This is a genomic window from Colwellia sp. KS18-150, assembly GCF_057551365.1.
In genome coordinates this window covers 1-230,686 of the sequence record NZ_BAAJMC010000002.1, presented here as the reverse complement: position 1 = coordinate 230,686, position 230,686 = coordinate 1, and the positions used below count along the sequence as shown (strand labels likewise).

Annotated in this window: 190 protein-coding genes, 1 tRNA gene, 1 other RNA gene and 2 riboswitches (1 of these 194 cut by a window edge); of the genes, 109 read left to right on the top strand and 83 right to left on the bottom strand. The window is 38.1% G+C overall.

The genetic code is table 11. The annotated features are described in order from the left end of the window. The 7 genes from rplM to AC27IF_RS04320 all read left to right on the top strand — a co-directional run. On the top strand, positions 1-420 hold the 3' portion of the coding sequence (gene rplM / locus AC27IF_RS04350; protein WP_487052510.1) for a 50S ribosomal protein L13. It extends 9 nt beyond the left edge of the window; only the last 420 of its 429 coding nucleotides appear in the window; its start codon lies off the left edge, out of view; it ends in the stop codon at positions 418-420. A gap of 3 nt (positions 421-423) precedes the next feature. After that, positions 424-816, top strand: coding sequence for a 30S ribosomal protein S9 (gene rpsI / locus AC27IF_RS04345; protein ID WP_487052509.1), 393 nt, complete (start codon positions 424-426; stop codon positions 814-816). Positions 817-1,198: 382 nt separating this feature from the next. Next, positions 1,199-1,801 carry a ubiquinol-cytochrome c reductase iron-sulfur subunit gene (gene petA / locus AC27IF_RS04340; RefSeq protein WP_487052508.1) on the top strand — a complete coding sequence of 201 codons (603 nt, stop codon included), beginning with the start codon at positions 1,199-1,201 and terminating at the stop codon, positions 1,799-1,801. Then, a complete protein-coding gene (locus AC27IF_RS04335) occupies positions 1,801-3,066 on the top strand; it encodes a cytochrome b (RefSeq protein WP_487052507.1) in 1,266 nt (421 codons plus the stop codon). Before petA ends, AC27IF_RS04335 begins: the two co-directional genes overlap by 1 nt. Next, complete coding sequence (locus AC27IF_RS04330; RefSeq protein WP_487052506.1) at positions 3,066-3,764, top strand: cytochrome c1; 699 nt, start codon at positions 3,066-3,068, stop codon at positions 3,762-3,764. The genes AC27IF_RS04335 and AC27IF_RS04330 overlap by 1 nt, the downstream gene beginning before the upstream one ends. Positions 3,765-3,884: 120 nt before the next feature. Beyond that, on the top strand, positions 3,885-4,526 hold the full coding sequence (gene sspA / locus AC27IF_RS04325) for a stringent starvation protein SspA (protein WP_487052505.1): 642 nt from the start codon (positions 3,885-3,887) through the stop codon (positions 4,524-4,526). Between the two features lie 23 nt (positions 4,527-4,549). After that, the gene (locus AC27IF_RS04320; RefSeq protein ID WP_487052504.1) at positions 4,550-4,999 is read left to right on the top strand and encodes a ClpXP protease specificity-enhancing factor; all 450 of its coding nucleotides are present in this window, start codon (positions 4,550-4,552) and stop codon (positions 4,997-4,999) included. 121 nt (positions 5,000-5,120) lie between these two features. On the opposite strand, the gene dolP is transcribed toward AC27IF_RS04320, so the two are convergent. From dolP to AC27IF_RS04300, 4 genes are read right to left on the bottom strand one after another with little or no spacing between them, the layout of a single operon-like run. Then, positions 5,121-5,717, bottom strand: coding sequence for a division/outer membrane stress-associated lipid-binding lipoprotein (gene dolP, locus AC27IF_RS04315; RefSeq protein WP_487052503.1), 597 nt, complete (start codon positions 5,715-5,717; stop codon positions 5,121-5,123). A gap of 5 nt (positions 5,718-5,722) precedes the next feature. Further along, entirely contained in the window at positions 5,723-6,313 is a 591-nt protein-coding gene (locus AC27IF_RS04310) for an SIS domain-containing protein (protein WP_487052502.1), read from the bottom strand. A 42-nt stretch (positions 6,314-6,355) separates the two neighbouring features. Continuing rightward, on the bottom strand, positions 6,356-6,730 hold the full coding sequence (locus AC27IF_RS04305; protein WP_487052501.1) for a YraN family protein: 375 nt from the start codon (positions 6,728-6,730) through the stop codon (positions 6,356-6,358). Further along, a complete protein-coding gene (locus AC27IF_RS04300) occupies positions 6,717-8,633 on the bottom strand; it encodes a penicillin-binding protein activator (RefSeq protein ID WP_487052500.1) in 1,917 nt (638 codons plus the stop codon). The genes AC27IF_RS04305 and AC27IF_RS04300 overlap by 14 nt, the downstream gene beginning before the upstream one ends. 211 nt (positions 8,634-8,844) lie before the next feature. On the opposite strand from AC27IF_RS04300, the gene rsmI reads away from it, so the two are divergent. From rsmI to AC27IF_RS04280, 4 genes are all read left to right on the top strand, one after another. Further along, positions 8,845-9,696: a 16S rRNA (cytidine(1402)-2'-O)-methyltransferase gene (rsmI, locus tag AC27IF_RS04295; RefSeq protein WP_487052499.1), complete on the top strand. Its 852-nt coding sequence runs from the start codon at positions 8,845-8,847 to the stop codon at positions 9,694-9,696. Between the two features lie 85 nt (positions 9,697-9,781). Beyond that, positions 9,782-11,488 (top strand): vWA domain-containing protein, encoded by a 1,707-nt coding sequence (locus AC27IF_RS04290; protein WP_487052498.1) that lies wholly within the window; start codon positions 9,782-9,784, stop codon positions 11,486-11,488. Positions 11,489-11,553: 65 nt separating this feature from the next. Continuing rightward, entirely contained in the window at positions 11,554-12,102 is a 549-nt protein-coding gene (locus AC27IF_RS04285; RefSeq protein ID WP_487052497.1) for a sigma-70 family RNA polymerase sigma factor, read from the top strand. Continuing rightward, complete coding sequence (locus tag AC27IF_RS04280) at positions 12,092-13,123, top strand: hypothetical protein (protein ID WP_487052496.1); 1,032 nt, start codon at positions 12,092-12,094, stop codon at positions 13,121-13,123. Before AC27IF_RS04285 ends, AC27IF_RS04280 begins: the two co-directional genes overlap by 11 nt. A 58-nt stretch (positions 13,124-13,181) precedes the next feature. Here the strand turns inward: AC27IF_RS04280 and AC27IF_RS04275 are convergent, their stop codons facing one another. From AC27IF_RS04275 to AC27IF_RS04250, 6 genes are all read right to left on the bottom strand, one after another. Then, positions 13,182-13,589, bottom strand: a complete 408-nt coding sequence (locus AC27IF_RS04275) for a RidA family protein (RefSeq protein ID WP_487052495.1) — start codon at positions 13,587-13,589, stop codon at positions 13,182-13,184. A gap of 94 nt (positions 13,590-13,683) precedes the next feature. Next, positions 13,684-14,886, bottom strand: a complete 1,203-nt coding sequence (locus tag AC27IF_RS04270) for a DUF1501 domain-containing protein (RefSeq protein WP_487052494.1) — start codon at positions 14,884-14,886, stop codon at positions 13,684-13,686. Between the two features lie 2 nt (positions 14,887-14,888). After that, on the bottom strand, positions 14,889-16,247 hold the full coding sequence (locus tag AC27IF_RS04265) for a DUF1800 domain-containing protein (RefSeq protein ID WP_487052493.1): 1,359 nt from the start codon (positions 16,245-16,247) through the stop codon (positions 14,889-14,891). Between the two features lie 118 nt (positions 16,248-16,365). Beyond that, positions 16,366-16,968 carry a response regulator transcription factor gene (locus AC27IF_RS04260; protein ID WP_487052492.1) on the bottom strand — a complete coding sequence of 201 codons (603 nt, stop codon included), beginning with the start codon at positions 16,966-16,968 and terminating at the stop codon, positions 16,366-16,368. A gap of 9 nt (positions 16,969-16,977) precedes the next feature. Then, positions 16,978-18,057, bottom strand: coding sequence for a sensor histidine kinase (locus AC27IF_RS04255; RefSeq protein WP_487052491.1), 1,080 nt, complete (start codon positions 18,055-18,057; stop codon positions 16,978-16,980). 109 nt (positions 18,058-18,166) lie between these two features. Continuing rightward, complete coding sequence (locus AC27IF_RS04250; RefSeq protein ID WP_487052490.1) at positions 18,167-18,847, bottom strand: tetratricopeptide repeat protein; 681 nt, start codon at positions 18,845-18,847, stop codon at positions 18,167-18,169. A gap of 173 nt (positions 18,848-19,020) precedes the next feature. Between AC27IF_RS04250 and rnpB the strand changes: the two genes are divergently transcribed. Then, an RNA gene (rnpB, locus tag AC27IF_RS04245) (RNase P RNA component class A) lies at positions 19,021-19,422 on the top strand. Between the two features lie 169 nt (positions 19,423-19,591). Here rnpB and AC27IF_RS04240 read toward each other — a convergent pair. Beyond that, positions 19,592-20,515: a LysR family transcriptional regulator gene (locus AC27IF_RS04240; RefSeq protein WP_487052489.1), complete on the bottom strand. Its 924-nt coding sequence runs from the start codon at positions 20,513-20,515 to the stop codon at positions 19,592-19,594. A 49-nt stretch (positions 20,516-20,564) separates the two neighbouring features. On the opposite strand from AC27IF_RS04240, the gene AC27IF_RS04235 reads away from it, so the two are divergent. After that, complete coding sequence (locus tag AC27IF_RS04235; RefSeq protein ID WP_487052488.1) at positions 20,565-21,569, top strand: SDR family NAD(P)-dependent oxidoreductase; 1,005 nt, start codon at positions 20,565-20,567, stop codon at positions 21,567-21,569. A gap of 40 nt (positions 21,570-21,609) precedes the next feature. Further along, entirely contained in the window at positions 21,610-21,975 is a 366-nt protein-coding gene (locus AC27IF_RS04230) for a DUF4345 family protein (RefSeq protein WP_487052487.1), read from the top strand. A gap of 524 nt (positions 21,976-22,499) precedes the next feature. Here AC27IF_RS04230 and AC27IF_RS04225 read toward each other — a convergent pair. Then, entirely contained in the window at positions 22,500-23,585 is a 1,086-nt protein-coding gene (locus AC27IF_RS04225) for an ABC transporter substrate-binding protein (RefSeq protein ID WP_487052486.1), read from the bottom strand. 229 nt (positions 23,586-23,814) lie between these two features. Between AC27IF_RS04225 and AC27IF_RS04220 the strand changes: the two genes are divergently transcribed. The 5 genes from AC27IF_RS04220 to AC27IF_RS04200 all read left to right on the top strand — a co-directional run bounded on the left by AC27IF_RS04220 (position 23,815) and on the right by AC27IF_RS04200 (position 30,635). Next, positions 23,815-25,554: an aminotransferase class III-fold pyridoxal phosphate-dependent enzyme gene (locus AC27IF_RS04220; protein WP_487052485.1), complete on the top strand. Its 1,740-nt coding sequence runs from the start codon at positions 23,815-23,817 to the stop codon at positions 25,552-25,554. Between the two features lie 5 nt (positions 25,555-25,559). Beyond that, positions 25,560-28,346, top strand: coding sequence for a glycosyltransferase (locus AC27IF_RS04215; RefSeq protein WP_487052484.1), 2,787 nt, complete (start codon positions 25,560-25,562; stop codon positions 28,344-28,346). Further along, positions 28,346-29,215: an archaetidylserine decarboxylase gene (gene asd / locus AC27IF_RS04210; RefSeq protein WP_487052483.1), complete on the top strand. Its 870-nt coding sequence runs from the start codon at positions 28,346-28,348 to the stop codon at positions 29,213-29,215. The genes AC27IF_RS04215 and asd overlap by 1 nt, the downstream gene beginning before the upstream one ends. 43 nt (positions 29,216-29,258) lie before the next feature. Then, positions 29,259-29,879 (top strand): hypothetical protein, encoded by a 621-nt coding sequence (locus AC27IF_RS04205; RefSeq protein ID WP_487052482.1) that lies wholly within the window; start codon positions 29,259-29,261, stop codon positions 29,877-29,879. Positions 29,880-30,026: 147 nt separating this feature from the next. Further along, a complete protein-coding gene (locus AC27IF_RS04200) occupies positions 30,027-30,635 on the top strand; it encodes a 3'-5' exonuclease (RefSeq protein WP_487052481.1) in 609 nt (202 codons plus the stop codon). Positions 30,636-30,645: 10 nt separating this feature from the next. Here AC27IF_RS04200 and argJ read toward each other — a convergent pair whose 3' ends face one another. Then, positions 30,646-31,905 (bottom strand): bifunctional glutamate N-acetyltransferase/amino-acid acetyltransferase ArgJ, encoded by a 1,260-nt coding sequence (gene argJ, locus AC27IF_RS04195; protein WP_487052480.1) that lies wholly within the window; start codon positions 31,903-31,905, stop codon positions 30,646-30,648. A gap of 275 nt (positions 31,906-32,180) precedes the next feature. On the opposite strand from argJ, the gene AC27IF_RS04190 reads away from it, so the two are divergent. Beyond that, positions 32,181-34,985 carry a methyl-accepting chemotaxis protein gene (locus AC27IF_RS04190; protein WP_487052479.1) on the top strand — a complete coding sequence of 935 codons (2,805 nt, stop codon included), beginning with the start codon at positions 32,181-32,183 and terminating at the stop codon, positions 34,983-34,985. Between the two features lie 73 nt (positions 34,986-35,058). Here AC27IF_RS04190 and def read toward each other — a convergent pair whose 3' ends face one another. Next, the gene (gene def / locus AC27IF_RS04185; RefSeq protein WP_487052478.1) at positions 35,059-35,601 is read right to left on the bottom strand and encodes a peptide deformylase; all 543 of its coding nucleotides are present in this window, start codon (positions 35,599-35,601) and stop codon (positions 35,059-35,061) included. Beyond that, a complete protein-coding gene (locus AC27IF_RS04180) occupies positions 35,588-35,770 on the bottom strand; it encodes a hypothetical protein (RefSeq protein WP_487052477.1) in 183 nt (60 codons plus the stop codon). Before AC27IF_RS04180 ends, def begins: the two co-directional genes overlap by 14 nt. 307 nt (positions 35,771-36,077) lie before the next feature. Between AC27IF_RS04180 and AC27IF_RS04175 the strand changes: the two genes are divergently transcribed. After that, positions 36,078-37,325 (top strand): hypothetical protein, encoded by a 1,248-nt coding sequence (locus tag AC27IF_RS04175; protein WP_487052476.1) that lies wholly within the window; start codon positions 36,078-36,080, stop codon positions 37,323-37,325. Between the two features lie 80 nt (positions 37,326-37,405). On the opposite strand, the gene AC27IF_RS04170 is transcribed toward AC27IF_RS04175, so the two are convergent. Both AC27IF_RS04170 and AC27IF_RS04165 read right to left on the bottom strand, forming a co-directional pair. After that, the gene (locus AC27IF_RS04170; protein WP_487052475.1) at positions 37,406-38,314 is read right to left on the bottom strand and encodes a PEP-CTERM sorting domain-containing protein; all 909 of its coding nucleotides are present in this window, start codon (positions 38,312-38,314) and stop codon (positions 37,406-37,408) included. Between the two features lie 262 nt (positions 38,315-38,576). After that, a complete protein-coding gene (locus AC27IF_RS04165) occupies positions 38,577-39,335 on the bottom strand; it encodes a DeoR/GlpR family transcriptional regulator (protein ID WP_487052474.1) in 759 nt (252 codons plus the stop codon). A 252-nt stretch (positions 39,336-39,587) separates the two neighbouring features. Between AC27IF_RS04165 and glpK the strand changes: the two genes are divergently transcribed. After that, the gene (gene glpK, locus AC27IF_RS04160; protein ID WP_487052473.1) at positions 39,588-41,066 is read left to right on the top strand and encodes a glycerol kinase GlpK; all 1,479 of its coding nucleotides are present in this window, start codon (positions 39,588-39,590) and stop codon (positions 41,064-41,066) included. 11 nt (positions 41,067-41,077) lie between these two features. Here the strand turns inward: glpK and AC27IF_RS04155 are convergent, their stop codons facing one another. The 4 genes from AC27IF_RS04155 to AC27IF_RS04140 form a co-directional block, all read right to left on the bottom strand. Continuing rightward, on the bottom strand, positions 41,078-41,824 hold the full coding sequence (locus tag AC27IF_RS04155; protein WP_487052472.1) for a sulfite exporter TauE/SafE family protein: 747 nt from the start codon (positions 41,822-41,824) through the stop codon (positions 41,078-41,080). 556 nt (positions 41,825-42,380) lie between these two features. After that, positions 42,381-44,759, bottom strand: coding sequence for a TonB-dependent receptor (locus AC27IF_RS04150; RefSeq protein ID WP_487052471.1), 2,379 nt, complete (start codon positions 44,757-44,759; stop codon positions 42,381-42,383). A 356-nt stretch (positions 44,760-45,115) separates the two neighbouring features. After that, the gene (locus tag AC27IF_RS04145; RefSeq protein WP_487052470.1) at positions 45,116-46,849 is read right to left on the bottom strand and encodes a solute:sodium symporter family transporter; all 1,734 of its coding nucleotides are present in this window, start codon (positions 46,847-46,849) and stop codon (positions 45,116-45,118) included. Between the two features lie 45 nt (positions 46,850-46,894). After that, positions 46,895-48,970 (bottom strand): glycoside hydrolase family 31 protein, encoded by a 2,076-nt coding sequence (locus tag AC27IF_RS04140; RefSeq protein WP_487052469.1) that lies wholly within the window; start codon positions 48,968-48,970, stop codon positions 46,895-46,897. Between the two features lie 311 nt (positions 48,971-49,281). Here AC27IF_RS04140 and AC27IF_RS04135 point away from each other — a divergent pair, with 311 nt between their 5' ends. The 5 genes from AC27IF_RS04135 (at position 49,282) to AC27IF_RS04115 (ending at position 54,528) form a co-directional block, all read left to right on the top strand. Next, positions 49,282-50,031, top strand: coding sequence for a GntR family transcriptional regulator (locus AC27IF_RS04135; RefSeq protein WP_487052468.1), 750 nt, complete (start codon positions 49,282-49,284; stop codon positions 50,029-50,031). 224 nt (positions 50,032-50,255) lie between these two features. Then, positions 50,256-51,215, top strand: coding sequence for an aldo/keto reductase (locus AC27IF_RS04130; protein ID WP_487052467.1), 960 nt, complete (start codon positions 50,256-50,258; stop codon positions 51,213-51,215). Positions 51,216-51,226: 11 nt separating this feature from the next. Further along, positions 51,227-52,213 carry a TauD/TfdA family dioxygenase gene (locus AC27IF_RS04125; RefSeq protein ID WP_487052466.1) on the top strand — a complete coding sequence of 329 codons (987 nt, stop codon included), beginning with the start codon at positions 51,227-51,229 and terminating at the stop codon, positions 52,211-52,213. A 17-nt stretch (positions 52,214-52,230) separates the two neighbouring features. After that, entirely contained in the window at positions 52,231-53,211 is a 981-nt protein-coding gene (locus AC27IF_RS04120; protein ID WP_487052465.1) for a YeiH family protein, read from the top strand. Between the two features lie 414 nt (positions 53,212-53,625). Then, on the top strand, positions 53,626-54,528 hold the full coding sequence (locus AC27IF_RS04115; RefSeq protein WP_487052464.1) for a hypothetical protein: 903 nt from the start codon (positions 53,626-53,628) through the stop codon (positions 54,526-54,528). A gap of 65 nt (positions 54,529-54,593) precedes the next feature. Here AC27IF_RS04115 and astB read toward each other — a convergent pair whose 3' ends face one another. After that, entirely contained in the window at positions 54,594-55,943 is a 1,350-nt protein-coding gene (gene astB, locus AC27IF_RS04110; protein ID WP_487052463.1) for an N-succinylarginine dihydrolase, read from the bottom strand. A 177-nt stretch (positions 55,944-56,120) separates the two neighbouring features. Here astB and AC27IF_RS04105 point away from each other — a divergent pair, with 177 nt between their 5' ends. From AC27IF_RS04105 to AC27IF_RS04070, 8 genes are all read left to right on the top strand, one after another. Beyond that, positions 56,121-57,467 carry a TolC family protein gene (locus AC27IF_RS04105; protein WP_487052462.1) on the top strand — a complete coding sequence of 449 codons (1,347 nt, stop codon included), beginning with the start codon at positions 56,121-56,123 and terminating at the stop codon, positions 57,465-57,467. Between the two features lie 3 nt (positions 57,468-57,470). Continuing rightward, positions 57,471-58,685, top strand: a complete 1,215-nt coding sequence (locus AC27IF_RS04100; protein ID WP_487052461.1) for an efflux RND transporter periplasmic adaptor subunit — start codon at positions 57,471-57,473, stop codon at positions 58,683-58,685. Next, a complete protein-coding gene (locus AC27IF_RS04095; RefSeq protein ID WP_487052460.1) occupies positions 58,685-61,864 on the top strand; it encodes an efflux RND transporter permease subunit in 3,180 nt (1,059 codons plus the stop codon). Before AC27IF_RS04100 ends, AC27IF_RS04095 begins: the two co-directional genes overlap by 1 nt. Positions 61,865-61,867: 3 nt before the next feature. Beyond that, positions 61,868-62,539, top strand: coding sequence for a response regulator transcription factor (locus AC27IF_RS04090; RefSeq protein WP_487052459.1), 672 nt, complete (start codon positions 61,868-61,870; stop codon positions 62,537-62,539). Positions 62,540-62,578: 39 nt separating this feature from the next. Next, entirely contained in the window at positions 62,579-63,847 is a 1,269-nt protein-coding gene (locus tag AC27IF_RS04085) for a sensor histidine kinase (protein ID WP_487052458.1), read from the top strand. 82 nt (positions 63,848-63,929) lie between these two features. After that, positions 63,930-64,469: a cytochrome b gene (locus tag AC27IF_RS04080; RefSeq protein ID WP_487052457.1), complete on the top strand. Its 540-nt coding sequence runs from the start codon at positions 63,930-63,932 to the stop codon at positions 64,467-64,469. Positions 64,470-64,811: 342 nt separating this feature from the next. Next, the gene (locus AC27IF_RS04075) at positions 64,812-65,315 is read left to right on the top strand and encodes an RNA polymerase sigma factor (RefSeq protein ID WP_487052456.1); all 504 of its coding nucleotides are present in this window, start codon (positions 64,812-64,814) and stop codon (positions 65,313-65,315) included. A gap of 1 nt (position 65,316) precedes the next feature. Beyond that, entirely contained in the window at positions 65,317-65,973 is a 657-nt protein-coding gene (locus tag AC27IF_RS04070; RefSeq protein ID WP_487052455.1) for a hypothetical protein, read from the top strand. Positions 65,974-66,033: 60 nt separating this feature from the next. On the opposite strand, the gene AC27IF_RS04065 is transcribed toward AC27IF_RS04070, so the two are convergent. The 4 genes from AC27IF_RS04065 to AC27IF_RS04050 are packed head-to-tail and all read right to left on the bottom strand — an operon-like array spanning position 66,034 to position 69,522. Further along, positions 66,034-66,456 (bottom strand): hypothetical protein, encoded by a 423-nt coding sequence (locus tag AC27IF_RS04065; protein WP_487052454.1) that lies wholly within the window; start codon positions 66,454-66,456, stop codon positions 66,034-66,036. Positions 66,457-66,478: 22 nt separating this feature from the next. Beyond that, complete coding sequence (locus AC27IF_RS04060; RefSeq protein WP_487052453.1) at positions 66,479-67,030, bottom strand: zf-TFIIB domain-containing protein; 552 nt, start codon at positions 67,028-67,030, stop codon at positions 66,479-66,481. A 41-nt stretch (positions 67,031-67,071) separates the two neighbouring features. Continuing rightward, entirely contained in the window at positions 67,072-68,829 is a 1,758-nt protein-coding gene (locus tag AC27IF_RS04055; RefSeq protein WP_487052452.1) for a flotillin family protein, read from the bottom strand. Between the two features lie 51 nt (positions 68,830-68,880). Then, complete coding sequence (locus tag AC27IF_RS04050; protein WP_487052451.1) at positions 68,881-69,522, bottom strand: YqiJ family protein; 642 nt, start codon at positions 69,520-69,522, stop codon at positions 68,881-68,883. Between the two features lie 305 nt (positions 69,523-69,827). Here AC27IF_RS04050 and AC27IF_RS04045 point away from each other — a divergent pair, with 305 nt between their 5' ends. Together AC27IF_RS04045 and AC27IF_RS04040 are read left to right on the top strand one after the other, a co-directional pair. Next, entirely contained in the window at positions 69,828-72,962 is a 3,135-nt protein-coding gene (locus AC27IF_RS04045; RefSeq protein ID WP_487052450.1) for an efflux RND transporter permease subunit, read from the top strand. A 35-nt stretch (positions 72,963-72,997) separates the two neighbouring features. Next, a complete protein-coding gene (locus tag AC27IF_RS04040) occupies positions 72,998-74,089 on the top strand; it encodes an efflux RND transporter periplasmic adaptor subunit (RefSeq protein ID WP_487052449.1) in 1,092 nt (363 codons plus the stop codon). A gap of 142 nt (positions 74,090-74,231) precedes the next feature. On the opposite strand, the gene AC27IF_RS04035 is transcribed toward AC27IF_RS04040, so the two are convergent. After that, complete coding sequence (locus tag AC27IF_RS04035; RefSeq protein ID WP_487052448.1) at positions 74,232-74,681, bottom strand: hypothetical protein; 450 nt, start codon at positions 74,679-74,681, stop codon at positions 74,232-74,234. Between the two features lie 358 nt (positions 74,682-75,039). Next, entirely contained in the window at positions 75,040-76,029 is a 990-nt protein-coding gene (locus AC27IF_RS04030) for a methylenetetrahydrofolate reductase (protein WP_487052447.1), read from the bottom strand. Between the two features lie 165 nt (positions 76,030-76,194). Here AC27IF_RS04030 and AC27IF_RS04025 point away from each other — a divergent pair, with 165 nt between their 5' ends. The 6 genes from AC27IF_RS04025 to AC27IF_RS04000 all read left to right on the top strand — a co-directional run bounded on the left by AC27IF_RS04025 (position 76,195) and on the right by AC27IF_RS04000 (position 84,051). Continuing rightward, on the top strand, positions 76,195-76,611 hold the full coding sequence (locus AC27IF_RS04025; RefSeq protein ID WP_487052446.1) for a hypothetical protein: 417 nt from the start codon (positions 76,195-76,197) through the stop codon (positions 76,609-76,611). Positions 76,612-76,624: 13 nt separating this feature from the next. Beyond that, a complete protein-coding gene (locus tag AC27IF_RS04020) occupies positions 76,625-77,347 on the top strand; it encodes a pseudouridine synthase (RefSeq protein ID WP_487052445.1) in 723 nt (240 codons plus the stop codon). 192 nt (positions 77,348-77,539) lie between these two features. Continuing rightward, positions 77,540-78,616: a DUF1254 domain-containing protein gene (locus tag AC27IF_RS04015; protein WP_487052444.1), complete on the top strand. Its 1,077-nt coding sequence runs from the start codon at positions 77,540-77,542 to the stop codon at positions 78,614-78,616. A 335-nt stretch (positions 78,617-78,951) separates the two neighbouring features. After that, the gene (locus AC27IF_RS04010; protein ID WP_487052443.1) at positions 78,952-80,484 is read left to right on the top strand and encodes an amidase family protein; all 1,533 of its coding nucleotides are present in this window, start codon (positions 78,952-78,954) and stop codon (positions 80,482-80,484) included. A 36-nt stretch (positions 80,485-80,520) separates the two neighbouring features. Further along, positions 80,521-82,329, top strand: coding sequence for a M28 family peptidase (locus AC27IF_RS04005; RefSeq protein ID WP_487052442.1), 1,809 nt, complete (start codon positions 80,521-80,523; stop codon positions 82,327-82,329). A gap of 48 nt (positions 82,330-82,377) precedes the next feature. Beyond that, positions 82,378-84,051, top strand: coding sequence for an amidohydrolase (locus tag AC27IF_RS04000; protein ID WP_487052441.1), 1,674 nt, complete (start codon positions 82,378-82,380; stop codon positions 84,049-84,051). Between the two features lie 243 nt (positions 84,052-84,294). On the opposite strand, the gene AC27IF_RS03995 is transcribed toward AC27IF_RS04000, so the two are convergent. Further along, entirely contained in the window at positions 84,295-85,134 is an 840-nt protein-coding gene (locus AC27IF_RS03995; protein ID WP_487052440.1) for an isopenicillin N synthase family dioxygenase, read from the bottom strand. A gap of 127 nt (positions 85,135-85,261) precedes the next feature. Between AC27IF_RS03995 and AC27IF_RS03990 the strand changes: the two genes are divergently transcribed. Together AC27IF_RS03990 and AC27IF_RS03985 are read left to right on the top strand one after the other, a co-directional pair. Further along, complete coding sequence (locus AC27IF_RS03990; protein WP_487052439.1) at positions 85,262-85,561, top strand: hypothetical protein; 300 nt, start codon at positions 85,262-85,264, stop codon at positions 85,559-85,561. A 207-nt stretch (positions 85,562-85,768) separates the two neighbouring features. After that, positions 85,769-88,381: a sensor domain-containing phosphodiesterase gene (locus tag AC27IF_RS03985; RefSeq protein WP_487052438.1), complete on the top strand. Its 2,613-nt coding sequence runs from the start codon at positions 85,769-85,771 to the stop codon at positions 88,379-88,381. Positions 88,382-88,385: 4 nt separating this feature from the next. Here AC27IF_RS03985 and AC27IF_RS03980 read toward each other — a convergent pair whose 3' ends face one another. From AC27IF_RS03980 to AC27IF_RS03970, 3 genes are all read right to left on the bottom strand, one after another. Then, on the bottom strand, positions 88,386-89,381 hold the full coding sequence (locus tag AC27IF_RS03980; RefSeq protein WP_487052437.1) for a trypsin-like peptidase domain-containing protein: 996 nt from the start codon (positions 89,379-89,381) through the stop codon (positions 88,386-88,388). Between the two features lie 199 nt (positions 89,382-89,580). After that, a complete protein-coding gene (locus AC27IF_RS03975; protein ID WP_487052436.1) occupies positions 89,581-90,936 on the bottom strand; it encodes a Do family serine endopeptidase in 1,356 nt (451 codons plus the stop codon). Positions 90,937-91,127: 191 nt separating this feature from the next. Next, positions 91,128-91,583 (bottom strand): Z-ring associated ZapG family protein, encoded by a 456-nt coding sequence (locus tag AC27IF_RS03970; protein WP_487052435.1) that lies wholly within the window; start codon positions 91,581-91,583, stop codon positions 91,128-91,130. A gap of 171 nt (positions 91,584-91,754) precedes the next feature. Between AC27IF_RS03970 and zapE the strand changes: the two genes are divergently transcribed. Further along, positions 91,755-92,870 carry a cell division protein ZapE gene (zapE, locus tag AC27IF_RS03965; RefSeq protein ID WP_487052434.1) on the top strand — a complete coding sequence of 372 codons (1,116 nt, stop codon included), beginning with the start codon at positions 91,755-91,757 and terminating at the stop codon, positions 92,868-92,870. An 83-nt stretch (positions 92,871-92,953) separates the two neighbouring features. On the opposite strand, the gene AC27IF_RS03960 is transcribed toward zapE, so the two are convergent. The 4 genes from AC27IF_RS03960 to folB all read right to left on the bottom strand — a co-directional run bounded on the left by AC27IF_RS03960 (position 92,954) and on the right by folB (position 95,603). Continuing rightward, on the bottom strand, positions 92,954-93,796 hold the full coding sequence (locus AC27IF_RS03960; protein WP_487052433.1) for a tetratricopeptide repeat protein: 843 nt from the start codon (positions 93,794-93,796) through the stop codon (positions 92,954-92,956). Between the two features lie 37 nt (positions 93,797-93,833). Beyond that, positions 93,834-94,667, bottom strand: a complete 834-nt coding sequence (locus AC27IF_RS03955; protein WP_487052432.1) for an undecaprenyl-diphosphate phosphatase — start codon at positions 94,665-94,667, stop codon at positions 93,834-93,836. Between the two features lie 67 nt (positions 94,668-94,734). After that, positions 94,735-95,232: a 2-amino-4-hydroxy-6-hydroxymethyldihydropteridine diphosphokinase gene (gene folK / locus AC27IF_RS03950; RefSeq protein WP_487052431.1), complete on the bottom strand. Its 498-nt coding sequence runs from the start codon at positions 95,230-95,232 to the stop codon at positions 94,735-94,737. Beyond that, positions 95,232-95,603 (bottom strand): dihydroneopterin aldolase, encoded by a 372-nt coding sequence (gene folB / locus AC27IF_RS03945; protein WP_487052430.1) that lies wholly within the window; start codon positions 95,601-95,603, stop codon positions 95,232-95,234. Before folB ends, folK begins: the two co-directional genes overlap by 1 nt. A gap of 126 nt (positions 95,604-95,729) precedes the next feature. Between folB and plsY the strand changes: the two genes are divergently transcribed. From plsY to AC27IF_RS03930, 3 genes are read left to right on the top strand one after another with little or no spacing between them, the layout of a single operon-like run. Next, positions 95,730-96,347: a glycerol-3-phosphate 1-O-acyltransferase PlsY gene (plsY, locus tag AC27IF_RS03940; protein WP_487052429.1), complete on the top strand. Its 618-nt coding sequence runs from the start codon at positions 95,730-95,732 to the stop codon at positions 96,345-96,347. 21 nt (positions 96,348-96,368) lie between these two features. Then, positions 96,369-97,496, top strand: a complete 1,128-nt coding sequence (locus AC27IF_RS03935; protein ID WP_487052428.1) for an efflux RND transporter periplasmic adaptor subunit — start codon at positions 96,369-96,371, stop codon at positions 97,494-97,496. After that, positions 97,496-100,570 carry an efflux RND transporter permease subunit gene (locus AC27IF_RS03930; RefSeq protein WP_487052427.1) on the top strand — a complete coding sequence of 1,025 codons (3,075 nt, stop codon included), beginning with the start codon at positions 97,496-97,498 and terminating at the stop codon, positions 100,568-100,570. The genes AC27IF_RS03935 and AC27IF_RS03930 overlap by 1 nt, the downstream gene beginning before the upstream one ends. Before the next feature lie 49 nt (positions 100,571-100,619). Here AC27IF_RS03930 and tsaD read toward each other — a convergent pair whose 3' ends face one another. After that, on the bottom strand, positions 100,620-101,666 hold the full coding sequence (gene tsaD / locus AC27IF_RS03925) for a tRNA (adenosine(37)-N6)-threonylcarbamoyltransferase complex transferase subunit TsaD (RefSeq protein WP_487052426.1): 1,047 nt from the start codon (positions 101,664-101,666) through the stop codon (positions 100,620-100,622). A gap of 225 nt (positions 101,667-101,891) precedes the next feature. On the opposite strand from tsaD, the gene rpsU reads away from it, so the two are divergent. From rpsU to AC27IF_RS03895, 6 genes are all read left to right on the top strand, one after another. Beyond that, a complete protein-coding gene (gene rpsU, locus AC27IF_RS03920; protein ID WP_487052425.1) occupies positions 101,892-102,107 on the top strand; it encodes a 30S ribosomal protein S21 in 216 nt (71 codons plus the stop codon). A gap of 47 nt (positions 102,108-102,154) precedes the next feature. After that, positions 102,155-102,601, top strand: coding sequence for a GatB/YqeY domain-containing protein (locus AC27IF_RS03915; RefSeq protein ID WP_487052424.1), 447 nt, complete (start codon positions 102,155-102,157; stop codon positions 102,599-102,601). Positions 102,602-102,739: 138 nt separating this feature from the next. Beyond that, entirely contained in the window at positions 102,740-104,497 is a 1,758-nt protein-coding gene (gene dnaG / locus AC27IF_RS03910) for a DNA primase (RefSeq protein WP_487052753.1), read from the top strand. Between the two features lie 216 nt (positions 104,498-104,713). Continuing rightward, complete coding sequence (gene rpoD / locus AC27IF_RS03905) at positions 104,714-106,561, top strand: RNA polymerase sigma factor RpoD (protein WP_487052423.1); 1,848 nt, start codon at positions 104,714-104,716, stop codon at positions 106,559-106,561. Between the two features lie 98 nt (positions 106,562-106,659). Continuing rightward, positions 106,660-107,310 (top strand): outer membrane protein, encoded by a 651-nt coding sequence (locus AC27IF_RS03900; protein ID WP_487052422.1) that lies wholly within the window; start codon positions 106,660-106,662, stop codon positions 107,308-107,310. Positions 107,311-107,522: 212 nt separating this feature from the next. Further along, positions 107,523-107,599, top strand: a tRNA-Ile gene (locus AC27IF_RS03895). A gap of 214 nt (positions 107,600-107,813) precedes the next feature. Here AC27IF_RS03895 and AC27IF_RS03890 read toward each other — a convergent pair. Continuing rightward, on the bottom strand, positions 107,814-109,913 hold the full coding sequence (locus AC27IF_RS03890) for a protein kinase domain-containing protein (RefSeq protein ID WP_487052421.1): 2,100 nt from the start codon (positions 109,911-109,913) through the stop codon (positions 107,814-107,816). A 233-nt stretch (positions 109,914-110,146) separates the two neighbouring features. Here AC27IF_RS03890 and AC27IF_RS03885 point away from each other — a divergent pair, with 233 nt between their 5' ends. Then, positions 110,147-110,971 (top strand): M90 family metallopeptidase, encoded by an 825-nt coding sequence (locus tag AC27IF_RS03885; RefSeq protein WP_487052420.1) that lies wholly within the window; start codon positions 110,147-110,149, stop codon positions 110,969-110,971. Between the two features lie 133 nt (positions 110,972-111,104). Here the strand turns inward: AC27IF_RS03885 and AC27IF_RS03880 are convergent, their stop codons facing one another. From AC27IF_RS03880 to AC27IF_RS03845, 8 genes are all read right to left on the bottom strand, one after another. Next, complete coding sequence (locus tag AC27IF_RS03880) at positions 111,105-111,398, bottom strand: Lpp/OprI family alanine-zipper lipoprotein (protein WP_487052419.1); 294 nt, start codon at positions 111,396-111,398, stop codon at positions 111,105-111,107. Between the two features lie 123 nt (positions 111,399-111,521). After that, positions 111,522-111,839 (bottom strand): hypothetical protein, encoded by a 318-nt coding sequence (locus AC27IF_RS03875; protein WP_487052417.1) that lies wholly within the window; start codon positions 111,837-111,839, stop codon positions 111,522-111,524. A gap of 21 nt (positions 111,840-111,860) precedes the next feature. Further along, positions 111,861-112,502, bottom strand: coding sequence for a hypothetical protein (locus AC27IF_RS03870; protein ID WP_487052415.1), 642 nt, complete (start codon positions 112,500-112,502; stop codon positions 111,861-111,863). Between the two features lie 65 nt (positions 112,503-112,567). Continuing rightward, positions 112,568-113,257 (bottom strand): PspA/IM30 family protein, encoded by a 690-nt coding sequence (locus AC27IF_RS03865; RefSeq protein ID WP_487052413.1) that lies wholly within the window; start codon positions 113,255-113,257, stop codon positions 112,568-112,570. A gap of 38 nt (positions 113,258-113,295) precedes the next feature. Continuing rightward, positions 113,296-113,709, bottom strand: coding sequence for a YjfI family protein (locus AC27IF_RS03860; protein WP_487052411.1), 414 nt, complete (start codon positions 113,707-113,709; stop codon positions 113,296-113,298). A gap of 147 nt (positions 113,710-113,856) precedes the next feature. Next, complete coding sequence (locus tag AC27IF_RS03855) at positions 113,857-115,560, bottom strand: polyamine aminopropyltransferase (protein WP_487052409.1); 1,704 nt, start codon at positions 115,558-115,560, stop codon at positions 113,857-113,859. A gap of 124 nt (positions 115,561-115,684) precedes the next feature. Next, positions 115,685-116,587 (bottom strand): DUF350 domain-containing protein, encoded by a 903-nt coding sequence (locus tag AC27IF_RS03850; RefSeq protein WP_487052407.1) that lies wholly within the window; start codon positions 116,585-116,587, stop codon positions 115,685-115,687. A 36-nt stretch (positions 116,588-116,623) separates the two neighbouring features. Continuing rightward, complete coding sequence (locus tag AC27IF_RS03845; protein ID WP_487052405.1) at positions 116,624-117,616, bottom strand: hypothetical protein; 993 nt, start codon at positions 117,614-117,616, stop codon at positions 116,624-116,626. A 178-nt stretch (positions 117,617-117,794) separates the two neighbouring features. Here AC27IF_RS03845 and glnE point away from each other — a divergent pair, with 178 nt between their 5' ends. Continuing rightward, positions 117,795-120,680, top strand: a complete 2,886-nt coding sequence (gene glnE, locus AC27IF_RS03840) for a bifunctional [glutamate--ammonia ligase]-adenylyl-L-tyrosine phosphorylase/[glutamate--ammonia-ligase] adenylyltransferase (protein ID WP_487052403.1) — start codon at positions 117,795-117,797, stop codon at positions 120,678-120,680. Positions 120,681-120,717: 37 nt separating this feature from the next. Here the strand turns inward: glnE and AC27IF_RS03835 are convergent, their stop codons facing one another. Both AC27IF_RS03835 and lpxL read right to left on the bottom strand, forming a co-directional pair. Beyond that, positions 120,718-121,383 (bottom strand): TcpQ domain-containing protein, encoded by a 666-nt coding sequence (locus tag AC27IF_RS03835; RefSeq protein WP_487052401.1) that lies wholly within the window; start codon positions 121,381-121,383, stop codon positions 120,718-120,720. A gap of 58 nt (positions 121,384-121,441) precedes the next feature. Continuing rightward, complete coding sequence (gene lpxL, locus AC27IF_RS03830; protein WP_487052399.1) at positions 121,442-122,380, bottom strand: LpxL/LpxP family Kdo(2)-lipid IV(A) lauroyl/palmitoleoyl acyltransferase; 939 nt, start codon at positions 122,378-122,380, stop codon at positions 121,442-121,444. Between the two features lie 155 nt (positions 122,381-122,535). Between lpxL and AC27IF_RS03825 the strand changes: the two genes are divergently transcribed. Beyond that, positions 122,536-123,630 (top strand): glycosyltransferase family 4 protein, encoded by a 1,095-nt coding sequence (locus AC27IF_RS03825; protein WP_487052397.1) that lies wholly within the window; start codon positions 122,536-122,538, stop codon positions 123,628-123,630. A 78-nt stretch (positions 123,631-123,708) separates the two neighbouring features. Here the strand turns inward: AC27IF_RS03825 and tolC are convergent, their stop codons facing one another. After that, positions 123,709-125,046, bottom strand: coding sequence for an outer membrane channel protein TolC (gene tolC / locus AC27IF_RS03820; protein WP_487052395.1), 1,338 nt, complete (start codon positions 125,044-125,046; stop codon positions 123,709-123,711). Between the two features lie 184 nt (positions 125,047-125,230). On the opposite strand from tolC, the gene AC27IF_RS03815 reads away from it, so the two are divergent. Genes AC27IF_RS03815 through AC27IF_RS03805 form a run of 3 tightly spaced genes read left to right on the top strand, consistent with a single transcriptional unit; the run spans position 125,231 to position 127,184 of the window. Next, the gene (locus AC27IF_RS03815; protein WP_487052393.1) at positions 125,231-125,866 is read left to right on the top strand and encodes an NUDIX domain-containing protein; all 636 of its coding nucleotides are present in this window, start codon (positions 125,231-125,233) and stop codon (positions 125,864-125,866) included. 37 nt (positions 125,867-125,903) lie between these two features. Then, complete coding sequence (locus AC27IF_RS03810) at positions 125,904-126,392, top strand: DUF1249 domain-containing protein (RefSeq protein WP_487052391.1); 489 nt, start codon at positions 125,904-125,906, stop codon at positions 126,390-126,392. After that, entirely contained in the window at positions 126,393-127,184 is a 792-nt protein-coding gene (locus tag AC27IF_RS03805) for a metallophosphoesterase (RefSeq protein WP_487052389.1), read from the top strand. It abuts the gene before it with no gap. A gap of 43 nt (positions 127,185-127,227) precedes the next feature. Here the strand turns inward: AC27IF_RS03805 and AC27IF_RS03800 are convergent, their stop codons facing one another. Next, on the bottom strand, positions 127,228-127,581 hold the full coding sequence (locus tag AC27IF_RS03800; RefSeq protein WP_487052387.1) for a J domain-containing protein: 354 nt from the start codon (positions 127,579-127,581) through the stop codon (positions 127,228-127,230). A 12-nt stretch (positions 127,582-127,593) separates the two neighbouring features. Continuing rightward, positions 127,594-128,571, bottom strand: coding sequence for a helix-turn-helix domain-containing protein (locus AC27IF_RS03795; protein WP_487052385.1), 978 nt, complete (start codon positions 128,569-128,571; stop codon positions 127,594-127,596). A gap of 121 nt (positions 128,572-128,692) precedes the next feature. On the opposite strand from AC27IF_RS03795, the gene AC27IF_RS03790 reads away from it, so the two are divergent. The 9 genes from AC27IF_RS03790 to AC27IF_RS03750 all read left to right on the top strand — a co-directional run bounded on the left by AC27IF_RS03790 (position 128,693) and on the right by AC27IF_RS03750 (position 141,855). Then, positions 128,693-129,319, top strand: a complete 627-nt coding sequence (locus AC27IF_RS03790; RefSeq protein ID WP_487052383.1) for a YqiA/YcfP family alpha/beta fold hydrolase — start codon at positions 128,693-128,695, stop codon at positions 129,317-129,319. Positions 129,320-129,340: 21 nt separating this feature from the next. After that, positions 129,341-131,233: a DNA topoisomerase IV subunit B gene (gene parE / locus AC27IF_RS03785; RefSeq protein ID WP_487052382.1), complete on the top strand. Its 1,893-nt coding sequence runs from the start codon at positions 129,341-129,343 to the stop codon at positions 131,231-131,233. A 135-nt stretch (positions 131,234-131,368) separates the two neighbouring features. Then, positions 131,369-133,252, top strand: coding sequence for a diguanylate cyclase (locus AC27IF_RS03780; RefSeq protein ID WP_487052381.1), 1,884 nt, complete (start codon positions 131,369-131,371; stop codon positions 133,250-133,252). Further along, on the top strand, positions 133,245-134,522 hold the full coding sequence (locus AC27IF_RS03775; RefSeq protein ID WP_487052379.1) for a GGDEF domain-containing protein: 1,278 nt from the start codon (positions 133,245-133,247) through the stop codon (positions 134,520-134,522). Before AC27IF_RS03780 ends, AC27IF_RS03775 begins: the two co-directional genes overlap by 8 nt. A 181-nt stretch (positions 134,523-134,703) precedes the next feature. Continuing rightward, the gene (gene parC, locus AC27IF_RS03770) at positions 134,704-137,013 is read left to right on the top strand and encodes a DNA topoisomerase IV subunit A (protein ID WP_487052377.1); all 2,310 of its coding nucleotides are present in this window, start codon (positions 134,704-134,706) and stop codon (positions 137,011-137,013) included. A 290-nt stretch (positions 137,014-137,303) separates the two neighbouring features. Continuing rightward, the gene (locus tag AC27IF_RS03765; RefSeq protein WP_487052375.1) at positions 137,304-137,528 is read left to right on the top strand and encodes a FeoA family protein; all 225 of its coding nucleotides are present in this window, start codon (positions 137,304-137,306) and stop codon (positions 137,526-137,528) included. A 30-nt stretch (positions 137,529-137,558) separates the two neighbouring features. Continuing rightward, on the top strand, positions 137,559-139,712 hold the full coding sequence (feoB, locus tag AC27IF_RS03760) for a ferrous iron transport protein B (protein WP_487052373.1): 2,154 nt from the start codon (positions 137,559-137,561) through the stop codon (positions 139,710-139,712). A gap of 96 nt (positions 139,713-139,808) precedes the next feature. Continuing rightward, complete coding sequence (gene folA / locus AC27IF_RS03755; RefSeq protein WP_487052371.1) at positions 139,809-140,327, top strand: type 3 dihydrofolate reductase; 519 nt, start codon at positions 139,809-139,811, stop codon at positions 140,325-140,327. Continuing rightward, a complete protein-coding gene (locus AC27IF_RS03750; RefSeq protein WP_487052369.1) occupies positions 140,317-141,855 on the top strand; it encodes a Na+/H+ antiporter NhaC family protein in 1,539 nt (512 codons plus the stop codon). Before folA ends, AC27IF_RS03750 begins: the two co-directional genes overlap by 11 nt. A gap of 155 nt (positions 141,856-142,010) precedes the next feature. On the opposite strand, the gene AC27IF_RS03745 is transcribed toward AC27IF_RS03750, so the two are convergent. From AC27IF_RS03745 to folE2, 3 genes are all read right to left on the bottom strand, one after another. After that, the gene (locus AC27IF_RS03745; RefSeq protein WP_487052367.1) at positions 142,011-143,438 is read right to left on the bottom strand and encodes an FAD-dependent oxidoreductase; all 1,428 of its coding nucleotides are present in this window, start codon (positions 143,436-143,438) and stop codon (positions 142,011-142,013) included. A gap of 118 nt (positions 143,439-143,556) precedes the next feature. Then, positions 143,557-148,017 (bottom strand): glutamate synthase large subunit, encoded by a 4,461-nt coding sequence (gene gltB, locus AC27IF_RS03740; protein WP_487052365.1) that lies wholly within the window; start codon positions 148,015-148,017, stop codon positions 143,557-143,559. 456 nt (positions 148,018-148,473) lie between these two features. Continuing rightward, positions 148,474-149,397, bottom strand: coding sequence for a GTP cyclohydrolase FolE2 (gene folE2, locus AC27IF_RS03735; protein ID WP_487052363.1), 924 nt, complete (start codon positions 149,395-149,397; stop codon positions 148,474-148,476). Positions 149,398-149,840: 443 nt separating this feature from the next. Between folE2 and AC27IF_RS03730 the strand changes: the two genes are divergently transcribed. Beyond that, positions 149,841-150,197, top strand: a complete 357-nt coding sequence (locus AC27IF_RS03730; protein ID WP_487052361.1) for an Hpt domain-containing protein — start codon at positions 149,841-149,843, stop codon at positions 150,195-150,197. 11 nt (positions 150,198-150,208) lie between these two features. On the opposite strand, the gene arcA is transcribed toward AC27IF_RS03730, so the two are convergent. From arcA to AC27IF_RS03715, 3 genes are all read right to left on the bottom strand, one after another. Further along, the gene (gene arcA / locus AC27IF_RS03725) at positions 150,209-150,916 is read right to left on the bottom strand and encodes a two-component system response regulator ArcA (RefSeq protein WP_487052359.1); all 708 of its coding nucleotides are present in this window, start codon (positions 150,914-150,916) and stop codon (positions 150,209-150,211) included. A 108-nt stretch (positions 150,917-151,024) separates the two neighbouring features. Further along, positions 151,025-152,659, bottom strand: coding sequence for a sensor histidine kinase (locus tag AC27IF_RS03720; RefSeq protein WP_487052357.1), 1,635 nt, complete (start codon positions 152,657-152,659; stop codon positions 151,025-151,027). Positions 152,660-152,787: 128 nt separating this feature from the next. After that, positions 152,788-153,858: a methyltransferase gene (locus AC27IF_RS03715; RefSeq protein ID WP_487052355.1), complete on the bottom strand. Its 1,071-nt coding sequence runs from the start codon at positions 153,856-153,858 to the stop codon at positions 152,788-152,790. Between the two features lie 182 nt (positions 153,859-154,040). Further along, positions 154,041-154,290: riboswitch (Lysine riboswitch) on the top strand. A 114-nt stretch (positions 154,291-154,404) separates the two neighbouring features. On the opposite strand from AC27IF_RS03715, the gene dapA reads away from it, so the two are divergent. The 8 genes from dapA to AC27IF_RS03675 all read left to right on the top strand — a co-directional run bounded on the left by dapA (position 154,405) and on the right by AC27IF_RS03675 (position 162,560). Further along, a complete protein-coding gene (gene dapA / locus AC27IF_RS03710; protein ID WP_487052353.1) occupies positions 154,405-155,379 on the top strand; it encodes a 4-hydroxy-tetrahydrodipicolinate synthase in 975 nt (324 codons plus the stop codon). Next, positions 155,376-156,125: a 2,3,4,5-tetrahydropyridine-2,6-dicarboxylate N-succinyltransferase gene (locus tag AC27IF_RS03705; protein ID WP_487052351.1), complete on the top strand. Its 750-nt coding sequence runs from the start codon at positions 155,376-155,378 to the stop codon at positions 156,123-156,125. The genes dapA and AC27IF_RS03705 overlap by 4 nt, the downstream gene beginning before the upstream one ends. Before the next feature lie 159 nt (positions 156,126-156,284). Next, positions 156,285-157,508: a PLP-dependent decarboxylase gene (locus tag AC27IF_RS03700; RefSeq protein ID WP_487052752.1), complete on the top strand. Its 1,224-nt coding sequence runs from the start codon at positions 156,285-156,287 to the stop codon at positions 157,506-157,508. 16 nt (positions 157,509-157,524) lie between these two features. Further along, positions 157,525-158,655, top strand: coding sequence for a succinylglutamate desuccinylase/aspartoacylase family protein (locus AC27IF_RS03695; RefSeq protein ID WP_487052349.1), 1,131 nt, complete (start codon positions 157,525-157,527; stop codon positions 158,653-158,655). Between the two features lie 59 nt (positions 158,656-158,714). Next, positions 158,715-159,074, top strand: coding sequence for a hypothetical protein (locus AC27IF_RS03690; protein ID WP_487052347.1), 360 nt, complete (start codon positions 158,715-158,717; stop codon positions 159,072-159,074). Positions 159,075-159,167: 93 nt separating this feature from the next. After that, the gene (locus AC27IF_RS03685) at positions 159,168-161,687 is read left to right on the top strand and encodes a TonB-dependent receptor (protein ID WP_487052345.1); all 2,520 of its coding nucleotides are present in this window, start codon (positions 159,168-159,170) and stop codon (positions 161,685-161,687) included. An 87-nt stretch (positions 161,688-161,774) separates the two neighbouring features. Further along, positions 161,775-162,338: a class I SAM-dependent methyltransferase gene (locus AC27IF_RS03680; protein ID WP_487052343.1), complete on the top strand. Its 564-nt coding sequence runs from the start codon at positions 161,775-161,777 to the stop codon at positions 162,336-162,338. A gap of 99 nt (positions 162,339-162,437) precedes the next feature. Continuing rightward, entirely contained in the window at positions 162,438-162,560 is a 123-nt protein-coding gene (locus tag AC27IF_RS03675; protein ID WP_487052341.1) for a hypothetical protein, read from the top strand. 57 nt (positions 162,561-162,617) lie between these two features. Here AC27IF_RS03675 and AC27IF_RS03670 read toward each other — a convergent pair whose 3' ends face one another. From AC27IF_RS03670 to AC27IF_RS03660, 3 genes are all read right to left on the bottom strand, one after another. Then, entirely contained in the window at positions 162,618-164,711 is a 2,094-nt protein-coding gene (locus tag AC27IF_RS03670) for a TonB-dependent receptor (protein WP_487052339.1), read from the bottom strand. Between the two features lie 90 nt (positions 164,712-164,801). Beyond that, a complete protein-coding gene (locus AC27IF_RS03665) occupies positions 164,802-165,644 on the bottom strand; it encodes a CvfB family protein (protein WP_487052337.1) in 843 nt (280 codons plus the stop codon). 36 nt (positions 165,645-165,680) lie between these two features. After that, positions 165,681-166,145: a tellurite resistance TerB family protein gene (locus AC27IF_RS03660; protein WP_487052335.1), complete on the bottom strand. Its 465-nt coding sequence runs from the start codon at positions 166,143-166,145 to the stop codon at positions 165,681-165,683. A 374-nt stretch (positions 166,146-166,519) separates the two neighbouring features. Here AC27IF_RS03660 and AC27IF_RS03655 point away from each other — a divergent pair, with 374 nt between their 5' ends. From AC27IF_RS03655 to AC27IF_RS03640, 4 genes are all read left to right on the top strand, one after another. Then, the gene (locus tag AC27IF_RS03655; protein ID WP_487052333.1) at positions 166,520-167,731 is read left to right on the top strand and encodes an efflux RND transporter periplasmic adaptor subunit; all 1,212 of its coding nucleotides are present in this window, start codon (positions 166,520-166,522) and stop codon (positions 167,729-167,731) included. 2 nt (positions 167,732-167,733) lie between these two features. Further along, positions 167,734-170,961 carry an efflux RND transporter permease subunit gene (locus AC27IF_RS03650; RefSeq protein WP_487052331.1) on the top strand — a complete coding sequence of 1,076 codons (3,228 nt, stop codon included), beginning with the start codon at positions 167,734-167,736 and terminating at the stop codon, positions 170,959-170,961. A 118-nt stretch (positions 170,962-171,079) separates the two neighbouring features. Then, positions 171,080-173,560: a reprolysin-like metallopeptidase gene (locus AC27IF_RS03645; protein ID WP_487052329.1), complete on the top strand. Its 2,481-nt coding sequence runs from the start codon at positions 171,080-171,082 to the stop codon at positions 173,558-173,560. Beyond that, positions 173,554-173,943, top strand: coding sequence for a hypothetical protein (locus AC27IF_RS03640; RefSeq protein WP_487052327.1), 390 nt, complete (start codon positions 173,554-173,556; stop codon positions 173,941-173,943). Before AC27IF_RS03645 ends, AC27IF_RS03640 begins: the two co-directional genes overlap by 7 nt. Positions 173,944-174,012: 69 nt before the next feature. Here the strand turns inward: AC27IF_RS03640 and AC27IF_RS03635 are convergent, their stop codons facing one another. From AC27IF_RS03635 to AC27IF_RS03615, 5 genes are all read right to left on the bottom strand, one after another. After that, positions 174,013-175,845 carry a TonB-dependent receptor domain-containing protein gene (locus AC27IF_RS03635; protein WP_487052325.1) on the bottom strand — a complete coding sequence of 611 codons (1,833 nt, stop codon included), beginning with the start codon at positions 175,843-175,845 and terminating at the stop codon, positions 174,013-174,015. A 35-nt stretch (positions 175,846-175,880) separates the two neighbouring features. Beyond that, a riboswitch (cobalamin riboswitch) is annotated at positions 175,881-176,061 on the bottom strand. Positions 176,062-176,082: 21 nt separating this feature from the next. Next, positions 176,083-176,943 (bottom strand): cobalamin-binding protein, encoded by an 861-nt coding sequence (locus tag AC27IF_RS03630; protein WP_487052323.1) that lies wholly within the window; start codon positions 176,941-176,943, stop codon positions 176,083-176,085. A gap of 45 nt (positions 176,944-176,988) precedes the next feature. Beyond that, positions 176,989-177,600 (bottom strand): cob(I)yrinic acid a,c-diamide adenosyltransferase, encoded by a 612-nt coding sequence (cobO, locus tag AC27IF_RS03625; protein ID WP_487052321.1) that lies wholly within the window; start codon positions 177,598-177,600, stop codon positions 176,989-176,991. 45 nt (positions 177,601-177,645) lie between these two features. Next, positions 177,646-178,632: a FecCD family ABC transporter permease gene (locus AC27IF_RS03620; RefSeq protein ID WP_487052319.1), complete on the bottom strand. Its 987-nt coding sequence runs from the start codon at positions 178,630-178,632 to the stop codon at positions 177,646-177,648. Continuing rightward, positions 178,625-179,446 (bottom strand): ABC transporter ATP-binding protein, encoded by an 822-nt coding sequence (locus AC27IF_RS03615; RefSeq protein ID WP_487052317.1) that lies wholly within the window; start codon positions 179,444-179,446, stop codon positions 178,625-178,627. The genes AC27IF_RS03620 and AC27IF_RS03615 overlap by 8 nt, the downstream gene beginning before the upstream one ends. A gap of 378 nt (positions 179,447-179,824) precedes the next feature. On the opposite strand from AC27IF_RS03615, the gene bfr (AC27IF_RS03610) reads away from it, so the two are divergent. Then, entirely contained in the window at positions 179,825-180,310 is a 486-nt protein-coding gene (gene bfr, locus AC27IF_RS03610; protein ID WP_487052750.1) for a bacterioferritin, read from the top strand. Between the two features lie 21 nt (positions 180,311-180,331). Beyond that, positions 180,332-180,799, top strand: coding sequence for a bacterioferritin (gene bfr / locus AC27IF_RS03605; protein ID WP_487052315.1), 468 nt, complete (start codon positions 180,332-180,334; stop codon positions 180,797-180,799). A gap of 117 nt (positions 180,800-180,916) precedes the next feature. On the opposite strand, the gene AC27IF_RS03600 is transcribed toward bfr (AC27IF_RS03605), so the two are convergent. The 4 genes from AC27IF_RS03600 to AC27IF_RS03585 form a co-directional block, all read right to left on the bottom strand. Continuing rightward, positions 180,917-181,111, bottom strand: coding sequence for a (2Fe-2S)-binding protein (locus tag AC27IF_RS03600; protein WP_487052313.1), 195 nt, complete (start codon positions 181,109-181,111; stop codon positions 180,917-180,919). Positions 181,112-181,313: 202 nt separating this feature from the next. Further along, positions 181,314-183,386 carry a M13 family metallopeptidase gene (locus tag AC27IF_RS03595; RefSeq protein WP_487052311.1) on the bottom strand — a complete coding sequence of 691 codons (2,073 nt, stop codon included), beginning with the start codon at positions 183,384-183,386 and terminating at the stop codon, positions 181,314-181,316. Between the two features lie 227 nt (positions 183,387-183,613). Beyond that, complete coding sequence (locus tag AC27IF_RS03590) at positions 183,614-184,264, bottom strand: TetR/AcrR family transcriptional regulator (protein ID WP_487052309.1); 651 nt, start codon at positions 184,262-184,264, stop codon at positions 183,614-183,616. A gap of 15 nt (positions 184,265-184,279) precedes the next feature. Next, positions 184,280-185,506 (bottom strand): threonine/serine exporter family protein, encoded by a 1,227-nt coding sequence (locus AC27IF_RS03585; RefSeq protein ID WP_487052307.1) that lies wholly within the window; start codon positions 185,504-185,506, stop codon positions 184,280-184,282. Between the two features lie 90 nt (positions 185,507-185,596). Between AC27IF_RS03585 and AC27IF_RS03580 the strand changes: the two genes are divergently transcribed. Further along, positions 185,597-185,770 (top strand): hypothetical protein, encoded by a 174-nt coding sequence (locus AC27IF_RS03580; protein ID WP_487052305.1) that lies wholly within the window; start codon positions 185,597-185,599, stop codon positions 185,768-185,770. A gap of 14 nt (positions 185,771-185,784) precedes the next feature. Here the strand turns inward: AC27IF_RS03580 and AC27IF_RS03575 are convergent, their stop codons facing one another. Further along, a complete protein-coding gene (locus AC27IF_RS03575) occupies positions 185,785-186,225 on the bottom strand; it encodes a DUF4389 domain-containing protein (protein ID WP_487052303.1) in 441 nt (146 codons plus the stop codon). 173 nt (positions 186,226-186,398) lie between these two features. Beyond that, positions 186,399-187,160, bottom strand: coding sequence for an NRDE family protein (locus AC27IF_RS03570; RefSeq protein WP_487052301.1), 762 nt, complete (start codon positions 187,158-187,160; stop codon positions 186,399-186,401). 147 nt (positions 187,161-187,307) lie between these two features. Between AC27IF_RS03570 and AC27IF_RS03565 the strand changes: the two genes are divergently transcribed. After that, positions 187,308-188,078, top strand: coding sequence for a class II aldolase/adducin family protein (locus tag AC27IF_RS03565; protein ID WP_487052299.1), 771 nt, complete (start codon positions 187,308-187,310; stop codon positions 188,076-188,078). A gap of 71 nt (positions 188,079-188,149) precedes the next feature. Continuing rightward, entirely contained in the window at positions 188,150-189,325 is a 1,176-nt protein-coding gene (locus tag AC27IF_RS03560) for a mandelate racemase/muconate lactonizing enzyme family protein (protein ID WP_487052297.1), read from the top strand. A gap of 26 nt (positions 189,326-189,351) precedes the next feature. Here the strand turns inward: AC27IF_RS03560 and AC27IF_RS03555 are convergent, their stop codons facing one another. Continuing rightward, complete coding sequence (locus tag AC27IF_RS03555; protein WP_487052295.1) at positions 189,352-190,239, bottom strand: amidohydrolase family protein; 888 nt, start codon at positions 190,237-190,239, stop codon at positions 189,352-189,354. Between the two features lie 13 nt (positions 190,240-190,252). After that, complete coding sequence (locus AC27IF_RS03550; RefSeq protein ID WP_487052293.1) at positions 190,253-190,978, bottom strand: SDR family NAD(P)-dependent oxidoreductase; 726 nt, start codon at positions 190,976-190,978, stop codon at positions 190,253-190,255. Positions 190,979-191,101: 123 nt separating this feature from the next. Between AC27IF_RS03550 and AC27IF_RS03545 the strand changes: the two genes are divergently transcribed. The 3 genes from AC27IF_RS03545 (at position 191,102) to AC27IF_RS03535 (ending at position 194,826) form a co-directional block, all read left to right on the top strand. After that, entirely contained in the window at positions 191,102-191,527 is a 426-nt protein-coding gene (locus tag AC27IF_RS03545; protein ID WP_487052291.1) for a DUF3010 family protein, read from the top strand. Positions 191,528-191,734: 207 nt separating this feature from the next. Continuing rightward, on the top strand, positions 191,735-193,531 hold the full coding sequence (locus AC27IF_RS03540) for an acyl-CoA dehydrogenase C-terminal domain-containing protein (protein WP_487052289.1): 1,797 nt from the start codon (positions 191,735-191,737) through the stop codon (positions 193,529-193,531). Positions 193,532-193,653: 122 nt separating this feature from the next. After that, positions 193,654-194,826: a tetratricopeptide repeat protein gene (locus AC27IF_RS03535; RefSeq protein ID WP_487052287.1), complete on the top strand. Its 1,173-nt coding sequence runs from the start codon at positions 193,654-193,656 to the stop codon at positions 194,824-194,826. Between the two features lies 1 nt (position 194,827). On the opposite strand, the gene AC27IF_RS03530 is transcribed toward AC27IF_RS03535, so the two are convergent. The 4 genes from AC27IF_RS03530 to rpsT form a co-directional block, all read right to left on the bottom strand. Beyond that, positions 194,828-196,441: a GMC family oxidoreductase gene (locus AC27IF_RS03530; protein WP_487052285.1), complete on the bottom strand. Its 1,614-nt coding sequence runs from the start codon at positions 196,439-196,441 to the stop codon at positions 194,828-194,830. Positions 196,442-196,526: 85 nt separating this feature from the next. After that, a complete protein-coding gene (locus tag AC27IF_RS03525; protein ID WP_487052283.1) occupies positions 196,527-198,128 on the bottom strand; it encodes a methyl-accepting chemotaxis protein in 1,602 nt (533 codons plus the stop codon). A gap of 137 nt (positions 198,129-198,265) precedes the next feature. Continuing rightward, positions 198,266-199,978 (bottom strand): dipeptidyl-peptidase 3 family protein, encoded by a 1,713-nt coding sequence (locus AC27IF_RS03520; RefSeq protein ID WP_487052281.1) that lies wholly within the window; start codon positions 199,976-199,978, stop codon positions 198,266-198,268. A gap of 178 nt (positions 199,979-200,156) precedes the next feature. Continuing rightward, complete coding sequence (gene rpsT, locus AC27IF_RS03515) at positions 200,157-200,417, bottom strand: 30S ribosomal protein S20 (protein WP_487052279.1); 261 nt, start codon at positions 200,415-200,417, stop codon at positions 200,157-200,159. Between the two features lie 272 nt (positions 200,418-200,689). Here rpsT and murJ point away from each other — a divergent pair, with 272 nt between their 5' ends. The 12 genes from murJ to AC27IF_RS03455 all read left to right on the top strand — a co-directional run bounded on the left by murJ (position 200,690) and on the right by AC27IF_RS03455 (position 215,852). Next, positions 200,690-202,288: a murein biosynthesis integral membrane protein MurJ gene (gene murJ, locus AC27IF_RS03510; protein ID WP_487052277.1), complete on the top strand. Its 1,599-nt coding sequence runs from the start codon at positions 200,690-200,692 to the stop codon at positions 202,286-202,288. A 403-nt stretch (positions 202,289-202,691) separates the two neighbouring features. Next, the gene (ribF, locus tag AC27IF_RS03505) at positions 202,692-203,621 is read left to right on the top strand and encodes a bifunctional riboflavin kinase/FAD synthetase (RefSeq protein WP_487052275.1); all 930 of its coding nucleotides are present in this window, start codon (positions 202,692-202,694) and stop codon (positions 203,619-203,621) included. A 63-nt stretch (positions 203,622-203,684) separates the two neighbouring features. Further along, positions 203,685-206,543, top strand: coding sequence for an isoleucine--tRNA ligase (ileS, locus tag AC27IF_RS03500; RefSeq protein WP_487052273.1), 2,859 nt, complete (start codon positions 203,685-203,687; stop codon positions 206,541-206,543). Between the two features lie 151 nt (positions 206,544-206,694). Next, on the top strand, positions 206,695-207,210 hold the full coding sequence (gene lspA / locus AC27IF_RS03495; RefSeq protein ID WP_487052271.1) for a signal peptidase II: 516 nt from the start codon (positions 206,695-206,697) through the stop codon (positions 207,208-207,210). Beyond that, positions 207,207-207,644, top strand: coding sequence for an FKBP-type peptidyl-prolyl cis-trans isomerase (gene fkpB / locus AC27IF_RS03490; protein WP_487052269.1), 438 nt, complete (start codon positions 207,207-207,209; stop codon positions 207,642-207,644). Before lspA ends, fkpB begins: the two co-directional genes overlap by 4 nt. A 57-nt stretch (positions 207,645-207,701) precedes the next feature. Further along, on the top strand, positions 207,702-208,631 hold the full coding sequence (gene ispH / locus AC27IF_RS03485; protein ID WP_487052267.1) for a 4-hydroxy-3-methylbut-2-enyl diphosphate reductase: 930 nt from the start codon (positions 207,702-207,704) through the stop codon (positions 208,629-208,631). 663 nt (positions 208,632-209,294) lie between these two features. Next, entirely contained in the window at positions 209,295-209,846 is a 552-nt protein-coding gene (pilV, locus tag AC27IF_RS03480; RefSeq protein ID WP_487052265.1) for a type IV pilus modification protein PilV, read from the top strand. 53 nt (positions 209,847-209,899) lie between these two features. Further along, positions 209,900-210,952, top strand: a complete 1,053-nt coding sequence (locus AC27IF_RS03475) for a PilW family protein (protein ID WP_487052263.1) — start codon at positions 209,900-209,902, stop codon at positions 210,950-210,952. A gap of 17 nt (positions 210,953-210,969) precedes the next feature. Then, positions 210,970-211,497 (top strand): PilX N-terminal domain-containing pilus assembly protein, encoded by a 528-nt coding sequence (locus tag AC27IF_RS03470; RefSeq protein ID WP_487052261.1) that lies wholly within the window; start codon positions 210,970-210,972, stop codon positions 211,495-211,497. Positions 211,498-211,574: 77 nt separating this feature from the next. Then, entirely contained in the window at positions 211,575-215,072 is a 3,498-nt protein-coding gene (locus AC27IF_RS03465) for a pilus assembly protein (protein ID WP_487052259.1), read from the top strand. After that, positions 215,072-215,506, top strand: a complete 435-nt coding sequence (locus AC27IF_RS03460; RefSeq protein WP_487052257.1) for a type IV pilin protein — start codon at positions 215,072-215,074, stop codon at positions 215,504-215,506. Before AC27IF_RS03465 ends, AC27IF_RS03460 begins: the two co-directional genes overlap by 1 nt. A gap of 1 nt (position 215,507) precedes the next feature. Next, positions 215,508-215,852 carry a TapY2 family type IVa secretion system protein gene (locus AC27IF_RS03455; protein ID WP_487052255.1) on the top strand — a complete coding sequence of 115 codons (345 nt, stop codon included), beginning with the start codon at positions 215,508-215,510 and terminating at the stop codon, positions 215,850-215,852. A 56-nt stretch (positions 215,853-215,908) separates the two neighbouring features. Here AC27IF_RS03455 and AC27IF_RS03450 read toward each other — a convergent pair whose 3' ends face one another. From AC27IF_RS03450 to nadE, 3 genes are all read right to left on the bottom strand, one after another. Beyond that, on the bottom strand, positions 215,909-216,541 hold the full coding sequence (locus AC27IF_RS03450; protein ID WP_487052254.1) for a GspH/FimT family pseudopilin: 633 nt from the start codon (positions 216,539-216,541) through the stop codon (positions 215,909-215,911). A gap of 86 nt (positions 216,542-216,627) precedes the next feature. Then, the gene (locus AC27IF_RS03445; protein ID WP_487052252.1) at positions 216,628-217,233 is read right to left on the bottom strand and encodes a GspH/FimT family pseudopilin; all 606 of its coding nucleotides are present in this window, start codon (positions 217,231-217,233) and stop codon (positions 216,628-216,630) included. 90 nt (positions 217,234-217,323) lie between these two features. Then, positions 217,324-218,154 (bottom strand): ammonia-dependent NAD(+) synthetase, encoded by an 831-nt coding sequence (gene nadE, locus AC27IF_RS03440; RefSeq protein ID WP_487052250.1) that lies wholly within the window; start codon positions 218,152-218,154, stop codon positions 217,324-217,326. Positions 218,155-218,280: 126 nt separating this feature from the next. On the opposite strand from nadE, the gene glnB reads away from it, so the two are divergent. Continuing rightward, positions 218,281-218,619 (top strand): nitrogen regulatory protein P-II, encoded by a 339-nt coding sequence (gene glnB, locus AC27IF_RS03435; protein WP_487052248.1) that lies wholly within the window; start codon positions 218,281-218,283, stop codon positions 218,617-218,619. A 61-nt stretch (positions 218,620-218,680) separates the two neighbouring features. On the opposite strand, the gene AC27IF_RS03430 is transcribed toward glnB, so the two are convergent. After that, positions 218,681-219,439 carry an outer membrane protein assembly factor BamD gene (locus AC27IF_RS03430; RefSeq protein WP_487052246.1) on the bottom strand — a complete coding sequence of 253 codons (759 nt, stop codon included), beginning with the start codon at positions 219,437-219,439 and terminating at the stop codon, positions 218,681-218,683. A 205-nt stretch (positions 219,440-219,644) separates the two neighbouring features. Here AC27IF_RS03430 and rluD point away from each other — a divergent pair, with 205 nt between their 5' ends. The 3 genes from rluD to clpB all read left to right on the top strand — a co-directional run bounded on the left by rluD (position 219,645) and on the right by clpB (position 224,131). After that, positions 219,645-220,619: a 23S rRNA pseudouridine(1911/1915/1917) synthase RluD gene (gene rluD / locus AC27IF_RS03425; RefSeq protein ID WP_487052244.1), complete on the top strand. Its 975-nt coding sequence runs from the start codon at positions 219,645-219,647 to the stop codon at positions 220,617-220,619. Continuing rightward, on the top strand, positions 220,600-221,433 hold the full coding sequence (gene pgeF / locus AC27IF_RS03420) for a peptidoglycan editing factor PgeF (RefSeq protein WP_487052242.1): 834 nt from the start codon (positions 220,600-220,602) through the stop codon (positions 221,431-221,433). The genes rluD and pgeF overlap by 20 nt, the downstream gene beginning before the upstream one ends. A gap of 127 nt (positions 221,434-221,560) precedes the next feature. Further along, positions 221,561-224,131, top strand: coding sequence for an ATP-dependent chaperone ClpB (gene clpB, locus AC27IF_RS03415; RefSeq protein ID WP_487052240.1), 2,571 nt, complete (start codon positions 221,561-221,563; stop codon positions 224,129-224,131). Between the two features lie 58 nt (positions 224,132-224,189). Here the strand turns inward: clpB and AC27IF_RS03410 are convergent, their stop codons facing one another. Then, positions 224,190-224,651 (bottom strand): DUF4124 domain-containing protein, encoded by a 462-nt coding sequence (locus AC27IF_RS03410; RefSeq protein ID WP_487052238.1) that lies wholly within the window; start codon positions 224,649-224,651, stop codon positions 224,190-224,192. Between the two features lie 118 nt (positions 224,652-224,769). On the opposite strand from AC27IF_RS03410, the gene pssA reads away from it, so the two are divergent. Both pssA and AC27IF_RS03400 read left to right on the top strand, forming a co-directional pair. Beyond that, positions 224,770-225,561 (top strand): CDP-diacylglycerol--serine O-phosphatidyltransferase, encoded by a 792-nt coding sequence (pssA, locus tag AC27IF_RS03405; protein WP_487052236.1) that lies wholly within the window; start codon positions 224,770-224,772, stop codon positions 225,559-225,561. Positions 225,562-225,783: 222 nt separating this feature from the next. After that, positions 225,784-226,323 carry a PEP-CTERM sorting domain-containing protein gene (locus AC27IF_RS03400; protein WP_487052234.1) on the top strand — a complete coding sequence of 180 codons (540 nt, stop codon included), beginning with the start codon at positions 225,784-225,786 and terminating at the stop codon, positions 226,321-226,323. A 567-nt stretch (positions 226,324-226,890) separates the two neighbouring features. Here AC27IF_RS03400 and AC27IF_RS03395 read toward each other — a convergent pair. Further along, positions 226,891-230,019, bottom strand: coding sequence for a S8 family serine peptidase (locus AC27IF_RS03395; protein ID WP_487052232.1), 3,129 nt, complete (start codon positions 230,017-230,019; stop codon positions 226,891-226,893). Positions 230,020-230,686 lie beyond the last annotated feature (667 nt).

The following is a 230,686-nucleotide window of genomic DNA, read 5'->3' as shown; positions in this document are numbered from 1 at the left end:
TTTGTAGCTAAACCAGCAAGCGTAGAACGCGAATGGTTCTTAGTGGACGCCGAAGATAAAACTTTAGGTCGTATCGCTACTGAAATTGCAACCCGTTTACGCGGTAAGCATAAAGCAGAATATACTCCTCACGTAGATACTGGCGATTACATCGTTGTTATCAATGCTGAGAAAGTACGTGTAACTGGTAATAAAGCGAAAGGTAAAATTTACTATTCGCATACTGAATTCCCTGGTGGTCTTAAGCAAATTAGCTTTGAAAAGCTAATTGAAAAAGCACCAGAACGTGTTCTTGAATTTGCAGTGAAAGGCATGTTACCTAAAGGTCCTTTAGGTCGTGAAATGTTCCGCAAATTAAAAGTGTATGCCGGTGCAGAGCACAAGCATACTGCACAACAACCACAACTTTTGGAGCTGTAAGCAATGGCTGATAATCAATATTACGGTACTGGTCGTCGCAAGAGCTCAACTGCTCGTGTGTTCATGAAAGCTGGTAACGGTGCAATCACAATTAACAAACGTGATATCTCTGAGTACTTCGGACGTGAAACTGCTCGTATGGTTGTTCGTCAACCGTTAGAGTTAGTTGAAATGTTAGAAAAGTTTGACTTTAACATCACTGTAGTTGGTGGTGGTATTTCTGGTCAAGCCGGTGCAATACGTCACGGTATTACTCGTGCATTAATGGAGTTCGATGAAACTTTCCGTAGTGATCTACGTAAAGCTGGCTTCGTTACTCGTGATGCTCGTAAAGTTGAACGTAAGAAAGTGGGCTTACATAAAGCACGTAAGAAACCACAATTCTCAAAACGTTAATATTCGTTTATACGTTTTCAAAAAACCGACCTTGTGTCGGTTTTTTTATGTCTGACTTTTACTGATAAGAGCGAATTAACTCTGCTTCATTAACTAATATTTATTGAACAGCTAAATATAAATAAACCATAAAGGTTTGGTAAGTTTTCATCTAATGCGACAGAGATCAAAATAATTCTGCTTTTACAGTGGTTAAACATCTTTTTACCTTGTAAAAAATGCCCTATTTCTTTATGATCATAAAAATTTTTTGTCGATATACCCTTTGGTATAAATTTGATCAAACAAAAATAAAGGCTATGCTAACTCATACATTACTAACAGTATGATTGGTAAGGTTAAATAATAATTGTTGATCATTAATGTGATTTGGAGAGTGTGAATGAGCGATGTGCCTGTGAATAACGGCCGCCGACGCTTCTTAACTGCGGCTACTGCCGTTGTTGGTGGTGCTGGTGTGGTCGGTGTTGCTGTGCCTTTCATTGGTTCCTGGAACCCAAGTGCCCGTGCGAAAGCTGCGGGTGCTCCAGTTGAAGTCAATGTAGGTAAAATTGAGCCTGGTCAATTAATCCGTGCAGAATGGCGTGGTAAACCTATCTATGTTGTTCGTCGTACTGATGAAATAGTTAAAAATTTAGCTAAGCATGATGACCAATTACGTGATCCACAATCTGAAATGGCCCAACAACCTAGTTATGCTACTAATGAATATCGCTCAATTAAGCCTGAATTTATGGTGGCATTAGGTGTTTGTACTCATTTAGGTTGTGCCCCAACACCGCACGTTGGTGATTTTGAACAATTCGTTGAAGGTGTTAATGACGGTTTCTTCTGTCCTTGTCATGGTAGTAAATTTGATATGGCTGGCCGTGTTTTCCAAGGCGTTCCAGCACCTTTAAACTTAGTGGTTCCTGAGCATTCATATATAGATGACAATACATTGTTAGTCGGTGTTGCTCCAGCTGCAAGTAAGGGAGATTCATAATGTTCACTAACTTTATGGCTTGGATGGACAAGCGCTTACCTTTAACCGATGCTTGGAATAAGCATTTGGCACAATATCCAGCACCGAAAAACTTTAACTTTTGGTATTTCTTTGGCTCGTTAGCCATGCTGGTACTAGTTAATCAAATTTTAACGGGTGTATGGCTAACTATGAGCTATGAACCGTCAGGAGATGGTGCATTTGCTAGTGTTGAATATATTATGCGTGATGTTGATTACGGTTGGTTGCTACGTTATATGCACTCTACTGGCGCTTCAGCATTCTTTATCGTGGTATATTTACACATGATGCGTGGTCTAATGTATGGCTCGTATCAAAAGCCGCGTGAGTTATTGTGGATCTTCGGTATGTTGATCTTCTTGGTATTGATGGCCGAAGCATTTATGGGCTACCTATTACCTTGGGGTAATATGTCATACTGGGGTGCACAAGTAATTATATCCCTATTCGGTACGATACCTGTTATTGGTGATGATTTAACACTTTGGATTAGAGGTGATTATGTTATTTCTGGTGCTACGTTAAACCGTTTCTTTGCCTTACACGTTATTGCATTACCTTTAGTATTAGTTATTTTAGTGTTCTTACACATTCTTGCTCTACATGAAGTGGGTTCAAATAACCCTGACGGTGTTGAAGTTAAGAAGAAGAAAGGTTCTATTAAACCTGAAGATCAAAGTAAATTTACATTCCATGAACAGTATTCAGGCAAATACGATATTGTTGATGCGATACCTTTCCACCCTTACTACTCTGTGAAAGATATTATGGGTGTTGCCGGCTTCTTGATTTTATTCTGTTGGGTAATGTTCTTTGCACCAGATGGTGGCGGTTACTTTATTGAGGCGCCAAACTTTGAACCTGCTAATGGTTTGAAAACACCTGAGCATATTGTACCAGTGTGGTACTTCGGTCCATTCTTTACCGTATTACGTATTGTACCGGATCCATTGTTAGGTACTATTGCCATGTTCTCGGCAATCATTGTGTTGTTCTTACTTCCATGGTTCGATCGCGGTGTCGTTAAATCAGTGCGTTTCCGTTCTAAGTTACATTTATTAAACTTAATTCAATTTTCAATTAGTTTTATCGTGTTGGGTGTACTAGGTACTATGCCAGCAACACCAACCGCTAATATGATTGGGATTGTCGCTGCCTTTGGTTACTTTGGTTTCTTTGTAGCACTTTGGTTTTATTCTAAGAATGAAAAATGTAAGCCAGTACCAGAGAGGGTTTCACACTAATGAAAAAATTAATTTTAACTTTATGTGCGCTTTTCCCTTTGTTTGCAATAGCTGCTGGTTCAAGTGTGCCACTAGATAAAGCCAATAATGATCTTACCGATAAAGAATCATTAAAAAATGGTTTTAAAACCTATATTAACTATTGCTTAGGTTGTCATCAGCTGCAGTATCAACGCTATAATCGCACCTTTGCGGATTTAGGTATTGAAGAAGCAGATGGTGTTGCTAACTATATGTATACTGGTGAGAAAGCTGGTGATCACATTACTAATACTATGCCAGCGAAAGAAGCGGCTAATTGGTTTGGTACTGCGCCACCAGATTTAACATTGGAAGCACGATTACGTAGCCCTGATTGGATTTATACTTATTTACGTTCATTCCATATAGACGAATCACGTCCATTTGGTGTTAACAATACAGTATTTAAAGATGTTGGTATGCCGCATGTCTTACAAGATTTGCAAGGTATTAGCACCATTGATGAACAGGGTAATATCAGTCCAGCTATGGGTGGCAGTTTAACTGAAGAAGAATATGATATTGTGGTACGTGATTTAACCAACTTTTTAGAATATGTTGGTGAGCCAAGTAAACTTGAGCGTAAAGCTATGGGTTATAAAGTACTAATTTTCTTATTGATCTTCTTCATAATTTCTTACTTCCTTAAGAAAGAATACTGGAAAGACGTACACTAAATTATTAATACTCATCGTATTATTATTAGGGGGATTTGATACTTGTTATCAGATACCCCTTTGTTGCTTTATTGATAGACAAATCAGCAAAGTATTTTAAAGTAAATTAAAGGAGGCCCTATGGCCGTAGCAGCAAATAAACGTTCTGTAATGACGTTATTCTCGCATGCTGATGATATGTATAGTCATCAAACACGAATAGTATTGGCAGAAAAAGGCGTAGGTGTTGATATCACGTTAGTTGATTTAGCCAATTTGCCAGAAGATTTAATTGACTTAAATCCTTACGGAACAGTGCCAACATTAATTGATCGTGAATTAGCATTATATGAAGCTAAAATCATTATTGAATATTTAGATGAACGTTTTCCTCATCCACCATTAATGCCTGTTTACCCAGTTTCACGTGGCCGTAGTCGTTTAATGATGCACCGCATTGAAAATGACTGGTATAGCTTAGCTGCTAAGATTCAAACAGGTACTGCTGATGAAGCTGAGAAAGCACGTCAAGAGCTAAAAGAAAGCTTATTAAGTGTTGCACCAATTCTTAACGAAGCTCCTTACTTTATGAGTGAAGAGTACAGCTTAGTTGATTGTTATTTAGCACCGTTGTTATGGCGTCTACCTGCATTTGGTATTGAGCTTGTGGGTCAAGGCTCAAAAGAGCTAAAAACTTATATGTTACGTTTGTTTGAACGTGAGTCTTTCCAAGCATCATTAACTGAAGCTGAGCGTGAATTACGCTTTGGTCATCCTGCTTAATGGCTGATAAGAGTTTAGAGAAAATGACTTCTAATAAGCCCTATCTCGTTAGGGCTTTTTATGAGTGGATTTCTGATAATGATTTAACACCTTACATAGTTGTTGATGTAAATGTGTATGGTGTTCTTGTGCCTATGTCTTATGTCAATGATGGTCAAATAGTACTGAATATTGATGCAAATGCTGTTGGGACTATTGCTTTAGGTGCTGAAACTATAGAGTTTAGTGCTCGTTTTGGCGGAAAACTAGAGCATATAACCGTACCTTATGGAGCCATTGGCGCAATCTACGCAAAAGAAAACGGTGCAGGTACATCATTACCTATAGAGCATCCAAGCGAAGATGAAAATGATTCTGAACAAGAAGTTGAACATAAGCCTAAACCTAGTTTAAGCAGTGTTTCTTCTTCAGATAAAGCATCTAAGCCAACAAAACCAGCGAAAGGTAAGGCAAGTTTAAAAGTTATTAAATAACATGCCATTATTTGGCGATTATAATACTTGTTTCATATCTTGATATTGAACTTATTTAATCTTAGTAATTCAATATCAAGGTATATCTAGTGAAAATATAGCTAATCCCAAGCGTCAAGGATTATATATATTCAAACGCTTTAAAAACTTTACTGACACCACTTATATTGCGAGCAATTTTAATCGCAGCATCGGCTTCTTTTTTAGAAACTAGCCCCATCAAAAAGACCTCAGCGTTTTCTGTGATCACTTTAACATCATTACCGCCTACTTCATCACTTGAAAATAGTGCAGCTTTAACTTTCGATGTTAACCAAGCATCGTTGGTTTGAGTAGTAAGTGATGTAGTACTGCCAATTCGGATTTGATTGTGAATCTTAGCAACACCATTAATGTTATTAATGATTTTTACCGCTTGATCCCTTTGGAAAGTATTTGGTGCTTGGCCAATAACTAATACTGAGCCATTGACACTGATAACGTGTAAGTTGGTGTTTTCTTTTAGAGATTTATTTTTAGTGATTTCATTATAAGCTTCAAGCTCGATGTTTTGATCGTCAATTTGATTACCAATACTTCGTCTATCTGTTGCCATTGATGCACCCGTTCCAACAGCCACAACAGCAGCGGCAGCGCAACCTTGTAGAATTGACACTAGGGTAACTAAAGCGACTAATCGTACTGACTTTTTCTTACTGGTTTGATAAAGGGATAACATAGCGGTTATGACTCCGATTGAGGAAATAGAGTACTATCGATAATCTCACATAAGCAATGTAAGACAATTAAGTGCACCTCGTTTATACGAGCAATACGGGCAGATGGTACACGAATTTCAACATCGCTCTCACCGAGTAAACCTGATATATCACCACCATCGTGACCAGTTAAAGCAATAATAGGCATATCGCGTGATACGGCACTCTCTATAGCTTTAATTACACTTTGCTCATTACCATTGGGAGAAATGGCTAATAAAATATCGCCATTATGTCCTAAAGCACGAATTTGTTTAGCAAAAACTTCATCATATTGTGAGTCGTTAGCAATAGAAGTCATGGTTGCACTACCTGCAACTAAGCTAATAGCGGGTAAACTTGGGCGTTCAGTTTCGAAGCGGTTTAGCAGTTGACTACAAAAATGTTGAGTTAATGCCGCAGAGCCGCTGTTTCCACAAGACAGGATTTTATTACCTGCTAATAAGCTTTGCACCATGGTTAAGCCTGCGTGCTCTATTGCCGGAGATAGCTCTTCTGTAGCTGCAATTTGTGTTTGAATACTTTCGGTAAAGTTGTTTTGGATCTGTTCTAACATTAGTGAGGAGTAGCTCCAGTGTTGTTAAGCTTAGGATAATATTTAAAATGCATTCTTTAGCCAAGTTACTTTCGGTTGAGAAATATCCCCTTCTAAGGCCATAACATCAAACCGACAAGGCGTATTATATTCATTTAGCGCCATTTTATGGAGATAAAATGTTGCACAAAATTTAATTTTTTCTTGTTTCGTTTTCGAAACGGTAGAAGCAGCGCCACCAAATTGAGTATTTTTACGGTATTTAACCTCTACAAAAACCAAGGTATCAGACTCTTTCATAATGAGGTCTATTTCCCCTTGTCGACAATGAACGTTTTCATCGACAAAAGTTAAGCCGTTTTCTAAGAGGTACTGTTTAGCAAATTGCTCTGTTTCAGACCCTTTGTCGCGACTGGTTTTTGTTTTAATCCATGACAATTTCTGTCACCTTATCATTTTGATAACGGCCCCAAACAAGGCTGCGGTTTAAAATGTTATTTTCATCAAGTGTTAACGTACCTGTTTGGCCCAAATGAATAATATAAGGTGCTTGTTTCATCAGGCTAATTTTTGGAAGCACATTATAACTGTCAAAGCCCATAGCGAATATACGCGATAAACTGTCTGTACGTTTAGACCATAACTTATGGCTTAGCTCGGCTAATTGTTTATCTTGCTGTTTAGACGTTAACAGCCAAGGCATTTGAGTGAAAGTTAAATTTTGTAAATCACTAATACTGTTTTCATTGTTAAGATCGTTAAAATGACTATGGCTTCTAGAGCTTGCATAAACAGGGATAACGTTAGCAAAAGGACTAATATTTACATCAATATAAGGTTTAATTAAACGAGTTTGTGCCACAGAGCCAACTAAGTAAATCATGTCTATATCACGACGATTTCTAGTCTCTGTTTTAATATTTTGTTTTAAGCGACTTGTTAATTGGTTAATTCGCAATTGACTAGCATTAACATCTAAACTTTCTTTTAAGCTAGTTTGCATTTCTTTACCTTGATTAAAGTAAACAATATCAACGCTCTTACCGGTAGTTTTTTGCCATTGTTTACTAAAAGCTTGGGCAATACGTCTCGATACCTTGTCTTGATGGCTTAAAATAATTGGAGATTGATAATTTTGATGACTTAACACTCTTGCTGCTTGTTGCGCTTCATTTTCAGGACGCATCGACAGGGCACTTTGGTATGTTGCTAAAGTTTGATGCTGAGGTAAATTCAGCAATAGTGTTGGCAGTTGTAGTTGAGCATTTTCTTCACTGAGCGCTAAAAAAGTATCAACATGCTTTTTAAGTAGTGGCCCGATGATGTGATCAATTTCTAATTCACTAAAGCTTGAGCTTAAATTGGCCCAGTCTACCGTATTGGTATCGATAAAATTTATATTAATATTGGTGTTGTTTTTATATGCAGCCAAAATGCCTTGCTGAGCGGCAATACCTGCATTTGCTTGTGAGCCACTTAAAGGGAGTAATACGGCAATATTTTCGATATGCTCACGTTGAAGCTGTGTACTTGATAATGTTTGGGCAACAATACTCGCAGCATGAGTAGGATGCCTTTGCTGCCATAAAGATAGGTAGCGTGAAAACTGAGGAGGATTAGCACCAAATTTGTGGCTGTATTGTATAAGTTGATGCCAACCATCGAACATGGGTGGATTATCTTTAGCAATTTGCTGTAATTGCCATGTACTTAATGTACTTAATTTCTGCCAGATTAACCATATGCCTTGCTCTGAGGCTTCTTTATCCAGAGAAAAAGCAAACAATTGCGCTGAAGCTGAAGCCGCTATTTGTGATTTAGAAAATAACACATCACTTAAAGTTCGATAATAAGCAGCAGATAAAGTTAGGGTAGGGGTTTCACTTTGCTGGTTTTGAGTTCTAAGTACCAACTCTTTAACTAATAATAATTGTTCAAACGCAAGCTCAGTATAATTTAATGCCTGTAAACTAGCCGCTTTAACGATTAATAATCTATAGATATTGGCTTCATCGTCCACTAAGTCACTAACCTTATTAGCTAGCCAAAGTGCTTTAACGAAATTCTTCTCTTGTAAAAAAAGCTCACTAGCAGTCACCAACAAGCTGTTGACCTGTTCTTGTTGCTCAGCTGTAATTGATTGTTTATTAAGGCTTTGAGCTAAGGATAATTGACTTTCAGCCGTAATGGATTGTTGTTTTTTATCAACTTGTTTAGTGGTTTCTTTAGTTGTAGTCGATTGTTTTTTTACGGGTGCTTGGGTACTACAGCCACTAATGAATTGAGTTATCACTATGAAACAAAAGATAAAAATTGTTGCGCGTTTTTGTTTGAGTCGCATGGTTAAGGTAAGTTCCTTGACATCAAAGGCTGAAAAATTAGTTTGGCTCAAAGTGGAGAAATCCGTGCATTTTTATCGTCGAGTGGGGTTATAATAAACGTCATCTAATATATACTCAAGCTACTTCAAAATACGAGTTTCAGAGCAATTGAATCTACTATCTTGAGGAAGTTTATCGAATATTTCAAAGATTCAGCTTAAGTGGTTAAAAATGAGTGAAAACAGTATTGAAAAAGGCACCTTGTACATTGTTGCCACCCCTATCGGTAATTTAGGTGATATTAGCACTAGAGCCCTTGAGGTGTTAGCACAAGTAGATATTATTGCTTGTGAAGACACTCGTCATACCCAGAAGTTACTGTCAGCCTTTGCGATAAAAAATAAAACTTTATCTATGCATGATCATAATGAACGGCAACGACAAGATTATATTGCTAGTTTATTGCAAGAAGGTAAGTCAATTGCTTTAGTTTCTGATGCGGGTACACCATTAATTAGTGATCCAGGTTTTCATTTAGTGCGCCACTGTCGTAGTTTGGATTTACCTGTTTCGCCTATTCCTGGTGCTTGTGCCGCTATTTCAGCGTTAAGTGTTGCAGGTTTACCTACAGATAGGTTTTCATTTGAAGGTTTTCTGCCTTCCAAATCAGGTGCCAGACAAAGTACCTTGTTGGCTTTAGCAAACGAGCCAAGAACCATGGTATTTTATGATGCACCGCGCCGAGCGATTGATACGATTAAAGATATTGTGACGACATTGGGAGGAGAGCGATATGTTGTTATTGCTCGTGAACTGACAAAAACCTTTGAGACCATCCATAGTGATAGTGCTGAGAATCTGCAATCATGGCTAGAGCAAGATCCTAATCAATTGAAAGGTGAAATGGTGCTGATCCTAGAAGGATATCAAGCTGAACCGGATGAAATTTCAGCTGATGCGATTAAGACGCTGAAACTGTTACTTTCTGAAATGAAACCCAAAAGAGCCTGTGCTATTACCGCTGAAATTCACGGTGTGAAAAAAAATGCCCTGTATGATATTGCCCTCTCCTTAAAGAGTTAATTAATTTATTTGAAATTAATTAAAATAAATTAACCCCTTTTCATAACTCCTGCGTTTATAAGTATATAACCACAGGAGAATGATAATGAATATAGTTAAGCAAGTAATACTAACCACCAGTATTCTGTTATTGGCAGCATGCGCACAAGAATCATCAAAGGATGAAAATAAAGGACAAGCAAATTCACCAAGTCAAATATCGCCAACCGTTCAGCAAGTAGCAAACAAAACTGAAGAAAGAGTTGTTCGGGAAAAAATGTTAGTTGCTACTAGGACAAGTAAAATGAGCGCTAGAGCAGACATGGCGATGGCGCATAATTACCAAAAACCATTGCCGTTTTATCCTGTTCAAGAAACGAATACTGAGCAATACCGTGAATTTAGCGAGAATGCTATTTATCTTGCCACTGAGCAACCAGTCTCAACTTTCTCTATTGACGTCGATAGTGCTTCCTACGCTAATGTTCGCCGCATCTTAAATCAAGGTCATTTGCCACAATATAATGCTGTGCGAGTAGAAGAGTTTATTAATTATTTTTCATATGACTACCCAGTGCCTGAAGATAACAACCAACCATTTACTCTTCATACTGAAATTGCCCCTAGCCCTTTTAATGCGGATAAAAAACTTATTCACATCGGCATCAAAGGACAAATAATTGAAGCTGATGATAGACCTGCTAGCAATTTAGTTTTTCTTATTGATGTCTCTGGCTCAATGAATCGTCCTAATAAAATAGGCTTACTAAAAAACGCATTGAAAATGCTAACTAATCAACTTACCAAACAAGACAAGGTAGCTATTGTTGTTTATGCAGGAGCGGCAGGTGTGGTGCTAGAACCAACGGCAGGAAATAACCATTATGCTATTGTTAATGCTTTAGAAAGCCTTTCCGCCGGTGGTTCAACGAATGGCGGTGCTGGCATTCAAGCAGCATATAATTTGGCTCAACAGTCGTTTATTGAAGAGGGAATTAATCGAGTAATAATTGCCACTGATGGCGACTTTAATGTTGGCACTGTTAATCAACAAGCATTAAAAAACTTAATTGAACAAAAACGAAATTCAGGTATTAATTTAAGTGTGTTAGGTTTTGGGCAAGGTAATTATAACGATGCCTTGATGCAAGAATTGGCACAAAATGGCAATGGTAATGCCTATTACATTGATACCTTAAATGAAGCTCGAAAAGTGTTAGTGGAAGAGCTTTCGGCAACGTTAATGGTTATTGCCAAAGACGTTAAAATTCAAGTTGAATTCAATCCTAGTGTTGTTAGTGAATACCGTTTAATTGGCTATGAAACTCGAACGTTAAAACGTGATGAATTTAATAATGATAAAGTGGACGCCGGTGAAATTGGGGCGGGGCACACAGTAACCGCTTTGTATGAAGTGAGTCTGGTTGGCGAGAAAAGTGGCGCTATTGATCCTCTTCGCTACCAACAAGAAAAAGTCCTTAGCAAAAGCGAGTTATCTACAAAAAGTAATGATGAAATAGGTTTTTTACGGTTACGCTACAAATTACCTAAGCAAGATAAAAGTCAGCTTATTGAATCACCAATACTGCTTGAATCAGTTACTACAGAGCTAGTTAATAGTAGCGATAACTTTAGGTTCTCTGCTGCGGTTGCTGGTTATGGTCAGTTGTTGCGTGGTGGTAAAAACCTATCAACGATGACACTTGAACAGGTGGTAGAATTAGCCCAAAATGCTAAAGGTAATGATAAATACGGTTATCGCAGTGAGTTTATTAATATGGTAAAACTTACTGAGGCTTTAGCGCCAAATTAAAGGCGCATGTTAATAACCTTCATTTTATTGAGGATAGGACGCTGACAATAAAGAAAGTAAGCGCATTGGAAAGTGATGAGGAGTTGATGCTAGCTTTTGCTCAAGGCAATGCATCAGCTTTTGAATTACTTTACCAGAGACATAAAGTTGTCATTTATCGCTTTTTTCTCAGGCAAAATCTGGCGGAGGCTGTCGCTGAAGAGTTAAGCCATGATACTTGGCTAAAGATCATAAATGCCAAAGACAGATATCAAGTTAGCGCCAAGTTCACTACCTATTTATTCACTATCGCTAGGCGGATTGCTTACGATTATCAGCACAAGAAAAGTACCGTATGTGAAATGCCCGCAACGGAAGATGAGCACAAGTTAATTGATGATAAACAAAGTAATGAAGTTGAAAGCGCAAATAAGCAAGAGTTGGCTAAAACCATAAAGCAACAAATTGCCTTGTTACCTTTTGAACAAAGAGAAGTGTTTTTATTAAAGCAGGAAGCAGGGTTTAGTATTGAAGATATAGCGACAATAACACTTGAAAATAAAGATAAGGTGAAAAGTCGGTGGCGTTATGCGCTGAAAAAAATGCGTGAGGGGTTACGTTTTTATGACAACTGAACAAGATAAAAACAAAGCAATAATTGATGATGAAAAATTTATTGATGATCTTTACGCGCAAGTAAAAAGTGAAGCTGAGAGCTCTCTAGATAACTCAATAAATCACTCAACGAATGACTCAACCGATAGTTTCACTCAAAACGAACTTGAAAAACCTAGCTTGGCACTTGATGAGAAGATACTTGCTGCTGCACATCAATCAGTGAGTAGTCAGTCTACCGTTGTTGAGCTCGACAATCATGTCTATAGAAGTGGCGCTAATAAAGTGAAAAGAAATAGAGCTTGGTATTTTACTACAGGTATTGCCGCCTCAACATTGTTAGCCGTGTCATTGGTGATTAACCAAAATGAGCAAGCTCTTGTGAGCTCGCAACCTAGCTCAATACCAAGCGCTGAAATTATGTCTCCCGCGCCTGAGAGCATGACTGCTGAAAGTGAAAAGCACAATCTAGTCGCCAAGGCTCTAAGTAGCGAAGCGATGCAAGCTAGAAAACAACAAATGCAAGCTGATAGCTCTTACCAAGCTGAGAAACGTGCTAGGGCTAAATTTGAGCGCGCTAAAAAAGCCTCAATACAAGAAGAAGCGACTGAGTTAGCAAAGGCTGATTTAGCGATGGCTGATGAGTCTTTAGCGGTAAATCATGAAAGAAGTGCGGTAGAAGTTACAGCAATGGCGGCTTTTGATGAAACTTCAGAGACAGTAGGTCATTTATCCGCTCGGCCACAAGAGCAAGTAAAGACAAACATAAGTGAGAAAGAGAAAGTACAGGCCAGCGTGGAAACTCCTTTCTTATCGCGTGCCCAATATCATGCCTATTTACAGCAAGAGCGTTTATGGACTCCTATTGCACAAAGCGATGAAAGCTACTTGATTAAGGTGATAAATAGCTCTGACTCAGACCAAAATAAACAATATAAAGTTTCAAAAAAGTTATTTTTCATTAAGGAATTTGTTCTTCAAGATTCAGCAAGGTATTCGTTTAAAGATATAACCTTTCTAGCTACAGCTGATGGAAGTTGAGTAGGATGTAATAGCTCAGTTCTGAGCTACTACATCTGGCCAAACAGTTCCTCGCTTTTTAAGGGTTGTGTTGTTGCTCGAATGAAACAATAGCATCTACTTCTATTTCAATGAGCCACTCTGGATTGATAAACTGGCTAACTGCCATAACGGTATCTACGGGAAGAATGTCTTTGAAATATTCTCCTCTTACGGCAGCTACCTCTGGCCAATACTCTATGTTGGTAAGTAGCATTCTAGTTCGAACGACATCTTTTAATGTTGCACCTGCTTCTTTCAGCGCAAGCTCAATAGTTTTGATACATTGTCTTGTTTGCATTGCGGGATCGTTAATGCCTACCGTTTCCCCTTGCTCATTAATCGGCGCTGTGCCACCGACAGAAATGAAATTGCCAACTTTTACCGCGCGAGAAAAACCTAATTTGCTAGCGTAAGGACTAGTACTTGCCACTAAAACACGACTCATGATATCTCCTTAAATTTATAGTCCTACATAAAGAAAAGTAGGACTTAAATGTTTGCAGTATAACTAATCATATCCCATGCCTGTTTAAAGTTAATTAAATTTTAGTGACAAGTGCTTCTTGGTAGGCACTATTATTCGGAAAAACTTGTTGAAGCTCAGTATTGGTTAATCCCCAGTGCTGAGCTAGCACATTAGCAATCCAAGAAAAACTATTAGTGGTTGGTTGTAAATCACGCTCAGCAAAAAGTTGCTTTTTGCTAAGTCCTGGCCATTTACCTGAAATTGCACCGCCTTTTATAGCGCCACCGCATAAAAATAAAGCGCTACCCGTGCCATGATCTGTACCGCCGGTACCATTTTCTTTTACTGTGCGGCCAAACTCAGTGCCAATAATAACTACGGTATTTTGCCATTCTTGACCTAGTCCGGATTTTAATTGCGCTAAACCTTTATCGAGCTCTGTTAGTTTTCTATCAAGACGCTTACCTTGATTATTGTGTGTGTCCCAACCACCTAATTCTAACATGGCACAGTCGACACCTTTTTCACCTACCATCAATTTTGCACAGGCATCATTTAAATCGCTAAACTTACTTTTCCCCTTCTTATTTTTGCCTTTTATTAAGCCTTTCACTGCTAACCCATGAGTTAATGAATCCTTTAATAATGGATCACCCTGATACATTTTTAATAACGCGTCATAGGTGTCTTCATCAGCATTTGCTAAGTTGCTAGGAAACCAAGTGTTTACTTGTTCACTACTGCGTAAACTTATCGGCGTTGTGTGAGATACAGCTAAGGCATGTTTATGCTTTATATCAATTGCACGTGCTAGCCAGCCACTATCATGATCAATTTGCTCCTTACCCGTTTCAAGAAAGTCTTGGCCGTCAAAATGTGAGCGTTGTTGATAACCTGAAGAAACCGCGACTACGGGCAGCATGTTTTTCTCTTGGTACCATTGATGCATATTCTTTAACGCAGGGTGTAAATCATACCCTTGGCTTAATGGCAATAATGGCGAAGCAAAACTAGAGGCTAGTTTGGGTCTGGCTTTTTTATAATCGGGGTCAAAACTTGGTACTATGGTATGAAGTGAGTCTAGTGCACCCCTTAGCATTACCCAGACAATTTTGGGACGATTTACGGAATTGCTAAACGCCATAGCATTGAAAGCTGTTGCGGGTATCGACAGCGCCGTTATGCCGCCCCCTAAAATCTTAATAAATTTTCGGCGTGAAAATGAGGCTGCTTCAACATTGCTAGGAGTAGGTTCGTTCTTGTTATGATTACTCATTATTATCTCCTTTGAAACTCTGGGCTCATTAATAATAAGGTTAAGGCTTGCTGGCGACTTTCAGCTCTCATTACCGTTTGATAGCTATGAAGACTAATACTGTCACCTAAGGCTAATGCCATCACTTTGTCGGCATTTACATTCTTATTATTTTGTGAAAATAAGCTGGCTAAATCAATGCGAGCCATTAAGGCACTCGCACCATTCCAATCTTTTTCTTCATCACTAAAACCTGCAGGAGATCCTGCATTAAAAGGAGCTTGCCCTAAAGCACTTAACGTTTTAAAAAGGCGTTTCTTATTGGTATTTTTAACGGGAATAGCTCTTAACGTTGAGATTAAGAACTCTCTTGGCGTTTTAAATTTTTGTGGGCTTGGTATCCATGCTTCTTTAGATTCGAGCAGGGTGAACATGACTTGTTTTATATTTCCTTGGTGTTGTAACCAAGTTTTCTCCATTTTAGTTAACAATGATTGTGGCGGTTTTTCACTGACAAAATGATGCGCTAATTTATAACATAGGTATTTAGCTGTATTGGGGTGCATTGCTAGCGTTTTGAGCATAAGCTTCCCTTGATATAATCCCGTTTCAGTATATGTCTTCCCTAGTAATGTTTTTGCGCCAGGCTCATGGCCAGAGTTTCTAAATTTAAATCCAGAGCCATCCTCTTTCTTCTGATTTACCACGCTCCAGCCAGTAATTGCTTTGGCTAAACTGGTGACATCAGTTTGGTTATAGCCACCATCAACACCTAAGGTATGCAACTCTAAAATCTCGCGAGCAAGGTTTTCGTTAAGTCCCTTACCACGGCGTTTACCTAGTTTAGAGTTTGGGCCAAAAGAGCGCTCATTATTTAAATAGATCAGCATCGCAGGGTGCTGCTCTACCGCTAATAATAGATCTTCAAAATTTCCAAGTAAGTTTGGCGCTATTGCTTCTCTCTCTAATGTCGGAGCTAATCCTTTCATTAGTCGGCCATTAGCGCTAACACTAAAGTGGTTGGAAAAGAAATCAAGCAACCGCCAGCTAATACTGTTATCAGATTGTACGGCTTGATTGATGGTATCGACAGACATGTCCAGTAGAGCATTACGAGCAAAGCGGTTATTCATGCCTTTGTCTGCTTTTTTGTCCAGCTGCATTTGCTTTTTTTGTTGCTGATATTGAAGATGTGCTCGAAAGATATCTTCAGAGCTGGGCAAGTTATTAGTAAAAGAGATAGCGGTTAATTGAGATTTTATCCAACTCGTGGGATCTTTTTCGGCTTGTTGTAGCTCATCTTCTCGGGCTCCATAGCCAAAGCGATTAACGGCAATATTTGCATCACTGATTTTAATGGCTGACATTGAATTATTCGTCATAGCACGCTCTGATTGTTATTCTCAGGTTGGTAGAATTTTAATCGACTTGTATAACGTTAGGCTAAGGCATTAATAATTTCTATTCACTTTACAAATCTTTACTTTCAAAAAAGGAGAGTTATAACCAGCCTTTTTGATGAGCAATACGGGCAGCATCTATGCTATTGGCGGCATTAAGTTTGGCGATAGCTTCTGATAAGTAATTTCGAACCGTCCCCTCAGATAGAAACAGGTTTGTGGCAATATCAGCTGTTTTCATACCATCACCAGCTAACTTCAATGCTTTACGTTCTTTATTGGTTAATGGATCACAATCATCAAGTGCGCTAATGGCTAATTCAGGATCTATAACGCGCTGATTATTGGCGACTCTTTTAATTGCTTTTATTAATTGCTCTGAAGGAGCTTCCTTTAAGATAAATCCCATTACACCTGCACTGATGGCTCTTTTTATATAGCCTGCACGGGCGAAAGTTGTCATTATGATGGCTTTGGTGGTTATTTGTTTAGTAACCAGTTTTTCTATTAGTTCAATCCCCGACATTTTCGGCATTTCAATGTCGGTAAGGACAATATCTGGTTGCAACTTAGTTATCAGAGGAAGTGCTTTTAAGCCATCTTCTGCTTCTGCAATAATGTCAAAATCAGCTTCTAAGCTCAGTAATGCACAGATAGCATCTCTGACAAGACGTTGATCTTCTACGACAATAATTCTGATCATGCTATTCCTTTACAATGAAATTTGTAGTTTACACCCAGATGAAGTGTCTGTGGTTAGTGTGCCACCTAACTGGTTACATCTATCCATAATACCGTTTAGGCCATTACCGGCAATGAAGTTTGATACGGTGCCGTTATCTTCAATGCTTACATTTATATTGTTGCCGCGCTGTAGTAATGAAATGCCAACTTTGTCACCACTAGAGTGTTTTAATATATTGGTCACAGCTTCAGTAATGATTAAGGTAATATTGGATTCAACTTCGGCAGAAATATGACTTAATTCATTACTTAACTGAACAGAAAAATCATGTTGTTCTAGTTGCTGGCTAAGTTGTTGTAAATGATGAGTAAGACTTTTATTTTTAAGATCGTTAACGGCACTTCTTATCGTGGTAAGTATTTCTCTACTAAGTGTTGCCACCGCTAATATTTCTTCTTTTGCTTGCGCTTGTTTATCCGCTGTGATCATTTTTTCTGCCAGTTCGGCTTTTAGTGCTATTGATGTTAGGGAATGACCAACAATATCATGAAGGTCTCGTGCAATTCGCTCTCTTTCTGATATTGCTGCTAACTGCTCAATTTGCTCTGAGCTACGCTGCTCTCTTAAACGGTGAAATCTATCTTTTCTAACAGCTTTACCCATAAAAAATGTAGCAATACTAATGATGAGTGGTGGTACTAAAAAATAAGCATCAACATAATTAAATAAAACCGCTGCTAGAACTGTAGCTACAATGATGCCAAATAAGCCCATTAACCCTTTTTTAGTGGGGAAATTAAAGCCACAAAAGAATGCGGCAAAGCCGAATAGTGCCTGTGTTCCCGGTGTGATGTAAGTGCCTACTGTTGCTAAAACCACCATAGCAATGATTGGTTTTATGGCTTTATCACCTAAAGAACATGCAGCATGGTGGTATAAAACCAAAAAAATGACATATATTAATATGGAAGCAATTATAGTGATGGCAGTAAAGCTTTCTAAATTAAAAAAGAAAGGTAGAAAGAAAAAGCCTGAAAAAATTAGCGAGCCAAAAAGCCAGTTAGACCCGTCGCCATCAATAACTTTTTGGTTGAGTTGGATAGACATTTAATACTCCTGTAGTAATACGCTAACTAAATTTTTATCTTTTGCCAATAAATATTATCCCCAGCATATAAGATACACCGGAGATAATGTCATTATCTTTATTTAAGCATTATTGGTTTTGCTGACTTAGCATTTTTGCCCAACCATAATTTGGCGCGATTTGAAGAGCGATTTTCCAATCACTCAGTGCTTGTTCTTTTTTACCAAGTTCAAGCTGAGTTAACCCTCGCCAAACGTATGTCTCTGCTTCTCCCCAATCAATATCAGTAGCGTTTTTTTCATCGTACAACGAAATAGCTTGGTTTAACGCCTCTAAGGCTGCGTTTTTGCTGCCACCAAAAAGTGCAGGCGTATTATATTTGCTGATCCCCATTACAAGAAAAGCTCTAGGATTATTTGGATTAATGGTGATGGCTTGTTTAAGCGCTTTTCCAGATTTTGGTCCATAATAAGCGCCTTTCATTGGTTGATACGCTATTTTAAGGCCATATGCTTGCGCCAATAGTGCCCAAGACTCATCATCATTGGGAGAGTTTTCCGTTATAGTTTCTAATAAAATAATGGCTTGCTCTAAAGCGTTATTCGCCTGTTCGGCATGATCTTGTAGGTTTTGAGTGATGGCTAATCGATAATAGGCCAGAGCTTGTTCATAGCCAACATTTTGCTGTATGAGCGACACTAGTTGACTGTTATCTAACTGCATAGCAGCTTCTTCGATAGAGTCGATACTTGCTTGATCGGCATTCACTGATGAACAGGCAAGTAAAGCGAGGGCGATAATGAGTTTCATAATATAAATTCCTTATTAATAATCGTGGGTATTGGTTATTGCCAAATTAGTGTCTAATAAGAGCCGTATTAATGTTAGAGCCTATTGTCATTACTTTTACATGACAAATGTCATTAACCCTTCTTGATGAAATAACCATTGGTTCTAAAGTTTTAATAAGGTAGAATGCGCGCCGAGTTGACCAGACAATCGCTGGCTAGTTTGCGTAAGTATTTCTAGCGGGAGGAAAGTCCGGGCTCCAATGAGCAGGGTGCCAGGTAACGCCTGGGCGGCGCAAGCCGACGACAAGTGCAGCAGAGAGAAGACCGCCGATGACCGCTTGCGGAACAGGTAAGGCTGAAAGGGTGCGGTAAGAGCGCACCGGATTGCTGGTAACAGTAATTGCAGGGTAAACTCCACCTGGAGCAAGACCAAATAGGGTTTCATGATTATTTACTTCGGTAGATAATATAAGCGTGGCTCGCGTGGAAACCGGGTAGGTTGCTTGAGCCTTAAAGCGATTTAAGGCCTAGACGAATGATTGTCACTTTTCTTTTGAAAAGTACAAAACCCGGCTTATAGTGTTGACTCACATATTTTAGTAGCCGCTTGATTAATATATGAAAATCAAGCGGTTTTCTAAAGTTACTTCATATCAATTGGTTAAATAAAAAACGATTCCTAATTTTTTTGGGGTTACACAGCCTAAAACTTTGATGAGTTTACTTATAGCGTTACCACTGAAACTAAGAATTTCAAAAATTTTTACTCCCGTCTCTTCACAGTACCATTCACCCAAAATTCATTATGTTTTGCCTGAATTTGCTCTGCCAAAAAGTCAACGAAACAACGGATACGAGCTGTTTTACGTAAGTCTTTATGCAGCAATAACCACAGACTGCGATATGGCAAAGGCTTTTGAAAAGGGGCTCGCACTAGTTGAGGGTGTCGGTCTCCAAGATTGCAGGCCAGATAAGCCATACCCAGACCAGATGCAGCTAAGGTGATAAGTGGCACCAGTTCAGATACTCTGTGTTTTAGCATAGCTTTAGGGTAGTAGCTGTCGCGCAACCATTGCGCCGTTGTTTCTCCTTCAGCTTCGTGCCAGCCAATAAAGTGCAAGCCTTCACCATCATTGTCTTTCACTTTTTCCGCGTACTCCCTAGTGCAATATGCTGCTTGTGACATTTGCAGCAGGCGCCGCCCCACCACATCATCTGTTACCTCATTGGCTACACGAATAGACACGTCAGCTTCGCGCCGGGTTAAGTCTGCATTAGCATTGGTAAAATTCAGGTTTAGATTGATGTCAGGATAGCGTTTTGCAAACAGGGAAAAATCGTCCATGACGGAGGTCATAGCGATGCCGTGGGGTAAGGTAACATATACGGTGCCTGTGGGCTCAGCTTCACGGCCCACAATCATGCGCGAGGCCGCGGTCATTTCTTCTTCCACCCTCTCGGCAAAGGGAACTAGTTTTTCGCCGATGTTGGTTAATACCAAACCAGTTTTTGAGCGATCGAATAAGCGGCTTCCGATATGCTCCTCCATATGAGACAAGCGCCGAGTGAGAGTAGTGTGATTTACTGTAATACTCTCGGCCCCTCCGCGTAACGTACCGGCTCTGGCAACTGCTAGGAAGAACTTTAAATCATCCCAGTTTATTTCATGGCTTTCATTCAGTGGCATCGTTACCTCATAAAACTACGTGGTTCATTTATGAGTCACAGTGTCCATTATGTGTCTGTATAAGTCAAATATAAGCCATGTTAATCTAGCTTCAACATCACAGATAACTCATTGGAGAAGACAAATGAAAGCAATACAAGCTGCACTGATTACAGGGGCAAACGCAGGCCTTGGCTATGAGGCAGCCAAACAATTGGCCCAGCAAAAAGGGGTGGAAAAAATCTATCTGGGTTGCCGTAACCAAATAAAGGCAGTAGAAGCAAAGGCAAGCCTGGAAGCGGAAACGGGTAAGAACATATTTGAAATTCTCATCCTAGATGTGGCTTCAGCTGATTCAGTTAGATCCACAGTGGCTAAGCTAACAACTCCCATCGATGCAGTGGTACTTAACGCCGGCGGAATGGGTGGCAAAACCCCAAATGAGCTTACTGCGGAAGGAGTCACCACCATTTTTGCTTCCAATTTACTAGGGCATGTGGTTTTGGTAGACGAACTGCTACAACGTCAATTGGTGACTTCTACCGTTCTTTATGCAGGCTCTGAAGCGGCCCGAGGTGTTCCCAAAATGGGTGTGGACAAACCGAATCTAAAAAGTAACTCAGTCGATGAATTTGTTGCTATTGCCAATGGACATAAGTTTGGACCCAAAGCTGATCCCCTTAATGTTTACGGTACCATCAAGTTAACTGGTGCATTATGGATGTCGGCCATGTCCCGTAAACACCCACACATACGCTTTATCACCATGAGTCCAGGTGGCACCACAGGGACCAATGGCATGGATGATTTGCCCCTAGCGAAAAAGATATTTTTTAAATACATCGGCGGCTTGGTAATGCCCAAATTAGGCATGATGCACAGCGTTGAGGCGGGCGCCAAACGCTACGTTGAGGGGCTTTTTAATAGCCATTTTCAAAGCGGTCGCTTTTACGCCAGTAAAGCGGGATCTCCAACCGGCCCTGTAGTAGATCAAATAACTATTGATAAAACTTTCGCTAATGAAGATGCACAAAATGCGGCATGGCAGGCCGTGCAAAAATTTGCACACCAATAATTTATACACCTAAAAATCATTAATAAGTTAGGAGATAATAATGGAAACTATTCCACAAATATTAGTAGGCGTAGTAACACTTATGCTTAGCGGCCTCGGTTTGACATCCATGTTTGCACCCAAAAAAATGCTAGCCAACTTTGCGGTTGAGCCAAAAGGCACTAAAGGGCTAAATAGAATTCGTTCAGTAATGGGTGGACTATTTCTTGGCTGCGTAGCCATACTGCTGAATGGTTTACTCACTGGTCAAACTCTGGGATTTGTTGCTGTAGCGATCATCATGGCAGCAGTGGCTATTGGTCGCATAGTAGGCTTACTGGCAGATGGCTTTGATAAAGAAATACTTCCCCCACTAATTGTTGAGTCAGTAATTATCGGTTTATTATTACTCGGGTATCTCTATTAATTTAGAGGTCGATGCCCATAGACTAGAATGAGAAAAGGCGAAAAACTCGTTATGCTGTACAATTAAGATATAAAACGTTCGGTTGACCGACTCAACTAAGACATCAAAAATTCAGTATTAGCATTTTGTTAGTACTGGACTTTTTTTGAGAGCTATGGAAGTTAACTCGCACATATATGAATCACCTAACCAAGTTTGATAATTTGGTTCAGCTTCTGTTTTTAGATTTTGTTTAATAAACTTAATGCCTCATAGCTATTATTTTACATAAATTTAAAGGTTAGCTTGATTAGTTCAGTTGACTTACCATTTTAATCACCGCTTGTTTTTTATCATGAAAACAAGCGGTACGCTAAACCCTCAACTTCTTTCTTAATAGCTCTATTCCTTGGCTTGTAGTCGCGTCATTATTCAACATAAAAGTAATGTATAGTGAATTCTTACTGGTGTTATTCGCTTTTGAGAACTATTGTTTTCGGCTGTGGAATTTAAGGTAAAGAAATCGTCACTATCAGTCCTTATGTTTATTTCAAGACACTAGCTTGTTTAAATATATTTTCTATGGTTAATAGTGGCTTACTTTTATTTTTTATATGAGAAAAGTAAGTAAAATCTAGGCTGTCCCAAAAATTGTCATTCATTAACGGCAAGTATAAATGTACATTGTCATTATCAATTATTTGATATTTTTCCATTTGATTATGGGGAGTAAAACGGTTGATACCATGGTGATAATCAAAGATTTTGATAATAGCTATTGCGCCCATAAAAAAATGCCCACCTGCTGAGGCATGAAGCTCTCCTGATTTTATTTTATTCAATGCTTCTGGTAGCCAATCAAAACCTCCAATTGTTGAAGAGCTGCTAGCTGCTGATTTTTCTGTATTAATTAAGTTTGCTACTTCTAAAGCCATGGCGTCACTGGCACACCAAAAAACATCATTTTGCTTATATCGCCTCGTAAGTAAATCAAATTTTTTACGGACAACATCGGGCGACCATTCCATATTGATAATTTGGTTTAGTATAATACTTTCACTTTCTTCTACCGCCTTGATTAAACCCTCGTTTCTAAGTGTTGATGTGGTATCAAAATTACCGCCAATCCCAGTGACATAAAAGCTATTTTTATTTTTTGAGGCATGTTGTTTAAATAAATTTTTGGCTAAATCATAACTTGCTTGTTTATCATCGTAGAGAACATTACCAATCCAATATTTAAATTTTTCTCCTGGTAACTTCAAGGTGCTAGTTTCAACCTTGGTCAAGGGTTGCTCAAGCGTTACAAACTTTAATTTTTGTTGTTCAATTAAATTGTAAATAGAGTCGGCGTTGCCTTTTAATGGTCTGAAAAGTAAATAGTCTGGCTGGTTTTTTCTTTGTAATACTTCCTGAATGGACTTTTTAACTTCAAAACGATTGTTTTGCTCGGCATAAATAATTTCAAGATTAATCTGTAAACTAGCGGCGCTTGCTTTACTTGTACTTGCCACTAAACCCCAAAACTTAGGCCCTTTGGGCTCAGGCACAATAAGTACAATCTCGATTGGTTTCGCCATAAGAAATAGCGGAAAAAATAACAAAAGGAGTAAGATAATTTTAGATTTCATAAATACTAAAACCCCTTTTATTTTCTGTAATCTATAACGAGGAGATTACTAGTTGTTGTCAAATGATTAAAATAAATTATAGCATTTGTCTGAATACTTACTCATTATTATCCGTTTTTCTTACTTAAAGCTTAGACATATAAGCTGTTATATAAGTTAAATATTTCTGAAATAAAACTGTCAAAAAAGGCTGTTACTTTGGTAGCCAAATAATGAACTGTGACATTTTATGAACGAAATATATCTAGGTTATGGCATTATCGTTATTGCCACTTGGTTTGTACTAAACAAAGTTAGCATTCGCTTACAGCTCTCCCGAGCGAAGCACCCTTCATTACGTGGTCATAGCAAATGGTCGAGACGAATTGCGGCGTTAATTAAAAGCTTTTCTTACAATGAGAAAGTGTTCTTTCAAACAGATGGTGCGCCAAATGATGTAGGAGCAAAACGTAAAAAAGCATTACAAGATTTAAGTGTAAATATTCAACAACAATCGCCAAAGACTTTTGAGCATGCCTTGTCTTTAGAGCAGGATATTTCTGATGTGCAATTTGTCAGTCACTATCGTGTTCCTTTCCCGTTCAGTCTCTACTTGCCTAAAGTGTTCAAGTTAGGCGCTATTATTGATGAAAGTAAAGGCACTAAAGTTAAAGATATCGATGGTAATTGGCGTTATGACTTATCCGGCTCATACGGTGTAAATGTTTTTGGTTATGACTTTTATAAAGAATGCCTAGCAAAAGGTAGTGCGAAAGTTGCTGATTTGGGGCCTGCGCTTGGCAGTTATCATCCTATTATTAGCGAAAATGTTAAAGGTATAAAAGATATTTCTGGTTTGGATGAAGTGTCATTTCATATGTCAGGCACTGAAGCGGTAATGCAGGCAGTAAGGCTTGCCCGATATCATACTAAAAAAACTCACTTAGTACGTTTGTGCGGCGCCTATCATGGTTGGTGGGACGGTGTTCAACCTGGGGTTGGAAACCGCCGAAAAACCAATGATGTTTATACCCTTGCTGATTTAAGTGAAAACACCATCAAAGTACTCGCTAGCCGTAATGATATCGCCTGCTTATTGATAAACCCGATGCAAGCCTTTCATCCGAATGCCGATGCTTCTTCTGATGGAACACTGGTGGCTAGTGATCGTAATACCCTGTTTGATAAAGCAAGCTATAGCGCTTGGTTAAAACGTTTAAGAGCAATATGTACGGAAAATAATATCGTTCTCATTTTTGATGAGATATTTACCGGTTTTCGACTGGGCTACCGTGGTGCTCAAGAATACTTTGGTATTCAGGCGGATATGGTCACTTATGGTAAAACCCTCGGTGGCGGCTTACCAGTTGGGGTGTTAGCAGGACGAGCGAATTTAATGAAACGCTTTAAAAAAGAACAACCGGTTAATGTTTCATTTGCCCGGGGTACTTTTAACTCCCACCCTTATGTCATGGGTACCATGAATGAATTTTTAATTCGTATTCAACAAGATGACATTCAAGATATTTATCAAAATATTGAACAAGTGTGGCATCGACGTATCGCTACCTTCAATCAGCGCTTGGCAGCAGAAAATTTACCCTTACAAATTAATCATATGCATACAGTGTTTACCGTTATTTTTCTTAAGCCGGGTCGTTACAACTGGATGCTGCAATTTTATCTTAAAGAACAAGGGCTAGAGTTAAGTTGGTTAGGCTCTGGGCGTATGATCATGAGTTTTAACTTTACTGATGCTGAATTTAACGAAGTGATTGAATTATTTATTGCTGGGGCGTTAAAGATGCAAGCCGATGATTGGTGGTGGCAATCACCTCAATTAACGAATAAAGCGATTAAACGTCAGTTTTTAAAAGATATGTTAACGGCGAGTTGGCCATTATTAGGACGTTTACTGCCTAATACTCTTATGCCAACAAAGAGTAAACAACTTGAGCACACAACATTAATCGATAAAGAGCAGGTGTAATTCGAATGAATGAATTTTTAGCTGAAAGTAAAAAAGTAATACCCGCAAATGTTGATAGCTCGTTAAAGGTAAATAATCTGGGTAATCAATTTAGGCATTCTTTAGCCTGTGAATATAATGACTATCTAGCGCAAGAAGAGCAGCGCTTTAATGATGAAGACTGTTTAAAAATGGATTTACATTGCCATGATCATAACAGTGATATTCCTGATGAGCTTTGGGGCAGAATTTTACGTTTACCTGAAACTTGGTTAAAAACTAAAAAGTTACATAAATTACTCAAAGCTAACCAGTGTGATGTTATTACCATAACGAATCATAACAATGCGCGCTCATGTTGGGATTTGCTTGAGCAAGGGATTGATGTTTTAGTTGCCGCTGAATTTACCTGTTATTTTCCTGAGTATGAACTTTATATTCATGTTTTAACCTATGGTTTTACTCGCCAACAAGAAGATATTTTAAATGAAAAAAGACAAAATATTTATGAATTTGTTCAGTATGCTGCCCAAGCAGATATTCCACTGATTGCGCCTCACCCTCTGTATTTTTATACTCATAATGAAAAAATTGATATCAGTATTTTTGAAAAGTTATCTGTGTTGTTTGAGCGCTTTGAAGTACTCAATGGTCAACGAGATTTATGGCAAAGCGTATTAACGTTAAATTGGTTGCAAAGCCTAACGCCTGAGAAAATAAACGCGTATGCAATAAAACATAATATTAACCCCAGTGATTATGGTGTTGACCCTAATAAAGCGAAGGTATTAACCGGAGGCTCTGATGATCATACCGGTATTTTTGCCGGTCAGTGTGGCTCGCGTTTATATGTGAAAAATCTGGCTCAAAGATTGAAAACGCAAAAGCCATCAGAATTAGCACTAGAAGCTATCCGTGAAGGTAATATTTCACCCTTTGGTCAAATTGGCGAAAATGAGAAACTCAGTATTGCCTTGCTTGATTATTTCTCACAGGTGGCAACCAAAATTAAAGATCCCGGTTTGTTAAGAATTCTTCTACACCGTGGCTCAGCATGGGACAAAGTAGGATGTTTTGCCGTGAGTAACCTATTACTCGAAATGCAAAAACATAAGAAAACCATGAAGTTTTTCGAATATATTCATGATGCATTGCAGGGCAAAAAGCCTAATATGTTAGTGAAATGGAAGATTTCTAAAGATTACCGTTTTTGTATTGATTACCTTGAAAAAATTGCAGAAAGCCGTTCTGGCACTCCTCAACATTTTGTTGATACAGTCACCAACTCAATGTCTGAGTTATTTACCTTTTTAAATCAATTAGTAGCTAAAAAAGTAAAAATAGCTGTCGCAGAAAATGAAGAGCTGTCATTTAGTGGTTTATCAACAGAAGATATTACTCGTAAATTTGAAATACCAAGCCAGTTAACAGCACTGTTTTTTGGTGATGGAAAAAAACAGAAAAACATCAGTAATGTTAATGTTGAGCAAATTTTGAGTAGCTTATCATTTCCGGTATTGATCTCGATTATCTTAGCAGGGGCTTCGGTGGCTTCGACTCGGGTGTTATATCAAAATCGCGAGCTCTTAAATGAGTTCGCCAAGCACTTGGGTAAGAATACTCACCAACAACGAGCGTTATATTTAACCGATACCTTGCGTGATAAAAACGGTGTCTCTAATTCATTATCAGGCAAGTTAGCCGAAATTCAGCGTGCTGATTTACCAGTGGATTTTTTAATTTGTCATGCTGACATCGAGCCAGAAGATCATTTGCATGTTGTTCGCCCCGTGGCTTCGTTTGATATTCCCAAATATGGTGAGCAAGAGATATGTGTTGCAGACATTATGGAGATTGCACGCATATTTTATCAAGGAGGCTACGACAGAATTATTTGCTCTACTGAAGGGCCAATGGCTGCCGCAGCTTTATTTATTCAGCAAATGTTTAATGTGCCTAGTTACTTCTTTATGCACACTGACTGGATAGATTTTATTAAATGCACCACAGATTTATCACAACATGAGCGAGATAGGGTAAGGCGTTTAATGCGTGCCTTGTACAACCGTTTTGATGGTGTTTTTGTGCTAAATAGTGAGCATAAAGAATGGTTAACTGGCTATGAAATGCAATTACCTAGCGAACAAGTTTTCTTAACCGCTCATCATGCTAAGCCTAAAGATGAAAGCATTGAAAAAGTCCCTAAATCTACGATAGTACCGGGAGCTAGTGAAGATACACCAATACTCTTTATTGCTTGTCGTTTAAGTCATGAAAAGGGAATTTTTGATTTACCTGCCATTATTGAGAAAGCAAAGCAGTCTATCCCACAATTGAAAATAGTGATTGCTGGCTCAGGGCCTGCAGCAACAGAGCTTCAAGAAAAACTGCCCGATGCCATTTTTGTTGGTTGGCAAAATAAAGCTCAGCTTGCCACTTTGTATGCAAGTTTAGACTTATTCATCTTCCCGTCTCGATTCGATACTTTCGGTAACGTTATTCTTGAAGCCTTTACTTATGGTATGCCTGTTTTAGCATACAACTGCAAAGGGCCCAAAGATATTATTGAAGATAAACTTAATGGTTATTTGGTTGAAGATATTGAAGCCATGAGTGAGACGTTAGTGAGCTACTTTAGCGACAAAATTGTACAAGCTAAAATGAGTAGAAATGCAGTGACTCGTGCAAATCAGTACCAAGCTGTGCCAATAATGACAGAGTTCTTAACCAATGTCGGTATAGAGTTACCCAGTAGTTATGGTGAAGAAGCGCTGCTTGATGAGGTGTTCACTTTTGAGCAGACGGTGGCTTAATGAATAAATCACCACAGTCGTTAACCTTACCTGAGCAAATTAATTTCTTGCTAACAAATAGAATTCCTAGACGTTGCTTAACTCAATTTGTCGGTTGGTATAGCAAGATTGAAAATCCAATTTTAGCAAAGATTTCTATCGCTATCTGGCAGTTGTTTTCTGAAGATTTAAAGCTTGAAGAAGCAAAAAAATCTACCTTTACTAGCTTACAAGATTGTTTTATCCGCGAGTTAAAACCAGATTTACGCCCTATAGCACCACAGGCTGATATAGTCACTAGCCCATGCGATGCCATTGTTGGCGCGTTTGGAGAATTAGACGGTTTAGAGCTTATTCAAGCTAAAGGTTTTCCTTACCAGATCAGTGAATTGATACCTGATTACATACTCAATAATAAGTACCGCAATGGTAAATTTATTACGCTTCGTTTGAAATCTAGTATGTATCACCGCTTTCATGCGCCAACCGATTGCGAAGTAAATAAGGTAACTTACATATCAGGTGATACATGGAACGTTAACCCGATTACCTTAAAAAAAATTGAGCGTTTGTTTTGTAAAAATGAGCGGGCAATTATCGAATTAAAAACAAAAAATGAGCACAGCAGCATAACGCTTGTGCCTGTTGCTGCGGTGTTGGTTGCCTGCATGAAATTTAATTTTTTAGATGATTATTTAGATCTTAAATACCAAGGGCCTAATCAGATTAATTGCCAAGCTAAGTTTACTAAAGGTGATGAAATGGGGTACTTCCAACATGGCTCAACCATTATTTTATTTGCCAGTGCCAATTATCAATTTTGCCCAAAGATTGCAGAAGGGCAACGAATCAATTTAGGACAGGCTTTATTAACTGAGTTGCCCAAATAAATTTTTAACTTAATACCATTAACCTTAATGAATAGGAAAAATTATGACTTTCTTTGAAGAATTACAGCAGCAACGTTGGGATGATCACCGCTATTATCACCATAATCGTATTAATCAATTTTTACACTTTTTGAGTGCTTGCTGTTTTTTAGTGAGCTATGTTCTTGTTTTTTATTATCCTGCCGCGGCGGCGTTAGTCGGTTGGTTGTTATCTATGGTGTTAAGACAATCAGGACATTTTTTCTTTGAGCCACTTACTTACGACAAAGTGAATAAAGCCACACATGAATATAAAGAAAGCATTAAGGTCGGCTATAACTTACAACGTAAAGTCGTCTTGCTAAGTATTTGGGCGTTAACGCCAGTGGTACTTTACTTTCAGCCTAGCTTATTTGGACTTTTTACGGCTCACACTGACTTTAGCTCTTTTATTAATAACATGGCTATTGCTTGGTTATTTATTGGCTTTGGCGCGATTTTATTTAGAACGGTACACCTATTTAAATTAAAAGGCGTGCAATCGGGGTTAGTATGGTGCACAAAAATTATTACCGACCCGTTTCATGATATTAAAATTTATTACAAGTCATTCTTTTATCTATTAAAAGGTGAAATGTACGACAATATGACTGATTGGTATCAAGAAACGCCAGCGAAAAGTTAAGTTAAAGATAATAAAGATATTTGGAGTGGGGAAAATATCCTTTCAATTTAACAAATCGAATGAGAGTTTGTAAGAAACAGCCTTTGATTTTTTATGGCTTCAACGTAGAATGTCGGGCTGACTTTACCTTTTTAACTACAAGCTCTTATGAATGCTAACTCGCTCATTATTCTCGATTTTGAAACAACCGGTTTGTCGCCTGATAATGGTGATAGAGCTATTGAAATTGGTGCTGTCAAACTTGAAAATGGTATAGTCACCGAGCAGTTTCAAGAGCTTATGAACCCTGGTCGCAGAGTTAGTGCCTTTATTGAAGATTATACGGGGATTACCAATAAAATGTTAAGTGGTGCCGCCCCTTGTGATGAAGTGATGGCACGTTTTGCTGATTTTATTCAGGGGCAGAATTTAGTGGCTCATAATGCCTCTTTTGATAAGCGCTTTTTAGACAGTGAGCTGCAGCGAATATCTTCAGGTTATGAAGGGAAATTTGCCTGTTCATTGTTAGCTTCGCGTCGTATATATCAAAGTGCGCCCAATCATAAATTAGGCACTCTAGTTAACTATAAGGGAATTAAGTCAAATGGCAGCTTCCATAGAGCGCTATATGATTCACAAATGACGGCAAAATTGTGGTTAGCCATGCTTGATGATATTCAACAGCAAATATCGGCGGAGCAAGTCACTTTTCCTTTCATTCAAAAGCTAATTAAAACGCCGAAAAATAAAATAAATAAATTATTGGCTGAGTATTAAATAGCAGTGTTTAGGTGCGATATTCAGCATTAATTTTAACGTAATCGTAGCTGAAATCGCAGGTCCATATGGTGGCTTGCTCTTCACCGCGATGTAGCTCTACAGTAATATCTATTTCAGCCTCATTCATGACTGCTTGCCCTTCATCTTCTTGATAACTTGCCGCTCTACCACCTTTTTCAGCCACTAATACATCACCAAAATAAAGCTCCAATTTATCAGTATCTAGATCAGCTAATGACTCACATTCTCTAGAAGCATATCCAATTGCAGCTAAAACACGTCCTAAGTTAGGATCAGAAGCAAACATTGCTGTTTTTACTAGTGGACTTTTGCCAATAGAAAAGCCGATTGTTTTTGCTTCTTCAACACTTTTCGCGCCATTAATGGTTACCGTTAAAAACTTCGTGGCGCCTTCACCATCACGTACTATGGCTTTCGCTAAATATTGTGAGGTTTCAAGTAGGGCTTGATAGACTTCTTTAAAACCTTTGTCGTCACGAGTATTTATGGTTGCGGCATTACTTTTTCCTGTCGCAATAACAATAAAAGAATCATTAGTGGAAGTGTCACCATCAACCGAAATGCAGTTAAAGGATAAGTCTGTAATTTCTTTAGTGATTTCATCTAATAAAGGTTGAGCTATATTCGCATCAGTTGCCACATAACCTAGCATGGTCGCCATATTCGGATGGATCATGCCAGCGCCTTTTGACATGCCAGTAATGGTGATTTGTTCAGCACCAATATTAACACTGGTTGAAAAAGCTTTTGGAGCAACGTCTGTGGTCATAATAGCTGATGCGGCATCAGCCCAGTTATCAGCGGTTAAATTTGCGACCGCATGCGGTAAACCAGCCAACAGTTTACCCATAGGTAAATGTTCTAAAATAACACCGGTTGAAAAAGGTAAAACAGACTCTACTGGAATGGCCATAATCTCAGCTAGCTGCTGGCAGGTGGTTAGCGTGTCTTGCATACCTTGCTCACCAGTACCTGCGTTAGCATTACCGGTATTGATCACTAAGGCCTTAATCTCAGCAGTATCGCCATTTTTGACACTGACTAAATGCTTTTTACATAGGGTGACAGGGGCGGCACAAAAACGGTTTTGGGTAAATACGCCTGACACAGCACACCCTGCCGCTAATTCTATTACTAGTAAATCCTTACGATTTGGTTGTTTAATATTGGATTCAGCCCAACCAAGGCGAATGCCATTAATGGGAGTGAGTGCAGCGGGATTAAGTTCAGATAAATTGACAGGCATAAAATAATATTAATAAAAACAAAAGTAGGTAAATATTAATCTTTTATGGGTATTTATGCAAAATCAAAATTGATTCGCGGATATTTATTTATTTTAAATAAATTTGCGAATATCAAATTTTGTCTTATATTTTAATAGCAATATTACATAAATTTTTAATAAAACTATTAAGTTAGTCATTAATAGTTAGTAAGTGTTCATTTAGTTTCAACTTTAATATTGGGTAACAATGGGAATGCGTTATCTGCTTGATACATACAAAAATAGGTTCAATTATGGCTGCAAATACGAAAGGAACTCAACAATCACAAAGCAATACGTCAGTAAATGATGAGAATACTAAGGAGCAAGAATTTTTAGATCTTGTTGCCAAGTTTGAAGCATTTAGTAAAGCCCAAGCCGTCATCGAGTTTAACATGGATGGTACTATCGATACCGCGAATGATAATTTCTTATCTGCACTAGGTTATGATCTAGCTGAAATTAAAGGACAGCATCATAGTATGTTTGTTGAGCCTGAGTTAAAGAACAGCCATGAATATCAAGAGTTTTGGGCAAAGCTTAATCGTGGTGAATTTGAGTCTAATGAATACAAACGTCTGGGTAAAAATGGTAAGGAAGTTTGGATTCAAGCCTCTTACAATCCCATTTTAAATGCGAGTGGTGTACCAATTAAAGTAGTGAAATTTGCTACTGATGTCACAGCCCAAAAGCTTGGTAATGCAAATTTTTCGGGGCAAATTGAAGCCATTAGTAAAGCACAAGCCGTCATCGAGTTTAATATGGACGGTACCATTATTTCCGCCAACGATAACTTTCTAGCGACAGTCGGTTACAGTCTAGCTGAGATTCAAGGGCAACATCATAGTATGTTTGTTGAATCTGGACTTAAAAATAGCCATGAATATCAGGAGTTTTGGGCAAAACTTAATCGCGGCGAGTTTGAGTCTAATGAATATAAACGCTTGGGGAAAAACGGTAAAGAAATATGGATACAAGCTTCGTATAACCCTATCTTAGATTTAAATGGTAAACCCTATAAAGTGGTAAAATTTGCTACGGATGTTACCGAACAAAAATTGGCAAATGCAAATTTTTCGGGGCAGATAGAAGCCATCAGTAAAGCACAAGCAGTTATCGAGTTTAATATGGACGGTACTATTATTACTGCTAATGATAATTTTATTGCTACGGTAGGCTACAGCCTAGATGAAATCCAAGGGCAGCACCATAGTATGTTTGTTGAAGAAAGGCTTAAAACCAGCCATGAATATAGAGAGTTTTGGGCAAAACTTAACCGAGGCGAATTTGAGTCCAATGAATACAAACGCTTGGGGAAAAACGGTAAAGAAATATGGATACAAGCCTCGTATAACCCCATCTTAGATTTAAATGGTAAACCCTTTAAAGTCGTGAAATTTGCCACTGATGTCACAGAACAAAAATTGGCAAATGCAAACTTTTCAGGACAGATAGAAGCCATCAGTAAAGCGCAGGCGGTTATCGAGTTTAATATGGACGGTACTATTATCACTGCTAATGAGAATTTTCTCTCCACAGTAGACTACAGTCTAGCTGAGATTCAAGGGCAACATCATAGTATGTTTGTTGAACCTGGAGTTAAAAATAGTCATGAATATCAGGAGTTCTGGGCAAAACTTAATCGCGGCGAATTTGAGTCTAATGAATACAAACGTCTGGGTAAAAATGGTAAAGAAATATGGATTCAAGCTTCGTATAACCCAATTTTAGATATGAATGGTAAACCCTACAAGGTTGTTAAGTTTGCCACTGATGTTACAGCTCAAAAGCTTACTAATGCTGATTTTTCAGGACAAATAGAAGCTATCGGTAAAGCACAGGCGGTTATCGAGTTTAATATGGACGGCACTATCATCACAGCTAACGAAAACTTCTTGTCGACTGTTGGTTATAGTTTAGCGGAAATTAAAGGGCGACATCATAATATGTTTGTCGAGCCCAAATACAAAACAAGTCATGAGTACAAGGAGTTTTGGGCAAAACTAAATCGCGGAGAATATGACGCGAACGAATATAGACGTCTAGGAAAGCACAACAAAGAAGTTTGGATACAAGCTACCTACAATCCTATTTTAGATTTAAATGGTAAGCCGTTTAAAGTGGTAAAATACGCAACTAATATCACTGCTCGTAAGCAAGCTATTGCAGAAATTAAGCGAGTCCTATTGTCAATTTCTCAAGGAGATCTCACCCAAGATATTGAAAATACATTGGAAGGAGAGTTTAGTGTTATTGGTGAATCCCTTAATGAATTGATCGATATACTTAACCAGATGGTAGGTGGTATTAGGACTGCATCTACTAATGTTTTTGATTCAGCAAGAGAAATTGCAGAAGGTAATAATGAACTGAGCCACAGAACTGAGTCACAAGCATCAAGCTTAGAGGAAACGGCTTCCGCTATGGAAGAGTTAACCAGTACGGTTCAGCAAAACGCTGAAAATTCAACAGAAGCGACTAAACTTTCAAGCTCGGTTATGGATAAGGCAACTAATGGCGGCTCTGTAGTAAGAAATGCGATTACCGCGATGAGTGATATTAATAAATCAAGTAAAAAAATTGCTGACATCATTAGTGTGATTGATGAAATTGCTTTTCAAACCAACCTATTAGCACTAAATGCTGCTGTTGAAGCTGCACGTGCGGGTGAGCAAGGTAGAGGTTTTGCTGTCGTTGCTGCTGAAGTGAGAAATTTAGCGCAAAGATCTGCAGGAGCGGCTAAAGAAATCAAAGGTTTAATCAACGATAGTGTTGAAGCGGTTGGTCAAGGTACCAAACTGGTTGATGAAACAGGAAAAACCTTCACTGAATTAGTCACTTCTATAGAAGAAGTAAGCAAAATGATTAACGATATTGATAGTGCGGGTAAAGAGCAATCTGCGGGTATTGGTGAGGTAAGTTCTGCGGTAAGCCAAATGGATGAAATGACTCAGCAAAATGCCGCTTTAGTTGAAGAAGCGGCAGCATCAAGTAAATCGATGGAGGAAGAATCTCAACAATTATTAGAGCAAGTTTCATTTTTTAAAAATAAAGAGTAATGAACTAGCATTAAGGAAATTGAGCAAGCTGAGAAGGTCCTACAGCTTAAGTGATTAACCATTCTTGAAATTGCTAGGTCTTTGCAAATTGCTTATACCACTCAGTTTCACTGATCAAATCTTGTGTTGACTCGAGTTGATCAATAAAGGTTAAGCCATTTAAGTGATCTAATTCATGCTGGAATATTCGGGCGATAAATCCCGATAATTCTTTTCGCTGTTCAGTACCTTGTTGGTCAAAGTATCGAACAGTAATGTGGGTATGTCTCGGTACTAACCCACGCATGCTCGGTACACTTAAACAGCCCTCCCAGTCTTTCACTTTTTCATGAGAGCGAGACAGTATCTCAGGGTTAATAATTGCTGTTGGCTCCATTAAAGGCGCATCAGGGTAACGGGCATTAGGTTTAGAGCACATAATAAATAGGCGAAAACTTTGATGAATTTGTGGTGCGGCAATTCCAACGCCACCGGCTTCTGCTACTGCCAACATCATGGTATTGATAAGCTGCTGACATTCATCAGAGAGTATATTGGTAACATCAGCCGCTTTTTGTCTTAATACTTGGTTGCCTAACTGAGCAATGTCAGTAGTGTTATTTTTAGCTGGACTCATTGTCTGTTGTCTTTATAGTAACTTCGATATTTTTGTTGTTTCCAGCAAACCACTTTTGCACATAGATAGAGCCCAAAATTGGCGGCATCCCTTCCTCAGGTAATTCTTTATAACGGACACTATTTTTATTACTTTTTTCAAATTCAAATTTTATTACTTTTTCAGGCATATTTAGACTCACCAATCATCAATGTTTTGCCATTATTGTATAAGTGTCTATTGATAAATTCTAGTGTACACCTAACTTGGCTTGGCTATATTTAATTCAAATACATGTAGAAAAACTAAAAGATGAATTACGTTTATAAACGCTTGAATCGGTTAACTGCTCTAACTTTAAGCAAAAAAATCCATATCAAAGACTATTGATTGCAATACCAGCATAATTGCGTATTATGCGCGACTTTTAAAATGGTTTTCAGCTTGTCATGCAAGTGTTATTGGAAACATTCCTCGAATAGAGATTGTAAAGTTTAATGCGAAAGTTCTTATCTTCCCCTGTAGAAATGCCTTTATCTGTTGCTGAAAATCAGGTTTATCAAAACGCCCTAAAATACATCACCCCTTTAAGTTTAAATTTAATGGCGGTAAAAGTAGCGCACCGTCCAGATGACTTTTTAGGATGGTGTAGTGAACTTATCAGGCTATGTCGAGAAGGTATTAATAGAGATCTGCTAGATGAAGAGCAATTTTTACCGCTTAAGAAATTGCAAACGATACTTGAAACTGGCTTCACCATTAGCCAATTTAAAATGGCTCGTATTGCTCCTTGGCCAATATTTGTTGGCTTTATCGAGCAGCAAAATACATTACATGCTCTCGATGAAAGGCTACGTTTACTCGACTACATTGACTCTATTAAGCATAAACCTTTAGCTGATTTATTACCTGAAGACCGTCTCGTTTTTGCAGGTAAACATACTAGCCAACACGACTACAGTATTTATGATTTTGATAATGAATGGTTCGCAGGTACTAAAGGGGCAAAAGTATTCCACACTTTGCTTGCGCAAGTTCCGGAAAAGTTTGATGGTGCTTTAACGCATATTCCTTTAACTGGTGATGTGAGTTATGATCAATATCAAAAATTTGTTAGTGATTTTCAACAGATTTTTAAAGAAGACGATGCTAGTAGCAAGGCTCCTTTAGCCGCTGGTACACGCTTACTTGCAATGCGACGACCTGATCAGTTTATTGCCTTAACGAATAATAAAATTGACATTCTTTGCCAAGGGTTGTCGATTGCTAAGTTTAATAATTGTGATTTTTCATCCTACTGGCACGATATGATAGGTACATTACGGACCTTTTCTTGGTGGCACCAAGAAGCGCCAGAAATAGAAAATGAGGCTAAGGCTGAGGCGGATGATAGTACTGAGAGTTATACAGAGAAAGCGATTCAAGGCTCTGAAAATCGAGAATATACATTGTGGAAGAATAGGGCAGTGCTTATTGATTTATTTTTATACGCGGATGTTGAATTAGCTCAAAATTCAAATTACATCCGTTTGCGTGATAAAGCACAAAATAAAGTCAGAGCTAAGTCCACTGTCATTGCGAAAAAGCGCACAAAAGAATCTGCAGAGATGTTAGTAGATAAAGCGTTAATGTCGGACGAACTACCTGAATATATGCTCAGTAAGCGTGACTCTATCGTAAACCAAGTTAAAAATGGCAAAAGTGTCGAACAAGTGATTGGATTGATGCGAGCTATTTTTGGTTAATAACTATTGTTTAATAGTTGTGCTTATTTACATAAAATGAAAGCCGCATTAGCGGCTTTCATTTTGTTTCTTTCATTTAATTAAAAACGTTTATTTCTAACTCTAAGTCCAAGTAAAGCTAATGAAAAAATTGCTAATGTTGTAGGCTCTGGGATTGAATTTGCTGAACTCCAGTTTTGAATCTGTGCAAATTCAGTGTTACTAATATCAGCCGTTACGCTTCTGAATAAATCAGATGTTGTATCGCTAATATTAGCAGCAAGGTCTATACCGTCTTGGTTAATACCTTCTATACCTACAAAAAACATTAAAGAAGCTGTTTGGCCAGCTAATAAATTAAAATCAAATAACGCAGAAAAACCTTGCTCTCCAGCAGCGCCAAATGTGTTAGACAAATCTGTTAAAAAAGTGGCGCTTGCAGATAAAGAGTTTCCATCGCCAAATACCCAAGAGTTTACTTCGTTATCTGTACCAGAATTACTATCTGCTGTCACAACCCAATTATCATCTGTGGTTGCTGATAAATCACCACTACTTGTTGCAATTGTTTCTTGGTTACCATCATTACCTGTGTTGTTTTGCCATGATATGTTGGCTGATTCTGTAGCCATTCCTGTATTGGTTACCGTAACAATTTGACGCATTACCGGGCCAAAAGAGGTAAACTCAACGTACATATCTAAGGTGCCAAAGGTTACTGTATCTAGAGCTAAAGAAGTACCATCCCAGTCCCCTCCATTTACACCATAGGAATTACCGTTTAATGCAACTCCCATAGCATCATCAAAATGATCGCCGCCGCCGCCAGCGCCTTGTGAAGTTGCATCTGTAAAGCAGGTGTACCCTCCACCACAGTCACTTAAAAGATCACTGTAATTTACATCAGAATTGTCAAAAATATCTGAATTTGAAAGGGTAATTGGTGCTGCTTGAGTAAATGATGCACATACTGCAATACATGAAGGGAGTAAATATTTAACTAATTTCATTTTATGTTCCTTGTAAATGGTGAACTCACCATGAAGCAAAAAGTAAGCCAGGTTGCAAAACTTATTAATTATCAGCTATTTGAGTTGTTTTGTGTTGAGTCTGTTTGTTTTATGTTAAAAGATTGTAAAGAATACAGACACAGGAGTATGAACAGTGAACTTACTATTAGCTTTTGTCTGTATTTATTGACCAATATTTAGTGGTAGATGGAGATTAACATTCAATGAATGGTCGTGATGTTAGTAGATAAAGCGTTAATTTTTAAATGATATGAGAGCTTATTTGATGCGCGGATAGAATATCGTTAATTTCTACTGGTGGAGTTTGATCAGTAAATAAATGATCTATTTGAGCAATGTTGGCTTGTTTGACCATGGCATTTCGACCAAATTTAGAGTGATCAGCCGCCAGTAGTACATTTGCAGAGTTATTGATTATAGCTTGCGCTACTTTCACTTCTCTAAAATCAAAATCAACTAACGCACCATCTAAGCTAATACCACTGATACCAATTATGCCAAAATCCATTTGAAACTGGCTAATAAAATCACAAGTGGCTTCGCCAATAATACCGCCATCTTTATGGCGAACTTCGCCTGCGGCAACAATAACGGTAAAATCTTCTTTAACAGATAAAATAGTGGCCACATGGATATTGTTGGTGACTACATTGAGGTCTTTGTGATTAAGTAATGCACGAGCCACTGTTTCTGTGGTGGTGCCAATGTTGATAAAAAGTGAAGCGCCATTTGGGATCATTTTAACCAGCTCTTCAGCAATTTTTTCTTTAGCGTCTAAATTAAGTATCTTTCTTGATTGATATGAAGTGTTTTCAGCATTCGACAAGCCTTCAGCGCCACCATGATGCCTAACAATCTGCCCAATCTTTGATAAATGATTTAAATCTCGACGAATCGTTTGAGGTGTCACTTTAAAATGCTCTACTAGCTCGTCTATAGCAATAAAGCCTTTATTTTGTAATAAGGTAACTAGCTCAGATTGTCGTAAGTTTTGTGGCATTGTGCGTCTCAAGTATTATCAATGAAAAATGCTAGGGTCTGTTGACCTTTCAGTTTATTACTCTGTTGCGCTTGAAAATGAGGTTAATCGAGGCGCTTAAAGTAATTTTGGAAAATTATTACATAAGAACTGATATACTCATAATTACATCTTATATAAGTTACTTGTATTGTCGGTGAGTATAATATTGCCAACTTAATAGCATTTATACATTATCGAGTAGATTTTTTTAATTCAGTTAATTGTGAGTTTATGACTAAATATATTTTATCAATTGATCAAGGGACCACGAGCTCCCGTGCAATTCTTTTTACTCTTGCTGGTAAAGTTTATGCCAGTGCTCAAGAAGAGTTTGAACAGCATTTTCCCAAAGATGGCTGGGTTGAACATGATCCTAATGATATTTGGGGCTCTGTGTTGGCTACATGCCAACGCGTTTTAAAAGACAATGATATTGCCGCGTCACAAATTTGTGCCATTGGAGTTACCAATCAACGTGAAACAACACTCGTTTGGGATAGAATAACCGGAAAGCCTGTCTATAAGGCTATTGTTTGGCAAGATCGTCGAACAGCAGATTTTTGTAAGTCTATTTCTTCCCCCCATATTGAACAACTAATTAACGATAAAACTGGCTTATTATTAGATCCTTACTTTTCTGCCACTAAAATACGTTGGATATTAGAAAATGTACCAGATGCTAAAGCAAAAGCTGATAAAGGAGAGCTTGCCTTTGGAACGGTCGATAGCTTTTTAATGTGGCATTTAACAGGCGGTAAAGTACATCGCACAGATGCAACGAACGCTTCTCGCACCATGTTATTTAATATCCATGAGCAATGCTGGGATGATGAATTGCTGAGTGTATTTTCTGTTCCTCACTCTATGTTACCTGAGGTGATGGACTCAGCAGCAGATTTTGGTTTAACTGAAAAATCATTACTGGGAGATGCGCTTCCTATTTTAGGCGTTGCTGGCGATCAACAAGCGGCGCTCTTTGGTCAAGCTTGTCTTGAGCCCGGAATGGCCAAAAGCACATACGGCACTGGTTGCTTTTTAATGCTCAATACTGGCAGTAAGCCATTAAAGTCTAATAATAAATTACTAACTACAGTGGCTTATCGACTAAATGGTAAAGTTACTTATGCTATTGAAGGTAGTATCTTCATGGCGGGGGCAACTATTCAGTGGCTTCGTGATGGGTTAAAACTTATCAATTGTGCCAGTGATACAGAGTCTATTGCCGAAAAAATGCCTTTAGATCATGGGGTATTTTTAGTGCCCGCTTTTACTGGTTTAGGTGCTCCTTATTGGGATCCTAATGCGCGCGGCGCTATTTTAGGGTTAACGCGTGACTCTGGAATAAACGAAATAATCACAGCAGGTATACAATCGGTATGTTATCAAACGAAAGACCTGCAAAAGGCGATGGAAAGTGATGGCTTAAGACCAATAACCCTTCGAGTTGATGGTGGTATGGTAGCTAATAATTGGCTACTGAATTTTCTTGCGGATATTTTAGGGGCGACTGTTGAGCGCCCTGAAATAATAGAAACAACGGCGTTAGGTGTTGCCTATTTAGCTGGGTTACAAGCAGGAGTTTATCAGTCCACAGAAGAATTAGCCACTATGTGGAATTGTGATAAACGCTTCGAAGCCAAGTTAAGTAATGAAGTGAGAAATCAACTCTATGAAAAGTGGTTAGCCGCAGTGAAAAAAGTACAAAGTTAAAGAAAATTAACTTAGCCAAATATTAAAGCAATACCTGAGATAAATAATAAGGTAAATGCGAGCTTTTTCACGGCATCATTAGACCATAAAGAGTGATATTTCTTGGCAACTATAGTGGTTAAGATAACTATGGGGGCAGTGATTGCGCAAAGTAATAATAGTGAGTATTCAATTGGCTCAGTGCTGATAATGATGCTCACTCGTACTAACCCCGTTAAGGTGAATAAAGCTAATAGTGTTGCTCTGATCACGTCTTGATTTACGGGTTGCCGATACATAATGTAGGTGACGGGCGGTCCAAATGTTGCGTATATTCCCCCCATAAATCCAGATAGCAATCCGGTAAACATCAAAGTTGAATTTGAAGATTTTTGTTCACTATAGTGCGGCTTTAATAACATCATGACACTACTGCCAATGATAATGACACCCAGTAGTGTCTTTAATAATTGCCACTGCTCGTTACCTAAATAGCTTAATAACCAAACCCCTGCAATAGTGGCTGGTATACATGGCAAGATAATTTTAAATAGCACAGTTATATCTATGTGACTTTTTTGATTACCTCGCAAGCTAAAAAAACAGTTCACTAACCCTAAGATACTGATAATAAATGCGCTGCTCTCAATTGAACACAAGTTGAGTGCGGTCGCACCAGCCATAACAATTAAGCCAAAAGCAAAGCCCGTTGTGGCTTGGATATAACTGCCGAGTGCGATGAAAAACATCAGGAGTAATTCATTACTGTCAAATATCATAGAAACCAATCAGTAGTGTCTAAAACAGTTTCAACTCATGCTTTTTTTAAATAATTTTCTATTTTATTTAATCAATGAGAAGCAAGGTGTTGTGTCTTATATAAAACAGTAATGATAAATAGTATTGAGTTTTCCTTATTGATGTAAAACAAGTTTTAGCGGATGAGTTTAATACCATTCCATTTAAGAAAGTGATCGTTTAGCGAGAATTTAAAGGTTTAGAGGCAAGGCATTGATTGCAAATAATAGTTATTCTATTGTTAAAATCAATAACGCAGCATATAAGCCTTTAAAGCTCGCCCTTCGGGAACGTATGGGCATCATGATAAAGGCACAAAATTTGTTTGATGTAGAACAACTATATCTAAACATATTTTGTTTGTTCTCATATCGCCCATGTCGTTCTAAGTGGTCACTTCTTTAGATGGATTGGTATAATACCCGTTTCATTAATGAGCTGATCTATTTTATAGGTAGGAAAAATTGACAAATACAAGGTATTTTAGGCAAAAAAAAGCTGCCTTTCGACAGCTAATAAAACATGTATCAATAATGTTTAGAAGTTCATTCTAAATTGTGCACCGAAGTAACGGTCGGCATCTCTAGGTACTTGATAACGGAAACCATCACCACTGTAACTAGTAAAGTACTGTTCATCCGTTAAGTTCTTACCTATTAATGTGATGCGGTATTCATCATCGTTGAATGAGAACGCAACACTGGCATTTAATAAGCCGTAATCAGGTAATTGAACAGCAGGGCTAAATTCACCGGTGTTACTCGGTAAAGTAGCTACTTGCTCGTCAGTGTAGACATACGTTGCATTCCAGAAGATATCCATTGATGTTAACTCAGTAACATAATCTGCTGTAAGTGAGTATTTCAAGTCTGGAGAATAAGGTACGTCTAAACCAGAGCGATCTGTACACGCTTCACCAACAGGACAGTAGAACTCATCAATTTCGGCATCAATCTTAGCGAAACCACCTGATAAAGTTAAATCATCAGTCACTAACCAAGCAAAATCAAATTCAATACCTTGGGTTGAGACATTACCGGCATTAGTTAAACGAGTGATAGTAACGCCGCTAGAATCATCAAAGTTGTTGGCTTGGAAACCTTCAATTTCTGTTCTAAATATTGACGCGTTAAACATGAAGTCATGAGAAGCGAATTTATAACCTAGCTCATATGCATCAGACGTTTCTTCATCAATAGGTAAGGTGTCATTATCAGACATATTGTAGAAAACATTAAAGCCTGGGCCTTTATAACCTTGAGAGTAAGTACCGTATACCATACCTAAATCATCAAAGTCATACTGTGCGCCTAACTTAATTGAAGTGTTGGTATTGCTAGCACTACCGTCATAATCTGTATTAAGTGAAGCTTCACGAACACCGACACCTTTACGACCATATTGGTCATTGTTATAACGGTTGTGTGAATAGCTTATTTCATCATCAGTATATCTAAAGCCAAACAATAATCTAAAGTCATCAGAGATGTGATATTTACCATCAGCAAATAACGCCCAGTTTACAAATTCAGTTTTCATGTAGGCAGTAGCGCTAACAATATCATTGGCGTTACAGGTAATACCTTCACTGGCAATAAAATCTTCTATTTCTTGATCGGTTGGATCAGTAACACCTTGTTGCTCAAGGTAATAGCCAATATTATCATTTAACTGGCCATTGTTGTTTTGACAACTAGCGTCACGGGTAAAGTTACGATCAGAGTCCATTTTCCAGAAAAAGGCACCCGCTTGCCAATCAAGCGCATCGCCAACAGGTGAGGCTATTCTGACTTCTTGTGAAAATTGGCGCCAAGTTTGTGGACCTACATCGTGTAATTGGAAAGGTACACCAAATACCGGCTCTGTTGAATCACCAGCAATAGAGGTAAAGTCACCTTCACGGTACTCAATGTTTTCCCATTCACGATAAGCGGTAATTGAGGTTAACGCGTAATCGCCTAAATCTTGATCCACCTGAATAGAGAAAGCAGTAGTGTTATCTTGAGTACGAGACTCAAAGTCATGATCGACTTTACGCTGATTTAAATCGAAATCGGCAACGCCATCAACAATACCATTACTGTTTGGCGCAGCTTCTGAATCAGGGTTACGACCACTAGGTAAACCTTCAATATCAGCACAACAATCATCATTTGATTCAGCGCTTTCAAAGATGAATAACACTTGCGTATCATCAGAGGCTTCGTAATCTAACATGGCACGAAAGCCTTGCTTGTCATAGCCGTTTACATTTTCATTATTGTAAACGTTATATAAGTTACCGTCATAAGCTGACTGTGTAACAACTATGCTACCGGCAGCTTTATCAGAGATTTCACCCTGAATTTTACCACGTAAGCGATATTCATTACCTTGGAACATGGTTGCTTCAATCATACCTTCGGTATCGCCGTGTGGTCTTTTGGTGGTGATATTCACCACACCAGCAGAGGCATTTTTACCGAATAAAGTTCCTTGTGGTCCACGTAAAACTTCAACGCGCTCTAAGTCATAAAGATCGGTAAATGCTTGTCCAGAACGACCTAATACCACACCATCAACAACGGTGGAAACACTTGGCTCAGCAGCAACACTAAATGAAATAGTACCAATACCACGTACAGTGATTGCTGAGTTACGGCTTGTAGTACCTTTCTTAAAGCTTACTGAAGGAACTAAGCTTTGTAAGCCTTCAAAGCTACCTGTAAAAGCGTTATCAATTTGATCACTGCTTATAACAGAAACGGCGACCGGAATCTCTGAAAGACTTTCCGTACGCTTTTGTGCGGTGACTGTAATTTTTTCAAGACCATCATCTTTAACTTCGGCCTCTTGTGCAGTTGCAGTATTTGCGAATGATGTTATTGCCAATGACGACACTATTGCTAGTGAGAGTTTACTTCGTTTTATTGACATATTTCCCCCGTACATGTGGTTATGTTGTTATGTTAATGTTTTTATATTTTTCTTTAGTATTCAACATAAAGTTAAACTTCAGTCGATACCATCACTTGTTGTTATGTATTCTTTATGTATTCACTTTAGTCGATAAAAAATGAATACCATTAGAATTTTTTATTTTAACTTTAGGGTTGTAGAAAATAACGACAGCCCAGATTTACAATACACATATGACCATTATATTACAACTAATATCTTATATAAGACACATGTCTTTATTTAGTTCAAGTAAAACAATATGTTATTTGTTGTTTAGAGGTCGGGTTACCTGTCTTATGCATACGGAATTCGATTTCAACTGTCGAATATGGTCATCCAATATGGTTAGCTTCTTCTAAATCATGCTCGTATTTCTTTTTCCACACTTCTAGTGACATGAAGCATAAGATGATATTTACCACCATAATGGCAAAGATTATTGCCCAAAATGAAGGGCTTAAACCGTTTACTAATCCAATAGGAGAAAACAGTACATATAACATCACAATGCAGGCGACTAAGTTAATAGCCACTGGCAATGCATATTTCCATGGGGTTAAATTGACTAGGTTACTTTTGGTGTATATTTGATGACTGACACGAGGGTAGAACTTACCAATAGTTAACATAATAGCGGTTTCTACAGTAAATAATATGGCGTAAATATGGATAAAATTAACGTCGATATCAATGATGAATTTTAATAAAGCATAAGTGATGACATGGAAAACAATTACCACTTTTGCTGCAACCGCTGGTACATGAGAAGTGAAAAAACCGACTAAGACGATAGTAATTACAGGAATATTATAAAAACCGGTAAAAATACGGATTATTTGCCATAGCCCTTCAGGGGCAAACATCAATATAGGCGCAACAATAAATGAGAATAAGGCAATAACTACACTGGCAATTTTGGCCACCTTAATCAGCTCTTTATCAGACACTTTATCTTTTTTCATTGGCATGTATATGTCTAAACAAAACAAAGTGGCAGCACTATTAAGTAAAGAGTTAAATGAGCTGAACACCGTACCTAGTAATACGGCTAAGAAAAAACCAGACAAATATACTGGTAGTACATCTTTAACTAGCATAGGGTAAGCTAAATCAAATGAAGGTAAGCTATCACCTTGATATAAATGAAACGCAATAATGCCTGGTAGCATCATTAGAAAAGGGATTAATAATTTAAAGTAACCTGAAAGTAAGACACCTTTTTGGCCTTCGGCTAAATTTTTAGCTCCTAGCGTACGCTGAATAACATATTGATTGGTACACCAATAGAATAAATTAGCGAAAATCATGCCGGTAAAAATGGTACCAAATGGCACGGGATCATCGGGTGCACCGATGGCATTCAATTTTTCAGTATGTGTGGTCATAACGGTATCAATACCCGCCATAATATCGCCACCACCGAGTAACGAAAAACCTAACACAGGTACTAAAATACCTATTATTAACAAACCGGCTCCATTTAATGTATCAGATACAGCAACCGCTTTAAGACCACCAAAAATAGCGTAAAGTGCACCAATACTACCGACAGAAACGATGGTGATTACTAAGGCTAGTTCATAATTAACATTGAGTAAGGTCGGAATATCAAAAAGCATTAATACGGCGACAGAGCCAGAATACAGAATTGAAGGAATAGTGACTAAGCCATAACCCACCATGAAAAGTACGACAGTCATGCGCCTGACGGAATCATCAAAACGAGACTTCAAAAATTCAGGTAGGGTGGTGAAAGCCCCTGAAAGGTAACGTGGTAAAAAAACTAACGCCATAATAATGGTGGCGATACCCGCAGTTACTTCCCATGCCATGGCGCTTAAGTTGTACATATAAGCAGAGCCATTAAGGCCTATCAATTGCTCTGCAGAAAGGTTAGTTAATAGCATTGAGCCAGCGATAAAAGTACCGGTTAGGCCACGGCCTGCTAGAAAGTAACCATCCTTGGAGTCGACTTCGCCTTTAGTTTTGCTATAGGAATACCATGCGACCAGCCCCATAAAAAAAATACAAGATAATAAGGTGGTAATCAGTTGCTCTATTGGCATGTAATCAGGCTCCGTCGTTCTTAAAGTATAGCTTTATTTTAATTATTATTGTGCTGGCCAGTAGCCAGTAATGTTTTCAATATTGTCTAATTGCTCGGTGTGCTCAACACTTTCACCCAGTGGAATTTGTATACCAACTCTGACAAATACCGCCTGCTCATCAAGTTTAAGAGTAAGTTTATGAACTTGTCCTCCTTCAAACTCTTTGTCATCTTCAAATAAGCGCCATTGACCTTTTGGTAAGTAGAATTCAACATGACCGCCCGGTTGAAGGCAAGGAACAATCAATAAATCATCACCAAACATATATTGATCTTCAAAATGCCATGCCGCTCTATCCTCAGGGAAGGCTAACACCATGGCTCTTTGTACCGGTAACGCAGTTTCACTAGCTTGTAGCATGGTTCTTTTCAGGTAAGGTAAAAGTTTATAACGCAGCTTTAACGCTTTATTCGCGGCTAACTCAGCTTCTTCACCATAACTCCATGGTTCTCTTTGACCTATACCATGTAATCTCATGTGTGCTGAAAAGACACTACTTTGGATCCAACGGACAAAGAGTTCGGCATCACGGGTATCTTTATAAAAACCGCCAACGTCGGTAGCATAAAATGGCGCCCCTGAAAGTCCCCAAGAAAGTCCACCGCGTAAACTTGCCGCTAAACCGCCCCAATCAGCTTGTGGATCGCCACCCCATTGAGCAGGGTAACATTGTGAGCCTGTCCAACTTGAACGGCTAAATAAGAAAGGACCATTTTTGCTGTATAGCTTTGCTGCTTCGTAAACACAGCGGTTATAAAGTAAGGTATAAACATTATGTAAAGATGAACCACTTTCGCCATTTGAAGCGACCATGTTTTCATCTTCTATTTGCTCGCCAAAGTCTGCTTTGATCATATCTACGCCGATATCAAACAAAGGTTTATGGCTATCACGCCAAAATAGATAAGCATCTGGGTGGGTAAAATCTAAAATGCCTGATTTTGGTAAAGGGGTGAGTACTTCACCAAAGGCGCTCATGTCCCAATCATATTGGAATGCTTCGCCAGTACGTTTATCTTTTATTAACCAACCTTTCTCAGCGAGCTCTTTAAACAGCGGATTCTCCACTGAGATCATGGGATATTCCCAGATACAAATTTTAAAGTTCATTGCTTTTAGTTTGGCTAAAACAGCGGCAGGATCTTTATAGCGAGTTTTATCCCACTCAAAGGCAAAGCGAGTGTCAGTATCTTGCCATGCTCTACCATCTAGGGTGATGACATCACAAGGCATTTTATTTTCACGAACCGCTTCGGCAGTGGCCATTAGCTCATCAACATCTTTATAGTAAGCTTTAGATAAAATAACGCCTAAGCTCCAATCTGGCGGTGTTGGTGCTTTACCAGTGAGTTCGGTATAAGCGTTTAACATGTTAGCGCCATTGTCTTCTTTTAAAAGAAACAGATCTAAAACATCATCTTCAACAAGTAAACCATAAGCACGTTGTGACCACGGTGCGTAACCAACACTATGGGTAACAGGTGATGGCGTATGGACAAAAACTCCCCAACCCTGCGGACTCCATGCAAAAGGCGTGTTTTTATAAGATATTTCTGCATTTACCCCTAAGGCATCATGGTTAAAAGAGCGGATAAATTGTCCACGTTTGTCTAATTTCCCCCATTTTTCACCAAGGCCATAAACAGGCTCACTTGAGCCTAGCTCAAATGACATTAACCAACCTTCGGAAATTTTTGCCAAAGGTGGTAGTCGATATTGCCTAACAAAATGGCCATCATTGGGGCTGGCTTGAATGAGTTCTTCACCTTCATATAACTTGAAACTAAATGGATTATGTGTGACGACTAATCGAAACTTCTCGCTGTTAATAATGCTAGTATTCTCAGCTGACTCTAGGGTTATCGCTTGCGCTTTTGGGCTTACCTTTAACATGCGATAATCAAATACTCTCGGTTTACCTATTTGAAATCTAACCCCATTAGTAAGCATCGAAATATTAATAACACCATGCTCAGTCGTTAATAAAACGGTGTTATCTGAGGAGAGTTGAGCATCGCCCGTAATTGAAAGTTGGGGAATATCGTTCCAGTTAGGTGTAGAGACTGAAAGTGAGGACATGTACAAACTCCATTGAGTGCTAAAAATTTAAAATGCTATCTTATATAAGACTTAAGGTACTAACTTTATCAGCGTACTGTCAATCATTTATTAGTATAAAGGTTTGGACAAAAGTCTTATCTTGGAAAGTTTAATTTGCATGAAGTCACTAAAATTAACGCATGTAGATTGTAAATATAGTTAATCCGATTAGTATAATAACCAGTAGCTTAATGTTTATTATCTTGCATTCTGTTGCTCAGTAGCGTATCTATGTTGTTATTGGATTAATGAACATTTTTCTTTTTAAAGAAGAGTACCTGAACAGTAAAATGAATAATACAAAATTTCATAGTAAGTTAAGTGCTAGTAGCCCAGCCTATTTGCCTTTATATAAGCAAGTTGAAGAATATGTTAAACAATTAATTGTTGAACAACGTTGGAAGGTAGGTGAAATTCTCCCTAATGAATTTCAGCTGGCGGAAGAATTTAATGTAAGCCAAGGAACCGTTCGAAAAGCGTTAAGTGCGCTAACCGACGCTAAGATTTTATATCGTAGGCAAGGGGTAGGAACGTTTGTATCTGAGCATACAGGCCAACAAGCGCTATATCGTTTTTTTCCCATAGTAGCTGATGGTAAAAAACCTGAATTGCCAATGTCTGAAACCATTTCACGTAAAGCTGAAGTGGCTCAAGGTGAAGTGCTAGAGAACTTACAACTGAAGAAGGGTGAAAAAGTCATAGTTTTATCACGCCGTCGTAAAATTGATGACGAACTGTGTATTTTAGAAGACATTTACTTACCTGAAAAATACTTTGCCGGCATGATGGAAGAATCAGAAATACCGCATACCCTTTATCATTTTTATCAAACCAACTATCAGCATACGGTGCAGGATATTTCCGATTGCATTAAAGCAATACTACCGACAAAAGAAGATGCAAAATCATTAGGTATCAAGCCTACAGAGCCTCTATTACAGTTCACGCGCTTAGCTAAATCGTTAACGGGTCAATTGATTGAATATCGACAAACTCGTTGTCGTTCAGATAATTACCATTATTTAGTTAAGTTTGATTGATGTTGAAAATAGTTGATTAAAAAAAGCCTTCATTTTATGAAGGCTTTTTTTTTATAAATATCTCAATCTTATTGTTCATATAATTCTGCTCGATACACATCAGCCTCTGCTGAGTGTTGATTAACTAAATTAAATTTAATCTCAAGAATCACATTGACAAAACTTGTGTCTTATATAAGATATAAAAATAGAATTTTACAATTTATTTAATGATGAGGTTTACAATGGCTGAACGTAACATTCCCCCAGTTGGTTTAGGGTTATGGAAAATATCCAAAGAGCAGTGTGCAGATGTTGTCTATAACGCGATCAAAATAGGATATCGCCATTTAGACAGTGCTTGTGATTATGGTAATGAAATAGAAGTGGGTCAGGGGATTGCAAAAGCGATCAGTGAAGGTTTATGTAAACGCGAAGACCTTTGGGTAACCTCTAAGCTTTGGAATACTTACCATAAAAAAGAGCACGTTAAGTTAGCGCTTGAGAAAAGTTTGAAAGATCTTAATCTAGATTACCTTGACTCATACTTGATTCATTTTCCGATTGCACAACCTTTCGTGCCTTTTGAAGAGAGATACCCACCTGAATGGTTATTTGATACAACAGCAGAAGACGCTGCTATGTTAATAGAGCCGGTACCATTGCATGAAACATGGCAAGCGATGGAGTCTTTAGTTGAAGCGGGATTAGTGAAAGAAATTGGTGTTTGTAATTACAGCTCTGGCTTGCTTAATGATTTGATGGCATACGCCAAGATCAAACCTGCAGCATTACAAATAGAATCACACCCTTATTTAACACAAGAAAAGCTTATTCGTTTAGCAAAAAGTTATGGTATTGCCGTTACTACGTTTTCTCCTTTAGGAGCATTGTCGTACCTAGAGCTACAAATGGCTGATGCACTTGAATCAGTATTAACTCAAAGTGTGGTATTAGCGGCAGCAGAGCGTTTAGATAAAACGCCTGCGCAAATTGTTCTACGTTGGGGGGTACAACGTGGTTGTGCCATTATTCCTAAAAGCACCAAGTTGGAAAGACTAAAAGAAAATATTGCTATCTTTGATTTTGAATTATCGTCTCAAGAAATGGATGCTATCTCAGCGCTGAATCAAAATAGAAGATTTAATGATCCGGGTGAATTTTGCGAAGCGGCATTTAATAAATTTTACCCCATTTATGATTAGGAGATAAAGGAATGCCCTATATTAGTAACATGATCGCTGATTTAAAATTTGATAAAAGTGAATTCCCTACCATTATTGTCAATGATGGTAGCATTAGCACTGTTGAGCAAGCGACGGCATTTGTAAAAACCAATATTGACGCTTTAGAAAAAGAGCTGTTTTGTACGGGAGCCTTACTTTTTAGAGGTTTTCCAATAACAAGTGCTCAAACATATGATGAGTTTTTCTCATCATTTGGCTATCCAAACTTTACTTATAAAGAGTCTTTATCAAACGCGGTTCGCATTAATCATACCGAATATGTTTTTACTGCCAATGAAGCACCAAAACATGTCGAAATATATCTGCATAATGAAATGGCTCAAACGCCTATTTATCCGGCTAAAATCTCATTGTTTTGTGAGCAAGCAGCAGATAAAGGCGGTGAAACTGCTATTTGTCGCTCTGATTTTATTTACCAAAACTTGATGAAAGTTGAGCCTGAGCTAACCAATAAGCTTGAAGAAGTTGGCGTTAAATATACAACATTAATGCCCGCTGAAGATAAACCTGAATCAGGGCAAGGCCGTAGTTGGCGCAGTACTTTAACGGTTGAAAACGTTGCTCAAGCAGAAGAGAAATTGACAGCCCTAGGCTATTCGTGGCAATGGTTAGAAGATGGCTCATTAAAAGCACAAACCGCAGCTTTACCGGCTATCAAAACTTTGTCGGATGGCCGTAAAGTATTTTTCAACCAGATTATTGCTGCCTTTATGGGCTGGTCAGGCGTGAGAGACAACCCTACCTCTGCACTGTGTTATGGTGATGACAGTCACTTTACTAAAGCATATTTAGAAACAATTGCTGCAGAAGCCGAGCAGGTAACATATGATATTGCTTGGCAAGATGGCGATGTTGCTATTGTTGATAATAATATCGCTAAACATGGTCGTCGCCCTTTTGAGGGAGAACGAAAACGAAAAGTACTTGTTGTACTTGGCGCCTCAGGTAAAAAATAATCAAGAGAAGTTAACACATGACGTTAAAAAGTTACTTACCTGGCGCCAGCATTGCTGTTATTACAGGCTTAGCTGCACTGTTTTTAAGTGAGCACTACGGAGCGCCAGCCATGCTATTCGCCTTATTGTTAGGCATAGCATTGTCATTTTTATATGAAGAAACATCATGTAAATTGGGAATAGAGTTTACAGCTTGTCATGTGTTAAGAGTCGGTGTTGCTTTATTAGGGCTACGTATTGCCTTGGATGACTTGTTTACTCTAGGGTGGCAAGCGATTGTTTTATTAGCCCTCGCTATTCTTTCAACCATTGTACTTGGCTTAATATTGGCAAAAGTGACGGGGTTGAAAAAAAGCTTTGGGGCACTCACTGGTGGCTCTGTTGCCATTTGTGGTGCTTCTGCTGCCATGGCTATTACTGCTGTTTTGCCCGATTACAAAGATAAAGAGCGCGATACCTTATTGACGGTAATTGGTGTCACGTCGCTTTCAACCATCGCTATGATTGCTTACCCCATAGTAGCAACGTATTTCGGTCTTGATAGTAATAGCGCTGGTTTGTTTTTAGGAGGCACCATTCATGATGTTGCACAAGTCGTAGGTGCTGGCTTTTCTATCTCTGAAGAAACCGGTAATACAGCAACCTTAGTAAAGCTAGTGCGTGTCAGTATGTTAATGCCGGTGGTGTTAATCATGTTAGTTGTGATCAAACGCTATAGCGCTGTAGATACTACGGGTGCTAAAGCCGCAAAAATTCCAGGCTTCTTAATCGCGTTTGTTGTATTAATGATGTTGAACTCAATGATTGAACTTCCTGAAATGGTAACTAATACAGCCACTGAAATATCGCGTTTTGCATTAATTATTTCAATTGCTGCAATAGGCATGAAGTCAAACTTATCGAAATTAACCTCAGTGGGTATGTTGCCGATATTTTTAATGGTGATGGAAACACTTTGGATAGCGGGCTTCATCTTGGCTGCTATTTTCATTTTATAGGCTACTTCCTCAATATTTTGGTATTAAAGGGCATTTTTTACTGCCCTTTATACCTTTGTCGTTAGCAACACCACCAGTAATTCAGCAATTTTATTCCTTTAAATAACATCGCTAAATACCTTCACCTTCGTTGAATATGCACTTAGCATTTATATTTATGCGAATGATATAAACCAAGATTTTTAATGTTTTATTAACACAAAACCGAATATTTGTACTAGTATCAAAGGTAAACAGATATTGTTGATTTATCGAGAAATTACTTAGACTGCACTATACTTAACAATAATATAAATATGTTTTTTTAAAGATGTATTCTTTAATAACTTGTGGCCACCTCAAGTTTCGAATCTGACCAGTATTTTTGGATAGCTTCATAAGTCTCATAATTAAATAAAAGGCAGGTTAGATATCTTGAAGTGGGTTAAATATTTTTTCTTCATACAGAGTATTTTAATCTTTGTTCCCAATGCATTATCTAAAGAAGTACGATTAGAAATTTCAAAGGTGAGCGATACCCCAAAACAGCACCTGTTTTATCACGAGCTCCTGACTCTTGCGATTAAGGATATTGGCCATACTCCAGTATTCACCGTTAGTGATATTCCTCAATTAAGAATAAAACGTTACTTAGACGCAGGCGTAACTTCAATTTATTGGATGCTCGAAACAGAAGAGAGAAATGAGCGCTACATTCCTATAGCCGTAGATCTCACTGATGGCTTGATTGGTCAAAGGATCCTTTTGATTAAAAAAGAAGATCAAGTACTTTATGATCAAGTAAAAAACCTTGGTGATTTTAGAGAGCTAGGCTTAACTGCTGGCATGGGGGTTAAATGGTTTGATGCTAAAGTTTGGCAAACTAATATGCTGAAGTATCAAGAGTTTGAAGGTAGGTGGTCATCCATTTTTAAAATGTTAGACAAAGGGAGAGGCTTTGATTATTTTGCTCGTGGTGCTAATGAGATTATTTTAGAAGCGAAACTAAATCCAGAATTAAAAATTGAAGATAAATTATTGTTTATTTATGATCGAGATTTTCGTTTTTATTTGAGTAAAACCGGGCCCAATGCCGGTGCTAAATATAAAGATATTATTACTCGTGCGATGATTAATGCTAAAGAAAGCGGCTTAATAAAGCGCTTAGTTGATAAATATTGGGGAAATGATATTAAATCATTAAATTATGATGATCGTATTAAGATCTATTTAGATCTACCTGAGAAAGAGAGTTATTTAGTAGAAAAACTTTTGCATATGAGGCTGTGCAAAGGCATAAATGTAAGTCTATTTTGCTTAAGTGATAAAGCAGAATAAGGCTTGAACAATGTCAGGGTAAAATAAAAAGCTTAGCAATTTTATCATTACTAAGCGTATATTATTTAACCTTGTTGAAAACGATACACTGAGCCTAAGTTAATAATTTGTGTTAATTCATCCAAAGCGGATCTTGATTCAATGAGCAATTGAGGATCGGCTAAATCCTTCGTATAAAGCTCATCACGATAATGTTTCTCTATCCAGTTATCTAAGGTAGTGAATAAACTATCAGTTAAGATGACGTTAGGATTTACGGCGGCTAGCTCTTGCTCTGAAAGCGCAACGCGCAAGCGTAAACAAGCGGGACCACCACCGTTTTTCATGCTTTGTTTTACGTCGAAAAAATGCACCTGCTTAATCGGGGTATTCAAGGTTAGTAACTTTTCTAAATAAGCTGAAACAGCACTATTTTCCTGACATTCTGTAGGCGCTATGATGGCCATTTCTCCATTAGGCAAGGTGATTACTTGGGTATTGAATAAGTAACTTGATACAGCATCTTGCACTGGTACATCTTGAGTGGTCACTTCAATAAAATGAAAGGGTGTTTTTTGCCCAAGTTTTGCTTGTATCTCACCAAACCCTTGATCAGGATTTAAAAATGCTTGCTCATGATAAAATAGAACGTTTTGATTACCTACCGCGATAACATCATTATGAAAAACGCCTTGGTCGATAATGTCAGGATTTTGCTGCATGAAAACAATATTTTTATCGTTAAGACCATGTAATCGCGTAACAGCTTGGCTGGCTTCAAAGGTTTGGCGAGCAGGAAATTTTTGTGGTGCAGGTTTACTGCTGTCAAAGGCGTAACGCCCGTAAACAAAAAGCTCAACACCTGACTTGCCATAATCACCATTGGCACATAAACGGGTATGGTTAGCGGCGCCTTCATCGCCAAAATGTTCATTATCGGGTAAGTGTTGATGATGAGCAAAATACTGCTCATTATTAAACATGGCTTTGAGTATATTGCCGGTAATTTCTGGCTCTAAAGAGCGATGATATTTATTGGTTAAATTAGCCGGAGTAAAGTGTACTTTGCCATCCACAGTATCGGCGCTAGGCGATACTGTTGCAGCATTAGCTGTCCACATACTTGAAGCACTACAACAAGCGCGCAATAAATGTGGAGCCTGCGCTTCGGCTTGTGAAATAACATCGCTATCAGAACCAGTAAAACCAATACGGCGTAGCGCATAAACATCTGGTCGCTCTTGCGGCGCCAACACGCCTTGAATCATGCCCATATCCATCAGGGCTTTCATTTTTCTTAAGCCTTGTTTAGCTGCTTGTTTGGGGTGCGAGGCATCTTTGGCATTTTTTGATGAGGCGACATTGCCAAATGATAATCCGGCATAGTTATGCGTTGGTCCCACTAAACCATCAAAATTGGCTTCTGTAAATTTCATTTTATTGTCACTCCTAAAGTACTTAACAATTTACGGACACGATCTGGTCTTACCTATTATATGCATTAAAAGTAAAAAGGGTGCTATTACTTTTTATTGAGATCTGCTGACCTCTTAACCTCAATTTAACGCACCAAGGAGTACAGTGTTGTTACATTTTGATATAAGAGGTTAACTGTGAAGTCTCCATTACACTTTTATGCTGTGGTTTCTCTTTGTTTTTTAAGTGCTTGTTCAACATTTGATGATGTGCACTATGATGAAAAAGCTAATGCACAAATAAAAAAACTTGCCAATACTGAAATTGATTTTAACGATGAGTCGACAACTATTGCCTTGTCAGAGTTAATGGTTATTGAAGAAGCACAGGAGTTAATTACTCTTGCGTTAGCCAATAACCCTAGCTTGCAGCAAACCCTATTAACCTTAAAAACCGCAGAGCAGCAGCTTAATGTGACAGGTGCTTCACAGTGGCCGAGTGTTTCGGCTGGTTTGAATGCTAATAAACAAGAAGGCATGTCGACTAACTATGAGCCTAGTGTAGATGTTGCTTGGACTATCGATATTTGGCAGCAATATGCTAATGCTAATAGTGCTCAACAAGCAAACCTAATGTCCAGTGCTTATGCTTTTCAAGGAGCAAAAGACTTATTAGCAGCAAACGTGATCAATGCGTATTTAGGCTTAGTGCAATATGCACAATTAATCTCTATTGAAGCGGATCGTGTAGCCACCTTAAAAACCAATGAAAAAATTATTATTGATCGGTATCGCAAAGGGTTAATTGAATTAAGTGAGCTTGATACCGCCAAATCATCTACCCAAAGTAGCCAAGCAACCTTAGTGGATTACCAAGCGCAGTATCAGCAAGCTAAACGAAACTTATCTTTACTGACGGGACTCACCATTAATGACGTTACCTACCGAGTAAATTTTCCAAAGGTACTTTTACCATTAGATGAACTTGAATCGCAAAATTTAGCACGTCGCCCTGATTTACAGCAGGCTTATCAAAGTATCATTGCTAGCCAATATCAGCATAAAGTGGCTTATAAAGCCTTGTTACCAAACCTGACTTTAAATGCATCAGTTGGCGGCTCAAGTAATGACCTACATGACGCCCTATTTGGCAGTAGTGCTTGGCAAGTTTTAGGGCAGTTATCTGCTCCTTTGTTTAACGCGGGTAAACTTACCAGTGAAGTGGAAATAGCCAAGTTTTCAGCAGAAAAAAGCTACTGGGGTTTTCAAGAAACCTTATTAGGGGCAGTGAATGAAGTGGATAACGCCATTGCACAAGAGCAGGCGATTAAAGAGCGATTAGCGTTAACCGAATCAGCCTTAGCAAGCGCCAAGCGTAGTGAAGATACTTATACCGAAAGATATCGTTATGGCACCGCTTCGTTAATTGATTTATTACAAATTCAAAAGCAAACCTTTTCATTACAAGCACAAGTGACGCAGTTGACTTATCAACTGCTAACAAACCGTATTACCTTAGGGCTAGCCCTGGGATTAGGAGTTTAAACCATGCAAATTTTTAATAAAACGACACTGATCACCGTAGCAGGGTTTGCCAGTATATTTATCGCCATTGCCGTCAATGGTGCCTTATCAGCAAAACAGCAACAAAAGCCGCCAATAAAAGCACCTATACAATATCCAATCGTCTCGGTAGCGCAAGTGCAGCCTATATCAGAGCAAGCTAAAGTGTATGCCTTTGGAGAAGTAACCTCAAGAAATCAATTAGAACTCACTTCACAAGTTAGCGGTAAGCTAATTTATTTATCGCCAACATTTTTGACCGGTAATACTTTCAAACGTGGTGAAGTACTCGCTCAGATTGAGCCTATTGTTTATCAAGAAGCGTTAGCCGTTGCACATGCAACATTGGCTGATGCTAAACTTGCCCTAGCTCAAGAGCAGTTAAACAGTGAGCAAGCAGCACAAGAATGGCAACACTCTGGTTTGGCAGCTGAGCAAGCGTCAGATTTAGTGTTAAGGAAGCCACAACTTGCGGTAGCAAAAGCCAACCATGTCTTAGCTCAGAAACAGGTAGAAAAAGCTGAATATGATTTAGCGCAAACGAAAATTGTTGCACCATTTGATGCCTTAATTGTGGCTAAACAAGTACAAGTGGGTAGCAATATTCAATCAGGCAGTATTGTTGCCAGCCTGTATGATATAGCCTTATTTGAAGTGGTTCTGCCTTTATCGACTCAACAATGGCAGCTGTTAGCTATAAAGCACAATGATCCTCAGCAGCTTAAAGATATCGATATTTTATTAACGGATGAAACTGGGCAGCATCAGTGGCCAGCGACCATTGACCGATTTGAGCAGCATATTGATGGTCAAAGTAGGCAACGTGCAATTATTGCCACGGTAAATGATCCTATCGCACAAGCAAGTCCATTATTTCCAGGGACTTTTGTCAAAGCGAATATTGAAGGACAAGCACTCTCAAAGCTATGGAAATTACCTGCTTCAGCATTAATTGATAATGATAAAGTGTGGCAAGTTAGCGAAGATGGTCTATTAAGCTATCTGCCTGTGAGTCTCGCCTTTTCACAAGACAATGATATTTATGTGCAACCATTAACAACTCAAACACAAGCGCGTGTCGTTAAACGTCCATTAGCAAGTTACTTAGCTAACATGAAGGTTGAAGCGGTGATTGAAGATGAGCAAACAGCAGTTAAAGAGCTTGCACTTATCGGCCATCACGAGCAGGAGTCAGAGTAATGAAAATTCCTAACGACCATAATCAAAGCCAAAACTATAATCAAGGTGGAATCATTGCTTGGTTTGCTGGTAACTCTGTTGCAGCTAATCTATTGATGCTGTCGATAATTTTTCTAGGCCTTATGTCATTTAATGAGTTACGCAAAGAAGCTTTTCCTCCTTTTCCTGCGGACTCTATTCGTATCTCGATGACTTATGATAGTGGTGATGCCAAATTATCTGAAGAAGGGATTGCGATAAAAATAGAAGAGGCATTAGCGACGGTACAAGGTATCAAGCGTATTACTTCTACCTCAAATGCCAATGGTAGCTCTGTGGTGGTTGAAGGGATATCTGGTTATGACCTAGATATCTTACTACGTGATGTTAAAGCGAAAGTAGATGCTATTTATAATTTTCCCGCTGATGCTGAAAATCCCGTGGTTGAAGAAGAAACACGTTTACAACAAGCGTATTCTATTAAAATTTATGGTGATAGTGACAGGGCTGCTTTACAAGCAATTGCAGAGCGTCTTAAAGCAGATCTTCTAGCACAACCATTAATTTCTAATGTTGAAATTAATGGTAAAGCTGAGCCCATGATGTCAATTGAACTAGATGAACAAAAGTTACAAGCTTATAATTTATCTTTTACTGATGTCGCCACTATTGTGAATAATGAATCATCAACCGCCATCTCAACTAGCTTACGTAATGCTGATAAAGTGATGAGCTTGAAAGTAGCTGAACAAGCATACTCTCAACAAGAATTTTCCAATATCCCTTTGTTAACTATGGCTGATGGCAGTTATGTCCGCTTAGGAGATGTGGCTAAAATAAACGATGACTTTGCTGATGATGTCTTTGTTATTGGTCGTTATAACGGTTTACCGGGTATTGGTGTTGAAATCAATGTTGATGAAAATGGTGATGTGCTTAAGATTGTAGAACAAGCTGATAAAATAGTTGCTAAGTGGCAAGAAAGTGCTCTACTACCACAAAACATTTTCATGGAAACATGGAACGATGGCGGTACCTTAATTCGTGATAGATTAGCCTTATTAGTCAAAAATGCCTTATCCGGTATTGCCTTAGTGTTTATTGTTTTAGCTTTGTTTTTAAACTTGCGTGTCGCTTTTTGGGTGACAGCTGGTTTGCCCTTTATTTTCTGTGGCACATTATTTTTCATGACGGATAACTTTACTGGCATGACGATTAATGAAATGACTACCTTTGGTTTTATACTCGCCCTCGGGATAGTAGTTGATGATGCTGTGGTGGTAGGGGAAAGTATTTATACCACGCGTAAAGAGCAAGGTGATAGCTTAAATAGCACTATTGAAGGCACTAAAAAAGTTGCTACTCCCACTATTTTTGGTGTGCTAACAACGGTGGCAACGTTTATTGCTTTAGCGAATGTTGAAGGCAATATGGGGACGGTTTACGCACAGTTTGCTGTGGTTGTAACCGTTTGTTTATTGCTGTCTGTAGTGGAGTCAAAATTAGTATTACCTGCACATTTAGCGCATTTAAATACCCACCGTAAACCTAAAAAAGGCCTAGCGAATATTTGGCCGCGTATTCAGGAAGTAGCTGATAATAGTTTACAATGGTTTAACAAACGTATTTATACTCCTGCGGTAAAGTGGGCTATTAATTATCGCTATGCTGTTCTGTTCGGCTTTATTGCTATTTTTATTTCTGTGATCGGTATGGTCTCTAATGGCAGTGTCCGTACGGCTTTTTTTCCAGAAATTCCAGGCAATGTGATTCAGGCGAATATGATTATGCAAAATGACGCCAGCTTTGGTCAAACTAATAAAAATTTAGCTACCATTGAACAAGCTGCTATTTTGGCGGACCAACAGCTAATGTCAGACTATGCTGCGCAAGGTAGCGCTATTGATACGATAGAGGTTATTGGTGAAAGCGACTCAACTGGCTCTGTGGTGATTGAGCTAGATGAAAGTTCACCTTATCAATTACCTGAATTTGCACGAGTTTGGAAAGAGTTTGCCAAAATGCCAGAGGGAGCTCGCAAGCTCGATATTCGTTCTGGTTTTGCCAGCGGCGATAATTTTAAAGTGGAGTTAAAAGCTTGGAATACCGATACTATTCTTCAAGCAGGTCAAGAAATTAAAGCGGCGATCAGTCAAATTTCAGGTGTTAGCGGTATTGATGATAATTTTGATTCAGGTCAGGCACAGTTACGTTTTTCATTAACTGAGCAAGGACTATCATTAGGGTTAACCACCCAAGGCTTGTCTCGACAAGTATTGCAAGCTTTTGGTGGTGAAATAGTTCAGCGTTACCAACGCGGTAAAGATGAAGTTAAAGTGCGTATTCGTTATCCTGAAAATGAACGTCAAACGGTTGATGATGTACTTAATGCTAAAGTGAGACTATCAAATGGAGACGTTGTACCGTTAGCGCTTGTGGCTACGATAACGCCAGAGTACCAACAAAATGAAATTACTCGTATTTCAGGTTTACCAGCGGTATATGTTAGTGCTCAAGTTGATAAAGATATTATTTCATCAAATGAGCTAGTTTCGCAGTTAAGACAATCTGTAGTACCAAATCTAGAGAATCGCTTTCCTGATTTAAATATTCATTTTGCTGGCGAAGCAGAGCAACAAGCAGAGACGACCGGCTCTATGTCTCGTTTATTTATGATGGCCATGGCTGCTATATATATTCTGTTAGCTATTCCGCTGCGCTCTTATGTGCAGCCTGTGATCATCATGATGGCTATTCCATTTGGTTTGGTAGGGGCAATATTAGGACATTGGTTAAATGATATGGTGTTAAGTATTCTATCATTTAACGGTATCGTCGCCTTAAGCGGTGTGGTGGTCAATGACAGCTTGCTATTGGTTTCTCGATTTAACGCCCTTAAAAAAGAGGGTATGAAAGTCGCTGAGGCAGTGCTTAGTGCTTGTACTGGCCGTTTACGTGCGGTGTTACTCACCTCAATAACTACCTACGCAGGCTTAATGCCGCTATTGAGTGAAACATCGCCACAGGCACAATTTATTATTCCGGCAGCGGCGTCTTTAGGGTATGGTATTTTATTTGCCACCTTTATCACATTATTGTTGGTGCCTTCGTTGCTAATGATGCATCAAGATGCCCTGACAGCTATTGATAAATTAAAAGCAAAGTTTAGCTCACAACCGAGTAAAGCATTAGAGATTTAACTTATGGGTATCAATGTACTACTAGTAGAAGATGATATTGATTTGGCCGCCACTGTGGTGGATTACTTTGAGCTTGAAAATATTTACTGTGATCACGCTGCAAATGGTGTGCAGGGCTTGGGATTAATTGAAGCGAATGACTATCAAGTTATTATTCTTGATTTAAACCTACCTAAACTGGACGGTTTATCTGTTTGTCAAAAAGTGAGAGAAAATAGTGATGATACGCCTATTTTAATGTTAACCGCCCGTGATTCTTTACATGATAAAGTGGCGGGATTTGATGCCGGTACGGATGATTACTTAGTCAAACCTTTTGAAATTGAAGAATTGCTGGTGAGAGTGAATGCCTTATCTAAACGCCGTAGTGGTCAGGTGAGTAACTTAAGTGTGGGTAAGTTAGTTTTACAGCTTAAAGCTAAAGCCGCGAGCTTTGACAATCAATTCATAAAGCTAACACCTACTACGTTTAAGTTATTAGAAAAGCTGATGCGAGAGGTGGGTAAACCTGTTTCTCGATTATCGTTAATGCAAGCGGTCTGGGGAGAAGAGCAACCTGATAGTAATAGTTTGAAAGTGCATATTCATCATTTAAGAAAGCAATTAGAGCTTGTTAATGCTGATGTCTCTTTGGATACCGAAACTGGCTTTGGTTTTGTGTTAAGGCAAGATTAATGACATTGATAATTATGGTTTAAAATATGGTTTAAAATTATGAGTATTCGCACTTACCTCTTCAGCTTATTAACCACCTTAGTATTAATTATTGCCATCGCTTTGTCGTATCAAAGTGGTCGCTTATTTGTCAGTGCCATTGATTTAGCCTCTGAAGGAATGATGTATTCTATCGGTTTGCAATACCCTAAGTCAGGCAAGGTAGAGCAAAAGATACTCAATTTTCATGCGACAACAGATTGGTTAAAAGTACCGCAAGCTGTGCGTCAACGCTTTCCAAACATTCCTAAAGAAAAAAATGTTCACCACTCCATTTTTGAAGATTGGATATACATAGCCCCACCAGGGCGAGCTTATTCTTTAATGGTGGTTGAGCATGAGGGGCGACAAGTGTTTGTGTCTCGTTTTAATGAGCATATTGCTGAGAGTATGGAAAAACACCGAAAAAATGATCCTTTCTTCATTGATCCTATGGTGCTGGTGCTTATTGTTGGTATTTCAGTCATTGTTATATTTATTCTTACCTTATTGAGTACCTTTAAAAAAATTGCTGTGCCGGTAGAGTCATTACAACAGTGGGCTAAAAAACTTAAGGTAAGTGATTTAGATAATGATATTCCTGACTTTAAATATAAAGAATTGAACGGTTTAGCTAGTTTGATGCATGAAAATTTAGCTTCAGTTGCTGAGTCGGTAAAGCGAGAGCAACGCTTTTTAAGCTATGCCAGTCATGAGCTGAGAACACCTATTGCTGTGTTGAGAAGTAATACCGCTTTACTGGAAAAAATAAACCCAGAGCCCTCTGAAAAAGAGCGCTTAGTAAGGGACAGAATAGAACGAGCTAGTTTAACCATGAAATCAATGACAGAGACATTATTATGGTTAAGCCGTGAAGGTGAAACGGATATGCCTCTTGAGTCGGTTAATTTAGGAGAGTTAATCGAAAGTAGGGCACAAGAGTTAACTTACCTGCTTGCAGGTAAAAATGTTGCGGTTAATTTTACCCTCGATGCTAGTGCCGTTGAGCTCGCGTTAACACCCAGTATCATAGTACTAAATAACTTACTTCGTAACGCTTTTCAACACACTCAACAGGGACAAGTTGATATAATACAAGCAGGTAATAAAGTTATTATTACCAATACTGAATTTGAGCAAGAAGAAGGCGCTCAAAGTCATGATGAATTAGGTTTCGGCCTAGGTATGCAATTAGTTGAAAAACTCACTAAACAGTTCGGTTGGCAATATAGCGCCAATCAATTAATAAATGGTTATACCGTTACGGTTAAATTTAATGGTGAAACTTAATTAGCTTTTTAACCTAAATTTAACCTAAATTTAACCTATAGCCGTTTACACTCAACAGTAAATATAGTTTTGGGAGCAAATTATGACCTTATCAACACAAACTAAAGTATTACATAGCATTATTGCACTGAGTATGATCAGCCTGTTAGCCATAGGTATCTATATGGAAGAGACTAAATCATTTGGTTTATATCCGTGGCATAAATCATTTGGCGTTTTAGTTTTAATTTTTGCGATATATCGTATTTACGTGCGAATCAAAGAAGGTTGGCCACAACCTATTGCTGATACGCCCGTTATTCAGCTTATTGTCGCTAAACTGGTGCATTGGGGATTGATTATTAGCACGGTACTTTACCCTATTTCTGGCATGATGATGTCAGGAGCTGGCGGTAAAGGCATTGCTGTGTTCGGAATTGAATTAATGGCCAGAAATATAGATCCTATTACCAACAAAACGGCGCCGGTAAATGAAATGATAGCCTCTATCGGCCATAACATTCATGGCACGCTAGTCTGGATAGTTATTGTTACTATCGTTTTACATGCTGCTGGCGCAATTAAGCATCATGTGATTGATAAAGATGACACATTGAGAAGAATGTTTTCATTTAAGTCATAAACTTGTCTTGATAGCACGCCATGGCATTGGCGTGCTAATTATCATATCAGCTGCCAATGCTGATTTTACCTTTCTCTAATCCTTTCTATTTTCCATTTCCTTTCTTCTATACACGCTAGTATTCGATATTTCCACAAACAATGAACAATCGATATAGTATCTTGAGATATAAAAATAAATTATTTTGTGACTATTTCTGACTTGCTGCGAATAATTAAGTGAACAATTAATTTAACGAGATGCGGGAGTATAAATGTCAGCCTTTCAACAACACCTTAACTCATTGACCATTAAGATTAATACACCTAAAACGTTTATCGATTTTTGCTTGGACTATTCTGCATGACGATCAGTAAAGAGCAGTTATTCTCTCAAATGATGCAGCAGCATAAAGGCATTATTTATAAAGTAGTTAATTCATATTGTCAGCATCATGATGATAGACAGGACTTGGCTCAAGAGATATTAACGACCATGTGGTTGTCATTTGATAACTATAATTCAGAATTTAAATTCTCAACATGGATATATCGAATTGCCCTTAATATTGCCATCTCTTTCTACCGAAAAGACAGTAAGCGAGAAGATAAAGCTAATGAATCAGAAGCATGTTTGATTGAAATTTCAGATTTATCAGAAGAAGACCGAAGTGACGAAGTGAAGCAACTATATGGATTTATAGCTCAGCTAGATAAGTTAAATAAAGGCATTATGTTGCTTTATTTGGAAGGTGAAAGTTATGAGAGTATTGCTGACAATTTAGGTATCAGCAAAACCAATGTCGCGACACGTATAGGGCGCATTAAAGAAAAGTTAAAAAATCAATTTAAACAGCAGGAGCTTTAAGATGGATTTAGATCAATTTAAAAACACTTGGCAGCATCAAGACAGTAATAATGATGAAAGCATTAAAATTAATCAAACATTGTTAACTAGCATAAATGTAAATAAACAAATGGTTGAACTTCGAAATATGAAGTGGGCTAGAGCTATTGAGTCTACCATATTCTTGCTAATTATTGTGGCACTATCACAATATATTGTTAATCATTTAGCGCTAACAGCGGCAACTATCTCAGCGGCTATTCTAAATATATTTGCTATCGTTGGACTAGCGGGGAATATTGGTCAAATTGCTTTGCTCAATCGTGTGGACTATTCAATGCCAATCAAGACATTGCAAAAACATATCCTTGATTTGTGCTCACATAAGTTACAAGTAACTAAATTACTTTTATGGTCTGCCCCGTTTTATATGGCGTATGTTTTTTTGGGCTTCGATGTACTATTTAGTGTTGATTTAGCTCAACATTTATCGAGTAATATGATCTGGTTTTATCTTGGCTCTTCAAGTTTGATGTTAGTTGCAGCAAGCATGTTTTTAACTAAGTTGAATTATCAAAATATCACTCGCAAGTGGGTTAAAAAAGTTATTGAAATAATCCTAGGTGAACGCTTAATCAAGATGGCTGATTTTATTAATCGGATGGAATATGCGAAATAGGGCATGGGGATAGGCTGCTTAATAATTTTTTGTTTTTAAACAGCCAATGATAATAAATACTTAAGCGTCAGGTAATTTTTCGTCTAACGATTTCAATGAGCGAAGAAATAAGCCTAAGCCACCAAAAGCTAATACTAAAATAATGATTAAATCAAATGACGTCATAGTTCTAAAGCTAAAGCGAATAGAGGAAACTACGCCAAAAATAAGGCCTGTTATTGAGCCAATAGCTAACAACCATCCAAGGATGTTTTTACCATTATAAAAGATCAGCCCAACACCAAAGATAAAGGGTAACATCACCATACCGCTAGTAATGTTGTAATGCCCTCCCATCGCTGAAAAGCCATATAAGCGCATTCCCATACCAAAACTCGAGGTAACCGTTATCGCATTGAGTAGCAAATAAAAACCTCCGCACATCATAATAAGGCCAATAAAAAAATGACCTAATCCACCAGACGTTCCACCAGCTCCTTTCATAGTTACCTCTATAATCTTCTTGTTAAGTATTCTCTACCGAATAAGGATCTTCGGCTAGTAAGTATGCTCTTAAATCCGCTTTATTAGGCTGGCTTGTGAGCCACTCTCTAAGCGCTTTAACTTTATCATATGACTCTTGACCAAATTTGTCGGTATAAATATCAATAAAGTTTTCTTTAGTGCTATTGATACGTATATTCCGTTGCCAATGATTTGTTAGCACTGCATTTAAAGAGCCAGCAAGCCCTTTTATTTTCATTAGTTCCCATTCTCCTTTATCTAACCATACACCGCCAACACTAGCGCTGTAGTCTATGCGGTGAGTAGTAGACGATGAAATTTTGAATTTACGCATAATAGCACCAGTTACTGGACACAATAATGCTTTCTTAGTGTCGTCGACTTCGCAACAAATATTGTCATCAAACGCAAATTCTGGATTACGCTCCTTCCAAGCAACATAATCTTCAATTAAAATCCAATTTCCTTCGCATTTTGAGCATGTATGCGCTCTAAACTGCCCGTCAACAACACTCGGCAATAAATCACCGTTTTTACAACTGGTACATTTCATATTCTACTCTCAATTGGTAAGTGAATGTATGCTCTCTAGTATTACTCTGTTACTTGAGGCGTGTTACTATTTTCATTAGTAATAGGCATATTAGATTGCTTGATAACATCTTTTACTTCACTGATTAAACCACTTTTCCCCTTAAGTAAATCAGTTAATGTACCTGAGTCTTTTTCTACTAATTCTAACTCTTGTAACATGGCATCTATAACGGGAGCATTAGCGCGATAATTAAGTGCGGCGGAAGTAATTTGCTCAGCAATACTGCCATTACTGGAATTTGAAGGTGCACCATTTACCGCTTGCGCAGTATTGTTGCCATAACCTTGTAAAATTTTAATACCATCAATATTTTCAAGTGGTTTCACTGAGTTGGCGATCATTTCAGGTAATGCATTTAAGATGGCAAGAGATTTTTGTAGCTCAATTTGCTCATCACGTAGCGTATTTTCAGCCTCGTATAAGGCTTTTTTACCAAGTGCATCAACGGCATAAATCTTTTCATCAGCATCAGCTTTTAATTTCGTTGCATCGGCCTTGGCTTTAGCTTCGGTTAGTACCGCAGCGGCTTTATCTTCTGCTGCACGTTTTTCAGCATCAGCTTGAACTGTGATGCTTACCGCATCTCTTTCTGCTTCTTTTGTTGCATCAATAACTTCAATTTGTTTTTGACGATTTGCTTCAGCAACATGCCTGATAGTGATAACGGACTCTTCTTTTTCAACACGTTCTTTTTCTGCTTCAGCCGCTTTAGCACGCGCAGCTGATTCAGCTTCTGATTTTTCAGCAACGGCTATCTGTTTGTCTTGTTCGGCGACCTCAATATCACGTTGTTGTTGAATTCTTGCTTGCTCTAATGCCGTACGCTTATCAATTTCTCTAGATTCTACATCCCTATTTTTTTGAATTTCAGCTACTTCAATAGCTTGTTCTTTTGATATTTGGGCTTCGCGCTCTTCACGCTCTTTCATTTCGCGTGTTTTGGTTATTTCAGCTTTTTGTTCAACACGTTTAAATTCAAGCACTTGCTCTTGAGCGATACGTAGCTCTTCTTCTTCTTTTTTAATTTCTAACGACTCACGTTCTGCTTCAAGGTTTCTACGTTCAATTTGAACACGGTTTTCTTGTTCAATATCGTTAGTTTCTTTACGTTTTTCTTCAATTATTTTGGCTAAACGTGCACGCCCTTCAGCATCAAAAGCATTATTTTCATTAAAGAAATGTAGGTCCGTTTGATCGAAACCTGTTAATGAAACTGATTCAAGCTCTAAACCATTCTTCTCTAAATCATTGGCAACATTTTGTTGAACTTTTTGTACAAAATCAGCACGTTGCTCATGCATTTCTGTCATTGACATTTCTGCGGCTACGGTTCGAAGTACATCAACAAATTTTGATTCCATTAATTTTTTTAGCTCATCAACACGCATTGTTCGGCTACCTAACGTTTGCGCAGCCATTGAAATACCTTCACTGTGTGGTGCAACGCGCAAATAGAAATCAGCTTTGACATCGACACGCATTCTGTCTTTAGTGATTAATGAGTCTTTTTCGATTTTTTCCACTTCTATACGCAGGGTATTCATATTCACGGGGATGGTTTCATGTAGAACAGGTAGACAAATTGCGCCGCCATCCTTAACAACTTTTTCCCCTCCCATACCTGTACGAACAAAAGCGATCTCTTTAGTGGCACGAACATAAAGTTTGGCAAATATTAACCCTATAGTGATAAAGGCTAATATACCTGCGCCTATCATTATAAAGATAAAGTTAGAGTTAGAAGTGAAATTTTCCATAAGAAGCTATCCTTGTTTTTATATTTGTTAAAAATGGCTGAAATTAATATTTTATTGAATGAACCTGACTGCTAACCAAGTATTTTTTTGTTTTTCTACCAGCACTACTTCATCACCTTGAGTGAAGGTTTCGGTATCGTTATCTGGGCTGACGAGCACATAATGCTTTTGATTAAACTTGTCTAATAAAGAGGCTTCTGCAGGGCTGTCCTTTTTGGCTGTGCCAATAGTGATTTTTGCAATTAAACCGTTAAAACTATCATTGGAAACAGCTGAAGATTCATTTTTAGGTAGTAGCTTAGCGAGAGGAATACCCAGATATCGACTTAGAAATATTGCCGAGATAAATGCGGCGCTATAAACGGTGAATGAGGGTAATGTTGAGCTGACAAGATTAAGTGTTATAAAGTTAAGGCTGTAACCTGACACCGAAAAACTTGTTAAAAACAGTACTAGCCAAATAAGTAAAGGAAGTCGATTTAAGCAAAGCCAGCCTAGTAGTGGGGTGACACCAGTATCTGCAAATTCGGCATCAACCTCGAGATCTAGATCAATAGGGGATATTTGATCTAATAAGCTCATTAAACTTAAGCCAATGATCATGCCTAAGCCTTCGAGAATGGCAAGTGCTATCACTATACCTAAAGCGATGGCAAACCCTGTATTAAAATCGGCTAGTAGAAACGAAACCATAGATACATCCTTTATCATAATTGTACTAAGGTATTAAACTTACAATAAAAAATCAAATGATTAGCGTTTTTTTATAATAAAATAATTTTCAACATTGGCTAAGTAGAAAGCTGTTTTATTCGTATAAATACCGGCAGGGTTGGCAATTAAATTAGCACGGTAAATTGTCATCATATGTAACTTTTTGTTTCAAATCCCCCTTTCATCGTGAAAAAAATGTAACTTAACTCGATCCTTTTCAGGTTCCTATACGACTATGTCTATAATGCCCGAAATATTTACATTTTAACTATTAGGATGGGATAGTGAATTTAACCCGTGCCGCTTTAAAAAATCCTGCCGCAATCATTGTGATCGTTGCCTTGGTAATGGTCTTTGGATTGATGAGTGTTTTTAAATTACCCATTCAATTAACACCAGATATTGAACAACCTCAAATCAATATTTCTACGGGTTGGCGAAGTGCAGCTCCTTCTGAAATGGAGTCGGTTATAATCGAACCCATTGAAAATGTAGTTAAAAATACTCAAGGAGTGACTAAGGTCACTACTAATATTCGTCGCGGTTTTGGTAATATTACCTTAACGTTTGATGTGGGTGCTGACATGCAAAAAGCCATGTTGGATGTTATTAATAACCTTAACCAAGCACCGCCAATTCCCCTTGATGCCATGGACCCTATTGTTTCAGCCGGCGGTGGTCGAGGCGGCCCTAATACAGCTTCATTAATGATCAAAACCTTGCCTTATAATCCCACTCAAGATCTAGGTAAATATCAAAAACTTATTGAAGATGTGGTACGTCCGCGTTTTTCTCGTATTCAAGGTATGGGTCAAGTAAACCTACAAAGTCACCGCCCAAGAGAATTAAGAGTGACGTTTGATCCATTGAGAACGGCGGCACTAGGCTTATCGTTATCGGATATTAGTTCAACCATTTCTCGTGCCAGTGATGTTTCTGCTGGTACCGCCAATGTTGGGCGTAGACAATACACGGTTCGTTTCTCTGGACAATATGATGTCACTAACCTTACCGAAATGATTATTGGTTATAGTGGCGAGCGTCCTATTTATTTGAAAGATATTGCTACGGTTGAAAATACCTTAGTCGACAGATTTGGCTTTAATATGCGTAGCGGCCAGCCTTCATACTACTTTACTTTGAAGCGTCAAAACGATGCTAATACTGTTGCTTTATTGGATGAAATTAATGTCGCAGTAAATGAGCTCAATGAAGGACCAATGAAAGCTGCGGGTTTAGTGATTGAGTTAAGTTTTGATTCATCGGTACATATTCGAAATGCCTTGAAACTTGTACAAAATAACCTTGGCTTGGGCATAGTTTTAGCGCTAATCATTTTGTGGTTATTTTTACGGGGCTGGCGAAATATTTTAATTATTGCTATCACTATTCCTATCTCCTTGATGGTGGCCTTTGTTGCGCTGAGTATTTTTGATCGCAGTTTGAATGTTATCTCGTTAGCAGGTCTGGCTTTCTCTGTGGGGTTGGTTTTAGATGCCGCGATTATTGTGCAAGAGAATATTGTCCGGTTACGCGGTTTAGGTATGGATGGTAATAAAGCTGTGATGCGAGGCGCTTTGCAAGTGACGGGGGCATTATTTGCTTCTACGGCCACCAGTGTCGCAATCTTTTTACCTATTTTATTTATGGCAGGTATAGAAGGGCAGCTATTTTCAGATTTAGCATTAACACTTTCCATTGCGGTTATTGCTTCACTGATCACCGCGATCACCATTTTACCTATTGCCAGCCGTTATTGGCTTAAATCACAAATTGATGATGATCCTTTTGGTCATTATTGGGAAAAATTAACTAGCTTGGTGATGCGATTAACAAATAGCAAACCAAAACGTATTGGCTGGATTACTTTTTTACTTGGCGGCTCACTTTTAGTTATCGTTTTACTGATGCCTAAAACCGATTTTATGCCACGCGCGCCCATAGATGGTTTCTTTTTCAGTTTGAATATGCCGCCGGGAGGTAATGTCGATTTCATTGAAAAAGAAATGGCTACATTGGTTAAAGCAAGGTTAGCGCCGTATTTATCGGGAGAAAAGTCTCCAAAAATCAAAAGTTATAATTTCTACTCTTTTGGCTCAGGGGCGACCGGTGGTTTTGTTTATTCGGATGATCCTACCCGTGTAGAAGAATTGATGGACATTATCCGCAGTGAGGTTTTTGCAGGCTTACCAGATACACAGGCATTTTTATTTAGAGGTTCAATGATTAATGTTTCTGGTGGCGGTAATGGCCGCACGGTCGAAATAAATGTCCAAGGGCCTGATATTGAAAGTTTGATGTCGGTGGCACAAGTGGGTATTGATGCTATCAATGAAAATATGGCAGGAACGACTGCATTTCCAAATCCGGGATTAAGCTTGTCTGAGCCAGAGCTAAAGTTAACACCCAAAGATCAGCGAATCACTCAAGCAGGCTTAACGCGTCGTGATGTTGCCAATGCAATTCGTGCCTATACCAGTGGCTTATTTATTGGTGAATACTTTGATGGTAACGAACGTGTGAATGTGATTTTGCGTGGAGAACAATGGCAAACTCCAGATGAGTTAGCAGCGTTGCCTGTGCATTCTCCTTTAGCTGGTATTCAAACAATTGGCGAATTAACCACAATTGATAGAACGGCAGGCCCTACAAGTTTACGACGTGTTGACGGCAAAAGAACCATCAGTATTCAAATATCCCCGCCAGCGACCATGTCATTGGAGGAAGCTCTAGTTGCAATTAACAATAAAGTTATTCCGAAAATGAAGGAAAGCCTACCGCCAGAGGCTTCAATTCAGCTTAGTGGTAATGCGAATAAAATGGCGGCAGCGATTAACGATATGGTGAAAAACTTTGCCTTGGCATTAATCATATTATTCTTATTGATGACGGCTTTATTTAAGTCTCCAAAAGATAGTTTATTAGTGCTGCTTGTTATGCCATTAGCTGTAGCAGGAGGGGTGATTGGACTCAATTTATTAAACCTAGTGACTTATCAGTCATTAGATTTATTAACCATGATTGGCTTTATCATTTTGCTAGGTTTAGTGGTTAATAATGCCATTTTGATTGTTGATCAAACAAGACAAGCAGAAAGATCTGGTTTAACAAGAAGACGTGCCGTAGCTCAAGCAATACGAATTAGAGCAAGACCTGTGTATATGAGTACTTTAACCAGTTTGTTTGGGATGTTGCCATTAATGGTGATGCCGGGTGTTGGTAGTGAAATTTACCGCGGTTTAGCAACGGTTATTGTTGGCGGTATGCTTATTAGCGCTATTTTTACCTTGGTGTTATTTCCAAGTTTATTACGATTTGGAGAGCAAGGTTCAAGCGATATAAATAGCCAAGGAAATACGATTGAAGATTTACACAGTGATGATAAATCAGCATCACCTTTGCAAACTCAGGTTAGTTAAGCATAGTCACGGGTTAGTGTGACTAGGAGTCAGTTATGTTAGAAATTAAAAAGTTAAAAGCAAATATGTTTATGAAGTTAAAAGTTAGCACGTTAGCCATTGGTGTTATTAGTAGCGCACTATTTACTAGCCAAATTTCAATGGCAGCTGAGGCGCCAGCAAGTCCGGTACAAATAGATACTGTGACAGAAATATCATTAGGGGCAACTGCTGATTTAATGGGCACTTTACATAGTCGCTCTTATGTAAATATTACCGCGGGTGTTAGTGGTCGTTTAGAGTGGCTACAAGAGCCGGGTGTGATGGTGAAACAAGGTGATGCCTTAGCTAAAATGGATCTGTTACCACTGCAGTTAAAGCAAGCAGAGCAAAAGGCACAGATAAAGCGCGCCAATATTAATGCCCGCTATTTTAAAAATGAATTACAACGTTTGCAAAAGTTAAAAGCCACTAATTCCACTTCACAATTTCAATTAGATCAAACTAAATCGCAATATGAATTAGCGCAAACTGACAGTGAAATAGCCTCATTAAAACTGCATCAAATAGAAGATGAATTACAGCGAGCGACAGTGAAAGCTCCATTTGACGGTGTGGTAACAGAACGTGTTGTTCGAGCAGGAACAGACATTAATCGTAGTGATATATTATTAAAGCTACTTGATACTGAGCACTTAGAAGTGCGTTTATATATACCGGTCAAATACTTAGCTTTTGTTCGTAAAGGGCTTGAACTTAACCTGCAAGCGATTGGTCAGTCTATTTCAACGCAAGTAACTTCAGTGATCCCAAGTACAGACCCATTGTCACAAACCTTTGAAGTTCGCATCCAAATACCTGAGCATTTAAACGAGTTCTGGACCGCAGGGCAGCTGGTAAAGGTAACTGTGCCAGTTCAGCATGCATTACCAAGTTTAACCGTACACCGTGATGCTTTAATCTTACGTAAAGACGGAACTTATGTAGTAAAAGTTGATAGCGATAATAAAGCAAAACGTTTATTAGTTAAGGTGGGGAATGGCACATTTGATAGAGTATCAATTGAAGGCGATTTACAACAAGGAGATAAAATTGCTATCCGCGGAGCCGAGCGTTTAAAAGAAGGGCAGAGTGTGGTAATTCAGTAATATGTATTTAAGTTATCGCTTAAGACTCCTTAACTATATAATAAATAGGCATATTTCACTAATGTTTAGTAAAAGAATACAGGTTGTTACAATCGGCGAATGTAAGTACGCCGACTGTTGAGAGCTTTTTGAATTACGTCTGCTATTTCATAATGATTTCGCGTAAACGATATTCTCCAGTTAACGTTCTAACTTCAGGATACTCAGCAGAAATTTTATTGGCTTTTTCTTCGTCTTGCTCACTCCACTTTTTCATGAAAGCCGCATATTTTTTCTTACTCGGCTCTAGATCTGCTGCGTTATCAAAAGTCACTATCAGTAACATATTGAAATTACCACTGACAGCAAGATCACTGCCGTATATTTTCCAGTCTTTGATGAAACCCAATTCCTTTTGAATTTTTACGGCTTTAACCCAACTTTCTCTCAAGCCTGCTAAGTAAACATCTCCCATATTAGGATCAATTTTTACTGTGGTTAAAGCCATAATTTCTGTGCCCAATTCATAATCTTCGTAAACTTCTAGTCGATCTTTAGCAACTACTGAATAACTAAATAAAACACAATATAATACGATTAATGTATTTTTCATTTTTATTCTCCTGTGAATGAAAAAGATTGTGCTCATTAAACTGCTATACCTGTAATTGAACAGGTATTAAGAGCTGAGCGTAAGTATAGACAAAATTCTCAGGACTGCTGTATTACAATATTAACGACCCGTTGAAACGGAAGCGAGTAGCACCTTTCTGGATTAACAAGTCATAACAAAAAATGATACTTAGGTGGCTTTTAATTAAAACTGTTCAAACATTATGGCTTGAAGTTTATAATGTTAGTGAATGTGATAAAACTTATAATGAAGTTAAATGTTGGTGCTATGATACGCTTAAAATTGTTGGCTAGCTGACGCGAAACTAGCCAATTTATGTTTATGGTTAGTCTAAATTTTAGCTTTTACTAATTAAACTATTGAGCTCTTTTTTGGCAAGAAATGAGTCCATCGATGAACGAAGTAGTTTATATAACAATATTGAACCGTTAATTTCTTCTTTACGATTAGTCAGACTTTCAATATTTAAACCTAAAGGCAAATCGTAAGGGAGAACAGCATCTAAAATCTGTTGCAAACTATTGGTACAAATTCGGATTGACTCATAAAGAGGGTTGTCGGAGTTTAGTATACGTAAACTGGTGGCTTCTGGGACGCTAACACCTAACCACTCAATAAACTCTAGCGTTTTCTTACTACCGCAAGGAGAGAAAGTTAAAATCAGACGTTGAGGTTTTAATCCTTGTTTTTCACACTCAATGGCATAGCGAGTTAACATATCTATAGTCGCTTGCGGATTATAAATAGCCTGTGAAATAAAGAAGTTACAACCTTGAAGGTGTTTTTCTATTAATCGTTGATGTTCATTGCCTTTGCTGGCATGGCGCTCAGCGATAGTAACACCACCGATAAAAAAGTCATGGTCATTATCCACTAAAGTTTTGTAAGCGTCAGCCAGTGGTAATGAAATTTCATTATTTTTAGATGGACTACCCACAAGCACAACATCTTTTACACCATAGTCTTGCCAAGCTTGATTTGCCCACTGGTCAAAATCATCAGCATTAGATTGCACAACGCTTTTGTACGTGATTACCGGACGAGCCGCCTTCTTATTTAATAATGAAGAATATAAGCGAGTGTCGTGTGTTGATTTAAAAGGAAATGGTCTTGATAATTTTGTCCGTGAATTTTCATCTTGAATATCGTAAACAATCAATCCATCCACATCAATGTCGCTGATACGCTCTAATAATTTTTCGGCGATAACTTCAACATCAGCTAAAGGGGTATCACTTTTAGGAGGTGTGGTACCAATAAAATACACACCACGGTTAATGTCGTTATACCTTGCTTGAAGTTCTGATTGCTTGTTCAATTTACTCATATTGATGAAATTTACTGGACGTTTAGATGGCTATATGGTCATTTATATCAACACGATTGTCAACAACTGATTTGATATAATAACTATTAACTAGGTTTAACGGCGCAGTGTGTGTATAGTTTTAGTAGCAATTGACACCTAAACTCGCCATTGAATTAATACAAAATGAATGAATTATTACCTATCACGATAAAAGTTAATGATGAGCTAGTTGGTTTACTCGCAAAAATTAAATCCATTACCAATAAACTTGAAGCACAATTTAACTTTCAAACCATGACGGCCAATTGGTATGGTGATGAAGATAACATCTTCTTTATTACTCTAAACCTCAATTCGCCATCTAGTTTTGCAGAGCAACAAGAAGCATTACCAAGTAAAGATATTAACCACTTTTCTGATGATGTTTTTTGCTATTATCAGGGCCAAGATGAACAGCAAATGGTGAGTCATATCGCCTTAACTGATTCAGAGCTAACCATACTAGCTGAGCAAGAGAAGTTATTGTCGCCACTGCTGCAAGTAAAATTACAAAAAGTGCTGAACTTAATTGCTAATAAGTTAAAGCTCACGGCTATTTAACGCGTATTTTACTATGTCTATCAATCGCTCTCGCCTTGATCGCTTTATCAGCGAGCAATGCCAAATACCCCGGAAAAAAATGCGTTTATTGATTGCGCAAAAACGTGTCACGGTTGATGGTATTATTGCCACAGATACCGCCCAACAAATTGATAAATTCTCAGTGATTTCTTTCGATGACAAGATCATTCAGAAGCATAAGCCGTTATATATTATGCTGCACAAGCCTGTTGGTGTGGTTTGCGCCACCACAGATGACAAACATAAAACCGTTATAGATCTACTAACTAATATATTAACGGACGAGGAAAAATCGAGTTTACATATTGTTGGCCGGTTAGATTTAAATACCTCAGGTTTAGTGTTGTTGACTAATGACAGTCGTTGGTCAGAGCAATTAACTTCACCAGAAAGCAAAGTAGCTAAACACTATTTAGTAACTTTGCAAAACCCTATTACCGACGATTACATTCCCGCTTTTGCTAAAGGGATGTATTTTGCTTATGAAGATCTCACTACCAAACCCGTTACCTTAAAGATATTATCCACTTATCAAGCCGAAGTTATACTTACTGAAGGGAGGTATCATCAAATTAAGCGCATGTTTGGTCGTTTTGATAACCCTGTTATTGGCTTACATCGCACTTCTATCGGCCCTTATGTTTTAGGAGATAACTTATTAGTGGGGGAAAGTAAATTGATAGAGATAAACTTAGATAACACAGCTTGTTTTTAAATAGTATTTTAATACTTATCTATAAATGTTTATCTATAAATAACTAGATATTAAAAGGTATGTAGCGTTATGCATGTCTTACATATCCCGTATGATTTTTCATCAATTGATTGGGGTGACTCTTTACCTTATTATGTTGTCAATTACTTATTAAACCACTAATCTAATCAATTAATTAAAAGGAAATTAATCATGAACACTCACTTTAAACTCTCACTTATAGCCATAACCGTTGTTACACTTTTAAGCGCTTGCACACAAAATGAAAGTAATATTACTCAAGCCAGTTCAGAGCCAACGACAATCAGTATAAATGAGGAAAATTTTGCACACGCTGAAACAGCTCGTATGTACCGAAATTGGATTGCAAAAGGTAAAGCAAACAAACAATTTGCAATGTTACCTTCTCTACCACCTCGTGGTGATAAAGCGCCAACGGTTCAAATGAATGATGACACCCTTTACGGCGTTGCTATTCTTAATGTCGTTAATGGAGAAGTGACTTTTGATATCCCAGAAACGAATAATTATTTTTCAGTGCAAGTGGTTACAGAGAGTGGTCATGGTGAGTACCTGATTGTTGAAGATGGTGTTCATACTTTACCTGTTACTGATACCGAAACCGTGTTCTTAATTTATCGCTCTGGTGTTGAAATAGGTGCTAACACTGATGAAGGAATTGCTAACGCTTATGCTCAATTGAAGAAAGTTGATACCACTAAGTTTAACTTCGCTACGGATTTCACATTACCCAATTATAACTTTGCTGAGGTCGAGGTTGAAGTTGATAAGCGTAAAGCTGTAGTTGACCAAATCGTCGAGCGTAACGGGGTATTTACCTATACTTTCCCTAGAACACCTGCCCAAGTGATTGATCTTACTCAGTGGAATTTAGAAAATGCTGCGGGTTGGGGGGGAGCATCACCCATTGCACTCCAAGGTAATAAGTATGTGAACTCGCCATTTATTGACGGTGACACCTGTAAAACGACAACCTTTTCCGATCCACAAAATAAATTTTTCACCTCGGTAACGGCATATGATGCAGAAAAATATTTGATTGAAGGTGCTGTCTCGATTAATTCATATTCTTGGCAAGTTAACGATGATAAAACCGTCACTATATCTTTTAACTGTGGTAATGATGCGATTAATAACATTGATACCTCAGCGTACGGCAAAGACTTCACAATCACTACTCGTCACTATGGTGCTACTCAAGCAGTGATTGACAGTAAAGTGGATATCATTATTAAAGCAATTAACTAGGCACTTTATTACTGAAAATAAATAAGTGGTTTATGTAAATAATAAGCCACTTATTTTTAAAAATACCATGATGCGCAAATATTAACATTCGTGCTGAAAATTTATTTCAATAATTAAGGCGAATTGCACTACATCTCGACGCGGTTAATACTTTTACACCTCGATTGTTTTCTCACTTTTTGGTTCTGCCATAAATGCGCTATCTTCACTCTATATTAATTAATGTATTTGCGTTTAGTAAACATTAATTAACTACTTTTTTACATCTCGTTATAGTAAATTAAACGTATAACTTATTGGTTTTACAGTGCCTAAAAACGCTCATGGATTGAACTATGACTATTTCTCGTCGACATTTTTTGAAATCAAGCGCAGTGTCTGCCAGTGCATTATTACTTCTACCTTCAGCTTTTTCACAAACACTTACCGCTGATAGCCACTCCCCAATAGATGAATTTGTAAATTATGATGCGTTAGGTTTAGCGCAGCTGATTAAAGCGAAACAAGTATCGCCTGCCGAGTTATTAGAGGTAGTGATTAAACGGATTGACTTTATTAACCCTAGCATTAATTGTATTGCGACGCCGACTTTTGAACGTGCTAGAGCACAGGCTACTCGCATATCGAATCGTTCAGTGTTTGCTGGTGTGCCAAGTTTGATGAAAGATATGATTGATATTGGCGGCGTTAAGCGCACCGATGGCTCGCGTTTGTTGCAAAATAATGTTCCTGAAAAGTCTGTTGCTTGGGTTAAGGCCTTTGAAACATCGGGGCTGAATATGGTGGGTACCACAACGGTACCTGAGTTTGCTTCTGGTTATGAAAGTGAGCTTTATGGGCAAACCAAAAACCCGTGGAATTTACAATATTCATGTGTGGCCTCTAGCTCTGGTGCAGCAGCGGCTGTAGCTAGCGGTATTGTGCCTTTAGTGCACGGCACTGACGGCGGTGGCTCAAACCGTTTTCCCAGCAGCGCTTGTGGAACCTTTGGTTTTAAACCATCACGAGGGCGAATGCTGTCAGGGGAAAGTAATGGTCAGCATGATTTATTTAAAACCAATTGTGCTATTAGCCGCACAGTTCGCGATAACATTGCCTTATTCAGAGCCACGGAAGATACACAAGCTAAGGGCTTTCAAGTACTTGGCAATATTGATGCACCGGCTAAAAAACGTTTAAAAATTGCTTTTGCTGTTAATGGTGTTAAAGGTTTGCCGGCAACCGCGCCGTCGGTGAAAGCAGCACTGACTGATACGGCCAAGTTACTAACATCACTTGGGCATCAGGTTGAGGAAATTGAGCACCCGATCAATGGCCAAGAGTTTTTTGATAACTATCGTTATGCTTATTTACCCAAATTTACCCCTATTCTTGAGCAAATAAAGCAACTGACCGGACAAGATGCGTTGGAATCTGATTTAATTGCTTATTGGACTGCCTCCATGATTGATAGTGGTCGACACTATACACAGCAACAAATTCAACAAGGCACGGATTATTTCCAGCAGGTTGGTCAATTATATCAAAAGGTGTTTGCTCAATATGACGTCATCTTAAGTCCGGTAATGCCCGTAGAAACGCCATTGTTGGGCTCTATAAAACCGAGTGACTCTTTTGTTGATAAAGGGTATTTGTTTGAACATGTGATGAGTTTGTGTGCACCGATTAACCCCGCGGGAGATTGTGCCATGTCAGTACCTTTATCATTTTCTAAAACCACAAGTATGCCGATAGGCTCTATGTTTCATGCGCCTATGGGGCAGGATAAATTGCTGTTTCAATTAGCATTAGAATTAGAGCAAGTGAGGCCTTGGCAAGATAAATGGGCGCCACATTCGGTAATGTTTAGCAAAACGAAAAAGAGTTAGCACCGTTTTAAAATTAACGCATAGGGATTAAAAATCATGTTTAAGCGTACACCTAGTCTTTCTATTATGGTACTTAGCTGCTTACTAATTAGTTGTGGAGATGTTCGTCAAGATGAAAGCTCTGATGTTCATCAACAAAGTAAAGCTGAAGTTACTGACATTAACACTGAGCAGAAAGAGCAAAAGCTACCAACAGCGCAAGGCACACAATTATCCGATCAACGTATGGCGGCTTCACCTAAAGCACTTATAGAAGCATTATCAGCGGTTTCGTTTAAAACGCCAGAAGAGTATCAAGCGGTATTGAACAAAGAAATTTCTACAGTAATAGCACCCGCTAATGTGGGTCCCTTGCCACAAAAACTTAATGAAGCAACCGATCCAAGACGGTCAATAACGGCAGATCAAATACAGCAGCATTTAGATAAACTTACTGGCATCTCTATTCAAAGTCGAGATGATGGCAATTTAATTTGGGGGCGTATTCAAGGGACAAAATATGAACGCCAAGCGTCTGATTACGCTGAGCAAGAATTGAAAAGTTATGGCTTTACTCAAATCTATAAAGAAACTATTCCTGCCCGTCGGCCATTGTGGCAACTAGACGAATTAGAATTAACTCTAACCAGTGCGCCTACTTTCCATAAAGGTGAAAGTTATCAGTTTAAAAATGCCTTAACAGCGTATCAATCGGCTACTACAGCTAAAGGAGGCATAGAAGCGGAAGTCATCTTTGTTGGCGAAGGCACACCCGCAGAATTAAATGGTAGAGACTTAACTGACAAATTAGTACTCCTAAGAACCCGCGGCTTACCAGGAGGATTATTTCACAGTGCAAGAACTGCTTATTCTCGTATCGCGGTTGGTGATTACGGTATGCCAGCAGGCGTGATTGTTTGGTCAGATGTCCCTAATGCCACGCAAGTGGCAACGCGTGTTGGTGCTATTGGCGGCGGTGAAAACTTAGGTTTAGCGCTGCCTTGGACGGTTATTAACAATAATGATGGTTATTACCTGAGGAAATTATTAGACCGAGCGACCAAAGCGCAGCCGGTAATTGCCAAATTAAATGTTCAAGGCCAAGAAGAAGGGCCTGATAAAAGGTATTCTTATAATGTAACCGGTGTTTTACCGGGGAAATCGGGTAAGTACATTATGTTTATGGGACATGTTGATGGCTTTTTATATGGAGTACATTGTAATGCTGGCTCAATCGCTATGAACCTTGCGCTTGCGAAACATTATGCGAAAGTGCCTGAAAGTGAACGAGAGCATGGGTTAATTTTCCTTTTCGTTGGCGATCATGAAAATCCCGGTGTTGGCGCGACCGATAAATGGTTACAAACCCACCAAGAGCTTGCTGATAACTTATTGGTGAATTTACGTCCGGAAAAAATTGGTATTGTGCAAGATATTGATGAAGGCTGGATTACGACGGCTAAAAGTAATGTAGCAACACCGGGCATGTTAATGATCACGAATAGAAGTCCATTACTGCTAGATTTATTCAAACAAGCGACCAATCACTATGCGCTTACCATCAGCGATTTTCAGTTTGCCGACCCTGCAGCCGATGAAACTAATTTTCACCCGCCTTATGTCGATAAAGGCATTATCAGCGCTGGATGGACTATTGGTTCAAGGTATTACCATACCACGGCAGATTATGAGAATGACTTAATCAGCGCTAAAGAGTTGGAGAAGTTTGGCCGTGCCCACGCTTTTATTGTTGATGAACTAGGTAAGTACTCTAAAATTGATTTAGAGCAGGGAGCGACGCCGTATACGGCTGAAGAGTCTATTTATCAATCAGATACGTTGAAATTGTTATTTGGTAATCATTAGAAGTTATACCAAACGGATTAATCTGTACTGTTTTATTGGAGGGAAATTATGAACAATATTTATAAATTGCTTTTTGTTATGTGGTTAGCTTTCTCGGCTGCATCATGCTCAGAGCAAAAAGAGGCAATTAATAATGATGTAGTTAACGTTATTATTAATGCTGATATTGTCACTATGGATGAGATCTTGCCAACGGCACAATCCATTGCATATCGTGATAATGAAATTATTGCCATTGGCAGCAATAAAGATGTGCTAGCTAAGGCGGGGAACCAAGCAAGCATTTATGATGCGGAAGGTAAAACCATAGTGCCAGGCTTTATTGAAACCCATGATCACTTCTTTTTATCTAGCTCTCAGTTTTTAGTAACCGATGTCCAACCTTTTACTACACCGACACTTAAAGAAGCGTTAAATAAATTAAGCCAAGCAGAGCCGGATAAAGACGGTTGGATATTAGCGTTTGGTGCAGATCAAACGTTATACCAAGAAAAACGTGGTCCTAGCATAGCGGAATTAGATGCCTTATTTCCGATTAACCCAGTGTTTATTTATCATTTAAGTGGCCATGGTGCATTTGCTAATAGCTTGGCGTTGAAATCGGCTGGTATTGATAAAAACACACCTAATCCAACAGGCGGCTATTTTGAAAAAGATGAGCAAGGAAATTTGACCGGATTTTTATCAGGCATGCCAGCTTTTACACAAGTGAAAGGTTTTCCCAATCCTAATAAAGAGTCAGCATTATTAGCAGCTAAGCAAAGAGCTAGCGTTGGTGTTACGACTGCCTCTGAATTAGCATTTATGGATGAAGCAACGTTAAACTTTGTCAGTAATATGACCGCTGACGGCCAATTTCCTATGCGTATTGTTGGCGGTTATTTTTCAACAGCAAGCGACTTTGATGCAGTATTGCCTAAAATACAAAGCTTTGAGAACAAGCTGCTATCAGTACCGTTTATCAAAACATGGACTGATGGCTCAATACAAGGTGGCACAGGCTCACTTATTGGTGGCTATTACGAACCTGAATTTGGAGGCGATGGTGTGCAGGGAACACAAGACTTTTTCAATCAACAAGTCTTAGAAATGTATCAAGCTAATATGTGGCCAGCAATACATGCTAATGGTGATAATGCGGTAGAAATTGCATTAAATGCCATTGAATATGCGCAACAAAATAGTCATGGCAATAGTAATCATATTCGCCCACAAATTATCCATTCTCAAGTGACTAATCAATCACAAATTGTACGGATGGCAAAGCTTAAAGCCAATCCCAGCTTTTTTGTAACTCACGTTTATTATTGGGGAGATTTGCATTATCAAACCACGCTGGGTCCTGAGAAATCAAAACGATTAAGCGCTTTAGGTGATGCTTTTAACGCAGGCATCAAAGCGAGTATGCATAATGATCCTCCGGTAAGCCCGGTAAATCCATTACTGAATATGTGGATAGCGATAAAGCGAGAATCGACCTCTGGGCAAGTTTTAGGTCTTGAGCAAGCGATAACGCCATACCAAGCATTACAAGCTTATACCATTAACGCCGCTTATCAATTTGGTATGGAGAAAAAAACAGGCTCTTTAGCTACAGGTAAACTAGCTGATTTTGTTTTACTATCAGCGAATCCGCTTACTGTTGAAGTAGATGATATTAAAGATATTAATGTGCTTGCAACGGTGTTAAATGGTAAAAAAGTTTATGAAATATCAGAGTAAGATATCAAAAATTGTCGTTATTGATGCTTGTATTTCTGAAAGAATAGCAAGGTGATATTGGCTAACCCCCCTTCAATGGCTTATTAGTAAAAGCACATGGAGGGGGGAATATTTAGACAGGATCAGTACAATATTATTAACAGCAAAAGTACTCTGTGCAGTGGCTAATACGATAATCTTAGGCAAAGCACTGGTTGCTAATACTTAAGTATTAGCTGAATACATTACTTTAGAAAAAGCTGGTTATTTTACCCCTAGTTCTCGTAAACGCTCTAACAAATAACTTGCTTGGGTATGTTTTTCAGAGAGTTTAACTTCACTACGAGGGTGTAAAAATAGTGGTAATGAAATTCTTGATTTATCACTATGACTACCTTCAGGGTTAATAACTCTGTGAGTAGTCGAGGGGAAGTAACCCTGAGATGCTTCTTGTAACATATCCCCTATATTGATGATTAAATTACCAAAATCACTGGGGACATCTAGCCAATTACCATTTTGTAATTGTACCTGCAGACCTGGCTCATTTGATGCTGGCAATATGGTTAGTAAATTAATGTCTTCATGAGCTGCAGCGCGAATAGCCCCTTGCTCTTCACCACCAGTTATCGGTGGGTAATGTAATACCCTTAATAACGTATTCGGTGTGTCTGTTATCATGTTAGCTAATGGCTCAGAATAGTGTTTGGCAACATCAACTGGGCTATGCTTTTCTACCCAAGTGAGTAATTCACTCGCTAAATCAGACGCCAGTTGATAATAGTTGAGTATTTCAGCTTTTAATTCTTCAGGAATACGACCCCAAGGGTAGACATGGTAATATTCTTTAATGTCTTTGTGTTTATGACCTTTAGCCGTTTCTGATATTTCTGGCGCAAAGTAGCCGTCTTGTTTTTCAACATCAAAGGCTAAATTATATTTATCTTCGCCATTGAAAAATTCTTGCCAATTATCGTAAATGGATTGTACAAGTGACTGTTGTATTGGGTGATTTGTTAAAACGCCAAAACCAGTTTCGCGTAAGCTTTTTACAAATTTCTCAGGGGCATCATTTGCGGTGTAATCAACGACTGTTAATGACATTCGGTTTCTCATCTATTACTTGTTATTAATAAATGAAGTGTACTGCTTAAATCTATATCTTCAAGTAGAAGCGGTATATAATGACGGTAATAAAAATATTAATTAGTCTAGATAAGTGAACACAAACATGAAATATCCACTCTTTATTGCTAGTTTTGCTGTTATCGCCATTGCCGGTTGTTCAAGTAATGATGATGCCTGTGAAGATATAACCTTAGCTTCAGAGCAAATTCAGCAATGCCAAGCATTACACCGTCAAATCGTTAATGCTAAAGGCCAACCGCTTATTCGTACTGAGCTAGAACGTAGATATCAGCAAGACTGTATCGATGTAAGATATTACCGAGATGAAAAACAGCTTGCGATTTGTGGTAACAAACATAACGTGGATAAAATCCGCAAAACAGCTCAAGAAGAAGCAAAATAATAGTGTTTATAGAGAAAAATCTACTAATGTGCAATTTCAAACGGCTTTAGTAGATTTTTTTGTCATTAAAGTACATTATTATGTATGATGTTTTTTCTTCTGTAGTTGAAGAAATACTCGATGCTTACGGTGCTTTATGCTTATTGAAGCTTATTTGTTAAAAAAAACACCAATGCATACAGTCTGAAATGGTGGTTATTTTAATTTATGGCAAATTCTGGCTCCAAAAAACACCTCGATAGTGTTGATGTAAGTAAGAGCAATAATATATCAACAGAGGTTTCTGCTTCTGAGGCTGATACATTAACTAAGTTACAGTTATTGCAAGAGCAGCATGACAACTTGCAAATGCGTTATACTGCCTTATTCCACCTTAATCAATTGTCACAAGAATGCGACGAGTTAGTTAATTTCTACCCTCAGGTTCACCGTACTATTGCGTCTTTAATGACCGCTAAAAATTTCTATATTGTTAGTTATGATCAAACTTTTTCAACCGTTGAGTTTGTATACCACGTTGATGAAAAAGATGATTGGCCCAAAGGCTCTATTGATTATGAGAAAATCTCCGGCTCCTTTACTAATTTAGTTATCGAGTCCATGCAACCTCTAATGGTAACGCCTGCATTAGAAAAACAGTTAAGAGAAAATGATAAAACGAAAAGCCACGGTACCACAGGTACAGACTGGCTTGGCGTGCCATTATTACATAACGGCTTAGTTATTGGGGTTATGGTGGTGCAAAGTTACAGTGAACGAGTTCGTTACACTGAGCAAGACTTAAACATGCTAACTTTTGCCGCTCAGCACGTTGTCGGCGCAATGATACGTTTGCAAGATAAGGAGCGATTGACCAGTGCGGTTAATGCTCGAACTCGTGAATTGATGGCACAAATCAGAGAGCGTGAAAAATCAGAGTTGCTACAAGAGTCTTTATATCGAATTTCAGAGCTAACTAGTGATGCTAGCATCGAAATTGATGTTTTTTATGCCAAGGTTCACAATATTGTTGGCCAACTAATTAACGCCACAAACTTTTTTATTGCTCGGTATGAACCAGAGAATGACACGTTAGAGTTCAGTTATTTTGTCGATGAAAATATAGAAAATCAATGTGACTATAAACCAAGGAAGCTATCTAATCATTTTTCCGAATTAGTCATAAAGCGTAAAGAAACTGTCTTACTCACTCATGAAGGGATGCTCGAGCTTTATGCACAAGGTATTACCAAAAAGCCAGAAAGAAACATGCATTCATGGTTAGGTGTACCTTTAATATATTCTGGGCAATTACTGGGTGTGATGGTTATCCAAAGTTATCGGTTGGATACCACGTACACCCCGCAAGATGCAGAGTTACTCAACTTTGTTTCTACGCATGTTTCAGGTGCGATAAAACGTCGCGAGGCATCCGATATTGAGCGACAAAGCCATGAATTGCTAGAGCAGCAAGTTAAGTTGAGAACACTGGCACTAGAAGATGAAATTGTGCAACGTAAGCAAGTTGAGAAACGACTCAAACACACCGCCACTCACGACAGCTTAACGGGTTTACCTAATCGAGCTATTTTTATTGATTTACTCAACCATGCCATTGCCTGTAATAAACGCAAACCTGATTTAGCATTTGCCATATTATTTTTAGATTTAGACAGATTCAAAGTAGTTAACGATAGTTTGGGCCATCATGCCGGTGATGTTTTGTTAAAATTAATCGCTCGAGAGTTATCTAGTATAGTGCGTGGCAAAGATACAGTTGCCAGGTTAGGCGGGGACGAGTTTGTTATATTGATAGAAGATTTGGACTCCAATAATGAAGCTTTTGAAATAGCCCAGCGTATCACCGAATTTTTAGAGCAACCTTTTACCATTGAAAATCAGTTAGTTTTTACCGGTACCAGTATAGGCATTCTCTTTAGCGATAAGCGTTATGATAATGCTGATACCATGTTACGTGACGCTGATACGGCTATGTACCACGCTAAAGATAGTGGTAAAGGGCGATATGAGGTCTTTGATGCAAGTATGCACCAAAGAGTACAAAATGCTTTATCACTTGAGGCAGACATTCGAGAAGCGATTGAATGGCAAGAGTTTGAGCCTTATTTCCAGCCTATATTAAGATTAGATAACCAAGAGTTAAAAGGTTTTGAAGCCTTAGCCAGATGGCACAGTACTAAACGTGGTTTTGTTTATCCTAACGATTTCATTCCATTAGCAGAAGAAACACATTTAATACAAGCGATCGATTTACAAATACTGCAAAAGTCTTGTCAGCAATTACGAGTTTGGCAGAAAAAGTTATTACGTGAAGATCTTTATGTTAGTTGTAATTTATTTTGCCAACAGTTTTTTAGTCCAACATTACCCGATGAAATTGCCAAGATCTTAACTGAAACCGGGCTTAAACCCGAGCACCTTAGAGTTGAATTAACTGAACGTGCGCTATTGGAAAACACAGATATTGTTTTAGCCAACATGAAAGCATTGAAACAATTAGGTGTTAAGATATTACTTGATGACTTTGGAACCGGTTATTCTAGTTTGAGCTATTTACATCGTTTCCCTATCGATGTCTTAAAAATAGATAGATCATTTATTACTAATGTTCATGAGCATGAAAATAACCGAGCAATCATTAAAACGATTATCGATTTAGCCACTAATTTACGAATGGCAACGGTTGGTGAGGGTATTGAAAACCTTGCAGATGCTGATTTGTTGCAGCAAATGGACTGTTTATACGGACAAGGGTTTTATTTTTCAAAACCCATGTCGGCTAATGATATGGAAAACTATATAATCGATAAATCAGCGTAATAGTTTAATTTCTAAACTCTTTAATTGTTATTGTTGTTTCTATACTCACACCTTGTCGATACAACTTAAACACTAAGGAAGTATTAGGTTTAGTTTCTGCGACAATATCTAAGGCTTGAGTAATGCTAGTGATAGGCTCGTCACCAATTTGATAAACCACATCACCAACTTGAATTCCGCCAATCAAAGCAGGGCTATTCGGGCTTACCGCCTGCACTAAGAAACCTTTTGCATCTGCTAAGTATCGCTCAGCAGAAATCCCCAACCAACCACGAACTACGCGTCCATTTTCAATGATTTCTCGCATAACTTTATCTGCAAGCTCATAAGGAATTGCAAAGAAAATACCTTGAATATCCATTTGTGGATTTGACTGAGTAAATTTCAGGGTGTTAATACCCACTAAGGTACCATTACTGTTAATTAACGCACCACCTGAGTTGCCTTCATTGATTGCAGCATCCATCTGAAGAAAATCTAAATAACTGGTATTACTTAAGCCACTTCGACCTGTGGCGCTAATAATTCCCTGTGTTACTGTTTGTCCTAAATTTAACGGATTGCCTATGGCTAAAACAATGTCGCCGGCAAGAGGTTGTTGATCTGCTTTTTGTGGAATAACGGGTAAATTACTAGCGTTGACTTTTAATACGGCTAAATCGGTAACTAAATCGAAACCAATTAACTCAGCGGGAAAGAATTGCCCGTTTTGCAGTAAAACTTGAATTAAATCAGCGTTTTGAATGACATGTAGGTTGGTTAATATATAACCATCACTATCCATTACAACACCTGAACCCAAGCGCGTAGACTGACGAGAATTACGGCCATATCTCGGGCTAGATTGAATGGCTTCAGAATAAATATTTACTACGGCAGGGCTAGCTAAGCTAACTGCTTTAGCATAAGAAAGAGGAGGAGGTGTTACTTCTTCTTGATTGAATATTTGCTGTAAAAGTGAATTGGTATTAGAGCTAGGCACTAGTAATAAAAAGGCCATGGCGAACAGTATTCCATAACTTATCGCGTTTAAAATATATTTTAATGCAGGCTTAATTTTCAAAGGAGACAGTCTCAACACATTGATATTTATTTTTATAACGTTGAGTTTAACATAAAATGTGAAATTATAAGGAAAATACAAAAATAAAAAAGGCTAGTGATTAACTAGCCTTTATGAAGTAATTATGGGTATTACATTATTTTATCATTAAATATTGTGCATAATTATCACGAATGATATTTAAAGCAAAGACACCTTCTCTATCTTTCAAATAGGTGCGTAAATCGGCAATATTTTTAATTCGTGTGCGGTTAATTGAAGTGATTAAATCTCCTGATTGTAACCCAACCATTTGTGCTGGTGAGCCATCACTGACCTCAGTAACTTTAACTCCTTTGTTATTCGTTAGGTTTTCTAACTTGGCACCTTCAAACATACGATGAATAGCTGCTGCAGCAACGTTGCTGGCTTGAGATTGCTTCAATTTAACAGTCAGTTCCTTTTCATCACCATTACGGATAATAGTCAAATCTACTTTCTTACCTGCGCCAATAGAGCCAATTTTTCCTCGTAATTCATTAAAGGTTTTAACTTTTTTACCATTAACTTCAACAATAACATCACCGGGTTTAATGCCTGCTTCATCAGCAGCAGAGTCAGGTACTACTTGCTCAATAAAGCCACCTTGGTTGGTATCAAGCTCCATCGCTTTCGCTATTTCACTGTTAAGGCTTCTACCTGACACCCCTAACACGCCACGATGAACTTCACCAAATTCAATAATTTGCTTAACAAGGTTGTGCATCATATTGCTAGGGATAGCAAAGCCAATACCTATGTTTCCGCCATTTGGGCCTAATATGGCAGTATTGATTCCGATTAGTTCACCACGTAGGTTAACTAAAGCGCCACCAGAGTTACCACTATTTATTGCCGCGTCCGTTTGAATGAAATCTTCATAATTCTCTATATCTAAGCCACTTCGACCTAAAGCACTGACAATGCCTGAGGTAACCGTTTGTCCCAAACCAAAAGGACTACCGATAGCAACAGCAAAATCACCTACTCGTAGTTGATCTGAGTCAGAAATTTTAATTTCGCTTAAGTTGTCAGCTTCAATTTGTAAAAGGGCGATATCACTATCGGCATCAGAGCCAATTTTCTTGGCTTCAATTTGACGGCCATCTTTTAGGGTAATGGTGATCTCATCAGCTTTTTCAATAACATGGTTATTAGTAACAATATAACCTTCTTTAGCATCAATGATTACACCAGAGCCCAAGCCACGAAAAGGTCGTTGTTGAGCTTGATTTGGGGCTTGATTGGGGTTACCAAAAAATTTAAAAATGTTGGGTACATTTTGTTTAACTTCATGTGTACCTTTAACGGCTATACTAACAACCGCAGGTGTGGCCTTATCTAGCATAGGTGCAAGGCTTGGCATTGCTTGGCCATCAACAGCGTTTGGCCACGCTGCAATAGCTGGTGCGCTAGCTAATACTAATGCACCTGAAAGAATAACGGTATTGAAGGCAAGGGATAATTTTTTCATAACAAAGTGTTCTCCTAAAACGTAACAATAATATCTATACTTCTTATGGATGCGCTTGGAACATTTTTCAATAGCGACACAAGTATGGATAAACAGACCATAAGATAGACATAAGCAAAAGCGCTAAGTTCATAATGACGCTTTTGCTATTTGTAACACTTTATTTCTAGAACACTTTTTAATAGAGAGTCTTAATCTGCATTTGACGCTTTTTGCTCAGCATCAACAAACAACCCACTTGCTTCACCAGAATAATCTAAAGGTGCTTCTGTCGCTGTTTTCACTTCTTTTGATGGACGTTTTTGATGTCTTAAGCCCGCAGTTTGTGCAAGTTGTTGTTGAGTTTCTTGTGAGAAAAAGGGCATGCCATCTGTATCAGTAGTGCTTACGCGCTGAAGAAGTTGAGTGCTTTCTTCCATTTGTTTCATTGCTGTTTGGCAAGTTGAGTTCATTTGTTCTAATAAGTTTGCTGAGCTTTCTAAATGATCAGCGACATCCAATTTATACTGAGCTAATGAAGCTTCACTTTTACTGACTTGTTCGGCAAGTTTGCGTTGCTCTTGGTTTGCAGATGCTAAAAAATGATTAGCAAAAAAGCCAACGATGGTGCCAATAATGAAAACAATTAATGCGGTTACTACGGTCATAGGGTTACCTTTGGTCTATTGGGAATAAAATAATGGCTAAATCAATGTTAAATATAACTAGGTTATAGTTTACAATAATATAGTTTTAACGTGTTTATATAAAGAATATGTTAGCAATTTTTTTTCAACTCACTCACAGCAACAAAAATCCCAAAAAAATATGGCTTTTTCATGATAAAACTTTCCCCTATCGAAAAGTATAAACAAGATTTGACACGAGATGACTTTTTATTTGATGCCGCACAAGAAAATGCGGTGAAGCACTTACAACGTTTATATGAAGATTTACAGTATAAACCTGTTGCGGTTTCTACCTTTAAAAAAGTATTAAACCGTTGGAAGAAAGTTTATGCGAAACCAGAAATAAAACCGGTTAAGGGCTTATATTTTTGGGGAGGTGTTGGGCGAGGTAAAACCTATCTTGTCGATACATTCTATGATTGCTTACCTTTTGAGAATAAAATGCGTGTGCATTTTCATCGCTTTATGCACAGAGTTCATCAAGAGCTGAAATTACTCACAGGACAGTCTGATCCCTTAAAGATTATCGCTAAAAAGTTTGCACAAGAAACTCGTATCATTTGTTTTGATGAATTTTTTGTTTCAGATATTACCGATGCTATGATTTTAGGGACTTTATTCGAAGAGTTGTTTACTCATAATGTGACCTTGGTCGCCACGTCGAATATTATTCCCGATGAGCTTTACCGTAATGGCTTACAACGAGAAAGATTCTTACCCGCAATTAAGTTAGTAAACGAGCATACTGACGTGGTGAATGTTGACAGTGGTGTTGATTATCGTCTGCGCACCCTTGAGCAAGCTGAGATTTACCATTACCCATTAGATCAACAAGCGAGTGATAATTTAAGCCATTATTTTAAACAGCTTTCTTGTGAGCCGGGCAAAGAGGGGATTGATATAGAGATAAACAATCGTCAATTATCAACGGTATTAGTTTCTGACGGTGTGGTGTATTTCGACTTTTCGGTGTTATGTGAAGGGGCTCGAAGTCAGGGAGATTACATGGAAATCAGTCAACTGTTTAACACTGTGTTGTTGTCTAATGTGAAACAGATGGGCCAAGACAGTGATGATAGTACTCGTCGATTTATCGCCATGGTGGATGAGTTTTATGAGCGTAATGTAAAGCTTATTATTTCCGCAGAAACTGCGCTGGAAGACTTATACAGTGGCGGTAATTTAGCGTTTGAATTTAAACGCTGCTTAAGTCGTTTGCAAGAAATGCAGTCACATGACTATTTGGCAAGCGAGCACTTACCTTAAGTTACCCTTATAATATTCGTGAGACAGGAACAGTCGAAGTGCGAACCCCCCCTTCGACTGATTCCAAATAAACGGATGAAAAGTTAATACAATAACGTATAGAGTTTACGGCGGTACTTAGTGGCGATTGTATCGCCATCAGGAAGTGCTTTTAAAACATCTAAAAATAAGCTTTTACTTTGCTCTTTCGTATCGACATTACCCGCTTGAACTAACCTAAATAGTAACTGTAAGGCATCTTCATGGCGATTAACTTGACTATATTGAGCAGCAAGTTGGTGCTGTATATCAATGTCATTCGGGGAGCTTGCCAGTTTTTCTTCAAGCGCTTGTATTTCAGGCGAATTAGCTGCCTGGCTAGCAAGCTCTAACTTGGCAAGTAATGCTTGATAATAACTGTCTTGATCAACCATCATTATGCTATCAAGTAATAATTGAGCATCTTCTGTTTTGCCTAGTTGAATACTAACATCGGCTAAAACTAGCTTTATATCTGCTCGCTCATTATTAATGTTATATGCTTGACTGATCGTATTTAGCGCGTCATTAATATTGTTTTCAGCTAATAAAGCTTGTGCTTGAGCGAGTAATAAATCTTCTTGTTTAGGTAAATGCTTTTCTAAAAATGTAGCGATAGTTTCATCGGTTTGTGGGCCTGATACGCCATCAATAGGTTGACCATCTTTAACTAATATCGCTGTTGGTAAGCCTTGAATACCAAATTGTTGTGCTATTTGTTGCTGGGTTTGACAGTCAACGGTGGCCATAAGCATTTGTGCTTCAAATGGTGCTACTTTAGCTGCTAGCCCATCTCTTAATGCCACACTTTCAGGAATTTGCTCAGCCCAAAAGGCAACTAAGACTAATTTATTTTTTGATTCATCCAGCACTATTTGCTGAAAATTTTCTAAGGTAATTGCAATCATATGTTAAGTCACTTCATGTATTGGTATGCGTCGTTTTCTATCCAAGAATAAACCATAATAAACCTACGCCGAGGAGCAGTCGGTAGATAACAAAGGGCATCATGCCTAATTTATTTAATAGGATAAGAAAGTAATGAATACAAGCATAAGCACTAATAAATGCAATTAAACTGCCTAAGCCTATTGCTTGCCATTCTACGGCTTCAGTAGATAAAATTAATTTAAACGTTAAATAACTACCCGCCATAGCAATTGCGGGAATAGAGAGTAAAAAAGAAAATCGAGCGGCATTATCTCTAGATAATCCAAGCATTAGGCCGATTGTCATGGTGATACCAGAGCGAGAAGTTCCGGGAATAAGTGCCACGGCTTGCGCCAAACCAATTAACATTGCGCCTTTAAATCCCAGTTTTTCCATGGGTTTATGAGTAATTCTATGTCCTGCTTTTATATCGGCAAAACCGAGTAAAAAACCAAACATTAATGTTGTGCCAGCAATGACTAAGGCAGAGCGTAAATGCTCCTCGATAAAGTCTTTACCTAATAAGCCAAATAAGCCGGCAGGAATAGTGGCAAAGATAATCCACCAAGCTAATTTCCCTTCAAAATTTACTTGAGCTTGATCACTATTTTTAGCCGGACCTATATTTAATGTGCCCAGCCAAGCAACGGACATAGTACCTAGCTCTTTTCTAAAATATAGCATTACCGCGAGTAACGTACCTACATGAACAGCAACATCAAAACCAAGTCCCTGATCTTGCCAACCTAAAATGGCTGAGGGCAATATCAAGTGGGCAGAGCTTGAAATAGGTAAAAACTCGGTTAATCCTTGTAGCAAGGCTAAAATAATGACTTCTAATGTGCTCATAACTTCCTTTTTACCTTTAATTATGTTTTGAAAACTTTTTCGGTGTATCTTGATATTAACGGTACTACTACCAACAATTATCAACGAGGGTTAATGCCTGCTTTGATTTATCGTATTCTTGCCAAAGACTCTGATAGCTTTTTTTCAGCACTGGATGTATCAAGTGTGGCGCTATTTCACTTAGTGGCCATAATACAAAGGCGTTTTTATCTATTTCATCACGTGGCAATTGCGCTGGAACATCAGTGATTAAATCATCAAAAAGTAGTAGATCAAGATCTAGCGTGCGAGGGCTAAATTTTTTAGCGTTAATACTGCGTCCATAACGAAACTCTATGTTACGCAAAATAGTCGCGACTTGCTCAACACTATGCTGACACTCTATCGCCACAACCATATTGTAAAAAGACTTACCGTCAAAGCCAACGGCTTCACTTTCAAAGAGTGATGACAATGTCAGTTGATTAAACTCGACACCAAAATCATTCGCTAAAGACTCTAGGCCACATTTTACATGGTAAGCTCGATTAACATTACTACCTAATGAGATGTAAATATTGGTCATTAGTTTGTTTGAGGCTTTATTAACTGACCGCGTTCAATTTCTACACCAACAGTCTCGGCGTTATGAACAGCTCCGGGTTTTCCGATACTAAGGCGTAACCAAGGAATATGGTATTGTGCTCTTAAAAAGTCAGCCAAACGCTCAGCTAAGGTTTCTAATAAATCAACAGGATTATTATTGGCAAAGGTGTCTATAGCTGTTGAGATTTCAGCATAATCTAATGTTTTTTCTAGTTCGTCATTTTCAGCTGCTTTGGCAGTATCCCATGCCATTGCTACATCAATAACAAGCGTTTGTTTTATCTCTTTTTCCCACTGAAAAAAGCCAATGGTGGTTTGAATATTCAAACCTTTAATAAAAACTGTATCCATTTCTTGCCTGACATTAAGAATTTTTACAAAATAAAATGCGAGTTTACCTGCGTGGCAGTAGAAAAACTAGCAGATAACAAGATAGAATGGATATTATTGTTAATTTTTTAATATTTTCTTTTTACTATGTTGCTATTAACGTTCGCCATGATTGTGCTCGCCTATTTAATCGGCTCAATTTCTAGTGCTATTTTAATATGTAAACTATTGGGCTTACCTGATCCTAGAACAACTGGCTCTCATAACCCTGGCGCAACAAATGTATTGAGAATGAGTAATAAATTAACGGCAGCGGTTGTGCTCTTTTTTGATATTTTAAAAGGGACTATTCCGGTTTGGGGAAGCTATTTCCTCTTTGACTACTTTGGTGTGAAAGAGCCGTTATACTTAGGCTTTATCGGCGTTTCTGCATGCTTGGGACATATGTACCCTGTTTTTTTCAACTTCCAAGGTGGTAAAGCTGTTGCAACAGCATTAGGCACATTATTACCGATAGGGTTAGGGTTAGGGGCGTTACTTATTATTACTTGGGCAGGCGTTGCCAAGTTAAGTAAGTATTCAAGCTTAGCGGCCATTGTTACTGTTTCGATGGCGCCACTTTATGTCTATATCCTAAAACCTGAATATGTTTACCCAACATTGATGTTGTCGGGCTTAATTGTTTTTCGCCATAAAGATAATATTATTCGCCTACTCAAGGGCACAGAAAATAAAATTTCTACTAACATAGATTTCAATAAATAACGTCTTACTCAAAGGGACTTCATGAAAAAACTAATTTCACTGCTTTTGTTAATAACATTTGAGCTTTTAAATACTCCGTTGACTTTCGCGCAAGGCTTCCCGCCAGCTAATGTTAATGTTGTCAGTGCTAAAGTCACTTCTCTTGCTCCCGTTGTTTGGGTGTCGGGTACTGTGGTGAGTCAAAATGACTCTAAAATTGCTGCAGAAATTTCTGGACGCTTAATCAGTTTGTCTGCAATTGGGGCGCGCGTAAATCAAGGTGATATTATCGCACGCATCGATGATAAACAGCTAAAAATTCAGTTCCAAGAAGAACAGGCCAATGTCTTAAATAGTCAAGCTCACTTACGTTATTTAGAAGCTGAAGTCATTAGAAAAACGAAACTGGTTAAACAAAAGCTATCTCCAGCTACTGAGTTAGATAAAACTATTTCTGAGCGAGATATTGCCAAAGGTGATGTTGTCGCATCTCAAGCAAGATTAGCTAGAACGGAACAAAACTTAGCTTATACACAATTAAAAGCTCCGTTTTCAGGAATTGTTGCTGAACGAATTGCCAGTTTAGGTGAGTATGTTGATAACGGTAGCGCGATAGTTCGTCTAGTCGAAACTGCAAATAGTGAAGCGACTGTATTCGCCCCGATTGTTGCTTATCAATTTTTAAAAGAAGCAAAACAACTGGCGGTAGAGTCACCTTTAGGTTCAGGTTTTGCAGATATTAAAACCTTAGTACCTGTTGCCAACGCACGTTCTCATTTAATGGAAGTGCGTATAGATATGTCTACCTTTGATTGGCCAATAGGGTTGAACATTAAAGCAAAAGTAGCCAATGGCCCAAGTACCATTGCTTTAGCTGTGCCAAGAGATGCGTTAGTTTTACGACGCTCAGGCGCAAGTGTTTTTAGAATCAATAAAACTGAACAGGCAGCAACAGCTGAGCAAATACCGGTTGAAGTTGGCGTAGGTATGGATGGGTTAGTTGCTATTTCTAGTGCACTATCGACCACTGAAATTCGCGAAGGAGATTTAATTGTCATCCGTGGCGCCGAGCGCTTGCAAAGTGGTCAAAATGTCGCAATCAAAGATAATAATCAAGCGCTTGTTTCAGGTAGCTCTGATGGTAAAAGCGAAGGGCCGGGTACTAAATAATGAATTTAACTTCACCTGCGCTTAAAAATCCTACAGCAGTTATTGTTGCCGTTTTGCTGGTGGCATTATTCGGTATTATTAGCTTATCTAAATTACCGGTGCAATTAACCCCTGATATTAGTAAGCCAGAAATTAGCATTTCTACTAGTTGGCGCTCAGCGGCACCGGAAGAAATGGAAGCGGAAATTATAGAGCGACAAGAAGATGTATTAAAAGGCTTGCAGGGACTAGATTTACTCACCTCTAGTTCAGGACAAGGTAATGGTAATATTACCTTGCGCTATAAATCAGATGTTAATTTAGATCGCGCCTTAATTGATGCAATGAATGCACTTAATCAAGTGCCTACTTATCCTGCTGATGCGACTGAGCCCGTAATTTCTGTGGGTGGCGATCGAACTTTTGATGCTATCGCTTGGTTTGCTTTAAAGCCATTACCCGGTAATGAGCGAGACATTGTCAGCTATCAAGATTATGTGGAAGAAGTGATTCAAACACGTTTAGAGCGTGTTAAAGGCATTGCCAAAACCAATGCTTTTGGTGGTTTACCTTCAGAATTAAGGGTGACTTTCGATCCCTACAAAGCGGCTTCATTAGGTTTAAATATTCCAGAGCTAGCAGGAACATTGGCAAATAACAGTGATAGCTCTGGCGGCTTTAATGAAGTTGGGCGAAGAAAATACACGTTAAGATTTTCAGGGAAATATGGCGCTGAACAACTTGCGGAAATGGTATTAGAGTGGCGTGATGGTCAACCTGTACTTTTACGTGATGTAGCCACGGTAGAGCAAACATTTCAAGACAGAACCGGTATTTTAACCTTAGATGGTGAGCCCGCAATTGCTATGAACGCCAGAGCAGAGCTTGGCGTCAATGTTATTGAAGTGATGACAGATTTAAAAGCAGCTATGTCTGAGTTAAATGACGGCCCATTGCAACAAGTGGGCTTGCAAATGATTCAAATGTCAGATGAAACCATTTACATTAATCGCTCAATGAACCTAGTGCGTAATAACTTACTCATGGGTATTGCTCTAGCTATTATTGTTCTTTGGTGGTTTTTACGAAAATTTAGAGCGACGCTGATTGTTGCTGTATCTATCCCCATTTCGTTAATCGTTACCCTAGTGGTGATGTATATTTCCAACCGTACGTTAAACATTATATCAATGGCTGGCTTGGCCTTTGCGGTAGGTATGGTGTTGGATGCCGCCATTGTCGTACTAGAAAATATTGTCAGATTACGAGAAAAAGGTGAGGAGCCTGAAAAGGCTTCGCTGAAAGGGGCTACGCAAGTATGGGGCGCTTTAATCGCATCAACCGTTACCACTGTTGCTATCTTTCTACCTATTGCTTTTTTAGATGCCGTGTCAGGGCAATTGTTTGCCGATTTAGCTATTACCATCGCCGTAGCTATTGTTGCTTCACTCATTATTGCGGTCACAGTTTTGCCTACCGCGGCCAGAAAACTGTTAACACAAGTGAAAGAAGAAGATCCACACGCCCATTGGTGGCGTAATATCACTAAAGGCATAATGCGCATTACGAGTACGCCAAGTAAACGTTTTAGCTGGATTTTTGGTTTAATGATGCTTTCATTTGGTGGCAGCTGGTTACTTTTTCCTGAAATTGATTATTTACCCAAAGGAAATCAAAACCAGTTCCAGGCCTTTATTTTACCACCTCCAGGACTAAGTTACCCAGCAGCGCGCTTTGAAATGAGTGATGAAATTAATCGTAGGATCATGCCTTATTTAAATGGTGAAAAAGAGCCGAAAATTGCTCATACCTGGATGGGCTTTTTTGGCAGCTTTGGTTTTATGGGGGGACATGCTGAAAACGCCGATGATATTGGTGAAATCATTCAAGTAATCAATACTGAATTTTTACAAGGTTTTCCAGATACCATGGCATTTGCATCTCAATCGCAAATATTTCAAAGCCTAGGTGGCGGCAGACGAATTGATGTTGATATCCAAGGCAATGACGTTGATACACTACTTAAAGCCGCTCAAACAGGCTATGGTCTTATTAGCCAAGCATTACCGGGGGCGCAAATTCAGCCATCACCGAGCCTAACTTTGGCTGAGCCTGAGCTGCGAATGATACCTAATGAAAGACGAATGGCTGAAGCTGGTTGGACACGTTCTGAAGTATCGGCCATCTCTCGCTCATTAGGCACAGGTTTATATGTTGGTGATTTCTTCAATGGTCAAAAACGTCTTGACGTTTTTCTACGCTCAACTGATTGGCAGTCCCCTGAAGAGTTGGCGGCAATTCCACTTTATACTCCAAATGCAGGTGTACAACCCATAGGAGAATTAGTTGATATAGTTCGTACGGCGGGTCCAAGCTCAATTAGACGCGTTAATAGACAGCGTACTATTACTTTACAAGTAACCCCGCCGGGTGATTTAAGTTTAGAAGAGGCAATTGCTCAAATAAAAGAAAAAGCTGAGCCGGCGATTATGTCAGTATTGTCGGCAGATACAGCAGGTGAGGGCGGCGGTACCGCGACGGTAAATTATCGAGGCAGTGCTGAAGCACTAACTGAAGCGTTAACTAGTATGAGTCAAAGCTTCATTTTAGCGTTAATTATTCTTTATTTATTGATGTCAGCATTATTTCAGTCATTTAAAGATAGTTTGCTGGTTGTGCTAACAATCCCATTGGCAACTATTGGTGGTATCGGCTTTTTGCAATTAACCAATTTAGTCATTTTCCAGCCTTTAGACTTATTAACTATGATCGGTTTTATCATTTTACTGGGGCTTGTGGTTAATAATGCTATTTTATTAGTGTATCAAACAAGACAAGGTGAGAAAGAAGGTTTATCTCGTCATGATGCTGTTGAACAAGCGGTAAGATTAAGACTTAGACCAATATTAATGAGTACTTTAACCAGTATTTGTGGCATGTTGCCACTATTATTGGTACCAGGTGCAGGTGCTGAACTTTATCGAGGAATTGCTGCTGTTATTGTGGGTGGCATGAGTGTTAGTACTATTTTCACACTGATCTTTTTACCAAGCCTATTACAGCTTGGACAAAAGAAAGTATTAACGTCTACTTAGAGTAACTCAGTTAAAATTAGGCTGTTAGCCATTTAACTGAGTTAAATGGCTACACTGCTGGTAATGAGTCTAATGACCAACGTGGACTGGCTTTAAAAGTCAAATCAGCATGTGTGCCAGCCTTGAGCCTTTGTAGCCCAGCATAGGCGATCATAGCACCATTGTCAGTACAAAATTCAGGACGAGGGTAGAAAACACTCCCTCCTAATTTTTTAGTAGTGATTGCTAATTTTTCTCTTAATGCTGTATTTGCGCTAACGCCACCGGCAATGACTAAACGATTTAAGTTTTCTTGCTGTAAGGCACGTTTACATTTTATTGCTAAAGTATCTACGACAGCTTGTTGAAAGGCTAGGGCAATATCAGCATGAGTTTGTTTAAGATCTTTTTCGCTAATTTCTTCACCTTCTAAAGACGTACATTCTTTTCTTACTAGCGTACCCGCTGCGGTTTTTAAACCACTAAAACTAAAATCTAATCCCGGTCTGTCCGTCATAGGTCTTGGTAATTTGAAACGTTTTGGCGTGCCAGACTCAGCCATTTTAGATAGCGCCGGTCCACCAGGGTAATCCAACCCTAACAGTTTAGCGGTTTTATCAAACGCCTCACCGGCAGCATCATCGACAGATTCACCTAATAATTTATATTGGCCTATACCATCTACACGCACTAGCATGGTATGCCCGCCAGAAACGAGAAGAGCAACAAATGGAAATTCAGGCACATCATCTTCTAGCATAGGGGCTAATAAATGTCCTTCCATGTGATGCACTGGTACCGCGGGTAAGTCCCAACCATAAGCCAAGCTACGACCAATAGAACAGCCAACCAAAAGCGCGCCCACAAGGCCTGGACCTGCCGTGTAAGCAATACCATCAAGCTCTTGTGGTGTTAAATTGGCATCAGCTAAAACTTCTTTAATTAAGGGAATAGTTTTTCGCACATGATCACGAGAAGCTAGCTCAGGAACTACACCACCGTAATCTGCATGAACAGCAATTTGGCTATATAATCGATGAGACATAATGCCCAATTCGTCATCATAAATAGCAATACCAGTTTCATCACAAGAGGTCTCGATGCCTAAAATTCGCATAGTTGTAGAGTAGGGTTCGTTAAAAGTGAGGCGATTTTACCTGCACTAAGGGGATTTCGCTAGTTTATTTGCGCTAGTGGTGAAATTAGCCTTTACATAGTGAAGTGGTTAGCAGTAGAATACGTCACCCATTTTTAATAGAGCGGGTGTAGACAAGGTTTTTTATAAGATAAAACTTAAGTCCAACGCCGATTTATATAGATACATACTAAGGTAAAACAGTACATGCCAGTAATTAAAGTAAGAGAAAACGAACCATTTGACGTAGCATTACGTCGTTTTAAACGTTCATGTGAAAAAGCAGGTATCCTTTCTGAAGTTCGTCGTCGCGAATGTTACGAAAAGCCAACTTGGGAACGTAAACGTAAAAAAGCAGCTGCTGTTAAACGTGCTGCTAAGAAAGTTTCTCGTGAGAATGCCCGTCGCATTCGCATGTACTAAGACTATTCTTTTAAGAATGACCTTAGTAAGCTTTAGAGTGTAATTTTATGTCACTTATTAATACACTTAAAGATGAAATGAAAAATGCCATGCGCGCTAAAGACAAATTACGTCTTGGAGTGATTCGTATGGCTTTATCTGCCGTTAAGCAAGCTGAAATTGATCATAACACCGAAGCAACCGATGACAATATTATTGCAGTTTTAACCAAAATGGTTAAACAGCGTAAAGAGTCTATCAAAATGTTTACTGATGGTGGTCGTGATGAGTTGGCAGCGAAAGAGGCAGAAGAAGTTACTGCTCTAGAGTATTTTCTTCCTCAGCCACTTAATGATGCAGAAATTAAAGAATTAATAAACGATGCGATTAGTAATACCGGTGCAGCTTCAATGGCTGACATGGGTAAAGTAATGGCAGTGTTGAAACCTTTAATGCAAGGGAAAGCCGATATGGGCGCAGTTAGCGGCCAAGTTAGAGCAGCCTTAAACGCATAAAATGTTTGTAAAATAATTCAGAAAAACCGTAATAGCTTAGGTTGTTACGGTTTTTTTTCCACTAAAATATCACAACCTTTGTTTTCTTTTGTGTACAATAAAAACTTCCCATTTCTACAGTAGATGATTATTAACCCTATGGCTGGACGTATTTCTCGACAATTTATTGATGATTTATTGGCACGTGCTGATATTGTTGAACTTGTAGAGTCTCGAGTGCCGTTAAAAAAAGCCGGTAAAAACTATCAAGCCTGCTGTCCTTTTCATAATGAAAAATCTCCTTCTTTTACCGTTAGTCAAGATAAGCAGTTTTACCATTGTTTTGGTTGTGGTGAACACGGTAATGCCATCTCGTTCTTGATGGAGTTTGATCGACTTGATTTTGTTGATGCCATTGAAGAGCTTGCATCTCATTGCGGTATGGAAGTGGTGCGAGAAGAAAATAATGCTAGCCCAGCAGAGCAACGTCGACAACAGCAAATATATCAACAAAAACAAGATGACTATGAGTTGATGGGACAAGTGAGCAGATTTTTTCAACAACAGCTAAAAGTTGCTAAAGACAAAGCAACGGCTATTGATTATTTAAAAGGTCGCGGGTTAAGTGGCGAAGTAGTTAAACGCTTTGGTATTGGTTATGTTAGTGATGCTTGGGATGGCATGATGAAGGTCTTTTCAGCTAATGGTCAAGCCAATAAACAATTAGTCGATTTAGGCATGGCGATTCAAGGTGATAAAAATAGACCTTATGATCGTTTTCGTGGACGGATCATGTTTCCAATCCATGATAAACGCGGCCGTGTTATTGGTTTTGGTGGCAGAGTACTTGGGGACGAAAAACCTAAGTATTTAAACTCACCTGAAACTCGAGTTTATCATAAAGGGCAAGAGCTATATGGTCTCTATGAAGCTAAACAAGCTAACAAAAACCTTGAGCGTTTAGTTGTTGTAGAAGGATATATGGATGTTGTGGCATTAGCTCAGCATGGTGTTAACTATGCAGTAGCTTCACTAGGAACAGCAACAACCTTCGAACAATTACAAACTATGTTTCGTACGGTAAATGAAGTCATTTGTTGTTACGATGGCGACAGAGCAGGTCGTGACGCTGCTTGGCGAGCTATGGAAAATGCATTACCACTTATTCGTGATGGCTTTTCGTTAAAGTTTGTTTTTGTACCAGAAGGCGAAGATCCAGATTCGCTAATAAGAAAACAAGGGCAGGCTGCATTTGAGAAGATTCTTGATAGTGCTATGCCATTATCAAAATTTTTATTTGATAAATTCTTAGAAGATAACCCAGCTAACACCACAGAAGAAAAAGTAGCGTTAATCGAAAAGCTACAACCTTATATTCATAAATTACCAGATAGCATGTTAAAAAATGCCATTGTTGAAGAGATGGCGGCACACTTTGGTTTAAATAGTGAAAAACGATTACTAGAATTACAAAAAATTAATAGCAGTTCGGTGCAAAAAGTTGCTCGTAAGAACACGAAAGTAACACCGGTTAGATTAGCTATTGCATTATTACTAGAGCATCCCCATATAGTAAGTTCATTAGAAAATATTGCTGTATTACAGTCGTTAGATGTTCCAGGAATTGGTTTATTAAATCAATTGTTGAATATCTGCCAGCAAAACCCTGATATTAAAACACCGCAATTGTTGGAGTATTTTCGTGACACTGAATATGGAAAACAACTAGCAAAATTAATGTGTTGGCAGCACCATATTGAAGCTGAAGCTGCTACAGATGTCTTTTTGGATAGTATAGAAAAACTGCTCAATGACTTTGTTGAACAGCGTGCTGAATTCTTGTTGCAAAAAGCTCGAGCAGGGCAAATGACTCAACAAGAAAAGCAAGAACTACAAGTGATACTCAATAACTCATAGCTAAGGCAGTTAACTCACTGCCTAGACTAAGGTCGTTGAGGTATTTTGGCTATAGCAGCTATACTTGAGTAAAATAAAGCATTAGTTCTCAAGTAAAGAAGACTTTTAATTACTGGAAATAGCGCAAAAATTTCGCTATAATTCGCGGCTTTGTTATGCGGCACTAGTGCTCAGCATCGCTACCCTTATTTATAATACACAGGTGGACACTCGTCAATGGAACAAGCCCCTCAATCAAGACTTAAAGAGCTAATAACCAAAGGTAAAGAGCAAGGTTATTTAACGTTTGCCGAAGTTAATGATCATCTTCCACAAGATATTATCGATTCAGATCAGGTAGAAGACATTGTTCGAATGATCAATGATATGGGTATTCAAGTGTTTGAAAATGCACCTGATGCTGACACCTTGATGATGAGTGAAGCCAATACTGATGAAGATGCTGCTGAAGCTGCTGCTCAAGCACTTGCCACAGTAGAAAGTGAAATTGGCCGTACAACAGACCCTGTTCGTATGTATATGCGTGAAATGGGTACTGTAGAATTACTTACTCGCAAAGGCGAAATAGTAATTGCTAAACGCATAGAAGAAGGCATTAAAGAAGTACAACGTAGTGTTTCTGAATACCCACCTGCAATTAATTACTTACTTGATATGTGGGATAACTTCGAAGCAGAAGAGCTTCGTTTAACTGACATTATTGTTGGTTTCTTAGATCCAGATGCTGAAGATGACGATGTAGCTGCTGCTGCAACGCATGTTGGTTCAGAATTATCAAAAGAAGAACTTGATGATGAAGATAAAGGCGATAGCGATTCAGATGATGAAGACGAAGAAGAAGAAGATACTGGTCCAGATCCTGAACTAGCGCGTGAGAAGTTTACTGCTTTACGTGAAGCACATGAAAATGCCAATAAGATTATTGAGCAAAAAGGCCGCGGTCATAAAGATGCGCAAGAAGCAATTGACGCCGTTGCTGAAGTATTCAAAGAGTTTCGTTTAATTCCAAAACTGTTTGATAGATTAGTGAAAAACATGCGTGGCATGATGGACAGATTACGTGTTCAAGAACGTTTAATCATGAAACATTGTGTGATGGGCGCTGGTATGCCTAAAACGACTTTCATTAAAATATTCCCAGGTAATGAAACATCAAAAGACTGGTTTGAAGCAGAAAAAGCTGCAGGTCATCCATATTCAAACAAATTATCTGATATAGAGCTAGACGTTGAACGTTGTATCCTCAAGCTGAACCAGATTGAAGAAGAAACTCATTTAAATATTCACGGCATTAAAGATATTAACCGTCGTATGTCTATTGGTGAAGCCAAAGCTAGACGTGCGAAAAAAGAAATGGTTGAAGCTAACTTACGTTTAGTTATTTCTATTGCCAAAAAATACACCAACCGTGGTTTACAATTCTTAGATTTAATTCAAGAAGGTAATATCGGTCTAATGAAGGCGGTTGATAAATTTGAATACCGTCGTGGTTATAAGTTCTCAACTTATGCAACATGGTGGATTCGTCAAGCAATTACTCGTTCAATTGCTGACCAAGCGCGTACTATTCGTATTCCAGTACACATGATTGAAACGATTAATAAATTAAACCGTGTTTCTCGTCAGATGTTACAAGAAATGGGTCGTGAACCTACGCCTGAAGAATTAGCTGAACGCATGATTATGCCAGAAGACAAAATTCGCAAGGTATTGAAAATAGCGAAAGAGCCAATTTCAATGGAAACTCCAATTGGTGATGATGAAGATTCACACTTAGGTGACTTTATTGAAGATGGTAGTGGTGAGCTTCCTGTTGATTCAGCAACATCTGAAAACCTAAAAGGCGCAACACATGAGGTTCTTGCTGGCTTAACTGCTCGTGAAGCTAAAGTGTTGAGAATGCGTTTTGGTATCGACATGAATACTGACCATACGTTGGAAGAAGTAGGTAAGCAGTTCGACGTAACTCGTGAACGTATTCGTCAAATTGAAGCGAAAGCATTACGTAAGCTTCGTCATCCATCTCGCTCAGAGCAACTTAAAAGTTTCTTAGATGGTGAGTAAGGTAATATTTACCACAAAATAGTTTAAAATAAATCGAAAAAAGAGTAAGTTAGTCTAACTAATTTACTCTTTTTTGTTTTTAAATAGCAAGGATTGTTATGTCTATATGCGCGCGTATATTTGTTTCTTTACTCATCGTCTCAACGGTTATTATTGCGAACCCTAGTTATGCTTATACAGAGAAAGAGAGTAACTTTGAATTAACCCCCATTGTTGGATATCGCTTTGGAGGAGATTTTGAAGTGAGTGCCGGTGATGTTTCGATTAACCCGCCAACGACAGTTAAATTAAAAGAAGAAATTAATTACGGTTTGTTATTTGCTTGGGATGTTGATAGTAAACGTCAAGGTGAAGTATTAATTAGCCATAATAGTACGCAGTTTTCGCAATTAGATAGCTCTGTCGCCAATAATAATAACTTATCTATTACCTATGCTCATGTTGGTGGTAATGTTCCTGTATCAAGTGGTGCTGTGCCACTATACGTAACGGGTGGTTTCGGGTTAACGCACTTATCACCAGAAGATAGTGTATTGGATAATGAAACACGTTTTTCTTTAAATGTAGGACTAGCTACTAAAATTGCTATAGCAGATAATGTCAGCCTTAGATTCGGAGGGCGTGTATATGCAACCTTCTTTAACTCAGACAGTAGAATATTTTGTGATGAAGAAGCCTGCGCTATTTCAATCTCTAGTGATTTATGGGTTCAAAGTGAAGTTAATGCCGGCGTAACTTTTGTTTTTTAAAGGTTGATGTACTTTATTGAAGTCCAAATTGTTTAAGAAGTAATCGAACAGAAAATAAAGCGAAAATAATAATGCTCAGTAGGTGACAATAAAATAAAAAATGCTTATACTGCTCGCCGTTTTACAATACCTTTGTAAGATAATTTGCAAAATATGCTAACTTAACTTCGGTTTTTAGAGGTTTTAGCTCCACGCGTAAAAACAGAAAATTTGGCCCCTTAGCTCAGTTGGTTAGAGCGCCCGACTCATAATCGGTAGGTCCTGTGTTCAAATCACAGAGGGGCCACCATCTTAAACATTAAAGACGTCCATTGGCGTCTTTTTTGTGCCTGTTGCTCAGTGAATAGATTATTTTTATCTTATGCGAACTAATGGCATAATTTCAAAGGAGCGTGAGAGCTTTGAAATTCAGTAATTGTCAGCGTGTTAAGTAAAAAAGGGTATTTAATTGTGATCTCAATATTAAATAACCCCTGTTAACAAATCAATAAGTAATCCAATACCTATTGTGCTAATTTTGATTGTATATATGCTTGGGTATTTTTATTAAAACTCGTTAAATATTGAGGTTTAGAAGCTCTTGAAAACCCAATTGTGAAATCATCTGTGAGGTAGACCTTTAAAAATTTGCCTTCAAAGCCGTATTGAAAGTTCATTTCATCTCCCGCGGCTACTATTTTTACCTCATTTTGAATATAGGTTTCCCCCTCATATTCAAAAGAAGATTTTTCTAAAGTATATGTGCCACTATCAAGAAGAGGATCTATAGTATTTTTCTTTGGGGTTGCTCCGCCTTGATCTGTTAAACTGTGTGGGGTGAAGAAATATTCTTCGCCATTGTTTAAGTTTGCATTTGCAGACACCATAATCTCATTTTGACTTGTTAATCGCATTACTAGGTTTTTAATTTCAATTTGATCTTTATGAATAATAAAAGACATAACGTCATTGTTAATTTGATACTTTTGATTAATGTCTGTTGCTTCATCATACAGCCAATACACATCTGCTTGCCAGTAGCCAGCCAAACGCTCTTCTGTAGTTTGTGCTATCAATTCAATATCAACGAGATTTTCACCTTGACTAATATTAAGGGTTCGAGTTACTTTTTTATAACCTTCAGCATTGACGGTTATTCTTTGCTGGCCAATATTGAGTGACATGCCAGCTTGATAACCTGGTTCAATGTCAAGTAAGGTCACTGTAGCGTGTGCTGGAGTAGTATTAATAGTAAGCTGCCCAACAGGAATGACTTCTTTGACTAACTTAATATGGATTGTTTGGCCTTTAATTTGGTTCACTAAGACACTTTTTGTGGTTGACTCATAACCCTCTTTGCCGACATTAATTTGATAAGTACCGTATTCAAGTTTACTTACTTGCCCTTGCTTGACATTTCCTATGCCATCAATGGTAATCATAGCATCATCAGGTGACGTAGAAATAGTTAAAGGGTGTATTGGGGCTACTTGAGCTTTTACTGGCGTTTTACTACCGGTAAACCAACCTTGATTGAATCCATAAAAACTAGCGGAAATTATTACCGTTAAAGCAATCAAAATATTGAATAAACGAGTGTTACTATTTTTAGTTACAACAGCCTTATTATCTTCATTTCGCTGCTTGCGTACTACTTCTCGTTCTATTTTTCGGGTACAATCTTGCTCATTAGATAAGTCTGATTTTGACTTTGTGGGTGATGAATTAGTACTAGCTTCTTGTTGACTCAACAATTGCTGAACAGCAACTACTGATTGTGGACGTTGTTTTGCCTTTAACGTTAAACAAGCTTGTATAGTGTTTATTAGAGCTTTGCTGTAATTCGTTGTGGGTAAAGCCTTGATGGGATCAGGTTCATCTTCATTGATTTCATGCTGCCTGTGACTACTGGTTTCGGGTTTTTCTCCAACAATTAGATGGTACATAACTGCACCCATGGCGTATAAATCCGTCCAAGCACCTTGTCTGCTTTTTGTATTGTACTGCTCGGTGGGGGCATAGCCATCACTGACAATAGCACTTAAACTTTTAGACTTTTCACCAATACTAAGGCGCGCAGCACCAAAGTCTATTAGCATAGGTTGTCCGTTAGACTTTAAATAAATATTTCCCGGCTTTATATCTCTATGTAACAAGCCAGATTTATGTACCTCTGATAAACCATCAAGTAAAGGTTCAATAATATCTCGGATTCGTCCTTCACTCATATTACCATTGAAGTAAATATTTTTCAGGTGCTCGTCAAGTGCCTCACCTTCAACATATTCCATTACTAAATAAGCGGTACCGTTAAGCTCTATAAATGTATGTATTCTAACTATGTTAGGATGACTAAATGTCGCTAAGGTTCGTGCTTCTTCTAAAAATTTACTTAAGCCGTATCGGTAATCTTCACTAACATTAGTGCGTGGCATAACTGTTTTTTGATCTTGCGCACGAGCAGCCAAATCAACAGGTAGAAATTCTTTAATCGCTACTAAACGATGCAAGCGTGTATCTTCGGCTTTATAGGTGATACCAAAGCCACCTTCACCAAGTACTTCAATTATTCTAAATTCAGCAATTTCATGACCGGCTGGTAATTGATAAATAACTTCTTGCATCCCTGTACCTGTTTATTGATTTTTATCTGTTTGAAAATAATATAACTGATAACAGTAAATTAAGCGAAAATTTAAAATATACATCCTTATAACAAACTGTGAGTTCATTATAGAAAATTTTAATTTGTTTGATCGGTACCTTTTTTAAATCTATTCAGGGTTACACTAGAAACTAACTTGATTTTCAATCAAATCGCACACATCTCATAATAAACCCTATATAAAGTTTTATTATGCTCTCATACCTATTACCTGTTTTTATCGGCCTTGTACTTATTGGTTTTTCTATTGGTAAGCCTTACTGGCGAGAACATCAGCGAAGTAAGCTGAGAAGTCTGCCGTTTAAAAAAGAGTGGCGTAAAATTATTCAACAAAGAGTCCCATATTTTCGACAAATGCCGGCGGATCTGCAATTGCAGCTAAAGGAGCATATTCAGGTGTTTTTAGCGGAAAAAAAGTTCATTGGCTGTAATGGTGTAAAAATCAGTGATGAAATTCGCGTTACAGTGGCTGCGCAAGCTTGTTTGCTTTTATTAAATCGCAAAACAGATTATTACCCCAAACTACGAACGATTTTAGTGTATCCACGCGCATTCATTAAAGAGCAAAAGAGTGTTAATGGTGATGGAGTACAGTATATGCAGAGAGTTGCATTAGCTGGAGAGTCGTGGGATTTTGGTAAAGTAGTATTATCTTGGCAAGATACTTTAGATGGTGCTATTACTCCCGATGATGGTCGTAATGTGGTGATACATGAATTTGCTCATCAATTAGATCAAGAAAACGGTAAAGCCAATGGGGCACCTATTCTAGAAAAAGGACAAAGTTACCAATGTTGGTCAGAAGTTTTCTCACAACAATTTAAGCGATTACAAAAGCAAGCTATGACCGGAGAGCCGTCACTATTTGATTATTATGGTGCCACTAAAGCGGCTGAATTTTTTGCTGTTACCAGTGAGGTGTTTTTTGAGCAAGCATTACAATTCTCGCAACAATACCCGGTACTTTATCGTCAGTTAAAACAATATTATCAGGTTGACCCTGTACATTGGCATTAGTGCTGCAGGGGAGAAATACTTTATTTATTAAGGTTTATTTGGAAAGGGAAAACTGGGTGAATTGCATTGGAATTGCGATTAAACAAATTTAAATGGCTCACTCTTTTAAGAGGAGCCATACTTTTTATACAGCTTACTTTTTATAAGTTGCTACTACGTTATCAATGCGTTCATTAGCTTTTGCTGCGTCATCAGCAGCTTGCTCTGCAGCCATTTTTGCTGATTTCGCATCTTCACTGATTGCTTTATGTTGAGACTTTAAATCAGCTACATCGCTGCTTAATGAGTCAACTTGAGTAGATAATGAATCTACTTTATTTGTTAAAGTAGTAATATTGGCTTCTAACTCATCCGTATTTGCACAAGCTGTTAAGCCTAATGCTAAAGTAACGATAAATACTTTTTTTAATGAACTTGTAGTTAACATAATGATATCCCTAGTGTTGTGGTTCAAGGGGATTATGCCATAAAATTGTTGTGTTTGACAAAATTGTTACATTTTTGTTAGTTAATATATACAGGTAAGACTTGAATATAATCAGATACTAGGTTAGTTATTGACATGATTAACTAATTCTTCCATTAATTTTCTTTTTATTTCAAGTTGTTGCTCAGCTTTTAAGCCATATTTGTCTGCGAGTAACTGATAATCATCAGGTGCTAAGCTGACAGTTAAACGAGGACGTTTGGGGCGCTTATTAACGGGTAAGCCTAAAATATCACGTATTTGGTCTGATGGGCTTAAGCCGGCATCGAGTGCTTCTTTTCGAATAGAAAGTTGGATTTTTTCATCCATATCAAAGGCAACTTGCACCGCTTTTATGGCTTTAACTGATGATTGCCATTTATCAGGTATTTTCTTTGTCATGATAATCTTTCCACTTTCTACTTAACTTGCCGGATACATATCAATAATATCGCTTATTGGCCTAAATAAGGTTAAAAACACTTCGGTATCACCATCTTGCCAAACTTCTACATCTAGACCTTTTGATTGGTCATGATTATAAAGATTATAGAGCTCGAATTGTTCACCGCTATCTTTACCTTCATAGGCAGATAATTCTTCGCTGCGATGGTCTTTACGGTGGAAGTAACCTACTTTAGCGAAAGTATGTTGCTGGTACTCTTCACTACTCCACATATTACTGTGTTCATTATCTTGTTGTCGGGATAAAAAAGCTTCACCAGGCTCATCAAATATTTGCGAGAATACATCTAAATCAAACAGTGTTTCAACATCCTCATGCTCAAGTTTAATTGAAAATTTGAGCTCTGTGGTGTCATCGACTTCTAATGATAAAAATAAGATACGCTCACTTGTGCCTTGTAATGTCCATTCAATGTTATTGCCTTGCTCAAATTCATAGGTGTTCACTGCAGTAATTTGTAATTGCTGTTCACGTAGTTGCGCTGGTAAAGCGAAGCTATCGGTTAACACTATAATATCACCAACAAGTAAGTCACTGACGTGATTAAGTTTACGTTGTGGTTTATCTGATTTTGAAAAGACTTTTTTGAAAAAACTCATGGCTATACCAATAGATGTAATTAAAAAAGGTGAGTAGCTAGTTACTACTCACCTTGATTGCAAAACTACTTTTGTTTTGCTTTAATGCGATCTAACACTGAGTTAGCGCTGTTATCTTGAGAGCCAATGCCTGCCGCTTTTAATTGCGCTGCAAGAGAGCTATCAGAGTCTTCTGACTCAAGTACTTCAGCCGCTTTCATTTTGTCATCAAACTTTTGCTGTTTAGCTTTAATGCGCTCAAGTGAGTCTTTAGCGTTTAACAGCTTAGAGTTACTTGATGAAAAGTTATCAGTAATTGCTGATGTCGCTTTTTGCACACTTTCAGTGGTCTTTACCATTGAAAGTTGACGTTTATGCTCTGCAACTTGACGCTCACTTTTCTTAACAAGCTCTTTTAATCGGTCTGAATTACCAGTAAAACTTGCAAGGGCTTGCTGTTGTGTAGCAAGTTCACCTTCTAAGTTAGCAATTTTTTCCGCCACGGCTAGTGCTAAAGTTTCATCGCCTTTCTCTAACGCTTGCCCGGCATAACCCTCATGCTCGCTGATTTCTCTTTGTAAACGATCTACTTCACGTTGTGCAGCCATTTGCTCTGCCATAACACCCGTTAAGTCGCGTTTAGCTTTGGTAAGATGATTTTCAGCATCACGAATTTCTTGTTCAAAAATACGAGTGGCATTAGCATCAATAATAGCTTCGCCTGCTTCTGAAGCTCCACCACGAATTGCAGTCATAATTTTTTTAAATATACTCATTTCTTTTCTCCTAATAGGGTGACGTTACGGCTAGTTAATTAAACTAGGTAGTCACTCATATCATCAATTACTTCAAGGGCATTGTTACTTAATACGGCTAGCTCATGTTCAATATCATCAAAGCTTGAACTAATGGCAAGGGCACCAAAAATAACGTATTTATCACCAATTTTTGAGAATGATGATAATGGCATTGGAATGTTCATTTCTAACATGCTTTCGTGCATGGCTCCCAAGCTCTCAGGTTTTACTTCATCGCTTCCCCAAAGGTAGCTGATGCAAAGTATTTGATCGTCAGTGACAGAAACAAATACAGGTAGCTCTTCACGTCCTAAAATGGTTATTTGTAGTACGTCAACTTCCCCCGATATTGGTTGGCAATCAAAGCTCATTCCTGTGTCTGAATTGTCAGCCAAGCTATTTAAATGATCGGCTATAGTATGAATGTTCATTTATTTCCTATCCTTCATTTCTAAACGAAAAGTATGTTTCAGATGACATATTATGTCTTCTGAGGTAAATTTAGCAGCTTGACATATTATGTCAAGTTTTATTTTGTCCTTTAATTTGTATAACAAATTGGTATCTTAGTAAAACAACTAGTTTACGCCTTGTTGATCTTGCCATGCCTTTTGGTGAAGCTGGTAAATTGTATGGCTACCAAGTACGTTAACGTTAATTTCATCTTGGTGTTGATAAAAGTTGTTAGGAAATATAAATGCAGCTTTTAATATATCTAAATTCAACCAACGATGATTAACCGGTAAATTTTCTAATTTATTGAGTCTCGCCAGTGGACTTAACCCCATTTTAGCTCCTATTGTCCAGCCCCATTCCCCAAAGCTTGGCACATTGTCGTGGTATTGCTCAACATGAAGAAAATTGGCAGCTTTTAGCGTTTTGCCAATAGAGATAAATGAAGGTTTAGCATGATAGGGGCTTGTTGACTGAATGGCGATGAGACCGTCGCCAGAAAGTAGCTGGTTTAATCGTGCATAAAAATTAACAGAATAAAGTTTATTGAGATCTGGATGACTTGGATCAGGTAAATCGACAATGATGGCATCAAAGATTTGTCTAGATTTAAGTAAGTCATTGATAGCAATAAAGGCATCGGCGCGAACGATATTAACACGTTCATCTTTCAAGCTATTTTCATTGAGTTGAGATATTTGTCCCGCTAAACGTTTTGGTAAATATTCACTAGGAGATTGAAAAACATCAATTAACTCACTATCTAAATCAATTAATGTGACTTTCAAAGGCGAATAGTTCAATACGTCTCTTAATGCTAAGCCATCACCGCCTCCGATGATCAAAACATTATTATGACGAGCTGAGCCTGCCATCACTGGCGCAACGAGATAATCATGGTAAATATGCTCATCTATCGATGAAAACTGTAAACGCCCATTCAGGTAAAAGTTAATGATACTGGCCTGAGGTAAGCCTGAACTAACGCCCATGTGTCTTTCGGTAAAAGTGAGTTGTTGATATCGTGTTTTTTCACTGTAAACAACCTTGTCTAAATAGAGCAGGCTGTTCATTTGATTTAACCATTGGTTACCATAGCTAAACATCAAAACAATGATAAATGCGAGTATCAGATGTAAGCTAACAAAGGTTTTACGAAAGTGTAGTTTTTGCCAGTAGCGAATGATAAAAAAGCTACCAGCGACTAAATTTAAACTGGCGGTTAACGCTGCGGCTTTTGAAATATCAATACTTAATAAAAATATTACCCAAATGGCTGCGCCGATACCGGCACCTATATAATCGGCGCCGTAAATAGTACCTAGGTTGTTTTCTAAATGCTGACCATGTACTTGCTCTCGAATCCTAGCGATTAATGGTATTTCCATACCGATAAAAAAACCTAAAATAACGCCAAAAAAATAGGGGCTATTTATCGCTAAAAAGCTCAACTGTTTGAATATGCCGCCGCGAGGTAACATGTCAGGCGGCAGTGAAAACGTATCTGCAATAATAGTTGGTAACATCTGCGTAACAGCGATAAGACCACCAATAATTAATATCGCGCTTGAGCCCAGTAAAGCGATGATTAACTCAAGATAGACGAAACCATTATATGCACAACGAACTTTTCGAGCAGCAAAGGCGCCAAGCCCCATGGAGACAATCATCAAGCCTATCATGGTGTAGATAGTGCTCTCCATTACGCCTAAAACACGACCCGCATAATGAGACAGTAAATATTCATAAATCAATCCACAGCCAGCTAGCACCGCCATAGTTAAAATTAACAGGGTGTCATCTATAAAGTGGGATTTTTTTAAGGGCATAATTTTAGATATCAGAAGAGACTAGAGTTTGGAAAATAAAGAAGTATTTTTTGTAGGTGAGGCGTAAGCCTTACACTATTAATTGTCAGCATAAATGCTCACCTACAAAATAGTTATGGCTTGATTAAGCCATTAATGCCGATAAAATTAATGCGATAGCAATGCTTGTAGCCATTTCAATGCTGGCAACACCGATATTGTGCTGTTGATCAACTTCCTCAACAAGATTAATCCCCCAAAGTACAATACGTTTGGCTAGCGCAGTTAGTAAAGCGACTAATAGCGTCATGATGATACCGAATACTAACCAACCAATAAGGTTCATTACTAACGTTTCAGGGCTGTAGACTAGGAAGTAACTCGCGGCAGTAACAGCAAGTGCAGTACTGATCACTTGACCACTATAACGAATTGCCAATGCTAATTGACCATTACTGAGCGCTTCTTGCAAAGAGTCTTCTTGATTATTTTTGGCATAATTACTTTCACGAATGCGGGTAACAATCACAAGAACAGCTTGTGCAACGATAAAGCCACTGGTAATAGCGATAAAGGTAGCAATATCTAAACCATCCACCCATAGTAATACGGCGCGAATGATAATGGCGGTGGCAATTGCACCAGCAGCATCAATAATACCTATAGTTAGATTTTGTTCTTTAATAAGCGCGGTTTTATCTAAATGATGTAGAGCGACTTTGTCTTGGATGATACGGCCGACTTTTATTAAAATCAGACCATAGACACCATATGCCAACATGCCGATAATTTCCATTAGATAACTGGATGCATTTTCACCGGTAATTGCGCCGGTTAAAACTATACCTAATGCTAAAATGCTACCGGCAACACTAACGCCAAAAGCGAAGTTATCATTTTTTGCTAACTCTTCAGTGCTATTAACTTGGCTACTTAAGCCTAATAAATAACGCATAGCGCCTAGTAAAATAATAGCAATGGTGACATCGATGGCTAGATAAATAAATAACTCCTGATTAACACCGACGAGTTCAATTAATGTGTTCATACTTATTGCGTTCCTATCTTCTGTTACTTAGCACAGTTACTTACCACGGCGAAAGCTGCGTGAGGTATTGGTGTTAGAATTTCTAAAACTAGAGTTTTTACTATATTTGGACTTACTGGCCAAATTACTCTTCTTAACGGTATTACTTCTAAATCGGTTGGCACTGGTTTGAGCCGTTTTACTTTTCCCAGATAAACTGGATGAACCCGTACGGTTTTTACTGTAAGGACTAGTAAATTTTTGACCTCGGCTGGCGAATGATTTTTTAGTGTGAGTATCTAGCGCTGTTTGAGATTTTAATTGGCTAGGTGAGCTATAACGGGTTCTACCGTAGTCATTGTAATAACTGTAGTTTCTATTTCGGCCCCAGTCGTTGTAATAAGTGCGTCGACCAAATAAATCTCCCATCATAGAGTACATGCCATACCAAGCCCAAAAAGACATACCATTACTACCTGTTTGCCAATGGCCGTAACTTGGGTTACCTATAAGTTGCTCACCTGTACCAAAATCTTGAGCATTATTAGCTTGCTGACTTTGTGCTTTTGATAGAGCATTAACTCGTGGTAATTCCCCTTCCGACATATCGGCTAATACATTTAATGGGTCACTTAACGCATCTGAATATAGTACGGGATCAGCTGCTTGGTAAATATTGAGTAACTCATCATATAGCGCTTGAGAGGAGGCAAACATTTGTGGTTGGTTTTTTGCGGTATTAACTCTGTCTAATAGAGCTAAATACATAGGCCCTTCAATGCTGGCATCTTTACGAAATTCATTGACTAATGTTGTTAAGTTCGGCTTTTTTTCTGCTACTTTAGCGGCATATTGATGAATTAAATTAGCATTACGAACCTGACCATTAGTTAAGGCTTCACCAAGTTGTTGCACTCTTTGTTCAGTAATGGGTAATTGCTGTAAAGCTTGCTCTTTTACAGGATCACCACAGCCGAATAACATCAATAAAGGTAAAAGTGTTAGCCAGTGAATAAATCGGCGGTTAAAAGGTGTTTTTAGCTTTGGCATTGCTGCTATCATCTCCTGAAAGTGCTAAATTAACAGTTAAAATGCTTAAGTGGTATTAATAGCATTAATGACATATTATGTCTAGGGTCTAGTGATTATTCATCTAGGATGTTTGCTTAAATTTAACAGACACTCAAGATGTGTAACTACATTTATTGATTAAGTAAAAGGATTGTTTGTGTCTTCTTCTCATCTGTCTCGGTTAGATAATAATGACTTGCTCACACAACAGCAATTAAAAAGTTGGCAACAGTTCTTATCACAGCACCCCGACAGCTACCAACAACTTGAACCAGAGCAGCTTGCCCATTTTAAATTAGCACTTTGCCTAAGTGATTTTGTCTTAAAAAGTGCCTTACAAGCGCCTGAGTTAGTGATTGATTTATTCTCTAGCAACACGGTTTATCAGCAAACAACACCCAATTATCAAGAAGATCTTAATGAACAGTTAGCTCAATGCCTTAATGAAGAGCAACTGCACAGAATACTCAGACGCTTTAGACTTAAACACATGGTGAATATTGCGGTTGCGGATCTTGTTTTGAATATCCCTTTAGATAATTCACTTGCCCGTTTATCAGCCTTAGCAGATACATTGATCCTTGGGAGTTTAGCTTGGCTCACTAACTTTTGTCACACTAAATGGGGGCAGCCTACAAATGCCACTGGCGAAGTTCAGTCACTGTTAGTATATGGTATGGGGAAGTTAGGAGGGAAAGAGCTGAACTTCTCTTCTGATATTGATTTGATTTTTGTTTATCCTGAAAAAGGAGAAACTATTGGCTGTAGGCGTTCTTTAGATAATCAGCAATTCTTTACTCGCTTAGCGCAAAAGCTCATCAGTTCATTGCACCAACAAACAGCGGATGGTTTTGTCTATCGGGTTGATATGCGTTTAAGGCCTTTTGGTGAAAGTGGTCCATTGGTTTTAACTTTTAATGCCATGGAAGATTATTACCAAGAGCAAGGGCGAGACTGGGAACGTTACGCCATGTTAAAGGCTCGATTGATTGGCGATGGTGAATATCACCAAAAGCTATCGACTTTATTGAGACCTTTTGTCTATCGTCGTTATATCGACTTTAGCGCTATTGAAAGTTTACGTCGCATGAAAATGATGATTTCACAAGAAGTTAGGCGTAAACAGCTGGTCAATAATATTAAACTTGGGGCTGGTGGAATTCGTGAAGTTGAATTTATTGTGCAAGTATTTCAGCTTATACGTGGTGGTCGAATTAAAGCATTGCAACAGCGCAGTTTATTAACGGTTTTGCCTGAGCTTGTCATTGCCGGTGAAATACCCGAAGAATCTAAAGTAGTATTAGAAAATGCTTATTGTTTTTTACGCAGAGTAGAAAACATATTGCAAGCAATAGGCGATCAACAAACACAAACTCTTCCTGAACATGAATTAGACAAGAGTCGTCTGCTTTTTGTACTTGGCTTTTCTACATGGCAAGATTTCACTCAAGAGCTTGATAAGCATATGGGTCTTGTTCATCAGCAATTTCAGCAGTTAATTGGTATTGAAAGCCCAAGTCATCAAAGTGAAGATCAACATTGGTGTACGCTATGGCAAAGCCGTTGGAGTGATGAAGAATCTATCGCTTGGCTTGAGCATGAAAACCAAGAGGTTAATGATTGGGACAGTAAGAAAGTTTGGCACTTATTGTCAGATTTTCGTAGTGACGTTACTAAACGTAGTATTGGTAATCGAGGCCGACAAGTACTAGATAAACTTATTCCACAACTGATTTGTCATATTCAACAATCCAAACAAGCTGAGTTTGTGCTTGAGCGGGTTTTACATGTATTCAAAAAGATTGTTACTCGCACAGCCTATTTAGAATTATTATTTGAAAATGAAGGAGCTCTTAAGCAACTGATTCATTTATGTAAATCCAGTCGCTGGGTTACCGATTATATTGCTAAATATCCTATTTTATTGGATGAATTAATTGACCCCACCTTGTTGAATAATCCACCTCAACTTTCAGCTTATGCGCTTGAGCTTAGAGAAAGTATGTTGCGTATTCCTGAAGATGATTTAGAAGCGCAAATGGACGCACTACGTTTATTCAAACAAGCTCAACAATTACGCATCGCAGCAGCTGACATTGCCAATGTTTTAGATGTTAATCAGGTTAGTCAACATTTAACGTCGTTGGCAGAGGCTATTATCGCTGAAGTCATTAATTTAGCATGGCAACAAGTTAGTGCTCGCTTTGGCGTGCCAACTTCTACCTTGCATAGTAATGATAAAGGTTTTGGTGTTATTGCTTACGGTAAAACGGGTGGTCATGAACTTAACTATGGCTCTGATTTAGATCTAGTATTTGTTCACCATAGTGAACGAACTGAGGTGACTACAGGTTTAGCTAATGGTGATAAATCCGTAATGGCTAGCCAGTTTTATATGAAGTTAGCACAGCGAATTATGCATATTTTTAATACTAAAATGAATAGCGGTATTTTATATGAATTAGATATGCGCTTAAGGCCTTCAGGTAATTCAGGCGTACTTGTGGTCCACCTTGATACTTTCTCACAATATCAACATGTTGATGCTTGGACATGGGAACATCAAGCTTTAGTACGGGCGCGTATTGTCTATGGTAATAAACTCTTAGCGTCTGGGTTTAACGATATTCGTTTACAAGTTTTGCAGCAACAAAGAGATATATCACAATTAAAAATAGATGTGCGAGACATGCGAGAAAAAATGCGTAAGCATCTTGATAAGTCAACCGCTGAATCTATGGATATTAAGCAAGGTCAGGGTGGGTTAGTAGACATTGAGTTTTTAGCTCAATTTCTAGTGTTAGCTCATTGTAGTCAAGATAAAAGCTTAGCAAAATCGAGTGATAATATAGGAATTTTTAAACAACTAGCAGCTGTTGATATTATCACTAAAAATGAACAAGAGGTTCTTGCTAATAGTTATCAGCAATTAAGAGATTTTTCTCATCAAGCTACTTTACAAAATGAAGAGTTATTAATTGCGAACTCAACATTTACTACCAGCAAAACGATTGCTGAAATATGGAAAACAACAATTCTATAGTAAGTGTTCACCTACTGTTAAAGCTAATACTTTAGGGTTAATAATTTCCCTTAGGTTTTAGCGGTAGGCATTCTTCATTAAGGTAGTCTGGCGCTTCATTGATAAAGACTAGTGTGCGCTGACGGTAACAAAAGTAGCTGACAATACCTTCAGGGAAGTGTCCAGATACAGCTTCGCCAACTTGATAAGCGGTTTTTAAAATATCTTTATCAATGCGAAAAGGGTCTTTGACAATGAAGTCTCTATTTAACCACCAAATGACTTCTAATCCATCTTCACTCGCATACTCAGCAAGTTTTTGATACAAGGTTTGTTTTTTTCGAAACGGGCGAGATTTAGTGGTGCCTTTCCACGTTTTTCGGTAGGGGCGTACTACCATTTCCCTTGCTTGTAATATTTTAACCAAATCACCGTCGGGATCAGGCAAGAAAATAATATTATTTCTGATCTTCGGTCCGTCTTTATCTATATCGCTGCCGTAAATTTTAGCATAGAAATTAGACAGTCCTTCAGCCGCAGCGTTATCGAGTTTTCGACCTTGTTGATATTTGTTAGGGGCTTTTGGGGGAGGCGCTTGCTCAGTAACTGCTGGCGTGTTTAATGAGCCATCTAATGATAGTAGGTAATCTTGATTGGCAAAAAATGCCCAAGCCAAGCCAATTAATAAAATTGCAAATATGCCATTTCGAATCCAAAAACCCATAATAGACTAAGTAACCTTAATAAAAATCAATGGTATATTTAAGTTATATCACATTTTACTATTTATACAATGATGGTTCGTCAGGATCTGGTCTGGTTTTAAAGCGCCTATGTAGCCACATATACTGTTCTGGTTTTCGTGAAATCGCTTTTTCTAATTCTTGGTTAACACGAATAAGGTCTGCTTCATCATCTTGAGAAGGGAAGTTTTCAAAAGGAGGTGAGATCTCTAAAGTATAGCCACTGTCATCATCATTACGTGTCGGGATGATCATCATTGTTTCAACATTTTTCTGTCGAGCAAAAATTAATGTTCCTGTCGTGGTGGCGGTTTCTTTCACACCAAAAAATGGTACGAATAAGCTGCGATTTCTACCATAGTCTTGATCGGGCAGGTATATACAGGCTTCTCCATCTTTTAATGCATGTATTAAACCTTTTACATCACGTTTCCCAAGCATGTATTTATTGGAGCGACCTCGCCCTCGGAATTGGAAATACTCCATAAGAGGATTGTTATGAGGACGATAAAAAACCACCATAGGGTGCCCATAACCAACACCACGTGCGTTCATTTCTACACTGAGGTAATGCATGGCCAGTAACAAAACACCTTTTCCTTGTGCTTGCGCTTTTTCAATATGATCAACACCTAACACCTTTACTTTGCGTTTTACTCGCCAGTTTGGCCACCACCAACCCATACCGGTTTCAAGTAAAGCAATGCCGGTATTTTCAAAATTCTTTTTGAGAATTCGTTGACGTTCTTGCTCGTCCATGTCGGGAAAACAAAGCTTTAAATTAGTATCGGCTACATGTTTTCTTTTCGAGCCAATTTTAAATAATAAGCGACCAATCATTCGCCCTAGTGACAATTGCCATTTGTAAGGTAACCAAGAAATACTATATAAAATAAAAACGCCAAACCAGGTAAGCCAGTATTTGGGTAATAAAAAGGACAATTTAAAATCAGGTTGTAAAACTTTATTTCTGCTCACAAAGGCGCTCACTGTTTTTTAGGCTAATTTCTAACAGGTGAATTATACCCAAGTTACTTTAAAATGGGTAATTAATAGCGGATAAGTTATGTCAACTAAGGTCGCTTTATCGTAGAATATGCTTAGTGTTTACTCTTTATTGGTTTATCTAACAAATGAATTCTAGTGCAGTGCAAAAACTGTCTAATGACGAAATTGAATTAATTATTGGTAACTCTAATTCAAATTTTTCTGGCGTAACGTCGACCATGTTACAGGTATTGTCAGAACAACAAAAACTCATTAATTTACGTGTTATGGGTAAACATCACTTACCTGATGCTTCAATCAATATTAGTTTTTGGCAAGTGGTTAGCATGTGCCGAAATCCGTTGACAGATGGCCGCTTTAGAATATTTCATGCCCGCCGTGTTGACGAAATGATTCAAGCGTTATTATTGAAGCATGTCTTTGGCGCTAAAATTAAAATCATATTTAGCTCTGCCGCTCAACGTAAACGTTCAGGCTCTACTAAGTGGTTAACGGATAAAATGGATGCCGTTTTAGCCATGTGTAAAGCATCAGCCAGTTATTTACATAAAAAGCCTGATGCCATTATTTATCACGGTGTGAAAACAGACGTTTATACTCCGCCTGAAAATAAAAAGCTAGCATGGCAAGAGCTTTCGCTTTTACCTGAATCAGCTAAAAAAGGTCAATATGGCATTGCTATTTTAGGTCGAGTAAGAAAACAGAAAGGGGTGCATCTTTTTGTACAAGCTTGTATAGAGTTACTTGATAAGTATCCAGACTTTACTGCGGTTGTGGTTGGCTCAATTAGCAGTAGCAATGAAGAGTTTGTTAAAGAATTAGAAGATAAGGTTGCTCAAGCGAATTTGAGCGATCGTATTATCTTTGCAGGCGAACAAAACTTTGCTGATATCCCAAGTATTTTCAGTGCTTTATCTTTAGTTGTCGCGTTAAGTGATAACGAGGGATTTGGTTTAACGATCCCTGAGGCGATGAGCAGCGGTGCGGCAGTACTTGCCAGTGAAGCGGGCGCTTGGCCAGAAGTTGTTGAAGCTGATATTAACGGTTATGTAGTGCCTGTAAATGATCTTTCTTCGGTAGTAGAAAAAATGGATGTTTTACTCAGCGACCCTGTACAGCTAGCTAAAATGGGAGAAAAGGGCAGAGAAAGAGTTTTAGCGCATTATTCTGTTGAACGTGAAGCCAAAGAATTGGTGAGCTTTTATCGTGGTTTAATGTAAAAAAAAAGGCACTCGATAATGAGTGCCTTTGTTATTTTTCTTACCTAAATAAATACAGTTAGGCTGAACAATTCATTATTACTCGCTAGCCATTAAACCTGTATTAATTGCAGTAATATCTTCATCGGTAATCGTACCGCCAGCACGTTTTAATAATAATACATTTTGTATGTATGCATAACGTGTAGATGACAGGTTACGCTTGGCATTATATAAATTACGAGTGCTATCTAGTACATCAACAATAGTACGTGTACCTACTTCAAAACCTGCTTCAGTAGCTTCTAAGGCTTTTTCAGCACTCAATACAGATTGTTCAAATGCTTTAATACCTGAGATAGTCGCAACTACTGTGTTATAAGCATTACGAGTTGTACGTACTACACCACGGTGCGTTTGCATTAAGTCTTGGCTTGCTAACACAAAACGATTCTGCGCTTGGCGAACACTACTTTGTGTCGCACCACCAGAGTAAATAGGTACATTCAAGGTTATGCCAACAGAATAATCATTTAATGCTGGAGCATCTACTGTGCCTAATGGGCCTGTAGTTTCGCCATCATTACTATTGTATGAAGCGCCAAAATCTAATGTTGGGTAATGCCCAGCTCTGGCAGCATCAATTGTTTGTTGAGCCACTTCAATGCTGACTTTTGCAGCGATTAAATCAAGATTTTTTGCTTCAGCAGCTTTTTGCCACTCATCAGCACTATTTGGGTTTGGGCTGGTCGTGCTAAATCTATCGGTGTTTAGTACATAGACATTACTTGGGTAAACGTTAGTAATGACACGTAACTCTTCTTCCGCATTATAGATAGCGTTTTCAGAGCGTATTTCTTCTGTTACCGCGTTGTCATATTGAGCTTGTGCTTCATGAACATCGGTAATGGCGGTTAAACCTACTGAGAAACGTTGTTTTGTTTGCTCAAGTTGACGAGCAATCGCAGCTTTTTCTGCTTGGGCAAAAACCAAGTCATCTTTAGCGCTTAGTAGGGCAAAGTAAGCTTGTGTTACACGAACAATAAGGTCTTGTTTAGCAACTTGGTAGGTTAGATCACTTTGATGTGCAGATTTTTCTGCAATATCTAAAGTTAACCAACTATCGTGGTGATAAAGCTGCATATTTAAGCTTGCACCATAACCCAATGAGTTAAACTCTGTAGTGGTAACATTTCCTAAAGTATAACCTTCTCTTTCACCATCAGAATAGCTAGCGGTTGCATTTATTTGTGGTAATAAAGCGGCACGTGCTTGCTCTATATCTTCTTCTACAATTTTAAACTGTGCTTGTGCTTTTAATACTATGGTGTCGTTTAAAAGCGCTTGTTGATAAACAGAGAGTAAGTCATCTGCTTGCGCATTTACGCTTACTGCACTTGCAATTGCTATAATTAAAGTACTTAATGTTTTTTTCATGTGTAAAGCTTTCCTTGAGTACGTGTATTCAGTTGTAACTCGTTTTTATTGTAAAATAGGTTTTTAAAAACTATCAAAATCTATTATTGTCAATTTAGAGCAATATCCTACATGGATTTTTAAATTAACCAAATAAAATAAGTGTTTACTAGTGTAACAAATTATTATTAAAAAGAGACCATTTATGCCAGATAGTAAAAACATAGCCGCCACGTTGTTGCAATATGATAATAAAGACTGCAATGTTTTAACGATAGAGACTCAATATGATGGTTTTTTTAAACTGAACGAATACCAGTTAAATCATAAATTGTTCTCTGGCGGACAAAGTAACACCTTCACTCGTGAAGTATTCGAAAGAGGTGATGCAGTAGTTGTAATACTTTATGATGCTGAATTAGATAAGGTATTGCTGTTAGAACAGTTTAGGCCCGGTGCAATTCGAGCGGGGGATACTCCTTGGATGCTAGAATTTGTCGCAGGTATGTTTGATGATAACGAAACGCCTATCGACGTAGCCATACGAGAAACTAAAGAAGAAGCTAATATTGATATTAGCGCTCAGTCATTATCTTTAGTGATGAAATATTTATCTAGCCCTGGCGGTATGAGTGAATGTATTCACTTATACTTGGCAAAATTTGATAGTAGCAAGGTCATTAGCGGTAAAGTATTTGGTTTGGATGAAGAAAATGAAGATATTTTGTTACATCTTGTCACACGAACTCAAGCGTTAAAGTTACTATCTGAAGGGAAAATTAGTAACGCTGCGACAATAATTGGCTTACAATGGCTAGCATTAAATTATCAAAATTTATAATGTGACGTTAGTGATAAATTACAGAGTATTTTAATAAATGAGCTTTTTTCCTAATAGTAAAGTAAATAGCAAAAAAAGGTACCAGCCTAACTTAGTTAGCTTGATGTCTTTGTGCGCGAATAATTATTTTCTATTAATAAAAGTGCAAGCTGATCAAACCAAACAGGGAGAGCAGCGACAGTTTTTTATTAATGACTTTTTAGCTTATAAAGTTACTGTAAATGAAGTGACTCGTTACACTTCGTTAATTACGTTTGAGCAAGTAGCACTCGAGCCAAGCTCATTAAGTGAAAATATATTACCTAGCTCATTTCATCCTCGTATGGTTATTCGTTTATATCACGATGCGCGTATGGCTGAGGTGATCAGTAGCCAAGATATTCAACAAGTAAAACCTCGTTATGATTACCCTAATGATCAAATGCATCAACAAGATGAAAAGCAACAGATAAATCAATTCTTAAATGAGTGGCTACACTTGTGCCTGAATATGGGACAAGTCAACGTACCCTTGCCGATAAAATAAGTGAATCAAACCATTACGATTAATAAGCCATTAGTCATTGCTCAATTTAGTGATAGTCATTTGTTTGCTGATCTAGAGGCAAAGCATCACGGCGCAAATGTTTATCGACACTTACAGCAAGTGTTAGCAGATATCGCCAAGCGAGAAGCGATAGATATCATTGTATTTACGGGTGACCTTAGTCAAGACCACTCTGAAAAGTCTTATCAAAATTTTGCTCAAGCGGTTAAAAAATCACGTTTAGCTGCGCCAATCTTCTACCTTGCCGGTAATCATGATGATCCTAGCGCCTTGACAAAATATTTAGCGTCGTGTGAATTTTGCGCTGATAAAACGATCGATAGGCAAGCGTGGCAAATACATTTACTCGATAGTAAAAGTGAAACGCCAGCAGGTTATATTGACAATGATGCCATGTTATCGCTAAAAGAAAAAATAGATACTAGTAAGTTTCAACTGTTAATGATGCATCATCATCCAGTGGATATTGGTTATTTTATTGATCGTCATGGTTTGACTAACCAAGATGAGTTTTGGCAGTCTATTAATGCGTTAAAAAATGCAGATATAAACATTAGTGCAATCGCTTGTGGTCATGTACATAGAGCTAGCACTATTGAAAAATACACCGCTCATTCACAACAAAGTGTTGATGTATATACTTGCCCAGCAACATCGATTGCCTTTGACCCAAATCAAGAAACTGTATCTTCATTAGGGATCCCACCTAGTTATCGGTTAATGCACCTTTATGCTGATGGGCATATAAAGAGTGAAATTGTCACTGTTTGAGCTGATCAGTATTGGTGTTTAAGTCAACGACAAACAAGTAAGATTAATGAGGGTTTTTATATCTAGCTACCAAGCGAGAATTAAACCGACCGATACCTGACTCTTTGTAAAATTGTGCTTGCCTCGTTCTACCTACGGCGACAACTCGAAACGTTTTTTCATTTGTTGCTAATACTTCGCATAGCGTGCCATTAACGTAGACAGTCATACCCACTTCAATATCTGTAAAATCATCATAATTTTGAGCTTTTAAATCGGATAACATACTTTTATACAAGGTATTTATTTTTTGCATCATGACAATATCACCACCTCTGTCGGGGTGATATCGGTTAGCTAGTTTTCGATAGTTTCCTTTCAATTCAGCGACTGTTTTTGATCTTGTTAAAATATTCATTTTTACCCCTTATTATTCTTGATCGAGTATTATTTTGTTAAGTAATTTCTGGTTAACCTGTTCAACATGGCGTTGTAATGAACTTTGTATTTTTAGTATCTTTTTGAAGTGGGAGATCCTATTAGAAACAGACGCGTAATGACTAATACTGAAGGCCTTCGCGATTTCTTTTAATGTCATATTGGTGTGTTGCTGACATAAATACATCGCCATATTTCTAGCATCGCTACTTTTGTTATGACCGTATTGAGCTTGTAGAAGCCGAGTAGTCGGTAATTTGAAAGCACTCGCTGTACAAGCAACTATATCCTTGATGTGTTGATTGATTTTCATATGAGCTGACACAGCACATTCTTTTGGGCTACTAAGTAACATGGACTCATATTCTATTTTAAATGCTGAGCTACCAATAATAGGAGGCAAGTAATTCCTGTTAAGAACCCCTTGGATAATTTTTGGCATAGGTAATTGTAAAAGCTCTTGGTACGTCAAGTTAGGATGATTTTCTACTAGCTGCTGAACAATTACCTTTGGGGAAATTGTTGATGTATTTTTATTTGGGTGAAGATAATCATTACAACTTGAACGAGTAATTGAATGAGCTGAGTTATTGGTTAGATATAAATGGTGAATGTGAAGTGATAGCCATAATGGGTAGTGTTCAGGGTCAAGTAAACTCGATTGATAGCGACCTTTAAATAATGAGCCGTTAAGTTGATATCTTCTGTTATACCCTTGTGTGTACACACCACTAAGTTGGCGCATAAATAGCGCTAAATTCTCTTGGCTAGTACGAAGTAGTAAGTGAAACTCACTGGATAAAAAAGTATAGCTATAACAATGAATGCCAAAACGTTTACAGCACTCCAGTAATAACTGGCTAAAGACAGTTAAATCCGATTCGTTTTTAAAAACACCGACACCCTTCCTACCGAAATTTCTCACGTAATAGAAATTGTTCGCTGCTTCAATTCTAAATGACCTGCTCATTATATAACCATAATTACTTTGTACATTGAATACAAGACCTGATCAAAATATATTGTTATTCATTCACACACCAAAAATGATAAACTATTGCTACTCTTTGTTACTGATACAATTTACCGATATGCCCAACAATATCTTGTATATTCATGGTTTTAATTCCTCCCCTTTATCGATAAAAGCAGAGCAAACCAAAGCCTACCTCATTACTAATCATCCGACCGTGAATTTCGTTTGCCCACAATTACAAAATTCACCTCAAGCGGCGATTGAACAATTAGAGAAAATTATTTGCTCAAGCAGTACTAATGATAATTGGCTTTTTATCGGCTCATCATTAGGAGGCTACTTTGCTAGTCACTTAGCCCAGAAGTACCAAAGCGCAGCGGTATTAATAAATCCGGCGATTAAGCCTTATGAATTATTAGTGGATTACCTCGGTGAGCAACAAAACCCATATACGGGGATTACTTATCAAGTAACTAGAAAACACATGGAAGAGCTGAAAATGATAGAGCCAAAAACAATTGACTCAGCCAGTAAGGAAAAAAATAATTACCTAGTTATGGTACAAACAGGCGATGAAGTGTTAGATTATCAACAAGCTGTTAAAAAATATCAGCACTGCCGACTTATTGTTGAGCAAGGAGGGGATCATAGCTTTATCGGTTTTAAAGAAAAACTACCAATAATAGCTGATTTCTTGCAATTACCAGTTCAACCAAATAAACAAGTAATACTGACAAAATAATTTTTACAAAGAAATAACATCATGACCGACCAATATAACTCAGACTCCATTGAAGTACTTAGCGGCTTAGATCCCGTTCGTCATCGCCCAGGTATGTATACCGATACCAGTCGCCCAAACCATTTAGGTCAAGAAGTTATTGATAACTCTGTCGATGAAGCTTTAGCAGGGCATGCTCAAAATATTTTAGTGGTGTTAGATACCGACCAATCACTTGAAATTATTGATGATGGCCGTGGTATGCCAACCGATATACACCCTGAAGAAGGTGTGTCTGGTGTTGAGCTTATTTTTTGTAAGTTACACGCCGGTGGTAAATTTTCGAATAAAAACTATCAATTTTCAGGGGGCTTACACGGGGTTGGTATTTCTGTGGTTAATGCCTTATCTACACGAGTCGATGTTTCGGTAAGACGCGATAGCAAAGTTTATGAAATGGCGTTCGAAAACGGCTTTAAAGTTGAAGAATTAACAGAAACGGGAACTGTGGGTAAACGCAATACCGGCACGCGAGTGAAATTCTGGCCTGATGCAAGTTATTTTGATTCACCTAAATTCTCAGTTAAACGCTTAACTCATTTACTCAAAGCTAAAGCTGTATTGTGCCCTGGTTTAACGATTAAATTTCATGATAAAACCGACAATCAAAAGTATCAATGGTGTTACGACGATGGTTTAACTGATTATTTGAAAGAGTCAGTTAAAGATTTCGTTAGTTTGCCAGAACAGCCATTTATTGGTGAGTTTTCGTCTCAAAATGAAGCGGCTAATTGGGCAGTTACTTGGTTACCAGAAGGTGGCGACGGTATAGGTGAGAGTTATGTAAACTTAATACCAACAATTGCTGGTGGTACTCATGTTAATGGTTTGCGCCAAGGTTTATTGGAATCTATGCGTGAGTTTTGTGAATTTCGAAACCTTATCCCACGTGGCGTTAAGCTAACCCCAGATGATGTTTGGGATAAGTGTAGTTATATATTGTCCATTAAAATGCAAGATCCACAATTTGCTGGGCAAACAAAAGAGCGTCTATCTTCGCGTCAATGTGCGGCATTTGTTACCGGTGTTGTTAAAGACTCTTTTAGTTTATGGCTAAATGAACATACTGAAATAGCAGAGTCATTAGCAGAGTTTTGTATTAGCAATGCGCAAAAACGTATGCGAGCGAGTAAAAAAGTGGTTCGTAAAAAAATCACTCAAGGACCTGCATTACCGGGGAAGTTAACTGACTGTGGTAGCCAAGATTTATCTCGCACCGAATTGTTTTTAGTGGAAGGTGATTCTGCGGGTGGTAGTGCTAAACAAGCACGAGATCGTGAAACTCAAGCGATTATGCCATTGCGAGGTAAAATATTAAATACGTGGGAAGTCGACTCCGGACAAATTCTAGCTTCACAAGAAGTACATGATATTTCTGTAGCTTTAGGGATAGACCCTGATAGCGATGATTTATCTGAATTACGTTACGGTAAAATTTGTATTTTAGCGGATGCTGACTCGGATGGATTACATATTGCTACTTTGCTATGCGCTCTATTTACTCAGCATTTCTTACCCTTAGTTCAAGCAGGTCATGTTTATGTTGCTATGCCGCCATTGTATCGAATTGATGTGGGAAAAGAAGTATTTTACGCCCTAGATGAAGGTGAAAAAGATGGCATTCTTGATAGAATTGAAGCGGAGAAGAAGCGCGGTAAGGTTAACGTACAACGCTTTAAAGGTTTGGGTGAAATGAATCCTTTACAGCTTAGAGAAACCACCATGGATGCCAATACTCGCCGCTTAGTACAATTAACTGCTATAGACGATGAACACAGTGAAACGATAGAAGTTATGGATATGTTGTTATCGAAAAAACGCTCAGGCGACCGTAAAGAGTGGTTACAAGCTAAAGGTGATATGGCTGTAGTATAATCAGACTATCAAAAAACCATTGGTACTTTTATTTTTTATCAAAATAACCTTATACAGGCTACGCTATTAAAATCAGGTAATTATTCTTTGCTCATTCGGCTTTCATTTAAATCACTAATGTTATTGTTGCTAGTCATGCTATTAACAATAACAAGTCATGCTGAGTCTACAGAAAAGTTAGCTGATTTTAATGATGAAATTATACGAATAGAAAAGCTGCTAGATGGCAACGTATTACTCGCACATAAGCAGTTAATTCGTTACGAAGAACAATTAGCTGAACTTTCCATTAAACAGCAAATTTCCTATCACAACTTACTCGCTCAAATTTATCTCCTTCAAACCCAATATCAGTTAGCAAAAACTACCGCTAATTTAGGCTTGGCTTTAACTAAACAGCTTTCCAGCCCAAGTATTCTAATTACAGAGCTACTCTATAGCCGTGGATTTTCCTATGAAAGCCTAGGTAGTTTTGAGCTCGCCACCCAGGATTATGAGGGAGGCTTAGAGATTGCTAAATCTTTTCATGACAAAACGTTAATTGCAACTGGGCTAATTGATTTAGGCGCTATTTATTACTTAACCGACCGATATGAGAAGTCACTAAGGATGTTACATGATGCCTATAATATTGCTAAACAAACTGATGATGATGAATTAAAAGGCTCGGTGAATTCAGAGCTGGGGATCCTCTATTCATATTTAGATCAAGATGAACAGTCGATGAACTATTATCAGCAAGCTTACCAACATTATAAAAAAGCGAGTAATACCACTTTATCTTTAAATGCTTTAGTAAATATAGCAACAAACCATTTAAACAATAAAAAGTATGAGCAGGCTATTATTGCTTATAAAACGATTATAAAAGAGTCCCATGATCTTGAGCAAGTTGAGATTATGTATAATGTTTATTCAGGGTTATCTTGGGCTAATTTAAAAAAATCACAACCAAATGTTGAAGCAAGCTATCAGTATTTATTAATTGCAAAACAGTATATTGCTGATATTGAGCTAAGAGATATCAATTTATATTACAGCACTGATGAAGCATTCGTACTCTATGAGCTTAACCGTTTAGATGAAGCATTAATCAGTATTGCAAAAGTTGAAAAGTTACTTGCATCGAAAAAGCCATTAGGGCGACTGGATATGCAAACTAAAATTAGCATTGTTAACTTGAAGTCTAAAACCTATTTTAAACTTGAACGATACAAACAAGCCTATCATTTACAAAAACAAAGATTAGCTCTAACCAAAACTTTGCTTGGACAAAAGCATATCCGCTCTGTTGCTGAAGAACGCCTAACACTGGAAGTAAAGCGTGCAGATTTACATAAGAAAATCCTAGAAAATAATCATTTATTGCAAGAGTTGGCGCTAAAAGAAGCTTCTGCAAAACAGGCACAGCAGCGAAATTATTTAATCTCCATTGCTGTGGTAGCGCTGGTTTTTGCTTGGCTACTAATTAGGTTAATACAGGCACAACGTAGGTTACATACGGCTTCAAGTATCGATATGTTAACAGGCATTGCTAACCGTAGAAGTTTGATGAGAAGCGGTCAGCAATTATTTAATCGAGCAATGTCGAAAAAAACTAGCTTGAGCGTCTTAATGATTGATGTCGATTATTTTAAAGATATCAATGATAAATTTGGCCACAATGTTGGAGACAAGGTACTTAGTGGTATTGCTTTGCTAGGCCAGAAGTTAATGAGGAAAACTGATGTTTATGGCCGTTATGGCGGTGAAGAGTTTCTTGTTTTTTTACCAAAAACGTCCCATGAGCAGGCACTGCTTATTGCCGAGCGCTATAGAGAATCTGTTAATGATGGTAGTTGGTTATCAGATGTATTTAATGACGATGAAGCAACTATTAGCGTTAGTATCGGCGTTGCCTGTACTACCGAATTTGAACCAACACAAAAAAAAGATTTAGAAGCTGTGATTTTTCTGGCTGATATGCGCTTATATCAAGCTAAGTCATTGGGCAGGAATAGAGTATGTGCAAATGATTAAAAAAATACTCAACACATTTATCTGTTCATTGTTTTTATTGCCTTTCTTCTTAGGGCGTTTTGGCTATGCCCAGCAAATTGATGAACAAAAAGTGAATACAAGTACATTAAGCGCTTTTGAAACACAACAAATTGAGCGGACAGAGTATAAAGTTACACCAACGTTGCAAGCTGTTATTGACACCTTTGAAGACTCTCCCAAGCGAGCTGAGGCAGAACTAAAAAATTCATCGATAAGTTTATCAACGTTAAATATAGCTGAACAATACGTGTATTTATTAATACAAGGAAGGATTAAACAACATTATCAAGAGCATGAGCAGGCTATAGCGTTACTCGAGCAAGCAAAAACATTAAGTGAATACATAACTGAGCGACAATTAAATCTACCATTATTTGCTGATTTATATCTTGTTTTAGAACATAGCTTAGTTGCAATAAACGATTATGAGAATGCTTATCTTGCCAAAAAATCCTATATAGAAAAGTTTAACGATTACAGTGATATTAAACGTGATGAAACTGTCGCTTTGCTTACTGAAAAGTATGAGTTAGTGCACAAAAAAGAGATCAATGAGTTACTTGATAAAGAGAGTAAATTAAAGGCATTACAATTAAGTGATTTTCAAAAGCAACAAGCGACACAACAACGAAACTTTATTTTAATCTTTGTCGGTATTTTAGTTTTTTTATTACTTTTTTTACATCAATATAGATTAAGAAAAAGGCTACTTTTACTTAGAAAAACAGATAGTTTAACAGGCTTACTTAACCGTGCAGCTTTATTTAATAAAGGGGAGGCTCTTGTTAAACACAGTCTTGAGCAAAACAAATCGTTAAGTGTATTATTATTTGATATTGACCATTTTAAGCAAGTCAATGACGACTTTGGCCATCAAACCGGCGATTTGGTTTTAGTGGAAATTGCCACCTTGGTTAATGAAACAATGCGAGCAAGAGATATTTTTGCACGCTTAGGGGGAGAAGAGTTTGTTATTTTACTTCCCGATACCGACATAGATAAAGCGAAAGCGATTGCCGTACGTGTTACAGAGAAGATTTCTCAATATCAATTTGAGCATTTAGGAATTAATCGTCCTATTACCCTGAGTATTGGTGTCGCTAACATCAGAGATACTAACGCTGTTTTCGATGACTTTTTACATGCTGCAGATTTAGCCATGTATCATGCGAAAAAATTAGGACGAAACCAAATGGTCAATTATGCAACTATTGCACACCATAATGAAAGACGACAGCCAGCAAGTTGATGAAAATTGCTGTTAGCAGCAAATAACTTGATCAACTTGGTATTATTAGCGTTTTCTCACTTTTGCTATTTTTTTTAAAGTGATAAGCTGTTACTGCTAATATTTTAATAAGAAAAATAATTCGCATTAACTGATTATACACTTGGTATAACAATGCCGGCGAAACTAGGAAAATCATTTCATGTCTGATGTACTCGAATATAGTCCTGATGGGGTAGAGCAAGTTCCCCTTAGACGCTTTACCGAAGAAGCTTATTTAAACTACTCTATGTATGTCATTATGGATCGAGCATTGCCCCATATTGGCGATGGCTTAAAGCCAGTACAAAGGCGTATTGTCTATGCCATGTCAGAGTTAGGTCTATCGGCTGCTGCTAAATATAAAAAATCGGCTCGTACGGTAGGTGATGTGCTTGGTAAGTTTCACCCTCATGGTGATAGTGCTTGTTATGAAGCCATGGTGTTAATGGCTCAACCTTTTTCTTATCGTTATCCTTTAGTTGATGGTCAGGGAAACTGGGGTGCACCGGATGATCCTAAATCTTTTGCTGCCATGCGTTACACTGAATCACGTCTGTCTCGTTTTAGTGAGGTTTTACTCTCTGAATTAGGTCAAGGAACAGTAGATTGGGTGCCTAATTTTGATGGTACGATGAAAGAGCCGAAAACTTTACCGGCTCGTCTACCTCATATTTTACTTAATGGGATTACGGGGATTGCCGTTGGTATGGCAACAGATATTCCCCCTCATAATGTTCGAGAAATTGCTGATGCCTGTGTTCACCTTATCGAACAACCTAAAGCGGAAGTTGCAGATTTACTTGAGTTTGTTCAAGGGCCTGATTACCCAACAGACGCAGAAATAATCACGCCAAAAGCGGATATAGAAAAAATTTATCAAACTGGCCGTGGTAGCATCAAAATGCGCGCAGTTTATGAGGTAGAGCAAGGTGAAGTCGTTATTACAGCCCTGCCACATCAAGCTTCAGGTGGTAAAATTTTAGAACAAATCGCTGCTCAAATGACAGCGAAAAAACTACCTATGGTGGTTGACCTTCGTGACGAATCTGATCATGAAAATCCAGTTCGATTGGTTGTGGTACCGCGTTCTAATCGGGTTGACATTGAGCAGCTAATGCAGCATTTGTTTGCCAGTACCGATCTTGAGAAAAGCTATCGCGTTAATATCAACATGATTGGTTTAGATAATAGACCTGCGGTGAAAAATTTACGTGAAATATTAACCGAATGGTTAGAGTACCGACGTGAGACTGTGCGTCGCCGTTTGCAATATCGTTTAGATAAAGTGCTGGCGAGATTGCATATTTTAGATGGTTTATTAATTGCTTATCTGAATATTGATGAAGTAATTGAAATTATCCGTGGTTTTGATGATCCTAAAGCCGAGTTGATGTCACGCTTTAATTTGTCAGAAACTCAAGCTCACGCGATTTTAGAAATTAAATTACGTCAACTTGCCAAGCTTGAAGAAATAAAAATTAAAGCAGAGCAAGATGAATTAAATATAGAGCGAGAATACCTAGAAAAAATTCTAAATTCAAAAGCGCGCATGAGCACGCTTATGAAGAAAGAAATTCTTGCAGCTGCCGAGCAATACGGAGACGATCGTCGTTCAAAATTAATTGAAAGAAGTGAAGCTAAAGCGTTAACGCAAAAAGATCTAGTGCCAAGTGAGCCTGTGACGATTGTGGTGTCTGATAAAGGTTGGGCACGTTGTGCTAAAGGTCATGATATAGATGCAACGTCAATGAATTATAAAGCTGGGGACAGCTATTTATGTAGCGCTAAAGGACGAAGTAATCGACCTGTGGCTTTTATTGACTCTTCTGGGCGTGCTTTTACCACTGACGCTCATACACTCCCAACGGCTCGAAGCCAAGGTGAGCCGTTAACAGGCCGGTTTAACTTATCGGCAGGTGAAACTTTTGTTCATTGTGTTATGGCTAATGATGAAGATAAGTACTTACTAGTCAGCGATGCGGGCTATGGTTTTATTAGCTCGTTTAGCGACATGATTTCTCGAAATAAAAACGGTAAAGCAATGATTTCATTGCCACAATCTTCAAAAGTTCTAGCTCCTCAAGTGATAGAAAATATTGATACTGATTGTTGTTTAACGATTACTACTGAAGGTAGGATGCTGGTATTTCCTGTGAAAAACCTCCCAGTGCTTAGTAAAGGTAAAGGTAATAAAATCATTAATATTCCATCGGCTAGATCTAAATCTCGTGAAGAATATGTGACTTTATTAGCTATCGTTCCAGAAGGAGCAGCTGTTACTTTACATGCTGGCAAGCGTAAATTGACTTTAAAAGTGACGGATATTGAACATTACCGAGGTGAGCGAGGTCGACGAGGCAATAAATTACCTCGAGGTTTGCAGCGAGTAGATAATGTCGTTGTAGAAGCAGTAGCTCCTGCATCCGCAGAAAGTGAAGAAGTTGCTGTTGATCTTGATGGTGAGTCATAAATAAAAAAAATTTTTTTTAAGTTAAATTCCCTTGAAATAATGACTGATAAAATGCTTTAGAGCTGATGTTTTAAAGCATTTTTTTTATTTCTATCTCGGTGAGGAATATACTTTTGAAAACATGGCGAAAGACCTTGTTAAGATTGATGAAAAGTAACAGTGACATCATTGTTTTCATTGTAAGTGCTAAGGTCTTTGTGTAAAATCTAGATAATAGTAATTCTCATTATCTATTAGTAAATTTACTATTTTTAATGAGTTTTTATCAGCGTTATCTCTAGGTGATAATCATGACATTAGTGGATTTAAGTAAAAATCAAACCGCCAAAATTAGTGCTTTGCCACTTGATGATGCTTTGGCTGCGCAATTGTTAGAGCAGGGTTTTTCTTTACGAACAGAAATTTCTCTTGCCCATAAAGCCCCTTTTAGTGGTCCGTTAGCATTTAAGTTACACAATACTAAAATAAGTATTCAACGCTCTGTCGCAGAGCAAATTCAAGTCGTTTGCCAATAATCTACTTACCCTATTTAATGAGTTCCCTTTATGAGTTGTTGTAATTCTGAACTGTCTAACAAACAGCCTTTTTCTTTACCTGACAATAATAAGCATTTTGCACTTGTTGGTTTTGCCAATTCAGGCAAAAGTACACTATTTAACTTACTGTCAAACAATAAACAAAAAGTAGGAAATTTTTCTGGGGTTACCGTTGCATCAAAAAAATCGGCAATCACCTTAAATAATGAAGCCGCGACCTTATCAGACCTTCCCGGTTTAACTTCGTTAACAAAACGAGGTGATCAAGGTCAAGATTTAACAATCTCTCAGGAATTCATCACAGAACAAAAGGTTGATTGTTTAATCAATCTTATCGATGTGAACCAGTTATCCAGACAGCTTTATCTAACCAGCCAATTACTTGAATTAGGCGTACCCATGATAGTGGTACTGAATAAAATTGATAGACAAAAAGAGTTGTCGGTTGATATTGATAAACTTAGCGAAGAGCTCGGTTGTCCGGTTTTTGCGTTAAGTGCCCAAAGTTCAGATGCATTAAGTGTTTTTGAACAAAAAATGAAAGCGGCCCTACCTAAATTAACATCGCGTAATGTAATTAAAAAAACTGATTTTAGTGAGCAGAATAGCAGTATTCAAGCTAAGCAAGATTTCATTGCTGATCTCTTGAGTCGAGTGAAAGTTAATGCGCATCACAATGCGGGAATTAGTGACAAGTTAGATAATTTTGTTCTGCACCCGATTTCAGGTATCCCAGTATTTTTAGGGATGATGTATTTGTTATTTATGTTTGCGATTAATGTCGGTAGTGCTTTTATTGACTTTTTTGACATCCTAAGTGGCACCATATTCGTCTCTTACCCATTGCACTTATTAGCTCCATTAGACTTACCTCAATGGCTTTTAACCATTGTTGAGGGGATTGGCTCAGGTATTCAAACGGTGGCGACATTTATCCCAGTGATTGTGTGTTTATTTATAGGTTTATCTGTACTTGAAACGTCTGGGTATTTAGCCCGAGCGGCATTTGTCGTTGACAGTGTAATGCAGCGTATTGGTTTACCGGGTAAAGCGTTTGTTCCCTTGATAGTTGGCTTTGGTTGTACTGTGCCTGCGGTGATGGCTACTAGGGTATTGGATAGCGAGCGAGAAAGAATTACGACTGTGATGATGTCGCCTTTTATGTCATGTGGTGCCCGTTTACCGGTATATGCCTTATTTGCAGCAGCATTTTTCCCTGATAATGGTCAGAACTTAGTGTTTTTATTGTATCTCATTGGTATTGCCGCAGCGATTTTTACTGGCTTCTTATTAAAGAATACCGTGTTATCTGGCAATAGCTCATTGAATATTATGGAGCTACCTAATTATGAAATCCCTAAAATTAGTTTAATCATTAAACGTGTTTGGCAACGCACAGCCAGTTTTATTAAAGGAGCAGGGAAGATAATTGTTATTGTCGTCTGCTTATTAAACTTTTTTAATTCAATTGGCACTGATGGCAGTTTTGGGAATCAAGACAGTGAAGGCTCTATTTTGAGTCAAGGTGCAAAAGTTGTCATGCCAGTATTAGCGCCAATTGGAGTTCAAGAAGATAATTGGCAAGCTGGAGTAGGTATTATCACAGGCATTTTTGCTAAAGAAGTACTGGTAGCAACTTTTAATAATTTGTATTCACCTCATGCTGGTGATGACGAATCAGCGCCTTCTCTAGTTGCAAGCTGGGATGAAGCGATAGCGAGTATTAAAGAAAATTTATTAGGAATAGAGCCTGATGATCCACTTGGGATCAAGGTTGGTGATCTCAGCGATTTAGAAGCGGTAGCTGTTGAGCAAGATGTAGAATTAACTACATACCAAGTTATGCAAGCTGCTTTTGTTAGTCAGCTAGGCGCTTTTAGTTATCTACTCTTTATACTGCTTTATACTCCTTGTGTTGCAGCTATGGGGGCAATTAAAAGTGAAGTGGGCAGTAGATGGGCCGGATTTGCAGCAATATGGAGCTTTTTGTTAGCTTATTTAATGGCAACACTGTGCTATCAAATGGGTAATATATTAGTAACGCCGATACTCTCGAGTATCAGTATCGTGTTAGTGATACTCTGCTTTGTTGGTGTGTACTTCTGGCTGAAACGCCAAGGTAGCAAGGTGTTATCTATCCCCATTGTCGCTAAATATAGCTAGTTCATTTAAATGTCGGGATCATGGGTTATGCTATTTATTAACTGTGCTTATACAGGGTAGAATAGCGACTAGTTAATATTTTAGACTAGGATCCCGATGACCATTCTTTCCATGATAGTTGCCACTGCTGATAATAATATTATTGGCAAAGACAATGATATGCCGTGGCATTTACCTGCCGATTTAGCTTATTTTAAAAAAATTACTTTAGGTAAGCCCATTATCATGGGCAGAAAAACCTATGAGTCAATTGGTAGGCCATTACCAGGTCGTCGAAATATCGTTATTTCTCGTGATGAAAACTATACCGCTAAGGGCATTGATGCTGTTACTTCGGTTGAGCAAGCACTAGCATTAGTCGACGGCTCAACTAGTGATGATGCAGTTGACGAGATAATGGTTATTGGTGGTGGTGCTATATATCGTCATTGTTTAGCCAGTGCAGATCGTTTGTATGTCACTCATATCAAAGCCAATATTGAGGGCGATACCAAGTTTCCAGATTATAATGACGGTAGTTGGCAAAAAATCTCAAGTGAATTAAGAGTGAGCGATGAAAAAAATGCTCATGATTTGGATTTTAGTGTCTATCAACGTGTAGCTAATGTCACTTAAACCAGCATTAATGACTAATAACATTTTGGCGATTATGGTCCTTGTATTTGGCATCAGTTCAGCTTTATATGTCAATTATGCGCTTGAGGCTACGGTTATTGGCTCAGCATATCACTATGGGTTATGGTCACTTTTACCCGCCTTTACTACCATTATTTTATCTTGGTTAACGAGAGAGCCACTCATTGCTTTATTAAGCGGAATTGCTGTAGGTGCTTTTATGATGGGGCAATATGATCTGACAGATCAGATTTTGATCCCTTCAATGGCTCAAGTTGGCACAGCAGGTATCTTGCTACTTTATTTATGGCTGCTAGGCGGTTTATTAGGTGTTTGGTCGAAAACAGGAGCGGCTCAAGCTTTTGCTGACTTCATGGTAAAACATTTTGTTCGTGGTCAACGCTCAGCAAAATTAGTTACTTGGTTTTTAGGAGTTCTGTTTTTTCAGGGCGGTACTATGAGCACAGTGCTTGTTGGTACAACAGTACGTCCTTTAGCGGATAAAGCGGGTATCAGTCATGAGGAAATGAGTTACATTGTCGATTCAACGGCTTCGCCTATCGCTATTGTTATTGCTTTTAATGCTTGGCCAGCCTACATACAAGCATTACTTTTTGTTCCTGGAGTGGCATTTTTAGCGACGGAAGCAGATCGTTTAGCTTTTTTCTTCTCGGCAATACCTTTTAGTTTTTATGGTATTTTAGCTGTCATTGGCACGCTATTGTTAAGTTTAAATATAACTACATTTTCTGGTAAACGTATTCGTGATGCACATCACCGTGCAGCGACTACTGGTGAATTAGACGCACCTGGGGCAAAGCCATTAAGTGCCAAGGAATTGCAAACCAGTGATGTGCCAAAGGGCTATCAGGCTCATGTACTCGAATTTATCTTACCTTTAGTTAGCTTGATTGCTGTTGCTATCATTACTTTTCTTATTTATGGCTCACCAAAAATCAATTGGGCGTTTGGCATTGCATTATTAATGAGTGCCGTATTTGCATTAGTTAAAGGTATGTCTTTAGGTCATGTTATTGATGGCTTTGGTAATGGTTTAAAAGGCGTGGTGTTGGCCTCTGTAATCTTGGTTTTAGCGGTGACGATTGGTGCTATTAGTAAACAAATTGGCGCAGGTTTATATTTAGTCTCATTACTAAGTGAACAATTACCGTATTGGTTACTACCAGTTGTTTTACAAGTGATGGCGATGTTAATTGCTTTTTCTACTGGTACAAGTTGGGGAACTTTTGCTATCGCATTTCCATTGGCAATGCCTTTAGCATGGGCTATTTCACAAAGTGCCGGTATTGCCAATCCTGAGCTTTATATGATGATCTGTTTTGCAACGGTACTAAATGGTAGTGTTTATGGAGATCAATGTTCGCCAATCTCTGATACCACGATTCTTAGTTCAATGACCACAGGGTGTGACATGATGGATCATGTTAAATCACAAATTACTCCTGCTACTTATGCGGCAAGTTTAGCCGCCATGTTATGGACTGCTACCGTGATTATTTTCGCATAAGAAACGAAATAATTTATCAAATAAAAAGCCGATATTGTTTGTTAACAATATCGGCTTTTTAGTTATTGATTATCTAATCTAGCTCGTTAGTTCAGGTTACTTCACAATAATCATGTTTGCTTACTGAGTATGACTATAGACACACCGACAATTAATTATTCACTAACGTAATCTAGAATACCTATTGCTGCTTTTCGGCCTTGATCGATAGCAGTAACCACTAAATCTGAGCCTAAAACCATATCTCCACCGGCAAAAACGTTTTGCTTAGATGTTTGTAAAGCAAAGTCACTATTATCAGTTGCCAGTACACGGCCACGAAAGTCAAGCTCAACACCAGCATCTATCATCCATTGTGGTGGGCTAGGTAAGAAACCAAACGCGATTACTACAGCATCAGCTTCCATCACAAATTCGCTATCTTTTATCGGCTCAGGGTTACGACGTCCATTTGCATCTGCTGCCCCTAGTTGAGTTTTAACAAACTTAACACCAATAGCGTTACCTTGTTCATCAACAGCTATATCAAGTGGCTGTATATTAAAAGCGAAGTTAACACCTTCTTCTTTAGCGTTTTGAACTTCACGTGGCGAACCTGGCATATTGGCTTCATCACGTCGATACGCACAAGTCACTTCAGTCGCCCCTTGACGAATTGAAGTACGTACACAGTCCATCGCGGTATCACCACCACCAAGTACGACAACCTTTTTACCTTCAAAACTAACATACGGTTTAACTTGGTTTGACTGCTCTTTCGTGATGCCCATGACATTTTGAGTATTACCAATCAAGAAGTCGAGTGCGTTATAAACACCAGGAGCACTTTCGTTATCAAAGCCGCCGCTCATGTCTTTATAAGTACCAAGCGCTAAGAATACTGCATCAAACTCATTGCTAATGTCTTCAAAACTGATATCAACACCAACATTAGTATTTAAGCGGAACTCAATGCCCATACCTTCAAATATTTCACGTCGTGTTTGAATAACATCTTTTTCAAGCTTAAACGACGGTATACCAAAGGTCAGTAAGCCACCAATTTGAGCATGTCTATCATATACCACGGCATCAACACCATGACGAGTTAGTACATCAGCACAAGCTAGACCTGCAGGGCCTGCTCCGATAACAGCGACACGTTTTCCTGTTTTGACAACTTCAGATAAATCAGGTTTCCAACCTTGAGCCAACGCGGTGTCGGTAATATGTTTTTCAATATTTCCGATAGTAACGGCGCCAAATTCATCATTTAATGTACAAGCTGATTCACATAATCTGTCTTGTGGACAAACACGGCCACACATTTCAGGTAAGCTGTTGGTTTGATGACACAAATCCGCTGCTTCGAATATTTTACCTTCAGTAACTAGCTCTAACCATTGTGGAATATAGTTATGTACCGGGCATTTCCACTCACAATAAGGGTTACCACAGTCTAAACAACGATCTGCTTGACCAGCACTTTGTTCATCGCCAAGTGGTTGATAAATTTCTACAAAGTTTATTTTACGTTCTTCGATCGACTTTTTAGCTGGGTCAATTCGCTTTACATCAATAAATTGATAAACATTCTTACTCATAGCTCTCTATTTCCTAATCAATCAATTTTATTTACGGCTAGTGCTTGCGCATCTTAGTGTTTATAAATTGATAAATATTATATTCTTATCGTTAATTCGTTATTTATGCCAATAATAATTATTGTGCTTGTACACGTAATTCAGCACTTGAACGGCTACGGTGACCTAGTAACGTTTTTACGTCGGTAGCGGTTGGCTTAATTAACTTGAATAATGGTGCGAACTTTTCAAAATCTTGTAAAATTTCTTGTGCGCGTAAACTACCTGTCTCTTCAAAATGGTGGTTGATAATGCCACGTAAATGTTCTTTATGAATCGCGATGTCGTTAACTGATAACATCTCTATTGATTCTTTATTTAAGCGTGTATCAAGATCGTCATGCTCATCTAATACATAAGCAAAACCACCCGTCATACCTGCGCCAAAGTTAACACCGACATTGCCAATTACAGTAACGATACCGCCAGTCATGTATTCACAAGCGTGATCACCAGTACCTTCAACAACTGCGTGACAACCTGAGTTTCGTACTGCAAATCGCTCACCGGCACGGCCACAAGCGTATAACTTACCGCCAGTAGCACCATATAAACAGGTGTTACCCATAATCATGGTCTTATGACTTAAGTATTCAACACCTCTAGGTGGTTTAACGGTTATTGTTCCGCCTGTCATACCTTTACCAACATAATCATTGGCATCACCAGTAAGAACAAGGTTTAAACCGCCTGCGTTCCATACACCAAAACTTTGTCCGGCAGTACCAGATAAGTGCATAGTAATTGGCGCAACCGACATGCCTTGGTCACCATGGTGACGGGCAATTTCACCCGATAAGGTGGCACCCACTGAGCGATCGGTATTTTGAATGGTAAATCTAAATTCTCCACCGCTGCTATGAGAGACAGCACTTCGTGCAGCGGATAGCATTTGTTGATTCAATTGACCTTCATCAAATGGCGTATTTTCTTCAGTTTGATGAAGCGCAGTATCTTCTGCAGCTACAACTGGAGCAATAATAGGCGATAAATCAAGTTTTTGCTGTTTAGCACTGATACCTTCAATCTGTGTTAGTAAATCAACACGGCCGATGATATCGGTTAAACTTTCAACACCTAAACTGGCAAGGATTTCACGCACATCATGAGCAATGAATTTAAAGTAATTCATTACTTGATCAGGTAAACCTTTAAAGAACTGCTCACGTAATACATCATCTTGTGTAGCAACACCTGTAGCACAGTTATTCAAATGACAAATACGTAAGAATTTACAACCTAAAGCAACCATAGGAGCAGTACCAAAGCCAAAGCTTTCTGCACCTAAAATGGCTGCTTTTACAATATCAATACCGGTTTTTAAACCACCATCAACTTGTAAACGTACTTTATGACGTAAGCCATTGGTAACAAGTGCTTGATGAGCTTCAGCTAAGCCAAGCTCCCAAGGACAACCGGCATATTTAACTGAGGTTAATGGACTAGCAGCAGTACCACCGTCATAACCTGAAATAGTGATAAAATCAGCATAGGCTTTGGCAACACCAGCAGCGATAGTACCAACACCTGGGCCAGAAACTAATTTCACTGAGATAACCGCTTTAGGGTTAACTTGTTTTAAATCGAAAATAAGCTGAGCTAAATCTTCAATAGAATAAATATCATGATGTGGTGGTGGTGAAATTAAAGTAACACCAGGTACCGAGTATCTTAATTTAGCAATTAATGGAGAAACTTTATCACCGGGTAATTGACCCCCTTCACCAGGCTTTGCCCCTTGGGCAACTTTAATTTGTAGCACATCAGCATTAATCAAGTAATGTGGTGTAACACCAAAACGGCCCGAAGCAATTTGTTTAATGCGTGAATTTTTCACGGTACCAAAACGACGCTCGTCTTCTCCACCTTCACCTGAGTTTGAAGAGCCGCCTAAACGGTTCATGGCAATAGCTAATGCTTCATGCGCCTCTGGACTTAAAGCACCAATAGACATAGCAGCAGAGTCAAAACGCTTATACATTTCGTTGTCGCTTTCAACTTGTGAAATGTCGATAGCTTCGCAGTCATCTTTCAGGGCTAATAAATCACGTAACATTGCAGCAGGACGATTGTTAACTTCATCGGCATATTGACGATAATCATCATAACTGCCAGTTTGTACTGCACGTTGTAGATAGTTCACTACGTCAGGGTTAAAGGCATGGTACTCTTCACCGTGTACGTATTTTAATAAACCACCATGCTTCATTTTCTGATGTGGTAAAAATGCTTTACGAGATAAGTTAATTGCATCTTGCTCAATATCACTAAAATCAGCACCTTGAATACGACTTGGTAAGTCGCTAAAACATAGCTTCATGATATTGTCATTTAAGCCAATAACTTCAAATAAACCGGCACAACGGTAACTAGCAATAGTTGAAATACCCATTTTCGACAGTATTTTCAATAGTCCTTTGTTGATACCTTCACGGTAATTAACCACAGCATCACGAGCGCTTAACTTAATTTGTCCTTGCTCAACCAACTGCTCGATAGTTTCAAACGCTAGGTATGGGTATATAGCGGTAGCGCCTAAGCCTAGTAACACTGCATATTGATGTGAATCACGTACGGATGCTGTTTCAACGATAATATTTGAATCACAACGTAATTGCTCATCAACCAAGCGTTTTTGCACCGCACCGACAGCCATAGCGGCTGGGATGACCAATAATCCTTTGTGAATTTGTCTATCAGAAAGTACTAAAATAACAGTACTTTTGTTTCTTACTAGGTCTTCTGCTTCATCACATAAACGCTTAATAGCAGCTTCTAAACCTTCTTCACTATCATAAGTAAGCGTAAGGGTATCTGAGCGGTAATGTTCAGGATCTAACTCACGTAATTGTTTTAAACCGGTATACATTAGTACAGGTGTTGAAAACAACATACGATCAGCATGGCCAGAAGTTTCGTTAAATACGTTATGCTCACGACCAATACAGGTACCCAATGACATTACATAGCGCTCACGTAAAGGATCTATTGGTGGGTTTGTTACTTGGGCAAACTGTTGGCGGAAATAATCGTATAAAGTTCGAGGTTGGCTTGATAATACAGCCATAGGTGTATCATCACCCATAGAACCTGTTGCTTCCTGACCATTTTCAGCTAATGTTTTGATTACTTGCTGAATTTCTTCGTAGCTGTAATTGAACATTTTATGATACTGGCTCATTTCAGTATCAGTGAATACTCGAGTACCAATTTGATTGGCTTCTAGTTCATCAAACGGTACTAAACGACGGATGTTTTTGTTTAACCATTCGCGATACGGATGGCGCTCTTTTAGGTCATTATCGATATCATTTGAGGTAAATAACTTACCTGTATAGGTATCAAGGGCAAGCATTTCACCTGGGCCAACACGACCTTTTTCAACAACTTCATCTTCGCCATAATCCCAAATGCCTACTTCAGAGGCTAAGGTAATAAATCCGTTACGAGTAATTACATAACGGGCAGGGCGTAAGCCGTTTCTATCTAAGTTACAAGCTACATGACGACCATTAGTCATAACTACGCCGGCCGGACCATCCCAAGGCTCCATATGCATGGAGTTAAATTCATAAAAGGCGCGAAGTTCATCATCCATTAAGGTGCTGTTTTGCCAAGCAGGAGGCATCAATAAACGCATTGCGCGGTATAAATCCATACCACCGGCTAAAAATAGCTCAAGCATATTATCTAACGAAGAAGAATCAGAGCCTGTTTGACCAACAAATGGTGCTGCATCTTGCAAATCTGGTAATAATGGCGACTTGAAACGGTAAGTACGTGCACGTGACCATTGACGGTTACCATTAATCGTATTGATTTCACCATTATGGGCAAGGTAACGGAAAGGCTGTGCTAAATGCCATTGTGGTGAGGTGTTCGTTGAGAAACGTTGATGGAATACACAAATAGCACTTTGCATGCGAATATCTGCAAGATCTAAATAGAAATTAGAAAGATCTTTAGGCATCATCAAGCCTTTATAGATAGTCACTAAACAAGATAGGCTGGCAATATAAAATACATCATCGGTAATGCGCTTTTCAGCGCGGCGACGTGCCATATATAAGCGGCGCTCTAAATCACGATTACGCCAACCTGGAGGTGCATCAACAAATACTTGTTCAATAGTCGGCATATTATTGATGGCTGCATCACCCAGAACTGACGTATCAGTAGGGACTGCGCGCCAGCCAATAAGTGTTAAACTTTCATTGGCAAACTCTTCTTCAAGTATTTTTTTAGAAAGAGCGGCAGCAACGGGATCAGGGTTTAGAAAAATCATGCCTACTGCATATTTTTTACCTAGCTTCCAACCATTATCTTCGGCAACGGCTCGGAAAAAACTATCTGGTTTTTGTAGCAATAAGCCACAACCATCGCCTGTTTTACCATCAGCAGCAATACCACCACGATGTTGCATGCGATCAAGGGCTGAAATAGCGGTCTTAATTAGTTTATGGCTAGTTTCGCCATGTTGATGGGCTATCAAACCAAAACCACAATTTTCGCGTTGAACGCTATGATCATAAAGCTGCATTACTCTCTCCTAATAAAAAGCCACTTGGTTACAGAACAAAAAGAATAAAGGGATGAAAAAAGTGCATAACTATCCCGTTTTTTGACCAAGAGGGATTAATTAGATTACTCATTTATCGACAAAAGGTCAATAAAAATAGAGCATTTGCTCGTAATTTATTTACACTTTTAAGGAAGCTTTGTTACTTTGTTATCAGCTTTTAATTGAATAAACAGCATTTTCACTAGTTAATCACCCATTTACGCCTTTAAAGAAGCGAAAAAAACAACATTTTATGAAAGTTTATTACATTTTTAGGGGCGATATACTGTTTGCGAATACTCTATATTTATTCAGTTTATCTAGGATGTAGGTTGTTTGGGCTAAGAAATAAAAATAGGCAAAGAAAAAGTGGCGAGTAGTAATATGAAATTATAGAGAAGCAAGGACAACTTGCTTCTCTATAATTATCCTAGTTTAAGGTTGATAACCGTTAATAATACCTTTTGTGGTGATACTTACGGCATCATGCGCATGTAGAGACTCAAGGTGGTTTATTTTTAACCAGAAGTCATCAAAACTTTGCATTTGATTCAAACTATATTGTAAGTGACGGGCAGCATCTTCACAAAACATTAAATTTTGGCCATTGAGACGAGCAAACTCTTGTTCGTCTTCACGTTTAACCGCCGCTTGAACAGGTGTTTGCAGAGAATCTTCAATTAAGTTAACCAAGTCTGTTATCGGGAAATCACTAATACTACTGTTTAACTTAACTTTCACTTCTGCAATAGAGCGTTGTGAATGAGGGGTTGCAACTATGCCTTCCGTAGTGCCTAACCATTCATGTACAGATTCTGCATTTAATTCAACATCTGAAAACTTTTGTTGGAATGCTTTTTGGATTAATTGCCTAGCTAAGGCCGCAGAGCATGGGCAAGTAGATGAATATCGAACATCAACCGCCATTTCAATATTAAGCTTTCCTTGATTAAAGTGACCCGTTAATTTTATTGGGTAAGCTTTCCAGCCTTCTTTACCACTTATTAAGGACTTTCTGCGTAAATGATATTCAAAGTTAAAAACAACTTTTGCCTGATCGCTTAAATCGCTATGACTACTAATAAAGCCATCAAGTAAGGTAACTAGACTCTGATAATTAAGAACATTACTAGTGGACAGTTCATCAAGAAGCAAATAAAGGCGCGACATATGTATGCCTTTCGCTTGTGCTTCTTTTAGGTTGACGAAAGCGTCAATATGGGCTGAAACCATACGCTCACTCTCACCTTTTGAGGAAACCATGATGGGCATTTCAATATTACTCATGCCAACCCAGTCTAACGTTCCTTCTGTTTGGGCTGTGGTATGATTGGCAATATCAGGCATCGTTGTCGTCATTATGACTCCGCTTTAAGCTATATATACTTAACTAGGGCCGTGCGATGATAGCTAAGTAACCGCACAACAAGTAAATTCAAGGGCGCACATTCTATCTTATTTTTTCACAGTAATCATTATTGATATTCAAGCAACAAGAAAAAACTGTAAATATAAATATGATGGCTATGAATACAATCAATATCCACTAGCAGCTTAAAAGTCACCTGAGATGAAAGAGAATTAATGTTGGGTGAGGAAAATAATAGTTATTAGAGCTAAATTGGAACGCGAATAATAAATATAATGTCTTGGAAGTAAGCCTGCTTGCTTTCACTAAATTAATTTTAACGGCCTTGTATAGAATATTTAACAGCTAAAAATTTTTAAAGGGGTAAGCTATATTGGTGCACATCTAAAAGCTTGATAGACTAGTATGATAAATACATGATGGAGCTTGGTTTATGAGTATTGGAAATGAAGTATCGCAGCTAGATGTAGATTTACTCGGTAGTTATGTTCAAAGTTTAGGGATAGAAACGGTAAAAAAGATGTTGGCATTGTACAAGCAGCAATCATCCAACTACCTTACTGATATAGGCCATGCTGTAAAAAATGATGATGCAGAATTATGGCAAGATCATTGCCATAAAATGAAAGGAGCTGCCGGCAGTGTTGGTTTAAAATCTTTACACGCTCGGTTAGTTATCATGGAAAAACTTACCGCTGACACAAAAGAAAAAGCTCAGCAATTAACTGAGCTTATTGTTCATAATCAAGCGGCGATACATGACTTCAACTATTGGTTAGAAAATAATTAACCCTCAATGGGTTAATCCGCAACACCAACAAATCGGTAACCTTCACCATGAATTGTATTAATTAACTCTGATGTATCGGGATCTGATTCAAAGTGTTTACGTAATCGACGAATGGTAACGTCAACCGTTCTGTCATTGCTACGAAGATCTCTACCGGTCATTTCTTTGATTAACTCTTGCCTTGAGACAATTTGCCCAGCATTTTTAATTAATAACCTTAACGCTCTATATTCGCCTCGAGGAATTGCTATAACGTTATTTTTTGGCGATGTCATTTCACGAGAGTTACCGTTTAATGTCCAGCCATTGAAAGTGATGATTGATTGTTCTTCATCTTCTTCGGTACTAGCTTGACCGATACGGTTAAGAATATTGCGCGCTCTAATTGTTAGCTCACGAGGATTAAACGGTTTGGTTAAGTAGTCATCAGCGCCAATTTCTAAGCCAAGAATTTTATCTATATCGCTGTCTCGGCCAGTTAAGAATATTAAGCCTAAATTTTTATTATTAGTAAGCTCTCTACCGAGTAATAAACCATTTTTACCTGGTAAATTAATATCCATAATAACTAGGTTTATTGCTTGTTGACTGAGCATTACAGCCATACTTTCACCGTCAACAGCTTCAAAGACTTGATAACCTTCGGCTTCAAATAAATTGCGTAAATTAAAACGTGTAACGTCTTCATCTTCAACAATAAGAATTTGGTAATTTTCCATGTTATTTCCGTTGCTCTGTAGGGAATGGTTAACATCTAATTAACCATGTTAACTAAGTATGTATTAAATAACAAGAATATTGCACAAATACATAATAAAATATTTAAATCATTGTCCAGAAACAAGTATAACAGGCACTGTTATTTCAAAAGTTGTACCAACACCTTTATTTGATTCAAAATCTATATGGCCATTTAATGCTTGTGTAACTAAATTGTAAACCAAGTGCATCCCTAAGCCACTACCACCACTACCACGTTTTGTGGTAGTGAAAGGTTCGAAAATCCGTGTTTTGATATGTTCATCGATACCAATTCCATTATCTTGAAAACTAATATGCAACTGCTCACTTAAGTATATGATAGAAATGTTTAGATGACAGTTTTCCTGATTATCAAAGCCATGAATGATAGCATTTACCACCAAGTTAATTAGAATTTGGCTAATTGGTCCTGGCTTACTTTCTACGACTAATTCCTCGGGACATTCAACAGTAACAGAAACAGGCTTTTCATCTAGTTTGGCCTTCAATGTTAAGATAACTTCGTTAATTAATTCTTTAACGTTAAATTGGCGTGTTTCTGCACTTGATTGATCAACGGCAACCTTTTTAAAGCTTGATATTAGTTTGGCTGCACGTTCCAAGTTTCTGTATATAATCCCTAAGTTCTCTTCACCTTGAGTCAAAAACTTTTTAAGCTGGCTTGATTTGAGCGTTTTATCTTCAAATGCTTGTTTAATTTCATTTAACTTATCAGACATCAAGGAAGAAGCTGTGACTCCTAAACCTATTGGCGTGTTAACTTCATGAGCAATACCTGCGACCATATCACCTAAAGACGCCATTTTCTCATTTTCAACCAATTGACCTTGGAATTGATGTAATTTCTCTAAAGTGGAAAGTAGCTCTTGATTGGACTCTTTTAATGCATCAGTTCTCGCTGTTACTTTTTTGGTTAAATTGCTGTTCTCAAGTAGTGCCAATTGGTGAATATCATCTTGTTTTATTAGATGTTTTTGAGTTCTATTTAGCAACACATTAATGTTTTGCGCTAAAATATCAAGCTCTATAAGCGGTAACTTTTCTAAGCGTTGACCATAGTCTTTGCTTTGCGATATTTGTTGAACTGTTTCAACCATAGTACGAATGGGCTGATTGATTTTATTCTGAACTCTAAAAGCTAAGAAAGTGAAAAATATAATGCCTGTGATAAAAAACGCCACAGCGATATATATTATTTTTTCTATAAATTTATTTACATCCTTTAAATTAGTTTGGATGTATAGATATCCATATACTTGCTGATCACGTTTAATTTCAACGATAATCTCTAAATGGTTTTTATGATAGGTAAGCTGAGAAAGTTCATCAATTTGGCTTGTTTTGTTTGGGATGGTTGGGTAATAAATACTTTTATTAAACCCTAAATAATAACTAACTTCGTCATTGGGCTTTTTTGCATAAACATGAACATAGTTTATATAAGGAGCAGTAATCACTTTCGTTAATTGCTCCTTAAGTTGTTTGTGTCCGTCTTTATCATTTTCTATTAAATACGGGGCACTTACTTGTGCTAATGAATTGGCCCAAGCTGTGGTATTTAATTCTAGTTGTGATTTTTCTCTATCATGGGCAATAAGAATTGCACTGATATAGCTTACTAGCAGCACGAAGCTTGCCACAGCTAGAGTACTGGTCAACAGTAATCGTCTATTAGAAGTAAACTGACTTTTTGAATTCATAGCTTTACAATCGTTGAAAAAAGTTGATATTTCAAGTTTATGAGATAATTATACGCAAACCATTTCAAGATGCGAATTTTAGACTCGCGCAATTGATTCTTTTACTCATAGTAGCGTTGATAACATACTTAACCGGTTTTTGTTTTCTGACAGTAGTATATATTAAATCCTTGAGCCTGAGTGGCCACCTTAGTCGCACCAATATTTTCCTTCATTATGGGCAAGTATTGTAAGAAGCTATTAGCGACCACGGTAATGTTGGCCTCACTTGTCATAAAGGGATTGATACCCTGTAAGAACTCTTCTGTTGCTCGGTAACTCGTTTTAGTTCCTTGATGAAAAGGCGGGTTTGAAACAATATGCTGAAACTTTCCAGATAACTTCGATAAGCTATTTGATGCAAATACATTGCCTGATAAACCATTAAGAGCAAGAGTCTTTTTCGAAGAGCTGATGGCTAATGCGCTAACATCAAGTAAAGATAAGTTTGTATGTGAAAACTTCTTACCGATAAAACAGCTTATAACACCAGCACCGCAGCCAAAATCTAAAACATTTCCTTGCATCACCTGAGGTAAATTATCAAGTAATAATGCCGTACCTACATCAAGTTTTTTTTGGCTAAACACACCCGGTAAAGAAGCAATAGTCAATTCAATATCATGAATGGTAATTTGATAATATTTAAACCAATCCTCTATAGCAAAAGGCTTTTTTAAATTCTCTGGTTTTACAATCCCTGCAAATAACAAACAATGACGAGCAGCATCAATCTTTTGACAATTTTGCAAAAAATGTTGAGTGAGTTTTGGCGACGACTGTACTCCGCCTTTTTTCTCACCTACCAGTATTATTTTGGCATCAAGTAGTAAATAAGGTGCAATCATGGCTAGGGTAAAAGCCAATTCATCTTTACTTTTGGGGAAGTTAATAATAACTAGATCATGACTCAGATCACTGTGGTATTCACTTGTAAAACTGGTTGTAATTTGAGACTGATGCTTATCGTTAATAGCACAATATTCACTAAAATTAGTGTTATAACAACTGAGTGTCGCTTTCGGGTTTTCAGCTAGATAATGCTCGATAAAGCCATCGTTGATAAAATTCACAAATAATGGTGTTTTGGCAATTAACAATTCACTGTTACGCAATAATACTTGGCTGATGTTAGTAAGAGCAGAGTTTGATGTAGACATATAAGATGGAATATTTGTAACGCTTAGAAGTAGCTATTCTACGTTATGCAAATTTTGATGGCTATTATTATCATTAATAAAGGTGAATGATAAAAAAGAGCATTGACTCTAATACGATAAAAATGCTTAAATAGTCGTGTCCCTATTTCTAATCTGATGATGTTTTATTGTCAGATTCTAAAGGGGCCAGAAGAGGAGCGTTAACCAGGTAATTACTATGGTGAACTTGTTTATTTATGAGCAAGTATTTCACACAGAGATCAAACTCTGCTGATAGTAATGAGGGGGATTAACGCCGAGATAAATACTTTTTTGATGAAGTGTTTATCGGTCGTTTTATCAAGATGATAATATTGGGCTGAATCCCGACGACTGTCACTGTTATTAAATTATTTCTGATAATTAATAATTGAGTGGAGAGCTTCTGGCCTTTGCATAAATGCCAGTAAACACCCAATATCTACTAGGTGTGCTCGGCTCTTTGTAAACGCCTCCTAGCTCTCCGAACTAATCTGCTAATCGCAGAAATTAACGAGTTCGAAAGCAATGAATTTAAAATCTTCGATAAATGTATCTACGAATAATCGTGGAGAGAGCAAGCTTGATGCATTCCCACTGTGGACTGCGTTGGTAACTCCTTTTCTTGAAAGTAATCAAATTGACTATGACAGCCTTAAGAAAATTGCCACAGCACAAGCTCAAGCGGGTAACGCTTTATTGTTGTTGGGTAGTACCGGTGAAGGATTAGCCTTAACTAGCGATGAGCAAATTAATATTGTTGAGTTTGTTTGTAACTTAGAGCTTGAAGTCCCAATTATGGTCGCGGTAGGTGGATACAACCTAGCCGAGCAAGTTGAATGGGTAAACCGCTGCAATATGTTAAGTGTTGATGCCTACTTATTAGGTACACCTATTTATTCTAAACCGGGAGTCGTAGGACAAACTCAATGGTTTAATGCCTTACTCGATGCCGCTAAGTTTCCTTGTATGCTCTATAACGTACCATCACGTAGCGGCATAGAAATTCCAATAGCGACCGTTCAAAATGTTCAAGATCACCCCAATTGCTGGGCAATGAAAGAAGCCAGTGGTGATGTTAATAAATTTCTAAGCTATCGCCAATTTTGTCCTAATATTGAGTTATACAGCGGTGAAGATGCCATGCTACCTTATTTAGTACCTGCCGGTGCGAAAGGCTTGGTGTCTGTTTGTGCTAACGCATGGCCAGAAGCCACCAACACCTATGTACAACAATGTTTATCAGGGCACACGCAGCATATATTTCCTTTGTGGAATAATGCTGTTGATGAACTTTTTAGTGTCGCCAATCCCATACCTGTAAAAGTATTGATGCAGCAACAAAACATGATTAGCACATCAGTACTTCGACCACCATTAACTCATCTAGAGCTTACTAGTAGCACTAAGTTATTAGCTTTTGATGAACAAATTAATCAATGGTTAGCACAAGCTAATCAAACTTCTTTTATTAATACAGTTAACAATAGGAATATCGCATGAACTGGCAAGATGTTATAGCACAGTTAGAAACAGGCGCACTACGTGCAGCAAATCAAGATGAAAATGGCGATTGGCATGCCAATGTTGAAGTAAAGCAAGGCATTTTGTCTGCCTTTAAAGCAGGCGTAAATATTAGCTTTGATGGTAATTATCAAGGCTTTGTCGATAAAGATAATTTACCCGCTCGCCAATTTACTCCTGAAGATGGCGTACGCTTAGTACCTGGTGGCTCATCAGTTCGAGCTGGTGCTTATGTCGCCGAAGGCGTTATTATTATGCCTCCTGCTTATATTAATGTTGGCGCTTATGTCGATAGTGGCACCATGGTTGACAGTCATGCGCTAATTGGCTCATGCGCTCAAATTGGTCGTAACGTACATGTATCAGCAGCGGTTCAAATTGGTGGTGTATTAGAGCCAATCGGCGCTAGCCCAGTAATCATTGAAGATGATGCCTTTTTAAGTGCTGGCGTTGTGGTTGTTGAAGGTATAGTGGTGAAAAAAGGCGCGGTATTAGCACCGGGCGTTTCTTTATCAAAATCAGTACCGGTTTATGATTGTGTTAACCAAGTGATGCGTGAAAAAGGGGCTGAAATTCCTGAACGTGCTGTTGTTGTTCCGGGCACTCGCCCTGTTAAAGGTGAGTGGGCACAAGCGCAAGGATTAAATATGGCTTGTGCACTTATCGTTAAATATCGTGATGAACAAAGTGACGCTTCCTTAGAGTTGGAATCAATCCTTCGTTAACTAAGCACCTTGTTGCTGTAGAGCTCAATTTAGGCGTTAAAAGTACTCATTGATAGTCATCAACTCCGTGCTTTTCCTTTAACTTGAACCCTACAGCTTAAAGCTGAATAGTTAATGATCCGAGTTTTAGATTAAAGTAGATAAAAAAGAATCGTTATGATGACTAAACCCACTTGGTTTGACACCAGTATTGAAAGCAAGTTACTTGCGCATAATTCACCAGAAGATGAACAGGGTTATTTTGTTTATCAACTGGATGCGTTAAAACAACATTTGGCGAAACTACAGCAGCAAGATGTGATTAAACTGTGGTTTGCTGTTAAAGCTAATCCTTTATCTAAAGTGATTCAAACGTTGGATAGCGAAGGTTTTGATTTTGATGTTGCTAGCTCAGGAGAATTGGCGCAAGTGTTGGCGCAAGGAGTTTCTCCTGCAAGAGTATTAAATACTGGTCCGGCGAAATCAAAAAAACAGTTAACCGAATTTGTTCAATTAGGTGTGCAAACCTTTGTGGTAGAGAGTTTGAATCAACTGAATTGGTTAAATGAAGTTATTAAAGAGCAAGGTATAGCTAAGCCGCCAACTGTGCTGTTACGAGTACAATTACAATGGCCAGATGGCGAGAAAAATCCTTTAGGTGGTAATAGCTTAACGCCATTTGGTTTGTCAGTACAAGAATGGCAATCAGTACAAGTGAATGACTATCCGAAGTTAAATATTTGCGGCTTACATATTTTTCAGTGGGGCAATATGCTCAGCAATGAAAAAATGTACTCATTATGGGGGCAAATGGTTGCACCATTAACTGATTTGGCTACAAGTATTGGCATGGTTCTGAAAATTCTTGATTTAGGTGGTGGCTTAGGCATTGATTACCTTAATGAAGGGAGTACCTTATCATGGCAACAAATTATCTCTGATTTAGCGGATATAAAAGCACAGGCTGGCGTAGAAGAGTTATGGCTTGAGTTAGGACGATTCGCTGTCGCAGAGTGTGGCTATTATGTGGTCCCCGTAGTTGATAAAAAAATGAACTATCAACAAGAGCAGCTAGTGCTAGCGGCAGGTATTAATCATATAATCCGTCCTGCCATTACCGATCAGCCTTTTCCGGTAACCTTACTGCGTCAATCAGATGCCCCTAGCCAAAATTTTGACCTACATGGACCACTATGTACCAGTATGGATAAGCTAGGTCACTTGCCACTTCCACAAGATGTTGAAGTGGGAGATAAGCTAGTGTTTGGTTATTGTGGTGCTTATGGTTTTACTGAAAGTATGCCTTTCTTTTTATGTCATCAATTGGCGGCAGAATATGTTATTGATGAAGGTAAACTTATTGAAGTTAGAGCTGCGCAACCCGCTAGCTCTTATTTAGCCTAAGCTAATGGTGAAGCAAATGAATATCTTTAAAAAAACAGTCATGCACGTAGGTGAAATGGCCAGTGGCGCTAAGCTAACCGTACCTGTTTATACCTATGAATGTGCAGAAACTAAAGCACCTGATGTATATATTCAAGCGAATATGCATGGCGCAGAAGTGCAAGGTAATGCGGTAATTTTTCAATTACTTGAGTTATTAAAAGATTGTGATATTCAGTCAAATATCACCTTAGTGCCTTATGCAAACCCTGTGGCTTGTAACCACAAAAATGGTGAATATACTTTAGGCCGATTTGATCCCATTACCGGAGTCAATTGGAATCGCATGTACCATTTTGATGAGACGGTAATTACACCATTTGCTGAGCAAAACATTGATAGTAGTGATGAAGAAGTCGCTAGCCGCTTTCAACAGCTGTTGTTAGATCAAATAGAGCAAAAGTTAGATCACAACATTTGGGGATTAACAACGGGTCAACGTATCGCTTATCAACTGCAACGTATGGCGCATCAAGCGGATATTGTTTTAGATTTGCATACAGGACCTATTTCTAGCCAGCATTTATATTGCCCTGAATATGCTAAAACTAGCGCGAATTACTTTAATATTCCTCATACTATTTTTATTCCAAATGATTTTGATGGCGCAATGGATGAGGCGACATTTTGTCCTTGGTGGTCTTTACAACAAGCTTATCAAACGTTGGGTAGAAATTTAACTATGGGTGAGGGGAGCTTTGCTAAAGAAAGCTTCACCGTTGAGCTTGGCTCTCAAGAACAGATTGATTTGGATGTGGCGCATCAAGATGCGTTAGGGATCTTAAGTTATTTACAGTACAAAGGTGTGGTCAATAGTAACGACTTTACCCCAAAAGAAATGACTCGTTACGCTTGTTATCTTAAAGATTATAAAGCCTTATATGCTCCTATAGGCGGCATGGTAGATTACTTGGCCGAATTTGGGCAACCACTGCCGGCAGGTAAACCGCTAGCGCGTATTTTGCGTATGGATAATTATGGCGATGGCGATCCTTTACATAATATCAGCCTGGATAGAGAAGTGTTACCCATACTACATTTTGCTTCTGCCAGCGTTAATCAAGGCACTGAGCTATATAAAGTCTTTAGTAACTATTTTGAAATCTAGCGAAAAGTGAAGTTAGAAAGGCGATATTTTCTAAACTAAGCAGTTAAAACAAGTTGTAGATGATGTACTCATGTTATATTATCACACTTGATATGACCTTAATTTCGCAAGCAAAGAAAAATTCACAACATTTCCCACGTACCATGACTGCAGTAGCATTCATGGTTTTTGTGTTGTTGTTTCTTTTATCGACACTTGCCCATGCCGATCATTTAGTTGAACATTCGGTAAATGCTGAGCCGCAAGAATGTTATATCTGCCACCAAGGGCTAGATACATCGAACGACTCTGTTGAGTTAGTTGTTAATTCAATTGATAGCTATAGAGTTAAGTTCCAAAAAATAACAGCCACACAAGCGACTCATCACTATTTTATTTATCCGCAATTAAGAGCACCACCTAGATTCTCAATAAACTAACTCATTAATTTATATCAACACAAGGCGTTAAATTACTAGGTTTTAGAGCCTTTACGTTTTGTGTGTCTTAATCATTTTTATTGGAATACCTTTATGTTCTTAAAACATATCCCTTTGCCTTTAAGCAAAGTCTCAACTGCGTGTACTTTATCATTAGCGGTTTTTGCAACGACAACTAGCTCACTAGCCTTAGCACAAAATATTACTGGTCAAATAGTTGATCCTAAAGGGAAAGCTATCAGTGAAGCAACAATTACAATTCATGGTAGTGATAAGAAAGTTACTAGTGATGAGCAGGGCTTCTTTACTTTATCAGAATTAAAATCTGGCGATGTTGAATTACATGCCAGTGCTTCAAATTACACCCATAGCAATCAAGTTATAACGGTTAAGCAAGATGACATCTCTGGTGTACGAATTCAGTTATCGCCTTCTGTATTAGAAGTTATCGATATTTATGCTACGCCTTTGCATTCATCGTCAATAGAATCAGCTTTACCTATTAATGTACTTGCAGGTGATGCTTTAAAATTAAAACAAGCATCAACGTTAGGTGAAACCTTAAAAAATGAAGTTGGCGTACACTCTAGCTTCTATGGTGGAGTAGCCAGTAGTCCAATAATTCGTGGTTTAGATGGCCCTAGAGTGTTAATTACTCAAAATGGCTTAGATGTTGGGGATGCTTCTCGTGTAGGGGCTGATCATGCTATTTCAACTGAAACGAGTACAGCGACACAAATTGAAGTTTTACGTGGGCCGTCAACATTGTTTTATGGCAGTGGTGCCATTGGTGGTGTTGTTAATGTTGTTGACAACCGCGTACCAACGTCTGATGAGACTATGGCTGAGTGGTTGTTACAATATAACGATGGCTCTGACGAGAAACAAGCAGGCCTTTCATTACAAAAAGGCTTAGAGATAGGCGGAGAGAAGTTTGCAGTACATCTTGACGGCTATTGGCGAGATGCAGGTAACTATAAACTACCTAAAGACTTTGCAGCAGAAGAACATGAAGAAGATCACGATGAACACGAAGAGCATGACGAAGAAGAAAGCTCAGATACACTAGCGGATAGTTACTCTGAATCAAGTGGCTTTACCATAGGCTCAAGTTATTTATTTGAGCAAGGTTTCGTTGGCTTCTCATACGGTAGCATAAGCAAAGACTATGGTATTCCGGGTCATGAGCATCATCATGAAGAAGAAGAGCATGATGAACATGAGGAGCTTGAAGTAGGTACCAGTGCAGAAATGCGCCAAGATAGAATACAACTACTCAGTGAAGTTAACTTTGATGACAGTTTCCTTAAACAAGTTTCAGCAAGGTTTGCCTATACAGATTATCAACATAAAGAGATTGAAGACGGCGCTATAGGAACGATTTTTAATAATGAAAGTAGCGAGTTTAAAGTCGACTTATATCATCAAACATACCAAGGTTGGAAAGGTGCTTGGACTTTACACTATAAAGGCTCAGATTTTGAAGCTATTGGTGATGAAGCTTTCACACCACCTTCGAATACTGACAGTTTTGCTGCTGCTTGGCTTGAAGAAAAACACTTTGGTGATGTATTAGTACAATTAGGCGCTAGAATTGAGCAGGTGTCTATTGAGGCTGATGATACCTTAATTGGTTTTGATGATCATGAACAAGAGTTAGTGTCATTTGAACAGCAAGACTTTACTCCTATTAGTGCTTCTGCAGGCTTTGTTTGGGATTATCAAGACGGCTACAATCTAGGCTTATCTGTTGCCTTTTCACAACGAGCGCCTTCATCTGCTGAATTATTTTCATTCGGCCCGCATATCGGTACTAACACTTTTGAAATTGGAGCTATGTTTGATTTACATATTGAAGAAGATGAAGGGCATGGAGAAGAAGATCATGAACATGATGAGCATGGCGATGAAATTCATGTAGAGCTAGCTGAAAATGCACCGGATATTGAAACCTCCCATAGTATCGATTTAACTTGGCGTAAGTTTGAAGGCGATTTTGGTTTTGTAGTGAGTGCTTTTTATAATCGAGTTAATGACTTCTACTTTCAACAAGATACTGGGCTAGTTTTTGAAGATGGTCACGAAGAACATGAAGCAGACGATGATCACGAAGAGCATGAAGAGCATGAAGAGCATGAAGAAGAAGGACTACCCATTTTAATTTATCAGCAAGCTGATGTTGAGATGTACGGCTTGGAGGCAGAAATTGCCTATCAAATTTCAAGCCCATTAAAGTTGACTGTTTTTGGTGACTATATTAATGCAAAATTAACTAATGGTGACTATTTACCACGTACGCCGCCAATGAGAATAGGCTCATCGTTAAATTATCAAGCGAATAGTTTTGCTACTGAGTTATCAGTGAATCATTATTTTAAGCAAGATAATACTGCGCCGCTTGAAACTCCTACAGATGCTTATACGATTGTTGATTTTAACTTTAACTATTATTTAAGCAGTACGGGTTTAAATATTATGGATAATGATATTGTCTTGTATGTTAAAGGCCAAAACTTAACTGATGAACTAGGCTTTGTACATTCTTCTTTCTTAAAAGAAGATGCACCATTACCTGGGCGTAGTTTTAGTCTTGGTATTCGTGGCAGCTTTTAATTAGTATCAATTAAATTAACACGTACGTATAAGAGAGAAACTCTTCTTATATGTACATTCTCTTATACGGAAATAATGAAAAGGCCATTGAAATTGTCCCATTCTCCTTTGTTAGATAAGTACTTAACTCATTTGCAAGGCTTACATGCCGAGCAGCAAAGTAGTGTACTTGATCTTGCATGTGGCAATGGGCGTAATGGCCTTTTTTTAATTGAACACAACATTCCCACAACGTTTGCTGATATAAAAGACGAGGCATTGGAAAATGTTAAGTTGTCTTTAACAAACCTAAGCAAAAATCAACAATCGCTGGCACAGCGTTGGCAAGTCGACTTTGAAAATGAGCAAAGCTCACCACTTCAAGGGAAAAAATTTAGCGCTATTATGGTTTTTCGATATTTACATCGACAGTTGTTTACACAAATAAAAGCGGCAGTTAAACCAGGAGGTATGGTGATTTATGAAACCTTTACTGAGCAGCAAGCTAGCTTTGGCCGCCCCAAAAATCCTGATTTTTTATTGAAAACTAATGAGTTGGTGGAGCAATTTAGTGATTGGGAAATAATATATAGTTTTGAAGGGATCGTTGAGAATACTACAGATAAGCCACAAGCTATTGCCCAAATCATTGCCATTAAACCTGCATTATAAATATCAAAAATACTTGATATAGATCAAATAAAACTTTGCTTTGCCCACTTGAACCGTTAAAATGCGCTCGTTTTTTTGCCATTTTAGGAAGCAGTCAAGATGTCACACAATGAAGATTTTAAAGATGCGAGTTCAAAACGTCATTTAGCTATGGTGTTAGTTGCTTTAGTTGCCATGCCATTATTACCAATGTTAATGGGTTGGTTCACTATTTTAAGCTAAAGCATATGTGGTTAGCATAGCTAGAGGTTTTTAATAACTTCTAGCTAACCACTATTACTATAAACTGAACTCTATATTTGCCGAATACCAGCGTCCAGGTTTTTGGTAAGGGTGTAAAGTTGAACCACCTTGTAAATGCTGTTTATCCAAAAGGTTAGTCACTTTAAAGCCGACGCTAATGTTCTCTGTAATCGTGTAATGCAGGTTTGCATTAACTAAAGTTGCATGATCAATAAACCGATTTGGATCATCAAAATCCACCCCTTGATTTGGGAAAGGATCTTCAACCTTAACCCCATTACTTTGAATAATAGTCGGGGAAAACTGTTTGCCAATATACCGTATATTTAAATTCCCACTAAAATCAGTGGTAAACTTCTTATCAAAGACAACACTAAAAGACTTTTCAGGAATATTCGCGATTGCGCCGTGAGTAGACTTTATTAACTCAGTGTCTATGGCTTGCCTATAGGTACCACTAAAGCGAAGCTGAAAACTACCATCGATATAGGTAGCTTCTTGCTCTATTCCCCAACTCGTTAACTCGCCTGAGTTGCTGTAGTTATTACTCATTGCACTATTGTCGCGAAAGATGATATTTTTCGCCATATCATAAAAAATATTGGTGGTAAGTTGTAATTGTTGTTGCGGTAAAAATATTGATGGCGTTAGTTGTATGGTTTCTAATGTTTCTGGTTTTAAGGTACTAGCCCCGATAAATGCAGGTAAAGTCGAAAATCGATTCCAATAGGTGGCATCAACAAATGACTTAGCATATGAAAATTTCATATCCATATCACCTTCACTGTATATTAGGGCTAAGCGAGGGCTGAACTGTTGAATATTATCGGTATCTTTGCGGTCTTTATAATCATACCTTCCGCCAATGTTCGTGTGCCAATTTTTTGTTATGTGTTTTTGATACTGGAAAAACGCGGAAATATTACTCTCAGGTCCATTGGGTAGAATTTTGTCCGTTTCAACGAAACTATCGCCGATAACTAACGGAAACTGAGCCCCGAATACGCGATAAGCTTCATACTGGAATCCGGTCAGTATTGTGCTTGTTGCAAAGCTTTTTTCAAAAGTACTCAGTATGCCTAAGGTTTGATCCGTCCAATGAGGTGCCCCGTAAACAGGAACACTTGGGTTGATTACTACAGGGCTATTAGTAGTAAAATCATCCCAATAAAGGCGGGTTTTATTTTGCCAGCCGATAATGTTTGATTCATAGCTTAAATCCAAATGATTCATTGTATAACCTAAGCCCGGACCATAATCTTCTATTTTGTTTATGCTCTGATACTCATAAGGTTCGCCAGTCAACCCACCACCTGAAAATGGTTCTATGTAATGACCTCGGTGCGAATTAATAAAAAACTCAAGGTTCTTGTAAGTTAAATTTAATCCTATATCGTAGCTACTTTTGTCTTTAATACCGCCTAGTATTGCTTGATTATTATCTTCAGGGGTAGCGGTATAGACTTGATCCGCGGCTAAATGTATTGTCTCACCATCACTTTCAAATGTATTTGCCCATAGGAAAGTTGACACGTCTTCACCTTGAAAACCATGGGTTATTGAAATGCTTTTTTGACCATAGTTTCCTTTTATCGCCTTAATTTTTAATGTTTGGTTTTCACTCGCCTCTTTTAAAATTATATTGATGGTTGCACTTAAGGAAACATTGCCATAAAGGGAAGATGCTGGACCTCTTAATACTTCGACCTGCTTAATTTTATCGAGTGAAATACTATGGTCTGGGGCTGCCATAGAATAGCTTCTAGAGTTAATTCTATGACCATTTATCATGATCAAGATCTTTTGCTGAGAAGAGGTATAAATTCCTCTAGCTGCGATATTTACTTCATTTTGATCTTCAATATCATTAAAGCCAGGAACATAAGTGAGTAATAACTCTTTTAATGTTAATGCGCCACTTTGTTTAATCATGTCCTCGGTAATCAGGGTTACAGGAACAGGTGATTGAGAGATGGTTTCGGGGGTTAGGGACGCGACATTAACTTTAACGTTACGTAGCTGCTCTAAAGTTAAATCAAGAAAATCATAGCTCTCTTGTTCAGCATACGCAGGTAAAGATAAGTACAAAGTTAGTAAAATGATTATATTTTTAAAATATGTTTTTATCATTAAGTTTGGTGGCTCAACTATTACTTATCTTTATAGTGTAGTATAAACTGCCAGTAATAGTTGAAATCTACATCGCTAAATATAGCTTAATTACTTTAATCTAATTCCTTTATCTTCTATTAACAACTTGCCATTTTTCATTAAGTTACCAATCGTGGCTTTAAAAGTCTTTTTACTCACACCTAAAGTTCGCTGAATTAATTCTGGTGAGCTTTTGTCATGTAATGGTAAGTAGCCATCATTTTTTTGAAGTTGGTCGAGTAATTTATCGGCAAAACTATTAACTTTATTTTTACTGCCTCGCGTTAAAATTAAATCTAGACGTCCATCTTCACGAACTTGTTTGATATAACCATCAATTTTTTTACCAATACGTAAAGGTTGAAATATTTCATTGTCGTACAATAATCCCCAATGTAAATCATTGACTATCGCTTTAAAGCCTAAATCAGTTTTACCACCAATAGTTAACTTTACCTTATCACCTTGTTGGTACTCTGCTGGCCAGATATCAATGAACTTATCCAACTTACTTGAAGCTGCGATACGCTCAGTTCGTTGATCAAGAAAAATACGCACCAAGTAGTACTTACCCACTTCCATCTTTGTATGCTGCTGATTATAGGGAACCAGTAAATCTTTAGGTAATCCCCAGTCTAAAAATGCTCCCATTTTATTCACTTGTGCAACTTTTAGAGATACAAATTCATCTACCTGGCCAAGCACCTTTTCAGTAGTAGCGACGAGCCTATCGGCAGAGTCTACATAAATGAAAACTTCAATACTCGTACCAATTTTACAGTGGCTTGGTACATAACGATTAGGCAGTAAAATTTCACCTAAATCGCCACCATCAAGATAAGCGCCGCTTTCGTTCACAGCGATAATATTTAAGGTGTTATATTTGCCGAGATTGGCGTTGACTTGGGACATAAAATTGCCTGAAATTAAAGGGGTAAATTCAACTGGCTATGATACCTTATTTTTGTAAGTTTCGGCAGCAATTTTTGTGGCGATATATTCACTGTGGCGAAGATGTAACAAGTCAGCTATTTTTCTAATAATATGCTCTTCAATACTTGCTAGCTCGCCATCTGCATAAGCAACTTGCCATAACAAAGTGACTATTTTGATTCGTTCATCGAGTGAGTAATGCTGATTCAATTTAGAGGTGAATTGATAAAAATCACTGGCGTTTTCACTCAACTCTAAAGCTTGCTCTAAAATGTTTTCAACTTCTTGGGTATTTAAATTAAATTGTTCAATTAATATATTACTTAATTGTTCTTGTTCAGCCTCAGTAAAGACACTATCAGCTCGCATTACTTCACATAGCAATACAGCACAAGCAATCTCAATAGACAGTTCTTTTTTTTGGGCACTTTCATCTTCTGCTAACAAGGTATTAAAAAAACGACTGATTTTATCTAGCATGATATATCCTCGGCTGAACTCATTATAAAAAGTGGTTAATTTGCCAACTTCATTGTTGGAAATATTTAAAATATGGTGAAATATACTAATAGTTTATTTACTTATTCAGTTTATGATAATTAAAAATAAAAAACAGAACTAAAAAGTAACCCTGCACCTTTATGATTTTAAAGGATAAATTTATTTTCTGTATAGTTTTAATTACTTTTTTTGCAAATCGGCGTACAAATTGAAATACACAGTTACAACTTTGTTTTAGATAGTGGTTAATAATTCGTTATTATTGACCACATAATAAATATGGTAATTGTTTCTCAATAAATTACCTAGTTTAAAAAATATAAATTCATCACCTGAATGAAGAGGGAAAAGAAGTGGCTAGTAAAAAACAAATTATTATACCTATTATTATCTTAGCCGTAGGGATCGTTGCGAAAGTTGGTTTTTCTAGTATGAAAAAACCACCTGAAGAAAAAGCACAGGTAGATAATACGCCTATTGTTGCTGTTGAGGAAATATCGGTAGCACCTATGACTATGTTTGTAGAATCGTATGGCGTTGTTAAACCAAAATATGAAACGACATTAGTTGCGCAAATTAGCGGTGAGATTGTTGAGTTAAGTGACGTATTTGTTAGTGGAGGTCTGGTTAAAAAGGGGCAATTGCTGGCCCGTATAGATCCTAATGACTACCATGCGGCTTTGATTGATGCGCAGGCTACCATGGCATCAGCAAGAGCAGCATTAGAGCAAGAAGTTGCTCATGGTAAAGTTGCAGAGCGTGAATGGAAACAAATTACTGATACTTCACCGACGGAGTTAAGTTTACGTAAGCCTCAATTAGCGCAGGAGCTAGCTAGAGTAAAAGCAGCACAAGCAACAGTGCTTAGAGCTGAACGTAATTTACAGCGCACAGAAATTAGAGCGCCTTATGACGCCATGATTGAAAGCCGAATGATTGGTTTAGGTTCATTTGTTGGAACAGGTGCACAAATTGGTAAGTTATTAAGTACGTCGATTGCTGAAGTTCGTTTACCTGTTGCAGATAACCAATTAAAGTTCTTAATTGCACAGGGTCATAATGCTAAAGTGAGTTTAGAAGGGACTTTTGCTGGTCAGTCTGTTGAATGGCAAGCGGATATTGCTCGAAGTGAAGGGGTTGTCGACTCAAAAAGCCGCATGACCTATTTAGTTGCGCAAATTCATGATCCTTATCAAATTATTGAAGATAATAACGTTACACCGTTAAGATTCGGCACTTATGTTAAAGCGAAAATTATTGGTGAACACCTTACTAACGCGAGTTTAATTCCTCGTTATTTAGTGGTTAACGACTCTGTTGCTATTTTAGATAATGAATCTAAACTTCATTATGCCCCTATTAATGTTATTCGCCAGCAAGGCAGTAATGTTATCGTTACTAATGGTCTTCTTAATGGCGATCGTTTAATTATTTCAGCATTAGATTATCCTGTTGATGGTATGAAGTTGGCACTGTCGAGTGATGAAAAAGTGCTTGAAGAGGAAAAGTCAGAAGATAAATCTGAAGAAACTCAAGTAGCCAGTAACGATAATGAGGAGCAGTAATCATGAGCTCTGTTACTGAACAAGAAAACGACAATATTCCGCCGAAAAATAAGCCGGAAGTAGATAAATCAATAGATACTAATGTCGGCATTATCGCTTGGTTTTCTCGTAATTCTATTGCGGCAAATTTATTAATGGTGTTTATCCTAGTAGGTGGTTTGCTAACCGCCTTCACCATTGACAAGCAAATGTTCCCGCAAGTTAAAATTAATTGGATTTCTTATGCGGCGCCATATCCGGGCGCAGCCCCGCAAGAAGTGGAAGAAGGGATCACAATAAAAATAGAAGAAGCACTAAAGTCAGTTCAAGGGCTTAAACGTGTTATTACCTATTCTAATCGCGGCTACTCTAATGGCTGGTTTGAAGTTGAATTAGACTATGATCCCCAAGTGGTCTTAGAAGAAGTTAAATCAGCTATTGATTCAATTCCAAGTTTTCCAGATGGTATGGAACGTATCAAAGTTGAGCGAGAAAAATACCGCCAAGAAGTGATGTATATCAGCTTGTATGGTGATTTAACCAATATAGAGCTTAAAGAGTTAGGCAGAAATATTTATCAAGAAATTCAACAGTTACCAACTATCAATACCTCAGACTTTTATAGTGGTTTAGATTATGAAATTGCTGTGGAAGTCAGTAAAGATAAACTTAGAGAATATGACTTAAGCTTTAACGATGTCGCTAATGCGGTACGCAGCTATTCTCGTAACATGTCTGCAGGACAAATTAGAGCCGAAAATGGTTATATTAATTTACGTGTTGAAAACCAAGCTTATAGAGGTCATGAGTTTGAATTGATTCCTGTTGTTACCTTAGAAGATGGCACTAAAGTTTTATTAGGTGAAATTGCTACCGTACTTGATGGTCTTCAAGAAGGATTACAATACTCTAAATTTAATGGTAAAAACTCTGTTACCTTTTTTGTTGGCGCTGCCGATAATCAAAGTATTACTGATGTTGCCGACATCATGAAAAAGTATGTTGACGAGAAGGCCGCAGTATTACCTGAAGGCGTAAAGCTGGAAACTTGGGTGGATCTTACCTATTACCTTGAAGGTCGTCTGAACATGATGTTAGACAACATGAAAAGTGGTGCCATTTTAGTTTTCTTAATGTTGGCATTATTCTTACGTGTTCGTTTAGCCTTTTGGGTAATGATGGGCTTACCTGTATGTTTCTTAGGTACTTTACTATTTATGCCAATGGAATTTATTGGGGTAACTATCAACGTTATTAGTTTATTCGCCTTTATCTTAGTATTGGGTATTGTTGTTGATGATGCCATTGTCATGGGTGAGAGTGCCCATGACGAAATAGAAGAACACGGCCATACAACTGACAATGTTATTCGAGGCGTAAAAAGAGTCGCAATGCCTGCAACTTTTGGGGTCTTAACCACAATTGCGGTATTTGTTCCCTTCTTATTTGGCGAAGGGCCCTCATCAGCGTTTAGTAAAGCAATTGGTGCAGTGGTTATTTTATGTCTGATTTTTTCATTGATTGAATCAAAATTAATACTGCCTGCGCATTTAGTGAAAATGAAGGTTAAAAAGTTTAACCCGAAAAACCCTCTAGATAGATTACGAGCCTGGATTGATAAAAAGCTAAAAGGCTTTATTGAAAATAAATATAAACCCGCTTTGAAAATTTTTCTTGAGTACCGTTACGCAGTTTTAATGTTCTTTATTAGCTTAATGCTGCTAAGTGTTGGGTTATTTTCAGGTGGCTTTGTACGTTATGTCGGACAACCTAAAATCCCTCATGATTTTCCCCGTGTAAGTATTGAAATGAATATCGATGCTTCAGAAAATGCTACTTTGAAAAACTTACTTAGTATTGAAAGTATTCTGTATAAAGTGGACCAAGAAGTTGAGGCTAAATATGGTCGCTCGATGATTTCAGATATGCAAGTTGACTTGCGTAGCCGTACTCGTGGCGAAGTGATGGTTAAGTTAGTTGTTCCAAAAGATAGACCTATTAATACTTTTGAATTAGCGGACTTATGGCGTCAAGCAATTCCTACCTATCCGGGTGTCAAATCACTCACTATTAGTGATAACTTCTTTGGAGGGGGCCGTGATGATGGTGATGTCGCTTTTAGGCTAGAGAGTCAAGACGATGCTCAGCTACTTTCTGCTGCTAAAGCTTTAAAAGAAAAGCTAAACACGCTTAAAGGTGTTGGCGATGTTAATGATTCCCGCCAAACCAGTGCCAAAGAAGTACAATTGTCGCTTAAACCTTTAGCGCACAGTTTAGGCTTATCATTAGCGAATATTGCCTCACAAGTAAATTACAGCTTTTATGGCTTAGAGGCGCAGCGTATTTTACGTGATAGTGCCGAAATTAAAGTCATGGTACGTTACCCTCTTGAACAACGAAGTAGTGTTGGGCATGTGGAAGATGTCATGATTCAAGCACCTAATGGAGCCGAGTTACCTTTATCTGAATTAGCAGAGATTAACTTAACGGATGGTGTTACTCGTATTCGCCGTGAAAACGGCAATCGCACCATTAATGTTTGGGCAAGTGTTGATGCCGAGCAGGTGGAGCCATTTGAAGTTGCGAAAGATATTCGTGATAACTTTATACCTAAATTGTTAAGAGAATACCCGCAAGTGAAAAGTGAACTATCGGGCAGTATTCAAGAAGAAATGGATGGCGTCGCTGAGCAGGTGCGTGATGCGCTGATCTCCTTTATGGTTATATTTTCTTTATTGGCAATTCCGCTTAGATCCTATTCACAAGCTGCGATGATTATGACGGTGATCCCTTTTGGTATTATCGGTGCTGTCTTTGGTCATTTTGTTTTGGGAATGGACTTAAGTGTTTTATCGGTATTCGGTATTTTGGCCGCCGCAGGGGTCGCAGTGAACGACTCACTGGTTATGGTGGATTATGTTAATAACGCTAGAAAACGCGGCGAACGATTAAAAGATGCTGTTATACATGCAGGTACTAAACGTTTCCGTGCTATTTTATTAACCTCGTTAACCACCTTTATTGGATTAGTGCCAATTATATTTTTCGAAACCAGTGCGCAAGCACAAATCGTTATTCCTATGGCGGTTTCGTTATCATTTGGTGTACTGTTTGCCACTATCGTAACTTTAGTGTTTATTCCAAGTCTTTATTTGATTTTGGAAGATCTACGTATAGTCTTTAGACGTTTAATCAATGCTATTAAACGATTGATTTTCGGTTCAGATTCAGTAGAGCCAAAACATAGTTAACGTTTATCTGCGATATTTCAGATTATGTTAAAAATATGAAACCACCGCCTAAGCGGTGGTTTTTTTATGCCTTTAGCGCTAACCTTATTTGTAGAGAATGAACCGAATAGAAATCAAAATGAAAAAATTAATTGGCTTAGTTTCCTGGTTGTATTTTTGCTGCTCATTAGCCTTGAGTCCCATCGTCAAAGCACAAGATATATCGAGTACTTTTAATCAATGGCAACAAAAGCAAACTTCTATTGATATTGCTAGCAATCAATTGTCGTTAACTCAACCGGCATCTAGCTCCTATACTGCTGATGAGCAAAATTTGCGAGCATTGCTGTTAAGTAATGCCAATGAAATAGTGATCTCATTGCCACTGCCTAATGGACAATTAGTCGATTTTAATTTAACACCTAGTCATGTCATGGCTGCTGAACTTAGGCAGAAATACCCTGAGATAAAAACCTTTTCAGGAGTGCAAGTTGGAGCGCCAAGCAACACCGGTCGCTTTGATATTACGCCAAATGGCTTTCATGGCATGTTTTATTATCAAGGTGAGCTGATATTTGTTGAGCCAGAAATAAAACTGATCACTAGCTCAGCAAAAAGCATTGAGGGTGTTAAAAGTAATCAGATGACACGTACATTTTCAGCCAATGATGGTTATCAAAGTTATTTAGGTAAGAAAACCCAGTTAGTCTCACGAGCAGATTTTCAATTTCACTCTCCTAAAAGCTCTTTCGGTGATATTAGTGGGGCTAGTCAATCATCAGTTTTAAATGAAGAAACAAATCAAGTTAAAGGTGCAAAAAGCGTTGCCAGTCAAAGTGCAATAAAAACCTACCGGTTAGCAATCTCGGCTGCGGCTGAATATACTCAATTTAACGGTGGTACTGTCGATAGTGCTATGGCTGAGATGGTGACACTGGTGAATCGCTTAAATGAGGTATTTCAACGCGACCTTGCCATTAAGCTTGAGTTAGTGGCTAATAATAACTTACTTATTTTTACCGATGCCGATACAGACCCTTTTGCCAATACCAGTGATGATGGAGAAATTAACACTCAGACAATTGATAATATTATTGGTAGCAATAGTTATGATATTGGCCATGTTGTCGGTACTGGTGGCGGAGGTTTAGCTGTTTTAGAGTCGGTATGTAATTCACAGTATAAGGGAGATGGCGTAACGGGAGCCGATATGCCCAATAACGATTCCTTTTATATTGATTATGTTGCGCATGAAATTGGTCATCAGTTTGGCGCGAATCATACCTTTAACGGCAGTGCAGAGGCTTGTGCCGGTAATCGCTCTGCTAGCTCTGCCTATGAGGTAGGTAGTGGCTCAACGATCATGAGTTATGCCGGTATTTGCGGCAGTCAAAACTTACAAGGTAACTCAGATGCTTTTTTTCATACCAAATCTATTGAAGACATCAGCAATTTTATTACCACTGGCGGTGGTAAAAATTGCGGCACTGTGACGGGGAGTATTAATAACACTGCGATTGTAGATGCGGGTGATGATTATACTATACCGGCGCAAACGCCTTTTATATTGTCAGGCAGTGCTAGTGATGTTGATAGTAGCAATTTGACTTACAGTTGGGAGCAATTTGATTTAGGCCCAGCGAGTAGCTCGCTTTCACAGCAAATTGATGATGGTGCAAGGCCGTTATTTCGTACTTGGCCGCCAGTAAGTGATAGTGAAAGAGTTTTCCCACAATTAACGAATATTTTAGCAAACACTTCTGTTATCGGCGAAGTGCTGCCCACGACTGATCGTTCTTTAAATTTTCGTTTACTCGTACGTGATAGCGAAGGTGGCGTTAGTTATGATGACAATGAAATTACGGTTATTGATACCGGCGAAAGTTTTGCTGTGACGGCACCATTACAAAGCGATATTTGGTCTAATAATAGCCAAAATGTGCAGTGGCAGGTAGCAGGTACTGATACGAGCCCGATAAACTGCGCTTCAGTGGATGTTTTGTTATCAATTGATGGCGGTAACAGTTTTACTAGAGCATTAGAGGTTGGGGCCGATAATAATGGCACTACTCAAGTCTCTTTAACGAATTACTGTGCAAGTGAAATCAATACTAATACAGCAAGAATTAAAGTGGCTTGTAGTGATAATATTTTCTTTGCTATTAACGATAATGATTTCACTATTGATAAAAGTGTTAGCGCCGTTGATATCGCTATTACTAGTCAGCAAGCCTTATCAGTCACCCAAGGGGAGAGCTTAACGTTCACCAATAACCTATTTACTTTTGGTTGCGACACTCCAACATCATTAACTGTTGAGTCAGGCACTGGTTATACTGTTTCTGGTAATAGCATTACGGTGGATAATGATTTTTCGGGCACATTAAATGTTGGAATTGTCAGCCATAAAGAGGCAATAAGCAGTGAGGTATTTACGGCCATGATTACGGTTGCCGCTGTCGTTGTACCTGAGCCAGAAACTGAAACCGAAACCGAAACAGAAGCCTCAACAAGTAATTCTTCTGGTAGCATCTTTTGGCTATTATCAGCGGTGTTAATCCTTATTTTTCGTACTAAAAACATTGGCAACAATGTCAGTGACTCTAATTCATCATGTTGAGATATAGCTATTTACTATTCGCCCTAATTACAACGAGCTGTAGCAATGCTACTAGTAATATTGGCGAGCATAATCTAAACAATGAAGTAAGCCAAAGCGAAGTCAAAGCTTCAAAAGCATATTCAGTGTTGTCAGCTAATATTGCGATGGCAATAGAAAAAAACGATTATCGTTTGTTTGTGGCATCGACTCGCGGGACGAAAATACCAGGTTTGACTGCGGGTGAAATTGAACAAGCACTTGCCTTATGCGGTAAAAAATATATGCCGAATACGGGGGATGTGATTCGGTCAGAGCAAGATAGAGTTGATCGTAATAAAGCGCTTGATTACATGGTGCAATATAACCAAAAGATGTGGGATATTTGTCAAAATAACAATTAACGACTTCAAAGCAATATAAAAAAGCCTGTTATAGTTTCCAATAACAGGCTTTATATTCAATATAAGTATTTAGTTACGGTAACTTACTGTGACTAAGTACTGGGCAGGCTGCCCAACATAATGGTTATTAGTGACATATTCTCTGTCAAAAACATTGTTAACTTTTAAGCCTAAAGTCCATGCCGGTGTTATTTCATATAACGCGCTAGCATTAACTAACGTATGGCTTGGTAAGGTGATGGTGCTTGGCCATTCGCTATCTTCTCGCTCACCTTGATAATTGATACTCGCAAGTAGGCTAAGGCTATCCCATGATTGACTGACTTGATAACTACCACTTTGTTTTGCACGACGTATTAGCGGTTCATCTGTTACATCATCTTTTGCATCTAAGTAATTTAATTGCAGTTGATGTTGTAAGCCCAACATTTCAGTCGATAAGGTTAATTCAACACCATTGATTTCAGCTTTGTTCACGTTAATTGGGTGATAAGCAAAGTTTTCATCAGGTTGCCATTCAATCAAATTATCAATTTTAGTATTGTAAATACTTAGTTCTGTATCGACTCCTACCACATTGGTTTTTACTAATAACTCTATACTATCTGACGTTTCAGCTTCTAAGTCAGGGTTACCGTAAGACCAACCGTCATTAGGGTAGTAAAGATCGTTAAAGCTTGGCGCTTTGAAGCCACTGCCGATATTTAAGCTCACTAACGAAGTATCAGCAAAACGTACGCCGGCACTTAAGTTATACGTGACTTCGCTATCGATACCTTCAATATCATCATATCGAAGTGCTCCATCTAAAATGATGGTGTCGTTATCAAAGGCTAAACGGGTAAATGCAGAGTGGATATCACGTTCATCGACTTCGTAGGCAACTTGAGTGTCGACTTTCTCATTGATTAAATCGATACCAACACTTGTGCTTAATTGTTCAGTTAGCTGGTAACTACCTAACCATGTACCTTGTAAGCGATCGGTTTCAAAACGACTACCATCACTCTCACTAATGCCATTACCGAATGAGGTGCTTTCATTTTTTTGTTGACCTACAAATAGTTGTTGATGCCAGTTGCCATCTGTTTGGCTGGCAGAAAGTTGCCATTGTAGTGTTTCAAATGAATTTTCGTTAGCGCCACCAAAAGCACTATCATATTCTGTTTCGCCTTGGTTATATTTAGCTAACCAATTAATTTTCCATTCTTGGTTCAACTGTTGTTGACCAATAAGTGAAACGTTTTCACGACTGTAACCATCGTCATCATCTTCAGCTAAGTCATAAACATCATAGCCATCGCTAGATTTAGCAGAAGCTGTGAAGGTTGTACTACCATCACCATGGCCTATTGCGCCACTGATACTTGCTTGCTGCTGTTTGTCATTGCCTAGGCCAGCATCAACAGCAATTTCACCTGCGGCTAATTGACGAGTAAATATTTGAATGACACCACCTATAGCATCAGAGCCCCAAAGTGCAGCTCTTGGGCCTTTGATCACTTCAATTCGCTCTACCTGCTCAACACTGATGTCGGCAAAGGCAACTTGCCCTAGTGTTGCGGAGCCAATACGTTGGCCATCAATAATAACTAAGGTGTGGCCCGAGTCAGTGCCACGACTAAATATAGATGTTGTTTGACCTGCGCCACCACTTTGAGATATTTGTATGCCATTAACATCATTAAGTAATTCAGCAATCGAATTAGAAGACGATAACTCAATATCTGCACGTGTTATGACTTTAACGCTACTTAAAAGATCTGCTTCGCTTTGTGCTGTGCGGTTAGCAGTAATTATCATGTTTTCTGTTTCATCGGTACTTTCTTGGCTTGAGTTAGCGAAAGTTAATCCTGATGTAAATGTGCTAGCAATGGTTAATGCTAAAAGTGTTTTTTTCATGTTGTCCTCAATTATAAGCACCCACCGTACTTACAAAACTAGTGTTATTTTAGGCCGGTCTCCGGACTGAAAAGGGTTACCATAAATTAATTACTCAGGGTGACCTTTATTACCGTTGCGAGGGCAGTATAGGAGTTACACTTTTAAAGTACGCACCTATTTCCCGTTTCACTGATGCTTTATAAAAACATCAACACCTAAAATCTTTATATGCTTTATTAGCCTCTTTGGGGCTAATTAAAGCGCTTTATTGCTTAACAACCATTGTCGTATTTCGTCAATGTTTGTACACAAATGCTGTAATTCTCCAAGGCTTCTCGCTGTCATGCGGTGCATGGCATCAGCGTCAGGTTGGATAATTTTATTATTTTTTACTGCCGGAACTATCGACCAGTCTTGCCAGTTAAAGCCTAATTTATCAGTTTGGTTCTCTGATAATGGCTGGATAATAACTTGTATCGGCGTTTGCAATACTGTTTCAATATTTACCTGAGGGTAGGGAATTGATAACTGTTTAAAAGGGTTATCTACCCCACAAATCGTTAAAAACTGTTGCGGCCAACTTCCTTGTGCAACGGTGGTTAATGGTCTTGACCATAACTCGTAAAAACCGACAATTTTGCTTTTATTCTGATATTGCTGAGTAATTTGATTAAGTTGAGCTAGAAAATCTTGAGTTTGTTGCTCAGCTTGTAATTCGTGACCAGTTAACTTACCAAATTCACGCATCTCTTTTGCAACATCAGCAAAGGTATTTGGCTGTGAATAAACGATGTTAAAACCTAGCTGTTTTAATCGAGCGAGATCATCACTAGGGTTACCACTTTTCCATGCGATGATGAGGTCTGGTTGCAGTTCGATAACCTTTTCAATCTGTAATCTAAGATAGTTACCAATGACAGGGATATTCTTAGCTTGCTCTGGGTAATCAGCAAATGCCGTGGTGCCAATAATTTGCTCTCCGGCACCAATATCAAATAGCATCTCAACAATGTGAGGAGATAACGCGATAATACTCGGTTTATCTTTAGCGTGACTGTTAGCAAAGCAAGACATGCTCAGTGATAACAAAATGAGTATTGATAAAAGTTTGTTCATATTTTTGTGATCTCTTTAGGTGCTATAACTTATAAACATCAGCATTTACCAATCGATGCCTTTTTGAGCTTTAACGCCGTTATCGAAGGCATGTTTGACGGACTGTACTTCACTAACTGTGTCAGCTAAGGCAATGATTTCTCGGTGACAGGCACGGCCGGTAATAATGACATGTTGATTTTTAGGACGATTTTTTAACGCTTCAAGCAGCTCTTCTAACTCTATATATTTATAGGCAATCATGTAGGTCATTTCATCAAGGAGTACCACATCAACATTATTATCGCTGAGTAATACTTTATTTCGTTGCCAAACTTTTTGAGCTGCAGCAATATCTTTTTCTTTATCTTGAGTGTTCCAAGTAAAACCTGTGGCCATGACATCAAAAGTAACGCCTGCATTTTCTAGTAATTGACGTTCACCACAAGCCCAAGTGCCTTTAATGTACTGAACTACAGCGGCATTAAGGCCATGGCCAACAGCACGAGCGATAGTACCAAAGCCAGAAGTTGATTTACCCTTACCGTTGCCGGTAATAACGATTAATAAGCCTCGTTCTTCCTGGGCGTCGTCGATACGTTTATCAACCTTTTCTTTAACCGATTGCATACGTTTTTTATGTGAGGTACTTTTTTTATCTACATTATTATCTGTCATCTTGTTACTACTTCATTAGTTAATTAAGTTATTGAGGCGATTAAATTATCCATGGTGTTTATTACGGACCATAATAAATAAGAAGAAAATACTGCCCAATGCTGAAGTGATAATGCCAATTGGAATTTCTGCATTAGCTAAAGCAGAGCGAGCAATTACATCTACCCATATTAAAAATGTTCCGCCAATCAAAGCACTGCCTAATACTAGCTTAAATGTTGTGACGCCGATCAGTTGCCTGACGATATGAGGTATCATCAAGCCGACAAAACCAATACCACCACAATAAGCAACAATAGTTGCAGTCAAAGCAGCACAAAGCCCCAGCATTAATAATCTTAATCTGTCGACATTAACGCCTAAACTAGCAGCACTTTCATCACCAAGTAATAAAGCATCAATCTGGCGATGTAGAGCAATGATAATAAGAATAGCTAGAATCAATATACTGGCAATAATATAAAAATTACTCATCTCCACTCGAGCTAAACTTCCCATTAACCAAAAGATCACTCGGTTAGTGGCAAAAGGGTCACCAAAATAAAGGATAAACTGTGTTACGGCTGCTAACATAAATGAAACGGCAACCCCAGCAAGTAACAACTGCTCTGTTCGTTGTAGCACTTTCGCGATAAATACCACTATGGTGATAGCAAACAATGCCCCGAGAAATGCAGCGAGTGGAAGAGCAATACTGATATTATCGCTTAGTATTAAGTTTGAAAGTGTCGCTCCTAACCCTGCACCGGAAACGATACCAAATAAATAAGGATCCGCTAATGGATTACGGGTGGTATTTTGTAAAATAGCGCCGGCGATGGCTAAGCCCATACCTGCTACTAGAGCGACTAACACTCTTGGTACACGTATTTGCCAGATAACCATTTCACTGACTTGATCATGACATTCAGCAGCTAAGCAAGATAATACTTCGGTGCTGCTTAAATTTGCCGGGCCAAAATGTAAGCCGGCAATTAATGATATAAATGTAAAGATACCAAGTAAGGTGATTTTTAATGATAATTTACTCATTAATATCACCTGCATGACAGTATTCTTGTTCAGGTAAGGAAAAGTAAACTCTTGGTTTAGCTGTTGTGGGATCTTTTTCAAGCAAGCAAGGTAATTTAAATACATGCTCTAATTGTTTTACCGTAAGCACCTGCTCTGGACTACCATCACATAATAACTGTCCTTGATTTAGTAATAGTAACCGTTGGCAAAATTGACTGGCGAGATTAAGGTCATGCACCGTCATTATCACGGTAATTTTTAATTTTTTTACTAATTGTAGTATTTGGTGTTGGTAATAAACATCCAAATGATTTGTTGGTTCATCTAGAATTAATATTTGTGCTTTTTGAACCAGCGCTCTAGCAATTAATACTCTTTGCTGCTCACCGCCAGATAATTGATTAAAGTTTTTGTCACCGGCATTGCTTAAACCCACTTTACGTAATGCTAGTTTTACTTGTTCAATATCATAATCACTGTCTAGAGAGAAGAAGCTTTGATGCGGTAATAAACCCATTTTAACAATATCAATAACTGTTAACGAAAATATAGGCTCTGCTTTTTGTGCTACTAAGGCAAAATGTTGCGCTAATTGTTTAGCACTGTAATGTTGAAGTTTTTTGTTTTTTAAATATATGGTTCCGGTGAGAGTTGAATTAGCTATGGAGTTAACTTGATTAGTAATACAGCGCAATAAGCTAGTTTTACCAGCCCCGTTTGGGCCAATAATGCCAATAATCTCACCTGAGCAGACGTTAAAAGAAATATCTTTTAAGATGCTCTTGTTATTCACTAACCAATTAAGCTGGCTAATTTGTAGTTGTGTTGACATAGAATATTAGTGTTTTCCCGCACATATTTAATAACTTGAATTTTGTTGGAACTAGATATCTGACTTATCGTTATCTACCATCTTTAATAACGATCTACAGTTGCGGGTACAGTTGAGGACTTCGCTATAAATTATTTATATCGGCACCTCATTTCCTAGTGCAAGATGCAATTCTACCTTGAGTTATTATTATCTGCAAGTTATAGATGTTTAGACGTCTAAATATCCTCTAATTAATAAACATCCTCCAAGAAACGATAATTGAAATACGAATAGTTATTGATTAGGAAGTTTTTGATTTTATTGGAAAAGTTGTGAATTCTAATGTTTGTACTACACTTTATTTACCCTATTACTTTACTTATTGGGAGCAAAAAAATGAAAGGTAATAATAAGGTTATTGCAAGTCTTAATGGCTTACTAAAAAATGAATTAGCAGCAATAGATCAATACTTTACGCATTCACGTATGTATCAAGATTGGGGATTAGATAAATTATTCGAACAACTTGATCATGAAATGCAGGAAGAAATCACTCATGCAGATGCGTTGATTAAGCGGATTTTATTTCTTGAAGGAACACCAAATTTAACAGATCGAAGAGACTTAATTATTGGCAGTGATGTACCAACCATGTTGAAAAATGATCTTATTCTTGAAATGGAGGTCGTGGATGCGCTCAAAGAGACTATTTCTTTATGTGAAGCGGAGCAAGATTATCAAAGCCGTGAAATGCTAGAAAAGTTACTAGAGGACACTGAAGAAGATCATGTGTATTGGCTGGAGAAACAATTGGGCTTAATTGATAAAGTTGGATTGAATAATTATATCCAGTCACATATGGGTAATCATTTGGCAGGTTAAGAACAACTGGAGGGTTTTGTTATGAAAGGTAATAAAGATATTATTGCGCTGCTTAATAAAGCATTGGCAGTTGAATTAGTGGCGATTAATCAGTATTTTTTACATGCCAGAATGTATAAAAATTGGGGAATAGACAAACTAAATAAAGCTGATTATAAAATCTCTATTGAGAAAATGAAGCAAGCGGATGATTTAATCGAACGTATCTTGTTTTTAGAAGGGTTACCCAATTTACAAGATTTAGGACGTTTACATATTGGTGAAAACACGCCTGAGATGATTCAATCTAACCTTGATTTAGAGCATCATTCTAGAGGTGTATTACTCGAAGTCATTACTGCTTGTGAACAGAAAAAAGATTATATAAGTCGAGACTGTGTTGAAGATTTACTGGAAAATGTTGAAGAGCAAATAGATTGGATTGAAGCACAGCAGTACTTGATAGCCAATGCGGGACTAGAGAATTATTTACAGTCAATGATGGAATAATTTACGCTTGAAATGACACTAAGAGGTTAGCTAAAAGAGTGAAAAAGCTTGATGATTTATTGAAATACACTTGGTAGTTGTCATTCACTATAGTTCTCTGGTGAATGATAAAGTGTATTAGGCAACACTCGGCTCAGCTTCAGCAATTTGCATTAATTTGCCATTGAGTACTTTTTTACTACATTGACAACACTTGCCACATTGAGAGCCAATTTTTAATTCACGAGTTAACTGTTTCATGGTGTGAGCACCGTTATCTACAGCAACTTCAATTTGTGAGTCAGTGACACCATGACAAATACAGACGTACATTACACTACCAGATAGCTTAATTAATCATTAAACAGTATGATAATGCAAATGAGAGTGGTTATCAATAGCGATTGTGTTAATGCTTTGTAAAAGATTAAAAAAGCAGCCTAAGCTGCTTTTTTATTGTAACTATCTAGTCAGTATCGTGGTTCATTTTTGACTTGAAACACTGTCAAATTCAATTGCCACTACCTCAATGTAATTACCAGATTTTAACGCGTTTTTCAGGAGCGATATACATAGCATCGCCTTCTTTTACGTCAAATGCTTCGTAGAATTCATTCATGTTAGAAAGTGACCCTAATGCGCGGAACTCTCCTGGTGAATGAGGGTCAGTTGCTACGCGGTTACGCATTGATTTTTCAACAATTTTAGAACGCCAAATTTGCGCATAACCCATGAAGAAACGCTGATCGCCAGTTAAACCATCAATAACAGGTGCTTCTTTACCATTTAATGACGCTTTATAAGCTTTATAGGCAATAGTAACACCAGACAAATCGCCAATGTTTTCACCTAAGGTTAATTCACCATTTACAGCTAAATCATCAAATACTTGGTAGCCAGCATATTGCTCAACTAATGATTGAGTACGATCGGCAAACTCTTTAAGGTCTTGCTCAGTCCACCAGTTGCGAAGGTTACCCTCAGCATCATATTTACTACCTTGATCATCAAAGCCATGGCCCATTTCATGGCCAATTACCGCACCAATGCCGCCATAGTTAACAGCATCATCTGCTTTCATATTAAAGAAAGGAGGTTGTAATATTGCTGCTGGAAATACGATTTCATTGGCTGGCGGATTATAATAAGCATTAACGGTTTGCGGTGTCATATGCCACTCCCATTTACGAATAGGGCCGCCAAGTTTAGCGATTTCTTTTTGGCTAGACACTTTACGTGAACGGATAATATTACCCACAATATCATCAGGCTTTATGGTTAATTCAGAGTAATCTTCCCATTTATCTGGGTAACCAATTTTTGGCGTGAAGGCAGCAAGTTTTACATGGGCGGCTTTCTTAGTATCTTCAGACATCCACTCTAGTTCATCAATACTTGAACCATAGGCGGAGCGTAAATTTTCAACGAGCTCACTCATGCGTGATTTTGCTGCAGGAGTAAAGTGGCGGGTAACATAAACCTTACCAATTACTTCGCCTAAATTTGAGTTAACTACACTAACACCTCTTTTCCATTGAGGTCTCTGTTCATTGCGACCATTTAATTGCTTTGAGAAGAAATCAAAGTTTTCATTATCAAGATCAGCGGTTAAGTAGCTAGAAAAAGCACTTAGCGTATTAAATGTTAGGTACTGCTTCCACACATCAACAGATGTCTCGTCAAATACCTTACCAAAGCCTTCAATAAAGTCTGGTTGGTTAATGATAATATCTTTTTGACTTGCTACATTTTCAGCAGTTAAAAAAGCTTGCCAGTTAAACTTATCTGTTAATTTATTTAATTCTGCGGTCGCAAATTTATTATAGCGTTTTTCGCTGTCACGGCTTTGTACACGTGTCCAGTGATAGTCAGCAAGGCTCGTTTCTAATGCCATAATATTTTCTGCTGCCGCTTTACCATTTGGTAACCCAGCCAAGGTGTACATATTCTCGACGTGTTTTACATAACCACTTCTTAAATTTACAAAACGCTCAGCGTCATTAAAGTAGTAATCTTTATCAGGTAGATTTAAGCCATTTTGCCAGATATGAATGGCATAACTTGTTGACTCTTTAGCATCAATGCTGATGTATAAAGCTAATGGGTTATTAATGCCAGCAGTAGAGTAAGTACCAAAGAATGTCGCTAAATCATCTTTAGTTTTGATATTTTCTATTGCGGTTAAAATTGATGCGATTGGTGTGGTGCCAGCATTATTTCTTTGTTCGTTATCCATGTATGAACGAAAGATATCTGCCACTTTTTGCTCGTCAGAGCCCATCTTTAAATTTTTAGTCGCGGCTAACTCTTCTATGATGGCTTTAACATCATCATCAGCTTGGTCACGTAAGTCATAAAATGAACCAATAGCCGTTTTATCGCCTGGGATTTCGTTGTTCTTCATCCAGCCGCCATTGATGTAGCGATAAAAGTTATCTTGTGGACGAACACTTTTGTCGATATTGGCTTGCTCAATGCCTGAAGCAAGCATAGTTTTTTGTGGAGCTTCGACAGTTTCTTGTACAGTATTATTATTTGTGTCGCTGTTACTACAGCCGCTAAGTAGCAGCAAAGAAGAGCAAACAGCGCTTGTGATAATCGCTTTCATTAGTGGTTTCTCGTGTTATTGTCATTGTGTATCGCTGTGATTTACTAACACTGAAAATAGGCTAGGTTAATAAAGCACGATTGAGCGATAGTACGGTGATTTAAAGCAAAATTCTAGTCAGTGAAACATCTGTTTACATTTTGCCTGTAAACTAGAAATTTATAGTCTATTTACTTTATATTTACAATAATACTGAGATAGGTTGTGGGAAAAATAGGTTGATTGTCTTATCTGTTGTTAGCGGCGCTCATAAATAAATTGACGGCACATTGACACATTTCATCCACTTGGCTGGCGTCGGCATAAATGCCATCGATCACCAGCAAAGCAATACCATGCAAAGTTGCCCACGTTACTTGTGCTAAGCGTAGAGTGGATTCAGACTTAGGTAACATGCCTTTATCTTGCCAAGATTTAATCATCTCAACTTGATATTGAAAACTTGGATAAGCAACCTCCCTAAGTTTTTCAGTACTTTGGTTATCCAGCACTTCGTTGTTTGCTTGCTTCCATAATGTACCGCCAAACATCAATTGATAAATAGCAGCATTTTGTGTCGCAAAGCGTACATAATAGTGAACAAAATTATGAAACTTTTGATGATCCGATAATGCATTGTCATTAAAAATGCTCTCGGATTTTTCCTGCCATGCAGTGAATCCTTGTGCGGCAATAGCGCATAGTAAATCGTTTTTATCTTTAAAATGATGATAGGCAGCAGTGCGGGAAACACCAATGCGTAATGCTAATTTTCTTAATGACAGAGCTTCAATACCTTCCTCTGCTATCATAGTGGTTGCGGTGACAATCAAACTACTCTGTAAGTTACCATGATGGTATGTGGTAGATGATTTTTTAGTGTTATTTTTATTTTTCATTACAGCGAACTATCATTAAAGTGTTTTTCTGTGAGGCATAGCAACATTAGAAAAGATAATGCCCGCTACCAGTGACATAAAAATTAAAAAAGTTTGTGAGCCTAAATCGCTTACCGCCAACATATCCTGCCCTGAAACTAAGCTATTAAGTCCGATATATACCTTAGAACCTGGAACTAACACAACTAGACCAAGTAAACGTACGATAGACGAAGGCAAGTTCATCACTCGGGAGAATAAATTACTGTATATTCCCAGAGCAAAAGCGCCAACAAACGCTCCCAGGGCAATACCTAAATAGCTACTCGCCCAAACACTAACACTAAAAGAAATATAACCGGCAATCATTCCCCAAGGAGCATCTTTTAAACGCACCTTAAACAATATAATTAAAGAGATAGAGAGGCAGGTAACGGCCAACCAAGATGTCCATACAGGCATAACATCAGGAGATACAAAGTTAACTTCTCCCCAAATCAACTTACCGAGTGCCATCCCAAGAACCGCGCCAAAATAGAGTTTAAATAACACCATGACACTGTCCATAATACGGGCAGTACCAGACATTAAGTGACGGGCGGCTAGCTCAGATAATCCCACGGTTAATGATAAACCGGGAATAAAAGCAATGATGCTTGATAAAATCACCATGGGAATATTAATACTAGGATCAAACAGAGAAATCAGTGACGCTAACATTGAGGTAGTTAATGCCGCTATTGGCTCTAACATTTCTGTAACGCGACGAGATCGCTCTGCCCACATAACAAATATGAAAACCACAAAACCTAGTAATGTTGACCAAAAAACATCATGCCAACTGGTGTGCATCAACATAGCAAAGGCACCGCTAGATGCACCAAAAGCTAAGAAAGTTAAAAATGTACCGTACGGCGCTGGCTTAGCATTGACTTCATTTAGGCGTTCAATCGCTTCTACCAATGTGCGTTCACCATTGATAAGCTCATCTACTAGTTCATCAATTCTAGCTAGGGAGCCTAGATCTATTTCGCCAGGTGTTACTCTAACTAAATGGTTATATTGTTGATCATCTTCATCGTCCGTTAAAATAAAAGTTAACGCTGTGGGAGTAATGATAAAAGAGGCGCGTATATCTAAAAAATTGGCAATAGAAAGCAAGTTATCTTCTAATCGATATGCGGTCGAGCCTAGCTTGTGTAAAGCTTTGCCAAGTCGAATAATAAATCGACGTTTTTGATAGAAATCATCAGTATGTGTCATAGAAAGAAATACGCGATATAAAAGATAAGTAATGTCAGTAAGCTATGTTAATGTATTTCTAGCATTTGTAAAAATTTTTAAAGGGAAAAAATGACTTTATTGATAATTTTGGCTTGCGTATTTGGTGTAGTAGCGCTGATGGTAATTTTAGGTGAGCGATTTGGTAAACCAATGAGTGATGAGCAACAAGCAAAATTTAGTAAAATCTCTTGGATTTTAGTTTTTGTTATTTTGCTTGCTGCCATTGTTAGAGAGTTGATGTAAAACTGATTTGCCTGTTATTCTTTTGGCGCTGAATCAGGCCATTCCGCAAATGGGAATGGATACATCTCTGAGTTTACAGTTAAGAACTGATTAATTTGATACAAATAAGTATTTAAATTTTGACCAAATTTCACTAAAGGTTGATTGGGTTTTTCAGCAAACAATAACGAGAAAAATTGGAATACGGCAATTAAAGTTATACCTAAGCGAACAAAGCCAGCGATAAATCCATAACCTAACATAGCAATACCACGTTTTAAGGCATTTTTATTGTGCCAAGTTTTTTCTAGTTCAACGTCATTACTTGTAGTGCTGGTTTCATTTTCACTTTGAGCTGAATTTTGCTGTTGGGATGCTTGCTCTTCACTTGCCTGTGTTTCTGTTTCCGTATCAACAGTTGAATTGGTATCGTTGGTATTCTCTGGTGCTGTTGGTTTGTTTTCATCGTTATTCATACTGCTTTCCTTATTACTTTTAAATAAAATGTTTATACACAGTAGATATAGCAAAGAGGATGCCAGAGATAATTTTGTTTCTTTTCAGTGGCTTATCTGAGTTGTTAAATAGTGGGAATTAACTGATTACTAAAACTTGGTCAATTTCAATAACATCTAGTTAATTTGACTGGTTATGAAATAATAAAATCTTGTTTGTCGATGCAAGTCCCTTTTTCATCATAACTACGATCAAAAACTGTGATGATGCCATCATTGTCTTGAACAATAATATTGGTGGTACGTGTACCGTATTGAGGAGAAATAATGAAAATTGAGCTCAGTAATTGCTCCCAATCTAATGGTAAGCCAGTATTGGGTAAGTCTTCTATTCTTGCTTGAACACTATTCACCATAATAGTAAACAACTCATCAATATCTAAAGATTGCCTTTGTATTGCTTTAGCAAGTTTAGTTTGCCCCATGGCCATCTTGGGCCAAATATCATCTAAAGCACCGTTACACAGGCTATGGATTCCTACTGTTAACGGTTGAAGTTTTTGGGAGATATTATCAAAGCACATGAGGTTATCTAGTTGACCAAAAACCAAGTTATAACCGTTATAATCAGAGACTGATTGTTTTAATTGCGAAATAACCACCTCATCTTGGCTGGCTAGGGCATTCAATACGAGATCACCTCGAGATTTTTTATCCTGATCAAATTGTTGAGGTTGTCTAAAATTAGTTAGGGCACTAAATCGTCCTTGCTTATTCAAACCTAACCAAGTACCACCGGCTTGAAGATCTTTACCGGCTAACAATGATTCCTTATTATGTTTTTTTGGCCACCACGACATTGCTTGAGTTGGTCGTTGATGAAATTCATCACGGTTGGCACAAATGATGACTGGATATTTAGGGTGCTGTTTAATAGCAAAAAATAAAATACACATTATCAACAGCTCCAACGTTTGAAATTATATATTATGTTAACTCTTTCTTTATACAAGGTGTTAGCTCAGGTAGAATTTAGCGGAGTATTAGAAATATACCGCGAAAATTTACAGTGAAATTCACCACTATATAAGCAAGGCGTAACCATGTTTGAAGTTCCCAAAATAGATGTAAAAGGTAAAGTATCAGCGGATGAATGGCAAGTTCGAGTTGATTTAGCTGCTTGTTATCGCCTTATGGTTATGCATGGTTGGGATGATCTTATTCATACCCATATTTCTGCACGTATTCCAGGCACAGAACATCTATTGATCAACGCGTTTGGTTTAGCATTTGAAGAAGTGACGGCCTCAAATTTGGTTAAAATTGATATACACGGCAACATCATTGATAAAGACAGTCCGTTTGAAATAAACCCCGCAGGCTTTACTATTCATAGTGCTATACACGAAGCTCGTCATGAAGATAGTTGTGTATTACATTTACACACTAATGAGACTATAGCCGTTGCTAGCCTTGAAGAGGGCTTATTACCCTTAAGTCAATATTCTATGTTTGCTCTTGCGTCACTGAGTTATCACGAATATGAAGGTTTAGCGGTGAATGAAGATGAAAAGTTAAGATTGCAAAATGATTTAGGTAGTAGCAATTTTATGCTGTTACGTAATCATGGTGCGTTAACTTTAGGTAGAACTATCGGTGATGCCTTTATGCATATGTATGATTTAACAAGAGCGTGTCAGGTGCAATTAGATATTATGTCTACGGGGATGAAGCCAGTCTTTGCTCCTCAGAGTATTGTTGATGGCATTAAAGCACAAGCAAAGATTGTTCATACGGGCAAAACAGGTGGTGAAACCGCTTGGCCTGCTATGTTACGTAGAGTTGCTAGAGCCTATCCAGATTTTGCAGATTAATTGCCATTAGCGCTTAATGTAAAGTAAGCCGTTAATGTATTAGCTATTATAAAAATTTTAAAGAGAAAAAAATGAAAATTACCCATATAGAAGTATTTGATATTCATTGCCCTAAACGTCCTGCTTGGAACCCTGTGTTTGTACGTATTCATACCGATGAGGGGATTAGTGGCGTTGGTGAAGCAGGGCTTGCTTATGACTGGGGACACAGCGCAGCCGCCGCTATGCTTAAAGAAATATCGGAAGCAGTGCTAATTGGTTTTAACCCTTTTAATACCGAATTACTATGGTCACGTATGCTACGCGAAAGCTTTTGGGGATTAGGTGGCGGACCTGTGCTATATGCTGCTATGAGCGCAATAGATACCGCCCTTTGGGATATTAAAGCTAAAGCATTAGGTGTACCGGTATATCAATTACTTGGTGGTAAAGTGAATGATAAACTACGCACTTATGCGAGCCAGCTTCAATTTGACTGGGACAGTGAAATTAGTAAATTAATTGAGCCAGAAGAGTATGCTCAAGCGGCATTAAAAGCCATGGGCGAAGGTTATGATGCGGTAAAGGTAGATCCTATTGTTTACAATAAAGATGGCAGCTCTTCTTTTGATCGAACCAAGTTATTTACTAAACCACAAATGCGTTTATTTGGTGATAGATTACGAGCTATTCGTGATGCCGTAGGTGAAGATGTTGATATTATTTTTGAATCACACTCACTTATGGGAGCAGCTTCAGCAATTCAAATGGGCGCAATCGTCGAAGAAGTCGGCTGTATGATGTATGAAGAGCCGGTGAACTATTTAAACCCTGCCGTTCATAAAAAAGTATCTGACAATGTAAATGTACCCATTGCCGGCGGAGAGCGTTTATATCACCGCTGGGATGTGCGTCCATACTTTGAAGATCAAAGCATTGATGTTTTACAACCTGATGTTGGCTTATGTGGCGGCTTTACTGAAGCTAAAAAAGTGTGTGATTATGCCGATGTTTATGACATTCGTGTTCAAGCACATGTGTGTGGCGGCCCAGTGGCAACAGCAGCATCATTGCACTTAGAAACGGCTATTCCTAACTTTTTAATTCATGAGCATCATACTTATGCCATTAAAGATTGGAATCGTGAATTGTGTTTACAAGATCCTCAACCCGTAGACGGTTTTTTTCAAGTAACAGAAGTGCCTGGAATAGGCATTGAGTTAAATGACGAAATAGTAAAACGATCTCCGCATGTCACCATTAAATAGATTACTGTTAATCTATAACTGGTAACTTATAACTGGTAATAACGAAGCGCATTGTCATAACATAATGCGTTTTTTTCTTGTGTTGTTAATTGTTGAAAAAACACGCTGTTGAGTAGCATCTGCCAATAGTCTTGATAACTTTCTTGGCTAAACAAGCATAAGGGAAAGTTGCTTGCTAACATCATTTTGTCATGACCTAAGGTATTATAAATAAAGGTTAATACGGTGTTCACCCAATCTAGCTGATAGCTTCGCTCAGCCATTTCCCAACCAGAACATTTAATCGCAATGTTATCAAATTCAGCTAGCGTCATTAGATTATTTTGCCAATGCTGCCATTCAACCGTATTAATATCTACGGGTGGAAAGCCAGCATGGTTGATAATAAAGTTAAGGTTACCGTTTTCCTTAATTATCTGACAAATAGCATTAACAGGAGCCTGCGCTGAAAGGGAAATTTGAGTTTCGAATATCAAGCGAGTACTTTTAGCTACCGCATTAAGCGCTTGGATATTGCTAATCACTTGCGGATTAGCGAGTAGACTTAACACTTGCTCATCTAATATATGTCTGACACCGATGAACGATTGCAACGTCATCAATCGCTTTAATGTGGCTTGGAAAACATCACTGGTTGAAGTTAAATCGATATTAGCGATAGCACGAAAGGAGGAGTTATTTGTATTTTCTAATGCTGTTAACTCTCGCCAAGGTCGTTCATTATCAAAACCTGCTTCAATATGGATAAAACCAGCTAAATCCAGTGACGAGTCTAATAATAAATCTTGTGCCGAAAAGTTTTTATTAATAACGGCTTTGTCAGGCCAAAAAGGCGGGCAGTCCGCCTTTAACCAATGATAGTCACCATGGTCGAGATCAAATAAGTGTAGGTGAGGATCAATTAGTTTCATCATGTGCTTCACTGTATTATTGTGCCGTATAACCACCGTCAATCACCTGCAAGCTGCCAGTGATAAAACTTGCTTTATCTGATGCTAAAAATAAGACTAATTCAGCAACTTCTTCTGGTTGCCCTATGCGATTAAGTGGCTGTAAGCTTGCTTCTTCTTGATGAATCTCTGACTTATTTGCACCGGATTTTTGGCAATAATTATCTATAGCTTTGTGATATAGCGGTGTTTCTATCGTGCCTGGGCATACTGCATTGGCGCGAATATTATAGCTGGCATAATCAACTGCGGTGGTTTTCGCCATGGACGCTAAGGCTGTTTTGCTTAGGTTATAGGCAAAAGAATTGTTTTTAGCCACAAGCGCTTGCTCAGAAGACATTAAGATAATTGCGCCATTTTTCTTTGCTTTCATACTTGGTAAAACGGCTTTAACGGCAGCAAAAGCGCCTTTGACATTAATATTAAAGACTTTGTCAAAATCTGCTTCAGAGGTGTTTTCTATGTTAGCAGAATAATGAACGCCGGCATTTGACACTAAAACATCAATGGTATTTTCTTCACTAATACGTTTAATAATACCAGCGACTTGTTCGGTATTAGTTACGTCGCAAGAGCAGAACTCACCTAATGGAGAAGGTGATAGGTCTAGATTAAATACCTGATAGTTATTTTCTAAAAATAACTTCATTATACTTAAACCTATCCCTGAGCTACCGCCGGTAATGATGCAAAATTTTTTCATTTTTATTACTTTACTGTCTTAATTCGTTAGGGTAAATCATACCGTTAACACTAGGTGACTTCCATTTTCTTCTGCTAATAATTTCGCTATAATGCCTTTAATTAAGACTGTTGAGAAATTTCCATGAAAGCATGTGGTGTTGAAATAAAGGGTAATGATGCAATTATTTGTATTATGTCTAAAGAAAATAACTTGTATGACATTCCTCATACACGAGTTCAAAAAGTAAGTTTAGATAATGCAGGTGATGCTGAGCAAGTACAAAAATTTCAGTTTACCTTTGCTAAGTTAATGGAAGATTATGGCGTCACTCATGTGCTTATTAAAGGTAGAGCATTGAAAGGCAAGTTTGCTGGCGGTCCTGTCGGATTTAAAGTTGAGGCTGCTATTCAATTAATAAAAGATCTCAATGTAGAAATCCTTGCCGGCAGCTTTATTAAAAAAGAGCTAGCCAAGAGCCAAATTGATATTGATTTTCGCGATACTGGTTTAAAACAATATCAAGAGCAAGCATTTGGTACTGTGTTTGCTTATTTAGAAACTCAATAACTTTTCTTTAAGTAAACACCTTTAAAACCACTCCAAGCGAGTGGTTTTTTGTTTTTATCCGCCTTGAATAAGGCATAATTTCATTTCTCTATTAAACTTTCCTTTGATAAATAGACAATAACATGCTTAAATCAAACAACTGTTTGAAGTCTGACCAGTTGGTTGCTGTAAAAATATAACCGCTGAAATAATTATTGGAGAGAACCCATGCCTGAATATAAATCACCGATTAGAGATATAAAATTTGTAATGCAAGAGCTACTTGATTGTGAAAATCACTATCAAAAGCTTGGCTATGAAGATGCCAGCATTGATATGGTTGATGCCATTATCTCTGAGGCGTCTAAATTTACTGAGCAGGTGATTGCTCCTATTAATCAAATTGGTGATGAGCAAGGTTGTACTTGGACTGACGGCGTAGTTACTACTCCTGATGGATTTAAAGAGGCTTACCAACAATATGTTGAAGGTGGTTGGCCAACACTTGCGCAAAACGTTGATTTTGGTGGACAAGGTTTACCTCATTCATTAAACACTGCCATCTCTGAGCTTTTCTCCGGTGCAAACCATAGTTTTGCTATGTACCCTGGTTTAAGTCACGGTGCTTTAGCTACGATTGAAGAGCATGGTAGTGATTTACAAAAGTCGACTTTCATGCCGAAATTAGTAGAAGGCTCATGGACAGGTACCATGTGTTTAACTGAGCCACACTGTGGTACTGACTTAGGTATGTTACGTACCAAAGCTGAATTAAACGATGATGGTAGTTACTCATTAACGGGTACTAAAATATTTATTTCTGCCGGTGAGCATGATTTATCTGACAATATTGTTCATATTGTTATTGCGAGAATTCCAGGCTCACCAGAAGGTAGCAAAGGTATTTCATTATTTATTGTTCCTAAATTCAATGTGACTGATGATGGTGAAGTGGCAGGCAGAAATGCCGTAACTTGTGGCTCTATTGAACATAAGATGGGGATTAACGCTAACGCGACTTGTGTGATCAATTTTGATGGCGCAAAAGGTTACTTAATTGGTGAAGTAAATCGTGGTTTAAACTGCATGTTTACCTTTATGAATGCGGCGCGTTTAGGTGTGGCAACGGAAGGTGTTGCAGCAGCAGAAGCTTCTTTTCAAGGTGCTTTAGCTTACGCCAAAGATAGATTACAAATGCGCTCGTTAACAGGTGTTAAAAACCCTGATGGTCCAGCTGATGCAATTATAGTTCATCCTGATGTACGTCGTATGTTACTTACACAAAAGTCTATCGCTGAAGGTGGCCGTGCATTAATCGCTTATTTAGCACAATTAGTTGATATCGGTCATGCGAGCAAAGATGAAGCAGAAAAAGCAGCAGCTGAAACCAAGTTAGCTTTATTAACACCAATTGCAAAAGCCTTCTTAACCGAGTTAGGACTTGAATGTACTAGCCACGGTGTCCAAGTATTTGGTGGCCATGGTTTTATAAAAGAGTGGGGCATGGAGCAATTAATGCGTGATACTAAGATTAGCTGTCTTTATGAAGGCACTACCGGTATTCAAGCATTAGATTTATTAGCACGTAAAATTCTAGGCTCTAAAGGTGAAATATTAAAACCATTTGGCGCTGAAGTAACAGCTTTTTGTGTAGCGAATGCAGATAATGAAGCTATGCAAGAATTTATTCAGCCTATTATGACTTTTGGTGGTGATTGGCAGAAAATGACACAAACATTAGGACTTAAAGCAATGCAAAATCCTGATGAGATTGGTGCAGCTTCAGTGGATTACTTAATGTATTCAGGTTATCTAACACTTGCTTACTTTTGGGCGAAAATGGTGAAAGTAGCGCAAGATAAACTTGCATCTGGTGAAGGTGATTCAGCCTTTTACCAAGCTAAAATTAAAACAGCACGTTTCTACTTTAAACGCATTTTACCAAGAGCAAATGGTCATGCTGCCTGTGTTGAAAATGGCGCTGAATCAATGATGGACTTAGCTGAAGATGATTTTGCTTTTTAAATAATCATACACATATAAATAAGGGAAGCTACTGCTTCCCTTTTTTGTGTCTCTTTTTTGAATTTGAGCTTTTCTATGCTATCTTTTAACTAGTAAGCTTTTCGTACTATAGGGACGTTATTTTGAATAAAGTGATATCACATGCATTTGTTAGTGTTTATCTATTCTTGAGCTCTGCTTGTAGCAGCTTGCCTCCGCTTGATCAGCAGAGTGATGTCAACCTGACTGAAATAATAGTAAATTCTAAACTTTTTACAGCTAATGAAAGCCAAATTCCTCCAATTGAAGATCTTTTTACATTAACCTTATCCCAGCAAAATATCGTGTTATCGGCTATAGAAAAGAAGCAGAAGGAAGGCTATAAAAGGCATCAAGCCTTGTATGAAGTTCTGCAGGATAAATTAGCTAACTTTACCTACTATGGTGAAACCTACAATGCTGAAACCGCAATGCGCTTAAATCAAGGTAATTGTATGAGTCTTGCTGTGTTAACTACGGCTTATGCAAAGTTACTTGGTTTGGAATTTTCTTATCGAGAAGTGAATACTTTGCCTGTTTTTAAGAAGAATAACAATTTGATCCTCTCTTCTTCTCATGTGCAAACTATTATTTATGATGACGAATATATTACTGACCCGAAACAATATTTATTTCGAACGCCTGGCTTAGTTATTGATTATTTTCCAAGTAAAGATAATCGTGTTGCTAAGTTCTTAAATGAAGATGTATTTATTTCTATGTATTATCAAAATCTTGCTGGAAACGCCCTGGTTGATAATGATCTAAATAAAGCCTTCAAACTTGCTAATAAAGCTTATCAATATGATAAGAGTAATATTGAAGCAATTAATTCATTAGCGATTATTCATCGCAGAGCAGGGGATATCGAAAGTGCTGAAGCCATTTATTTGGTAGGATTGAAAAGAGAAAAATCTAACCTTAGGTTACTCAGTAACTATATTATGTTACTTAAGAGTCAAAATCGTGTTGGAGAAGCAGAGCGTTATCAACAGCAGCTTAGTAAATTAGATGATCCTAACCCCTTTCATTGGTTAGCAGAAGCTTATATTGCTGAACATAATAAAGAGATGGAAAAGGCGACTGTTTTTTATCTTAAGGCATTGAAACAAGCACCGTATCTACATCAAGCTTATCTTGGCCTTTACCATATTTACCGTAAAAAAGGTCATTATGCCAAAGCAAAGCGCATGATGGCAGAAGCGCTAGAATGGACATATGAGGTAGAGCAGCGTAAGCAATATAAATTCAAATTATATAGCTTGGCGAAATTATAGCTCAGCTATTAGCATGTTCAGAGAGTATTGAATCCGCAATTTTAGCGGCAATCATAATGGTTGGTGCATTGGTGTTGCCACTGATAAGTGTTGGCATAATTGACGCGTCTATGACCCGTAAACGTTCAATTCCATGAACCTTTAACTGATTATCTACAACCGCCATTTCATCATGACCCATTTTACAAGTACCTACGGGATGGTAGATGGTGTTCGCTTTGTTTTTCAAAAACGTTAAAATTTCTTCATCAGTTTGTGTTTGTTTACCTGGAAATATTTCTTCACCATTTTTTTCACCTATTGGTGATTTAGATAAAATAGTACGAGCAACTTTAACGGCTTGGATCATATCCTTTTGATCATCTTCATGAGCTAACATATTTAAAGTGATCTTGGGGTGCATATTAGCCTTATTGCCGTATAGCGTAACACTACCACGGCTTTTAGGGCGCAATAAACAAGTATGAATTGAGATACCATAATTGAGGAGCATTTTTAAATCTCTGCCGTGATCATCAAAAGCAGCAGGGATAAAGTGTAGCTGTAAATTTGGTCGTGATTCATCAGCGTTTGATTTAATAAAACCACCTGATTCAGCTACTGCAGTTGTTAAAATACCTGAGCGTTTCGCCTTAAAATATTTAAATGCTTGTTTGCATGCCCACCATGCCGCTTTTGGTCTTAAAGCTAATAAATCGTCACGTTGGTGATGATTAACCACCACGGTATCTGGATGATCTTGCAGGTTCTTACCTACGCCTTCTAATGAATGAGTTATAGCAATATTGTGTCGCTCTAATTCTTCTGTGGGCCCTACACCGGATAACATCAATATTTGTGGTGAGTTAAATGCTCCTGCGCTTAATAGCACTTCTTTACTAGCGTAAATATCATAGCATTTACCTTTGATTTTATAACTAACGCCAGTGGCAACTTTATTGCTATCAATAAGGATTTTTTGCACATTAGCGTCGGTGATGACTGTGAGATTACCTCGATGTAAATTAGGCGTCAGAAACGCTTTTGCGGCGCTACAGCGTTGGCCATTAAGTTGCGTTAATTGATAATAACCAACACCTTCTTGACTCTCACCATTGAAATCGTGGTTTGCTGGAAAGCCAGCTTGTTGGGCGGCAAGAATGAAATCATCATGAACAGGTGGCTTAGAACGAGAATCAGCTACGTTGAGAGGACCATTTACGCCATGTAAATTACTTTCACCACGCTCTTGATGTTGAGTACTTTTAAAGTAAGGTAAAACGTCATCAAAAGACCAGCCTTCATTACCCAGTGCTGCCCAGTGGTCGTAGTCTTCTTTTTGGCCTCGAACATAAAGCATGGCATTTATAGAGCTACTTCCGCCTAATGTTCTCCCCCGGGGATTGAATATTTGTCTATTATTTTGAGTTGCCTCAGGCGCTGAGTTAAATTGCCAATTACGTACTTTATCTTTCATTAACTCGATAACACCTATAGGCATATGAATGCTCCAGTGTTTATCTTTAGGACCCGCTTCTAAAAGACAGACTTGATAGTTGCCACAGGCAGATAACTTATCAGCTAAAACACAGCCTGCTGAGCCGCCACCGACAATGATAAAATCGAAGTTGTTCATAAGTGATCCTTGAGTTTGAATGAATAAAACAAGTCAGACCACTATGAAGTAAAGTGATAATTATTTCAATAGCTTAAAACTTAACTTATTTGCTACTGAATTGCCTGATTAAATCATGTAACGTTGTCAGCTCTTTGAGCAAGTCTTGACTAAGCTGTCGGGTTTCTTTTCCTTGAGTCGCTCCTAAGCTCGCCATATCCTGAATGCTTTTGGTGTTATTACTGACTTGATCCGCCACTACAGACTGTTCTTCTATCGAGGTAGCCACTTGGTAATTAATTGAGGCTAATTTATCAACTTCTTCATTGATTGATTGCAGACTTTCACCAGTATTATTCGCTAGCGATACACATTCTTCTACTAGCGTTACACCACCATGAATGGCATCCATGGCTTGTAATGACTCTTGATTTAATGAATTAAGAGTTTTGGTTATTTCTTCAGTAGATTGTTGTGTTCGTTGTGCTAATGCTCGTACTTCTTCTGCAACAACAGCAAAACCACGACCTTGCTCTCCTGCGCGAGCAGCTTCTATCGCAGCATTCAGTGCTAATAAATTGGTTTGATCTGCGATAGAGCTGATCTCATCAGATATAGCTGCGATAGCATGTCTACCATCAGCGAGTTTGCCAATAACTTCTTCAACACTGGTTAATTGTTTAGATAATGATTGAATTGACTCGACGGTTTTATTAACGGCTTTTACGCCAAGTTCACTTAAGGCTTTTCCCTCTTGTGAGGAATCAGCAGCATCAGTGACTGAAGTGGTTACTTCACTAATCGCTGCGCTCATTTCACTCATTGCGGTTGCCACTTGCTCAACTTCATCATTTTGCTCGTTAAGGATTTGTGCAATATGATTACCATTGTTAGCAGTTTCCTTAGCTATATCATTGACGTTTAGGCTTAAATCACCAACTCGTCCCACAACGGCACTTAACTCTGCTTTACGCATGTTTAATGCTAAGTTTATCTGACCAATTTTATCTACTGAGCCGCTATATATATAACTCATGAGCGGATTTTTAAAGATTTCTTCAGCTTTTTGAGTCACTTTTTTATAGCCTACACGCCAACGTGACAGTGCAAACCATGCCAAAAAGGTTAATAAAAATAAAGGAATCGAAACGAATAATGGTGTTGGGGTTGTAAAGGCTATTACTGCAATAAACAAGCAAATAAATAACAATAGGTTTTGTATAATTGACGTTATGTCTATATTACTAAATTTTCGAATAAATGAGGTTGTATTGGTATTAAGCTCTTGGTAAGTATTTTCCGCTCTTGTTTTTATACCTTCATCAAGAGTTGTTCTCACTGACTGATATTCAAATATCTTACCATTCTTATCTTTGATTGGTGTGACATAGGCATTAACCCAATAATAATCGCCATTTTTACAGCGGTTCTTAACAGGCCCCATCCAAGACTGACCCGTTTTGATAGTTGACCACAAATCAGCAAACGCCGCTTTTGGCATTTCTTCATGGCGAACAATGTTGTGGCCATGACCAACTAATTCATCGAGAGGGTAACCCGCGATGTCACAAAAGTCTTCATTGGCGTAGGTAACGCGGCCTTTTAAATCGGTGGTTGATAATAGAATTTGAGAAGAAGAAAAGTTTTGCTCTTTGCCTGTGTTATAGGATTGTCTTGATGTTCTGTTATTCGAGGGGGATTTTGTCATAGAAACTACTCACAAGTATTCACGAATCCTTGTGATTTTAATGTTACAAATTATTAACAGGTATTTTACCTTTGTACCATGACAAAAAAGTGAAAAGCCGTCAATAATTAATCGTAAATTGTGAGTAGTTTGTACTTTTACAGACCTAAAACTTGTTTTCCTTGCTTGAAAACAATGTCTACAGGGATGCTTGCAGCTTCTAAACGAGATAAATCAGCGGCTAACTCATCACTAATGACTCCTTGGTTAGCAACCAATTCGGCGACACCTTGATAATCACCATTACCTTGAAGTGTTAATATTAACTCTGATAATGAGTCAATAGCAGCGGTCATTTTTTCCATGTTTACACTATACATTCCTTGTTCGTTACGGCTAAAAGCACCATGCTCTTGGAAGTAATTAAAGCGAACCATGTTTGCTTTACCATGTGCCGAGCTAGCGCCAAAGCGTATTGATCTGAAGATACCCGCCATAAAAGTTGTATAATACTCTTCAAGAGTACCTTCTGTAATCGCGTCTTTTTCAAGTAATTGACGAACCATGTATAAACCTAATATATCAGCTTTACCTTCTTCTAATGCACTAGCATGCTCTTTCAGTGCTTGGCGAACAGTGCCTTTATTGTTCAAGGTATTTTTTATACCTAGACCATGTGCCACTTCATGAAACATGGTGTTGGCAAAAAAGCCGGTAAAGGTTACGTTTTTACGCTGTTCAGGTACTATTAACGTATCCGCAATTGGTAACATGATGGTATCAAATTTAGCACGCATGGCATTTTTTAGTTGCAGTCGTCGTGTGCCTTTAGCTAGTTGTACTTGTTCATCATTAGGTAAATTAATCGCTATAGTTTTACTACCAGCATTTGAGTGGCCGCCATAATAAATGACATCATATGCATTTAGATCAGCATCAGAGCCTGGTACTTCGGCTTTATATTTTTTGGCGACAGGTAACTCTTTTTGCAGCTCAGGTAAATATTGCGCGTACTTAGCGAGTTTTTCACTCCAAGATAAATCTTTAATTAACACATACGCTTCAAAAGCTGCTCGATAGCCATAAAGTTGATCTTCATAATTTTCAATTGGACCAATAACGACATCAATTGGGTTGTTCTTCATGTCCATCCAAGCAAGATCTGATGCTTGATATTCATCGGTACGTAATGCTTGAGCACGCATGGTTAAATAATTGCTGAACTCTTTATCATCAGCAAAGGTTGCGGCTTTCTCTAGGATGGCTGCTGCGCGATTAATTTCATCACTGTACATTTCAGAGTAAGCAACCGTTATTAATTTACCTTCACTATCGCGACTAATTATTGAATACAGGCCATCTTTGTCTGCTAAATTTGATTGTTCGAACTCTGTTTTGCTCATGTCTTTTGGATAAAACTCGGCGCCATGTGCTTTAGTCTGGTTATGCGTTAAAAATACTTTATCGCCATCTAACCTATCCCAAGGACCATAATTTATTTCAGCGAAACGACGGACTTTTTCATCTTTTATTGAAGCTAAGAAACTTTGCTTGTTTTGTGAAAATGCTTGCTGCCAAAAAAGATCATCCATTATTTTTGATGCATCAATCAGCAAGGATAACATTTGTTTTTGATTTTCTGACAAATGGCTTAAATCAGCAGAGAGTGTCACTTCTTTATATATATCTAAACGATTTTTAAATGCCGGTAATAGTGAAGGTGAATTCTTGGTTATTTCAGTACTCGCTTGAGTGTCGTTTGACTTGGCTGTTGCAGATGCCTGCTGATTATCGTTGTTACATCCACTTAACACGGTAGTAGCTAGTAAAATAGCTATTGTAATTGGGGTAAGTTTCTTTGAGTTTTGCATGGTTAAAAAAAGTCCAATAAATAAATTGTTTAAGAGACTAGAAAATTTTATAACTAAGTGCAATAGCAAAGGTAAAGAAAAGTGTTGTGTGAGTGTAAAGCCGGAATTTAGGCATAAAAAAACCGGCAATAGCCGGTTTTTATGTTCACCTAGAAGGTGAACGATTTTTCATAAAAACTTAAAGCGCTTGAATAGCAGCGTTTAAACGACTCTTACTACGAGCAGCTTTGTTTTTATGGATTAGACCTTTAGTTGCGTAACGATCTAAAATTGGTGTAGCAGCAGCTAATTCTTTTGTTGCTACTTCTTTGTCACCAGCTTCAATTGCTGCTAGTACTTTTTTTACTAAAGTACGCATCATTGAGCGACGACTTGCATTGTTTTGACGGCGCTTTTCAGATTGTACTGCGCGCTTCTTAGCTTGCTTTGAGTTAGCCAAGGTGAACTCCTAAAGTATGTAATATATAAGCTTAAATTTAAGGCGACGAAATATGCCTGTTTTTAAGCTGTTTGTCAAATGTTTTAATTGCCAAGAGAAATAAAAAACTCTTTAAGGCAATTATAAAGAATATTGTTGTTGCTAGTCATTTAACTGGCAAAGCAAATATGTTGTGAACAATGCAAGTATACATTGTTTATCCTCTCAAAATCATTACATAATACTGTTTATTTAGTGTTATTTTTTGCCATTGGTATTTTAGGGGTTGGTTTTTGAGTAAAAAGTTAATTAAATCAGGGTTGATTGTCAGTTCAATGACATTAGTTTCTCGTGTATTAGGCTTAGTTCGAGATATAGTTATTGCTAATGTGATGGGAGCAGGGGTGATGGCAGATGTTTTTTTGTTTGCGAATAAAATCCCTAACTTTTTTAGGCGATTATTTGCAGAAGGAGCTTTTGCACAAGCATTTGTCCCCGTGTTGAGTGAATACCATGCAAAAGATGAAGCACATTCAGGTAATGAAAATCCTATCCAGTTAGATGAAACAAGGCGTCTTATTGCTCAAGTCTCTGGAACGCTGGGGGTGATTATTACGCTAGTGACATTATTTGGTATGTTGGCATCGCCGTTATTTGTTATTTTATTTGGTGGTGGTTGGTTCGTTGACTGGTTCAATAATGGTCCTGAAAGTGTCGGTGGTGAAAAATTTGAGTTAGCAGCCATCTTATTAAAAATCACCTTTCCATATTTATGGTTTATTAGCTTCACAGCACTTGCCGGCGCGGTACTTAATACAATGGGGCGCTTTGCTGTAGCAGCATTTACCCCTGTGCTCTTAAATATAGCGATTATCTTAATGGCCATTTACGGCGCCGATTACGCTCAAAGTCCTGCGCACGCTTTAGCATGGGGGGTATTTTTAGGTGGCTTAATACAGTTTTTATTTCAACTGCCTTTTATGTACAAAGCAGGGGTACTAGTTAAGCCGCGCTGGGCATGGAAAAGTAAGGGCGTTAGTAAAATAAGAAAGTTGATTATACCGGCACTATTTGGTGTGTCGGTAACGCAAATTAACTTATTACTTGATACCTTAATCGCTAGCTTCCTTATTACCGGTTCAATTAGTTGGCTTTATTATGCTGATCGACTTTTAGAATTTCCTTTAGGTTTATTTGGTATTGGCATTGCTACTGTAGTTTTACCGAGTTTGTCCAAGCTTCACAGTAAAAATAATCCTCAACAATTCACGGCGACCTTAGATTGGGGCATTAAAGTTATTAGCTTATTTGGTTGGCCTGCGCTTGCGGGATTAATGGTTCTAGCACAGCCCATTATTATGATCTTGTTTATGCGAGGTGAGTTTAGTGAAACTGACGTGTATCAAGTATCTATGGCGCTATTTGCGTATCTATCAGGTTTACTAAGTTTCATGTTTATCAAGGTGCTAGCACCTGGTTATTATGCGAGGCAAGACACAAAAACACCCGTGAAAATAGGCATTAAAGCCATGGTAGCAAATATGGCCTTTAACCTAATGTTAGCGCCATTTTTTGGTTATGTGGGCTTAGCTATTGCTACAACACTATCAGCAACCTTAAATGCTTGGATGCTCTATCAAGGATTGAAGCAAGCGAATATTTATCACTTATCAAGTCAAACTAAATTATTTGTCAGTAAATTAGTTGTTGCAGCAGGTGTTATGGCCTTAGTGGTTTATCAATTATCTTATGAATTTAATGTTTGGCTTGCGATGAGTTTTTTTGAACAAGTATCGCAGTTAGTTATTTGTATCAGCGCAGGTTGTCTGAGTTACTTCTTGGTCATATTTTTATTAGGTATTCGTCTAAATGACTTTAAAGTAAAAAGCTAACAAATAATGAAAAATAAACCGCCTGAACTACTGATTATTATTGCTCTTTAATATATAATTCGGCGATTTATTTTTATAAACAGTTAATGGAAAGGTTTTTCGTCTAATGCAGTTAGTTCGTGGTATACATAATATCCAGCCAAAAGATCTATTATTATGTGTGTTAACCTTTAGTTTTGGTTATATAGATGCAATATAAATAGCAATGCAGTTAGTTCGTGGTATACATAATATCCAGCCAAAAGATCAATTATTATGTGTGTTAACCTTTAGTTTTGGTTATATAGAGGCAATATAAATAGCAATGCAGTTAGTTAGTGGTATACATAATATTCAACCAAAAGATCAATTATTATGTGTGTTAACCTTTAGTTTTGGTTATATAGAGGCAATATAAATAACAATGCAGTTAGTTCGTGGTATACATAATATTCAACCAAAAGATCATGGTTGTGTGCTAACCATAGGTAATTTTGATGGCGTTCATAAAGGCCATCAACAAGTTATTTCTGCATTAGTGTCCAAAGCAAAAGCCTTGAACTGTGTTGCAGCAGTATTAGTGTTCGAGCCACAGCCGCAAGAGCTTTTTGCGCCAGATAGTGCTCCCGCGAGACTTTGCCGTTTACGCGATAAATATGCTTTGTTGGCTGAATTAGGTGTAGAGCGCCTCATTTGTGTTAATTTTACTCGTAAATTTGCTAGTCAAAGTGCAGAGCAGTTTATTGAGCACCTATTGGTTGATAAATTAGGCATCAAACATTTGATTGTTGGTGATGATTTTCATTTTGGTAAAAACCGTGCTGGCGATTTTGCTATGTTGTCAAAGGCTGGGGAAACTTTTGGTTTTGATGTTACGGATACCAAAAGTTATAAAATGGCCAACTGTAGAATAAGTAGTACTGAAATAAGACAAGCACTTGAGCAAGATAATTTATCATATGTTGAAAATATGCTTGGTAGACCTTATTCAATTATAGGTAAAGTGTTCCATGGCGATAAACGTGGCCGGCAATTAGGTTTTCCAACGGCGAATGTTTTATTAAAAAGGCGAAACTCTCCGTTAAATGGTGTTTTTGCGGTACAAATACAAACAGTGAAAGGCAGCTTTAATGGTGTCGCTAATATTGGCTCTAGACCAACAATTAATGGTATTAGACAACAACTAGAAGTACATATCTTTAATTTTAGTGATGATCTCTACGGCCAATGTATTGAAGTGGTCATTAAGAAAAAACTTCGCCAAGTAATGAAATTTGATAATTTAACCGCATTAACTGAGCAAATTAAGTTAGATTGCGAGCAAGCAAAACAAGTATTAAATAATGTAAGTTAGGCGTTATACCCTGTGTATTAGCCTGACAATTTAGAAAATTTAAATAACCGGATAATGATTTAAATGAGTGATTATAAACAAACCTTAAACTTACCTGCCACTTCGTTTGCCATGAAAGGTAATATGGCAAACCGTGAACCTAATATGCTCAAAGAGTGGGCTGATAAAGATTTGTACGGAAGAATTCGTGCTGCTAAAAAAGGTAAAAAATCATTCATTTTGCATGATGGACCTCCATACGCCAACGGTAATATCCATCTTGGTCATGCGGTTAATAAAATATTAAAAGATATTATTGTTAAATCAAAAACGTTGTCTGATTTTAACTCTCCATATGTTCCTGGTTGGGATTGTCATGGTTTACCGATTGAGTTAATGGTAGAGAAAAAAGTTGGCAAACCTGGTCATAAAGTTACTGCTGCTGAATTTCGTCAAAAATGTCGTGATTATGCGATAAAACAAGTGGATGGTCAGCGTGAAGACTTTAAGCGTTTAGGGATTTTTGCTGATTGGGAAAAGCCTTACTTAACAATGGACTTTAATACTGAAGCGAACATTATCCGCTCGCTAGGTAAAATTGCAGAAAATGGACATTTACAGCAAGGCTTTAAACCTGTTCATTGGTGTACAGATTGTGGCTCTGCTTTAGCTGAAGCGGAAGTTGAATATAAAGATAAACACTCACCTGCCATCGATGTTAAGTTTGATATCAATGACGAAAGTGTTGCTGATAAATTCTCTCACCTTGAAGGGCATACCGGCACAGGTCAAATAGGACTAGTTGTTTGGACAACAACGCCATGGACCTTACCTGCTAACCGTGCAATATCACTAAATAGCGGTGTTGAATATACCTTAGTACAGTGTGACACCTTACCTAATGGTGAAGAAGGTCAATTACGTTTAATTTTAGCTTCTGATCTTGTTTCATCTTGTATGGATAGATTTGGTATTGAGAAATATCATGCCTTAGGTTTTTGTAAAGGCGCTGACTTAGAGTTAGTGCAATGTCAACATCCTTTCTATGACTTCACAGTACCGGTAATTTTAGGTGAGCATGTTACTACGGATTCAGGTACTGGTTGTGTTCATACCGCACCTGGTCATGGTGTTGACGATTTTGTTGTTGGTAAAGAATACAATTTAGAAGTGGCTAATCCTGTAGGGGCAAATGGTGTTTATCTTGAAGATACTCCGTTGTTTGCCGGGCAGCATGTCTTTAAAGCTAACGCGAGTGTCGTTGAAGTGCTACAAGAGAAAGGCGCCTTAATGCATCATCATGCCTTTGAGCATTCTTACCCACATTGCTGGCGTCATAAAACTCCAATTATTTTCCGTGCGACGCCACAATGGTTTATCGCTATGGATAAAAAAGAATTGCGTAGTGATTCTTTAAAAGAAATTGAAAAAACGCAATGGATCCCTGATTGGGGTCAAAGCCGTATTGAAAAAATGGTTGAAGGTCGACCTGACTGGTGTATCTCTCGTCAACGTACTTGGGGTGTACCAATTGCTTTATTTATACATAAAGATACTGGTGCATTACATCCACGTAGCATCGAATTAATTGAAGATGTTGCACAACGTGTTGAGAAAGAAGGCATTCAAGCTTGGTTTGATTTAGAAGCTAGTGAGCTTATCGGTGATGATGCCAATGAATTTATCAAAGTACCAGACACCTTAGATGTTTGGTTTGATTCAGGCACGACACATTACTCAGTGATAAACGCCAGAGAAGAATTTGACGGCATTGCTGACTTATATCTTGAAGGCTCAGATCAACATCGTGGTTGGTTTATGTCTTCAATGATGTCATCAGTCGCCATGACAGGTAAAGCGCCATATAAGCAAGTGCTTACTCACGGTTTCACCGTTGATGTTAATGGCCATAAAATGTCTAAATCGTTAGGCAATGTCGTAACGCCATCAAGTATAACTAAAACTTTAGGCGCTGATATTCTACGTTTATGGACAGCGTCAGTTAACTACACGCAAGAAATTACCGTTTCTGATGAAATATTTAAGCGCCAAGCCGATGCTTATCGCCGTATTCGTAATACCTCGCGTTTCTTACTATCAAATTTGAATGGTTTTGAGCCTGCTCAGCATTCTGTTGCCTTTGAAGATATGGTGGCACTAGATCGCTGGGTAGTTGATAAAGCGGCGCGTTTACAAGAAGAAATTGTTAACGCTTATAATGAATACGAGTTTCATGTAGTAGTGCATAAGCTAATGAACTTCTGTACCACTGAGTTAGGTGGCTTCTACCTAGATATTATTAAAGATAGACAATACACAGCAAAAGCTGACTCAAATGCTCGTCGCTCTTGTCAAACGGCTATGTACTTAATTGCCGAAGCAATGACAGCTTGGATGGCACCTATTTTATCTTTTACCGCTCAAGAAATATGGCAAGCATTACCAACACCGGCAACAGGTGAACGTGATGAATTTGTCTTTACTGGTGTTTGGTTTGATGGTTTAGCAACTATGCCAGGCGATACAGAATTAGGAAATGATTATTGGAGTGAGTTGCTATTGGTTCGTGGTGAAGTTAACCGCGCGCTTGAACTTGCTCGTAAAGAAAAAGTTGTTGGTAAAGCACTTGAAGCACAAGTAACACTTTTTGCAACGAGCGACTTGGCGGCTAAGTTAGCCAAACTGGATGAAGAGCTACGATTCGTATTGATTACCTCCAAAGCAACCATTGATACTGTTACAGATAGTAGCCAAGTGCCTGAAGGCGCTGATGCAACTGAAGTTGATGGTTTGTGGTTAACCGTCTCTGCGGCAGAAGGTACTAAATGTGATCGTTGTTGGCATGTTACTGAAGATGTTGGTGTTAATGAAGCACATCCTGAGCTATGTGGTCGTTGTGTAACCAACGTAGACGGTGAAGGCGAGCAAAGACAATACGCTTAAGTCACTATTATTCTTTGCTATTTTCACCCATAGCGGCGTCGAAAGTACTCACCTATAGTTATAGGCTCTGTGTTTTCTTCTTGCCCTTGAAGTAAATAACTTTGAATGTTCGCCATTTATTTTTAGCTTTATATTTGAGAAAGAGAATAAGTTGAATAAATTTTTTACATTGTTTCAAGAAACAGGTTTGCGTTGGCTTTGGTTGACGTTAATTTGTTTAATAGTAGATCAAGTAACTAAACACATGGTAGCAGGATCATTTGATTTATATGAGTCTGTGAATGTTTTACCTATTTTTAATATTACTTATGTTCATAACCCGGGAGCAGCTTTTAGCTTCTTAGCTGATCAAGGTGGCTGGCAACGTTGGTTTTTTACCGCAATAGCGACTATCGCGAGTATTGTTTTTATCGTTTGGTTGGCGAAAACACCTAAATCGCAAACTCTCTTAAGTGTGGCTTTTGCTTTGATGTTAAGTGGCGCAATGGGTAACCTGATAGATAGAGCACTCTTTGGCTACGTAATTGATTTTATCGACTTTCATTGGTCTGGAAAACACTTTCCGGCGTTCAATGTTGCCGATTCAATGATTTTTATTGGTGCAGCGTTAATGATCTTAGAGTCATTTATATCACCAAGCACGCAAACAACAGAAGATACAAAATGACAATTGATAAAACAATACAAGCAGGCTCTAGCGTATTAGTACACATCACCATGAAGTTAAGTGATGGCTCAGCGGCCGATAGCACAAAAGTAAACAATAAACCTGCTAAAATTGTGATGGGTGATAAGAGTATTTCTGCCGCTTTTGAAGCTGAGTTATTAGGTATGGCGACTGGAGATAGTAAAGAGTTTACCCTTGAGGCTGTTGATGCTTTCGGTGAATCTAACCCTGATAATATTCATTACATGGATATTGATAAATTTTCAGCCGACGTACCAGCTAAAGTAGGTAACATTATTACTTTTTCACAGCCAGGTGGCGAGTTACCGGGGATGATTAAAGAAGTAAATGGTAGCTCAGTAACCATTGATTTTAATCACCCATTAGCGGGGCAAGCTGTTACTTTTATTATCGATTTAGTAGAAATACTGTAGGCGGGATTTTAATCACGCTCATATTAAAGCGAGTATCTCGCTGACAAAGAGAAACGTATGGAAATTATTTTAGCTAACCCTCGTGGTTTTTGTGCTGGTGTAGACAGAGCTATTAGCATTGTTGATAGAGCGTTAGATTTATTTGGCGCACCTATTTATGTTCGTCATGAAGTTGTACATAACAAATTTGTAGTCGATGGTCTTAAGACTCGTGGTGCAATTTTCGTTGAAGAATTAAATGAAGTACCCGATGACAGTACGGTAATTTTCAGTGCCCATGGCGTTTCTAAACTGGTTAGAAATGAAGCTAAAAAGCGTGATTTAAAAGTATTTGACGCCACTTGTCCACTCGTCACAAAAGTACATATGGAAGTTGCGCGTGTGAGTCGAAAGAATATCGAATGTGTACTTATCGGCCATGCAGGGCATCCTGAAGTAGAAGGTACTATGGGGCAATATGATAGCGAATCAGCTGGGATATACTTGGTAGAGTCTACCGATGATGTGATAAAGCTTGAAGTAAAAAATCCTGAAAAATTATATTTTTGTAGTCAAACAACACTGTCCGTTGATGATACCTCTGATGTTATTGATGCATTACAAAAGAAATTTCCAATGATCGAAGGACCGCGCAAAGATGATATTTGTTATGCCACACAAAATCGTCAAGATGCAGTGAGAGCCATCGCTAGTGAAGTCGACTTACTTTTAGTGGTTGGTGCAAAGAACAGTTCAAATTCAAATCGATTAAGAGAAGTATCAGAGAAAATTGGCACTAGGTCGTACCTTATCGATACTGCCGAAAATATTGAAACATCTTGGCTTGAAGGAGTTAAGAAAATTGGTGTTACTGCCGGGGCTTCAGCGCCTGCTATTTTAGTTAAGCAAGTGATCGAAGCATTAAAAAGCTTGGGAGGTCATGAAGTTGTCGAATATCCAGGCCGTGAAGAAAACATTGTGTTTGCAGTACCTGCTGAATTGCGCTAGTCTTAAAGTGTCTATAATTTAATCAATTCGACTTGTGAATGATGAGTCAGAATTAGTATTTGTGCAAGGAGGCATGAGTATAAATGATAGTCAGGAAATACAGTTTAAGTTAATTTGCTATTGGTATTGTGCTTAGATTTTAAAATAACTTAATATGGTAGCTGTACTATTGTACTATTGTACTATTGTAATTTAGTTCTCGTTAATTGTTCACGCAATTAAACATTAATTAAGTTGACGAATATTGTTACCTGTTTTGTTTTAAGTCTAACTATTGCCTTACTATAAATAGCTAATCGCGTACAGTTCAGATACAAGGATGAGTTTACGAACATTTTATGGACAGCAAAAAAGGTATGGGTTAATGCAGTTCACACGAGTGATTTTTAACACATATAGTTTTTTCAAAGGGTCTGATGCTAAGGCAAAATTGACTCCTGCTTTTATTACGGTCAAAAATAGTTTATTGTGTTCTCTTAGCATTAACGCTAAAGATATTTTTTCTACCCATGCCCCCCTAAAAATTTACTTATCTATTGAGTCAGCTACTCGCTTACTTAATAATTACTTAGCTTCACCTTTTTTATTGTTAATTAACAATTTAGTTGCAAAATTAAGCTTGGCAATAAACCATAATCCTAAAGTTCAAGGTTATTAATTAGTATGAAAAGAATAAATAATACTTCAAAAAAAGCACAAGGCATGACCTTTATCGAGGTTTTAATCGCTTTGGTGATCATGGTTACTGGAATTTTAGGTGCTGTTGCTATGCAGGCTACTGCCAAAAAAGGTAGTTTTGATGCTATGCAGCGTTCATTAGCATCGAGTTTAGCTCAAGATATCGTTGAGAAAATGCGCAGTAATAATCAAACAACTTTAGCGCTTTATGCTGCGAATAGTCCTTATGGAGCTGGTGTTATTGCAACCTCTCCTGCATGTAATTCAGATGCCGCATTTTGTACGCCAGCCGAAATGGTGACTCACGATTTATTTAGTTGGGAGCAATCAATTATGGGGGCTGGTGCAACAAACGATGGCAATAATGTCGGTGGTTTAACTAATGGTGTTGGCTGTATTTCGGTTAATGGTAATAGTGTTACTGTAGTCGTAACTTGGCAAGGTAAAGAAGAGTACACCGACGCGAATAGAGCCGCAGCTTGTGGTACTGCCGCTAATACACGTCGCCAAGTGGTTGTAAATGCATTTATATTATAAAGAGTTTTATAGGAAGTGAACTGGATTTTACGCCAATGAAAATGAAAAATACTATGTACAAAAATAAGAGTTTACGGGCAGTTACTGCTTATAAAAAGCAACAAGGTTTTAGTTTACTTGAAGTATTCATCGCTTTAGCTATTGGTTTAGTTATTTTTGCTGGAGTAATGAGTGTCTTTGTTGGTATGCGAACTACAACTAGTGAAACCTCTGGTTATGGCGAGCTACAAGAAAATGGTCGCTTTGCAATTAGTGTGCTGAGTGATGATTTATTAAGGCAAGATTTTTGGGGAGATTATACAGGCACTTTAGTCTCTGGTGAAAACCCTGTCCCAGCGGCTCCTGCTGGAGAATGTGTTGGTGATGGTATTAATAACGGCACTTTTCCTTTAGCAACAGGAAGATTTAGAACCTTGTGGGGACAAACCGTAGCTTCATCTACTATTATGTCAGGTTGTCGTGATGATGCAAAAATTGGCTCAGATATTTTACAGTTGAAAAGAGTTGTCTCGTTTAGTCTCGTGCAAAGAGATGGGACAGATACTCCAATTCTAGATGCAAATGATAACCAGATACCGATTGATGTGGCGCCCGCCGGTAACTATTATTTTGTTAGTAATACGAACAATGGGAGGTTTTTTGCTGCTGGTGCCGTCCCGGTAATAGATAATTCTCAAGTATGGGAATACCAACATCACATCTATTATGTCAGAGAAGAAACTCAAGGGGGAGTTACTGTACCTGTGTTAATGCAGGGACAATTAACAAATCAATTAAATTTCGCGCCAATTATTGACGGTATTGAAATGATCCGTTTTGAATACGGAATTGATGCCCAAACAGACACAACAGATCCCGGCTATGGAATTGTTGATGCTTATGTATCAGCAAATAATATGACTAATGCACTCTGGGATAATGCAACAAGCCGTATTATATCGGTAAAAATATACGTTTTAGCACGTGGCATTCAAGAAGATAGTAAATATGACAATACGAATACATATCAACTAGGTGACTTTGCATTTACACCTAATGATAATTTTCGTCGTTTATTATTTACTTCAACAGTAACATTATATAACGCTGGTATTGATGTATGGTAAGTATTAAGGAGTTTGAAATGACAAGAAAAATTAAACTATTAAGAAGTCGTGGATTCGGCGCAGTTCATCATCAACAAGGGGTGGTTCTGGTTGTTTCTTTAGTCTTTCTTATTGCATTAACGGCCGTTGCTGGTGCTTTGATGCAAAATACTACAAGCGATATGAAAATGTCAGGTGCGAGTGAAGAGAAAGTCATTGCTACCCAAGAAGCCATTAGTGCGGTTGATGAAATTATCTTTAACCAAGTTTCTGCTGGGGCTACTAATGAGTTTGCTGCAGCAGTTGTTACCTTTCAAGATGGCGCTAAAGATATAATCGCTGAAATTCCTGTTACCAACACAGATAATAAATTTGATTCAGCAACGTTAGATATTGCTAATAATCAATATATGAAAGAGCCTGACTGCCCCAATTCACGGTTAGGTTTTTCAAATGAGGAGTTTACTTGTAACGTGTTAAGAGTTCAGGTAAATCGAAAGTATGGCCGCAACGATACAAGTTCGGTAAACGTAAATTCAGGCATAGCACAAATACTTATACGCTAATAACCCCTTTTTAGGCTAAGTGTTATTAAAGTTTATTACTATAATTAAATGTGTAGATGTTTGTTTGGGGAACAACAATGAAAAAATATTTGCTCGCAGGATTATTACTCACTACCGCTAACTTTTCATTTAGTGAAGATATTGAGTTGTATATCAGTGAAAGTGTTAAAGAAGCTAAGGCAAGGCCACAAGTACTTATTATTTTTGACAACTCAGGTAGTATGAGTCGAGACGAAACTGTTAAAGCCTCGTATAACCCGCTAACAAATTATGATGCTGTGCCTGGTTATACTAAAATCGGTACAGAATATATTTATTACACTAGAGGAGAGGTGGAAATTAGCGATATACCTATTGCTGATGACACTAATGAACTGCGTAAATACCCTATTGACATTAGTAATTGTAAAGTTGCCCAAGATATTATCGATAAGTATGGTTTTTATACCGGACATGTTAGAGATTATCAATTTCAAGGAAATTCAGGGCGCTGGACAGAACTTGATGCTAATGACGGTAGTAATATTGTTATTACTGATTGTCAAGATGATGTGGATGCTGCTAACAACAATAATAAAAATTACTTAAGTGGTGGGGCGGCTGTTGGCTTACCTGCTGGTTACCCAATTGACGGTGAAGGTGATGCAGATACTCCAGTATTTTATACTGCTGATGCTGAAGATAGTAATGTTGAATGGTCTGGCTCTTTAGTTACCTTGTATAGTGATAACTATCTGCGTTGGTATCACAACCCTAATATTCCAACCGTTAGTAAAGATCGTATTGATATTGCACAAGAAAGTGTCACTAATTTAATAAACTCATCGCCTAATGTTGATTTTGGTTTACAAATTTTTAACCATAATCATAGTGGTGAAAATGTACGTGACGGCGGTCGAATTGTTTTCGGTATTAAAGAGTCTAATGTAGTTAACCGAGAAGCCATTTTAGACTTAGTAAATAACAGCCTTGATGCTGAGACAAATACCCCTTTATGTGAAACTTTATATGAAGCATCACGTTACTTTGCCGGTAAGAGTGTAGATTTCGGTGATAATGATAGTGATCGAAATAGTTATGTGGCGAATACTCCTCCGAGAGATACGAGTATAGAGTCGGCTGACAAAGTGTATATATCCCCTTTTAGCTCTTGTAGTGATAAAGCTTACGTTATTATCATAACTGATGGAGAGCCAACCAGAGACTTGGCGGCAAATGATTCAATCATTGCGATGCCTGAAGCAGATCAAGATGAAATGGGTGAGGAGTTTGACGGAAATTATTTAGCTGCTTTAGCAGAATGGATGAATAATAATGACCTTAATTCTGATATTGATGGCAAACAAACTGTTGCTACCTACACTATCGGTTTTAGTAGCGGTGCTGATGATGCCGAGCCGTTATTACAAAGGGCTGCTGACCTCGGTGGTGGAAAATACTTTAAAGCAACAGATACCGCTAGTTTAACGGCAGCTTTAACTAATGTATTAGCCAATTTAGAGCCCAGTAACGACAGTTTAACTTCTGCATCTGTTGCAGCAAATAACTTTGACAGAACAGAAACATTGGATGCTGTTTACTATGGTATGTTTCAGCCTGATAGAGGCCCAAGATGGCAAGGGAACCTAAAAAAATACAAAGTAGTTAGTGGTGAACAACAAGGTAAAAATGGTAACCCTGCCATTAACTCTGACTCAGGTCATTTCTCAGATGAAGTGACAAGTTTTTGGTCGAGTCAAGAGGATGGTGATCAAGTATCTGAAGGTGGCGTAGCTGATATGTTACGTAAAAAGACCAACAGAGTTATTTATAGTGATATTGGAAATAACGGTGCTCTTGCTTTATTAAATGAAGATGCTTTAGATGGTAATGAACAGGCCTTTGCTGATTTGGTTGGTATTGATGTTGATGATGCCCTTGAATACTTTAATTGGAATTTAGGTATTGATGTTGATGATGAGGATGAGGACGGAGAACGTGATGATATGCGTTACGATGTTTTTGGTGACCCGTTACACTCAAAACCATTAGTGGTTAATTATGGTGATCAAATACAAATCGTTATAGGTACTAACTCTGGTGCCTTACATATGTTTAAAGATTCAGGTGAGACGGTAGATGAAACCTGGGCAATTATGCCAAAAGAATTTTTTTCTAATATTAAAAAGCTCCGTGATAATTATTCAACCGATGATAAAGTTTATGGTATCGATGGTAGTATCACTTCATATATAGATGATAAAGATGGCAATGGTGAAATTGAAACAGGTGATAAAGTTTGGATATTTTTTGGTTTACGTCGAGGGGGCACATCGTATTACGCAGTAGATATTAGTAACCCTAACGCGCCAAGCTTAATGTGGCATATTGATGCATCAATGGATGATTTCTCAGCAATGGGACAATCATGGTCTCAGCCTAAGGTGGCTTATTCTAAATTAAATATTGTTGACGGCGCCGCGAAGCCGGTACTGTTCTTTGGTGGTGGTTACGATATTTCTAAGGATAACGCAGGTATAGGCGGAGAGGATAATGTTGGTAAAGCTGTTTATATGGTTGATGCTGAAACAGGGGCATTATTATGGTCTCTAGAGCCTGAAAATGGTACTACAACTTTCTCAGGTACTGACAGCATTCCTTCTAGAATAGCTACCCTAGATAGTGACTCAGATGGGTTAGTCGATAGATTGTATACTGGTGATACTGGTGGTAATGTCTGGCGGGTTGATATGCCTGGAGATAGCCCTAATGGAGAAACACCTTGGACGGTCTTTAAACTTGCAAGTCTTGGTGGTGATACCAATCCAACAGATAGGCGCTTTTTTAGTGAGCCAGACATTGTGAGAACTTTTATTACCGAAACCTTGGAAGAGCAAATTACTGTTGATGGTGAGACCTCAAACGTGATAGTACATCAAGAAATCCCCTATGAGGCTGTATTGTTAGGTAGTGGAGACAGATCTAATCCTTTAGGGGAAGACACTGATGATATGTTTTTTATGATCAAGGATAAAAATATTGTTACTAGATCATTTGATGGCAGTGAAGAAGGGCCAATACCTAGCGCAGTCATCCTCAGTAATTTATATAACTTTACAAATGATCCTTTTGGGAATGTAAGCCCTGAAGGCCTTCAAGCTCTATCAGTTGCCGTTAGTGAAAAATCCGGTTGGTATTATAGTTTAACGCAAGAAGGCGAAAAAAGTACTTCAAAAAGTATAACCATAAATAATGTCGTGTATTTCACTACATTTACACCACCAACGTTAGATAATAATGTTGAAGGTTGTGAGTTACCTAATGGGCAAGGTTGGTTGTATGGTGTTGATCTAGCCCAAGGGACATACAAGTTTAACTGGACAGTTGAAGATGGCGCTCGTGCAGATAATATTATTCCTATAGGTGAGCAATTTTCAGGCTCCCCAACACTTATTGTAATTCCTCATGATGATGGTGATGCCAATACTGAAGATGATGCAGTTGGTAATTTAATTGTTGGCAGAAGAATGATCAATATTGGTTTTAATATGGATGCTATGCGTACTTATTTGTATGTAACAGAGGATAATCAATAATGTGTAATATGAATTTTGTTAATAAACAAAATCAGCAAAGGAAACAAAAAGGCTTTAGTTTGATAGAGCTATTAATCGCAGTCGCCATTGTCGGTATTTTAGCTGGGATTGCTTACCCTTCTTATACTGACTTTGTTACTCGTTCTAACCGTAGTGAAGGGCAAAGAGAGTTATTACGTTTGGCTAATATTGAAGAGCAAGGTTTTATTGATTTTCGTTCATATACTGATGATATGACAGATTTAGGGATGGCTAATGATCCTTATATCACAGAATCAGGAAACTACAGTATTGATGCTGCGTTAACGGATGGCGGTCAGGGCTTTGTACTAACAGCTACAGCTCAGCTGTCGCAAGTGAGTGATTCAGGCTGTACATCACTTACCTTAAATCACACAGGTGTGAAAACACCTGCTGCTTGTTGGGAGAAATAATATGAACAGGGTAATACAAGTAACTTCCTTATTATTTACACTGATAGTTAGTGTACATAGTGTGGCAAATAGCTCAGCTAGTACAAAAAAGGTGCCTTTAGCGGATGAAAAAAGTGTTAATGCTAAGTGTTTTGTACAACTAGTCGGTGGCGGAGAAACTATTAGCTTATGGTTAGTAAAACCTTCTCTTTTGAAAAGCTTAAGACAAACTATTGTCGGCCAAGAAATTGTTGTGATAGAGACGCAGAAAGAAGCTAATATTTATCGAGCTAAGGAATGTGTTTTAGAAGAAGATGATTTTAGAGATGCTAGAGCACGCACTATGGATAAAGAGTTACCCAGATAAGTAGTTGATTTTTGCGCTTAACAGGTGAAGTCCTCTAAGCGCAAAATTATATCAATTTAAATACAGACTATATCGTTACCGTTTCTATCTTCATCTTTACCGTCATCGTCAATATCTGTACTCAGATAACTTCTGCCTGACAAAGCAAGTGTTACGCCTCTAGATTCATCATCCTCTCCTTGAGGGCAAAAGCTAAATGTTCCACTAGCAGTGTTTAATTGTCCTGAAGGAGTATAAACAACACTAGCATTAGCAAATTGCATTCTATCGCCTGTATTTATCGCACTTTTAACTTTAACTAAGGTATCTGTTAAAGCATCAGCGGTGACTATATATTGATTATTTTCAAAAGTGTTACTGCCATTAGTAAAAACACTTATTTCATCACCCCAGTTAGCGGTACATACACCATTATCCAGCGGACAAACCGTGGTATTTTTACCGGTATTAATCGCCATGTTTCTTGCGGTTAATAATAAACGCTGTAGTTCAGTTATTTCATTATCAACGCGCATTTTTACCATGAAATTATTTAAGCTTGGTAACGCAATTGCAGTGATAATACCAACAACGGCAATAGCTACTAATAACTCAAGTAAAGTAAATCCTTGGTTTTTTTTTGATTTTGAAGTGCTTGGAGAAGCAATGAAATGTTTGTTTCCTTGAATACAACCCATAATATGACCCATAAAATACTACTTGGACTTTACCCTTTATAGCATTTTATCTTTGAACTCGCTAGTGCTGCATTTTTAAACAGTTAATGATGGGGCTTTCAATTACAAGTGATTTTTTTATAGCTTCTATTTTCTTCAATACCATCATTATTAATATCTCTAGATTGATACAATCTACCAGAGCGTGCGACTACTATTCCCCTTGCTCTATGCTTTAAAATTTTAGGACAATATTTAAAAGTACCGTTAGCTAAGCCGCTAAGGTGTCCTGTCGGCTTAAAAGTGATTTTATCCCTACCTTGGCCATATACTAAAGTATCATCTGAAAATATGGCTTCTTTAATACTGATAATTTGTTCATTTATATTCGCATCAAATTGTTTATTATTATTACTATCAATAAAGACACTTAATTCATTTTGCCATTGGGTAGTACATTGAGAATTGTCATCTAAGGGGCATAAAATAGCTTTACTGCCAGAGTTAATCGCGCTATTTCTTGTTAGTAATAATATGCGATGTAATTGTGAAATCTCATTATCAACACGCATCTGCACAATGAAATCACTATAGTTTGGAATAGCGATAGCTGCGAGGATTGAAGTAACTGAAATTGAAACCATCAATTCAATGAGTGTAAAGGCAGTAATTTTAGCCTTATTGAAAGGTGCTCTAATTTTATTAACGAATAAGTGAGTACGCATAAAAATCCATTTTATTTTAACGTCCGTGTAAATTAGGTATAGTTAAAAAAAATGGATTTTTCTATGAAATAATTAGATTTATGATCAGCGCTAATCGTAAATAGTAGGGATTGGTTGGCGTTTATGTTGAGTTTTCAAATATATATTAATGATATGTGTACTTATGTCTTGAGTAACAGGTTTACCCTCTAGAAAGTCATCAAGTTGATCATAAGTAATACCTAAAGCGTCTTCGTCAGTTTTGCCTGGTTCTAAATCCTCTAAATCAGCTGTTGGCGCTTTCTCAACTAAAATGGCTGGAGCACCTAATGATTTGGCTAACTTTCTAACTTGGCGTTTGGACAAACCGAAGAGGGGGGCTAAATCACAAGCACCGTCACCCCATTTAGTGAAAAAGCCAGTTATGTTTTCAGCACTATGATCTGTACCTATCACTAATCCTCCTAAAATACCGGCAATATGATATTGAGATACCATACGAGTTCGGGCTTTAACATTTCCTTTTGAAAAATCTATCTGCGCATCAGAAGCGGATAATAAATCGGCATTAGAAAGTGCATCAATAACTTCATTATGAATACCGTTAGCTCCAGCTAAGATATTGGTAGTGACACAATGACTAGGCTGAATAAAGTTTAAAGCTTGTTGGGCATCTTCTTCATCAGCTTGTATGCCAAATGGTAAACGAACGGCAATAAATTGATATTTATCTGAAGAGGTTTCATTTAATTCATCAATAGCAAGCTGTGCAAGACGACCACAAGTTGAAGAATCAATGCCACCACTAATCCCTAAAACTAAATTGCGTAACTTAGATTGAATTAAAGTTTGTTTGATAAAATCAATACGACGCCTTATTTCAAATTGAATATCAATGTTGGGTAAAACTTTCATTTCATCAATGATTGCTTGCGGATCCATAAAGCTTCCTACGGTGAAAATATTATTAAAGCCTTAGTTTAACAAAATAAAAGCCTTGTTGGATATTGATAATTACCGTTAAACAGGCTGTAATAAAGTTAATTACAGCTTAATGAGATAAATGCGATGAAAAAAATAGAAGCAATCATCAAACCTTTCAAAATGGATGATGTTCGAGAAGCATTAGGGGAAATTGGCATTACTGGGATGACAGTTTCAGAAGTCAAAGGTTTCGGTAGGCAAAAAGGACATACTGAGCTATATCGTGGTGCTGAGTATATGGTGGATTTTTTACCTAAAGTGAAAATAGAAATTGTTGTGGCTAAAGATACTGTTGAGCGTTGCGTCGCTGCTATTCTTGAGTCAGCTCAAACGGGGAAAATAGGTGATGGTAAAATTTTTATTACCGATGTCGAGCGAGTAATTCGAATTCGTACCTCAGAAGAAAACCAAGAAGCAATATAGCGATTAAATGTAGCGAGTTACCTAGTTTATAACTCGCTATACTATAGGTTTTGTTAGTAAATTAATTAACTAATGAGTTGTTAGGATAATTTGCTGCAAGTACTTGTAAGGCATTTTTCTTCAAATCAGTTAGGCCTAATACTTCATAACACTCAATCATTATCTCTAGTGCAGGCTCAACTTCTGGGCTCGGTGAAAAATACTCAACTACATAACGCCCTCTGTTTGCGGCAGAAGCATAGGCTTCACGTTTAAGGTAAAATTTAGCAACGGATATCTCATACTGTGCTAAACGAGATTTAATTGCGATCATGCGCTTACGTGCATCTGCAGCATATTTGCTGTCAGGAAAGTCAGTGACTATGCGTTTGAAATCATTAAAAGCATCACGAGAAGCGGTTGGATCTCTATCAGAGCGATCTATACCCGCCATGTCCTGAAATAGATTTTCTTCAGTAGATAAATTAATTAACGCTCGCATGTAATAAACATAATCCACATTAGGGTTATTAGGATTTAAACGTAAAAACCTATCTGTTAAAGCGATACCTTGAGCGGAATCACCTACTTTGTAATATGCGTATATTAAATCTAGCTGTACTTGATGTGAAATAGGCCCAAAAGGGAAACGAGAATCTATAGCACTCAATATTTGTATGGCTTTTTGGTATAAACCATTATCAAGTGAAGCTCTTGCATCCACAAATAAGGCTTGAGCTGATTTATCAGGAACCTTATCAAGATCTTCGTCTGAAGAAGAGCAACCCGCTAACATGAATACTAGCGCTGTGAATAATATTTTTATTGTTAATTTTTCCATAGAATCTGCAGTTAAACCTATATATACGATATTTGAAATTAAATAAGTATGAAAGCCCCTAATAAAAAGGGTAAAATGAACTCATATACTTGTTGTAACAAAGATGAACACCATCATTTGCTATCACAAAGACGATAGGCATTCTAACCTAGCACTTTCGCTAGTACAATGACTTGCCAATGTTAAAAAATTGAAAGAGAGTTTAATGGCTGAAATTATTCAACATAAAGATACTGTTCCTGAATCATGTTTAGGTAAACGCTTAGACCAAACAATTGCGCAAATGTTTCCTGATTATTCACGTTCTCGACTAAAAGAGTGGATTTTAGCAGGCAGTGTAACTGTTAACGGAGAGGTATTAACCCGCGCGCGTGAGAAAATGTACGGAGGTGAAATAATTACTATTAATGCCGAAGTAGAGTCAGAGCAACGATTTGAAGCACAAAATATTGAGCTAAACATTGTATACGAAGATGATGACATTTTAGTGATTAACAAACCTGCGGGCTTGGTGGTACATCCCGGTGCAGGAAACCCTGATGGCACAGTGTTAAATGCTTTGCTACATCATTGTCCAGATTTAGATGTAGTACCACGAGCAGGAATTGTACATCGTCTGGATAAGGACACTACTGGTTTGATGGTGGTAGCAAAAACGATTGCTGCACAAACGAATCTTGTAGAAGCATTACAACTTAGGGAAATTACCCGTGAATACGAAGCGGTTGCTAATGGATTAATGACTGCAGGCGGTGTTGTTGACGAGCCTATTGGCAGACATCCAACCAAACGTACGCATATGGCCGTGACTTTTTCAGGTAGACCTTCTGTAACTCACTACCGCGTATTAGAAAAATTTCGCTTACATACGCGTTTACGTTTACGTCTTGAAACGGGGCGAACTCATCAAATCAGAGTACATATGGCACATGTTACTCATCCATTAGTGGGAGACCCTGTTTATGGTGGCCGACCTAGACCTCCTAAAAATGCAACGCCTGAGCTATTAACAAAGTTACGCAGCTTTAAGAGACAAGCATTACATGCAGCAATGTTGTCTTTATATCATCCTATTTCAGGTGAGTTGATGACTTGGCATGCAGAGTTACCAGAAGACTTTGTTGAGTTGATTGAAGTCTTACAGCAAGATACTAAACTTAATGCTGAAGAAGAGTATTAAGCCAATTCTTCAAAATAAAAAGGTAGCAAATTCAGCTATTGAGTTTGTTACTTTTTCGCTATCTGATAGCTTATCACCACAGCCAAACGAAATTGAAAGTAAGGTATTAGCTATTCAAACAAATCGCTTTTCACCTTTTCTTAATGATCGCAAAGAACATTCTCCGTACAATGCTTTTAATTTAGGCTTTCATGTTGGCGACCAACCAGAAAACGTGGCGAAAAACCGCCAGTTTTTGCAAAGCTTACTTCCCACTAATACTCAAATTCAATGGCTAGAGCAAGTTCATGGCAGTGATGTCGTAACAGTTGACCAGTTATCCCTAAAACCATTAATAGCTGATGCGGCTATAACCTACAAAAAGAATATTTGTTTAGCGGTGATGACAGCAGACTGCCTACCTATTTTATTATCATCAAGTGATGGCAAAGAAGTAGCCGCCATTCACGGTGGTTGGCGACCTTTAGCTTCGAATATAATCACTAACACTATTATTGAAATGAAGAGCAACGCTGAAGATATTTACGCATGGCTAGGGCCATGCATTGGTAATAATGCCTTTGAAGTAGGCAAGGACGTTTTTGATACATTTAGCAATCAAAATCCTGTATTTTCTAAAGCTTTTAAACAACAATCGGAAAATAAATATTTAGCAGATCTACATGAAATTGCTAAAATTCAACTTACTCAAATGGGCGTTACTCATATAGTTAGTTCGCCTGAATGCACTTTTAATAATGTTGAAAAATATTACTCGTATCGAAAAGAAAATAAAACAGGGCGCATGGTTAGTTTAATTTGTATGAATACTTGATGTAACACCAAGCATTTTATTATTGTAAATCAAACTAGTATTCATCTTCCTATTGAAAAATCATTAAGTCGTCCTAATCTAATAGTTAACAAATTCATAAGACCAGTAACATGGCAGGAGACTATATATGCGTTTAGACCGTTTTACCCAATCTTTTCAAGAATCTATTGCTGATGCGCAATCGCTAGCATTAGGTCGTGATCATCAATTTATCGAGCCAATACATTTGATGTTGGCGCTATTAAATCAAAATGGAAATTCTATTATTCCATTACTTAAAAGTGCAGGCATCGATGTTCAGACTTTGCGACTTAAAATTGAGCAAGCTTTAGAGTCATTAGCACAAATAAATGACCATGATGGTGATGTGCAATTATCTTCTGCTTCTGGAAAATTATTAAACTTATGTGACAAGCATGCTCAAAAAATGTCAGATAAATACATTTCTTCAGAAATGTTCTTATTAGCTTCAATTGAAGACAAAGGCGAGTTAGGCAGAATTATCACTTCACTTGGTGCCAATCAAGCACGTATTAAAGCCGCTATAAAACACATTAGAGGTGGCCAGAAAGTTGAAGAACAAAATGCTGAAGATGTTCGACAAGCATTGCAAAAATTTACCGTTGATTTAACAGAGCGTGCTGAACAAGGCAAGCTTGATCCCGTCATTGGTCGTGACGATGAAATTCGTCGTACTTTACAAGTATTACAGCGACGTACTAAAAACAATCCGGTTTTAATAGGTCAACCGGGCGTTGGTAAAACTGCGATAGTAGAAGGGCTGGCACAGAGAATTGTTGATCATGAAGTCCCTGAAGGCTTGAAAAATAAGCGTGTATTGTCTTTAGATATGGGAGCTCTGGTTGCTGGTGCAAAATATCGTGGTGAATTTGAAGAGCGTCTAAAAGCGGTACTGAATGAGCTTGCCAAAGAAGAAGGGCAAGTGATTTTATTTATCGACGAACTACACACTATGGTTGGTGCTGGTAAAACGGATGGGGCTATGGATGCTGGAAACATGTTAAAACCAGCCCTAGCCAGAGGAGATCTTCATTGTGTTGGGGCAACTACATTAGACGAATATCGTCAATATATTGAAAAAGATGCGGCGTTAGAGCGTCGTTTTCAAAAAGTACTCGTTGATGAGCCCAGTGTTGAAGATACCGTGGCCATATTACGGGGCTTAAAAGAGCGTTATGAGTTACATCACTCTGTCAATATAACCGATCCTGCTATCGTAGCGGCTGCTAACTTATCTCATCGTTACATTAGTGACAGGCAATTACCTGATAAAGCGATTGATTTAATCGATGAGGCCGCTTCAAGCATTCGTTTGCAAATGGACTCTAAGCCAGAAGATTTAGATCGATTAGAGCGTCGCCTTATTCAATTAAAGCTTGAACAAAAAGCGCTTGAAAAAGACTCTGATGACGCTTCTAAAAAGCGATTAGCGGAGATTTCAGAAAAAATAAACGAAAAGCAAAAGCAATATGATGAACTAGATGAAGTTTGGACAACTGAAAAAGCAGCTTTATATGGTACACAAACGATAAAAGAAGAACTAGAGCAAGCGCGGATTGATCTTGAAGCAGCACGTCGAAGTGGTGATTTAAATCGCATGTCTGAATTACAATATGGCAGGTTACCAGAGCTTGAAAAGCAATTAGATCTTGCTAGCCAAGCCGAAATGCAAGAAATGAGTTTGCTGGCTAACAAGGTAACCGATGTTGAAATAGCTGATGTATTAAGTCGTGCTACCGGCATACCTGTTGCAAAAATGCTAGAGCAAGAACGCGACAAATTATTGAATATGGAAAATGAGCTTCATCAACGAGTCATAGGGCAATCAGAAGCAGTAACTTCAGTATCTAATGCAATTAGACGCTCAAGAGCAGGATTAGCGGATCCAAATCAACCTATTGGCTCTTTCTTATTTTTAGGGCCTACCGGGGTAGGTAAAACGGAGCTGACGAAAGCTTTAGCATACTTTCTTTTTGACAGTGAAGATTCACTCATCCGTATAGATATGTCTGAATTTATGGAAAAGCACTCTGTTGCTCGTCTAGTTGGTGCTCCCCCTGGTTATGTTGGCTATGAAGAGGGAGGGTATTTAACCGAAGCTGTGCGCCGGAAACCTTATTCTGTTATTTTATTGGATGAAGTAGAAAAAGCTCATAGTGATGTTTTTAATATTTTACTACAAGTGCTTGATGATGGCCGCCTAACTGATGGCCAAGGACGAACGGTAGACTTTAAGAATACGGTTATTATTATGACGTCGAACATTGGCTCTGACATTATTCAAGAGTTTAGTGACGATAGCCAATATCAACAAATGAAAACACAAGTGATGAGGGAGGTTTCCCACCAATTTAAGCCTGAGTTTATCAATCGTATTGATGAATCAGTAGTGTTTCATCCATTAGCTGAGCAACAAATAGAAAAAATTGCAAAGATACAAATACAAGAGTTGTCGGCACGTTTAGCTGAGCAAGAGTTAGAGTTGAAAGTTAGTCAACAAGCGTTAACTTTGATTGCACAAGCGGGTTTTGACCCAGTTTTTGGAGCCCGCCCTTTAAAACGTGCGATACAGCAAGGCCTTGAAAATCCATTAGCGCAAAAGCTACTCGCGGGAGAGTATCGAGCAGGCACTTGTATTAATATTGATATCGAAAACGATAGTTTAGTTTTTCAGTAAAATAAAAGGCCGTCAATATATTCATATTGACGGCCTTTATTAATACGTTACTTGGAATTTATTCTTGATCGCAGTATAGATCTATATGTTTCTGACTAAGCTCAAGTTGGTCTTCTTTCTCTTCATCGGTTAATACTCTATTTTTTCCATCATCGCCAGTTGTCATCACCTGATTAAAAGAATTCAACATTTTTATATTCAGTTGAGCTGCTTTGCAATTACTGGCAGTAATTTCTTTATTTTTGGCTTTTATTTCTGCCTGAGCCTTCTCATGTTCAGTAATTTGCTCTTTCACTGAAGGTAAGGCACTTGGCTGCTGAGTTTGCTGCTGAGATTTAGTTTCGTATGAGGCAAAAGTAGTTAACTGTGAATATTTATCATCTTTTGGCTGGTGTTGACTAAAATGGACAACATTATTCTCATCCACCCAACGGTAAATAGAAATGTTTTTGGCTATGACATTCGAGCTAAAAATCACAGCTGCCAATACAAGTATGGAAGCTGAATGGCGAATATTCATAATATTTCCTTTATTGCAAGTTAATGACTTAAGTATAAGAGCACTATACCTATAAATTCAACTTATGGTAAATTACCCATATATTCAATTAGTTTTTACTCTTTATGACAAATAAGTTATGACAAATAAACAAAATTTAGATAACTCGAACACCAAAGGAATTTACTTACTTCCCAATTTATTAACTACGGCAGGGCTATTCTCTGGCTTTTATGCCGTTGTTTCTTCAATGAATGGACATTTTGAAAGTGCAGCTATAGCTATTTTTATCGCGATGATCTTCGATGGCTTAGATGGTCGTGTTGCGAGAATGACTAATACCCAAAGTGAGTTTGGCGCAGAATATGACTCAATGGCGGATATGGTTTCTTTTGGTATCGCCCCTGGCATTATTGCTTATAACTGGGCTCTTTCAGATTTAGGGAAATTTGGTTGGTTAGCCGCTTTTGTATTTGTTGCTGCTGCCGCTCTACGATTAGCGCGTTTTAATACCCAAGTAGGGGTTGCTGATAAGCGTTATTTTCAAGGTTTAGCCAGCCCTGCAGCGGCAGGAGTTATTGCAAGTACTATTTGGGTGGGCAGTGAGTATCAGTTAAATGGTCATGATTATGGATTTATTATGGGCATTACTACCATTATTAGTGGCTTATTAATGGTGAGTAATTTTAGGTATAACAGCTTTAAAGAAGTCGATTGGAAAGGTAAAGTTAACTTTATTGCCGTATTACTTATCGTACTTGTTTTCGTTATTGTTGCATCTAGCCCTGCTGAATTATTAATGGGGGTTTTTGTACTTTATGCTTGCTCAGGGCCTGTAACTACTTTTAGATCGGTAAAAGAAATCAAGCTAGAGCATGTTGTTGGTGATAATAAGAATGATGCTGATTTTACAAAACATGATAATGAATAGCTTTATCAGCAACTTGCTCAATCAAAAATGATGTGGTTGATGAGTGTCATGTTTTTTTACACATATATATAAGTATGTTAATTAAATGTGCACCTTGTATGTTTTTTTTGTTAACTGTATGGTTTTTAATGTAAAAATAATCTAGGAACAATTATTGCTTTATCTTGTTGTCGCAATATATTTTGCAGTTTAATATTAATAACAAATAGAATAGGAAGTAACATGTTGAATAAATTAGTTTTACGCGTTGTTTTAGCACTTTCATTAGCTGTTTCTGGAGCAGCTAATTCCGCTTTGATCACACAAGACATCATTTCTGATTTAGATGGTGTAATTGGTTCAATTACAATAAATACGGTTCCTTCAGAGGAATTTGGATTTTTAAATACCGTTTATTCTTTTGAAGAATTTAGTCTTCTTGGTTGGGACATGGAAGATCCTGATCCAATTGATAATGAATTTGGAGATCAATTTTTTGCTGAATTTGATCCTATGGACTTATATGCAGGTATTCAATATTTATCATTTGATTTAAATGATGACTTTATCTTTTATCCTTGGGCTTATAATGGCGTAATAGAAGCCGGTTTTGATGATGGCGAAGTTGCTGTATTTGATCCTAATGTAGATCCTGCAGGTTTTGTTGCATATTTTGATGATGTATACTTTGGAGAAGCCTCGGTTATTCCTGAGCCAAGTGCTTTAGTATTATTACTAACTGGTTTGGTTGCTTTTGCTGCTCGTCGTAAAGTAAGTAAATAATTTATTTAGAGATACTTTTGAAAAAGGCTTTACATAGGTAAAGTCTTTTTTTTCATTTTACAAGCCACAAGCCACAAGCCACAAGCCACAAGCCACAAGCCACAAGCCACAAGCCACAAGCCACAAGCCACAAGCCACAAGCCACAAGCCACAAGCCACAAGCCACAAGCCACAAGCCACAAGCTTAGATTGAGGCGGATTGAGCTAGTTAATTAGCAATACCTGCTAAATAATCCCACAACGCGATATTTTTGTATCTAGTCGTTAGCCTTTGGTCTGTAATAACTTGAAACTGACATTAACTAATTAATCTTTGAAAGTCATCTTCAATAACTATTAACGAATAGCACTAATCTTTGCTTCTAATAAAGTATAGTCACTCACACAACTTCCTAAAAGCTTAGACTTTTCAATTGCTCTGTAGATTTACTGAACATGAAGTTGTTGTAACCATTAAGAGAAGCATTTATAAGAGAGGGTTGAGTAGATTATGAAAATAAAAAGCCACCCTAAGGTGGCTTTTAAAAGCTTTAGTCAATTAGCTAAGCTAATTGACTAAATAACTTATTAAGGGTTAACTAATTCCAGTACTGTAGTACCTTCTTTCTCACCTTCATCGTTGTAATAGCTAATGCCACCCATATAAACCATTCCAGGTAATAAGCCACTTGTAGAAATTGAGGTGTAGTTGTAACGACCTTCTATAGCTCGACGACTTGATCTGATTCGAGTAGTACTTTCCGCTTGATCTGCAATCCAGCCCATCATAGTGTAATTAGTTGTTGCTTCACCAGCTAATGACCAGCCATGAACAAACGTGATATATAAATCGCCTGCACCACCGTTAGCGGCTGGCTCAGGGTCAGTTAAGATCACATCTTCGTTTGAACCACCATTAAATGATTGACCAACTAATGAACAACTCCAACCTTCACAGCGGTAAACATATAAGTCTAAATCTGCATTTTCAGCATCAACTAAGCCATCACGTAAGCTAAAACGAGCGACTTTAGTACCTTCTGGAATTAAGAATCCATGGAAGCCTAATCCATCTTCATTAAACGCATAGTCAGAGTCAGGATCTTGAGCTACTTCACCTGGGGCTCCAAATGGGGCAACTAAACCAGCATAATCCATTGACGTAGAGCCAGAATAAAGCATTTCAACAGGGAAGCTATAGCGACCACGACTCATTTCACCAGAAACAGAAGGTGGCACTACTATTTTAACGGTAGGAATAGCTTTGATAGCTAGAGGAATACGCACTACATGGCCTGCAGCATCACTCCAAGTAATAGCACCAAACTGCCATGTGTTCACTTCAACAGCTTCATTTTGTGTAAAGGTTACACCAAATCCTGCACTGCCATTAGCTTCAACATCTAAAGTAGCAACTGGTGTTTCATCGCCATTGCTATCGAAGGTAGCAATTGAAACATCAAATCCCATTGGAGCTTCAATAGTTGCAGTATATTCAGACGCTTGATTTGTTGCGTTTGATACCGTTCTGAAAATAGTTTCAGGTGTTAGTAATTCAGCAATTGCAATTGAAGCTATATTCAATTGGCTACCGTCTTCGCTATGACCTAAAGCTTCTAACTCAGCACAAGAAGTACCACGAGCTTCAACAAAAGCATCTTCGTCTTGACCACACATGAAAGCTAAGTAATCACCGATATTAGCATCAAATAATAAACCAGGATCCATAGCTGATACTGGGTCGATATGACCTGCACCAAAATCGTATGGATCAGCAGGAGTGCTACCATCTTCTTTAGTCAGGTTTTGACGAGCAGTAGTCATCATAGCTGATTTTATTTGAGCCGGAGTCCAATTGCTATTTGATTCTTTAAATAATGCTGCCATACCCGCGATATGTGGGCTAGACATTGAAGTACCTTGTAAATATTTAAAGGTCTCTCCTTGAGTTCCAAACATTGGAGCAGAAGTTGTTGCTGCTAAAATCTTAACACCAGGAGCGGTTATATCAGGCTTGATAATGTCATAAGTGTTTAAGTTAGGTCCACGTGAAGAGAAAGAAGCAATTGTATTGCCTACTTCTTCAGCTTCGCCCGAAACAGCATGATCTGTAAATGTAACAGAAGTCATAGCATCTGCAATACTTGCCGATAATGCTTGACCATCATCAAATGAAACCATTGAACCAGGAATTGTTGCTGGATCTCCGCCCATTGAAAATGGTGTAGTACCATCATAAGTATAGACAATTACGCCAATAGCACCTTCACTTTGTGCATTATTAAATTTTTCTGTAAATGCACAAGAGCCACGAGCAATTAATGCGATTTTACCGGCTAACTCTGCCCCATTTGTCAATGGATCTTCATTACATGCTTCTAGTGGCTGAGCAAGAACTAACTCACCAGATAAGCCATTTGCTGCAGGTGCAATATCTGCAGGAATAGACATTAATGAACTACCAGCAATATCCTCAGAGCCGCTATCAACACTTAATGCTTTACCAATAAGTACTGAAGTACCATTATAAGTAGAAGCTGCAACACTAGTCACCCATGGTGCTGGTGTGCCAACAGTTTCTGCATCTGGTCCGCTATTACCAGCAGATACAGCTACAAATACACCTGCTTCGGCAGCAGTTAACATAGCAGCTGTAGAAGGAATGGTTAAATCGTCTCTACTACCACCAATTGAGTAATTAATAACATCGACACCATCAACAACAGCTGCATCAATTGCAGCCATGGTATCACCATAGAAACAACCGGCTTCATCGCCACCTTCAGGATTAACATAATCACTATTCCAACATGCTTTATAGGCAGCAATACGAGCGCGAGGCGCCATACCAGAAACAATGCCCGCTGGAGCACCGGATAGAACAGCATTAACGGCTTCATTACCACCAGCAGTACTAGCGGTATGACTACCATGGCCATCAGCATCACGTGGAGAGTCAAATTCACCTAGTTCATACTGAACATCGTATACACTTTCAAAGCTTGATTTGAAATAACGAGCACCAATAAGCTTGTTATTACATTCGAATGTTTCATCAGTACCTGTATCACATGCACCTTGCCATCCAAGTTCACTAGGATCTGAATAAGAGTTATTATCAGCAAAACTAGGGTTTTCAGGCCAGATACCAGTATCAACGATACCTATGATTACGCCTTCACCTTTAATATTCATAGTGTGCTGACCACCAGGGCCAGTTAAACCTAGGAACTCAGGTGTATTAGATGTATTTATTATTTCAAGTCTATCTTCCCAAACACCTACAACATCAGGGTGAGATTCAAGTTGTGCTTTTTGTTTGGCATCTAATTTGGCGGTAAAGCCGTTATATGTATGCTTGAATGAGTGAAGAATATTGATTGAACCAATACTACCGGCTACTTGCTCTTGTTTGTTTTCAAGTGCTTTAGCATAAGCAGCCATTGCTGGAGTGGAAGCATTATAACGGTTGCCTGTATTAGCAACTAGTTGATTAGATGGTAATAATTCACCTAATGTTTGTGCATGCTCAATAGCGGTTTGACCTTTAAGTTGAACGATATAGTTAGCTGAATTATGTTTGGGTTGTACAGCACTACCTGAATTTTTTAGTTTACTGCGGTCTATTGATATTTCATTGGCAATAACGCTAGATGTAGCTGATGCTGTTACTGCTAATGTAATGAGACTCCCTAATATGGATCTTTTTAGTTGCATTTTTTTCTCCGATTATTGTTATTTCATCACTAATTTGGTTTTATATTTAAGTTTTATAAATATTTCACAAAATAGCGAGACGAAATAAATAAGCAAAATTAGTGCCTTTTGTTACGTAAATGTAATAATGCTGTTAATAGTAGGTGTTGCAAGGCAGGGGCTAATTAATAAAGAGTAAACTTTGTACGTAAATGTAATATTATTGTAAAAAATATTTACAACTTGAAACATACGTATGAATTTTATAAAAACAAAGACTGTACTTAATTCTATAAAGATATACCTTATTCAATTTATATTCGTTTTTGGTTTGTTTCCAAAGAAAAATTTGGATATTGTTCATATTATAAGGTTAACTACAGCTGTAAAAATATCTGACAATTGATATTTATCCTCATTATATGACCTTTCCATAAGCTATTCTTAATCGAATCGACTCAATATTAAACGATTTGGTCGTTTGTTGTTCGAACAAGTTATTTCTTGAAAATAAAGCTTGCGTGAATTTAAAAGATCTCTACAATGCGCAACCAGTTCCAAGGGGTTCAAGCAAAAAGCTTAATCAACTGGCTGTTTTGATAAGTTATCTCGTTTGATGTAAACCAAATAAGCTAACTTAACGTTTTAAAATGAAGTTTTCAGATTGTCTAAAATAATTTGAATTAAA

What these genes read in the sequence shown, in the direction of transcription:
- rpsI (WP_487052509.1), top strand. Translation starts at nt 424, where the DNA reads ATGGCTGATAATCAATATTACGGTACTGGTCGTCGCAAGAGCTCAACT.
- petA (WP_487052508.1), top strand. Translation starts at nt 1,199, where the DNA reads ATGAGCGATGTGCCTGTGAATAACGGCCGCCGACGCTTCTTAACTGCG.
- AC27IF_RS04335 (WP_487052507.1), top strand. Translation starts at nt 1,801, where the DNA reads ATGTTCACTAACTTTATGGCTTGGATGGACAAGCGCTTACCTTTAACC.
- AC27IF_RS04330 (WP_487052506.1), top strand. Translation starts at nt 3,066, where the DNA reads ATGAAAAAATTAATTTTAACTTTATGTGCGCTTTTCCCTTTGTTTGCA.
- sspA (WP_487052505.1), top strand. Translation starts at nt 3,885, where the DNA reads ATGGCCGTAGCAGCAAATAAACGTTCTGTAATGACGTTATTCTCGCAT.
- AC27IF_RS04320 (WP_487052504.1), top strand. Translation starts at nt 4,550, where the DNA reads ATGACTTCTAATAAGCCCTATCTCGTTAGGGCTTTTTATGAGTGGATT.
- dolP (WP_487052503.1), bottom strand. Translation starts at nt 5,717, where the DNA reads ATGTTATCCCTTTATCAAACCAGTAAGAAAAAGTCAGTACGATTAGTC.
- AC27IF_RS04310 (WP_487052502.1), bottom strand. Translation starts at nt 6,313, where the DNA reads ATGTTAGAACAGATCCAAAACAACTTTACCGAAAGTATTCAAACACAA.
- AC27IF_RS04300 (WP_487052500.1), bottom strand. Translation starts at nt 8,633, where the DNA reads ATGCGACTCAAACAAAAACGCGCAACAATTTTTATCTTTTGTTTCATA.
- rsmI (WP_487052499.1), top strand. Translation starts at nt 8,845, where the DNA reads ATGAGTGAAAACAGTATTGAAAAAGGCACCTTGTACATTGTTGCCACC.
- AC27IF_RS04290 (WP_487052498.1), top strand. Translation starts at nt 9,782, where the DNA reads ATGAATATAGTTAAGCAAGTAATACTAACCACCAGTATTCTGTTATTG.
- AC27IF_RS04280 (WP_487052496.1), top strand. Translation starts at nt 12,092, where the DNA reads ATGACAACTGAACAAGATAAAAACAAAGCAATAATTGATGATGAAAAA.
- AC27IF_RS04275 (WP_487052495.1), bottom strand. Translation starts at nt 13,589, where the DNA reads ATGAGTCGTGTTTTAGTGGCAAGTACTAGTCCTTACGCTAGCAAATTA.
- AC27IF_RS04270 (WP_487052494.1), bottom strand. Translation starts at nt 14,886, where the DNA reads ATGAGTAATCATAACAAGAACGAACCTACTCCTAGCAATGTTGAAGCA.
- AC27IF_RS04265 (WP_487052493.1), bottom strand. Translation starts at nt 16,247, where the DNA reads ATGACGAATAATTCAATGTCAGCCATTAAAATCAGTGATGCAAATATT.
- AC27IF_RS04260 (WP_487052492.1), bottom strand. Translation starts at nt 16,968, where the DNA reads ATGATCAGAATTATTGTCGTAGAAGATCAACGTCTTGTCAGAGATGCT.
- AC27IF_RS04255 (WP_487052491.1), bottom strand. Translation starts at nt 18,057, where the DNA reads ATGTCTATCCAACTCAACCAAAAAGTTATTGATGGCGACGGGTCTAAC.
- AC27IF_RS04250 (WP_487052490.1), bottom strand. Translation starts at nt 18,847, where the DNA reads ATGAAACTCATTATCGCCCTCGCTTTACTTGCCTGTTCATCAGTGAAT.
- AC27IF_RS04240 (WP_487052489.1), bottom strand. Translation starts at nt 20,515, where the DNA reads ATGCCACTGAATGAAAGCCATGAAATAAACTGGGATGATTTAAAGTTC.
- AC27IF_RS04235 (WP_487052488.1), top strand. Translation starts at nt 20,565, where the DNA reads ATGTGTCTGTATAAGTCAAATATAAGCCATGTTAATCTAGCTTCAACA.
- AC27IF_RS04230 (WP_487052487.1), top strand. Translation starts at nt 21,610, where the DNA reads ATGGAAACTATTCCACAAATATTAGTAGGCGTAGTAACACTTATGCTT.
- AC27IF_RS04225 (WP_487052486.1), bottom strand. Translation starts at nt 23,585, where the DNA reads ATGAAATCTAAAATTATCTTACTCCTTTTGTTATTTTTTCCGCTATTT.
- AC27IF_RS04220 (WP_487052485.1), top strand. Translation starts at nt 23,815, where the DNA reads ATGAACGAAATATATCTAGGTTATGGCATTATCGTTATTGCCACTTGG.
- AC27IF_RS04215 (WP_487052484.1), top strand. Translation starts at nt 25,560, where the DNA reads ATGAATGAATTTTTAGCTGAAAGTAAAAAAGTAATACCCGCAAATGTT.
- asd (WP_487052483.1), top strand. Translation starts at nt 28,346, where the DNA reads ATGAATAAATCACCACAGTCGTTAACCTTACCTGAGCAAATTAATTTC.
- AC27IF_RS04205 (WP_487052482.1), top strand. Translation starts at nt 29,259, where the DNA reads ATGACTTTCTTTGAAGAATTACAGCAGCAACGTTGGGATGATCACCGC.
- AC27IF_RS04200 (WP_487052481.1), top strand. Translation starts at nt 30,027, where the DNA reads ATGAATGCTAACTCGCTCATTATTCTCGATTTTGAAACAACCGGTTTG.
- argJ (WP_487052480.1), bottom strand. Translation starts at nt 31,905, where the DNA reads ATGCCTGTCAATTTATCTGAACTTAATCCCGCTGCACTCACTCCCATT.
- AC27IF_RS04190 (WP_487052479.1), top strand. Translation starts at nt 32,181, where the DNA reads ATGGCTGCAAATACGAAAGGAACTCAACAATCACAAAGCAATACGTCA.
- def (WP_487052478.1), bottom strand. Translation starts at nt 35,601, where the DNA reads ATGAGTCCAGCTAAAAATAACACTACTGACATTGCTCAGTTAGGCAAC.
- AC27IF_RS04180 (WP_487052477.1), bottom strand. Translation starts at nt 35,770, where the DNA reads ATGCCTGAAAAAGTAATAAAATTTGAATTTGAAAAAAGTAATAAAAAT.
- AC27IF_RS04175 (WP_487052476.1), top strand. Translation starts at nt 36,078, where the DNA reads ATGCGAAAGTTCTTATCTTCCCCTGTAGAAATGCCTTTATCTGTTGCT.
- AC27IF_RS04170 (WP_487052475.1), bottom strand. Translation starts at nt 38,314, where the DNA reads ATGAAATTAGTTAAATATTTACTCCCTTCATGTATTGCAGTATGTGCA.
- AC27IF_RS04165 (WP_487052474.1), bottom strand. Translation starts at nt 39,335, where the DNA reads ATGCCACAAAACTTACGACAATCTGAGCTAGTTACCTTATTACAAAAT.
- glpK (WP_487052473.1), top strand. Translation starts at nt 39,588, where the DNA reads ATGACTAAATATATTTTATCAATTGATCAAGGGACCACGAGCTCCCGT.
- AC27IF_RS04155 (WP_487052472.1), bottom strand. Translation starts at nt 41,824, where the DNA reads ATGATATTTGACAGTAATGAATTACTCCTGATGTTTTTCATCGCACTC.
- AC27IF_RS04150 (WP_487052471.1), bottom strand. Translation starts at nt 44,759, where the DNA reads ATGTCAATAAAACGAAGTAAACTCTCACTAGCAATAGTGTCGTCATTG.
- AC27IF_RS04145 (WP_487052470.1), bottom strand. Translation starts at nt 46,849, where the DNA reads ATGCCAATAGAGCAACTGATTACCACCTTATTATCTTGTATTTTTTTT.
- AC27IF_RS04140 (WP_487052469.1), bottom strand. Translation starts at nt 48,970, where the DNA reads ATGTCCTCACTTTCAGTCTCTACACCTAACTGGAACGATATTCCCCAA.
- AC27IF_RS04135 (WP_487052468.1), top strand. Translation starts at nt 49,282, where the DNA reads ATGAATAATACAAAATTTCATAGTAAGTTAAGTGCTAGTAGCCCAGCC.
- AC27IF_RS04130 (WP_487052467.1), top strand. Translation starts at nt 50,256, where the DNA reads ATGGCTGAACGTAACATTCCCCCAGTTGGTTTAGGGTTATGGAAAATA.
- AC27IF_RS04125 (WP_487052466.1), top strand. Translation starts at nt 51,227, where the DNA reads ATGCCCTATATTAGTAACATGATCGCTGATTTAAAATTTGATAAAAGT.
- AC27IF_RS04120 (WP_487052465.1), top strand. Translation starts at nt 52,231, where the DNA reads ATGACGTTAAAAAGTTACTTACCTGGCGCCAGCATTGCTGTTATTACA.
- astB (WP_487052463.1), bottom strand. Translation starts at nt 55,943, where the DNA reads ATGAAATTTACAGAAGCCAATTTTGATGGTTTAGTGGGACCAACGCAT.
- AC27IF_RS04100 (WP_487052461.1), top strand. Translation starts at nt 57,471, where the DNA reads ATGCAAATTTTTAATAAAACGACACTGATCACCGTAGCAGGGTTTGCC.
- AC27IF_RS04095 (WP_487052460.1), top strand. Translation starts at nt 58,685, where the DNA reads ATGAAAATTCCTAACGACCATAATCAAAGCCAAAACTATAATCAAGGT.
- AC27IF_RS04090 (WP_487052459.1), top strand. Translation starts at nt 61,868, where the DNA reads ATGGGTATCAATGTACTACTAGTAGAAGATGATATTGATTTGGCCGCC.
- AC27IF_RS04085 (WP_487052458.1), top strand. Translation starts at nt 62,579, where the DNA reads ATGAGTATTCGCACTTACCTCTTCAGCTTATTAACCACCTTAGTATTA.
- AC27IF_RS04080 (WP_487052457.1), top strand. Translation starts at nt 63,930, where the DNA reads ATGACCTTATCAACACAAACTAAAGTATTACATAGCATTATTGCACTG.
- AC27IF_RS04075 (WP_487052456.1), top strand. Translation starts at nt 64,812, where the DNA reads ATGACGATCAGTAAAGAGCAGTTATTCTCTCAAATGATGCAGCAGCAT.
- AC27IF_RS04070 (WP_487052455.1), top strand. Translation starts at nt 65,317, where the DNA reads ATGGATTTAGATCAATTTAAAAACACTTGGCAGCATCAAGACAGTAAT.
- AC27IF_RS04065 (WP_487052454.1), bottom strand. Translation starts at nt 66,456, where the DNA reads ATGAAAGGAGCTGGTGGAACGTCTGGTGGATTAGGTCATTTTTTTATT.
- AC27IF_RS04060 (WP_487052453.1), bottom strand. Translation starts at nt 67,030, where the DNA reads ATGAAATGTACCAGTTGTAAAAACGGTGATTTATTGCCGAGTGTTGTT.
- AC27IF_RS04055 (WP_487052452.1), bottom strand. Translation starts at nt 68,829, where the DNA reads ATGGAAAATTTCACTTCTAACTCTAACTTTATCTTTATAATGATAGGC.
- AC27IF_RS04050 (WP_487052451.1), bottom strand. Translation starts at nt 69,522, where the DNA reads ATGGTTTCGTTTCTACTAGCCGATTTTAATACAGGGTTTGCCATCGCT.
- AC27IF_RS04040 (WP_487052449.1), top strand. Translation starts at nt 72,998, where the DNA reads ATGTTAGAAATTAAAAAGTTAAAAGCAAATATGTTTATGAAGTTAAAA.
- AC27IF_RS04035 (WP_487052448.1), bottom strand. Translation starts at nt 74,681, where the DNA reads ATGAAAAATACATTAATCGTATTATATTGTGTTTTATTTAGTTATTCA.
- AC27IF_RS04030 (WP_487052447.1), bottom strand. Translation starts at nt 76,029, where the DNA reads ATGAGTAAATTGAACAAGCAATCAGAACTTCAAGCAAGGTATAACGAC.
- AC27IF_RS04025 (WP_487052446.1), top strand. Translation starts at nt 76,195, where the DNA reads ATGAATGAATTATTACCTATCACGATAAAAGTTAATGATGAGCTAGTT.
- AC27IF_RS04020 (WP_487052445.1), top strand. Translation starts at nt 76,625, where the DNA reads ATGTCTATCAATCGCTCTCGCCTTGATCGCTTTATCAGCGAGCAATGC.
- AC27IF_RS04015 (WP_487052444.1), top strand. Translation starts at nt 77,540, where the DNA reads ATGAACACTCACTTTAAACTCTCACTTATAGCCATAACCGTTGTTACA.
- AC27IF_RS04010 (WP_487052443.1), top strand. Translation starts at nt 78,952, where the DNA reads ATGACTATTTCTCGTCGACATTTTTTGAAATCAAGCGCAGTGTCTGCC.
- AC27IF_RS04005 (WP_487052442.1), top strand. Translation starts at nt 80,521, where the DNA reads ATGTTTAAGCGTACACCTAGTCTTTCTATTATGGTACTTAGCTGCTTA.
- AC27IF_RS04000 (WP_487052441.1), top strand. Translation starts at nt 82,378, where the DNA reads ATGAACAATATTTATAAATTGCTTTTTGTTATGTGGTTAGCTTTCTCG.
- AC27IF_RS03995 (WP_487052440.1), bottom strand. Translation starts at nt 85,134, where the DNA reads ATGTCATTAACAGTCGTTGATTACACCGCAAATGATGCCCCTGAGAAA.
- AC27IF_RS03990 (WP_487052439.1), top strand. Translation starts at nt 85,262, where the DNA reads ATGAAATATCCACTCTTTATTGCTAGTTTTGCTGTTATCGCCATTGCC.
- AC27IF_RS03985 (WP_487052438.1), top strand. Translation starts at nt 85,769, where the DNA reads ATGGCAAATTCTGGCTCCAAAAAACACCTCGATAGTGTTGATGTAAGT.
- AC27IF_RS03980 (WP_487052437.1), bottom strand. Translation starts at nt 89,381, where the DNA reads ATGGCCTTTTTATTACTAGTGCCTAGCTCTAATACCAATTCACTTTTA.
- AC27IF_RS03975 (WP_487052436.1), bottom strand. Translation starts at nt 90,936, where the DNA reads ATGAAAAAATTATCCCTTGCCTTCAATACCGTTATTCTTTCAGGTGCA.
- AC27IF_RS03970 (WP_487052435.1), bottom strand. Translation starts at nt 91,583, where the DNA reads ATGACCGTAGTAACCGCATTAATTGTTTTCATTATTGGCACCATCGTT.
- zapE (WP_487052434.1), top strand. Translation starts at nt 91,755, where the DNA reads ATGATAAAACTTTCCCCTATCGAAAAGTATAAACAAGATTTGACACGA.
- AC27IF_RS03960 (WP_487052433.1), bottom strand. Translation starts at nt 93,796, where the DNA reads ATGATTGCAATTACCTTAGAAAATTTTCAGCAAATAGTGCTGGATGAA.
- AC27IF_RS03955 (WP_487052432.1), bottom strand. Translation starts at nt 94,667, where the DNA reads ATGAGCACATTAGAAGTCATTATTTTAGCCTTGCTACAAGGATTAACC.
- folK (WP_487052431.1), bottom strand. Translation starts at nt 95,232, where the DNA reads ATGACCAATATTTACATCTCATTAGGTAGTAATGTTAATCGAGCTTAC.
- folB (WP_487052430.1), bottom strand. Translation starts at nt 95,603, where the DNA reads ATGGATACAGTTTTTATTAAAGGTTTGAATATTCAAACCACCATTGGC.
- plsY (WP_487052429.1), top strand. Translation starts at nt 95,730, where the DNA reads ATGTTGCTATTAACGTTCGCCATGATTGTGCTCGCCTATTTAATCGGC.
- AC27IF_RS03935 (WP_487052428.1), top strand. Translation starts at nt 96,369, where the DNA reads ATGAAAAAACTAATTTCACTGCTTTTGTTAATAACATTTGAGCTTTTA.
- AC27IF_RS03930 (WP_487052427.1), top strand. Translation starts at nt 97,496, where the DNA reads ATGAATTTAACTTCACCTGCGCTTAAAAATCCTACAGCAGTTATTGTT.
- tsaD (WP_487052426.1), bottom strand. Translation starts at nt 101,666, where the DNA reads ATGCGAATTTTAGGCATCGAGACCTCTTGTGATGAAACTGGTATTGCT.
- rpsU (WP_487052425.1), top strand. Translation starts at nt 101,892, where the DNA reads ATGCCAGTAATTAAAGTAAGAGAAAACGAACCATTTGACGTAGCATTA.
- AC27IF_RS03915 (WP_487052424.1), top strand. Translation starts at nt 102,155, where the DNA reads ATGTCACTTATTAATACACTTAAAGATGAAATGAAAAATGCCATGCGC.
- dnaG (WP_487052753.1), top strand. Translation starts at nt 102,740, where the DNA reads ATGGCTGGACGTATTTCTCGACAATTTATTGATGATTTATTGGCACGT.
- rpoD (WP_487052423.1), top strand. Translation starts at nt 104,714, where the DNA reads ATGGAACAAGCCCCTCAATCAAGACTTAAAGAGCTAATAACCAAAGGT.
- AC27IF_RS03900 (WP_487052422.1), top strand. Translation starts at nt 106,660, where the DNA reads ATGTCTATATGCGCGCGTATATTTGTTTCTTTACTCATCGTCTCAACG.
- AC27IF_RS03890 (WP_487052421.1), bottom strand. Translation starts at nt 109,913, where the DNA reads ATGCAAGAAGTTATTTATCAATTACCAGCCGGTCATGAAATTGCTGAA.
- AC27IF_RS03885 (WP_487052420.1), top strand. Translation starts at nt 110,147, where the DNA reads ATGCTCTCATACCTATTACCTGTTTTTATCGGCCTTGTACTTATTGGT.
- AC27IF_RS03880 (WP_487052419.1), bottom strand. Translation starts at nt 111,398, where the DNA reads ATGTTAACTACAAGTTCATTAAAAAAAGTATTTATCGTTACTTTAGCA.
- AC27IF_RS03875 (WP_487052417.1), bottom strand. Translation starts at nt 111,839, where the DNA reads ATGACAAAGAAAATACCTGATAAATGGCAATCATCAGTTAAAGCCATA.
- AC27IF_RS03870 (WP_487052415.1), bottom strand. Translation starts at nt 112,502, where the DNA reads ATGAGTTTTTTCAAAAAAGTCTTTTCAAAATCAGATAAACCACAACGT.
- AC27IF_RS03865 (WP_487052413.1), bottom strand. Translation starts at nt 113,257, where the DNA reads ATGAGTATATTTAAAAAAATTATGACTGCAATTCGTGGTGGAGCTTCA.
- AC27IF_RS03860 (WP_487052411.1), bottom strand. Translation starts at nt 113,709, where the DNA reads ATGAACATTCATACTATAGCCGATCATTTAAATAGCTTGGCTGACAAT.
- AC27IF_RS03855 (WP_487052409.1), bottom strand. Translation starts at nt 115,560, where the DNA reads ATGCCCTTAAAAAAATCCCACTTTATAGATGACACCCTGTTAATTTTA.
- AC27IF_RS03850 (WP_487052407.1), bottom strand. Translation starts at nt 116,587, where the DNA reads ATGAACACATTAATTGAACTCGTCGGTGTTAATCAGGAGTTATTTATT.
- AC27IF_RS03845 (WP_487052405.1), bottom strand. Translation starts at nt 117,616, where the DNA reads ATGCCAAAGCTAAAAACACCTTTTAACCGCCGATTTATTCACTGGCTA.
- AC27IF_RS03835 (WP_487052401.1), bottom strand. Translation starts at nt 121,383, where the DNA reads ATGGGTTTTTGGATTCGAAATGGCATATTTGCAATTTTATTAATTGGC.
- AC27IF_RS03825 (WP_487052397.1), top strand. Translation starts at nt 122,536, where the DNA reads ATGAATTCTAGTGCAGTGCAAAAACTGTCTAATGACGAAATTGAATTA.
- tolC (WP_487052395.1), bottom strand. Translation starts at nt 125,046, where the DNA reads ATGAAAAAAACATTAAGTACTTTAATTATAGCAATTGCAAGTGCAGTA.
- AC27IF_RS03815 (WP_487052393.1), top strand. Translation starts at nt 125,231, where the DNA reads ATGCCAGATAGTAAAAACATAGCCGCCACGTTGTTGCAATATGATAAT.
- AC27IF_RS03810 (WP_487052391.1), top strand. Translation starts at nt 125,904, where the DNA reads ATGAGCTTTTTTCCTAATAGTAAAGTAAATAGCAAAAAAAGGTACCAG.
- AC27IF_RS03800 (WP_487052387.1), bottom strand. Translation starts at nt 127,581, where the DNA reads ATGAATATTTTAACAAGATCAAAAACAGTCGCTGAATTGAAAGGAAAC.
- AC27IF_RS03795 (WP_487052385.1), bottom strand. Translation starts at nt 128,571, where the DNA reads ATGAGCAGGTCATTTAGAATTGAAGCAGCGAACAATTTCTATTACGTG.
- AC27IF_RS03790 (WP_487052383.1), top strand. Translation starts at nt 128,693, where the DNA reads ATGCCCAACAATATCTTGTATATTCATGGTTTTAATTCCTCCCCTTTA.
- parE (WP_487052382.1), top strand. Translation starts at nt 129,341, where the DNA reads ATGACCGACCAATATAACTCAGACTCCATTGAAGTACTTAGCGGCTTA.
- AC27IF_RS03780 (WP_487052381.1), top strand. Translation starts at nt 131,369, where the DNA reads ATGCTATTAACAATAACAAGTCATGCTGAGTCTACAGAAAAGTTAGCT.
- AC27IF_RS03775 (WP_487052379.1), top strand. Translation starts at nt 133,245, where the DNA reads ATGATTAAAAAAATACTCAACACATTTATCTGTTCATTGTTTTTATTG.
- parC (WP_487052377.1), top strand. Translation starts at nt 134,704, where the DNA reads ATGTCTGATGTACTCGAATATAGTCCTGATGGGGTAGAGCAAGTTCCC.
- AC27IF_RS03765 (WP_487052375.1), top strand. Translation starts at nt 137,304, where the DNA reads ATGACATTAGTGGATTTAAGTAAAAATCAAACCGCCAAAATTAGTGCT.
- feoB (WP_487052373.1), top strand. Translation starts at nt 137,559, where the DNA reads ATGAGTTGTTGTAATTCTGAACTGTCTAACAAACAGCCTTTTTCTTTA.
- folA (WP_487052371.1), top strand. Translation starts at nt 139,809, where the DNA reads ATGACCATTCTTTCCATGATAGTTGCCACTGCTGATAATAATATTATT.
- AC27IF_RS03750 (WP_487052369.1), top strand. Translation starts at nt 140,317, where the DNA reads ATGTCACTTAAACCAGCATTAATGACTAATAACATTTTGGCGATTATG.
- AC27IF_RS03745 (WP_487052367.1), bottom strand. Translation starts at nt 143,438, where the DNA reads ATGAGTAAGAATGTTTATCAATTTATTGATGTAAAGCGAATTGACCCA.
- gltB (WP_487052365.1), bottom strand. Translation starts at nt 148,017, where the DNA reads ATGCAGCTTTATGATCATAGCGTTCAACGCGAAAATTGTGGTTTTGGT.
- folE2 (WP_487052363.1), bottom strand. Translation starts at nt 149,397, where the DNA reads ATGACGACAACGATGCCTGATATTGCCAATCATACCACAGCCCAAACA.
- AC27IF_RS03730 (WP_487052361.1), top strand. Translation starts at nt 149,841, where the DNA reads ATGAGTATTGGAAATGAAGTATCGCAGCTAGATGTAGATTTACTCGGT.
- arcA (WP_487052359.1), bottom strand. Translation starts at nt 150,916, where the DNA reads ATGGAAAATTACCAAATTCTTATTGTTGAAGATGAAGACGTTACACGT.
- AC27IF_RS03720 (WP_487052357.1), bottom strand. Translation starts at nt 152,659, where the DNA reads ATGAATTCAAAAAGTCAGTTTACTTCTAATAGACGATTACTGTTGACC.
- AC27IF_RS03715 (WP_487052355.1), bottom strand. Translation starts at nt 153,858, where the DNA reads ATGTCTACATCAAACTCTGCTCTTACTAACATCAGCCAAGTATTATTG.
- dapA (WP_487052353.1), top strand. Translation starts at nt 154,405, where the DNA reads ATGAATTTAAAATCTTCGATAAATGTATCTACGAATAATCGTGGAGAG.
- AC27IF_RS03705 (WP_487052351.1), top strand. Translation starts at nt 155,376, where the DNA reads ATGAACTGGCAAGATGTTATAGCACAGTTAGAAACAGGCGCACTACGT.
- AC27IF_RS03700 (WP_487052752.1), top strand. Translation starts at nt 156,285, where the DNA reads ATGACTAAACCCACTTGGTTTGACACCAGTATTGAAAGCAAGTTACTT.
- AC27IF_RS03695 (WP_487052349.1), top strand. Translation starts at nt 157,525, where the DNA reads ATGAATATCTTTAAAAAAACAGTCATGCACGTAGGTGAAATGGCCAGT.
- AC27IF_RS03690 (WP_487052347.1), top strand. Translation starts at nt 158,715, where the DNA reads ATGATGTACTCATGTTATATTATCACACTTGATATGACCTTAATTTCG.
- AC27IF_RS03685 (WP_487052345.1), top strand. Translation starts at nt 159,168, where the DNA reads ATGTTCTTAAAACATATCCCTTTGCCTTTAAGCAAAGTCTCAACTGCG.
- AC27IF_RS03675 (WP_487052341.1), top strand. Translation starts at nt 162,438, where the DNA reads ATGTCACACAATGAAGATTTTAAAGATGCGAGTTCAAAACGTCATTTA.
- AC27IF_RS03670 (WP_487052339.1), bottom strand. Translation starts at nt 164,711, where the DNA reads ATGATAAAAACATATTTTAAAAATATAATCATTTTACTAACTTTGTAC.
- AC27IF_RS03665 (WP_487052337.1), bottom strand. Translation starts at nt 165,644, where the DNA reads ATGTCCCAAGTCAACGCCAATCTCGGCAAATATAACACCTTAAATATT.
- AC27IF_RS03660 (WP_487052335.1), bottom strand. Translation starts at nt 166,145, where the DNA reads ATGCTAGATAAAATCAGTCGTTTTTTTAATACCTTGTTAGCAGAAGAT.
- AC27IF_RS03650 (WP_487052331.1), top strand. Translation starts at nt 167,734, where the DNA reads ATGAGCTCTGTTACTGAACAAGAAAACGACAATATTCCGCCGAAAAAT.
- AC27IF_RS03645 (WP_487052329.1), top strand. Translation starts at nt 171,080, where the DNA reads ATGAAAAAATTAATTGGCTTAGTTTCCTGGTTGTATTTTTGCTGCTCA.
- AC27IF_RS03640 (WP_487052327.1), top strand. Translation starts at nt 173,554, where the DNA reads ATGTTGAGATATAGCTATTTACTATTCGCCCTAATTACAACGAGCTGT.
- AC27IF_RS03635 (WP_487052325.1), bottom strand. Translation starts at nt 175,845, where the DNA reads ATGAAAAAAACACTTTTAGCATTAACCATTGCTAGCACATTTACATCA.
- AC27IF_RS03630 (WP_487052323.1), bottom strand. Translation starts at nt 176,943, where the DNA reads ATGAACAAACTTTTATCAATACTCATTTTGTTATCACTGAGCATGTCT.
- cobO (WP_487052321.1), bottom strand. Translation starts at nt 177,600, where the DNA reads ATGACAGATAATAATGTAGATAAAAAAAGTACCTCACATAAAAAACGT.
- AC27IF_RS03620 (WP_487052319.1), bottom strand. Translation starts at nt 178,632, where the DNA reads ATGAGTAAATTATCATTAAAAATCACCTTACTTGGTATCTTTACATTT.
- AC27IF_RS03615 (WP_487052317.1), bottom strand. Translation starts at nt 179,446, where the DNA reads ATGTCAACACAACTACAAATTAGCCAGCTTAATTGGTTAGTGAATAAC.
- bfr (WP_487052750.1), top strand. Translation starts at nt 179,825, where the DNA reads ATGAAAGGTAATAATAAGGTTATTGCAAGTCTTAATGGCTTACTAAAA.
- bfr (WP_487052315.1), top strand. Translation starts at nt 180,332, where the DNA reads ATGAAAGGTAATAAAGATATTATTGCGCTGCTTAATAAAGCATTGGCA.
- AC27IF_RS03600 (WP_487052313.1), bottom strand. Translation starts at nt 181,111, where the DNA reads ATGTACGTCTGTATTTGTCATGGTGTCACTGACTCACAAATTGAAGTT.
- AC27IF_RS03595 (WP_487052311.1), bottom strand. Translation starts at nt 183,386, where the DNA reads ATGAAAGCGATTATCACAAGCGCTGTTTGCTCTTCTTTGCTGCTACTT.
- AC27IF_RS03590 (WP_487052309.1), bottom strand. Translation starts at nt 184,264, where the DNA reads ATGAAAAATAAAAATAACACTAAAAAATCATCTACCACATACCATCAT.
- AC27IF_RS03585 (WP_487052307.1), bottom strand. Translation starts at nt 185,506, where the DNA reads ATGACACATACTGATGATTTCTATCAAAAACGTCGATTTATTATTCGA.
- AC27IF_RS03580 (WP_487052305.1), top strand. Translation starts at nt 185,597, where the DNA reads ATGACTTTATTGATAATTTTGGCTTGCGTATTTGGTGTAGTAGCGCTG.
- AC27IF_RS03575 (WP_487052303.1), bottom strand. Translation starts at nt 186,225, where the DNA reads ATGAATAACGATGAAAACAAACCAACAGCACCAGAGAATACCAACGAT.
- AC27IF_RS03570 (WP_487052301.1), bottom strand. Translation starts at nt 187,160, where the DNA reads ATGTGTATTTTATTTTTTGCTATTAAACAGCACCCTAAATATCCAGTC.
- AC27IF_RS03565 (WP_487052299.1), top strand. Translation starts at nt 187,308, where the DNA reads ATGTTTGAAGTTCCCAAAATAGATGTAAAAGGTAAAGTATCAGCGGAT.
- AC27IF_RS03560 (WP_487052297.1), top strand. Translation starts at nt 188,150, where the DNA reads ATGAAAATTACCCATATAGAAGTATTTGATATTCATTGCCCTAAACGT.
- AC27IF_RS03555 (WP_487052295.1), bottom strand. Translation starts at nt 190,239, where the DNA reads ATGATGAAACTAATTGATCCTCACCTACACTTATTTGATCTCGACCAT.
- AC27IF_RS03550 (WP_487052293.1), bottom strand. Translation starts at nt 190,978, where the DNA reads ATGAAAAAATTTTGCATCATTACCGGCGGTAGCTCAGGGATAGGTTTA.
- AC27IF_RS03545 (WP_487052291.1), top strand. Translation starts at nt 191,102, where the DNA reads ATGAAAGCATGTGGTGTTGAAATAAAGGGTAATGATGCAATTATTTGT.
- AC27IF_RS03540 (WP_487052289.1), top strand. Translation starts at nt 191,735, where the DNA reads ATGCCTGAATATAAATCACCGATTAGAGATATAAAATTTGTAATGCAA.
- AC27IF_RS03530 (WP_487052285.1), bottom strand. Translation starts at nt 196,441, where the DNA reads ATGAACAACTTCGATTTTATCATTGTCGGTGGCGGCTCAGCAGGCTGT.
- AC27IF_RS03525 (WP_487052283.1), bottom strand. Translation starts at nt 198,128, where the DNA reads ATGACAAAATCCCCCTCGAATAACAGAACATCAAGACAATCCTATAAC.
- AC27IF_RS03520 (WP_487052281.1), bottom strand. Translation starts at nt 199,978, where the DNA reads ATGCAAAACTCAAAGAAACTTACCCCAATTACAATAGCTATTTTACTA.
- ribF (WP_487052275.1), top strand. Translation starts at nt 202,692, where the DNA reads ATGCAGTTAGTTCGTGGTATACATAATATTCAACCAAAAGATCATGGT.
- ileS (WP_487052273.1), top strand. Translation starts at nt 203,685, where the DNA reads ATGAGTGATTATAAACAAACCTTAAACTTACCTGCCACTTCGTTTGCC.
- fkpB (WP_487052269.1), top strand. Translation starts at nt 207,207, where the DNA reads ATGACAATTGATAAAACAATACAAGCAGGCTCTAGCGTATTAGTACAC.
- ispH (WP_487052267.1), top strand. Translation starts at nt 207,702, where the DNA reads ATGGAAATTATTTTAGCTAACCCTCGTGGTTTTTGTGCTGGTGTAGAC.
- pilV (WP_487052265.1), top strand. Translation starts at nt 209,295, where the DNA reads ATGAAAAGAATAAATAATACTTCAAAAAAAGCACAAGGCATGACCTTT.
- AC27IF_RS03475 (WP_487052263.1), top strand. Translation starts at nt 209,900, where the DNA reads ATGTACAAAAATAAGAGTTTACGGGCAGTTACTGCTTATAAAAAGCAA.
- AC27IF_RS03470 (WP_487052261.1), top strand. Translation starts at nt 210,970, where the DNA reads ATGACAAGAAAAATTAAACTATTAAGAAGTCGTGGATTCGGCGCAGTT.
- AC27IF_RS03465 (WP_487052259.1), top strand. Translation starts at nt 211,575, where the DNA reads ATGAAAAAATATTTGCTCGCAGGATTATTACTCACTACCGCTAACTTT.
- AC27IF_RS03460 (WP_487052257.1), top strand. Translation starts at nt 215,072, where the DNA reads ATGTGTAATATGAATTTTGTTAATAAACAAAATCAGCAAAGGAAACAA.
- AC27IF_RS03455 (WP_487052255.1), top strand. Translation starts at nt 215,508, where the DNA reads ATGAACAGGGTAATACAAGTAACTTCCTTATTATTTACACTGATAGTT.
- AC27IF_RS03450 (WP_487052254.1), bottom strand. Translation starts at nt 216,541, where the DNA reads ATGGGTCATATTATGGGTTGTATTCAAGGAAACAAACATTTCATTGCT.
- AC27IF_RS03445 (WP_487052252.1), bottom strand. Translation starts at nt 217,233, where the DNA reads ATGCGTACTCACTTATTCGTTAATAAAATTAGAGCACCTTTCAATAAG.
- nadE (WP_487052250.1), bottom strand. Translation starts at nt 218,154, where the DNA reads ATGGATCCGCAAGCAATCATTGATGAAATGAAAGTTTTACCCAACATT.
- glnB (WP_487052248.1), top strand. Translation starts at nt 218,281, where the DNA reads ATGAAAAAAATAGAAGCAATCATCAAACCTTTCAAAATGGATGATGTT.
- AC27IF_RS03430 (WP_487052246.1), bottom strand. Translation starts at nt 219,439, where the DNA reads ATGGAAAAATTAACAATAAAAATATTATTCACAGCGCTAGTATTCATG.
- rluD (WP_487052244.1), top strand. Translation starts at nt 219,645, where the DNA reads ATGGCTGAAATTATTCAACATAAAGATACTGTTCCTGAATCATGTTTA.
- pgeF (WP_487052242.1), top strand. Translation starts at nt 220,600, where the DNA reads ATGCTGAAGAAGAGTATTAAGCCAATTCTTCAAAATAAAAAGGTAGCA.
- clpB (WP_487052240.1), top strand. Translation starts at nt 221,561, where the DNA reads ATGCGTTTAGACCGTTTTACCCAATCTTTTCAAGAATCTATTGCTGAT.
- AC27IF_RS03410 (WP_487052238.1), bottom strand. Translation starts at nt 224,651, where the DNA reads ATGAATATTCGCCATTCAGCTTCCATACTTGTATTGGCAGCTGTGATT.
- pssA (WP_487052236.1), top strand. Translation starts at nt 224,770, where the DNA reads ATGACAAATAAACAAAATTTAGATAACTCGAACACCAAAGGAATTTAC.
- AC27IF_RS03400 (WP_487052234.1), top strand. Translation starts at nt 225,784, where the DNA reads ATGTTGAATAAATTAGTTTTACGCGTTGTTTTAGCACTTTCATTAGCT.
- AC27IF_RS03395 (WP_487052232.1), bottom strand. Translation starts at nt 230,019, where the DNA reads ATGCAACTAAAAAGATCCATATTAGGGAGTCTCATTACATTAGCAGTA.